Source organism: Pseudoroseicyclus sp. H15 (assembly GCF_054353345.1).
The window spans coordinates 108,462-338,198 of sequence record NZ_JBTHJE010000001.1; the positions used below are offsets into that span (position 1 = coordinate 108,462).

General features: G+C 67.7%; 185 protein-coding genes, 5 tRNA genes, 6 rRNA genes and 1 riboswitch (2 of these 197 running past the window's edge). Of the genes, 85 read left to right on the forward strand and 111 right to left on the reverse strand.

Annotated features, from left to right (window positions below; all coding sequences use genetic code 11):
• On the reverse strand, positions 1-7 hold the beginning of the coding sequence (gene ribA, locus ACXN5S_RS00560; protein WP_458603440.1) for a GTP cyclohydrolase II. It extends 1,088 nt beyond the left edge of the window; the window shows 7 of its 1,095 coding nt (coding positions 1-7); the start codon lies at positions 5-7; the stop codon falls past the left edge of the window.
• A 169-nt stretch (positions 8-176) separates the two neighbouring features.
• On the opposite strand from ribA, the gene ACXN5S_RS00565 reads away from it, so the two are divergent.
• Together ACXN5S_RS00565 and ACXN5S_RS00570 are read left to right on the forward strand one after the other, a co-directional pair.
• Positions 177-863, forward strand: coding sequence for a response regulator transcription factor (locus ACXN5S_RS00565; RefSeq protein WP_458603441.1), 687 nt, complete (start codon positions 177-179; stop codon positions 861-863).
• Positions 864-1,237: 374 nt separating this feature from the next.
• Entirely contained in the window at positions 1,238-1,498 is a 261-nt protein-coding gene (locus ACXN5S_RS00570) for a hypothetical protein (protein WP_458603442.1), read from the forward strand.
• A gap of 46 nt (positions 1,499-1,544) precedes the next feature.
• Here ACXN5S_RS00570 and ACXN5S_RS00575 read toward each other — a convergent pair whose 3' ends face one another.
• The gene (locus ACXN5S_RS00575; RefSeq protein ID WP_458603443.1) at positions 1,545-1,988 is read right to left on the reverse strand and encodes a hypothetical protein; all 444 of its coding nucleotides are present in this window, start codon (positions 1,986-1,988) and stop codon (positions 1,545-1,547) included.
• Between the two features lie 115 nt (positions 1,989-2,103).
• Between ACXN5S_RS00575 and ACXN5S_RS00580 the strand changes: the two genes are divergently transcribed.
• Both ACXN5S_RS00580 and ACXN5S_RS00585 read left to right on the forward strand, forming a co-directional pair.
• Positions 2,104-2,892, forward strand: a complete 789-nt coding sequence (locus ACXN5S_RS00580) for an exodeoxyribonuclease III (RefSeq protein WP_458603444.1) — start codon at positions 2,104-2,106, stop codon at positions 2,890-2,892.
• Positions 2,882-3,532 (forward strand): RluA family pseudouridine synthase, encoded by a 651-nt coding sequence (locus ACXN5S_RS00585; protein WP_458603445.1) that lies wholly within the window; start codon positions 2,882-2,884, stop codon positions 3,530-3,532. Before ACXN5S_RS00580 ends, ACXN5S_RS00585 begins: the two co-directional genes overlap by 11 nt.
• A gap of 89 nt (positions 3,533-3,621) precedes the next feature.
• Here ACXN5S_RS00585 and ACXN5S_RS00590 read toward each other — a convergent pair whose 3' ends face one another.
• Complete coding sequence (locus tag ACXN5S_RS00590; protein ID WP_458603446.1) at positions 3,622-4,500, reverse strand: ring-cleaving dioxygenase; 879 nt, start codon at positions 4,498-4,500, stop codon at positions 3,622-3,624.
• Positions 4,501-4,730: 230 nt separating this feature from the next.
• On the opposite strand from ACXN5S_RS00590, the gene ACXN5S_RS00595 reads away from it, so the two are divergent.
• A complete protein-coding gene (locus ACXN5S_RS00595) occupies positions 4,731-5,384 on the forward strand; it encodes a peroxiredoxin (RefSeq protein ID WP_458603447.1) in 654 nt (217 codons plus the stop codon).
• A gap of 102 nt (positions 5,385-5,486) precedes the next feature.
• On the opposite strand, the gene ACXN5S_RS00600 is transcribed toward ACXN5S_RS00595, so the two are convergent.
• The 18 genes from ACXN5S_RS00600 to ACXN5S_RS00685 all read right to left on the reverse strand — a co-directional run bounded on the left by ACXN5S_RS00600 (position 5,487) and on the right by ACXN5S_RS00685 (position 32,239).
• Entirely contained in the window at positions 5,487-6,041 is a 555-nt protein-coding gene (locus ACXN5S_RS00600) for a L,D-transpeptidase (RefSeq protein ID WP_458603448.1), read from the reverse strand.
• Between the two features lie 170 nt (positions 6,042-6,211).
• The gene (locus ACXN5S_RS00605) at positions 6,212-6,850 is read right to left on the reverse strand and encodes a L,D-transpeptidase (RefSeq protein ID WP_458603449.1); all 639 of its coding nucleotides are present in this window, start codon (positions 6,848-6,850) and stop codon (positions 6,212-6,214) included.
• A gap of 150 nt (positions 6,851-7,000) precedes the next feature.
• On the reverse strand, positions 7,001-7,600 hold the full coding sequence (locus ACXN5S_RS00610) for a hypothetical protein (RefSeq protein WP_458603450.1): 600 nt from the start codon (positions 7,598-7,600) through the stop codon (positions 7,001-7,003).
• A gap of 140 nt (positions 7,601-7,740) precedes the next feature.
• Positions 7,741-8,520 carry a glycosyltransferase family 25 protein gene (locus ACXN5S_RS00615; RefSeq protein ID WP_458603451.1) on the reverse strand — a complete coding sequence of 260 codons (780 nt, stop codon included), beginning with the start codon at positions 8,518-8,520 and terminating at the stop codon, positions 7,741-7,743.
• Positions 8,521-8,594: 74 nt separating this feature from the next.
• Positions 8,595-10,742: a polyribonucleotide nucleotidyltransferase gene (gene pnp / locus ACXN5S_RS00620; RefSeq protein WP_458603452.1), complete on the reverse strand. Its 2,148-nt coding sequence runs from the start codon at positions 10,740-10,742 to the stop codon at positions 8,595-8,597.
• Between the two features lie 220 nt (positions 10,743-10,962).
• The gene (locus tag ACXN5S_RS00625) at positions 10,963-11,400 is read right to left on the reverse strand and encodes a hypothetical protein (RefSeq protein ID WP_458603453.1); all 438 of its coding nucleotides are present in this window, start codon (positions 11,398-11,400) and stop codon (positions 10,963-10,965) included.
• Between the two features lie 51 nt (positions 11,401-11,451).
• Entirely contained in the window at positions 11,452-12,117 is a 666-nt protein-coding gene (locus ACXN5S_RS00630) for a DNA alkylation repair protein (protein ID WP_458603454.1), read from the reverse strand.
• A 206-nt stretch (positions 12,118-12,323) separates the two neighbouring features.
• The gene (gene rpsO / locus ACXN5S_RS00635; RefSeq protein WP_458603455.1) at positions 12,324-12,593 is read right to left on the reverse strand and encodes a 30S ribosomal protein S15; all 270 of its coding nucleotides are present in this window, start codon (positions 12,591-12,593) and stop codon (positions 12,324-12,326) included.
• 134 nt (positions 12,594-12,727) lie between these two features.
• Positions 12,728-13,633 (reverse strand): calcium-binding protein, encoded by a 906-nt coding sequence (locus ACXN5S_RS00640; protein ID WP_458603456.1) that lies wholly within the window; start codon positions 13,631-13,633, stop codon positions 12,728-12,730.
• A gap of 77 nt (positions 13,634-13,710) precedes the next feature.
• Positions 13,711-14,259 (reverse strand): DUF1643 domain-containing protein, encoded by a 549-nt coding sequence (locus tag ACXN5S_RS00645; RefSeq protein ID WP_458603457.1) that lies wholly within the window; start codon positions 14,257-14,259, stop codon positions 13,711-13,713.
• The gene (truB, locus tag ACXN5S_RS00650) at positions 14,256-15,164 is read right to left on the reverse strand and encodes a tRNA pseudouridine(55) synthase TruB (protein WP_458603458.1); all 909 of its coding nucleotides are present in this window, start codon (positions 15,162-15,164) and stop codon (positions 14,256-14,258) included. Before truB ends, ACXN5S_RS00645 begins: the two co-directional genes overlap by 4 nt.
• Before the next feature lie 29 nt (positions 15,165-15,193).
• Complete coding sequence (locus ACXN5S_RS00655) at positions 15,194-15,991, reverse strand: phosphodiester glycosidase family protein (RefSeq protein ID WP_458603459.1); 798 nt, start codon at positions 15,989-15,991, stop codon at positions 15,194-15,196.
• The gene (rbfA, locus tag ACXN5S_RS00660; RefSeq protein WP_458603460.1) at positions 15,988-16,383 is read right to left on the reverse strand and encodes a 30S ribosome-binding factor RbfA; all 396 of its coding nucleotides are present in this window, start codon (positions 16,381-16,383) and stop codon (positions 15,988-15,990) included. Before rbfA ends, ACXN5S_RS00655 begins: the two co-directional genes overlap by 4 nt.
• Before the next feature lie 78 nt (positions 16,384-16,461).
• On the reverse strand, positions 16,462-21,261 hold the full coding sequence (locus tag ACXN5S_RS00665) for a beta-ketoacyl synthase N-terminal-like domain-containing protein (RefSeq protein ID WP_458603461.1): 4,800 nt from the start codon (positions 21,259-21,261) through the stop codon (positions 16,462-16,464).
• A 3-nt stretch (positions 21,262-21,264) separates the two neighbouring features.
• On the reverse strand, positions 21,265-29,484 hold the full coding sequence (locus ACXN5S_RS00670; protein ID WP_458603462.1) for an SDR family NAD(P)-dependent oxidoreductase: 8,220 nt from the start codon (positions 29,482-29,484) through the stop codon (positions 21,265-21,267).
• 55 nt (positions 29,485-29,539) lie between these two features.
• On the reverse strand, positions 29,540-30,157 hold the full coding sequence (locus ACXN5S_RS00675) for a hypothetical protein (RefSeq protein ID WP_458603463.1): 618 nt from the start codon (positions 30,155-30,157) through the stop codon (positions 29,540-29,542).
• 61 nt (positions 30,158-30,218) lie between these two features.
• Positions 30,219-31,073 (reverse strand): sulfatase-like hydrolase/transferase, encoded by an 855-nt coding sequence (locus tag ACXN5S_RS00680; protein WP_458603464.1) that lies wholly within the window; start codon positions 31,071-31,073, stop codon positions 30,219-30,221.
• Positions 31,074-31,087: 14 nt separating this feature from the next.
• Positions 31,088-32,239, reverse strand: coding sequence for a tetratricopeptide repeat protein (locus ACXN5S_RS00685; protein WP_458603465.1), 1,152 nt, complete (start codon positions 32,237-32,239; stop codon positions 31,088-31,090).
• A 351-nt stretch (positions 32,240-32,590) separates the two neighbouring features.
• On the opposite strand from ACXN5S_RS00685, the gene ACXN5S_RS00690 reads away from it, so the two are divergent.
• From ACXN5S_RS00690 to ACXN5S_RS00705, 4 genes are all read left to right on the forward strand, one after another.
• Positions 32,591-33,424, forward strand: coding sequence for an ABC transporter permease (locus ACXN5S_RS00690; protein ID WP_458603466.1), 834 nt, complete (start codon positions 32,591-32,593; stop codon positions 33,422-33,424).
• Between the two features lie 84 nt (positions 33,425-33,508).
• Entirely contained in the window at positions 33,509-35,302 is a 1,794-nt protein-coding gene (locus ACXN5S_RS00695) for an IlvD/Edd family dehydratase (protein ID WP_458603467.1), read from the forward strand.
• A 28-nt stretch (positions 35,303-35,330) separates the two neighbouring features.
• Complete coding sequence (locus ACXN5S_RS00700; protein ID WP_458603468.1) at positions 35,331-36,080, forward strand: FadR/GntR family transcriptional regulator; 750 nt, start codon at positions 35,331-35,333, stop codon at positions 36,078-36,080.
• A 246-nt stretch (positions 36,081-36,326) separates the two neighbouring features.
• Entirely contained in the window at positions 36,327-38,147 is a 1,821-nt protein-coding gene (locus ACXN5S_RS00705; protein ID WP_458603469.1) for an ABC transporter ATP-binding protein, read from the forward strand.
• A 73-nt stretch (positions 38,148-38,220) separates the two neighbouring features.
• Here the strand turns inward: ACXN5S_RS00705 and dapB are convergent, their stop codons facing one another.
• Entirely contained in the window at positions 38,221-39,030 is an 810-nt protein-coding gene (gene dapB / locus ACXN5S_RS00710) for a 4-hydroxy-tetrahydrodipicolinate reductase (protein WP_458603470.1), read from the reverse strand.
• 173 nt (positions 39,031-39,203) lie between these two features.
• Between dapB and msrB the strand changes: the two genes are divergently transcribed.
• The 5 genes from msrB (at position 39,204) to ACXN5S_RS00735 (ending at position 42,553) form a co-directional block, all read left to right on the forward strand.
• Positions 39,204-39,653 carry a peptide-methionine (R)-S-oxide reductase MsrB gene (msrB, locus tag ACXN5S_RS00715; protein WP_458603471.1) on the forward strand — a complete coding sequence of 150 codons (450 nt, stop codon included), beginning with the start codon at positions 39,204-39,206 and terminating at the stop codon, positions 39,651-39,653.
• Positions 39,653-40,156 (forward strand): peptide-methionine (S)-S-oxide reductase MsrA, encoded by a 504-nt coding sequence (gene msrA, locus ACXN5S_RS00720; RefSeq protein ID WP_458603472.1) that lies wholly within the window; start codon positions 39,653-39,655, stop codon positions 40,154-40,156. The genes msrB and msrA overlap by 1 nt, the downstream gene beginning before the upstream one ends.
• A complete protein-coding gene (locus ACXN5S_RS00725; protein ID WP_458603473.1) occupies positions 40,153-41,631 on the forward strand; it encodes a protein adenylyltransferase SelO in 1,479 nt (492 codons plus the stop codon). The genes msrA and ACXN5S_RS00725 overlap by 4 nt, the downstream gene beginning before the upstream one ends.
• Before the next feature lie 100 nt (positions 41,632-41,731).
• Positions 41,732-41,866: an RSP_7527 family protein gene (locus tag ACXN5S_RS00730; RefSeq protein ID WP_458603474.1), complete on the forward strand. Its 135-nt coding sequence runs from the start codon at positions 41,732-41,734 to the stop codon at positions 41,864-41,866.
• A 66-nt stretch (positions 41,867-41,932) separates the two neighbouring features.
• On the forward strand, positions 41,933-42,553 hold the full coding sequence (locus ACXN5S_RS00735; RefSeq protein WP_458603475.1) for a class I SAM-dependent methyltransferase: 621 nt from the start codon (positions 41,933-41,935) through the stop codon (positions 42,551-42,553).
• An 18-nt stretch (positions 42,554-42,571) separates the two neighbouring features.
• Here the strand turns inward: ACXN5S_RS00735 and ACXN5S_RS00740 are convergent, their stop codons facing one another.
• Complete coding sequence (locus ACXN5S_RS00740) at positions 42,572-42,742, reverse strand: DUF1674 domain-containing protein (RefSeq protein WP_458603476.1); 171 nt, start codon at positions 42,740-42,742, stop codon at positions 42,572-42,574.
• A 46-nt stretch (positions 42,743-42,788) separates the two neighbouring features.
• On the opposite strand from ACXN5S_RS00740, the gene ACXN5S_RS00745 reads away from it, so the two are divergent.
• The 6 genes from ACXN5S_RS00745 (at position 42,789) to ACXN5S_RS00770 (ending at position 49,604) form a co-directional block, all read left to right on the forward strand.
• Positions 42,789-44,093 (forward strand): RsmB/NOP family class I SAM-dependent RNA methyltransferase, encoded by a 1,305-nt coding sequence (locus tag ACXN5S_RS00745; protein WP_458603477.1) that lies wholly within the window; start codon positions 42,789-42,791, stop codon positions 44,091-44,093.
• A 72-nt stretch (positions 44,094-44,165) separates the two neighbouring features.
• Entirely contained in the window at positions 44,166-45,914 is a 1,749-nt protein-coding gene (locus tag ACXN5S_RS00750; RefSeq protein WP_458603478.1) for a heparinase II/III family protein, read from the forward strand.
• Positions 45,901-47,508: a bifunctional phosphoribosylaminoimidazolecarboxamide formyltransferase/IMP cyclohydrolase gene (purH, locus tag ACXN5S_RS00755; RefSeq protein WP_458603479.1), complete on the forward strand. Its 1,608-nt coding sequence runs from the start codon at positions 45,901-45,903 to the stop codon at positions 47,506-47,508. The genes ACXN5S_RS00750 and purH overlap by 14 nt, the downstream gene beginning before the upstream one ends.
• 5 nt (positions 47,509-47,513) lie before the next feature.
• Positions 47,514-48,011 (forward strand): signal peptidase II, encoded by a 498-nt coding sequence (gene lspA, locus ACXN5S_RS00760; RefSeq protein WP_458603480.1) that lies wholly within the window; start codon positions 47,514-47,516, stop codon positions 48,009-48,011.
• Between the two features lie 54 nt (positions 48,012-48,065).
• Entirely contained in the window at positions 48,066-48,560 is a 495-nt protein-coding gene (locus tag ACXN5S_RS00765) for a DUF3035 domain-containing protein (RefSeq protein WP_458603481.1), read from the forward strand.
• 174 nt (positions 48,561-48,734) lie between these two features.
• On the forward strand, positions 48,735-49,604 hold the full coding sequence (locus tag ACXN5S_RS00770; RefSeq protein WP_458603482.1) for an SDR family oxidoreductase: 870 nt from the start codon (positions 48,735-48,737) through the stop codon (positions 49,602-49,604).
• On the opposite strand, the gene ACXN5S_RS00775 is transcribed toward ACXN5S_RS00770, so the two are convergent.
• The 3 genes from ACXN5S_RS00775 to secA all read right to left on the reverse strand — a co-directional run bounded on the left by ACXN5S_RS00775 (position 49,590) and on the right by secA (position 55,150).
• A complete protein-coding gene (locus ACXN5S_RS00775; RefSeq protein WP_458603483.1) occupies positions 49,590-51,158 on the reverse strand; it encodes a substrate-binding domain-containing protein in 1,569 nt (522 codons plus the stop codon). The genes ACXN5S_RS00770 and ACXN5S_RS00775 overlap by 15 nt on opposite strands.
• The gene (locus tag ACXN5S_RS00780; protein WP_458603484.1) at positions 51,155-52,255 is read right to left on the reverse strand and encodes a hypothetical protein; all 1,101 of its coding nucleotides are present in this window, start codon (positions 52,253-52,255) and stop codon (positions 51,155-51,157) included. Before ACXN5S_RS00780 ends, ACXN5S_RS00775 begins: the two co-directional genes overlap by 4 nt.
• A 126-nt stretch (positions 52,256-52,381) precedes the next feature.
• Positions 52,382-55,150, reverse strand: a complete 2,769-nt coding sequence (gene secA, locus ACXN5S_RS00785) for a preprotein translocase subunit SecA (RefSeq protein ID WP_458603485.1) — start codon at positions 55,148-55,150, stop codon at positions 52,382-52,384.
• A 177-nt stretch (positions 55,151-55,327) separates the two neighbouring features.
• On the opposite strand from secA, the gene ACXN5S_RS00790 reads away from it, so the two are divergent.
• The 4 genes from ACXN5S_RS00790 (at position 55,328) to ACXN5S_RS00805 (ending at position 58,218) form a co-directional block, all read left to right on the forward strand.
• Entirely contained in the window at positions 55,328-56,257 is a 930-nt protein-coding gene (locus ACXN5S_RS00790; RefSeq protein ID WP_458603486.1) for a peptidylprolyl isomerase, read from the forward strand.
• The gene (gene argJ / locus ACXN5S_RS00795) at positions 56,257-57,477 is read left to right on the forward strand and encodes a bifunctional glutamate N-acetyltransferase/amino-acid acetyltransferase ArgJ (RefSeq protein WP_458603487.1); all 1,221 of its coding nucleotides are present in this window, start codon (positions 56,257-56,259) and stop codon (positions 57,475-57,477) included. The genes ACXN5S_RS00790 and argJ overlap by 1 nt, the downstream gene beginning before the upstream one ends.
• Before the next feature lie 79 nt (positions 57,478-57,556).
• Entirely contained in the window at positions 57,557-57,958 is a 402-nt protein-coding gene (mutT, locus tag ACXN5S_RS00800; protein WP_458603488.1) for an 8-oxo-dGTP diphosphatase MutT, read from the forward strand.
• Positions 57,959-58,068: 110 nt separating this feature from the next.
• On the forward strand, positions 58,069-58,218 hold the full coding sequence (locus ACXN5S_RS00805) for a hypothetical protein (protein ID WP_458603489.1): 150 nt from the start codon (positions 58,069-58,071) through the stop codon (positions 58,216-58,218).
• A gap of 154 nt (positions 58,219-58,372) precedes the next feature.
• On the opposite strand, the gene infB is transcribed toward ACXN5S_RS00805, so the two are convergent.
• The 6 genes from infB to pip all read right to left on the reverse strand — a co-directional run bounded on the left by infB (position 58,373) and on the right by pip (position 65,757).
• Entirely contained in the window at positions 58,373-60,892 is a 2,520-nt protein-coding gene (gene infB, locus ACXN5S_RS00810) for a translation initiation factor IF-2 (RefSeq protein ID WP_458603490.1), read from the reverse strand.
• Positions 60,892-61,518 (reverse strand): RNA-binding protein, encoded by a 627-nt coding sequence (locus ACXN5S_RS00815; protein ID WP_458603491.1) that lies wholly within the window; start codon positions 61,516-61,518, stop codon positions 60,892-60,894. Before ACXN5S_RS00815 ends, infB begins: the two co-directional genes overlap by 1 nt.
• A gap of 7 nt (positions 61,519-61,525) precedes the next feature.
• The gene (gene nusA / locus ACXN5S_RS00820) at positions 61,526-63,151 is read right to left on the reverse strand and encodes a transcription termination factor NusA (RefSeq protein ID WP_458603492.1); all 1,626 of its coding nucleotides are present in this window, start codon (positions 63,149-63,151) and stop codon (positions 61,526-61,528) included.
• 6 nt (positions 63,152-63,157) lie between these two features.
• Positions 63,158-63,766 (reverse strand): ribosome maturation factor RimP, encoded by a 609-nt coding sequence (rimP, locus tag ACXN5S_RS00825; protein WP_458603493.1) that lies wholly within the window; start codon positions 63,764-63,766, stop codon positions 63,158-63,160.
• Positions 63,767-63,957: 191 nt separating this feature from the next.
• Positions 63,958-64,749 (reverse strand): ABC transporter substrate-binding protein, encoded by a 792-nt coding sequence (locus tag ACXN5S_RS00830; protein ID WP_458603494.1) that lies wholly within the window; start codon positions 64,747-64,749, stop codon positions 63,958-63,960.
• A 36-nt stretch (positions 64,750-64,785) separates the two neighbouring features.
• On the reverse strand, positions 64,786-65,757 hold the full coding sequence (gene pip, locus ACXN5S_RS00835; RefSeq protein WP_458603495.1) for a prolyl aminopeptidase: 972 nt from the start codon (positions 65,755-65,757) through the stop codon (positions 64,786-64,788).
• A gap of 53 nt (positions 65,758-65,810) precedes the next feature.
• Here pip and ubiG point away from each other — a divergent pair, with 53 nt between their 5' ends.
• Positions 65,811-66,578, forward strand: a complete 768-nt coding sequence (ubiG, locus tag ACXN5S_RS00840) for a bifunctional 2-polyprenyl-6-hydroxyphenol methylase/3-demethylubiquinol 3-O-methyltransferase UbiG (protein ID WP_458603496.1) — start codon at positions 65,811-65,813, stop codon at positions 66,576-66,578.
• Here ubiG and ACXN5S_RS00845 read toward each other — a convergent pair.
• Positions 66,575-67,651 (reverse strand): ABC transporter ATP-binding protein, encoded by a 1,077-nt coding sequence (locus tag ACXN5S_RS00845; protein ID WP_458603497.1) that lies wholly within the window; start codon positions 67,649-67,651, stop codon positions 66,575-66,577. The two genes, ubiG and ACXN5S_RS00845, sit on opposite strands and share 4 nt — an antisense overlap.
• Positions 67,652-67,868: 217 nt before the next feature.
• Between ACXN5S_RS00845 and ACXN5S_RS00850 the strand changes: the two genes are divergently transcribed.
• The 4 genes from ACXN5S_RS00850 to malG are packed head-to-tail and all read left to right on the forward strand — an operon-like array spanning position 67,869 to position 73,311.
• Positions 67,869-69,500: an alpha-glucosidase gene (locus ACXN5S_RS00850; RefSeq protein ID WP_458603498.1), complete on the forward strand. Its 1,632-nt coding sequence runs from the start codon at positions 67,869-67,871 to the stop codon at positions 69,498-69,500.
• Positions 69,501-69,533: 33 nt separating this feature from the next.
• Positions 69,534-70,706, forward strand: coding sequence for a maltose/maltodextrin ABC transporter substrate-binding protein MalE (malE, locus tag ACXN5S_RS00855; RefSeq protein ID WP_458603499.1), 1,173 nt, complete (start codon positions 69,534-69,536; stop codon positions 70,704-70,706).
• 58 nt (positions 70,707-70,764) lie between these two features.
• Positions 70,765-72,372 carry a maltose ABC transporter permease MalF gene (gene malF / locus ACXN5S_RS00860; protein ID WP_458603500.1) on the forward strand — a complete coding sequence of 536 codons (1,608 nt, stop codon included), beginning with the start codon at positions 70,765-70,767 and terminating at the stop codon, positions 72,370-72,372.
• A 48-nt stretch (positions 72,373-72,420) separates the two neighbouring features.
• Positions 72,421-73,311, forward strand: coding sequence for a maltose ABC transporter permease MalG (gene malG, locus ACXN5S_RS00865; RefSeq protein ID WP_458603501.1), 891 nt, complete (start codon positions 72,421-72,423; stop codon positions 73,309-73,311).
• Positions 73,312-73,601: 290 nt separating this feature from the next.
• Here malG and ACXN5S_RS00870 read toward each other — a convergent pair whose 3' ends face one another.
• Positions 73,602-74,381, reverse strand: coding sequence for a class I SAM-dependent methyltransferase (locus ACXN5S_RS00870; protein WP_458603502.1), 780 nt, complete (start codon positions 74,379-74,381; stop codon positions 73,602-73,604).
• Positions 74,381-75,208, reverse strand: a complete 828-nt coding sequence (dapD, locus tag ACXN5S_RS00875; protein ID WP_458603503.1) for a 2,3,4,5-tetrahydropyridine-2,6-dicarboxylate N-succinyltransferase — start codon at positions 75,206-75,208, stop codon at positions 74,381-74,383. The genes ACXN5S_RS00870 and dapD overlap by 1 nt, the downstream gene beginning before the upstream one ends.
• A gap of 170 nt (positions 75,209-75,378) precedes the next feature.
• On the opposite strand from dapD, the gene ACXN5S_RS00880 reads away from it, so the two are divergent.
• Together ACXN5S_RS00880 and ACXN5S_RS00885 are read left to right on the forward strand one after the other, a co-directional pair.
• Complete coding sequence (locus ACXN5S_RS00880; RefSeq protein WP_458603504.1) at positions 75,379-75,651, forward strand: hypothetical protein; 273 nt, start codon at positions 75,379-75,381, stop codon at positions 75,649-75,651.
• A gap of 82 nt (positions 75,652-75,733) precedes the next feature.
• On the forward strand, positions 75,734-76,627 hold the full coding sequence (locus ACXN5S_RS00885) for an LOG family protein (protein ID WP_458603505.1): 894 nt from the start codon (positions 75,734-75,736) through the stop codon (positions 76,625-76,627).
• Between the two features lie 93 nt (positions 76,628-76,720).
• Here the strand turns inward: ACXN5S_RS00885 and ACXN5S_RS00890 are convergent, their stop codons facing one another.
• Positions 76,721-77,716, reverse strand: a complete 996-nt coding sequence (locus tag ACXN5S_RS00890; RefSeq protein WP_458603507.1) for an asparaginase — start codon at positions 77,714-77,716, stop codon at positions 76,721-76,723.
• A 192-nt stretch (positions 77,717-77,908) separates the two neighbouring features.
• Between ACXN5S_RS00890 and ACXN5S_RS00895 the strand changes: the two genes are divergently transcribed.
• The 4 genes from ACXN5S_RS00895 (at position 77,909) to ACXN5S_RS00910 (ending at position 81,154) form a co-directional block, all read left to right on the forward strand.
• On the forward strand, positions 77,909-78,433 hold the full coding sequence (locus tag ACXN5S_RS00895; protein ID WP_458603508.1) for an invasion associated locus B family protein: 525 nt from the start codon (positions 77,909-77,911) through the stop codon (positions 78,431-78,433).
• A gap of 3 nt (positions 78,434-78,436) precedes the next feature.
• Positions 78,437-78,820: a VOC family protein gene (locus tag ACXN5S_RS00900; RefSeq protein WP_458603509.1), complete on the forward strand. Its 384-nt coding sequence runs from the start codon at positions 78,437-78,439 to the stop codon at positions 78,818-78,820.
• A 267-nt stretch (positions 78,821-79,087) separates the two neighbouring features.
• Positions 79,088-80,278, forward strand: a complete 1,191-nt coding sequence (rlmN, locus tag ACXN5S_RS00905; protein ID WP_458603510.1) for a 23S rRNA (adenine(2503)-C(2))-methyltransferase RlmN — start codon at positions 79,088-79,090, stop codon at positions 80,276-80,278.
• A 69-nt stretch (positions 80,279-80,347) separates the two neighbouring features.
• Complete coding sequence (locus tag ACXN5S_RS00910) at positions 80,348-81,154, forward strand: hypothetical protein (RefSeq protein WP_458603511.1); 807 nt, start codon at positions 80,348-80,350, stop codon at positions 81,152-81,154.
• Between the two features lie 22 nt (positions 81,155-81,176).
• Here the strand turns inward: ACXN5S_RS00910 and ACXN5S_RS00915 are convergent, their stop codons facing one another.
• The 8 genes from ACXN5S_RS00915 to ACXN5S_RS00950 form a co-directional block, all read right to left on the reverse strand.
• On the reverse strand, positions 81,177-82,211 hold the full coding sequence (locus ACXN5S_RS00915) for a diguanylate cyclase (RefSeq protein WP_458603512.1): 1,035 nt from the start codon (positions 82,209-82,211) through the stop codon (positions 81,177-81,179).
• 191 nt (positions 82,212-82,402) lie between these two features.
• On the reverse strand, positions 82,403-83,536 hold the full coding sequence (locus tag ACXN5S_RS00920; RefSeq protein ID WP_458603513.1) for a Gfo/Idh/MocA family protein: 1,134 nt from the start codon (positions 83,534-83,536) through the stop codon (positions 82,403-82,405).
• 13 nt (positions 83,537-83,549) lie between these two features.
• Positions 83,550-84,290 (reverse strand): sugar phosphate isomerase/epimerase family protein, encoded by a 741-nt coding sequence (locus tag ACXN5S_RS00925; protein WP_458603514.1) that lies wholly within the window; start codon positions 84,288-84,290, stop codon positions 83,550-83,552.
• Between the two features lie 2 nt (positions 84,291-84,292).
• The gene (locus ACXN5S_RS00930) at positions 84,293-86,713 is read right to left on the reverse strand and encodes a beta-mannosidase (protein WP_458603515.1); all 2,421 of its coding nucleotides are present in this window, start codon (positions 86,711-86,713) and stop codon (positions 84,293-84,295) included.
• Positions 86,710-87,792 carry an ABC transporter ATP-binding protein gene (locus ACXN5S_RS00935; RefSeq protein ID WP_458603516.1) on the reverse strand — a complete coding sequence of 361 codons (1,083 nt, stop codon included), beginning with the start codon at positions 87,790-87,792 and terminating at the stop codon, positions 86,710-86,712. Before ACXN5S_RS00935 ends, ACXN5S_RS00930 begins: the two co-directional genes overlap by 4 nt.
• A 5-nt stretch (positions 87,793-87,797) precedes the next feature.
• Entirely contained in the window at positions 87,798-88,790 is a 993-nt protein-coding gene (locus ACXN5S_RS00940; RefSeq protein WP_458604063.1) for a carbohydrate ABC transporter permease, read from the reverse strand.
• Positions 88,791-88,809: 19 nt separating this feature from the next.
• The gene (locus ACXN5S_RS00945; RefSeq protein WP_458603517.1) at positions 88,810-89,664 is read right to left on the reverse strand and encodes a carbohydrate ABC transporter permease; all 855 of its coding nucleotides are present in this window, start codon (positions 89,662-89,664) and stop codon (positions 88,810-88,812) included.
• A 190-nt stretch (positions 89,665-89,854) separates the two neighbouring features.
• Positions 89,855-91,084: an ABC transporter substrate-binding protein gene (locus ACXN5S_RS00950; protein ID WP_458603518.1), complete on the reverse strand. Its 1,230-nt coding sequence runs from the start codon at positions 91,082-91,084 to the stop codon at positions 89,855-89,857.
• A gap of 169 nt (positions 91,085-91,253) precedes the next feature.
• Here ACXN5S_RS00950 and ACXN5S_RS00955 point away from each other — a divergent pair, with 169 nt between their 5' ends.
• The 5 genes from ACXN5S_RS00955 (at position 91,254) to ACXN5S_RS00975 (ending at position 96,427) form a co-directional block, all read left to right on the forward strand.
• A complete protein-coding gene (locus ACXN5S_RS00955; protein WP_458603519.1) occupies positions 91,254-92,315 on the forward strand; it encodes a LacI family transcriptional regulator in 1,062 nt (353 codons plus the stop codon).
• Between the two features lie 12 nt (positions 92,316-92,327).
• Positions 92,328-93,383: a sugar phosphate isomerase/epimerase family protein gene (locus tag ACXN5S_RS00960; protein WP_458603520.1), complete on the forward strand. Its 1,056-nt coding sequence runs from the start codon at positions 92,328-92,330 to the stop codon at positions 93,381-93,383.
• 17 nt (positions 93,384-93,400) lie between these two features.
• On the forward strand, positions 93,401-94,495 hold the full coding sequence (locus tag ACXN5S_RS00965; protein WP_458604064.1) for a Gfo/Idh/MocA family protein: 1,095 nt from the start codon (positions 93,401-93,403) through the stop codon (positions 94,493-94,495).
• 262 nt (positions 94,496-94,757) lie between these two features.
• Entirely contained in the window at positions 94,758-95,735 is a 978-nt protein-coding gene (gene mbfA, locus ACXN5S_RS00970) for an iron exporter MbfA (protein ID WP_458603521.1), read from the forward strand.
• Positions 95,735-96,427 (forward strand): nitroreductase family protein, encoded by a 693-nt coding sequence (locus ACXN5S_RS00975; RefSeq protein ID WP_458603522.1) that lies wholly within the window; start codon positions 95,735-95,737, stop codon positions 96,425-96,427. Before mbfA ends, ACXN5S_RS00975 begins: the two co-directional genes overlap by 1 nt.
• Before the next feature lie 85 nt (positions 96,428-96,512).
• Here ACXN5S_RS00975 and ACXN5S_RS00980 read toward each other — a convergent pair whose 3' ends face one another.
• Genes ACXN5S_RS00980 through ACXN5S_RS00995 form a run of 4 tightly spaced genes read right to left on the reverse strand, consistent with a single transcriptional unit; the run spans position 96,513 to position 99,436 of the window.
• Entirely contained in the window at positions 96,513-97,133 is a 621-nt protein-coding gene (locus ACXN5S_RS00980) for a pyridoxamine 5'-phosphate oxidase family protein (protein WP_458603523.1), read from the reverse strand.
• Positions 97,123-97,863 carry a lysophospholipid acyltransferase family protein gene (locus ACXN5S_RS00985; protein WP_458603524.1) on the reverse strand — a complete coding sequence of 247 codons (741 nt, stop codon included), beginning with the start codon at positions 97,861-97,863 and terminating at the stop codon, positions 97,123-97,125. Before ACXN5S_RS00985 ends, ACXN5S_RS00980 begins: the two co-directional genes overlap by 11 nt.
• A complete protein-coding gene (locus ACXN5S_RS00990) occupies positions 97,860-98,762 on the reverse strand; it encodes a cell division protein FtsX (RefSeq protein WP_458603525.1) in 903 nt (300 codons plus the stop codon). The genes ACXN5S_RS00985 and ACXN5S_RS00990 overlap by 4 nt, the downstream gene beginning before the upstream one ends.
• The gene (locus tag ACXN5S_RS00995; RefSeq protein ID WP_458603526.1) at positions 98,762-99,436 is read right to left on the reverse strand and encodes a cell division ATP-binding protein FtsE; all 675 of its coding nucleotides are present in this window, start codon (positions 99,434-99,436) and stop codon (positions 98,762-98,764) included. Before ACXN5S_RS00995 ends, ACXN5S_RS00990 begins: the two co-directional genes overlap by 1 nt.
• Positions 99,437-99,590: 154 nt before the next feature.
• Here ACXN5S_RS00995 and ACXN5S_RS01000 point away from each other — a divergent pair, with 154 nt between their 5' ends.
• Positions 99,591-100,433 (forward strand): zinc-ribbon domain-containing protein, encoded by an 843-nt coding sequence (locus tag ACXN5S_RS01000; RefSeq protein WP_458603527.1) that lies wholly within the window; start codon positions 99,591-99,593, stop codon positions 100,431-100,433.
• 7 nt (positions 100,434-100,440) lie between these two features.
• On the opposite strand, the gene ACXN5S_RS01005 is transcribed toward ACXN5S_RS01000, so the two are convergent.
• Positions 100,441-101,208 (reverse strand): WecB/TagA/CpsF family glycosyltransferase, encoded by a 768-nt coding sequence (locus ACXN5S_RS01005; protein WP_458603528.1) that lies wholly within the window; start codon positions 101,206-101,208, stop codon positions 100,441-100,443.
• Between the two features lie 105 nt (positions 101,209-101,313).
• On the opposite strand from ACXN5S_RS01005, the gene ACXN5S_RS01010 reads away from it, so the two are divergent.
• The 5 genes from ACXN5S_RS01010 (at position 101,314) to ACXN5S_RS01030 (ending at position 107,149) form a co-directional block, all read left to right on the forward strand.
• A complete protein-coding gene (locus ACXN5S_RS01010; protein ID WP_458603529.1) occupies positions 101,314-102,447 on the forward strand; it encodes a Gfo/Idh/MocA family protein in 1,134 nt (377 codons plus the stop codon).
• Between the two features lie 95 nt (positions 102,448-102,542).
• Complete coding sequence (locus ACXN5S_RS01015; RefSeq protein ID WP_458603530.1) at positions 102,543-103,553, forward strand: NAD-dependent epimerase/dehydratase family protein; 1,011 nt, start codon at positions 102,543-102,545, stop codon at positions 103,551-103,553.
• Positions 103,550-104,737 carry a glycosyltransferase gene (locus tag ACXN5S_RS01020; RefSeq protein ID WP_458603531.1) on the forward strand — a complete coding sequence of 396 codons (1,188 nt, stop codon included), beginning with the start codon at positions 103,550-103,552 and terminating at the stop codon, positions 104,735-104,737. Before ACXN5S_RS01015 ends, ACXN5S_RS01020 begins: the two co-directional genes overlap by 4 nt.
• Positions 104,734-105,693: a glycosyltransferase family 2 protein gene (locus ACXN5S_RS01025; RefSeq protein ID WP_458603532.1), complete on the forward strand. Its 960-nt coding sequence runs from the start codon at positions 104,734-104,736 to the stop codon at positions 105,691-105,693. Before ACXN5S_RS01020 ends, ACXN5S_RS01025 begins: the two co-directional genes overlap by 4 nt.
• Positions 105,694-105,766: 73 nt before the next feature.
• A complete protein-coding gene (locus tag ACXN5S_RS01030; RefSeq protein ID WP_458603533.1) occupies positions 105,767-107,149 on the forward strand; it encodes a CpsD/CapB family tyrosine-protein kinase in 1,383 nt (460 codons plus the stop codon).
• 21 nt (positions 107,150-107,170) lie between these two features.
• Here the strand turns inward: ACXN5S_RS01030 and ACXN5S_RS01035 are convergent, their stop codons facing one another.
• The 29 genes from ACXN5S_RS01035 to msrP form a co-directional block, all read right to left on the reverse strand.
• A complete protein-coding gene (locus tag ACXN5S_RS01035; RefSeq protein WP_458603534.1) occupies positions 107,171-108,457 on the reverse strand; it encodes a GumC family protein in 1,287 nt (428 codons plus the stop codon).
• A 59-nt stretch (positions 108,458-108,516) separates the two neighbouring features.
• Positions 108,517-113,130, reverse strand: coding sequence for a MupA/Atu3671 family FMN-dependent luciferase-like monooxygenase (locus ACXN5S_RS01040; protein ID WP_458603535.1), 4,614 nt, complete (start codon positions 113,128-113,130; stop codon positions 108,517-108,519).
• Positions 113,105-114,091: a glycosyltransferase family 2 protein gene (locus tag ACXN5S_RS01045; RefSeq protein WP_458603536.1), complete on the reverse strand. Its 987-nt coding sequence runs from the start codon at positions 114,089-114,091 to the stop codon at positions 113,105-113,107. The genes ACXN5S_RS01040 and ACXN5S_RS01045 overlap by 26 nt, the downstream gene beginning before the upstream one ends.
• The gene (locus ACXN5S_RS01050) at positions 114,088-120,453 is read right to left on the reverse strand and encodes a type I polyketide synthase (RefSeq protein WP_458603537.1); all 6,366 of its coding nucleotides are present in this window, start codon (positions 120,451-120,453) and stop codon (positions 114,088-114,090) included. Before ACXN5S_RS01050 ends, ACXN5S_RS01045 begins: the two co-directional genes overlap by 4 nt.
• Positions 120,454-120,535: 82 nt before the next feature.
• A complete protein-coding gene (locus tag ACXN5S_RS01055; protein ID WP_458603538.1) occupies positions 120,536-121,900 on the reverse strand; it encodes an oligosaccharide flippase family protein in 1,365 nt (454 codons plus the stop codon).
• 121 nt (positions 121,901-122,021) lie between these two features.
• A complete protein-coding gene (locus tag ACXN5S_RS01060) occupies positions 122,022-122,846 on the reverse strand; it encodes a glycosyltransferase (RefSeq protein ID WP_458603539.1) in 825 nt (274 codons plus the stop codon).
• 111 nt (positions 122,847-122,957) lie between these two features.
• The gene (locus ACXN5S_RS01065; protein WP_458603540.1) at positions 122,958-124,877 is read right to left on the reverse strand and encodes a hypothetical protein; all 1,920 of its coding nucleotides are present in this window, start codon (positions 124,875-124,877) and stop codon (positions 122,958-122,960) included.
• Positions 124,877-126,184 (reverse strand): glycosyltransferase family 4 protein, encoded by a 1,308-nt coding sequence (locus ACXN5S_RS01070; protein WP_458603541.1) that lies wholly within the window; start codon positions 126,182-126,184, stop codon positions 124,877-124,879. Before ACXN5S_RS01070 ends, ACXN5S_RS01065 begins: the two co-directional genes overlap by 1 nt.
• On the reverse strand, positions 126,184-127,566 hold the full coding sequence (locus ACXN5S_RS01075) for a hypothetical protein (RefSeq protein WP_458603542.1): 1,383 nt from the start codon (positions 127,564-127,566) through the stop codon (positions 126,184-126,186). The genes ACXN5S_RS01070 and ACXN5S_RS01075 overlap by 1 nt, the downstream gene beginning before the upstream one ends.
• A gap of 152 nt (positions 127,567-127,718) precedes the next feature.
• Positions 127,719-128,408, reverse strand: coding sequence for a sugar transferase (locus ACXN5S_RS01080; protein ID WP_458604065.1), 690 nt, complete (start codon positions 128,406-128,408; stop codon positions 127,719-127,721).
• 611 nt (positions 128,409-129,019) lie between these two features.
• Positions 129,020-129,559 carry a dihydrofolate reductase family protein gene (locus ACXN5S_RS01085; RefSeq protein ID WP_458603543.1) on the reverse strand — a complete coding sequence of 180 codons (540 nt, stop codon included), beginning with the start codon at positions 129,557-129,559 and terminating at the stop codon, positions 129,020-129,022.
• Positions 129,560-129,615: 56 nt separating this feature from the next.
• Positions 129,616-130,545: a metal ABC transporter permease gene (locus tag ACXN5S_RS01090; RefSeq protein ID WP_458603544.1), complete on the reverse strand. Its 930-nt coding sequence runs from the start codon at positions 130,543-130,545 to the stop codon at positions 129,616-129,618.
• Positions 130,545-131,735, reverse strand: coding sequence for a metal ABC transporter permease (locus ACXN5S_RS01095; RefSeq protein WP_458603545.1), 1,191 nt, complete (start codon positions 131,733-131,735; stop codon positions 130,545-130,547). Before ACXN5S_RS01095 ends, ACXN5S_RS01090 begins: the two co-directional genes overlap by 1 nt.
• The gene (locus ACXN5S_RS01100; RefSeq protein ID WP_458603546.1) at positions 131,732-132,505 is read right to left on the reverse strand and encodes a metal ABC transporter ATP-binding protein; all 774 of its coding nucleotides are present in this window, start codon (positions 132,503-132,505) and stop codon (positions 131,732-131,734) included. The genes ACXN5S_RS01095 and ACXN5S_RS01100 overlap by 4 nt, the downstream gene beginning before the upstream one ends.
• Positions 132,502-133,452 (reverse strand): metal ABC transporter solute-binding protein, Zn/Mn family, encoded by a 951-nt coding sequence (locus tag ACXN5S_RS01105; RefSeq protein WP_458603547.1) that lies wholly within the window; start codon positions 133,450-133,452, stop codon positions 132,502-132,504. Before ACXN5S_RS01105 ends, ACXN5S_RS01100 begins: the two co-directional genes overlap by 4 nt.
• Positions 133,453-133,687: 235 nt before the next feature.
• Entirely contained in the window at positions 133,688-134,266 is a 579-nt protein-coding gene (locus ACXN5S_RS01110; RefSeq protein ID WP_458603548.1) for a YjbF family lipoprotein, read from the reverse strand.
• Between the two features lie 126 nt (positions 134,267-134,392).
• Positions 134,393-134,469, reverse strand: a tRNA-Met gene (locus ACXN5S_RS01115).
• A gap of 768 nt (positions 134,470-135,237) precedes the next feature.
• Positions 135,238-135,352: ribosomal RNA gene (gene rrf / locus ACXN5S_RS01120) — 5S ribosomal RNA — on the reverse strand.
• Positions 135,353-135,452: 100 nt separating this feature from the next.
• Positions 135,453-138,286: ribosomal RNA gene (locus ACXN5S_RS01125) — 23S ribosomal RNA — on the reverse strand.
• A gap of 316 nt (positions 138,287-138,602) precedes the next feature.
• Positions 138,603-138,679, reverse strand: a tRNA-Ile gene (locus ACXN5S_RS01130).
• A gap of 39 nt (positions 138,680-138,718) precedes the next feature.
• Positions 138,719-138,794, reverse strand: a tRNA-Ala gene (locus tag ACXN5S_RS01135).
• A 144-nt stretch (positions 138,795-138,938) separates the two neighbouring features.
• Positions 138,939-140,403 (reverse strand): 16S ribosomal RNA (locus tag ACXN5S_RS01140).
• 1,122 nt (positions 140,404-141,525) lie between these two features.
• Positions 141,526-141,640 (reverse strand): 5S ribosomal RNA (rrf, locus tag ACXN5S_RS01145).
• 100 nt (positions 141,641-141,740) lie between these two features.
• A 23S ribosomal RNA gene (locus ACXN5S_RS01150) occupies positions 141,741-144,574 on the reverse strand.
• A gap of 316 nt (positions 144,575-144,890) precedes the next feature.
• Positions 144,891-144,967 (reverse strand) — tRNA-Ile (locus ACXN5S_RS01155).
• A gap of 39 nt (positions 144,968-145,006) precedes the next feature.
• Positions 145,007-145,082: transfer RNA gene (locus ACXN5S_RS01160), tRNA-Ala, on the reverse strand.
• Positions 145,083-145,226: 144 nt separating this feature from the next.
• Positions 145,227-146,691, reverse strand: a 16S ribosomal RNA gene (locus ACXN5S_RS01165).
• Together the 16S, 23S and 5S rRNA genes with 4 tRNA genes alongside form the textbook arrangement of a ribosomal RNA operon.
• A gap of 814 nt (positions 146,692-147,505) precedes the next feature.
• Positions 147,506-148,129: a protein-methionine-sulfoxide reductase heme-binding subunit MsrQ gene (msrQ, locus tag ACXN5S_RS01170; protein ID WP_458603549.1), complete on the reverse strand. Its 624-nt coding sequence runs from the start codon at positions 148,127-148,129 to the stop codon at positions 147,506-147,508.
• Positions 148,129-149,040 carry a protein-methionine-sulfoxide reductase catalytic subunit MsrP gene (msrP, locus tag ACXN5S_RS01175; RefSeq protein ID WP_458603550.1) on the reverse strand — a complete coding sequence of 304 codons (912 nt, stop codon included), beginning with the start codon at positions 149,038-149,040 and terminating at the stop codon, positions 148,129-148,131. Before msrP ends, msrQ begins: the two co-directional genes overlap by 1 nt.
• 187 nt (positions 149,041-149,227) lie before the next feature.
• Here msrP and ACXN5S_RS01180 point away from each other — a divergent pair, with 187 nt between their 5' ends.
• Both ACXN5S_RS01180 and ACXN5S_RS01185 read left to right on the forward strand, forming a co-directional pair.
• Entirely contained in the window at positions 149,228-150,127 is a 900-nt protein-coding gene (locus ACXN5S_RS01180) for an SPFH domain-containing protein (RefSeq protein WP_458603551.1), read from the forward strand.
• Positions 150,124-150,411, forward strand: a complete 288-nt coding sequence (locus ACXN5S_RS01185) for an NfeD family protein (RefSeq protein WP_458603552.1) — start codon at positions 150,124-150,126, stop codon at positions 150,409-150,411. Before ACXN5S_RS01180 ends, ACXN5S_RS01185 begins: the two co-directional genes overlap by 4 nt.
• On the opposite strand, the gene ACXN5S_RS01190 is transcribed toward ACXN5S_RS01185, so the two are convergent.
• Complete coding sequence (locus ACXN5S_RS01190) at positions 150,408-151,319, reverse strand: M23 family metallopeptidase (RefSeq protein ID WP_458603553.1); 912 nt, start codon at positions 151,317-151,319, stop codon at positions 150,408-150,410. The two genes, ACXN5S_RS01185 and ACXN5S_RS01190, sit on opposite strands and share 4 nt — an antisense overlap.
• A gap of 213 nt (positions 151,320-151,532) precedes the next feature.
• On the opposite strand from ACXN5S_RS01190, the gene ACXN5S_RS01195 reads away from it, so the two are divergent.
• On the forward strand, positions 151,533-152,624 hold the full coding sequence (locus tag ACXN5S_RS01195; RefSeq protein WP_458603554.1) for an AbrB family transcriptional regulator: 1,092 nt from the start codon (positions 151,533-151,535) through the stop codon (positions 152,622-152,624).
• 46 nt (positions 152,625-152,670) lie between these two features.
• Here the strand turns inward: ACXN5S_RS01195 and ACXN5S_RS01200 are convergent, their stop codons facing one another.
• Positions 152,671-154,476, reverse strand: coding sequence for a hypothetical protein (locus ACXN5S_RS01200; RefSeq protein ID WP_458603555.1), 1,806 nt, complete (start codon positions 154,474-154,476; stop codon positions 152,671-152,673).
• A 202-nt stretch (positions 154,477-154,678) separates the two neighbouring features.
• Here ACXN5S_RS01200 and pncA point away from each other — a divergent pair, with 202 nt between their 5' ends.
• Positions 154,679-155,284, forward strand: a complete 606-nt coding sequence (gene pncA, locus ACXN5S_RS01205; protein ID WP_458603556.1) for a bifunctional nicotinamidase/pyrazinamidase — start codon at positions 154,679-154,681, stop codon at positions 155,282-155,284.
• Positions 155,285-155,344: 60 nt separating this feature from the next.
• Here pncA and ACXN5S_RS01210 read toward each other — a convergent pair whose 3' ends face one another.
• Positions 155,345-156,361 (reverse strand): NAD(P)-dependent alcohol dehydrogenase, encoded by a 1,017-nt coding sequence (locus tag ACXN5S_RS01210; protein WP_458603557.1) that lies wholly within the window; start codon positions 156,359-156,361, stop codon positions 155,345-155,347.
• Between ACXN5S_RS01210 and ACXN5S_RS01215 the strand changes: the two genes are divergently transcribed.
• The 4 genes from ACXN5S_RS01215 (at position 156,333) to ACXN5S_RS01230 (ending at position 160,726) form a co-directional block, all read left to right on the forward strand.
• Positions 156,333-156,833 carry a hypothetical protein gene (locus tag ACXN5S_RS01215; protein ID WP_458603558.1) on the forward strand — a complete coding sequence of 167 codons (501 nt, stop codon included), beginning with the start codon at positions 156,333-156,335 and terminating at the stop codon, positions 156,831-156,833. The two genes, ACXN5S_RS01210 and ACXN5S_RS01215, sit on opposite strands and share 29 nt — an antisense overlap.
• 65 nt (positions 156,834-156,898) lie before the next feature.
• A complete protein-coding gene (gene pncB / locus ACXN5S_RS01220) occupies positions 156,899-158,191 on the forward strand; it encodes a nicotinate phosphoribosyltransferase (protein WP_458604066.1) in 1,293 nt (430 codons plus the stop codon).
• A 21-nt stretch (positions 158,192-158,212) separates the two neighbouring features.
• Complete coding sequence (locus ACXN5S_RS01225; protein WP_458603559.1) at positions 158,213-159,646, forward strand: hypothetical protein; 1,434 nt, start codon at positions 158,213-158,215, stop codon at positions 159,644-159,646.
• Between the two features lie 84 nt (positions 159,647-159,730).
• Positions 159,731-160,726 carry a serine hydrolase domain-containing protein gene (locus ACXN5S_RS01230; RefSeq protein ID WP_458603560.1) on the forward strand — a complete coding sequence of 332 codons (996 nt, stop codon included), beginning with the start codon at positions 159,731-159,733 and terminating at the stop codon, positions 160,724-160,726.
• Positions 160,727-160,728: 2 nt separating this feature from the next.
• On the opposite strand, the gene arfB is transcribed toward ACXN5S_RS01230, so the two are convergent.
• The 6 genes from arfB to ACXN5S_RS01260 all read right to left on the reverse strand — a co-directional run bounded on the left by arfB (position 160,729) and on the right by ACXN5S_RS01260 (position 166,111).
• Positions 160,729-161,142 (reverse strand): alternative ribosome rescue aminoacyl-tRNA hydrolase ArfB, encoded by a 414-nt coding sequence (gene arfB / locus ACXN5S_RS01235; RefSeq protein WP_458603561.1) that lies wholly within the window; start codon positions 161,140-161,142, stop codon positions 160,729-160,731.
• A 274-nt stretch (positions 161,143-161,416) separates the two neighbouring features.
• Positions 161,417-162,058 carry a queuosine precursor transporter gene (locus tag ACXN5S_RS01240; RefSeq protein ID WP_458603562.1) on the reverse strand — a complete coding sequence of 214 codons (642 nt, stop codon included), beginning with the start codon at positions 162,056-162,058 and terminating at the stop codon, positions 161,417-161,419.
• An 85-nt stretch (positions 162,059-162,143) separates the two neighbouring features.
• Entirely contained in the window at positions 162,144-162,995 is an 852-nt protein-coding gene (locus ACXN5S_RS01245; protein WP_458603563.1) for an esterase-like activity of phytase family protein, read from the reverse strand.
• The gene (mepA, locus tag ACXN5S_RS01250) at positions 162,992-163,909 is read right to left on the reverse strand and encodes a penicillin-insensitive murein endopeptidase (protein ID WP_458603564.1); all 918 of its coding nucleotides are present in this window, start codon (positions 163,907-163,909) and stop codon (positions 162,992-162,994) included. The genes ACXN5S_RS01245 and mepA overlap by 4 nt, the downstream gene beginning before the upstream one ends.
• Positions 163,891-165,261 (reverse strand): MFS transporter, encoded by a 1,371-nt coding sequence (locus ACXN5S_RS01255; RefSeq protein ID WP_458603565.1) that lies wholly within the window; start codon positions 165,259-165,261, stop codon positions 163,891-163,893. Before ACXN5S_RS01255 ends, mepA begins: the two co-directional genes overlap by 19 nt.
• A 310-nt stretch (positions 165,262-165,571) precedes the next feature.
• Entirely contained in the window at positions 165,572-166,111 is a 540-nt protein-coding gene (locus ACXN5S_RS01260; RefSeq protein WP_458603566.1) for an acyl-CoA thioesterase, read from the reverse strand.
• Between the two features lie 141 nt (positions 166,112-166,252).
• On the opposite strand from ACXN5S_RS01260, the gene ACXN5S_RS01265 reads away from it, so the two are divergent.
• The 7 genes from ACXN5S_RS01265 (at position 166,253) to ACXN5S_RS01295 (ending at position 178,323) form a co-directional block, all read left to right on the forward strand.
• Positions 166,253-166,540 (forward strand): YggT family protein, encoded by a 288-nt coding sequence (locus ACXN5S_RS01265; protein WP_458603567.1) that lies wholly within the window; start codon positions 166,253-166,255, stop codon positions 166,538-166,540.
• A gap of 52 nt (positions 166,541-166,592) precedes the next feature.
• Positions 166,593-168,647, forward strand: coding sequence for a DNA helicase RecQ (gene recQ / locus ACXN5S_RS01270; RefSeq protein ID WP_458603568.1), 2,055 nt, complete (start codon positions 166,593-166,595; stop codon positions 168,645-168,647).
• 253 nt (positions 168,648-168,900) lie between these two features.
• A complete protein-coding gene (locus tag ACXN5S_RS01275; protein WP_458603569.1) occupies positions 168,901-174,330 on the forward strand; it encodes an alpha-2-macroglobulin family protein in 5,430 nt (1,809 codons plus the stop codon).
• A gap of 77 nt (positions 174,331-174,407) precedes the next feature.
• Positions 174,408-176,423, forward strand: coding sequence for a penicillin-binding protein 1C (gene pbpC, locus ACXN5S_RS01280; protein ID WP_458603570.1), 2,016 nt, complete (start codon positions 174,408-174,410; stop codon positions 176,421-176,423).
• Between the two features lie 131 nt (positions 176,424-176,554).
• Complete coding sequence (locus tag ACXN5S_RS01285) at positions 176,555-177,475, forward strand: tetratricopeptide repeat protein (RefSeq protein WP_458603571.1); 921 nt, start codon at positions 176,555-176,557, stop codon at positions 177,473-177,475.
• A 27-nt stretch (positions 177,476-177,502) separates the two neighbouring features.
• A complete protein-coding gene (locus ACXN5S_RS01290) occupies positions 177,503-178,135 on the forward strand; it encodes an LON peptidase substrate-binding domain-containing protein (protein WP_458603572.1) in 633 nt (210 codons plus the stop codon).
• Positions 178,132-178,323 carry a Trm112 family protein gene (locus ACXN5S_RS01295; protein ID WP_458603573.1) on the forward strand — a complete coding sequence of 64 codons (192 nt, stop codon included), beginning with the start codon at positions 178,132-178,134 and terminating at the stop codon, positions 178,321-178,323. The genes ACXN5S_RS01290 and ACXN5S_RS01295 overlap by 4 nt, the downstream gene beginning before the upstream one ends.
• Before the next feature lie 167 nt (positions 178,324-178,490).
• Here ACXN5S_RS01295 and ACXN5S_RS01300 read toward each other — a convergent pair whose 3' ends face one another.
• On the reverse strand, positions 178,491-179,693 hold the full coding sequence (locus tag ACXN5S_RS01300) for a UbiH/UbiF/VisC/COQ6 family ubiquinone biosynthesis hydroxylase (protein ID WP_458603574.1): 1,203 nt from the start codon (positions 179,691-179,693) through the stop codon (positions 178,491-178,493).
• Positions 179,694-179,772: 79 nt separating this feature from the next.
• Here ACXN5S_RS01300 and ACXN5S_RS01305 point away from each other — a divergent pair, with 79 nt between their 5' ends.
• The 3 genes from ACXN5S_RS01305 to ACXN5S_RS01315 all read left to right on the forward strand — a co-directional run bounded on the left by ACXN5S_RS01305 (position 179,773) and on the right by ACXN5S_RS01315 (position 185,731).
• Positions 179,773-181,092 (forward strand): amidase, encoded by a 1,320-nt coding sequence (locus ACXN5S_RS01305; RefSeq protein ID WP_458603575.1) that lies wholly within the window; start codon positions 179,773-179,775, stop codon positions 181,090-181,092.
• Between the two features lie 217 nt (positions 181,093-181,309).
• Positions 181,310-182,503, forward strand: a complete 1,194-nt coding sequence (locus tag ACXN5S_RS01310; RefSeq protein WP_458603576.1) for an aminotransferase class I/II-fold pyridoxal phosphate-dependent enzyme — start codon at positions 181,310-181,312, stop codon at positions 182,501-182,503.
• Complete coding sequence (locus ACXN5S_RS01315; protein WP_458603577.1) at positions 182,504-185,731, forward strand: DNA translocase FtsK; 3,228 nt, start codon at positions 182,504-182,506, stop codon at positions 185,729-185,731. It begins immediately after the preceding gene.
• Positions 185,732-185,861: 130 nt separating this feature from the next.
• On the opposite strand, the gene pyrF is transcribed toward ACXN5S_RS01315, so the two are convergent.
• A complete protein-coding gene (gene pyrF, locus ACXN5S_RS01320; RefSeq protein WP_458603578.1) occupies positions 185,862-186,575 on the reverse strand; it encodes an orotidine-5'-phosphate decarboxylase in 714 nt (237 codons plus the stop codon).
• Positions 186,576-186,670: 95 nt separating this feature from the next.
• On the opposite strand from pyrF, the gene ACXN5S_RS01325 reads away from it, so the two are divergent.
• From ACXN5S_RS01325 to ACXN5S_RS01335, 3 genes are all read left to right on the forward strand, one after another.
• Positions 186,671-187,414, forward strand: a complete 744-nt coding sequence (locus tag ACXN5S_RS01325; RefSeq protein WP_458603579.1) for a copper homeostasis protein CutC — start codon at positions 186,671-186,673, stop codon at positions 187,412-187,414.
• A gap of 77 nt (positions 187,415-187,491) precedes the next feature.
• Positions 187,492-190,107 (forward strand): ATP-dependent chaperone ClpB, encoded by a 2,616-nt coding sequence (gene clpB, locus ACXN5S_RS01330; protein WP_458603580.1) that lies wholly within the window; start codon positions 187,492-187,494, stop codon positions 190,105-190,107.
• Positions 190,108-190,296: 189 nt separating this feature from the next.
• Positions 190,297-190,728 (forward strand): FKBP-type peptidyl-prolyl cis-trans isomerase, encoded by a 432-nt coding sequence (locus ACXN5S_RS01335; RefSeq protein ID WP_458603581.1) that lies wholly within the window; start codon positions 190,297-190,299, stop codon positions 190,726-190,728.
• Between the two features lie 187 nt (positions 190,729-190,915).
• On the opposite strand, the gene ACXN5S_RS01340 is transcribed toward ACXN5S_RS01335, so the two are convergent.
• Together ACXN5S_RS01340 and mutY are read right to left on the reverse strand one after the other, a co-directional pair.
• Positions 190,916-192,064, reverse strand: coding sequence for an alkane 1-monooxygenase (locus ACXN5S_RS01340; protein ID WP_458603582.1), 1,149 nt, complete (start codon positions 192,062-192,064; stop codon positions 190,916-190,918).
• Positions 192,065-192,112: 48 nt separating this feature from the next.
• Positions 192,113-193,165, reverse strand: coding sequence for an A/G-specific adenine glycosylase (gene mutY, locus ACXN5S_RS01345; protein ID WP_458603583.1), 1,053 nt, complete (start codon positions 193,163-193,165; stop codon positions 192,113-192,115).
• Between the two features lie 64 nt (positions 193,166-193,229).
• Here mutY and ACXN5S_RS01350 point away from each other — a divergent pair, with 64 nt between their 5' ends.
• Both ACXN5S_RS01350 and ACXN5S_RS01355 read left to right on the forward strand, forming a co-directional pair.
• Complete coding sequence (locus ACXN5S_RS01350; protein ID WP_458603584.1) at positions 193,230-193,784, forward strand: DUF721 domain-containing protein; 555 nt, start codon at positions 193,230-193,232, stop codon at positions 193,782-193,784.
• Positions 193,781-194,485 (forward strand): DsbA family protein, encoded by a 705-nt coding sequence (locus ACXN5S_RS01355; protein ID WP_458603585.1) that lies wholly within the window; start codon positions 193,781-193,783, stop codon positions 194,483-194,485. The genes ACXN5S_RS01350 and ACXN5S_RS01355 overlap by 4 nt, the downstream gene beginning before the upstream one ends.
• A gap of 64 nt (positions 194,486-194,549) precedes the next feature.
• On the opposite strand, the gene radC is transcribed toward ACXN5S_RS01355, so the two are convergent.
• The 4 genes from radC to dnaK all read right to left on the reverse strand — a co-directional run bounded on the left by radC (position 194,550) and on the right by dnaK (position 199,228).
• Positions 194,550-195,320, reverse strand: a complete 771-nt coding sequence (gene radC / locus ACXN5S_RS01360) for a RadC family protein (RefSeq protein ID WP_458603586.1) — start codon at positions 195,318-195,320, stop codon at positions 194,550-194,552.
• 35 nt (positions 195,321-195,355) lie between these two features.
• A complete protein-coding gene (locus tag ACXN5S_RS01365) occupies positions 195,356-195,976 on the reverse strand; it encodes a DedA family protein (protein WP_458603587.1) in 621 nt (206 codons plus the stop codon).
• A 94-nt stretch (positions 195,977-196,070) separates the two neighbouring features.
• On the reverse strand, positions 196,071-197,240 hold the full coding sequence (dnaJ, locus tag ACXN5S_RS01370) for a molecular chaperone DnaJ (RefSeq protein WP_458603588.1): 1,170 nt from the start codon (positions 197,238-197,240) through the stop codon (positions 196,071-196,073).
• 71 nt (positions 197,241-197,311) lie between these two features.
• A complete protein-coding gene (dnaK, locus tag ACXN5S_RS01375; RefSeq protein WP_458603589.1) occupies positions 197,312-199,228 on the reverse strand; it encodes a molecular chaperone DnaK in 1,917 nt (638 codons plus the stop codon).
• A 171-nt stretch (positions 199,229-199,399) separates the two neighbouring features.
• On the opposite strand from dnaK, the gene ACXN5S_RS01380 reads away from it, so the two are divergent.
• Positions 199,400-200,023, forward strand: a complete 624-nt coding sequence (locus tag ACXN5S_RS01380; protein ID WP_458603590.1) for an alpha-ketoglutarate-dependent dioxygenase AlkB family protein — start codon at positions 199,400-199,402, stop codon at positions 200,021-200,023.
• 9 nt (positions 200,024-200,032) lie between these two features.
• Here the strand turns inward: ACXN5S_RS01380 and ACXN5S_RS01385 are convergent, their stop codons facing one another.
• Complete coding sequence (locus ACXN5S_RS01385; protein ID WP_458603591.1) at positions 200,033-200,863, reverse strand: ABC transporter permease; 831 nt, start codon at positions 200,861-200,863, stop codon at positions 200,033-200,035.
• 157 nt (positions 200,864-201,020) lie between these two features.
• Between ACXN5S_RS01385 and cysQ the strand changes: the two genes are divergently transcribed.
• From cysQ to ACXN5S_RS01420, 7 genes are all read left to right on the forward strand, one after another.
• Positions 201,021-201,818 (forward strand): 3'(2'),5'-bisphosphate nucleotidase CysQ, encoded by a 798-nt coding sequence (gene cysQ, locus ACXN5S_RS01390; RefSeq protein ID WP_458603592.1) that lies wholly within the window; start codon positions 201,021-201,023, stop codon positions 201,816-201,818.
• A 3-nt stretch (positions 201,819-201,821) separates the two neighbouring features.
• Positions 201,822-203,015, forward strand: coding sequence for a glycosyltransferase family 2 protein (locus ACXN5S_RS01395; protein ID WP_458603593.1), 1,194 nt, complete (start codon positions 201,822-201,824; stop codon positions 203,013-203,015).
• Between the two features lie 123 nt (positions 203,016-203,138).
• Positions 203,139-204,032: a UTP--glucose-1-phosphate uridylyltransferase GalU gene (gene galU / locus ACXN5S_RS01400; RefSeq protein ID WP_458603594.1), complete on the forward strand. Its 894-nt coding sequence runs from the start codon at positions 203,139-203,141 to the stop codon at positions 204,030-204,032.
• A 41-nt stretch (positions 204,033-204,073) separates the two neighbouring features.
• Entirely contained in the window at positions 204,074-205,204 is a 1,131-nt protein-coding gene (locus ACXN5S_RS01405; protein WP_458603595.1) for a glycosyltransferase, read from the forward strand.
• A gap of 87 nt (positions 205,205-205,291) precedes the next feature.
• Entirely contained in the window at positions 205,292-206,254 is a 963-nt protein-coding gene (locus ACXN5S_RS01410) for a glycosyltransferase family 2 protein (RefSeq protein ID WP_458603596.1), read from the forward strand.
• Between the two features lie 22 nt (positions 206,255-206,276).
• Positions 206,277-207,986: a DUF5927 domain-containing protein gene (locus ACXN5S_RS01415; RefSeq protein WP_458603597.1), complete on the forward strand. Its 1,710-nt coding sequence runs from the start codon at positions 206,277-206,279 to the stop codon at positions 207,984-207,986.
• Position 207,987: 1 nt separating this feature from the next.
• The gene (locus tag ACXN5S_RS01420) at positions 207,988-209,382 is read left to right on the forward strand and encodes a nodulation protein NodH (RefSeq protein ID WP_458603598.1); all 1,395 of its coding nucleotides are present in this window, start codon (positions 207,988-207,990) and stop codon (positions 209,380-209,382) included.
• A gap of 28 nt (positions 209,383-209,410) precedes the next feature.
• Here ACXN5S_RS01420 and ACXN5S_RS01425 read toward each other — a convergent pair whose 3' ends face one another.
• The 7 genes from ACXN5S_RS01425 to dapA all read right to left on the reverse strand — a co-directional run bounded on the left by ACXN5S_RS01425 (position 209,411) and on the right by dapA (position 214,396).
• Complete coding sequence (locus ACXN5S_RS01425) at positions 209,411-209,875, reverse strand: PTS sugar transporter subunit IIA (RefSeq protein WP_458603599.1); 465 nt, start codon at positions 209,873-209,875, stop codon at positions 209,411-209,413.
• Between the two features lie 42 nt (positions 209,876-209,917).
• Positions 209,918-210,505, reverse strand: coding sequence for a ribosome hibernation-promoting factor, HPF/YfiA family (gene hpf, locus ACXN5S_RS01430; RefSeq protein WP_458603600.1), 588 nt, complete (start codon positions 210,503-210,505; stop codon positions 209,918-209,920).
• A 236-nt stretch (positions 210,506-210,741) separates the two neighbouring features.
• Entirely contained in the window at positions 210,742-211,494 is a 753-nt protein-coding gene (gene lptB, locus ACXN5S_RS01435; protein WP_458603601.1) for an LPS export ABC transporter ATP-binding protein, read from the reverse strand.
• On the reverse strand, positions 211,494-211,973 hold the full coding sequence (locus ACXN5S_RS01440; RefSeq protein WP_458603602.1) for an LptA/OstA family protein: 480 nt from the start codon (positions 211,971-211,973) through the stop codon (positions 211,494-211,496). Before ACXN5S_RS01440 ends, lptB begins: the two co-directional genes overlap by 1 nt.
• Entirely contained in the window at positions 211,970-212,587 is a 618-nt protein-coding gene (locus tag ACXN5S_RS01445) for a hypothetical protein (protein ID WP_458603603.1), read from the reverse strand. Before ACXN5S_RS01445 ends, ACXN5S_RS01440 begins: the two co-directional genes overlap by 4 nt.
• Before the next feature lie 10 nt (positions 212,588-212,597).
• A complete protein-coding gene (locus ACXN5S_RS01450) occupies positions 212,598-213,209 on the reverse strand; it encodes a ribonuclease D (protein ID WP_458603604.1) in 612 nt (203 codons plus the stop codon).
• A 317-nt stretch (positions 213,210-213,526) separates the two neighbouring features.
• Positions 213,527-214,396: a 4-hydroxy-tetrahydrodipicolinate synthase gene (gene dapA / locus ACXN5S_RS01455; protein WP_458603605.1), complete on the reverse strand. Its 870-nt coding sequence runs from the start codon at positions 214,394-214,396 to the stop codon at positions 213,527-213,529.
• 141 nt (positions 214,397-214,537) lie between these two features.
• Between dapA and ACXN5S_RS01460 the strand changes: the two genes are divergently transcribed.
• From ACXN5S_RS01460 to ACXN5S_RS01480, 5 genes are all read left to right on the forward strand, one after another.
• Positions 214,538-216,598, forward strand: coding sequence for a lytic transglycosylase domain-containing protein (locus tag ACXN5S_RS01460; RefSeq protein ID WP_458603606.1), 2,061 nt, complete (start codon positions 214,538-214,540; stop codon positions 216,596-216,598).
• Between the two features lie 141 nt (positions 216,599-216,739).
• Complete coding sequence (locus ACXN5S_RS01465; RefSeq protein ID WP_458603607.1) at positions 216,740-218,437, forward strand: acyl-CoA dehydrogenase; 1,698 nt, start codon at positions 216,740-216,742, stop codon at positions 218,435-218,437.
• On the forward strand, positions 218,434-219,456 hold the full coding sequence (locus ACXN5S_RS01470; RefSeq protein ID WP_458603608.1) for an MBL fold metallo-hydrolase: 1,023 nt from the start codon (positions 218,434-218,436) through the stop codon (positions 219,454-219,456). Before ACXN5S_RS01465 ends, ACXN5S_RS01470 begins: the two co-directional genes overlap by 4 nt.
• A 323-nt stretch (positions 219,457-219,779) precedes the next feature.
• Positions 219,780-219,914 (forward strand): aa3-type cytochrome c oxidase subunit IV, encoded by a 135-nt coding sequence (locus ACXN5S_RS01475; protein WP_458603609.1) that lies wholly within the window; start codon positions 219,780-219,782, stop codon positions 219,912-219,914.
• Positions 219,915-219,922: 8 nt separating this feature from the next.
• Positions 219,923-220,564, forward strand: a complete 642-nt coding sequence (locus tag ACXN5S_RS01480; protein ID WP_458603610.1) for a hypothetical protein — start codon at positions 219,923-219,925, stop codon at positions 220,562-220,564.
• Here the strand turns inward: ACXN5S_RS01480 and ACXN5S_RS01485 are convergent.
• The 3 genes from ACXN5S_RS01485 to aroC form a co-directional block, all read right to left on the reverse strand.
• Positions 220,561-220,887 (reverse strand): AzlD domain-containing protein, encoded by a 327-nt coding sequence (locus ACXN5S_RS01485; protein WP_458603611.1) that lies wholly within the window; start codon positions 220,885-220,887, stop codon positions 220,561-220,563. The two genes, ACXN5S_RS01480 and ACXN5S_RS01485, sit on opposite strands and share 4 nt — an antisense overlap.
• On the reverse strand, positions 220,884-221,603 hold the full coding sequence (locus ACXN5S_RS01490; RefSeq protein WP_458603612.1) for an AzlC family ABC transporter permease: 720 nt from the start codon (positions 221,601-221,603) through the stop codon (positions 220,884-220,886). Before ACXN5S_RS01490 ends, ACXN5S_RS01485 begins: the two co-directional genes overlap by 4 nt.
• A gap of 80 nt (positions 221,604-221,683) precedes the next feature.
• Complete coding sequence (aroC, locus tag ACXN5S_RS01495; RefSeq protein ID WP_458603613.1) at positions 221,684-222,796, reverse strand: chorismate synthase; 1,113 nt, start codon at positions 222,794-222,796, stop codon at positions 221,684-221,686.
• A gap of 419 nt (positions 222,797-223,215) precedes the next feature.
• Positions 223,216-223,326, forward strand: a riboswitch (TPP riboswitch).
• A gap of 45 nt (positions 223,327-223,371) precedes the next feature.
• Here aroC and thiB point away from each other — a divergent pair.
• The 3 genes from thiB to ACXN5S_RS01510 are packed head-to-tail and all read left to right on the forward strand — an operon-like array spanning position 223,372 to position 226,539.
• The gene (gene thiB / locus ACXN5S_RS01500; RefSeq protein WP_458603614.1) at positions 223,372-224,352 is read left to right on the forward strand and encodes a thiamine ABC transporter substrate binding subunit; all 981 of its coding nucleotides are present in this window, start codon (positions 223,372-223,374) and stop codon (positions 224,350-224,352) included.
• Entirely contained in the window at positions 224,349-225,848 is a 1,500-nt protein-coding gene (locus tag ACXN5S_RS01505; RefSeq protein ID WP_458604067.1) for a thiamine/thiamine pyrophosphate ABC transporter permease ThiP, read from the forward strand. The genes thiB and ACXN5S_RS01505 overlap by 4 nt, the downstream gene beginning before the upstream one ends.
• The gene (locus ACXN5S_RS01510; protein ID WP_458603615.1) at positions 225,838-226,539 is read left to right on the forward strand and encodes a thiamine ABC transporter ATP-binding protein; all 702 of its coding nucleotides are present in this window, start codon (positions 225,838-225,840) and stop codon (positions 226,537-226,539) included. Before ACXN5S_RS01505 ends, ACXN5S_RS01510 begins: the two co-directional genes overlap by 11 nt.
• On the opposite strand, the gene ACXN5S_RS01515 is transcribed toward ACXN5S_RS01510, so the two are convergent.
• The 5 genes from ACXN5S_RS01515 to ACXN5S_RS01535 form a co-directional block, all read right to left on the reverse strand.
• Positions 226,524-227,447 carry a hypothetical protein gene (locus tag ACXN5S_RS01515; protein WP_458603616.1) on the reverse strand — a complete coding sequence of 308 codons (924 nt, stop codon included), beginning with the start codon at positions 227,445-227,447 and terminating at the stop codon, positions 226,524-226,526. The genes ACXN5S_RS01510 and ACXN5S_RS01515 overlap by 16 nt on opposite strands.
• The gene (locus ACXN5S_RS01520) at positions 227,447-228,145 is read right to left on the reverse strand and encodes a sulfotransferase-like domain-containing protein (RefSeq protein ID WP_458603617.1); all 699 of its coding nucleotides are present in this window, start codon (positions 228,143-228,145) and stop codon (positions 227,447-227,449) included. Before ACXN5S_RS01520 ends, ACXN5S_RS01515 begins: the two co-directional genes overlap by 1 nt.
• Positions 228,142-229,038: a D-amino acid aminotransferase gene (locus ACXN5S_RS01525; protein ID WP_458603618.1), complete on the reverse strand. Its 897-nt coding sequence runs from the start codon at positions 229,036-229,038 to the stop codon at positions 228,142-228,144. The genes ACXN5S_RS01520 and ACXN5S_RS01525 overlap by 4 nt, the downstream gene beginning before the upstream one ends.
• 40 nt (positions 229,039-229,078) lie before the next feature.
• The gene (locus tag ACXN5S_RS01530; protein ID WP_458603619.1) at positions 229,079-229,579 is read right to left on the reverse strand and encodes a c-type cytochrome; all 501 of its coding nucleotides are present in this window, start codon (positions 229,577-229,579) and stop codon (positions 229,079-229,081) included.
• Positions 229,580-229,706: 127 nt separating this feature from the next.
• Positions 229,707-229,737: the 3' portion of a ribokinase gene (locus ACXN5S_RS01535; protein ID WP_458603620.1), read on the reverse strand. Its footprint extends 824 nt past the window's final position; only the last 31 of its 855 coding nucleotides appear in the window; its start codon lies beyond the right edge, outside the window — the gene reads right to left on this strand; the stop codon is at positions 229,707-229,709.

Consider the following 229,737-nt stretch of genomic DNA (forward strand, 5'->3'; position numbering starts at 1 on the left):
GACTCATCCGCCGCTCCGCCGCGCGGCCCCCGGCCGCGTTCGCCAGATAGTCGCTTTGGTACAAGATTGAAACATTAGGCCGTCAGGCGACACGTCGGCGTGAGGCGCTGTCAGAAACGTTGCCGAGATACGTGTTCACTCACATCTGAAGCTCAAGACTTCGTTAGGAGAACACCATGGCTCAACTGCGGAAAATTCTGCTTGTCGACGACGATGACGATCTGCGCGAGGCGCTCAGCGAGCAGCTCGTGATGACCGAGGATTTCGACGTCTTCGAGGCCGGCAGCGGCGCCGATGCAATGACCAAGGCCAAGGAAGGCCATTATGACCTGGTCATTCTCGATGTCGGGCTGCCCGATACCGACGGGCGCGAGCTGTGCAAGCTGATGCGCAAGCAGGGCGTGAAATGCCCCATCCTCATGCTCACCGGGCATGACAGCGACAGCGACACCATCCTCGGGCTTGATGCCGGCGCGAACGACTACATCTCGAAGCCGTTCAAATTCCCCGTGCTGCTGGCCCGAATCCGCGCCCAGCTGCGCAGCCACGAGCAGAGCGAAGACGCGATCTTCACGCTCGGCCCGTACACGTTCAAGCCGGCGCAGAAGCTGCTGCTGACGGAAGACGAGAAGAAGGTGCGGCTGACGGAGAAAGAGACGAACATCCTGAAGTTCCTCTATCGCGCCTCGGAAGGCGTGGTGCCGCGCGATGTGCTGCTGCACGAGGTGTGGGGCTACAACGCCGGCGTCACCACCCACACGCTGGAGACGCATATCTACCGCCTCCGCCAGAAGATCGAGCCCGACCCCTCGAACGCCCGGCTTTTGGTCACCGAATCAGGTGGTTATCGGTTGGTCGCCTGAGGCAGGCGAGGCCAGAATATGGGTGATGGATTGTTTCGGGCGGCTACATGCCGCCCGAACTTTTGAGGCGATAAGGTCACCCCTGAACCTCCGACGAAGGGTTCACCTGGCAGGCGGGCACGGCGAGCGGCTCGGGCGCCAACATCCTTAAGTCTCTGTATTTTAATTACAAATTCGAAGGGAGGGTGCGGCGACGCCGCGCTTTCCCCCCAGCGTCACGCGCGATTTACGTTGCCCTCACGCCAGCGCGAGCCTTAGCTTGGGTCATCGGTACATTTTGCCGCAATAAATAAGGGAAGAGGTCAATGTCGTTGATCAAGAGATTTCTGCCAGCGTTCGCCCTGTTGCTCGCGATGCTATCCAGCGCGCCCGCGATGGCGGACAACCTCACAATTCGCATTCAGAACATGTCGGGCATCACGCTCTACCGGCTTTATGCCACGCCCCGCAGTTTCGATAACTACGGCGAGGATCTGCTCGGCAACCGCGTGCTGAACAACCGCAGCATCATGCCGCTGACTTTCGCCAACGTTCAGGAATGCCTCTACGATTTCAAATTCGAGTTCATCGAGGGCTCGGTGATCTACGACAGCGTCAACCTGTGCAACGTCGGCACCTATACGATCACGCCGTGAGATCCGGCCACCGCCGGGGCGGCTCGGCCGCCCCGGCACCCTCTCGCTAGTCGCCCGCGGGCTCGTCCGGCGGCAGCTCGACCCCGAAGAGCCCATCGACCGGCACGCCCGTCTCGCCATTGCCAAGAGCGCCGCGCAGCCGCCCCTCCAGAAACAGCTTTCCATCCTCCAGCCGGTGCCGCGTGACGGCGACGTCCATCGGGCGGCCTTCGCTGCTCCATGCCTCGCCATCCGCCTGAATCCAGCTCAGCTTTGCCTCCACCTGCCCCAGCGCGCTGCCGTCGAAGGTGAGCGTCAGGGTCGCTCCGCTCGGGCCCTCGCCAGTGAACCGCGCCTGCTGCTCGGGCGAAAAGCCGCTCTCGCCCGTCTCGTCGGTGACATCGAAGAGATAGGCCTGAAGGCCGATTTTCAGCGAGATGCGGCCGATGGTCTCGGCCGCGGCCGGCACGGCGGCGAGCGCCAGCGCGGCGCTCAAGGCGATGATGCGCATGATTGATCCTCCCGGCGGCCAGCTTCTCTCTCCCGCGCCCGGCGCGCAAGCCGCCGCGGCTTGAGGCCCGGGGCGGGGAAGACTAGGGTCGCGGCCTCGCCAGACGGAGACTGCCATGCCCTTCACCCTCGCCACCTGGAACATCAATTCCGTGCGCCTGCGCGAAGGCCTCGTGGCCCGGCTGATGGAGGAAGAGGCGCCGGACGTTCTGTGCCTGCAGGAATGCAAGTCACCGGTCGAGAAGATCCCGCTGGAGACCTTCGCCGGCCTCGGCTTCACCCATTGGGTCGCGCGCGGGCAGAAGGGTTACAATGGCGTCGCCATCTTCTCGAAACTGCCCCTCGAAGAGGTCGGCGCACATGACTTCGCCCAGATGGGCCATGCCCGCCATGTTGCCGCGCGGCTGGAAAACGGCGTGGAGATCCACAACGTCTATGCTCCCGCCGGCGGCGACGTGCCTGACCGGCAGGTGAACGCCAAGTTCGGCCAGAAGCTCGATTACTTCGCCCATATGCGCGACCATTTCGGCGCGCAGCGGCCGCGCAAATCCATCCTCGTCGGCGATCTCAACATTGCCCCGCGCGAGGATGACGTATGGAACCACAAGCAACTTCTGAAGGTCGTCAGCCATACCCCGGTTGAGGTGGAGCTCTTCGAAGACACGCGCGAGGCCGGCGGCTGGGTTGATGTCACCCGCGCCGACATGCCGAGCGGCAACCTTTATTCCTGGTGGTCCTATCGCAGCCCCGATTGGGACAATGCCGACAAGGGCCGCCGGCTCGATCACATCTGGGCCTCTGGCGACACCGCCTCTGCCGCCCATTCCAGCCGCATCCACCGCCCGGCGCGCGGGTGGGAGCAGCCGTCTGACCACGCGCCAGTGTTCGCGACCTTTGACCTCTGAGTACAATCCCCCCGACACGCCGCTGGCCGTGATCCACGAGGATCACGAGATCGTCGTGGTCGACAAGCCGGCCGGCCTGCTCTCGGTGCCCGGCAAGGGGCCGGAGCTGGCCGATTGCCTGATGGCGCGCGTCGCCGCCGCCTTTCCCATGGCGCTGCTGGTGCACCGGCTCGATCGCGACACCTCGGGCGTCATGGTCTTCGCATTGACGCCCCATGCCCAGCGGCACCTCGGCCTGCAATTCGAGAAGCGGCAGATCAAGAAGGAGTATCTCGCCCGCGTCTGGGGCGAGATGGAGGAGGATTCGGGAACGGTCGATCTGCCGCTGATCGTCGACTGGCCGAACCGCCCTCGGCAGATGGTCGATCACGAGAACGGCCGCAAGGCAGTGACGGACTGGAAGGTCGCCAAGCGGGGCGGCGGCGAGACGCGGGTGCGGCTGTTCCCGCACACCGGACGCTCGCACCAGCTGCGCGTGCACATGCAGGCGCTCGGCCACCCGATCCTGGGCGATCCCTTCTACGCGACTGGCGAGGCGCTGGCGGCAGCGGACAGGCTGATGCTGCATTCCGAGCGGCTACGCCTGCGCCACCCAGATGGCGGCAAGGGCCTGACGTTCAAGGCGAAGTGCCCGTTCTAAGCGTGGGCGGGCCGGGCTGAAGCCCGACCTACCAACCGCCACTTGGGCCCGTAGGGCGGACTTCAGCCCGCCACCGCCCCTGCCCCGCCTCAATCCAGCGGCATCAGCTCTTCTTCGAGCCGCCCGCGCAGGTGCTCGTGCTGGGTCGGCAGCTTCAGGGCGCTGCCCATGTTCTCTGCCGGCTCGTCGGCATCGAAGCCGGGCCCGTCGGTGGCGATCTCGAACAGCACGCCGCCGGGGGTGCGGAAGTAGATCGAGCGGAAGTAGTCGCGGTCCTTCACCTCGGTCGCGTGCAGGCCGACCTCGGCCAGCGCCTCGCGCGCCTTCTGCTGGGCGGCGTCGTCTGCGACGCGGAAGGCAACGTGGTGCACCGAGCCGGCGCCCTCCTGCGCGCGCGGCGCATCGGGGCGCACGGCGAGGATCACGCTCTTGCCATGCGCGTCGCCGGGGGCGGTGAACAGGCGCTCGTGGCCCTCCTCGGCAACCTCCTCGAAGCCCATCAGGCTGAGCAGCTCCGCCTCCGGCCCGCCATCGCGCAGGCTGAGTGTCACCGAATGGAGTGAGCGGATATCGGGGCCCTGCCCCTCGGCCTCGGCGACGAGCGCCAGCCCCTCGCCATCCGGCCCTTCGAAGACCAGCCGCTCGGCGCCGAAGGTGGTGTCGCGGCGGCCGCCTATTGTGGCCTCCCAGTAATCCAGCGCGTCGTTCGGCACGGCGAAGGAGGTGCGCACCGTGGTGCCCGTGCCGGGCGTGCCGCGGCGGGCGTTGGTGAAGGGGAAGCTCGTCCACAGCGTACCGGGGCGGCCGGCCTTGTCGCCGAAGTAGAGGTGGTAGACGTCGGGCGCGTCGAAATTCACCGTCTTCTTCACACGGCGCAGGCCGAGCTTGTTGGTGTAGAAATCATCGTTCGCCCGCGCGTTCGAGGCGATGGACGTCACATGATGGAGTCCGGGAATCGTGGGGAACATTGAATGTCTCCTGGCGGTTTGTCCTTAATGTAGGCTCTCTGCGCCGCAGAACCACTGCCTCTGTGCAGTTTACGCGGCCCGATGCCCAATGCGCGACTGCCCGCCATGCAGTTGGCGCAGGGGTTCTGGCAGGCCGCGGCCATGGTGCCTATATGTCATGCAACACGCGGGATAAGCCCGCGAGACGCGCAGGGGCGAGACCTGCAGCAGACCATATGAGGGAGACCGAAATGGGACTGAGACTGAACGACACCATCCCCGACCTGACCGTCGAGACGGATCAAGGCACCCTGTCGCTCCATGAGTGGATCGGCGACAGCTGGGCGATCCTGTTCTCGCACCCCAAGGATTTCACGCCGGTTTGCACCACCGAATTCAGCGCCGTCGCCAAGCTGGCCGACGAGTGGGAGAAGCGCGGCACCAAGGTGATGGGCGTGTCGGTCGACTCGGCCGAAGACCACAAGAAGTGGAAGGGCGACATCTCGACCGTCGCGGGCCGTGAAGCCACCTTCCCGATCGTGGCCGACAAGGACCTGACCGTCGCCAAGGCCTTCGACATGCTCGAGGCCGAGCATTACCTGCCCGACAACCCGACGCCGGCTGACAGCCAGACGGTGCGCTCGGTGTTCATCATCGGCCCCGACAAGAAGCTGAAGCTGTCGATGACCTACCCGATGACGGTGGGGCGCAACTTCTCCGAAGTTCTGCGCGCGCTCGACGGGCTGCAAACCAGCGCCAACCGCGGCGTGGCGACGCCCGCCGACTGGGCCGTCGGCCAGGACATCATCATCCCCGCTTCGGTCAGCGACGAAGACGCGAAGGCGAAGTACGGCGAGTTCAACAAGGTGTTGCCGTATCTGCGCACCGCGAAGCTGCCCTCGTAAGAGCGGCGGGTTTCAGACAGGAACGGGCGGCAGAGCAATCTGCCGCCCGTTTTCTATTTGGGCCGTCTGCAGCGGCGCCGCGCAACAGGTCTCGCCCGATCCTCAGGCGGCGATCACCGGCGTACCGATCGGCACGAGATCGTAGAGCTCTTCGACATGCTGGTTGATGAGCCGCACGCAGCCGGAGGAGAAGCTCTGCCCCATCGTCCAGGGCTGCGGCGTGCCATGGATGCGGAACAGAGTGTCCCGCCCGTTCTGGTAGAGATAGAGCGCCCGCGCACCCAGCGGGTTCATCTCATGCCCGCCCGGCAGACCTTGCCGGAAGGGGCCATACACGTCGGGTTCATGCGCAATCATGCTGGCGGTGGGGCGCCACGACGGCCATTCCTCCTTGCGGCCCACATAGGCGGTGCCGCGGAACTGCCGGCCTTCAGCGCCCACGGCGATCTTGTACCGGCGCGCCGTCTCTTCATCGAGGATGTGGTAGAGCCAGGTGCCATCCGAATCGACCCGGATCGAGCCGGGAATCTGCCCGGGCGCGATGCCCACCAGAGTGGGGCGGAATTCGCGCGGCATGCGCCAGGTCGTCTGTGCCAAAGCCGGCGTCGCCAGAATGCTGGCCACGGCGCCGGAGAGGAATGCTCGCCGATTGGTCATGGGTATTGCCTGTTATTGCCTGCTTGTTTTGCCGGCAAACTACCACGCCGTGGTTACGCGATCCCTAACCTTTCAGCGCCCCGCCCGCCGATTTCCCCCAGCCTGTGCCCCGCACGCAAAAGCCCCCGCCAGTTGGGCGGGGGCTTCAAAGGGCAGCGAAATCTGATGGTTCAGACGGCGTAGGCGAAGGCCGCCGTTCCCAGCGGCACGCGCTGGTAGAGGTCGATCACATGGCTGTTGTACATACGGAAGCAGCCGTTCGAGGCCGAGCTGCCGATCGAGGCGGGGTTCGTCGTGCCGTGAATCCGAATCGCCGTGTCGCGCTCGCCCTGGAAGAAATAGAGCGCCCGCGCGCCGAGCGGGTTGGTCGGGCCGCCGGGCATACCGTCGGCATATTGCTCATAGGCGGCCGGGTTGCGCTCGATCATCTCGTCGGTCGGGCGCCACGAGGGCCATTCCACCTTGCGCTGGATGGTGGCCGAGCCGGACCAGCCCAGCCCCTCCTGCCCCACGGCCACGCCGTAGCGGATCGCCTGTGCGTCGGGCAGCGTGAAGTAGAGGTGGTAATTATGCGGAACGATGTGGATCTGGTTCGCCGGGATACCCGCCTGGATCGGCACGATCTGGGCGCGGTATTCCTCAGGGATCACATAATCGCCCTCCATGTCGGGCGGCAGGTTGATACCCAGCGGCGCCGTCGATTCGGGGGTGATGTCGAGCTGCAGGGGGGCCGCAGCCGTTTGGGCGAGGGCAGGGCCAGCCGCGAGGCTGGCAACGGTGCCGGCAAGGAACGTGCGTCGCGAGTACATGAAGACCCCTTATTCTCACGCCGCGACCCGCGGCATCCTGATCTTCAACGATATACGGCCTCGGGCGTTCCTCTAACAACCGATGTCTCAACTTTGTGAGGCACTGGCGCAACGGGGCGGCAGACCTGCCGCCACCCCGTGCTTAGTGGATCAGAAGCTGAAGCCGGCCGTCAGCGCCACATAGGGGAAGGCGCCCCAATCGTTGGCATCGTCAGTCAGGCGCTTCGCCTCGGCCTGGTCGGCGGGGTCGCTGCTCGTCGTGGTGACGGAGTAATCGGAGAAGATCGCGCCCGCCTCGGCCGTCAGCGTGAGGCCGTTGTTGAACCCGTAGCGGTAACCGATGGTCGCCATCGGCGCGACATCGTCGGCGAAGGAAGCCTGGCCGTCGAAGGTTTGCCCTTCGCTGGTGAAGGTGCCCTCCAGCTCGCCCGTCGGCACGTAGAGACCGCCGGAGACGCGCACGCCGCTGCCGCCGATGTAGTAGTCGGCCAGCAGGCCGACGCCGCCGAGCTGGGCATCGCCGTCGAACTCGTACTCGTCGAGCGAAGATTCAACGCCAAGGCCAAAGGTGCCGTTGGCGATGCCGCGCACGGCGATCTGCGGGGTGATCTGATAGCTGCCCTCGACGACACCGCCGAGCGTCGACAGACCGGCGCCGACATTCACGTCACCGACGTTCTGCGCATAGGCGGGGGCGGAAAGAGCGGCAGCGGTAGCAGCCGCGGCGGCAAGAGTAAGACCTGTTTTCATCACTGACCTCATGGAGCTGTGGTTTGCACCAGAGGTGGATCGTGGCTCGCCGCGTTCAACGCTGGCGGCAGTCATCACATTGTGAACATGGGGCTTTTCGGCAACCCGCCGCCGATGGCGATCACGGGATTGCAGCAAGGTTACTCGGTGGAGCCCGCCCGATACCGGCGCTGATGGGCCAGCGCCGATGCATAGGTCACCGATTGGCGCCGGAACTCCCGCCAGAAATACAGCGGTGTGCGGCTCAGACGTTTGCGCGCCTTGGCCGGGCTGCCATCCGCGTCGATCGTGCTGGCATCGCCGGAGGGCAGAACCAGCGGCGGGGTGAGCGCCAGGCCCGTGCCCCGCTGGGTGAAGAAGCGGCGGAAGAAATGGTCGAGCGGGGCGTAGATCTCGCCGCGTGTGGCGAGGAACGCCTCCGCTCCGGCGCGCGACCACAGGACGCCCGTCGTCGTGACAGGGAAGTAATGCGCGCGCATCAGCATATGCCCGGCAACCGGCTGCACCGGTGTGTAATACTTGTGAGCGGCCCGGCCGACGTTAACGATCTCCCACCCCGGCGCCGCGCCGCCCCACAGGGCATCCGCCAGCGCGGTCAGGCTCTCGGCCGGGTGCTCGGCGGCGAAGGTGAAGTCATCCTCCAGCACCAGCCCCATATCGGCGCCGCTTGCCAGCACCGCCTCGGCGCCAGCCAGATGGCTGAGGTAGCAGCCCACCTCTCCCCCGGTCATCGGGCGGCCATAGAAGCGTCGGGCCCGCGCGTCGTCATAGCCTGCGAAGCTCTCGGGCGCCTGCCCGCGCGCATCCACCGCCGGCAGCCGCGTGAACGGCAGCCCGGCACGCGACAGCTCCGCCGTGGCGGTGGCGAGCCGCTCGGGGCTGGCGTCGAGGTTGATGAGGAAGATGGGAAGGTCGGTCACGGGAGGAAGCCTTGCATGAAAAGGGCTCCCGAACCTGCGTTCGGGAGCCCCGTAGCCTTACGGCCGGTGAAGGATCACTCCTCCGCCGACGCCGCTTCGGCCTGCTCTTTGGTCATTTCTTCGCCGGTCTCCTGGTTGACGACTTTCATCGCCAGGCGAACCTTGCCGCGATCGTCGAAGCCCAACAGCTTGACCCAAACTTCCTGGCCCTCTTTGAGGACGTCGGAGGGGTGGTTCAGGCGGCGGTTCTCGATCTGGCTGACATGGACGAGCCCGTCGCGCTTGCCGAAGAAGTTCACGAAGGCGCCGAAATCGACGATCTTCACGACCTTGCCCTTGTAGATCTTGCCCTCTTCCGGCTCGGCCACGATCGAGTAGATCATGTCGTAGGCCTTCTGGATGGCTTCGCCGTCGGGCGACGCGATCTTGATGACACCGTCGTCGTTGACGTCGACCTTGGCGCCCGAGACCTCGACGATCTCGCGGATCACCTTGCCGCCCGAGCCGATCACTTCACGGATCTTGTCGGTCGGGATCTGCATCGTCTCGATGCGGGGGGCGTGGATCGAGAACTCGTTGACCGTGTTCAGCGCCTTGCCCATCTCACCGAGGATGTGCATCCGGCCGGCCTTCGCCTGGGCGAGGGCTTTCTCCATGATCGCGGGCGTGATGCCGGCGACCTTGATGTCCATCTGCAGCGAGGTGATGCCGTTCTCGGTGCCGGCCACCTTGAAGTCCATGTCGCCGAGGTGATCCTCGTCGCCGAGGATGTCGGTCAGCACGGCGTAGGAGCCGTCATCTTCCAGCACCAGGCCCATGGCCACGCCGGCCACGGCGGCCTTCAGCGGCACGCCGGCGTCCATCATCGACAGCGAGCCGCCGCAGACGGAGGCCATCGAGGAGGAGCCGTTGGACTCGGTGATCTCCGAGACGAGACGGATCGTGTAGGGGAAGTCCGTCGCGGCGGGGAGGACAGCCTGCAGCGCGCGCCACGCCAGCTTGCCGTGGCCGATCTCGCGGCGGCCCGGGGATCCGACACGGCCGACTTCGCCGACCGAGTAGGGCGGGAAGTTGTAGTGCAGCAGGAAGTTGCTTTTGAAGTTGCCGTGCAGCGCGTCGATGAACTGCTCATCGTCGCCCGTGCCGAGCGTGGTGACCACGAGGCCCTGCGTCTCGCCGCGGGTGAACAGCGCCGAGCCGTGCGTGCGCGGCAGAAGGCCCGTCTCGCAGTTGATCGGGCGAACCTGATCGAGGGCGCGGCCGTCGATGCGGCGGCCGTTCTTCACGACGTCGCCACGCAGAACCGAGCTTTCCAGCTTCTTCAGCGCGGTACCCAGGTTCGGATCTTCGAGTTGCTCTTCGCTGAGCCCCTCTTTGATCTTCTCCTTGGCGGCAGAGACAGCGGCGACCCGCTCCTGCTTGTCGGTGATGGCATAGGCAGAGCGCATCGCGTCTTCGCCCAGGCCCTTCACGACGGAAAGCAGCTCGGAATAATCCGGCGGCTGGAAGTCGAAGGGTTCTTTGGCGGCCTCTTCGGCGAGGTCGATGATGCAGCCGATGACGGGCTGGATCTGCTCATGCGCGAAGGTGACGGCGCCGAGCATTTCGGCCTCGGTCAGCTCGTAGGCTTCCGATTCCACCATCATGACGGCATCGGCGGTGCCGGCGACGACCAGGTCGAGCCGCTGCTCGGGATCGTTGCGCAGGCCCTGCATGTCGTCGACCGTCGGGTTGAGGACATACTCGCCATCGACGAAGCCGACGCGGCAGCCGGCGATCGGGCCCATGAAGGGCACGCCGGAGATCGTCAGCGCGGCAGAGGCGGCGATCATGGCGACGACGTCGGGGTCGTTCTCCAGATCGTGGCTGAGCACGGTGCACATCACGAGCACTTCATGCTTGAAGCCCTCGACGAAGAGCGGGCGGATCGGCCGGTCGATCAGACGCGCGGTCAGCGTCTCTTTCTCGGTCGGGCGCGCCTCGCGCTTGAAGAAGCCGCCCGGGATCTTGCCGGCGGCGTAGTATTTTTCCTGGTAGTGAACCGTAAGGGGGAAGAAGTCCTGCCCCGGCTTCGGCTGCTTGGCGAAGGTCACGTTGGCCATGACGGAGGTCTCGCCAAGCGTGGCGATGACAGAGCCGTCGGCCTGACGGGCAACCTTGCCGGTTTCCAGCGTGAGCGTTTCATCGCCCCACTGGATCGATTTACGTACTACGTTAAACATCTGCGTATCCTGTAAGGGCGCACTCCCGGGCGTTCCCGGGTCTCCCGTTCAAATGGCGGCCCCATTGCCGCCGGCCCCTCTCATCGTTCCATGCGCCGGGGCCGTGGCGTCACGTCTCAGATTGCGCGGCCATACTAGGTTTCGCAGCGGAAGGGAACCGGGTTTCCGTTAAGGTCCGCGTGAGTTGGCGGGGGCCCGCAGCGGCGGGCACACCCCTGCCCTACTGCGTTTCGGTGATCTCGGCGCTCTCGATGAACCAGCCCGGCTCGGCCCCTTCCACGCCATTGGCGGTGCGCAGCACGTAGCTGCCGGCGAAATGCTGCTGCGTACCGTCCTCCAGCTCTGCCTCGATGCGTACAGGCACGGTGGCGTAGATCGAACCGGCAGCCCCCTCCATCTCGGGCGCCGCGGTGAACACCTGTACGCTCTCGGTCTCGGCAAAGCCGGCGGCGAGATCGTCATAGCTCAGGCCGCTGGCCTCGCCGTCGCCCTGCCACATGCCATAGGCCTGCTGGTAGGACCCGTCGCTGAGGGCGGAATAATAATTCTCCAGCGTGGTGCGCGCCTCCCAGCCGTTCAGCGCGTCTTGCGCCATGAGCGGGCCGGCGAGATAGGCGACAGCCACCAGTGGGGCAGCGAGGATCGAGGGGCGAAGCATGGCGTTCTCCTGTCGTTCAGGAGGGGGCAACGCCGCCGGGCTGGCAGAGGTTCACCCCGCCCTGCTCACCATCTCGTTGATCCACAAGGGCGCGTAGGGCGAAGTGCAGCCCTTCGCCGTGGGATAATCGCGGTAGATGCCCAGCCGCTCGCCGATCTCCAACGCCCGGGCGCGGTGCGCCGGGGCGTTTATGCCGATGGCGGCGAGGGTGTTGTTCATCGTCCATTGCGGGGCGGGGTCTGCGCCCGGCATCTCCACCTCCAACCGGTCCAGCAGGGCGGCGAGGTCGAAGCCATCGGGCGCCTTGCTGACGCGCTCGGCGGTCAGGCTCCAATAGGCGCGGGCGAGCATGGCGTCGCCTGCCCTCTCCCAGCGCTGGCGCAGGGTCTGCTTCTCCTTGTGCTTCTTCAGCACGTAGGAATTGAACCAGTCGGAGACGGGAATGACGCGGTTCTCACCGATCATCCGCTCGACGTCATCGGCACTCAGCCCGGACGGCTTCAGCAGCAGGATGGCGGCCATCCGCGCCTCATAGGGGCCGCTCTGCCACAGGTGCAGGCCAAGATCGTGATCGCCCTTCGCCGCCTTCGCGACGGCCCTGATGTCGCCCATCTTGACGCCCAGCGCCTCCTCGCTGGCGCCATGGCGGATGTGCTGCGCGGCGATGGCCGGGTCGGCCTTGGCCTTCAGGGCAGCGATGACGTCGTCACGGGTCATGACCGGCTCTCCCTCAGGCGAACCATGCGCTTTAGGGGCCCAATCAGGCAAGGGCGGCCCTGGCGGGGCGACGGCTGAGAGGCGCGGGGGCCAGCCCCCGCACCCCCGGAGTATTTCGAAGAAAGCGAATGAGAAGAGGAGGTCGGAACGGGAAATGCAAAAGGGGCCGCCCGAGGCGACCCCTTCCAAATCCGATGTCCGGCAGCTTAGCGGCGAAGGCCGAGGCGCTGGATCAGATCCTGATAGCGGGCTTCGTCATGCTTCTTGACGTAGTCCAGCAGCTTGCGGCGCTGGGCCACCATCTTCAGCAGGCCGCGGCGGCCGTGGTTGTCCTTCTTGTGCGTCTTGAAATGCTCGGTGAGCGTCGCGATGCGCGAGGACAGGATGGCCACCTGCACTTCGGGAGAGCCGGTGTCGCCCTCCTTCGTGCCGAATTCCTTGATCAGACGGGTCTTCTCGTCGGGCGTAATCGACATCGGGGTCTCCTTGGAGTTGAGGTGATGGCGCAAGCCGGGATGTCGTCCAGCAGGGCCCTTGGAGGTGCCGCCCCCGGGGGTTTCCGAAGCGCGGATGCGGGCTGATAGGGGATTCGGGGGCCGATGGGAAGGGGCTAGCTCGCCACGAGCCGGATGGTGGAGAGGTCGAGCGCCGTCACCCCGTGCAGATGCGCGACGGCATGACCGTTGGCCAGAAGCGTGAGGCCGTCGTCCAGCGGCTCGGTGCTCAGCACTGGCAGCGCGCCGGAGCCATTGTAGCGCAGCACGATCTCGTCGCCGAGCTCGGGGTCGAAATCCTGCACCTCGGCCGGGCCATCGGCATTGGCGGCCATGCGGAAGCTGTCGGCCCCGCTGCCGCCGCTCATCACGTCGCCCGCTCCGCCTTCCAGCACGTCGTCGCCCGCGCCGCCGTTGAGGAAATCGGCCTCGGGCGTGCTCTCGCCCAACAGCCCGTCGAGCCAGTCGTCGCCATCGCCGCCCTGCAGGTTGTCGGCGCCGGCGCCGCCGGTGAGGCTGTCATCGCCGTAGGAGCCGGAGAGGCTGTCGCCCCCTGCCCCACCGCGCAGAACATCGGCGCCGTCGCCGCCGGTGAGCGTATCGGCCCCGGGACCGCCGAAGAGCCAGTCGTCGCCCACATGGCCGAAGAGCGTGTCGTCGCCCTCGCCGCCCGCGAGGCTGTCGTCACCCTTGCCGCCGTGCAGCTCATCGGCGCCGCCCTTGCCGGCGAGCGCATCGTCGCCGCCGCGACCGTCGATATAGCTGTTCCTGTCGCTGCCCGCGGCGGTGTCATCCTCGTCACCGCCGAAGAGCACCTCGTCGATGGGGGCGGGGCGGGGCTCGCCCTCCTCCACCGCTTCGCCGGGGAGCAGGCCGGGCGGCGCGAGTTCGGGCTCGTCCGGGTCGTCGTCATCCTCGCCGCCAGGGCTGCCCCCGGCCAGCTCGGGCTCGTCATCATCCCCGAAGCTCGGCAGCAGCAGGCCCGCCAGCGCCACGCCGAGAAAACCGAACAGCGCCAGCATGGCCGCTCCCTCGTTCCATCCACCGGCCGCGCTTAGCATGGCGGCGGCGGGCTTCGGCGAGAAACCGTGTGGGAAGGTTAAGCGGGGATGCCTTCCGCCGGGCACCAGGGCTGCGGCTTGGCGCTGTAGGGCAGGTAGAGCGGGTGGCGGGGCAGCCCGCCCTGCGTGAGCCCGAGCACGTGGAGCGCCCTCCCCCGAGCCGCAAGCCGCGCGGCCAGCGCGGCGCCGCGGCCGAGGTGGCCGCCATGGATGCCCCAGGCGCAGAGCACCATGCCCCCGCCGAGCCAGCCCAGCGCTGCCTCGATCACCGCGCCGTTCTGCGGACCCTCCGGTTCCTCCGCCGCCTTCAGCTCAGCCGGCCGCGTCGCGCGGAAGGCGAAGAGGTTGGCAATCGCCATACCGCCGCAACCCAGCGCCCGGCTGCGGCGCTCGCAGCGCTCGATGGTGGGGTCGTTGCGCCGCTCATCGGCGGTCGAGGGGTTGAGCATGATCCACATCAGCCGCGGCCCCTCGCCCCATTCGCGCGTCAGCAGGTAGCGATAGGCGCCGCAGGCGGAGTACAGCGCCTCCGAGCGGCGCCCCTCCGCCACATGCTGGCGCGAGACCAGGCCGGCGGGCCAGCTCATCCGGTGACGAACACCCGCGCGGGGTGGAACTCGCCGCCCATGTAGCGGCCGATGGCGACCGGGGCACCCTTGTGGCTCGCCCAGCATTCGCTGCCGAACTCGACGCCCGAGGCGATGACGCTGGCGGCATTGCCGTTGCGCAGCTTGGCGAGCGAGGCTTCGGGCACGGTGACCTGCGGCAGATCCTCCAGCGAGGCCTCCAGCGGCAGCAGCTGCCCGTCGCGCGCCTCGGCGCCTTCGAGCGCTTCGAGGGCCTCCAGCGTCACGGCCTCTTCGATGTCGAACGGGCCCGACCAAAGGCGGCGCAGCGCCTGCACATGGCCGAGGCACCCCAGCGCCTCGCCCAGATCGCGGGCGATGGAACGGACATAGCCGCCCTTGCCGCAGACCATCTCGAGCACGGCGGTGTCGTCGTCGGGGCGCTCGATCAGCTCCAGCCGCTCCACCCAGAGCGGGCGGGCCTGCAGCTCGACGGCCTCACCGTCGCGGGCAAGGTCATAGGCGCGCTCGCCATCCACCTTCACTGCGGAGAAGGCCGGCGGCACCTGATCGATCTGGCCGCGGAAAGGCGCGAGCGCCGCCTCGATCTGCTCATCGGTCGGGCGGGCATCGGAGGTTTCCAGCACCTCGCCCTCGGCATCGTCGGTCGCTGTCGAGGCGCCGAAGCGCACGGTGAAGCGGTAGCATTTCAGCGCGTCGGTCACGTAGGGGATCGTCTTGGTCGCCTCCCCCAGCGCTACGGCCAGCAAGCCGGTTGCGGCGGGGTCGAGCGTGCCGGCATGGCCCGCCTTCTGCGCCTGCATCAGCCAGCGGCATTTCGAGACGACATCGGTCGAGCCCATGCCGGCCGGCTTGTCGATGATCAGCCAGCCCGAAACCGGGCGGCCCTTGCGCTTGCGAGCCATGCTTTGCCTCTTGAAAACCAGCCGGTCGCTTAGCCGCCGGCCCCGCCCTGGTCAACCTCGGCACCGGCCTCTGGCGGCGGCACGATGGGGTCAAGCAGCAGGCCCACGATCGGCCCCATCTCGCGGCCGGAATCGGAGCGGCCGAAATCGGGCGCATGCAGGCGCGAGACATTGCCGTCGAAGAACAGCGCCTGCTGCATTCCAAGGAAATCCTTGAAGAAGCGCCCGAATTCCCAAAACGAGACCGGCTCGTCAGAGATCACGAACACCGCCTCTTCCCCATCGGGAGAGGTGCCAACGCCGTTGCGCACGTAGCGGGAATTGCTACTCTCCAGAAAGCGCGGATGCAGCTCGCCATCGATCACCAGCATCGGCCCCGATTGCGTGGCATAGCGGCAGACGGGCTCTTGCTCGACGAAGCGCAGCGTTTCGATCACGCGGGCCTTGTCACCGTTGAGGCAGAGGATGCCGTTGGGCAGCAGGCCGAAATTGCCGGCGCTGGCGCCCGTGAGCAGCCGCGCCATCGGCTCGCCATCCTCAACGTAATAGCCCACTGGCGCGCGGTCGGGATGGTACATGCCGGCGTTCATCGCGAAGGCGAGCCGCTTGCCCGGAAAGGCCGCCTGCACAGCGTCGAAATCACCGTAGGGCACCCCTTCGGCATTGTTGAGGAACAGCCGCAGGTCGCCCTCGGCGGGGTTCAGGCGGCACAGGCTGAAGCTGTGGTTATCGAAGCTCTCGCGGCGGCAATCCAGCGCATCGGCCGGCGTGGCAAGCAGCCCTGCGAGGCCCAGCCCAAGCGCGGCGAGCGCGCGCAGCGGGCTCATCCTTCGACGTCGCGTCGCACCCGCTCGTCATTCAGCAGGCGGCGGGTTTCGTCCATCTTGTCGAAGGTGCCATCGATCTCGAACTTGAGGTCAGGCGCGTATTTCAGGTCGACATGCTTGGCGACCTGATGGCGGATCTCGGATTTGTTGCGGCGCAGCGCGGCCAACACGCCCTCGGCATCCTCGCCGCCGAGCGGCAGGACAAAGGCGGTGGCCTGCTTGAGATCGGGGGTGCAGCGCACCTCACCCACGGTGATGGAGCTACGGCCCAGCACCTCGTCATGCACATCACGGCGCATGAGGATATCAGCAAGGGCGCGGCGCACGAGTTCACCCACACGCAACTGGCGCTGCGAGGGGCCGGATGTGTCGGAAGAATGCCTGCGGCTCATGTGCCTGATCTAGGGCATGGGTGCCCATTTGCCAATGGCCCGGGCGGGGGCACGGCACGTCACAAGCCGCGGCGGGCGCTAGCCCAGCGCCAACGCCATCACGCGGCCGTCGTCGCGGGCCAGCTGCACGGCCATGGGCCCGGCGCCCGGTACGGTGACCGAGGCATCGGCCCCGCCGAAGGCCGTCAGCGCAAAGCTTTGCGGGCGCCCGTTCAGCCCCTGGCCATACGCCTTTGCGGCGGCCTCCTTGGCGCACCAGCCAAAGAGCAGCCCGCCCTCGCCCAGAAGCGCGCGCTCGCCCTCGGCAAACGCCCCATTGGCCAACAGGCCGGCATCCACCCCGGCCTCGACCTCCATGTCGATACCGATGACGCGCCCCGCCGGGGCGGCGGCAGCGAGCGCGGCGCCGCCGGAATGGGCGAGCGTGATCTCCGGCGCAGAGGTGGTGACGCCCAGCGTAGCGAGCGGCTCGGGGTTCACGAAGGGCCGGCCGCCCTCTTCGGTGAGGATCTCGATATCGGCGGGCAGCAGGAGTACGCCCTCCACCGCCGCCAGATGCGCGCGCACCGCCTCCTTCAGCGCCACGCGGCCGGTCAGCCAGTCGCGCCGCCGCTTGGCGGGGCCGGTGAGGCTGCGGAAAGTCTCGCGCTCGGCTTCGGAGAGCACGGTGGTCGCCAGCACCCGCGTCCAGATGCCGCCGGCATCTTCGAGGAAGCCGGGCGGAAAGGCCGGCACCTGCCAGATGGTCACATCCGCCGGGGCGCCGGGGAAGAGGCCGGGCGCGGCGGCGCCGTAGAAGGCATCGCGCGGGCGGTAGCGCGCCTCGTAGAAGGCGTGGGGCACGTCGAAGAAGCGGTCACGCCAGCCACGCACCTGCAGGAGCATGGTGCCGTCCGGCGCGGTCACGTCGAAATCGCCCTGCATGAAGCGCGCGCCCTCGGGCCGCTCCTGCGGGCGATCCTCGGCATCGCGGAAGGCGAGGCGCCCGGCGAGGAGCGCCCCCGCCGTATCCTCGCGCCGCGCATCGGGTAGCTCGATCCGCGCGATGGCGGAGGGGAAGGAGGAGAAATCCGTCCCCAGCCCCATCGCCACCCAGAAGGCGGTGCCATGGCCGACCTGGTCGAGGAGCGCAGGGTTCAGCAGCAGCCCCTCGGGCGGCGTGCCATCACCGATGAAGCCGGCGAGCGGCGCATCTGCCAGCCGCGCGTCGATGCCGTGGCCATCCCACGCCTCGATGGAGGCGACGCATTGAAAGAGGGCCCCGTGGAACATGCCCGTCTGGTAGAGCATCGCGTCGTCCCAGGTGGAGGCGCGGCGCTCGGTGAGCGGCGGCAGGGCGGGCAGGGGGCCGGCACCGTCGCTGACGGCCTCCGCCTCAAAGAGCAGGGCCTCGCCGCGCCTCAGCTTGACGGCGACGCGGCTGTCGCCGGTGACCTCGGCCTCGATGGTCAGCGTCTCCGGCCCATGGTCGAAGGCCACCCAGTCGCGGGCGCGGACGTTTTCCAGCGCGTTGGGCACGGCGCCGGTGAGCAGTGTCGCGGCCTCGCAGACGATCTCCAGCGAGACGGCGAGGGGGAGGACGGGCAGCGCCTGCAGGGAGGGGTCGAGGTCGGAGACCTCGAAGGCGTAGAGCACATGGTCGGCGATGAAGGGGTCGTCCTTCGGGTAGAAGTCACTCTCCGCCACCAGCCGCGTTTCGGTCTGCTCCGTGATGCGGTGGAGGAGGGGGGGCTGCCACTCGCCGGTGTCTGACACGGGCGCGCCGCCGCCGAGCGCGGCCTCCATCACGTTGCCCGCGGTGTCGAGGAAGTGCTGCATCAGCGCGAAATGCCCGCCGAGCGAGTCCTGCGCGCCGGGCAGCGGCGTGCCGGCGGCGATGACCTCGGGCGCGGTCTCCGCCGCCGCCGGGGCAGGCTGTGCTTGCGGCGCGTCTGCGGTGACAGTCTGCGGGGTCGCGACTGGCGCGGCCTGCGCCCCGCCCAGCCCGAGGCTCGCCATCAGCTCTGCCGACAGGGCCGCCGCCTCGTCATCGGGGATGCGGGCGTAGGGCATGGCGTTGTTGATGAACATCGCCCGGTCCTTCGGCGGCTCGGCCTCCAGATCCACCGCTGGCAGCTCGCGCCCCTCGAACAGCGCCTGGGGCCGCATCTCGCGCCCGGCCACCCAGACCTGCCCGATGGTCTTGAGGAAATAGGCCAGCCCGCCCTGCCGCCGCGAATCGAGCGCGAGGCATTGGGCGCCCTTGCCCTTCAGCACGTCCTCGGCAAACCCGGTCAGGTTCGCCGAGGGGCCGATCTCGATGAAGAGCCGGGCGCCGTCGTCGTAGAGCCGCTGCACCGTCTCGGTGAAGCGCACGCGGCTCGCCCATTGCTCCGCCGCCTTGTCCTCGATCTCTGCCGGGGCCTCCGGCATCGGCCCGGCGCTGGCGCAGGAATAGATCGGCAGGCGGGCGGGCTTGAAGCCGATGGCGCGGTAGACCTCGCGCACCTTGGCGGCCACATCGCCGAAGAGCGGCGTGTGATAGGGCCGGTCGAAGGGCAGGAAGGCGGTGATGGCGCCCTCGGAGCGGAGCGTGGCGGCGACGCGGTCCATCAGGGCCTGGCTGCCGTAGAGCACGGCCTGATGCTCGCAATTGTCGAGCGCGAGGTGCAGCCCCTCCTCGGCCTCCACCAGCTCAAGGATGCGGGCGCGGGGCACGCCGCCCACGGTGAGGAGCGCGCCGCCCTCGATGCCGCCGGCCGCCTCGATCTCCTGGTAGAGCTTGTTGAGGTCGCGGATGCGGGTGCGGAACTCGGCGCGGTCGGCCTTGCTGCCCGTCTCGCCCATCACCCCGGCGGCGGCGAGGGCGGCATGCTCGCCGCTGGAATGGCCGAGCACGGCATCGGGCGTCAGCCCCAGCCGCTCCATCACCGCCATCAGCGCCTGCGCGGCGATGAAGACACTCTCCGACCCCAGCTCCAGCCCGAAGAGCCGCTCGACGAGATGCTCCTCCAGCTCGCGGGAGAGGGTCGTCGGCGGCGGGAAGACCGAGGCGCTGGGCGGCAGGGCGCGATCGGGGAAGAGACCGTCCCAGAAGTCGAACCATTCGCGCGCCTCGGGAAAGTGCATGAGCAGCTCGCCGAGCATCCCCTGATATTGTGCGCCCTCGCCGGTGAAGAGAAAGGCGAGCTTGCCCTCGCTCGGCGCGGCGGCGGCAAAGATGCCGGAGCGGATGCGGAAGCTCTCCTTGCCGCCATCCAGCCGGTCGGCGGCCTTGCCCAGCTTTTCCGCCGCGTCGTCGCGCGAGGTCGCCACCAGCGCCAGCCGGGCCGGGCCTCTGCCCGCGCCGCGCACCGCATGGGCGGCGATGGCGGCGAGCGGGGCGCGGGGGTGGGCCTCGATGCGTCTCGCCAGATGGCGGGCGGCCTCTGCCAGCGCGGTTGGTGTCTCGGCGGCGAGGCAGATCAGCTCCACCGGCCAGTGGCTTGGCGCCTTGGCCGGGCCGGCATGTTCCTGCAGCACGGCGTGGGAGTTGATGCCGCCGAAGCCGAAGGCATTGACCCCGGCGGTGCGCGGGCTGGCCGAGACCCAAGGCCGGGCGGCAGTGTTCACGTAGAGCGGGCTCTCGGGGAAAGGCAGCTCGCCGCGCACCTCTGTGCCCAGCGTCGGAGGCAGGATCTTGTGGTAGAGCGCGAGGGACGTCTTGATCAGCCCCGCCGCGCCCGCCGCCGGGATGCAATGGCCGATCATCGACTTCAGCGAGCCGATGGCGGTGACCGGCAGCCCCGTCTCCGCCCGCTCGCCGAAGATGCCGCGGAGCGCGTTGATCTCCGTCCGGTCGCCGAGGGGAATGCCGGTGCCATGCGCCTCGATCAGCCCGGGCGGGGGCTCATCCCCGCTGCCCGCATCCTCGCGCGCCCGGCGGATGGCGAGCATCTCGCCCTCCAGCCGGGGGGCCAGAAGGCCGCCGCCCCGCCCGTCGCTCGACTGGCCGAGCCCGCGGAGGACGGCGTAGATGCGCTCGCCCCGCGCCTCGGCATCCTCCAGCCGGCGCAGGGCGAGGACGCCGAGCCCCTCGCCCATCAGTGTGCCGTCGCCGCCTTCCATGAAGGGGCGCACATGGCCGGCCTGCGACAGCGCGCCGAGCTGGTGGAAAACCATGTAGACCTCGCCGGTGATCGAGGCATTCACCCCGCCGGCCAGCATAAGATCGCTCTTGCCGGCGCGCAGCTCCTCCATCCCCGCCTGCACGGCGAGGAGAGAGGCGGAGCAGGCGGCGTCGATCAGGTAGTTGGGGCCGCGGAAGTCCAGTCGGTTGGCGATGCGGCCCGTCATCACGTTGGGCACGAGGCCCGGGGCGATGTCGGAATTGAAGGGCGGCAGGCGCTTTTGCAGGGCGTCGCGCACCTTGTCGAGCACGGCGGGGTCGGCGCCGGGCAGAAGCTGGCCGAGGAGGGCGCGCGTCTGGTCCATCGCGACGCCATGCTGGATGGCATTGCCGCCGCCCCGTTGCAGGTAGTTGGAGTGGCCGAGCACGATGCCGGTGCGCTCATGGTCGTGGCCCGGCCCCGCGAGGCCGGCGTCGGCCAGTGCCGCGTGGGCGATGTCGAGCGCGAGGAAATGATCGGGGTCCGACCCGTCGACAGAGGCGGGCGTGACGCCGAATTGCAGCGGGTTTGCGCGGTAGGTTTCGCCGAGGAAGCCGCCGCGCGTGGTGGGCACGCGGTTGGAGCCGCGCGAGCCGAGGTAATCGTCGGGCCGCCATGCCGCGAGCGGCTCGCGCAGGAATTCCAGCTTGCCGAGGATGTTGGAGAACAGGCGCTGCGGGCTGTCGGCGCCCGGGTAGAGGCACGCCATGCCGACGATGGCGATATCGCCGCGGCCCTTGCTGCTCGCCATCTGCTACTCCGCCGCCCGGGTCTGCGCCCGGCGCTCGACATCGGGGAGGATCTCGCCGCCCCAGCCGGCAAAGCGCATCAGCCCGGAATCGGAGGTGGATTCGAAGGCTTCGATGAGGAGGACGGGGGCGCCGCTCTCGTCGGCAAAGACCATGTCAGCCAGCACCTGCGGCGCCTCGATGCCCGCGCGCAGGCGCCAGTGCAGGTAGCGCGGTGCGCCGCCGGGCAGCCGGGTGATCCGCCCGATGGCATTGGGCAGGGCGCCGCCGCCGCGCTGCTGCGCCGACCAGACCCACGCGGCCTGCCCGGCGACGTCGAGCAGGCCCGGGTCGAAGAACCAGCCATCGGTGGAGGGCGTGCGGCCGAAGTCGGTCTCGCGGCTCGGCGTGACCTCGGCGGTCAGGCCGGAGGCGTCGAGACCGGTCAGGCGTTTGACGAGCTGGAAGGACGGGCCGTGGAAGAGGATGTCCTCGTACATGCGGTGCGCGTCGAGGGCGGGGGCGGCGGCGTCGAAGCCCAGGAGCTCGTGGGCCAGCGCCAGCGCGGCCTCGTCGGGCTCGGGCGCGAGGCCGGGGGGCGTCATGTGGACGGAGGCGCGATAATGCGCGCGGGGGACAGCGCCGGAGGAGAGGATGTCGACCCGGGCCGAGAAGCTTGTCGCATCGCCATGCTCGGCGCCGGTGGCGGAGAGCGTGACCTCCTGCGGGGCGTCGCCTTCGAGCTTCACGCCGCTCAGAAGCCGCAGGTCGGAGAGGCTGGTGACGCGCCAGGCGGGCCAGGTCCTCGCGGTCATCTCGGCGGCGATCTCGGCGGCGCAGGCGAGCGGCACGACGGGCGTGCCGCCGATGCGGTGCTCGGCGAGCCACGGGTCGCGGGGGAGCGAGAGGGTGCGGGGCAGGCGCATGGAGCCCTTGGGCCCCGGCTCGGGCGTGCCCGCATCGAGAAGCGGGAAGGTCTCGTCACCGCTCCCTTGCGGGCGCGTCTCCGGCTCGCCGGCCTGCTCGCTCTCGTGCCGCTCCCAGGGGCCGGCGCCGAAGACGACCTCGGAGGCGCCGCCGTGGAGGACCTCGTCGAAGAAGGCCGCGGCGCCGCCCTCGGGCTGGACGAGCCAGACCTCCTGATCCTCGAACTTCTTGCGGACGGAGGGGGAGACCATGCCGGCGCCGAATCTCGTCGCCTCCCACGGCCCCCAGTTGGCCGCGAAGGCGTGGCAGCCGGCCCAGCGGGCCGAGAGCTGGCTGGCGAGGCGGTTCAGCACCTCGTTGGCGGCGGCGTAATCCGTCTGCCCGGCATTGCCGTAGCGCCCGGCGACGGAGGCGAAGAGGCCGAAGAAGGACGGAGGCGCATTATCGAGCGCGGCGGCGAGGGCGAGGGTGCCGAAGACCTTGGGGGAAAGGACGCGCAGCCAGCTTTCGGGCGTCTTGTCCTCGATGCGCTTGTCCTCGATCACCCCGGCGCCGTGGATCACCCCGTGGACGGGGCCGAGCCGGGCGGTGACATCCTGGGCGATGGCGGCGACGGCGGCGGCGTCGGCCATGTCGGCGGCGTGGTATTCGACCGAGGCCGCTTGCGCTTCAAGATCGGCGATATTCGCGCGGATCTCGCGGTCGCGGAGGATCGCGCCGATCTGCCGCTCGACATCCGCCATCGTCTTGCCCTCGGCCTTGGCGCTGCGGGCAAGATGAGGGCGAAGGGCGGCGGCATCGGCGAGGCCCTCCAGCTCGGGCGCCTCGGGGCCGGGCAGGGGCGAGCGGCCGATGAGCACCAGCCTGGCGCCGGCCTTCGCGAAGGGGCGCAGGATCTCCGCCGTGATGCCGCGCGCGCCACCGGTGGCGAGGATCACCGCGCCCTCGGGCAGCTCCTGCGGCGTGCCCGTCGGCGCGGCCTCGACGGAGCGGAAGACGTGGCGCGTGCCGCCCGGGTAGCCCGTCTCGATGCGGCCCGCCGGGGCGGCGAGTTCGGCGAAGAGGGCACCGGCGCGGGCCTCTGGCGGCTCGGCCGGGTCGAGGTCGACGGCCTTCACCTGCGCCTCCGGCCATTCCCGGCGGAGCGACTTGGCGAGGCCGGGGGTGCCGCCGGAGATATGCAGCTCCTCCTGCGGCGCAGAACCCCGCAGGAACGTGCCTCCGAGCTCGCTCGCCAGCAGCAGCCGGCCGGTCTTGAGGCTCTCCGCATGGGCGCGGGCCAGCCGATAGGACGCCCCCTCGCCCGCCTGCAGCGCCTTCGCCCAGGCTTCGACGCCATCCGCCAGCGAGACGGCGCCGCTCTCCGCCAGGAGGACGAGCCCGCTCCACGGGCCCTCCGCGCCTTCCGCCTCCTCGGCGGTGAGCGCGACAGCCTCGCTGCCGACGCCGGCTATGCGGGCGGCCAGCGCGGCACGCAGGGCGCCTTCAAGCCCTGCGATCAGATAGCGGCCCTGGGGCAGCGTGCCGGAGACCGCCAGCGCGGCGGGCTCCGCTTCGATGACAAACCGGGGCGGTCGGACCGAGGCGGGGGCGGGCTTGGCCGCCACCTCCTGCTGGCCCGCATTCTCCGCCCCGGCGTGATCAAAAGGGCCGGCGCCCTCCAGATGCTTGTCGAGCGTCGTGATGATGGCGCCAAGCGTCTTTTGCTCGTTCAGCTCCTCACCGATCGGCTGGGCCGCGGCGGCCTGCGCATCGGGCAGCGACTTGATGAGCGCGCCGACGATCTCCAGCCGCTTGATGCTGTCGATGCCGAGATCGCTCTCGATGCCCTGGTCGAGGCCGAGCATGTCCTGCGGGTAGCCGGTGCGGTCCTCGACGATGGAGAGGAGGAGCGCCTCGATGCCGGCCTTGTCGATGCCCTTTGCGGGGGCGGCGGCCGGGGCAGGCGCCGCCGCTGCCGGAGCGGGGGCCGCCGGCACCGGAGCCAGGGCCGGTGCAGCCGCGGCGGGCGCGGGGGCAGGCTGCGGTGCAGCGGCAGGCTGAGTCGCAGGCGCGGGCCGCGTCGCCGGTTGTGGCGAAACCAGCGACAGCGCCGGGCGGGCAATGGGGGCGCGCGGTGCTGCCGGGCGGGCCACGCCGGCCGAGGCACCGAGCGAGGCCAGCATCACCCGCTCCTGCGTTTCAAGGAACCGTGCCATCGTGGCCTGGAATTCGGCCATGATCAGCTCGGTCTGGCTGGCGTAGCCCTCATTGGGCCACGCCATGTCTTCGGGATTTCCGTCCATCGAAGCCCTGTCCTTTCGTGTCTGGGGCCGGCGCGCGGGCAGACGCGCGGCGGGAGCGGGATGGGAACGTGCAAGGGGCGCCCGGGCGGGGCCGGGCGCGGTGGCGCTCGTTTGGGGCCGAGCCGGCTGAGTGACGGTCGCCGGGGCAGCGCGGCGGGCCTGCGCGGCCTGCGCCTCTTCAAGCGTCAGCATCGGCCGCGCCGGATCGGTCGAGCGGCGGGCGCCGGAGCCGTTGAGCATCCAGTAATGCTTCGGGATCGACGCCGGCTCGGGCACCGGCCCCTTCAGCGGCTGCGCCTCGCAGGCACGCCCGGCAAAGAGCGGCGCGAGATCGAGCTTGGCACCCTCGGCCAGCAGCGCGCCAATCGCAGCGAGCACGCCCTTCAGGCCGCCCGCATCGTCGTCCACCGCGATGGCCCGGTGCGGCGCCTCGCCGAGGATCTGGCGGACGAGCCCCGCGTGGGTGCCCTTCGGCCCGAGATTCAGGAACACCCGCGCCCCGTCCTCGTGCATCCGTTCGATCATGGCGACGAACTCGACCGGCTTGGCGAGCTGCGTCGCCAGCATCTCCGCCAGCGGGCCGGTCTCCTCCGGGTAGGGCTTGGCGTTGGCATTGGCGTAGACGGGGAAGGTCGGCGCCCCCATCGGCAGCTCCTTCAGGAAGGCGCCGAACTCAGCGCTCGCCGGCGCCACGATCTCGCTGTGGAAGGCCGCACCCACCGGGATCAGCCGCGTGTCGATGCCGGCCGCTTTCGCGGCCTCCATCGCCGTCTCCAGCCCGGCGCGGGTGCCAGAGAGGATGCTCTGCTCGGGCGCGTTGTGGTTGGCGACCACCACGCCCTCGATGCCCTCGATGAGCTTTTCGATCTCCTCCCGGCGCCCACGCGCCGCGGCCATGGTGCCGAGATCGCCGCCCTTGCCGGCCTCGACCATCGCGCGGCCCCGCGCCTCCGACAGGCGCAGCAGCGACTCGCGGGAGAGGACGCCAGCGGCATGCAGCGCCACCGCCTCGCCGTAGGAATGGCCCGCCGCCATGTCGGGGGCGAGGCCGAGCCCGGTGAAGAGCGACAGGAGCCCCGCCTCGACGGCACCGAGCGCGGGCTGGGCGTTGTCGGTGGCCGTGAGCTCGGCGGCGACGGCTTTCGTCGCGGCGGAATCGTAGGCGCCGGCGGGGAGGATCAGGCGGCTGAGCGGGCGGCCGAGCACGTCGTCGGCCTCCTTGAGCGACGCGGCGAGCGGCGGGAAGAGCGCGGCGGCCTCGGCGAACATCTCGGGATATTGCGCCCCCTGCCCGGGGAAGATCAGCGCCAGCTTGCCATCCTTGGCGAGCAGCGGGTCTTCCGTGAAGCTCGCGCCCGGGGGCAGCGGCTTGGCGGCATCCGCCAGCGCCGCCGCGAAGCCCTCGAGCCTCTCGGCCAGATCGTCGCCGCGCGAGACCACGAGGCTGGCCGTCAGGCCGGACGAGGGCGCCCCCCCCGCCAGCGAAAACGCCAGATCGGCCAGCGAGATCTTCTGACCCGCCCTCAGCCGCGCCGCCACATCACCCACGGCCTTGGCCAGCCCTTCGCGGCTGCGGCCCCGCCAGAGCAGCAGATCATGGCTCCACCGGGCGCGCGGCGCCGGGGCGAGGGCCGGAATGGCGGCCTTGCCGTCGTATTCCTCCATCGCGATGTGGAAGTTCGTCCCCCCGAAGCCGAAGGCAGAGACGGAGGCGCGCCGGGGCGTGCCGTTCCTCGTGATCCACGGGCGGGCCTGATCGACGAGGTAGAGCGGGAAGCCCTCCGTCGTCAGCTGCTTGTTCGGCTCCCCGCGACGGCCATGCGGCGGCAGCACGCCGTGATGCAGCGCCATGGCCGCCTTGATGAGCCCGGCGATTCCCGCCGCCGCCTTCGTGTGCCCGATCTGCGTCTTGACCGAGCCGATGGCGGCGCCCTTGTCGCCCGCGCCCTCCTGCTCCAAGAGGCGCGAGACGGTCGTCATCTCCGCCGTGTCGCCGGCCACGGTGCCCGTTCCATGCGCCTCGAAGAGCCCCACCGTCGCCGCGCTATACCCCGCCATCTCGTAGGCCCGGTTCAGCGCCCGGATCTGCCCGTCAGGGTGCGGGGCGGTCATCGATTTGGCCTTGCCGTCCGACGAGCCGCCGATGCCCTTGATGACGGCGTAAATCCGGTCGCCATCGCGCTCGGCATCCTCCAGCCGCTTCATGGCAATCATCGCGAGGCCCTCGGAGATGACGATGCCATCCGCCCCGGCCTCGAAGCTGCTGCACCGCCCCCGCGGGCTGAGCGCCTGCGTCTTGGAGAAACAGAGGTAGCCGAACGGCCCCTGCACGGTATCGACGCCCCCAGCAAGCACCATGTCGGAGCGGCCGCTCTCAAGCTCCTGCACGCCCTGGTAGACGGCGGTGAGCGAGGAGGCGCAGGCAGCATCCACCGTGAAATTCACCCCGCCGAGGTCCAGCCGGTTGGCGGTACGCCCGGCGGCGACGTTGAGCAGCATCCCGGCGAAGCTGTCCTCCGTCCACTCCGGCAACCGCTCGGCCACCTCGCCCGGCAGCTCGCCATACCAGCGCGGCATCTCCGAGCGCACCGCGTACTGCACGCCCACGTCGCCCGCTCCGCCCGAGGCGCCGAGGATGACGGAGGTCTTGAGCCGCAGCTCGTCCGACGGGCCGTCCTCGCCGTCATACCCCGCGTCGGCCAGCACCCGGTTCGTCAGCTCCAGCGTCATCAGCTGGAGCGGGTCGAGCGCCTTCAGCGAATTGGGCGGGATGCCGTAGGACATCGGGTCGAAGGGCATGTCGTCGAGGAAGCCGCCCCAGCGGGAGTAGATCTTGTCCTTCGCCGCGCGATCCTCATCGAAGTAGAGCCGCCAGTCCCAGCGATGGGCGGGGATCTCGCCGACGGCATCGTGCTTGTCGAGGATGTTCTCCCAGTAGGTCTGCGCATCCTTCGCGCCGGGCAGATAGGTGGAGATGCCGACGATGGCGACATCGGCGGGCTTCGGCGCCGGCTTGCCCAGCACAGCAGCCGGTTCCTCCACGGGGCGGGCGAGGAACTCCGCCGCGCCCTGCCCGATCTCCTCATGCAGCTCGGCCATGGTGATGACCTTGTCGCGCAGCTGCGCGACCTGGCCGATCATGTACATGCCCTCTTTCTTCTGCCGCCCGGCGGGCACCTTCCTGATCTCGTCGCCCTGCCGCTCCACCGCCTTCGAGGCGATGCGCAGCGAGCCCAGGTTCAGCGATTCCAGCGCCTCGCGCATCTCTTCGGCGCCGGTGCCGTCCCGCTCCATCTGGCGCTTGGCGGCGGCGAAATCCTCGGCGAAGGGCGACATGGCGGCGCGGCTGGCATGGCCGGGGCCGGTCTCCAGCGTCACTGTCTCCTGGCAATCGAGCAGGATCTTCTGGAAGGCGGGCACGATGGCGCCGCCCTCGACGGCCTCCTTCGTGAAGAGATACGCCGTGCCCATCAGCACGCCGACCTTGATGCCCCGCTCCTGCAGGGGCGCCGCAAGGGCACTCACCATCGCCGCCGAGCCGGCGTCGTGGATGCCGCCGGCGAAGAGCACGCAGGTCTCCTCCGCCTGCGCGCGGTCGGTCACCTGCTCCAAGAGGGTGCGCACCATCTGGTCCCAGAGCACCATCGACGACATTGGCCCGACATGGCCGCCGCATTCGCGCCCCTCGAAGACGAAGCGCTTGGCGCCCTGTTCGAGGAACATCGTCAGCAGGCGGGGCGAGGGCACGTGGAGGTAGGAGGGGATGCCATCCTCCTCCATCGCCTTCGCCTGATCGGGGCGGCCCCCGGCGATCAGCGCGAAGCTCGGCCCGTGCTTGCGGGCGACCTCGACCTGCGCCTTGAGCAGGGCGGAGGGCGCGAAGCCGAGGAAGCCGACGCCCCAGGGCTTGCCGTGCAGCCGCTTCGCCGTCTCTTCCAGCAATCCGTCGGCCTGCTCAGGGCGCATCAGCGCGAGGGCGACCATCGGCAGCGCCCCGGCCTCGCCGACGCTCTCGGCGAAGGCCGCGGTGTCGGAGACGCGGGTCATCGGGCCCTGCACGATGGGCCAGCGGGTGCCGTGCGGGGCCGCGACGCCCATGCCCTCACCGAAGACGGGGGCGCCGGCGGCGCGGCTCACGGCTTTGGCGCTCTCGGCGAGAATCGCCTTGGCGAGCCGCCCGACGGAGCCGAAGCGGGCGGCAAGGTCCGGCGCGAAGGCGGCCGCCTGGCCCATGGGGGCGAGCTGGCCGGCGTCGATATCCCAGCCGAAGGCGCTGGCACCAAGGGCCGGCTGGTCGGCGGGTTCGGCGTGGGTGATCGCCTTGCGCAGGCTCGCGGCGGCGCTCTTGCCGGGCTTCTCGATGCCTCGCCAGCGGCGGCCATTCGCCCCCTCGATCAGCGAGGTCTCGGCGCCGGTGAGGCGGGCGAGGAGTGTGGTGAGCTTCGGCGCAAGCGCACTCTCGCGCAGGCTCAGCAGCTGGTCATCCAGCACGAAGCCCGCCGCCCCGCCGGCGCGCAGCGCCCCGGCGGAATACAGGCCGATGCCGCCGCGCACGAGCACCGTCTCGGCCCCCGCCGCAGCGGCCTGCTGCAGCAGGATGAACGAGGTGGATTCGCCCACGGCTCCGCCGGCCTCGTGGCCCTTGACGATGACACCCTCGGCCGCCAGCGGGCCGGCCAGGCGGTCATCCCAATCCGTCGCCTCCAGCAGCACCCGCACGCCGCCGGCGCGCAGGGCATTCAGCTCTTCCGGTGCCGCGAGCGCAGCCGCAGCCGGGACAATGACATGCGTCAGGCCGCGCCCGGCCCAGCTGCCAACCACGTCCAGCGCTTCGGCCATCGAGGCGAGCGCGATGCCGAAGCCGCCCGGCAGGGCGGATGAGAGCGCCTCCAGCCCTGCTTCCAGCGCGCCGGAAGGCAGCGGCAATTCCGCGTTGAAGATACCCAGATGCCCGGCCCGGCCGGCGGCAATGGCCAGCCCCGGGTCACCGGAGCCGGCAGGCGTAAAGGCAAGGATCGAAATAGTCTGGGTCATCGCAAAATAGCCTCATGCCGCGAAATACCGGCTCAGCTGTGCTTAAAGGATCGGCTCAGCTTTCCTTTTCGTCGTCGACGATTGTCGCGTCCTCGACTCCCTCGGCCTCGAGGCCGTCGAGCTGTTCCTGCAGCTTTGAAATACGTTCGCGCAGCTTGGCCCGCATCTCTTCGGGAGAGCCGCCACCGGCGCCCGCCCCAAGGCCGGCGCCGCCGCCCTGCTGACGCAGCTGCATCAGCTTGCGGAGCATCTCGCCCTTGCCACCAGCCGCACCCGCACCGCCCGTGGCACCACCGTTGTTCTTGCGGTTCTGCAAGGCCTGGCGCAGGCGCTCACGATCGGGGCCACCCGCGCCCGCACCGCCGCCCATGCCGCCGCCGCCATTGTTCTGCCGGTTCTGCAGCGCCTGGCGCAGACGGTCGCGGTTCGGCCCGCCGGCACCGCCCGCCGCGGCACCGCCGCCAAGGCCGGCACCGCCGCCCGCCTGGCGGTTCTGCATGAGCTTGCGCAGGCGCTCGCCGCGCTGGCCGTTGCCGCCGCCGCCCGCACCCGCCGCGGCGCCGTCATGGGGATTGTCGGTGAGAGGACGGCCGGGCTGGCTGCCCTGCTTGCCGCGCATCTCGCGCAGTTTCTTCAAGGCCTCTCGGCGCTTCTCGCTGTCGTCTTCCGCCATTTTATCGCTCCAATCAATTTCCCACCAAGGGCGGACATTCCCCACCACCCATTGATTACGCTTAAAAAATGCGCGTCTGCGCCGGTCGCGGCCCTTCGACGAAGGGCACCGCATTCACCAATTCATGCATCACCGGGCCATGGCCAAAATAGCCGCCCTCACCAAACAACTCACCATGGTCTCCCATGACCATGATCCACGTATCCGACGGCGCCTTGTCGATCAGGGCACCAAGCAGGTTGTCGAGATATTCCACGCAGTGGATCTGCTGCTGGTGCAGGCGCTTCATCACCTTGTCGTCGAAAAATTCGTCGACGCTCATCTCGGTGCTGATCTTGCCGCCGCCATCCTCGCCCCGCGCCAGCCCCTTGGCGACGCCATGCAAGCCGGAGATGTGCGGAAGCTCATCGTCCTTCAGCATGTAGGGGTAATGGGTCTCGCCGAGATTGCAGAACCAGAAGGTCGGCTGCTCGCGGCTGAAATTGATCTCTTCGACGATGCCCGCGAAATCGTTGTGATTTGGCATGAGCTTGTAGTCGTCGAAGGCGTTGTTGAGGATCGTGTAGGGGTTGAGCACCGGCATCGAGACGCGCGCCATGGTGCGGTAGCCGTATTGCTTGAGCATCCCCGGCAGCGACAGCTGCGGCAGGAATGTCTCGAACTTCAGATCGTCGATCCCCAGCCGCTCCGACCAGCGGGAGAAATCGTCCTTGTACACCTCCGAGGCATAGACGCGCTCGGGCGAGGTATGGGGGATCAGGCCCATCAGATAGGTGAAGTGCGACGGCGCCGTCCACGAGGCGTAGGAATAGCGGCGCTCGAGCTGGCCGATGCGCGAGAGGTTGGGCGCCTTCGCTGCAGCAGCTGAATCGAACCGGCAGGAATCGTAGGTGATGAAGATCAGATTGCGGGGCATGGTCTGTTCCCCCGTCAGACGCCGCGCCTGTCGCGCCGGCTTGCGCGCCATTCGCGCATCTTCTGTGGGTTCGCCCGAACCTTCTCTGTCATCAATTCGCGCTGCGCATCCAGCGCGTCGCTCAGACGCTTGGCATAGGCCGCGACATCGTCGGGCATCTCGGCTTCGGCCAGCTTGAGCAGGTCGGGTGCCTTCTCGCTCAGCTTTTCGGAATTGAGGATCACGGCGCGGTAACATTCTGCCGCTTCGAGCGGCTGCTCCATCGCCATGAAGATGTCACCCTGCGCACGCTGCACGAGGCTGGAGCGGCGGGCGACGCGGCCAAGGCCGTTGAGCAGCGCCATCGCATCCTTGTTGCGACCGGCCTGCGAGCGGGCGAGCGCCGCGCGGATGGCGGTGCGTACATTGCCCGGCTTCAGCCGGTAGGCCTCGTCATAGGCGCGGCTGGCCTTGGCGTGGTCACCGAGCCGCGCATAGGCGGCACCGAGCGATTGATGCACCGGTGCCTTGTTCGGCGACAAATGCGCGGCCTTGGTCAGCATGTCGCGGGCGGTTTCGGAATCGCCGGCGCGCAGGCGCATCTTGCCGATCTGGTAGTACGACAGCCAAAGGTCGGGCTTGAGGTCGATGATGCGGCGCAGCTGCGCCTCGCCCTCGTCATCCTTGCCGGCCCGGCCCAGCGCGATGGCCAGCATCAGGCGCAGGCCCACATCCTGCGGATTGCGGCGCACCGCCTCTTCCAGCAACTCGACGGCCTCGCCCTCACGCTCCTGCTTGACGAGCAGGCGCGCCATGCGGCGGTAGCCGGAGCCGAGCGACGGGTCTTGCTCGACCGCCTCGGCGTAATGCGACAGCGCCTCTTCGGTCTCGCCGAGATTCTCCATCGCCTCGGCGCGGAAGACCTGCGCCTGCGCCAGATCCGGCTTGATGGTCAGCGCTTCCTGGTAATGTTCGAGCGCGCGGTTGTGGTCGCCCTCGGCCGAAAACACCCGGCCGAGCCCCACATGCGCCATCGCCATGTCCGGGTTCGCTTCGAGCAAAGTGGAGAACACATCACGGGCCGACTCGGCATCGCCCTGGCGAAGGGCCTCGAACCCGGCTTTCACCTGGTCGCGCATCAGCGAAGCAACACCCTCGCGGCCACCACGGCCCTGACCTTCGAGCATTCAAATACTCCAATATTCTCTCGGTGGTTTGGCCCCACCAAAATATCGCCTGCTGTTGCGATCAAATAGCCGCTTGGAAATTACCGGCTGAGGCGGGCCCTAACGGCCCCGACCGCAGCAAATGCAGACCCGGCCAGATAACCGGCCAACCCCCTGTCTGTCCAGTCACGGTCCTGCAGACTTGCCCTATATGAGGTATCGTGCTCATCGCTTGGTCATACTAGGAGCCTCTGACTTCTCCGATAGTTAACCCGCGGCTGCCCGGCGCACCGAATCCCGCCACTCATGCTGCCCCGGCCTTGCGCCGCAGCGCCGCGCATGGGATTTTGCGGCAGCTCAAGAAGGCCCTCCATGTCCGATTTCGACGCGACAGACGTCAGCAAACTCGACCTGTCGAAGTTCCGGCCCGTAGGCCGGCAGCTTCGCTTCGCCACGTTGCGCACAATTCTTGCGCTGATGCTGCGCGAGATGAGCTCTACCTATGGCCGCTCGCCGGGCGGCTATCTGTGGCAGGTGCTCGAGCCGGCAGGCGGTGTGATGCTGCTGTCGCTCATCTTCTCGTTCGGCTTCCGCACACCGGCGCTCGGCACGAACTTCGCGATCTTCTACGCCAGCGGCCTTCTGCCCTTTCTGCTGACGATCAACGTCGCCGGCCGCGTACAGGGCGCGACCTCCTACTCAAGGCAGCTGCTCGGCTACCCGCGCGTGACGATTCTCGACGCGTTGCTGGCCCGATTTCTGCTCAACACGATGACGCAGGTGCTGACATCGATGCTGGTGTTCGTCTCTGTCCTGTCGATCTGGGAGACGGGCACCATCCTCAACCTGCCGGCCATCCTGCTCGGCTATGCGATGGCGATGGCCATGGCCTTCGGCCTAGGCACGATGAACGGCTACCTCTTCCTGCAACTGCCGCTGTGGAAGAGCGTCTGGTCGGTGATCAGCCGGCCGCTCGTGCTGCTGTCGGGCGTGATTTTCATGCACGAATCCCTGCCCGAGCCCTATCGGAGCTGGATCGAATGGAACCCGCTGCTGCATGTGGTGGCTGAGGTGCGCCATGGCTTTTACTACGGCTATGACGTTGAATGGGTTGATCCGGCCTATGTCTTCGGCATCGCCGGGGCGATGTGGCTGTTCGGCTTCGCGCTGCTGCGCCGCCATCACCGCGATCTGACCGAGAAGTAACCTGCGACCCCGCGCCCTGCTGCGCGCCGTTGCACAGAATTGTCTGACAATATACCCTCGCCCTGTCAAAATGAGGGCCGGACCATGAGCGACGATACCCGCAAACTGCGCTCACGCGCCTGGTTCGACAATCCGGCCAGCCCCGAGATCACCGCGCTCTATCTAGAGCGCTATCTCAACTACGGCCTCAGCCTGGAAGAGCTGCGCTCGGGCAAGCCGATCATCGGCATTGCGCAGACGGGCAGCGACCTGTCGCCCTGCAACCGACATCACCTCGAGCTGGCAAAGCGCGTTCGCGAGGGCATCCGCGAAGCCGGCGGCATCGCGATGGAATTTCCCGTCCACCCGATCCAGGAGACGGGCAAGCGCCCCACGGCGATGCTCGACCGGAACCTGGCCTATCTGGGGCTGGTCGAGAGCCTGTTCGGCTACCCGATCGACGGCGCCGTGCTGACCATCGGCTGCGACAAGACCACGCCGGCCCTGCTGATGGCCGCCGCAACGGTGAACATCCCCGCCATCGCCCTCTCCGTCGGGCCGATGCTGAACGGCTGGTTCAAGGGCGAACGCTCCGGCTCGGGCACGATCATCTGGGAGGGGCGCAAGTTGCTGGCCTCCGGCGAGATCGACGAGGAGGGCTTCATCGAGATGGTCGCCACCTCGGCCCCCTCCGTCGGCTATTGCAACACGATGGGCACCGCCTCGACCATGAACTCGCTGGCCGAGGCGCTGGGCATGCAGCTGCCCGGCTCGGCCGCGATCCCGGCCCCCTACCGCGAGCGGGGCGAGATGGCCTGGCGCACCGGCAAGCAGATCGTCGAGATGGTGCAGGCCGACCGGCGGCCAACGCAGATCATGACTCGCGAGGCCTTCGAGAACGCCATCGTCGTCAACTCCGCCATCGGCGGCTCGTCGAATGCACCGATCCATATGGTCGCCATGGCCCGCCATGCCGGGGTGGAACTGAGCAACCAGGACTTCCAGGACATCGGCCACCACATTCCGCTGCTGGTGAATGTGCAGCCGGCGGGCACATACCTCTCCGAAGATTTCTTCCATGCCGGCGGCGTGCCCGCGGTGATCGGCGAGCTGCTGGCGGCGGGGCTGATCCCGCATCCCGATGTGGTGATGGCGAACGGCAAGACGCTGGCCCAGAATTACGCCGGCCTCACCAGCCAGCTGCCCGATGTCATCCACCCCGTAGCCAAGCCGCTGGTGGCCGAGGCGGGCTTCCTGAACATGACGGGCAATCTCTTCGCCAGCGCCATCATGAAAACCTCTGTCATCTCGCCGGATTTCCGCGCCCGCTACCTGTCGGACCCGGATGACCCCGATGCCTTCGAAGGGCCGGTCTTCGTCTTCGACGGGCCCGACGATTACCATGCCCGCATCGACGACCCGGCCCTCGGCATCGATGCGACATCGATTCTCGTCATGCGCGGTGCCGGGCCGCTCGGCTATCCCGGCGGGGCTGAGGTGGTGAACATGCGGCCCCCCGCCTATCTCATCAAGGCCGGCATCCAGGCGCTGCCCTGCATCGGCGACGGGCGGCAATCGGGCACCTCGGGCTCTCCCTCGATCCTCAATGCCGCGCCGGAAGCGGCGGCAGGCGGCACCCTCGCCATCCTGAAGGACGGCGACCGGCTGCGCGTGGATCTCAACACCAAGACGGTGACGCTGATGCTGCCCGAGGACGAGATCGCCGCGCGCCGTGCCGCGCTGGACGAGGCGGGCGGCTACAAAAGCCCGGCCAGCCAGACGCCCTGGCAGGAGTATTTCCGCACCCATGTGCGCCAGTTCGACGACGGCATGGTGCTGGACAATGCCGGCGCCTACCGCGATGTCGGCAACAGCGCCGTTCCGCGCGACAACCACTAGCGCCAATCACCAGCGAGGATCACTCGCCATGGGCAACAGCCGCCCCGAACCGCTCTACCGCCGCGTCGCCGGCCGCATTGCGGCGCTGATCGAGGCCGGCGAATGGGCGCCCGGCGCCCGCATGCCGCCCGACCGCGAGTTGACAGAGCGGCTGGGCGTCAGCCGCGCCACCGTGCGCGAGGCGATGATCGCGCTCGAGGTGCAGGGCCTGATCGAAACCCGCTTCGGCCACGGCGCCCGCGTCGCCGCCGTTTTGCCAGAGGCGCCAGAGGCTCCGGCGGGCGGCGGGCCGGGGTTCTTCGAACTGATCGAGGCGCGCATGCAGGTCGAGGGCGCCATCGCCGGCCTCGCCGCCACCCGGCTGACGGGCGAGAGCCTGTCGCGCCTGCGCGCCCTGGCCGAGGGTGTGCTGCGCCCCGGCCTGAGCCTGGAAGAGATCGCCGGGCTCGACCGCGACTTCCATGTCACCCTCGCCGCCGCGACGGGCAATTCGGTGCTGACTGGCCTCGTCGAGGAATTCTGGCGCCAGCGTACCAGCTTCCCCGACTGGGCGCGCGCCCACAACTTCACTACCGACGCCGCGGTCGCCCGCTACATCCGCGAGGAGCATCTCGACATCACCGAGGCGCTGGCCGCCGGCGATGCCGAGGGCGCCCGCGCCCGGATGCAGCTGCATTGCCAGAACTTCGGCGCCTCGCTGCTGGAGAACTGGCATCTCTTCGAAGAGAGCGAAGAGCCGCCGCCGGAGATCGCCGCCCTGTTCTCTCGCGGCAACTGAGCCGCAGCGCCACGATTTTCGCGCGAAAATCGGCACGGAAACCGCGCGATTTCCGTGGCCCGGCCGCGCGCGGATTGACCCAGCGCCAGTATCGCGCCTAGGCTCACCCTCGCAGCCTAGGTGAGGTGCACCACGATGAGAGCCAGCGTCTAACACCGCCGTCGCCGGTTTCGGCAGGCTCCCCCGCCCCGGCGGGCTGTCTTGCTGCGCCGCTCTCCTCCGCTTTGCCCGCGAAAGGGCTGCCCCATGTTTCGATACCTCGCGGATCTCGTCGATCCGTTCCCGCCCGGCGCGCCAGAGGCGCCCGCGCCCCGCGTCTGGCCCTTCCTGCGCCAGAGCCTGCGCCCGATGCGGCGCATCATCGCCCTGTCGCTGGCGGCGACGCTCTTCTCGGTCGCCGTCGAGCTCTGGCTGGTCTGGCTCACCGGCCGCATCGTCGATCTCGTGGCCGAAACGCCGCGCGAGCTGTTCTGGCCGACGCTCGGCCCGCGCCTTGCCGCCCTGGCGGCGGGCGTAGTGATCCTGCGCAGCCTGGCCGACATCGCCAAGGAGGCGAGCGACGACATCGCCTTTCGCCCCAACGCCGTCAGCCTGATCCGCTGGCGGGCGCATCGCTACCTCCTGCGCCAGCCCGTCGGCTGGTTCCGGGCCGAGCCCTCGGGCCGGCTCGGGGCGCGGGTGCGCGAGCTTGGCATCGCCGGGGCGGGGGCCGCCTATGCGGTGCTGCATACGCTCGTCTATGTCGCGCTCTACATCGCCGGTTCGCTGGTGTTGCTGATGTCGATCGACCCGCGCCTCGCCTGGCCGATCTTCGCCTGGCTGGCGGTGTATTTCGCCCATATGGCCTGGGTCGTGCCGCGCTTTCGCGACAACACCCAGCGCTTCAACGAGGCGCTGACAGAGCTGACGAGCCTCTTCGTCGACAGCTACGCCAATATCGAGACGATCAAGCTCTATGGCGGGGACGAGGCGGAGGATGCCGAGGCCCGCGCCGGCTTTCGCGCCGCGCGGGGCACCTTTCTCGATGTCCAACGCATCGAGGTGCTCATCAACGTCGGCACCTCCCTGATCTCCACCCTGCTTCTCGTGGGGCTGACGGGGCAGGCCATCTGGCTGTGGAGCCAGGGGGCCGCGCCCATAGGCCTTGTCGCGGCGGCCATCGCGCTGGCGCTGCGGCTCGGCAGCTTCTCCGACTGGCTGCTGGACGGCGTCTCCAGCCTGTTCGGCTGGATCGGCGCAACCCGCGACGCCCTGCGCTCCGTCGCCCAGCCGCTCGCTCTGCAGGATGCGCCGGGCGCCCCGGCGCTGCGGCTCCCTGGCGGCGAGATCGGGTTCGAGGCGGTCAGCCATCACTACGGGCGCGGCGCCGGCGGGCTCTCTGGCCTGTCGCTGCAGATCGCACCCGGAGAGAAGCTCGGGCTCGTCGGACCCTCCGGCGCGGGCAAGTCGACGCTCGTATCGCTCCTCCTGCGCCATTGGGACGCGGAGGAGGGACGCGTGACCATCGACGGGCAGGACATCGCCGGCGTCACGCAGGCCAGCCTGCATGCCCACATTGCCCTCGTCGCGCAGGAGCCGGCGCTGCTGAACCGCAGCGTCGCCGCCAATATCGCCTATGGCCGGGGCGAGCTGGGCCCTGCCGCCATCGAGGCGGCGGCGCGGCAGGCGAGGGCGCATGAGTTCATCATGGGGCTGCGCGATGCCGAGGGGCGTATCGGCTATGCCGCCCACGTGGGCGAGCGCGGCGTGCAGCTTTCGGGCGGGCAGCGGCAGCGGCTGGCACTGGCCCGGGCGCTTTTGAAGGATGCGCCGATCCTGGTGCTCGACGAGGCCACCTCGGCGCTCGATTCAGAGAGCGAGGCGGCGATCCTGGATACGCTCTACCCGATGATGGCAGGCCGCACCGTCATCGCCATCGCGCACCGGCTCTCTACCATCGCCCGGATGGACAGGATCGCCGTGATGGAGGGCGGGCGCATCGTCGAGACGGGCACCCATGCCGACCTTCTGGCACAAGGCGGCCTCTACGCCCGGCTCTGGGCGCGGCAGGCGGAGGGCTTTCTCTGAGCGGTCGAGCAGCGATTCCCATATGGAAATCGCGGGCGGAAACCATATGGTTTCCGCCTCCCGGGCGGCGCCGTCAGAGGCCCAGCACGTCGAACATGTCGTATTCGCCGGGGTGCTTGTCCTGCCCCCAGAGCGCCGCCTTCAGCGCCCCGCGGGCGAAGAGCGAGCGGTCGGTGGCGATGTGGCGCAGCTCGATCCTCTCGCCGGCGCCGGCGAAGAGCACAGTGTGCTCACCCACGATGTCGCCGCCACGAATGGCAGAGAAGCCGATGGCGCCATCCTCGCGCGCCCCCGTCTGCCCGTCGCGCCCGCGCTCGCTGTGATCGCTGAGCGTGATGCCCCGGCCCTTCGCCGCCGCCTCGCCCAGCATCAGCGCGGTGCCCGAGGGCGCGTCGACCTTGTGGCGGTGATGCGCCTCGATCACCTCGATGTCGAAGGCCTCATCCAGCGCCGCCGCCACCGTTTGGGTGATGCGGGCGAGCAGGTTGACGCCGAGGCTCATGTTGCCGGCGCGGACCATGACAGCATGGCGCGCCGCGGCATGCAGGGCGGCGAGATGCTCGGGCTCGAAGCCGGTTGTGCCGATGACATGCACGGCGCGGGCCTGCGCGGTCAGCTCGGCATAGGCCACGGTCGCGTCGGGGGCGGTGAAGTCGATCACCGCCTGCGCCTTGGCGATGGTGGCGACCGGATCGTCGCTGACCGTCACGCCCAGCGCCGCGCCGCCCATGGCCTCGCCCACGTCGCGGCCGGTCCAGTCAGAGCCCTCGCGGTCGAGCGCGCCGACAAGGCGCAGCGCCGGTGTTTCTCCGATCAGGCGGATCAGAACCTGCCCCATCCGCCCCGACGCTCCGGTGACAACGACGCCCGGTGTCGTATCCATCTTGCTCTCCCGCTTGGCCTTGCCACCGGGACTATCCGCCCAGCGCGCCCGATGGCAAGCCGCCCGCCCTTGCCTCCGCCTGCAACATCTCCACACGGCAAGTTCAGGCGCACGGGCTTTGACGTGGCGCCCCGCGCGCCCACATAGGAAGGGCAATCATCAGGAGGGCACCCATGACCAACTGGACCCGCAACGAAGACGCCATCGCCCGGCTCACGCCAGAGCAATATCGCGTCACCCAGGAAAGCGGCACCGAACGGCCCGGCACCGGCGAATATCTCGATAACCACGAGGCCGGAATCTATGTCGACATCGTCTCGGGCGAGCCGCTGTTCGCCTCTGCCGACAAGTACGAAAGCGGCTGCGGCTGGCCGAGCTTCACCAAGCCCATCGAGCCGGCGCATGTTACCGAGCTGAGCGACCGCTCGCTCGGCATGATGCGCACCGAGGTGCGCTCGGCCCATGGCGATAGCCATCTGGGCCATGTCTTCCCCGACGGTCCGCGTGACCGGGGCGGGCTGCGCTATTGCATCAACTCGGCCTCTTTGCGCTTTGTCCCGAAGGAGCGCATGGTCGAGGAAGGCTATGGCGATTACCTGGATCAGGTCGAGGAGGTGAATTGATGGAACGCGCTGTACTTGCAGGCGGCTGCTTCTGGGGCATGGAAGACCTGATCCGGCATCTGCCGGGCGTGCAGAGCACCCGCGTCGGCTATTCCGGCGGCGATGTGCCGAATGCGACCTATCGCAACCACGGCACCCATGCCGAGGCGATCGAGATCATGTTCGACCCCGAAGTGATCTCGTACCGGCGAATCCTGGAATATTTCTTCCAGATCCATGACCCGACCACGAAAGATCGCCAGGGCAACGATATCGGCAAATCCTACCGCTCGGCGATCTATTACGAGAATGAAGAGCAGCGGCAGATGGCAATGGAAACCATCGCCGATGTCGAGGCCTCAGGCCTGTGGCCGGGCAAGGTGGTGACCGAGGTCGAGCCGGTCGGCGATTTCTGGGAGGCCGAACCGGAGCACCAGAATTACCTGCAGCGCTACCCCAAGGGCTACACCTGCCACTTCCCACGCAAAGACTGGGTTCTGCCGAAGCGCGAAGCGGCGGAATGACCGGCGGCGCCCCGATCTCTCAGCCGGCCGCTGCGCCGGGGCTGCCGTTCGACAACACCTTCGCCCGCGAGATGGAGGGCGCCTACATGGCTTGGCGCGGCGCAGAGGTGCCGCGCCCAGAGGTCGTGCTGCTCAACGAACCGCTGGCGGCGGAGCTTGGCTTTGCGCCCGATGTGCTGACCAGCACCGAGGGTGCCGCCTGGCTCGCCGGGGCCGAGGTGCCGCCGGGCGCCATGCCGCTCGCCATGGCCTATGCCGGCCACCAGTTCGGCCAGTTCAACCCGCAGCTCGGTGACGGTCGCGCCCTGCTGCTGGGCGAGATCGTCACAGGCGGGCAGCGGCGCGACCTGCATCTGAAGGGCTCCGGCCGCACCCCTTTCGCCCGCGGCGGCGATGGCAAGGCGGTGCTCGGCCCGATCCTGCGCGAATACATCATGGGCGAGGCGATGGCCGCGCTCGGCGTGCCCACCACGCGCGCCCTCGCTGTGACGACGACGGGCGAGGATGTGATGCGCGAGGGCCCCAAACCCGGCGCCGTGCTCGCCCGCGTTGCCGCCAGCCATCTGCGCGTCGGCACCTTCGAATTCTTCGCCGCCCGCCAACAGGACGACATGCTCGAGCGACTGGCCGATTACGCCATCGCCCGGCACGATCCCGATCTGCAGCGCAAGCCCGACCGGCATCTGAAATTCCTGCGCCGCGTCATCGAGCGGCAGGCCGAGCTGATCGCCCGCTGGATGAGCCTGGGCTTCATCCACGGCGTCATGAACACCGACAACATGGCCCTCTCCGGCGAAACAATCGATTACGGCCCCTGCGCCTTCATGGAGCGCTACGACCCGGCCACCGTCTTCTCGTCGATCGACCATCGCGGTCGCTACGCCTATGGCAACCAACCCAATATCGCCCAATGGAACCTCGCCCGGCTGGCCGAGGCCATGCTGCCGCTGCTGGGCGGCGAGGATGCCATCCCGCAGGTGACCGATGAGGTGAACCGTTTCGCCGAACTCTACGGCGCCGCCTGGACATCCCGTTTCGGCGAGAAGCTGGGGCTGCAGACGAGGCAAGAGGGCGACATGGAGCTGGTCATGGCCCTGCTCGCCGCCGCGCAGGGCCAGGCCGATTTCACCAATCTCTTCCGCGCGCTCGCCCCGGCGGCAGACGGCGACACTGCCCCGGCCCGCGCGCTCTTCGACGATCCCGCTACCTTCGAGGCCTGGCTGCCGCTCTGGCACAGGCGGCTGGAGGCAGAGTCGCCAGGCGCTGCGGCACGGATGGATGCGGTCAACCCCGTCTACATCCCGCGCAACCGCCCGCTCGACGAAGCGCTCACGGCGGCGGAAAGCGGCGACATGGCGCCGTTCATGCGCCTGCTTGGCCTCGTTACCCGGCCCTTCACGCCGGTGGAGGGGGCGGAGGATGTGGTCAGCCCCGCCCCGAAGGGCGATACCTTCATCACCTATTGCGGCACCTGACCCGCCCGCCCAGCGCAACGCTGCATTGCAGCATTGGCGGTGGTACGTCAGCATAGATGGCGTATTTGTCTCTTCATCGGGAAGCCGAAGGAGAGACGCCATGACCGACCAAACCACCAACCTCAGCCTTGCCGAAATCGAAGCCCGCGCTCACCGTCTGCGCAGCGAAGCCCTGCGCGACATGGTTCGCAGCTTCATGGGCCGCCGCACCCGCCGCGCCGCCCGCATCGCCTGAGCTGATCCGCGCGCCGGAGCCAACGCTCCGGCTTGCGCGGCCCGCGGTTTCGGCTAGCGTTGCCGAATGGCAGATGCCGCAAAATTCTGGGACAGGTTCTCTGCCCGCTACGCCCGCTCGCCAGTGGCGGACCAGGCAAGCTGGCATCGCAAACTCGATGCCATCGCAGGCCGGCTCGATGCCGGATCAAACCTGCTGGAATTCGGCGCCGGCACCGGAAGCTCCGCGCTGAAGCTGGCGCCCCGCGTCGGCCATATCCTCTCCACCGATATCTCCGCCAAGATGATCGAGATCGCGCGCGGCAAGGCCGAGGCGCAGGGCGTGGAGAACATCACCTTCCGCCAGGCCCAGATCTACGACATCTCCAAGGCCGACGGCCCGTTCGACGCGGTGATCGGCCTCAATGTGCTGCATCTGATGCGCGACTGGCGCGAGGCCATCACCCATGCCCGCAGCCTGCTGGACGAGGGCGGCATCCTCGCCCTCTCCACCGCCGGTCTGGCTGACATGCGGGCGCCGATCAAAATCGGCCTGGGGCTCGGCAGCCGCGTGGGGCTGCTGCCGCCGACGGGCATGTTCAGCATCGGTGATCTGCGCGCCGCGCTCGGCGCCAACAGCTTTCGCATCGTCGAGGAATGGCAGCCCAAGCCCGGCGCCGCCTGGTTTCAGCTCGCCGAGGCCGTCTGAGCGGGCAACGCCCGGCCGTCAGAAATCGACGGCGATGCCCTTCTTCTCGTAATCGCCATAGCGCACCGGCTCGGGCCCGTCGCGACCGCCGAGTTCCGTCGGGCGAACGATGGCGTCGGCGATCTTGCGGCGCTCTTCGGCCTCTTGCAGGGCGCGGCGGGCGGCGGGCGGAAGGTCCTTGTCGGCCATGGGCTTCGGCTCCGGGCAATGCTACGGGGATGCCGCAGGAGTAACCATGGCACAGCGAAAAAGACAAGCCGCCCCCCAAGGCGCAGAGCCGCCAAGCCTCGCCCCCCGCCGGGCGGCGCTCAGCCTTCTGTCCGCCGTGCTGGGCGAGGGCCAGCTGATCTCGGAAGCCGAAGAGCGGGCGCTGGCCGACCTGCCGCCCGAGGGGCGCGCCCGCGCCACAAGGCTGGCGGGCGAGGTGCTGCGCAACCTGCCCCGCGCCGACAAGCGCCTCGGCCCGCATCTGGCCAAGCGCCCGCCGCTGCCCACGCTCAACCTGCTGCGCCTCGCGGTGGTCGAGATGGCGGGCGGCGCCGCGCCGCATGGCGTGGTGAGCGACAGCGTCACCCTCGCCGCCCATGGCAAGCGCACCGCCCAGCACAAGGGCCTCGTCAACGCCGTGCTGCGCAAGGTGGCCGACGAGACTGGCGAGCCGGGCTGGGGCACCGCCCCCGCCCCCAAGCTGCCCGGCTGGCTGCGTAAGCCGCTGCTTTCCACCTACGGGCAGACCCGCGTCGCGGCGATCGAGCGGGCGCAGAACGCCGGCGCCCCCATCGACCTTACCGCCAAGGGCGACCCCGCCGCGCTGGCCGAGGCGACCGGCGGCACGCTGCTGCCCACCGGCTCTGTGCGGCTGAGCGGGCCGGTGCAGGTCTCTGCCCTGCCCGGCTATGACGAGGGCAGCTTCTGGGTGCAGGACGCCGCAGCCGCCCTGCCGGCAAAGCTGCTCGCGCCCGCCGCCGGCACAAAGGTGCTCGATGTTTGCGCCGCGCCCGGCGGCAAGACGCTGCAGATGGCGGCGATGGGCGCAGCGGTGACGGCGCTCGACATCTCCGGCCCCCGCCTGGAGCGGCTGGAGGAGAACCTCGACCGCACCGGGCTGAGCGCCGAGGTGGTCAGGGCCGATGCGCTGCATTGGCAGGGCGGGCCGTTCGATGCCATCCTGCTCGATGCGCCCTGCTCCGCCACCGGCACCATCCGGCGCCATCCCGATCTGCCCTTCGCCAAATCCACCGGCAGCCTGAAGCCGCTCATCGCGCTGCAATCGGCGCTGATCGACCGGGCGCTGGCGCTGCTCGCCCCCGGCGGCGCGCTGCTTTACTGCACCTGCTCGCTTTTGCCCGAGGAGGGCGAGGCGCAGATCGCCGCCGCCCTCGCCCGCCACCCGGGCCTGGCCCTCAGCCCGCTGGACGCGCCCTGGATAGAGCCCGGCTGGCGCGCCGCCGGCGGCGGGCTGCGGCTGGTGCCCGATCTCTGGGCAGATCGCGGCGGCATGGACGGCTTCTACATGGCCCGGCTCACGGCGCCGGCGTGACTTCAAAGCCCTGCGGTCCTAAGGTAAATTCGGGTTGGCACCCGATCTGGGCGCCGCCGGGTGGGCGTTGATATGGCCAGACGCGATTCATTGGCAGCGCGAAGCACGCGCCTTGTCGACCGGGCGCATGCCTGGCGGGCCGGTCAGGCCGCGCCGGCCACAGGCTTCGTCTCCTCGCCCGAGCCGCGCACCATCGGCCGGCTGGCCAAGGGCCGGCAGCTGATCGCGGGCAATTTCCTTTTCGCCGGACAGATCAGCACGGCGCCCGGCGCCTCGATCTGGGATGTCGCCGAGGCGGGCGACGCCCCCTATGCCGCAGATATCCACGGCAGTGCCTGGCTCGACGATCTGGCTGCCGTGGGTGACCGCCGGGCGCGCGGGCTGGCGCAGGCCTGGGTCTGGGAATGGATCGAGCGCTATGGTCACGGCATCGGCCCGGGATGGAGGCCCGAGCTGGCGGGGCGGCGGCTGATCCGCTGGATCAACCACGCGCTCTTCCTGCTGCGGGGCCAGGGCGCCGAGGCGACCGAGACCTTCTATGCCTCGCTCTCGCGGCAGACGCGCTTTCTCGCCCGCCGCTGGAAGAGCGCGCCGCCCGGCCTGCCCCGCATCGAAACACTGACGGGCCTCATCCATGCCGCCCTGTCGCTGGAGGGGATGACCAGCCTGGCAAGCCCCGCCATCGCCGCGCTGGCGCGGGAAGCCAAGTCGCTCGTCGGCCCCGGTGGCGAGATCCCGTCGCGCTGCCCCGAAGAGCTGCTGGATGTCTTCACCCTTCTCGGCTGGGCCAGCCAGACGCTGGCCGAGGCCGAAGCCCCCGCTCCGCCAGAGATCGACGAGGCCATCGCGCGCATCGCCCCCACGCTGCGCGCTCTGCGCCATGCCGACGGCGCCCTCGCGCGCTTTCACGGCGGCGGGCGCGGGCTGGAGGGGCGGCTCGACCATGGCCTCGCCACCTCTGGCGTGCGCGGCCGGCGCGAGGGGCTGGCCATGGGCTTTGGCCGCCTCGCCGCGGGGCGCACCACGCTCATCGCCGATGCAGCGCCGCCGCCCACCGGGGCCGCGGGCGCCGAGGCGCATGCCTCGACGCTGGCCATCGAGCTGACCTCCGGCCGCCGCCCGATCATCGTCAATTGCGGGCCGGGCACGAATTTCGGCCCCGAATGGCGCCGCGCGGGCCGCGCCACGCCCAGCCATTCCACGCTGGCCATCGAGGGCTGGTCCTCCGCCCGGCTCGTGGCCGGCACCGGCGCGCAGACGGGCCGCGAGGTGCTGGAGGACGGCCCCAGCAAGGTGCCGGTAGAGCTGGAAGATCTGGGCGACCGCTTTCGCCTGAATGCCGGCCACGACGCCTGGCAAAAGACGCACGGGCTCACCCATGCCCGCATCCTCGACCTCTCGTACGACGGCCGCTCGCTGCTGGGCGAAGACCTGCTGACCACGCTGTCGGATGCCGACAAGCGCCGGTTCGACCGCGCGATGGACGATCAATCCCTGCAGGGCATTCCCGTGGCCATCCGCTTTCACCTGCACCCCGATGTCGACCCAGAGGTCGACATGGCCGGCACCGCCGTGTCGCTCACCCTGAAGAGCGGCGAGGTCTGGCTGTTCCGTCATTCCGGCGATGCCGAGATGCGGCTGGAGCCGTCGGTCTATCTCGATTCCGCCCGGGTGAAGCCGCGCAGCACGATGCAGGTGGTTTTATCCGGCCGGGCTATGACGTATGCGACGCGCATCCGCTGGTCGCTCGCTAAGGCAACCGAGACGCCGGACTCTCTGCGCGATCTCGCCCTCGACGACCCCGCCCATGACGACGACTGACATCGAGGCCCCCTTGAGCGACATCCGCCCTGTATCCCGCGCCCTGCTTTCCGTATCCGACAAGACCGGCCTTCTTGATCTCGGTCGAGCCCTCGCCGCGAAGGGGGTCGAGCTGCTCTCGACCGGCGGCACCGCCGCGGCGCTGCGCGATGCCGGGCTCGACGTGCGCGACGTCTCCGAGGTCACCGATTTTCCCGAGATGATGGATGGCCGGGTGAAAACCCTGCACCCGCGCGTGCATGGCGGCCTGCTGGCGATGCGCTCCGACGAGGGGCACATGGCCGCGGCGGCGGAGCATGGCATCCCGATGATCGACCTGCTGGTCGTCAATCTCTACCCGTTCGAAGAGACGGTCGCCCGCGGCGCCGGCTATGACGAGGTGATCGAGAACATCGACATCGGCGGCCCCGCGATGATCCGCGCCGCCGCAAAGAACCACGCTGATGTGGCCGTCGTGACCGATGCCCAGGATTACGAAGCCCTGCTGGCGGAGCTGGAGAATGGCGGAACCTCGCTGCCCTTCCGCAAGCGGCTCGCCCAGACGGCCTATGCCCGCACCGCTCAATACGATGCCGCCGTCTCCACCTGGATGGCCGGCGCCATCGGTGAGGACACGCCCCGCCGCCGCGCCTTTGCCGGCACGCTGGCCCAGACGCTGCGCTATGGCGAGAACCCGCATCAGCAGGCCGCCTTCTACCGCACCGGCTCCAGCCGCCCCGGCGTCGCCACCGCGCGCCAGTGGCAGGGCAAAGAGCTGAGCTACAACAATATCAACGATACCGACGCCGCTTTCGAGGCGCTGGCCGAGTTCGGCACCGGCGAGCCGACCTGCGTGATCGTCAAGCACGCCAACCCCTGCGGCGTGGCGCATGGCGCCAGCCTGGCTGACGCCTATGCCCGCGCCTTCGATTGCGACCGCACCTCGGCCTTCGGCGGCATCGTGGCGCTGAACGGCGAGCTCGACGAGGCGACGGCGAAGGCGATCACCGAGATCTTCACCGAGGTCGTCATCGCCCCCTCGGCCACCGAGGCCGCCCGCGAGGTCTTTGCCGCCAAGAAGAACCTGCGCCTGCTCACCACGGGCGGCCTGCCCGACCCGTCGGAGCCGGCGCTGACCTACCGGCAGGTCTCTGGCGGGATGCTCGTGCAGGGCCGCGATACCGGCACGCTGACCCGCGAAGATCTGAAGGTCGTCACCAAGCGCGCCCCGACCGAGGAGCAGATGATGGATCTGCTCTTCGCCTGGCGCGTCGCGAAGCATGTGAAATCGAACGCCATCGTCTATGCCAAGGGCCAGGCCACCGTCGGCATTGGCGCCGGGCAGATGAGCCGCGTCGACAGCAGCCGCATCGCCGCGCGCAAGGCCGCCGACATGGCCGAAGCGCTGGGGCTGACCGCTCTGCCGACGCATGGTGCGGCCGTCGCGTCGGATGCCTTCTTCCCCTTCGCCGACGGCCTGCTCGCCGCGGCAGAGGCCGGCGCGAGCTGCGTCATTCAGCCGGGCGGCGCCATGCGCGATGACGAGGTCATCGCCGCCGCCGACGAGGCCGGGCTGGCCATGGTCTTTACCGGCATGCGCCATTTCCGGCATTAAGACCCATGCGCCTGACCCTGATCATCGCCGCCATCCTCATCGCGCTCGACCAGGCGACGAAGCTGCTCATCGTCGAGGGCATGGGGCTGAAGGACAAGCTCGTCATCGACGTCTGGCCGCCGATCCTGTCGTTCCACATGGCGTGGAACCGGGGCGTGAACTTCGGCCTGTTCTCCGGCCTCGACATGCGCTGGGTGCTGATCGGCCTGGCCATGGTAATCTCGGTGCTGGTGCTCTCCTGGGTCTGGCGTGACCCGTCGCGCCGCTGGGTGAACATCTCCGCCGGGCTGCTCGTGGGCGGCGCGCTCGGCAATGTCATCGACCGGCTGCGCTACGGCGCCGTTGCCGATTTCCTCAACGTTTCCTGCTGCGGGATCGAGAATCCCTTCGCGTTCAACATCGCCGATATCGGCGTCTTCGCCGGCGCGATCGGGCTGGTGATCTTCACCGGTGACAGCGGGCGGCAAAATGCCGGCAAGGCGCGCGGCAAGAAACAAAGGTGACGGCGGGGCGCCGCTTGGCTACAACCCCCCAAAACGAAAACCGAGAGGCCGCAGATGCGTCTGGCAGTTCTGGCAATTCTTCTCACCGGCCTGGCCGGCTGCGCCAGCGGGGGCCTGCACCAGCTCGACCATGGGCTGGCGGGGCCGGATGAATTCTCCGTCCTGCCCGGCGACCCGCTGGTGATCCCCGAGGTGGCCACGCTGCCGCCGCCCACGCCGGGCGGCACCAACCTTGCCGATCCGCAGCCCAATGCCGCCGCCGTCGCCGCGCTCGGCGGCAACCCCTCGGCCATGAATGCCGGCGGCGTGCCCGCGACCGACGCGGCCCTCGTCGCCGCCGCCTCGCGCGAGGGGGTTGACCCGTCGATCCGCCGGACGCTGGCGCAGGAAGACGCAGCCTTCCGCTCGCGCGCCGCGGCCATCGGTGGCTTCGGCCGGGCGCGCTATTTCCGCGCCTACCGCGGCATGGCGCTGGATGCCTATGCCGAGCTGGAGCGCTTCCGCGACGCTGGCGCGGCTGTTCCCTCGGCGCCTCCCGCCGCGCAATAGCTGACGAATTGTGCCGGAAACCTTGACAATTAACCTTGCGTTCACGTTTTGTGTCCGTGGCCGCGACGGATTGCCTCGATGGTTGGGGGCTGACATCTCAGGGGCCACTGTAGTTGAGCATAGCGCCCCGTTCTGGCCTCTTGAACGGGGCGCAATCTCAGCCCCGGCATTCTCATGACCACGCTTCTCGTCTTCGGCCACGGCTATTCCGCCGCCGCGCTCACCCGCCGCCTCGTGCCTGAGGGCTGGCGCGTGATCGGCACAACCCGTCATGAGGACCGCGCCGGAAGCATCGCCGAAGCGGGGGCAGAGCCGCTGGTCTGGCCGGGCAAAGACATCGCCCCGGCCCTCGCCGAGGCCACGCATCTGCTGCTCTCCGCTGGGCCGAATGACGCGGGCGACCCGGTTCTGAACGCCCTCTCCACCGAGATCGCCGCCAAGGCGCCGGAGCTGGCGTGGGCAGGTTACCTTTCCACCACAGGCGTCTATGGCGACCATGACGGCGGTTGGGTGACGGAGGAGACGCCCGCCCGCCCCTCGACCCGCCGGGGCGAAATGCGCGTGGCGGCCGAAGAAGCCTGGGCCGCCGTGCCGGGCCTCGCCCCCCATATCTTCCGCCTCGCCGGCATCTACGGGCCGGGGCGCGGGCCCTTCGCCAAGCTTCGCTCGGGCAAGGCGCGCCGCATCGTGAAGCCCGGCCAGGTGTTCAGCCGCACCCATGTGGACGATATCGCCCAGGTGCTCGCCGCGTCGATCGCGGCACCGGCGCCGGGGCGCATCTACAACGTCTGCGATGACGAACCCGCCCCGCCGCAGGAGGTGATCGCCTATGCGGCCAAGCTGCTTGGGATGGAGCCGCCGCCCGAGACGCCGTTCGAAGAGGCAGAGATGGGCGAGATGGCGCGCAGCTTCTATGCGGAATCGAAGCGCGTCAGCAACGCGCGCATCAAGGACGAGCTGGGCGTGCGACTGCTCTATCCCGATTATCGGGCCGGGCTGGCACAGATCCTGGCCGATGAGGCTGCTGGCTCAGCGCATCCATAGCTCGACGCGCCGGTTGCGCTCGCGCCCCCAGATCGTGTCGTCGCAGGCCACCGGCAGCACTTCTCCCAGTGCGGCATGGGTCAGCGTCACGTTGCCCGGCACCTCGCCCCCCATCGCGGCGATCAGCGCCTCTTCCACCGCCGCCGCACGCTCTTCAGCGAGCTGCAGGTTCGTCGGGGCGGCGCCCAGCCTGTCGGAAAAGCCCACGAACATCAGCTCGCGCCCGGCATAGCGCCCGGCGGCGATGCGGCGGGCCAGCACCTGCAGCGACGAGCGCGACGGCCCGTCGAGCACAGCACCGCCCTCGTCGAAGCGGAAGGTGGGCGACAGCCGGGTGCGGGGGCCGAGCAGATCGGCCATGCCGCGCAGGTCCGACAGGCGCACCTCCAGCCCCGCATTGCCGATGGCGGCGAGGAAGCGGGCGCCCTGCTCGGCCACCGGAATCTCCGCCGGCTCCTGCCCGATCACCCCGGCGCGGCGCAGCACCAGCTGCGCCTCCGGCTCGGCCAGCCAGGCGAGGAAGGCGGCAAGGTTCGGGTGCAGCAGCCGGCGCGGCATGTTCAGCGTCAGCGGCAGGGTGAGCGGGTAATCCTCGGTGCGGATATTCGCCGGATCGGCCGGTTGCGAGATACCGCAGGGGCCGGAGATCTGCAGCGGCAGGGCCAGATCGACGGCCTCGAAGGGCACAAGGCCGATGCCCGTCGGGTCGGCCGCCACGGCCGCCGCGACCTCGTCCGTCGGAAGGCGGATCACTTCGGGGCTCAGCCCGCGGCCGCTGCGCATCAGGAACTCGGTGACGAAATGCTGCGCCTGCCCGTCGCTCTCATCGGCCAGATAGGCGGTGATCGGGCCGGGCACCGCCGTGCTGCGGGTGAGATCGGCCCAATCGGTCAGCTCGCCGGCATAGATGCGCACGATGTCGCGCAGCGCCAGCCTGTCCATCGCCCGGCCGGAGAAGACCACAGGCACCAGCGCGTCGAGCGCCAGGATCATCACCTGCCGCCCCTCCTCCAGCGGGCCAAGGCCGGCGTCGCGGGCGAGCGACAGCTCCATTTCGGTCAACGGGCGGTCGGCCAGGGCCATGTCGGCCTCATGCGCGAGCAGATCGGCGAAGCCATCCTCGGTGCTCGTGGAATGCAGCGACAGCACCATCGCCCCCGGCCCTTCCAGCCGGTAGATCACCAGATCGCCCGCCTCTTCGCGGCTGACGGCGGCGCCGAGGTCGCGCGCATAGGCCTCGATCAGCGCGGGCAGGATCAGCCCGGCCAGGCGGGCGGGGCCAGAGAGGCGCAGCGTGGGCACGTAGCCCTCTGCCACCGGGCAGGCGCCCTCGCATTCCATGCCTTCGTAAGCGAGCGTCATCTCGCCCAGCTGGCTGTTGACGCGGATGTTCTCGCCGTCGAAGCCCAAAAACTCGCCGGACACCTCGAAGCCGCCGCCGGGCTCGCGAAGCGTCACCTCCTCCGCCGCGGCAGGCACGCAAAAGAGCAGCGCGGCGAAGGCCGCCGCGCCGAAACTGAGGATGGCAGAGGTCCGGCTCTCGCGGTGGCTCATTGCGCCGCGAGTGTCAGGTCCTCCAGCATGTTTGACAACACCAGATATTCGCCGAGCGAGTCACAGCCCGGTACGGTGAGCGTCAGGTCCACCGCCGCGGGCGCGCCGCCGGGGCGCAGCTGCAGCGACTGAGCCGAGATGTCGCGCTCGCAATTGTCGGGCGTGATGATCGCCTCGACGGAAAGATGCACCTGCCCGGGCGCCGCGTCGGCGGTGGGGAAGGTGTAAATCTCGGCGAAATAGGCGTGCTCGGGCGTCTCGGTGCCAAGCTCCGTCATGTAGCCGCCCCGGCCCTTCAGCGCGGCGTCAAGGGCGCTCGGGGCGCCCCACCAGACATGGCCGGCATCGTCATAGCCGGCGCCATACTCCAGCGCATGCAGCTCCAGCCCGGTCGTGCCCTCCCACTGCAGGACGGCGCGGTCGTAGGCGCCGATGTCGGGCACCTCGGCAGAAGCGGTGACGCTTTGACCACCCGCCAGCTCGGCGATGAAGCCCGCCTGCTCTGCGAGGGCGGGGACGGTCACCGTGAGGCCGCCGGCCTCGTCGGTGAGGGCGGAAAACATCATGCCTCGGTGGTGGAAGGTCACCGCGGTTGCCGGGTCGCAGGGGGCCATCAGGGTGAGTGCAACCAGCGCCCCCGGCACGGCGCTCGCGGTAAGCGTGGTGTCACAAGCGGGCAGCGCCAGCGGGCTGGGGGCTGCATCGCTGATGACGTTGCCGAGAGCGGCGAGGAGGAGCGGGCCATCCGCCTGCGAGCGGAGCAGACCGGGTTGGCTGTGGGCGGGGGCCTGAGCCACGGTCGGGATGACGGGGAGATCGGGCGCGGCGGCGGAGGCTGTGTAGAGCAGTGGCGCCGCGAGGTCAGGGGCAGGCTGCGGCAAGGTCGCGGCGGGGGCAGCGGGGCGCAGCAGCGGCGCCTCGGCGGCCGGCGCCATGCTGGCGACGACGATGGGGGCGGCGGCGCGGGTCTCTTCGATGGGGGGCGCCTGGCCATCGCTTTGGTCCGCAACGGCATCCTGATTCTGCATCAGGAATCCGATCCCCAGCGCGGCCCCGAAGGTCGCTGCGGCGACGGTGAATTTGCGAATCCGTTTCATTGGCCCCGACCCGAAACTTCGGTTTCAGGCGGAAACCTGCCGAGGTTCCGTGGCCCCCAAGAGGCCCGGCCAAGGAGTCTTGATGGCGCGATTCAGGCGAAAGGGCGACCTTTCACCCCAATCAGATCAGAATTTGCCGTGGCAATGCTTGAACTTCAGGCCCGATCCGCAGGGGCAGGGATCGTTGCGACCGGGGTTGCCCCAGGTCGACTGATCCTCCGGGTCGAAGCCCGGCTTCGGCGTGCCGGCCTGCGGCTGCTCGCCATTGCCGCCGGCCATCGCCGGGGCAGCGGCGGGGGCCGCAGCGGCACCACCGGCAGCTGCAGCACCCGCAGCGCCATTCGCCCCGCCAGCGGCGGCCATGCGGCGGCGCTGTTCCATCACCTGGGCCAGAAGCTGCTTCTGCTGCTCTTCGCTCATCGGCTGAACGGCCGAGAGCTTGCGCGTCACTTCGGCGCGCAAAGATTCAAGCAACGTGCCGAAGAGCTGGAAGGCCTCGGTCTTGTACTCGTTCAGCGGGTCGCGCTGAGCATAGCCGCGGAAGCCCACGACGGCGCGCAGATGCTCCAGCGTCAGCAGATGCTCGCGCCACTTGGCGTCGATCGTCTGCAGCAGCACCTGCTTGCGCAGATCGCGGAAGGTGCTTTCGCCGAAGGCGGCCTCCTTCTCGGCGATCAGCTTGTCGCTCTCCGTCTCGATCCATTCGCGGATCTCGACATCGTCGATCCCCTCTTCGGCGGCCTTCTCGACCACCGGCAGATCGAGGCCGAGGATCTCCTTCACCTGCTGCTGCAGCGCCTCCGTCTGCCACTGGTCGGCATAGGCGCGCGGCGGCATGGCGGCGGCAACGAGGTCTTCGATGACCTGATGGCGCATGTCGCGCGTGATTTCAGAGACGTCCTCGGCTTCCATGATCTCCAGACGCTGGCTGAAGATCGCCTTGCGCTGGTCGTTCATGACGTCGTCGAACTTGAGCAGCTGCTTGCGGATGTCGAAGTTGCGCCCTTCGACCTTCGCCTGCGCGCGCTCGAGGCTCTTGTTCACCCACGGGTGCACGATGGCCTCGCCCTCTTTCATGCCGAGCTTGCCCAGCATGTTGTCGAGCCGCTCCGAGCCGAAGATGCGCATCAGGTCGTCATCGAGGCTGAGGAAGAAGGCCGACCGCCCCGGGTCGCCCTGGCGGCCGGCGCGGCCGCGCAGCTGGTTGTCGATGCGGCGGCTTTCGTGCCGCTCGGTGCCGAGCACGAACAGGCCGCCGGAGGCCAGCACCTTTTCCTTGTCGCTCTTCACCTCGGCCTCGGCCTGGGCGCGCAGCGCCTCGGGGTCGGCCTCGGGGTCGGCTTCCAGCGCCTGCATCACCTTCATGTCGGTGTTGCCGCCGAGCTGAATGTCGGTGCCGCGGCCCGCCATGTTGGTGGCGATGGTCACGGTGCCCGGCTTGCCGGCCTCGGCGATGATATGCGCCTCGCGCTCGTGCTCGCGGGCATTGAGCACGTTGTGCGGGATGCCTTCGCCTTCCAGCAGCTTCGACAGCTGGTCGGATTTCTCGATGGAGGTAGTGCCGACGAGGATCGGCTGGCCCTTCTGGTGGGCCTTCTTGATCTCTTCGATGATACCGAGGGTCTTCTCGCGGGCGGTGCGGTAGACCTGATCGTGATCGTCGGCGCGGGCGATGGGACGGTTGGTGGGGATGGCCACCACGCCGAGCTTGTAGATCTCCATGAATTCTTCGGCCTCGGTGACGGCAGTGCCGGTCATGCCCGAAAGTTTTTCGTAGAGGCGGAAGTAGTTCTGGAAGGTGACGGAGGCGAGGGTCGTGTTCTCCGGCTGGATCTTCACGCCTTCCTTCGCCTCGATCGCCTGGTGCAGGCCGTCCGAGAGGCGGCGGCCCTGCATCATGCGGCCGGTGAATTCGTCGATCAGCACGATCTCGTCGTTTCGCACGATGTAATGCTGATCCTTCTGGAACAGCCGGTGCGCCTTGATCGCCTGGTTCACGTGGTGAACCAGCGTCGTGCTTTCGGGATCGTAGAGGCTTTGCCCGTCGGGCAGCAGGCCGGCCTCGGCCAGCATCACTTCGAGCGCTTCGTTGCCCTCGTCGGTGAAGGTCACGTTGCGCTGCTTCTCGTCGAGCTCGAAATGCTCTTCGGTCAGGCGCGGAATGAAGGCATCGATTTCCTGGTAGAGCTGGCTGCGGTCCTGCGCGGGGCCCGAGATGATGAGCGGGGTGCGCGCCTCGTCGATGAGGATCGAATCCACCTCGTCGACGATGGCGAAGTTATGCCCGCGCTGCATCATGTCGCTCAGCTGCGCCTTCATATTGTCGCGCAGATAGTCGAAGCCGAGCTCGTTGTTCGTCGCGTAGGTGACATCGGCCTGGTAGGCCTCTTTCTTCTCGCCCTGCGGCTGCTGCGGATAGACGACGCCGGTCGTCATGCCGAGCTGGGCATAGACCTTGCTCATCCATTCCGCGTCGCGGCGGGCGAGGTAATCGTTGACCGTGACGATATGCACGCCCTTGCCGGACAGCGCGTTCAGATAGGCCGGGAAGGTGGCGACGAGCGTCTTGCCCTCGCCGGTCTTCATCTCGGCGATATTGCCCTGGTGCATGAAGATGCCGCCGACGAGCTGCGTGTCGAAGGCGCGCAGGCCAAGGGCGCGGCGCGCCGCCTCGCGGCAATTGGCGAAGGCCTCGGGCAGAAGCGCGTCGAGGCTTTCGCCGTTCTTCGCGCGCTCGGCCAGCTCGGCGGTTTTCTGCTTTATGCCATCGTCGGTGAGCTTTTCGAACTCTGGCTCGAGCGCATTGATCTTCTCGACCAATGGGCGCACGGCTTTCACCATACGATCGTTCGGAGTGCCGAAGACCTTTTTGGCCAGCGTCGGAATGCCCAGCATGTCGTGATCCCTGCCGTCAGAACTTTCACGAGGAGGTTGGTTGCCGCCTCAAGGGGGGAGGCATAGAACGGGCCGCGATCGCGGCTCCTCCTGCCTTCGGCCCAACATCGGGCGATGTAAGGGGCAGCCTGAGAAGTGTCAACGCCGGGGCCAACCCGGCCAGGGAAGGAACACTCTATGTTGAAGCAGACAACCGCACTCGCGACCCTCCTGCTGAGCCTCGGCCTTGCGGCCCCGCTCACCGCGCAGGACGACCAGACGGAAGACATGGCGACGGAGGAATCCGACGGCGCCGATGCCGGGACGGTCGACACGGCCAGCGAGATGGATGTCTCCGCCGATACCGTGGTGGCCAGTGTCGACGGCGTCGACATCACGCTCGGCCAGATGATCATCGCCAAGAGCCAGCTGCCGCAGCAATACCAGCAGCTGCCGCCCGACGTGCTGTTCGACGGCGTGCTCACCCAGCTGATCCAGCAACAGGCCCTCGCCGCCACGATGAGCGACGAACCGGCCCGCGTGACCATCGCGCTGGAAAATCAGCGCCGCTCGCTGATGGCCGGCGAAGCGCTGACGGAATACCTCGAGACCGCCGTCTCGGAAGACGCCGTGCGCGCCGCCTATGACGAAGCCTTCGCCAGCGAAGAGGGCGGGGCGCTGGAATACAACGCCAGCCACATCCTGGTCGAAACCCAGGAAGAAGCCGCCGACGTGATCGCGCGCATCGAGGCCGGCGAAGAGTTCGCGGCCCTCGCCACCGAGCTCAGCCAGGACCCGGGGTCAGGTGCTGCGGGCGGCAACCTTGGCTGGTTCAGCGCCGGCATGATGGTCGAGCCTTTCCAGGCCGCCGTCGAGACGCTGGACGTGGGCGAGGTCTCCGGCCCCGTCGAGTCGCAGTTCGGCTGGCATGTCATCCAGCTGAACGAGACGCGCGAGCAGGAGCCGCCGGCCTATGACGAGGTCGCCGGCGAGATCGAGGCGCAGCTGCAGGAGGAAGCCATCAACAGCTACCTCACCGAGCTGACCGAAGGCGCCGAAGTCGAGCGTCCCGAGCCCGGCACCTACGACCCCGCCGTCCTCGGCGACCTGTCGCTGCTGGAAGAGTAATGGCCGGCCCCGTCTCGCCTCTGGCGCCCGCCGCGTTTCCGGCCCTGCCGCCCATCGCGGGCGTGCGCCTTGCCGCCGGCGCGGCGGGGGTGCGCTACAAGGGGCGGACGGATGTGATGCTGGCCGAGCTGGCCGAGGGCACGGCGGTGGCGGGAGTGTACACACGCTCCGCCACCCGCTCGGCCCCCGTGCTCGACTGCCAGGAAAAGACGGGCGGCGCGGCTTCGGGCCGCGCCGCCTTTCTCGTGAATTCGGGCAATTCCAATGCCTTCACCGGCCGCGCCGGGGTCGAAGCCGTGCAGGCGCTCTGTGCCGCCGTGGCCGAGGTGACGGGCATCGACGCGGGGCGTGTCTTCACCGCCTCCACCGGCGTGATCGGCGAAAAGCTTCCCCATGAGCGCATCAGCGCCAAGCTGGGTGAGCTGACCGAGGCGCTGCACGAGGGCGCGCTGGACGAGGCCGCCCGCGCCATCATGACGACCGACACATTCCCCAAGGGCGCCAGCGCCACGGTGGAAGTGGGCGACCAACAGGTGAAGATCGCCGGCATCGCCAAGGGCTCCGGCATGATCGCGCCCGACATGGCGACGATGCTGGTCTACATCTTCACGGATGCGGAGATTGCCCAGCCCGCCCTGCAGGAGCTGCTCGGCCAGCTGACGGATCGCACCTTTAACTGCATTACGGTGGACAGCGACACATCCACCTCCGACACCCTGCTTTGCGCCGCCACCGGCGCCTCTGGCGTGGACGTGGAGGGCTCTGCCGCCTTCGCCGATGCGCTGGAGGCGGTTATGCTCGACCTTGCACACCAGGTGGTGAAGGACGGCGAGGGGGCCACGAAGTTCGTCGAGGTTCGCGTCACCGGCGCCGAGAATGACGACGACGCCCGCAAGGTGGCGCTCGCCATCGCCAACTCGCCGCTCGTGAAGACGGCGGTCGCCGGCGAGGACCCGAACTGGGGCCGCATCGTGATGGCCGTCGGCAAGTCTGGCGCGGCTGCGGATCGCGACAAGCTGTCGGTGAGCTTCGGCGACATCATGGTGGCCGAGAAGGGCTGGGTCTCGCCGGAGTACCGCGAGGAGCTGGGCGCCGAGTACATGAAGCGCCAGGAGCTGGTGATCGGCGCGGACCTTGGCCTCGGCAGCGGTACAGCCACCATGTGGACCTGCGACCTGACGAAGCGCTACATCGAGATCAACGCGGACTACCGCTCGTGATGCTGCACTGCGGCGGAACCGGGTGCCGGAAATCGCGCGATTTCCGTTCCGAATTCCGCGCGGAATTCGTGGCCGCCCGATGACCAAGGTCGTCCTCGTCTCGGCCGTCGCACTGATCGATGTCGATGGCCGGGTGCTGCTGGCCCAGCGACCCGAGGGCAAAAGCATGGCCGGGCTTTGGGAATTTCCCGGCGGCAAGGTCGAGCCAGGCGAGACACCCGAGGCCGCGCTGATTCGCGAATTGCACGAAGAACTGGGGATCGAGACCTGGGATTCGTGCCTCGCGCCCCTGACCTTCGCCTCGCACTCTTATCCAGATTTTCATCTTTTGATGCCACTCTTTGCGTGCCGCCGGTGGGAGGGCACGCCCCAACCACGCGAAGGCCAGGTGCTGAAATGGGCATCTGCGAAGGACCTGAGCAAATATCCCATGCCACCGGCAGATATCCCGCTCATCCCCCTCCTTCGGGACTGGCTGTAAAAGCAGCAGCTGCTGAAGTTTTCACAAGTGTCAAAAAAGTATCGCAATTTTGTCGAAAACGTGGCTAAGTAGGCATACCGTTAACTTGGGTTTGGGGCGGGAGAGAGAAAATGCTGAAGACAATTACTCTTGGGAGCTGCGTGTCCGTTCAGGGACTGCTGGTGAAGCAACTTGCCGATGGCAAGATGGTAGTTCGCGTGGATGACCGTCTCTACGAAGGCCGTCCCGTCGCTGCCAAGGCAGAACTCACGGCGCACTAAGCGCTGATCCCATTGCGAGAGGGCGCTGCACTGCAGCGCCCTTTTGCGTTTCCGGGCTCTTGGTTTCCGGGCCTCGCAACGCCAGCACACACGACAGCATCAAGCAAAAAGGGCGGCCCCGAGGGCCGCCCTTTTGCTGTCTGGTTCGCTCCGATCAGAGCGAGCGTTCGACCGTCTCGCGCTCGAAGATCTCGATGACGTCACCGGCGCGGATATCTTCGTACCGCTCGAACGCCATGCCGCACTCCTGGCCAGAGATCACCTCGGGCACTTCATCCTTGAAGCGCTTGAGCGTCTTCAGCGTGCCTTCGTGGATCACCACGTCGTCGCGCAGCAGGCGCACACCGGCCGAGCGGCGGGCCACCCCTTCGGTGACGAGACAGCCAGCGACCTTGCCGACGTTGGAGACGTTGAAGACCTCCTTGATCGTCGCGTAGCCGATGAAGTGCTCGCGCACCTCGTCTTTCAGCAGGCCAGAGGCCGCCGCAGTCACATCGTCGACCAGGTCGTAGATCACCGAGTAGTAGCGGATCTCCACGCCCTTCTGGTTGGCCGCGTTCCGGGCCGGTGCATTGGCGCGCACGTTGAAGCCGATCACCGGAATGCCGGAGGCTTCGGCGAGGCCGATGTCGCTTTCGGTGATGGCGCCGACGCCCGAATGCACGACGCGCACCCGCACCTCTTCGTTGCCGATCTTCTCGAGCGCCTGCACGATCGCTTCGGCAGAGCCCTGCACATCGGCCTTCACGAGGATCGGAAGCTCGGCGACGTTCTTGTCGTCCTTCGCCTTCTGCATGAGCTGCTCGAGGGTCGTCGCGGCGCCAACGGCAGCGCGCTTCTCCTTCGAGACGTTCTCGCGGTATTCAGCGATCTCGCGGGCCTGCGCCTCGGTCTCGACGACGTTGAGCACGTCGCCCGCCTCGGGCGTGCCGTTGAGGCCAAGCACCTCGACGGGAACCGACGGGCCGGCTTCCTTCACGCGTTCGCCCTGATCGTTGATCAGCGCACGAACCTTGCCCCACTTCTCACCGACGACGAAGATGTCACCGGTTTTCAGCGTGCCGTTCTGGATGAGCACGGTCGCGACCGGGCCACGGCCCACGTCGAGCTGCGCTTCGATCACGGCGCCAGAGGCACTGCGCTTCGGGTTGGCCTTCAGCTCAAGCACTTCGGCCTGCAGCGCGATGGCTTCCAGCAGCTCGTCGAGGCCCTTGCCGGAAACGGCGGAGACTTCGACATCCTGCACATCGCCAGACATCTTCTCGACGACGACCTCGTGCATGAGCAGATCCGTGCGGACCTTCTCGGCATTGGCCTCGTATTTGTCGATCTTGTTGATCGCCACGATCATCGGCACCTTGGCCGCTTTCGCGTGATTGATCGCCTCGATCGTCTGCGGCATCACGGCGTCGTCCGCCGCCACCACCAGTACCACGATATCCGTCACCTGCGCGCCACGGGCCCGCATGGAGGTGAAGGCGGCGTGGCCGGGCGTGTCGAGGAAGGTCAGCAGGTCGCCGTTCGGCGCCTTCACCTGGTAGGCGCCGATGTGCTGGGTGATCCCGCCGGCTTCGCCCGCGGTGACATTGGCCTTGCGGATCGCGTCGAGCAGCGAGGTCTTGCCGTGGTCGACGTGGCCCATGATCGTGATGACAGGGGCGCGGGAGACGAGGTCTTCCGGCTTGTCCTCGACCGAATCGATGACCTGCTCGACGTCGGCATCCGACACGCGCTGCACCTTGTGGCCGAATTCCTCGACCACGAGCTCGGCGGTATCCGCGTCGATCGTCTGATTCTGGGTGACCATCAGGCCGTTGTTCATCAGCGCCTTGACCACATCGGCCACGCGTTCCGACATCCGGTTGGCCAGCTCGCCCACCATGATGGCTTCCGGCACCTGAACGGTGCGCGTCACCTTCTCGCGCTCGCCAGAGCCGCCCATCGCCTTCTGGCGGGCACGCTCTTGCTTGCGCTTCATGGCGGCGAGGCTGCGCTGGCGGCCATCGCCTTCGCCCAGCGCCTGGTTCAGCGTGAGCCTGCCGGTGCGGCGATTGTCGTCGGCGCGGCCCGGTTTCGGGCGGCCGGCGTTCTTGTCGCCACGGGCATCGCGGGTGTCACGGTCGGGCTTGCGGGCGCCACCGGCGCCGCGGCGGTCCTCGGCCTGCTGGGCCGCGGCCTGAGCATCGGCGGGCGACGCGCTGTTGGCGGCGGGCTCGGCGGCACGCTTGGGCTTCTTGGCCTCTTCGGCTTCGCGCTTGGCGCGCGCCTCTTCCTCGGCCCGGGCCTTCAGCGCTTCTTCGCGCTCGCGCTCTTCGCGCTCCTTGGCCTCGGCCTCGGCGCGGCGACGCTCACGCTCTTCGGCGCGCTCCTTCTCCTCGGCAGCGCGCCTCTCGGCTTCTTCGGATTCGCGGGCACGGGCCATCGCGAGCGCCTTCATGCGGCGCTCCAGCTCGACCTCGGAAATGCCTTGCGGGCGCCGCTTCGGGTCGCCGCTGACGGCGGCGCTGCTTTGCGGAACGTTAGCGGCCCCCGGCTTGGGAACCACGACGCGCTTGCGCTTGGTTTCCACAACGACGTTCTTGGTGCGGCCATGGCTGAAGCTTTGCTTCACATTTCCCGGCCGGGAACCAGAACCACGCAGCCCAAGAGGCTTTTTGCCGTCGGTATCGCTCATCAAACTTCTTTGTCCTTTCCGGCGGCGATCGGCGCCCCCGAGATCTCTCGCATGCCGCGGAGTTTCGCGGCTTCCTCTACAACACGGTCACTCAGGGCGCCAGATGCGAGCGCGCCATGTATCACAGATTGACGGCCGAAAGCCAAACCCAATTCAGATGAGGTCAAACAACCGAAATATCGGGCTCCCGTTGGAGTCCAGAGCTTGGTTTTTCCGCGCTCCGACCCGTCGGAGGCCTGCAGGAGAACGCGCGTCCCGCCTTTCTCCAGGGCGGTCTTCACCTTCTCGAATCCGCAAACCGCGAGGCCTGCCTTTCGAGCGAGTGATATAAGGTCAATGACGCGGCGTGCAAGCTGCCTCTCGACTTCATCGACCAATCCGTCGGGAATCTGCACCTGTTGCTTGGCCGAGCGGGCGAATTGCCCGGCCTTGGCCTTCTCCAGGATGGTGCGGTCAGCGGTCACCCACATGCCCCGCCCGGGCAGGCGCCCGAGCACATCGGGCACCACCACGCCATCGGGCGAGATGCCGAAGCGGACGAGGCCGGATGCCGGCCCCGTCTCACCGGTGACGATACAGCGCCGCTCGGGCTCGTCCCTGTCCTTGTCTCGCCCGCCGCGGCTCATGCTGTGGTTACGCCTCTTCTTCCGTTTCGGCCGCAGGCTCGCCCTCGGCCGCCTCGGCCTCGGCACGGGCCAGCTCTTCGGGGTCGACCCAGCCGAGCGCCACGCGGGCGGTCATGACCAGATCCTGCGCTTCTTCGAGGCTCATCTCGAAGGGCTCCAGGATGCCGTCGTCCTTCACGCGCTCGCCGCCAACGGTCGTCCAGCCGCCGGCAAGCTCCCAGTCGGCGCAGGTGGCGAAGTCTTCCAGCGTCTTCACGCCGTCCTTCGCCAGCGCTTCGATCATCACCGGTGTCAGGCCGGGGAAGGTGATCAGGCTGTCTTCGGCGCCCAGCTCGCGGGCACGGTCGAGCGCGGCCTTGTTCAGCGCTTCCAGATGGTCGCGGGCACGGGCCTGCAGCTCGGCGGCTGTATCGTCATCGACACCGTCGATCACCAGAAGCTCGTCGAGATCGACATAGGCGACCTCTTCGAGGTTGGTGAAGCCCTCGGCCACGAGCAGCTGCGCGAAGAACTCGTCGAGATCGAGCGTGTCCATGAACAGCTTGGTGCGCGATTCGAACTCGGCCTGGCGGCGCTTGCTCTCTTCTTCCTCGGTCATGATATCGATGTCGAGGTTGGTGAGCTGGCTGGCGAGGCGCACGTTCTGGCCGCGGCGACCGATGGCGAGGCTGAGCTGCTCTTCCGGCACGACGACCTCGATGCGCTCGGCATCCTCGTCGAACACGACCTTGCTCACCTCGGCGGGCTGCAGCGCGTTGACGAGGAAGGTCGGCACGTCCTCGTTCCACGGGATGATGTCGATCTTCTCGCCCTGCAGCTCGTTCACGACGGCCTGCACGCGGGAGCCGCGCATACCCACGCAGGCACCGACCGGGTCGATGCTGTTGTCGTAGGAGATGACGGCGATCTTGGCGCGGCTGCCCGGGTCACGGGCGACGGCCTTGATCTCGATGATGCCCTCGTAGATTTCCGGCACTTCCATCTTGAAGAGAGCGGCCATGAATTCCGGCGCCGTGCGGCTGAGGAAGATCTGCGGGCCGCGCACTTCGCGGCGCACATCCTTGATGTAGCAGCGGATGCGGTCGCCCGGGCGGTAGCTTTCGCGGCCGATCTTGTCGTTGCGGCGCAGGATGGCTTCCCCGGCGCCGACATCGACGATCAGGTTGCCGTATTCCTCGCGCTTAACGGCGGCGTTGATGATCGTGCCGGCGCGGTCCTTGAACTCTTCGTACTGACGGTCACGCTCGGCCTCGCGCACCTTCTGCAGGATGACCTGCTTGGCGCTCTGCGCGGCGATGCGGCCCAGCTCCACCGGGGGCACTTCCTCGGTATAGGTGTCGCCCACCTTGGGATCGGCCAGGAATTGCTTGGCCTGCTCGACCGTCATCTCGGCCTGGTAATTCTCGAGCTCCTCGTCCTCCACCACGGTGCGCACGCGGGTGAAGGTGGCGCGGCCGGTCTTCCGGTCGATGGCGACGCGGATGTCCATCTCGGCGCCGTAGCGGCTTTTCGCGGCCCGGGCGAGGCTCTCCTCCATCGCCTCGACGACGAGGCCGGGGTCGATCATCTTCTCGCGCGCGACGGCCTCGGCCGTCTGCAGAAGCTCCAGCTGGTTGGCGGATGTGATGGCCATTGAGGCTTACTCCTGGTTCTGCGCCCGGGGCTTGTCCCCGTCGGCGTCATCGTCACTGTCGAGAATGGTCTCGACCTCGTCGAACTGGGCCTCGTTGATGAGACCCCCATCCTTGCGGCCCTTGAGCACTTCGCGGATCAGCTCGTCCGTCAGAACGAGCTTGGCATCGGCGAGCCAGTCGAATTGCAGGCCGATGGTGCCCTCGTCGATCTCGATCAGCACCTCGGAACCCTCGGTGCCGGCCAGCGTGCCGCGGAATTTCTTGCGGCCGTCGATCAGCTCGTTGGTTTCGAGCTTGGCGACATAGCCTTGCCACTGGTCGAAATCCTTCAGCCGGGTCAGCGGCCGGTCGATGCCGGGGGAGGAGACCTCCAGCGAATAGGCATCGAGAATCGGGTCTTCGACATCGAGCACCGCGGAGACGGCGGTCGAGATCGTGGCGCAATCCTCAACCTCGATGGTGCCATCGGGGCGCTGCGCCATGATCTGCAGGGTCTGGTTCTTGCCACCGAGCAGGCGGACACGCACCAGTTCGAATCCCATATCTTCCACCACGGGGCGGACAATGGAGGCAACGCGCTGGTCGATGGCGGCCTTGGCGACGAGATCAGACATGTTCGGGGCTCCTTCGGGGTGCTCCAGACACAAAAAAACGGGCCAGCGGCCCGTCGGAAGGTTCGGTGGGCGCCGGGGGTGGAGACCAGCGCGCCGCTGTTGAGAGGCATATAGGCGGGCGGGGCCTGCTTGGCAAGAGCGGTGAGAGACGAGGCGCGCCTGCAAGGGCGCGACGAGTGGCGGCTAGGCGCTCAGGCGTACCACCACCGCTCCGCGATCCGCCCGCTCTCCCCTTCGAGCGTGCCGTCGGACGCAGCCGGCCGGGCCAGCCCGCGGCCAATCGCAGCGGGGGTGGCGATGGCGATGGACAGGCCCTCTTCCGCCGTCCGGCAAGCGGCATCCACGGCGCCGGCCTCCAACAGCGCCGCGCGCTCCTCGTCGGCCTCGGCCATGGTCAGCTCGACCCGGTCGAACCAGCCGGCGCGGCCGTCCTTGTAATGCGTGGGCACGCGGACCAGCACGACCGGGCCGTCCGGTGCGCTCTCGCCGTAGCGATACAGCCCGGTGCCGCCGCCCGTCGCGCTCACGATGGCGAGGTCGGGATCGGCCAGCAGGAAGGGCAGGTTCGGGTCGGGCGCCGTCAGCCGCAGCTCCAGCCGGTGCGGGCCAAGGGCGCGCATGCTCTCCAGCGCCGGGGCCAGCACGGCGCTCGCCTCGAAACTGCGCAGCACATCGGCAGCGGTGAAGGGCGTCTCGTCCTCGAACCGCACGCCGCGGCGGAGCGCGATCGTCCAGACCTGCGCGCCCTCCGACGGCTCCCAGCTTTCGGCCAGCTCGCCCGTCAGCTCGCCGCCCGAGGCGATTTCCGTCAGGCAGTCGAAGGCGGCCCTGCGCGCGACCAGCTCCAGCGCCTCACCGGGTAGCGCCATGCGCAGCACGCCGCCGCGCGATTGCGCTGCCAGCGCGGTGCCCGTCGCCACGAGCAGCCCCGCGGCAGCGCCGGTGCGCAGCAGGCCTCGTCTGGTGAATGTCCTCTGGCTCATGGGCCACACCCTATCGCAAGCGCGGCAGGGAGCAAGTCAGCCTTCCGCGAGCCGGTCTGTCGCGCGGATCAGCTCCGCGCTGATCCCCGGCTCCGACAGTGCGTGCCCGGCGCGGGGCACCATCACCAGCCGGGCGTTCGGCCAGCGCGAGGCGACCGCGAAGGCCGAATGCGGAGGGCAGATCATGTCGTATCGGCCCTGCACGATGACGCCGGGAATGTGGGCAATGCGCTCCATCCGGTCCAGCACCTGCTGCTCGTCACTGAGGAAGCCCTTGTTGCGAAAGTAGTGATTCTCCAGCCGGGCGAAGGCGCGGGCATAATCCGCCGGGCTCTCGCCGCCCGGCCCGTCGTTGTCGATCGAGGCCAGCGCATTCTCCCACTCTGCCCACGCACGGGCGTAGCGCAGCTCCTGCGCCGCGTTGCCGGAGAACAGGCGGCGGGCATAGGCCTCGATGAGATCGCCGCGCTCCTCTTCGGGGATAGCGCCCTGAAATCGGGCCCAGAGTTCGGGCCAGAACTGCCCGGCGCCGCCGCCATAGAACCAGTCAAGCTCGCGCTGGCTCATCACGAACACACCGCGCAACACCAGCGCGCGCACCCGATCGGGATGGGCCTGCGCATAGATCAGGCCGAGCGCCGCGCCCCACGAGCCACCGAAGACCATCCAGGCGTCGATGCCAAACGTCTCGCGGATCAGCTCGATATCCGCCACCAGATGCCAGGTCGTGTTCGCCTCGACGCTGGCATGGGGGCGCGAGCGGCCGCAGCCGCGCTGATCGAACAGGACGATCCGGTACTTCCGCGGATCGAAATAGCGGCGCATGGCCGGCGAGCAGCCGCCGCCCGGCCCGCCATGAAACACGACGACCGGCAGCCCGTCGGGGTTGCCGCATTGCTCGACATAGATCTGGTGGCCGTCGCCGACATCTAGCATGCGCGTGTCGAACGGCTCGGCCGGAGGGTAGAGATGCGCGCAGCCGCGCCTGTGAACCGCTGTCCTGTCCATGCTACAGCCTATATAATGCCCCGAGCCGCCGCACCACGGGCGAAGGAGATGAAATGCCAGACGACACCCCTGCCCCCGCCGCCCTCGCCTCGGTCACCGACCCGGGCGAGATCGCGAAATTCGAGGCCATGGCCGCAGAATGGTGGGACCCGGAGGGGAAGTTCAAGCCGCTGCACATGCTCAACCCGGTGCGGCTCGACTACATCACCACCCAGATCGCGGCGGAATTCGACCGTGATCTCGGCGGCGAGCGCCCCTTCGCGGGCCTGCGCCTTGTCGATATCGGCTGCGGCGGCGGGCTGCTTTGCGAACCCATGGCGCGCCTTGGCGCCGAGGTGGTGGGCGTCGACCCTGCCCCGCGCAACATTCCCGTAGCGGAGGTGCATTCTCGCGAATCCGGGCTGGACATCGACTACCGGGTGAGCACGGCGGAAGAGCTGGCGGCGGCCGGCGAGACATTCGACGTGGTGCTCAACATGGAGGTGGTCGAGCATGTGCCTGACCCGGCGAGCTATCTCGCCGCCTGCCGCGCGCTGCTCAAGCCCGGCGGCCTGCACATCTGCTCCACGCTCAACCGCAACCCCAAGAGCTTCATGATGGGGATCGTGGGCGCCGAGCATGTGATGCGCTGGCTGCCCAAGGGCACACATGACTGGCGTAAGTTCATCACGCCCGACGAGCTCTACGATCTGCTCCGCGGCGCCGGGATGGAGCCGGTGGACCGCACGGGCATGGTCTTCAACCCGCTCAGCTGGCAATGGCGCCTGTCGGGCCGCGACCTTTCGGTAAACTACGTCACCGCGGCGCGGGCGCCGGCCTAAAGCCGCGCGCCCGTCTCCTTGTCGAACAGGCAGAGCCCGCCGCGCGCGACATCGAGGGCGATCTCCTGCCCCGGTGTCTCGCGCATCCGGCCCGGCAGGCGGGCGATCAGGCGGCCCTCGCCGAGATCGAAGGTCACATAGGCCTCGGCCCCGGTGTTCTCGATCATCTTTGCCGTCAGCCGCAGGTCGCCCTCGCCGCTGGCGAGCGACAGATGCTCCGGCCTGATCCCCAGGATCACCTCTTCCGGCGTGCTGACAGGCAGCTCCATCGCCAGATGCGCGTCGCCCAGCGCCAGGCCGCCGGGGACCACGCGGGCGGGCACCAGGTTCATCGGCGGGGCGCCCATGAAATCGGCCACGAAGGTGTTGGCGGGCCGGTCGTAGATCTCTTCCGGCGTGCCGATCTGCTGCACATGGCCGCCCTTCAGCACCACGATGCGGGTCGCCATCGTCATCGCCTCGATCTGGTCGTGGGTGACATAGACAATGGTCGCGTCGGTCGCCTCATGAATGCGCTTGATCTCGGCCCGCATCTCCACCCGCAGCTTGGCATCGAGGTTCGACAGCGGCTCGTCGAAGAGGAATAGCGCCGGTTCTCGCACCAGCGCCCGGCCCATCGCCACCCGCTGGCGCTGCCCGCCGGAAAGCTGGGCCGGCAGACGGTCGAGCAGATGGTCGATCTGCAGCAGGCCCGCGACCTCGCGAATCTTCGCCTCGGCGTCGGCCTTCGGCACCCGGCGGATCTTCAGCCCGAAACCGATGTTTTGGGCGACGGTCATGGTCGGGTAGAGCGCGTAGCTCTGGAAGACCATCGCGATGTCGCGGTCCTTCGGCGGCTCGCCGGTCACGTCGCGCCCGTCGATCCAGAGCTGGCCGCCGGAAATCTCCTCCAGCCCGGCGATGCAGTTGAGCAGGGTGGACTTGCCGCAGCCCGACGGCCCGACCAGCACAAGGAACTCGCCAGAACCGATCTCGATGTCGATATCATGGAGGACCTTGAGGCCCCCGTAGCTCTTGACAAGGCCCTCGGCCTTCAGCGCCGTGGCGGTGCCGGCTTTCGCATCCAGCGCCATATGATCCTCCCCGCCGGCCGGTGCCGGCGCTCCGGGGAAAAGGCTAATCCGGCGGCAAGCATCTGGCAATGACGTCGCGGTAAGCCGGTCATGCATATCCGGGGGGTTGAGGCTCGATTCTGGCGCGGTAAAGGTGCCCGAATACCCGGCCCCGGCCGGTGACAGGTATTTTCAGGTGAACCTTTGCATAAGGGCGCCCAGGCCCGAGGGACGAGACATGCGTGAATGGTGGCGTGACGCGGTGATCTACCAGATCTACCCGCGCTCTTATCAAGACAGCAACGGCGACGGCATCGGCGACCTGCCGGGCATCACCTCGCGGCTCGATCACGTCGCCTCCCTCGGGGTCGATGCCATCTGGCTCTCGCCCTTCTTCACCTCCCCCGATGCCGACATGGGCTATGACGTCTCCGACTACACCGGCGTCTCCCCCCTCTACGGCACGATGGAGGATTTCGACGCCATGGTCGCCCGCGCCCATGAGCTCGGCCTCAAGGTCATCATCGACCAGGTGCTCTCGCATTCCTCGATCGAGCATCCGTGGTTCGAGGAGAGCCGCTCCAGCCGCGACAATCCCAAAGCCGACTGGTACGTCTGGGCCGACCCGCAGCGCGACGGCAGCCCGCCGAACAACTGGCTGTCGATCTTCGGCGGCTCGGCGTGGGAGTTCGACCCGCGCCGCAAGCAATATTACCTGCACAATTTCCTGAAAGAGCAGCCCGACCTCAACTTCCACAACGAGGAGACGGTGGATGCCCTGCTCGAGACGATGGAGTTCTGGCTGAAGAAGGGTGTCGACGGCTTCCGCCTCGACACGGTGAACTTCTACGTCCACGACGCCCAGCTGCGGGATAACCCGCCGTCGGACTGGAAAAAATTCCCGGTGAACCCCTACGAGGCGCAGGACCAGCTCTATTCCAAGACCCAGCCGGAGAACATCGCCATCCTCGGCCGCCTGCGCGCGCTGACAGACAAGTACGACGCCCGCATGATGGTCGGCGAGGTCGGCGAGATGGGCCGGCAGATCGACATCATGGCCGAGTACACCACCGGCGATGACCGCCTGCACATGGCCTATTCCTTCGAGTTCCTCGGCCCCGACCAGACGGCGGAGCACTTCTCCAGCCGCATCAGCCGCTTCTTCGCCAAGGCGCCGGAAGGCTGGCCCTGCTGGAGCTTCTCCAACCACGACGTCTCGCGCCATGTCTCCCGCTGGACGCAAGAGGGAGAGCCGACGGAGCCGGTCGCCAAGCAGGCCATCGCCCTCCTCACCTCCTTCCCCGGCACGCTCGGCATCTACCAGGGCGAAGAGCTCGGCCAGACGGATACCGAGATCCTCTTCGAAGAACTGCAGGACACCGCGAACATCGAGTTCTGGCCCGAGTACAAGGGCCGCGACGGCTGCCGCAGCCCCATGGTGTGGAGCGCGCAGGCCGAACATGGCGGCTTCTCGGGCGCCAAGCCCTGGCTGCCGGTGAAGCCCGAGCAGGCCGCCCGCGCCGTCGACCGGCAGGAGGGTGACGATGACAGCGTCCTGGCCGCCTACCGCGCCGCGCTCGCCTTCCGCAAGGAGCGTGACGAGCTGCGCCTAGGCGAGGCGGATTTCATCGATCTGCCCGAACCGGTGCTCGGCATCCGCCGCGTCTGGGGCGATGCCAACGTGACCGGCGTGTTCAACCTCTCGCCCGAGCCGCAATCGCTTGAGGTGATCGGCAGCGGCACGCCCGTGGGCCCCGGCCTTTTCGATATGGACGGTACGTCGCTGGAGCTGCCGGCGCGCGGATTTGTCTTCCTCGAATCGCAGGGAGCGCTAACATTGACGCTACGGGAGGCCAGCGCCCCGGCGTAAGCCTTGGCCGTCCTCCCCACAGGGAGGATGACAATGACCAACAAAGTGACGGCGCTTTGCGCCGCGGCGCTTCTTGCCACCACAGCCATGCCCGCCTTCGCGCTCAGCGAGGGCGAGCTGCTGATCTGGGTGGGCGCCAACCGTGACGAGGGCGCCCTGCGCGAGGCCGTGGCGGCCTTCACCGATGATCTGGGCGTGCCCGTCACCGTGGAGGTGGTAGACCCGGACCTGCCGACGAAGTTCCAGCAAGCCGCGGCCACCGGCGACGGGCCGGATATCGTGCTCTGGGCGCATGACCGCTTCGGCGAATGGGCCGCGGGCGGCCTGCTTGAGCCGCTGCCCGCCAGCCAGGCCTGGACAGACGGCGTGCTGCCCACGGCGCTCGATGCGCTGCAGATCGGCGACGAGCTTTGGGGCTACCCCGTCTTCGTCGAGGCCGTGCACCTGATCTACAACAAGGATCTGGTCGACGCCCCGCCCGCCAGCTTCGAAGAGATCCCGGGGATGGAGATGCCCGAGGGCGTCACCCCGATCCTGTGGGATTACAACAACATCTACTTCACCATGCCGTTGATGATGGCGAACGGCGGCTATGCCTTCCAGAAGGTCGACGGCGTGTACGACGGCACGACCACCGGCGTGAACACCGAGGGCGCCGTCGAAGGCGCGCAGGTTGTGGCCGATTTCATCGACGAGGGCGTGATGCCCGAGGGCGTGGACTACGGCATGATGGACGGCGCCATGAACAACGGCGAAGTCGCCATGGTGCTGAACGGCCCCTGGGCCTGGGGCGGGCTGGAAGCCTCTGGCATCGATTTCGGCGTTGCGCCCATCCCCACCGTGAATGGCGAGCCCTCGCCGCCCTTCCTGGGCGTGCAGGCGCTGGCGATCAACGCCGCCTCGCCCAATGTCGATCTCGCAGTGGAGCTGATCGAGAACTACCTGCTTACCGATGAGGGCCTGGCCGTGTGGAACGCCAATGGCGCGCTCGGCGCCCTGGCCGACGAGAGCGCGGCCGAGGCGATGAACGACGACATGGTCTCCGGCATGCTGGAGGTGGCGGCCATCGGCGTGCCTATGCCCTCGAACCCCGAGATGGGCGCATTCTGGAGTGCGATGGCCCCGGCGATGACCAACATCACCACCGGTGCCCAGACGGCGCAGGAGGCGCTCGACGACGCCGCCGCGCGCATCCTCGGCGAATGAGCGGGTGTCCCCGCGCGGCTGACAGGGCCGCGCGGGGAGCCAACAGCATGGCCCGCCCATGACTTACGCCTCCGATCCCTTGCGCCGCCCCGCCGCGGGCGAAGAGCCCGGCGCGGGCACCGACCCCGGCCCACGGGGCGGGCGCCGCGATACGGGCGGCGACGAGCGACCGGCGGCGCGTGCGCTACGGCTGGCGCTGACGGCGCTTGTCACGCTGGCGCTCTGCTACGGGGCCTTCCGGCTGTACCTCGAAGGGCTGGTGCTGCTGGGCGTGCTGTTCCTCGCCCTGGCGGCGGGGGTGGCGGTGATCTTCTCGCTGCGGCGCTTCTACGCCGCCCGGTTCATCTTTCCGGGCGTGGCGGCGGTGCTGGTCTTCGTGGCCTTTCCAATGGCCTACACGATCTGGATTGGCTTCACGAACTACTCCTCGCTCAACCTGCTCACCTTCGAACGCGCGCAGGACTACCTGCTCGCCCGGGGCTCCGCCGACCCGGACACCGAGCAACCCTTCGCCGTCGCCCCCGAGGGCGACGCCTACCGCATCTGGCTGCCCGAGGCCGGCCTGCTCTCCGAGCCCGTCCCGCTGAATGGCGATGTCGAGGAAGAGGCCACGCTTTCGCCGGCAGCCGAACCCGCCGAGTTACTGGAGCGCCGCGACGCCATCGCCCTGCGTGGAGGGTTGCAGACGCTGAGCCTGACGACGCCCGACGGCGTGGTGCTGGTCAATGCCGGCCTGCGCACCTTCGCCTCGGTCACCCCAACCTACCGGCTGGGGGAGGATGGCGTGCTGGTGCGCACCGAAGATGGCGCCCGGCTGGTGCCCGACCAGTCACAGGGCTTCTATGTCGACGAGGCGGGCAACACCGTCGCCCCCGGCTGGCGCGTGCCGATCGGGCTGGGGAATTTCGAGCGCATCTGGGAATCGCGCGGCATCCGCCAGCCCATCTTCGCCGTCTTCCTGTGGACGGTGATCTTCGCCGCCGGCTCTGTGCTTGGCACCTTCGCGCTGGGGCTGGCGCTGGCCGTGGTGCTGCAATGGCCGCATCTGGGCTTCAAACCGCTCTACCGGATCCTGCTGATCCTGCCCTACGCGGTGCCGGCCTTCATCTCGATCCTCGTCTTCCGGGGGCTGTTCAACCAGAATTTTGGCGAGATAAACCTGATCCTCGGTGCCCTCTTCGGCGTGCGACCAGACTGGTTTTCCGACCCGATGCTGGCGAGGATCATGATCCTCATTGTCAACATCTGGCTCGGCTATCCCTACACGATGCTGCTCTCCATGGGCTTCCTTCAGGCCGTGCCGGAGGATCACAAGAAGGCGGCAGCGCTGGAAGGCGCCAGCGCCCTGCGGGTATTCTTCACCATCACGCTGCCGCAGATTCTGCCGCCTTTCCTGCCGCTGCTGATCGCCAGCTTCGCCTTCAACTTCAACAACCTCGTGGTGATCCTGCTGCTGACCCGGGGCCTGCCGGACATGCCCGGCACCTTGGTACCTGCGGGGCAGACCGACATCCTCGCCAGCTTCACCTACCGCATCGCCTTCTCCGACAGCCTGCAGCAATTCGGGCTCGCGGGGGCAATCACGCTGCTGATCTTCGTGCTGGTGGCGGGGCTGAGCTATGCCAATTTCGTCGCCATGCGGCGGGCGGGGAGGAAGCAGGCATGATCGTGACACCGGAGGGGGGCCGATGATTGTCACACCGGAGGTGGGCCCATGATTGTCGAACGCAAGCGCGACCTGCGGCTGAAGAAGATCGCCGCGCACGGCTTTCTGCTGATCTTCCTCTGCCTCGTCATCTTCCCCTTCCTCGTGATCCTGTCGATCTCGTTCCGCGAGGGGAATTTCGCCGTCGGCACCCTGCTGCCCCGCAACCCGACATGGGAGCATTGGTCGCTGGCTCTCGGCATCCCCTTCACGCGGGCAGACGGCACGGTGGTCGAGCCGCCCTACCCGGTGCTGATCTGGCTGTGGAACTCGGTGAAGCTCGGCCTGCTGGCCGGCGCCGGGGTGCTGATCATCTCCACCATCTCGGCCTATGCCTTCTCCCGCGTGCGCTTTCGCGGGCGGGGCGGGCTGCTCGACAGCCTGTTCATCGTGCAGATGTTCCCCACCACGCTGGCGCTGGTGGCCATCTACGCCATCTTCGATTCGATGAGCGAGGTCAGCCCGGCGCTCGGCATCGACAGCCATCTCTCGGTGGTGCTGGTCTACTGGTCGGGCGTGGTGATGCACATCTGGACGCTGAAGGGCTATTTCGACGGCATCGACCCGGCGCTCGACAAGGCCGCGGCGATCGACGGGGCAAGCCCCTGGCAGACCTTCCGCCACATCTTCCTGCCGCTGGCGGTGCCGATGATGAGTGTGGTCTTCGTGCTCGTCTTCATCGGGGCGATCAACGACTATCCCGTAGCGAGCGTGCTGCTGCGGTCGCAAGACAAGATGACACTGGCGGTGGGAAGCCGGCTCTACCTCAACGAGATGCGCTACCTGTGGGGAGATTTCGCGGCGGCGGCGATCCTGTCGGGCGTGCCGATCACCGCCGTGTTCCTGGTGGCGCAAAGGTATCTGGTGAGCGGGCTGGCGGAGGGGTCTGTGAAGGGGTGACCCCCGCCCCGCGCCCGGCCCGCCACTGGCGACCACCTCTCACGCCGGCCCGTGGGGTGGCGCCCCGACCTCGCCGCTACCGCGCTTTATTCCTGCAAAGCCCCTCCTCGCTGTGAGCTATGCGCTGCCTTCACCTGAGCGCCAGCCCGCGGGCACGGGCCGGCGCTCGCGCGGCGGCCTGAAGGTCTTGATTCCGCGCGGGGGTATGGAGCGGTGAGGTTGGAATGGCAGCCAGCAGAGGGTGAGGCGTCCCACACCAATCGGGGGGGCGACCACCCGAAGGCCGGGCGTCAGCCCGGCCCTGCCGTCCCCCGCGGCTCCCGCGCCACAAACAGCGCGCTCCGCCGAGGCAGCTCCAGCACTCCGCGCGCCAGCGCCGCCTCCACGGCCTCCCGGATCACGGGCAGCCCCTCTTCCCCCGCCTCCTTCGCAGGCGGCAGGGAGGCGAGGTAGGCGATGACCGGCTCGGGGTCGTCCACCTTGTAGAGGTCGGTGAAGTCGTGCCTCTCCACCATCCCGAAGCTCGCGCTCAGCGCCGCTTCCGCCGCGATATCGGAAAAGAGGATCACCGATGGGTCCACCGGCGCGATGCCAAGGCTCTCCGACGCGATCTCCCAAAGCGGCCCGAGATTGCCGGTGGTGTTGACCGACAGCACCAGCCTCCCGCCCTTCTTCAGAAGCGGCGCCATCTGGCCCAGCGCCTCGGCGGGGCGCTCGAGATGATAGGCCATGTGCAGCGTCAGGATGGCATCGAAGCTTCCGGCCGCGAAGCCGAGCGCGGCGGCGTCCACCACCTCGCCGCGCTTTTCAGCCATCCTCGCCCGGCCCATCGCCGCTTCGACCATGGCGGGCGAGCGGTCGGCGAGCGTCAGGTCTACCTCCGGCAGCCCGTCGCGCTCCCACATCCAGCCGGCGCCGCAGCCCAGATCGAGCACCGCCTCGCCATCCGCCAGCCCGGCCCTTTCATGGACGAAGCTGAACCAATCCCGGTTCCCGTACCACCCATGCAGGTTGCCCCGCGCGGTCAGGTTGGCGGGGGTGGCGTACTGCGCTTCCTCCGGGCTGGCCATCAGTCGCGCAGGAGCTCGTTGATGCCGGTCTTGCTGCGGGTGCGCTCGTCGACGCGCTTCACGATCACCGCGCAATAGAGGCTGACGCCGTTCTTCGAGGGCAGGTTGCCAGCGACGACCACCGAGTAGGGCGGGATCTCGCCGTAGCTGACATTGCCCGTCTCCCGGTCGACGATCTTGGTCGACTGGCCAAGGAACACGCCCATCCCCAGCACCGAGCCCTCGCGCACGATGACGCCCTCGACAACTTCCGAGCGGGCGCCGATGAAGCAATTGTCCTCGATGATCGTGGGGCCGGCCTGCATCGGCTCCAGCACGCCGCCGATGCCGACGCCGCCAGACAGGTGCACGCCCTTGCCGATCTGTGCGCAGGAGCCGACGGTGGCCCAGGTATCGACCATGGTGCCTTCATCGACATAGGCGCCAAGGTTCACGAAGCTCGGCATCAGCACCACGCCGGGGGCGATGAAGGCGCTCTTGCGCACCACCGCGTTGGGCACGGCGCGGAAGCCGGCGGCCTTCCACTGGTTCTCGCCCCAGCCGAGGAACTTGCTGTCGACCTTGTCCCACCAGCCAGAGCCCTGCGGGCCGCCCGATTGCGGCTCCATGTCCTTGATGCGGAAGCCGAGCAGCACGGCCTTCTTGGCCCATTGGTTCACCGTCCACTGCCCGTCCTCGCCGCGCTCGGCGACGCGCAGCTTGCCCGAATCGAGGGCGTTCAGCGTGTCTTCGATGGCCTCGCGCGTCTCGCCGGTGGTGGCGGGGGTGATGTCGGCACGCGCCTCCCAGGCGCTGTCGATGGCGGCTTCCAGCTGCGAATAGGGCATGGGCGTCTCTTCTTTTAAAGGCTCGCCCGAGCTTTTGCCCGATGCCGGACATCGGCGCAATCTTAACACCCCGCCAGCCAAGGTAACCGGCGCCGCATTCCCGCCGCGGTTCAAACCTTGCTTTGCCGCAGGGGGGGACTATGCCGCCTCCATCATCACCGGAGAATGAGATGACACGACTTCTTGCTCCCGCCCTCGGCCTTGCCGCCCTGGCCCTGTCTGCCTGCACTGTGCCTGGCACCGCCGTCACGCGCGACAGAACGGGCCCGCCGGCCAGCTACACCCAGCATGTGTGGACGGATCCGGGCAGCGGCTGCTCCTACATCCGCGCCCAGGCCCCGGGCTATGCGCCGACATGGCACCTGATCATCAACGGCAGCCGCATCGGGCTGAACAACGCCTCGAACTCCTGCCCCGGCTATCTGGCCTCGCAGGGCGGGTGACGGTGTGCATCGCCCTCTCGCGCGGGTTGGACTTCGCGCGTGAGGGCTGCCATCTAAGGCCTCTCAGCCGAAGGAGGCCTTGATGACAGAGCCGCATCGCAAGCATCCCCTGCGGGACAGCCGCGAAGACAGGACGACAGCCGCCGGCGTTCCCGACACGCCGCAAACCCGCTCGCCCACCTACCGGCTCGCCTTCGCCGATGAAGACTTCCTGACGCGCGAAGAGCTGCGGCCTGTGCGCTTTCAGCTCGAGCTGCTGAAGCCGCAGATGGCGCTCGACGAGGCGGATGTCGTCTCGACCATCGTGCTGTTCGGCGGCGCCCGCATCCTTCCGCCCTCGCGCAAGAGCGAGGCGAAAACGCAGGCGCTGGCCGATCTCAGCGAGCAATATGAAGAGGCGCGCCGCTTCGCCCGCATCGTCACCGAGCGCTCGATCGAGCGGACGGGCGGGCGCGAGGATGTCATCTGCACCGGCGGCGGCCCCGGCGTGATGGAGGCTGGCAACCGCGGCGCGCAGGACGCCGGCGGGCGCAGCATCGGCCTGAACATCGTGCTGCCGCACGAACAGGCACCGAACCCATACGTGACGCCTGAGCTGGCGTTCAACTTCCACTACTTCGCGATCCGCAAGATGCACTTCCTGATGCGCGCGCGGGCCGTCTGCATCTTTCCCGGCGGTTTTGGCACGATGGACGAGCTGTTCGAGAGCCTCACGCTCATCCAGACCGGCCGCATGGGCCAGGTGCCGGTGCTGCTGTTCGGCCGGGATTTCTGGGAGCGGATCATCAACTGGGATGCGCTGGCCGAGGCCGGTACCATCAGCCGCGATGACCTCAAGCTGTTCCGCTATGTCGAAACGGCGGAAGAGGCCCTGGCCGCGATGGAGGACTGGCCGGACTACGGCAAGCGCCGCAACCTCATCCCCGGCCGCGACACCGGCACCGGCCAGGCCGCCGGCGCACCCCCCGAAGCCTGACGTAGGGCGGGGTTCACCCCGCCCCCGCTCCGGTCGAGGCGCCCCGCCCGGCGCCTGCGGCTTGATTCCGGGCGGGGTGCGGAGCGGTGAGGCCTACCGCAGCGCCGGCGCCAGCCGCGTCTCGGCCGCTGCGATGCCACGGCAATTCACCAGCTTCGCCTCGGCATAGGTCTGATAGGCCGGCGAGGCGCGGTCGAGCACGCCCAGATCGGCCAGCACGCCGGCGATCGCCGCTTCCGCCGCGCGCATCGCGCCGTCGGAGATCTTCAGCGTCACGCCCAGGCCCAGCTCGGGCAGGATCGCGGTGTACACCCCCTCGGCCCCGCCCTTCAGCGTGACCTTGCCGCCGCAGGCGCGCATCAGCTCGGTGCAGGCGGCGCCCTCGTCAGAGATCAGCTCGGGATGAGCCCGCATCGCCTCGGCGATTCGCACCATGGCCTCGGGGCGCCGGCCGCTCTTGCCCGGCGCCGCGGCGAAGCGGGCCATGCCACGGGCCAGATCGTCGATCCGGCAGGCGAAGTTCGGGGCCGAGCAGCCGTCGATGCCATAGCCTGGGCTGGCGCGACCGGTGACATCCTCGAACGCCTCGCGCACGGCCTTCTGCACCGGATGGTCGATCTCGATGTAATCCGGCCCTGCACCCAGATGCTTGTTGAGCGTCAGGAAGCCGGTGTGCTTGCCGGAGCAATTGTTGTGGATCTGGCAGGGCTCTTCATGGCTGCGGATCAGCGCGACCTTGGCCTCGTGGTTCTGCGGCATATGCGCCCCGCAGCGCAGATCGGGCTCGCCGAGGCCGAGATCGGCCAGCCATTGCGTGACCCGCTCGGTGTGAATGGCGGCGCCCCGGTGCGAGGCGCCAGCCAGCGCCAGCTGCTCCTGGCTCAGGCCCGCCGCATCGGCGGCGCCGCTTTCGATCAGCGGCAGGGCCTGGATCATCTTGATGGCCGAGCGCGGGTAGATCACCTCATGCGCGTTGCCATGCGACTGCACGATCTCGCCCGCTGCATTGGCGATAACCACATGGCCGGCGTGCACGCTTTCCAGCCGGCCGCCACGCCAGATTTCCACCAGATCGACTTGTCCGCTCATCGCATACCTCGCTTGGGCCGCTGCGGCGTCAGCGCTATTCCGCGCAAAGCTGTGAGATCGGGGGCCTTTCCCCGCGCCGCGATTTGTTGCAAAACCTCTGCTATCGAGACCAGCGTCCCCCTTCTACCCCGAAATGCGCGAAAGAAGGCGCCGGGTCGGGGCCGCTGAAAGGCAAAACGGAGGTTCCGCCTGATGTTCGCACGCATCGCCGCAACCGCTTTGGCGCTGTCGGCCCTCACCGGGCCCGCGCTGGCGCAGGAAGAGACAGACAACCGTGTCGCCGCGGCGACCGACTGGAGCGTTTTTCAGGAAACCAACCCCACGGAATGCTTCGCCGTCTCCGCTCCCAAGGAGCAGGTCAACACCCGCGACGGCTCGCCCGTTTCGGTGACGCGCGGCGAAACGCTGCTGTTCGTCTTCTACCGGCCCGAGCAGGGCGTGAACGGTCAGGTGACCTTCACGGGCGGCTATCCCTTCGCCGGTGGCTCGACAGTGACGCTGGATGTCGGCGATACCGAATTTCAGCTCTTCACCGAGGGTGAATGGGCCTGGCCGGCCACGCCGGAAGACGATGCCCGCATCGTCACCGCCATGAAGGCCGGCACCTCGGCGGTGCTCACCGGCGTCTCCGGCCGGGGCACGACGACGCAGGACACCTTCTCGCTTCTCGGCGTCACCGCCGCCATCGACGAGGCGCAGCGCCGCTGCACGAACTAAGCCGTGGCGCTGTTCACCCAGGTCTCGCCCGTTCTCTCGACTCTCGACATGGGCGCGGCGCTGACCTTCTGGGAGCAGCTCGGCTTCGCCATCGACTTCGCTGACAGCGAAGTGCCGGAAGAGGCAGCCTATGCCGGCCTCTCGCGCGATGGCATGTCGCTGCATCTGCAGGTGATCGGCGCCGAGGCAGCCAAGGGCCAGGCCGCCAGCGCGGTACGTGTTCAGGTGGAAAGCGCCGGGGCGCTGAAGGGCCTCTATGACGAATGGGCCCCTCACAATATCATCGCCGCCCCGCTGGAGATGACCGAGGCGAAGGGGCTGGAGTTCGGCTTCTACACCCCGGAAGGCGCGGCGTTCTTCTTCTACTGGGACCGCGGCGAAGGCTGAAGCGCCTGGCACAAGGGTGCCGCGCCGGGCGAGCGCCTGCCCGTCGGGTGGCGCTGCTCCCCGTACCGCTTCTTAGTTTAGGCCTGGAAAGCCTTCTCAGCGGAGGGCTCAGCACCAAGCCGAGCCAAAGCGCCAGCCCGCCGGGACGGGCAGGCGCTCGCCCGGCGCCTGCGGCTTGAGTCCGGGCGGCGTGACTAGCCGAATGCCACCCCCTTTGCGCGAACGCCGCAAACGCCCTATATGGCAGCCTTGCCCCAGAGGAATGTGATGACCGACCAACCCGCCGCCCCGATCACCCAAGACGTGCTCACCATCCCCCGCCGCGAGCCGGCGGAGGGAAAGCGCAATATCGTGGGCCTGACACGGGACGAGCTGCAGGCTGCGCTCATCGAGGCCGGCACGCCCGAGAAGCAGGCCAAGATGCGCCTGAACCAGCTCTGGCAATGGGTTTACCACTGGGGCGTGCGTGACTTCGAGGCGATGACCAACCTCGCCAAGCCCTACCGCGCCCTCCTCGCCGAGCATTTCGAGATCCGCCTGCCCGAGGTGGTGAGCCGCCAGGTTTCTGAAGACGGCACGCGCAAGTATCTCGTGCGCATCAACGGTGGGCACGAGGTCGAGGTGGTCTACATCCCCGAGGAGGATCGCGGCACGCTGTGCATCTCCTCCCAAGTGGGCTGCACGCTGACCTGCTCGTTCTGCCACACCGGCACGCAGAAGCTGGTGCGCAACCTGACCGCCGGCGAGATCGTCGGCCAGGTCATGCTGGCGCGGGACGATCTGGGCGAATGGCCCAAGCCCGGTGAGCCGAAAGACGAGACGCGCCTTCTGTCCAACATCGTGCTGATGGGCATGGGTGAGCCGCTCTACAATTTCGACGCGGTGCGCGATGCGATGAAGATCGTGATGGACGGCCACGGGCTCGCCCTCTCGCGCCGGCGCATCACGCTTTCCACCTCCGGCGTCGTGCCCGAGATCGCGCGGGCGGCGGAAGAGATCGGCTGCATGCTGGCGGTGAGCTTCCATGCCACCACCGACGAGGTGCGCGACAAGCTGGTGCCGATCAACAAGAAGTGGAACATCGAGACGCTGCTTGGCGCGCTGAAGGAATATCCGCGGCTCAGCAATTCCGAGCGCATCACCTTCGAATACGTCATGCTCGCCGGGGTGAACGACAGCGACGAGGATGCGCATCGGCTGGTCAAGCTGATCGAGGGCATTCCCGCCAAGATCAACCTGATCCCCTTCAACGAATGGCCGGGCGCGCCCTACAAGCGCTCGTCGAACAATCGCATCCACGCTTTCGCGGATATCGTCTACCACGCGGGCTATGCCAGCCCGATCCGCACGCCGCGCGGCGAGGATATCATGGCCGCCTGCGGGCAGCTCAAATCCGCCACCGAGCGGGCGCGCAAGTCGCGGGCCGAGATCAGCCGCGAGGCCGGCATGGGCGCCTGAGGCGCTCAGCCGAACGCCGCTTGACGGCGCCCGCGCGCCGGGTGAGGGAAAGCCACCAAGGGAGGCCCCATGAAAATCAAGCTCAACAAGATCGACTTCGACATCACTGCCGTTCCCGGCCGGATGCGCACCGCCGTTCTGCAAGATGAGAGCGCCGCCCCGGCCCTCGCCAGCCCGGTTTGGGAATGGAACGCCGAGACGAAAGAGGCGACCACCGCCCCAGGCATCAAGGATACGATGCGGATGCCGAACGGGCTGATCTTCTTCGTGCCCAAATCGACAGAGGCCGACCGCCCCGAGCGCAATGACGGCGCCACCAAGAAGATGAGCGAGCGCTTCGTCACTGCCGTGGGCGCCAAGTCGCTGGGCGATGTCGCCTCGGCGCTGAACCGGGTGCTCGGCGTCGCCGAGGTCAAGCTGCCGCTGGGCGTGTACGAGCCGCTGAAGGCCGGCTGCACCTTCCGCCTGATCGCCCATATCGACTTCGCCGTGCTGCAGATGCGCGCGGGCGACCGTAACCTCGCCGCCAATGTGCTGCTGCCGGGGCAGATCGTCTTCCGCCCGCTGATCGTGAAGGTCACGGATCAGGAAGCCCATGACGCGGTGCTGGAAGCGAACCCGGGGCTGGAGAAGAAGCTGCAGGCCGCCGTGCTGCCGCCGCGCACCAAGGCCGCGCTCGACATGCGCCGCCTGGCGCTGACGACCCGCTTCAAGGAAGCGCAGGATCTGGCCAACCGGCTGCAGGAGCAGGGCGCCGACGAGCAGGCCCAGCGCCTGCCGCAGATGGAGCTTCAGCGCCTCGGCGCCGAGGCCAAGGTTCTGGCCTCTGCCGGCAACAACCAGCAGCCTGCCCGGCCCCAGGCCGCGAACAGCTGATCGGTGCTAAAGAGGCGGCCGCTCAGGCCGCCTCTGACATGACGGTGCGATTGCGCCCGCCGGCTTTCGCGGCATAGAGGCGCCTGTCGACCATAGGCATGGCCTCACCCAGTGCCGGCAGGCTGGCGCCGAAGAAGGCGCCGCCGATGCTGGCCGTCACCTCGACACGAACCCCACCCGCCATGACCACGGTCTCTTCGATGGTCTGGCGCAGGCGCTCTGCTACGCGAGACGCCACGCCTTCCGTCACATCCTGCAGCAGGATCGAGAATTCCTCGCCGCCAATCCGCGCAACCAGGTCACCCGGTCGCAGTGCCCGCTCCAGCGTCGCCGCCACCTGCACCAGCACCTCGTCGCCCACGACATGACCGTAGCGGTCGTTGATCTGCTTGAAGCGGTCGAGGTCGACGAGCAGCAGCGCCGTGCCCTGCGCCTCGCTCTCCGTCAGAGCCGCGAGCCGCCTGTCGAGGCCGCGGCGGTTGAGCGAGCCGGTCAGCGGGTCATGATCGGCGGTGGCGACGAGCGTGCGCTCGCGGCGCGAGATCAGCCTCTCACGTTCGATGAACAGGCCGAAGGTCACCGTGCCGAGCACGTTGAACACCATGAGGCCGACGAAGATCTCAACGCCGGTGACGAAGGGCGCATTGGGGATCGCGAAGACAAGCGCATTCGGCAGGTTGATCGCAGCGCCGAAGATCACCGCATAGGTCAGCCCGATGTTGCCCCGCCTCACCGCCGGAAGGCTCAAAATCAGGCCGATCAGCGCCGCCAATACGATAGATACCACGCCGAAAGGCGCCCCCGCACCGCCGATCGCCACCCGCATCGCCACGGTAATGACCGTCGCGATGGCCGCCCCAAGGGGGCCAAGGAAGCCGGCAGCGAAGGCCACGAACAGGTTGCGCGGGTCGGCGATCACGCCCGGGATCAGCTCTATCGGCTCAAGCATGCCGACGGCGCCCGCCGTGCCGAAGGCCAGGCCAATGAGCGAGTGTCGCTGCCACTTTGGCCAGGGCCGCCGCTGCAGCACCCCGTAGATCATGGTTGCGAGGGCCATCAGGCCGACGCTGTGAATGATTGATAGTACCATTGAGACCGTTAACCCTGTTTACCTCGCCACCTGGGCACAGAGCTTTGGCGACAATGTGGCAAGTAGGTAACCGATAGGTTAACGGCGATGCGACAGAGCGAGTCGCAAGGGGCCTTCCGGGGCAAGCTTCGGCCTGCCCCGGTTGACTGTTCTGGCCGTCAGGCCATCAGCGCTTTGGCCTCTTCGGGGCTGAGCGCGGCGGGGCGCTCGCAGGTGGTCGTCATCTCGACGAACTCGCCCGTCTCGCCCGACTTCAGGATCGAGGTCATCACGTCCACCGCGTGCACCGCCAGCTCCAGCGAGCAACGATGCGGCCGGCCCTCGGCGATGGCCGTCGCCATGTCGGCGAGGCCGGCGCAGCGGTAGTTGGCCTGCGTCGGCGCGTCCTTCGGCTGGTTGGCGATGCCGAACGGGTGGCCGCGCTCGGCGATCTCCGCCACGTCGGCGCCCCGCTCGCTCATCTCCACATGGCCGCCGAAGAAGTTCGGGTCCGGCACGTAGAGCGAGCCCTCTTCGCCGTAGAGCTCCATGTTGAAGTGGCGGTGCTTCCACACGTCCCAGCTGGCGCCGAGCGTGACGATGGCGCCGTTCTCGAACTCGAGGATGGCATGGATGTTCGTCGGCGTGTTCACCTTGAGCATCTCGCCCTCGCGCGGCCCGTTGGCGATCTTCCGCTCCGGGAAGGAGATGGAGGCCATGGCACCCACGCGCTTCACCGGGCCGATGAGCTGGATGAGGTTGGTCACGTAGTAGGGGCCGAGGTCGAGCACGGGGCCGGCGCCGGGCTGGAAGAAGAAGTCCGGGTTCGGGTGCCAGTGCTCCATCCCGTGGTTCTGCACGTGGCAGGTGCCGCCGATGATGCGGCCGACCTTGCCCTCGTCGATCACCGCGCGGGCGAGCTGGTGGGAGCCGCCGAGGAAGGTATCGGGCGCCGAGCCGACGCGCAGGCCCTTCTCGTCGGCCAGCTCCTTGAGCGCCTTCGCCTCGTCCAGCGTCAGCACCAGCGGCTTTTCGGAATAGGCGTGCTTGCCCGCTTCGAGGATGCGGGTGGTGATGTCGTAGTGCACCGCCGGGATGGTCAGGTTCACGACGACGTCGATGTCATCGGCGGCGAGCAGGTCTTCAACGCTGACCGCGCGCACGGGGAATTCATCGGCCCGGGCCTTGGCGGCGTCCATGTTGATGTCCGCGACGGCCTTCAGCTCCAGCGATTTGAAGAGCGGGGCGAGGCGCAGGTAGGCGTGGGAGATGTTGCCGCATCCGATGATGCCGACACCGAGTTTGGTCGTCATGTGAGGCGCTCCTTCAAAGAGATTTCAGGGTGGCGAGCGAGCGGGTGGCGAAGCGCTTGTCGTCGCTGGGGTTGTCATGTTCGAGAACGAAATGGTCGATGCCGGCGGCGCGCACGGCGGGCATGATTTTGGTATAATCCACCACGCCGTGACCGAGATCGGCCCAGCCATCCTCGTCGGCATTCTCGCCGGCGGCGGCGATGTCCTTCACGTGGACAGCCGAGATGCGGCCCGGGAAGCGGGCGATCGTGGCCTCTGGCGAGGCGCCGGCGCGGGTAACCCAGCCGAGATCGAGCTCAAGGCTCAGCCCATCGGATTCCATGATGCAGTCGAGCGGCGTGACGCCGCCGCCAAGATCGACCAGCTCGAAATCGTGGTTGTGCCAGCCGAAGGTGATGCCGGCATCCATGAAGGGCTTGCCGGCCTTGGCGAGGCGCTGGCCGAAGGCGCGCCAGCCCTCGGCATCGGTGGGCCGGTCCTCGGGCATGAGATAGGGGCCGTAGACGGCCTGCATGTTCAGCTCCTTGGCGAGAGCCACGAACTTGTCCGGGTCGGATTCGAGATCCGGCACGGCGATATGGGCGGTCGACATGCGCATGCCCGTCTCTGCCAGTGCGGCCTTGAGGGCATCGATGTCGCTGAACAGGCCGCCATAGCCCTCGACCTCGGTGAAGCCGGCATCGCGCAGCATGGCGAGCGTGGCGGGCAGAGGGCCGAAATTGCGGGAGCAGAAAAGCTGGTAAGAGATACCCAAGGTCAGGTCCGTTTCATTGTTGCAGAGTGAAGGTCGCGCAGCGTGAAGGCCGGCTGCGCTTCGGGATCGGCGGGCGTGAACCGCAGGGTGCTGGTCGCACCAGGGCCGAGATGCACGGCATTGTTGCTCCAGCGGCCCGGCACGTCGGCCTCGGCCGTCAGGAAGAAGCTCATCGCCTCGACGCTGAGCGTCACCAGCCAGTCGTCGCCCTCGCGGGTCACCTCGGCAGCTGCGCGGGCATCGGGCAGGTCGTAGGCCTTCCAGGGCTTCGGCGCGAAGATGTCGCCGGCATGGGTGCCGTCAGACCCTTCCCAGCCGAAGGTGAGCACCTCGCCCTCTTCCAGCGTATCCGCGGGCAGGCTGAGCAGCACCTCGGCATCGAGCCCCAGCGTGGCGCTGCGGCTTCCCAGCTCTCGAGCATCGCCGTTCATCGCGGTGGCGTAGGCGGTGACGGTGAGCTCGACATCTTCCAGCCGGTCGTTGATGCCGACGATATCGATGCTGCCATCCTTGCGCGGCACCGCCGTCGCCATGACCGGAGCATAGAAGCTCTTGGCCATGTGGTGCATCAGCTTCCAGTCGCCGCCGTAATCGAGCGACGACCAGGAGCAGACGGGCCAGGTGTCGTTGAGCTGCCAGTAGAGCGTTCCCATGCAATGCGGCTTGAGGCTGCGCCAGTGGGTCACCGCTGTCTTGATGGCGAGGCCCTGCTGGATCTGGCTGAGCCAGACGAAATCTTCGAACTTCTCGGGCCAGCGGAAGTAGCGGAACATCGTCGCCGCGATGCGCTCGTTGCCCAGGTCGTTCTTCTGGTGGCTGGCGAAGACCGGGTTCGAGATGTTCCAGTCTTCGGGCGCCGCAAAACGCTTGATGGTGTTGAGCGACGGATAGGATTGAAAACCGAACTCGCTGCAGAAGCGGGGGCTGACATCGCGGTAATGGTCGAACTCGCGGTTCTCGTGCCAGACGCTCCAGAAGTGCATGTCGCCCGCGCTGTCGTCATGCCACGCGTCGCCGAAGTTCATCGGCCCCGGGCTGGGCGACGAGGGCCACCATGTCGCCGAGGGCGCCGTCTCACTGAGAGCTGCCTCGATTGTGCGGTTGAGCCGGTCGTAATTCACCAGGTAGCGGTCGCGGTTCTCGCGGCTCTCGGGGAACCAGTTCAGCGCGCCGATCAGTTCGTTGTCGCCGCACCAGAGCGCGATGCAGGCGTGGTGATGCAGCCGGGCGGCCTGTTCGCGCACCTCGGCATCGACGTTGCGCAGGAAGTCGGGCGTCGAGGGGTAGAGATTGCAGGCAAACATGAAATCCTGCCAGACCATCAGGCCCAGCTCGTCACAGGCCTCGTAGAAGCTGTCCGGCTCGTAACGGCCGCCGCCCCAGACGCGGATCATGTTCATGTTCGCGTCCACCGCCGATTGCAGCAGGTCGCGCGTGCCCTCTTCGGTGATGCGCCCGGCCAGCGCGTCGGCGGGGATCCAGTTCGCCCCGCGCGCGAAAACCGGCTCGCCGTTCACATGCAGGCGGAAGGAGGTGCCCTCGCCATCGGCCTCTGTCACCAGCTCGATGGTGCGCAGGCCGATGCGGCGGCGGGTGACGGCCTCGCCCACGCGCACTTCCAGCTCATGCAGAGGCTGCTCGCCAAGGCCGGCGGGCCACCACAGATCGGGGTTCTCCAGATCGAAGATGGCGGTGATGCCGCCGCCGGCGACAGCACCTTCCAGCTCCTGCCCGGCGAAGCTGAGCGAGCAGGTCTCGCCCTCGGCGCCGGTGATATAGGCGGTGACCGTGAGCGTGACGAGGTCGTCGGTATGCTCCTGCCCGATCTCCAGCCGGTCGATCCGGGGCCCTTCGGCGCGCACGATCTCGGCCCGGCCATAAAGGCCGAAGGGCGCCAAAGCGATGTTCCAGTCCCAGCCGAAATCGCACTGAACCTTGCGCAGCATGTTGCCGTTCGGGATGGGGCTGTTGCCCGCGTGGTAGGGGATGAAGAAGGGCTGCGCCGATTGCAGCGCCGCCCCTCCGGCGACGTTGGAATGAAAGGTGATCTCGATCTCGTGCTCACCCGGCCCCGCGATGCCTGCCAGATCCGCCCGCCAGGTGCGGAAGGCATTGTCCGCCTCGATGACCAGCTCGCCATCCACGCGCACGCTTGCCAGCGTGTCGAGCTCTTCCAGCACCAGCTCGGCGGGGCTGTCATCCTCCAGCGTGAAGCTGCGGCGGGCGACCCAGTCGCGCTCGGCGATCCAGCGCAGATCGTATTCGTTCCGGCCCCAGTAGGGCTCGGGGATCAGCTCGGCATCGGCAAGCGCCGAGATCGCGTCGCCGGGCACAAGGAGCGGGCAGGAAATATCCCCGCCCGCTTCCTCCAGTACCCAGTCACCACGCAGATCGGCCAGAACCGGACGGGTGGTTGAGCTCACAGGCGCTCCTCGGTGGCGGTGTCGAAGAGCGAGGCGCGGGCCGGGTCGATACCGATGGTGATGGTCTCGCCCTCTTCCACCGGCAGGTGCCCGTCCATGCGGATGCGGAAGGGCTCGCCGTTCACGCGCGTCCACACCAGGGTGTCAGAGCCCATGGGCTCCACCAGATCAGCGGTGACCTGCAGCTGGCCGGGCGCACCCGCCGCCAGCTCGCCGGTGACGATATGCTCGGGCCGCAGGCCGGCGATGGCCGGGCCGTCCTTGCCGCCGGAGGTGGCGAATTGGTAGCGGTCCATCGACATCGAGAGCTCGCCGGCGGTGAAGGTGCCGCCGCGCAGCGTGCCGTTCAGGAAGTTCATCGACGGCGAGCCGATGAAGTCGGCGACGTATTTGTTGACCGGCCGGTTGTAGATCACGTCGGGCGTGTCGAGCTGCATGATCAGCCCGCCCTTCATGATGGCGATGCGGTTGGCCAGCGTCATCGCCTCCACCTGATCGTGCGTGACGTAGATCATGGTGTTCTTCAGCTGGTGGTGCAGGCGCTTGAGCTCCACCCGCAGGTCGGCGCGCAGCTTGGCATCGAGGTTGGAGAGCGGCTCGTCGAAGAGGAAGACGTCGACGTCGCGCACCAGCGCCCGGCCGATGGCGACGCGCTGGCGCTGACCGCCCGACAGGGCCCCCGGCTTGCGCTTGAGGAGCGGCTCGATCTGCAGCACCTCGGCGGCGCGGTCGACGCGGCGCTTGATCTCGTCCTTCGGGACGCGGGCGTTTTTCAGGCCGAAGGAGAGGTTCCCCTCGACCGTCATCTGCGGGTAGAGCGCGTAGCTCTGGAAGACCATGCCGATGCCGCGCTCGCTGGGCTCTTTCCAGGTGACGTTGTCGCCCTTGATGAAGATCTGCCCGTCGGTCGGCTCGAGCAGGCCGGCGATGCAGTTGAGCAGGGTCGACTTGCCGCAGCCGGACGAGCCGAGCAGCACCAGGAATTCGCCATCCACGACATCGAGATTGAGGTTCTGCAGCACCTTCACGGCGCCGAAGTGCAGGTCGAGATGCTTGATCTGAACGGAGTGGTCGGTCATGTAGGTCAGCCTTTGACGGCGCCGGCTGCGATGCCGCGCACGAAGAGTTTTCCGGAGACGAAGTAAATCGCGAGCGGCACGAGGCCGGTCAGCAAGGTCGCCGCCATGTTGACGTTGTATTCCTTGGTGCCCTGCACCGAATTGACGATGTTATTGAGCTGCACCGTCATCGGATATTGCTCGGCCCGCGTGTAGACGACGCCGAAGAGGAAGTCGTTCCAGATGCCGGTCACCTGCAGGATGACGGCCACCACGAGGATCGGCAGGCTCATCGGCAGCATGATGCGAATGAGGATGCGCCAGAAGCCGGCACCATCGACACGGGCCGCCTTGAACAGCTCCTCGGGGATCGAGGCGAAGTAGTTGCGGAACAGCAGCACCAGGATCGGCATGCCGAAGATCGTGTGCACGATCACCAGCCCCGACAGCGAGCCGAATAGCTGGACGCGCCCGCGGCACGCGTCTTCGGCGGCGGTGAAGATCCCGCAGGTGTCCTGCCAGATATCGGTGAGGAAGTTGCCGGTGTCGCGCAGGATGATCACCACCGGGTAAAGCATGACCTGGTAGGGAATGAAGGCGCCCACGATGAGGATGGTGAAGAACACCTCGGAGCCTTTGAACTTCCATTGCGACAGAGCGTAGCCGGAGATGCAGGCCACGGTGATCGACAGGATCACTGACGGGATCAGGATGCGCACGGAGTTGAAGAAGCCGCGCGACAGGCCATCACAGTTCACGCCCGTACAGGCCTGCGACCAAGCCTTGATCCACGGCTCGAACGTCACATCCCGGGGGATGGAGAAGACGTTACCGACGCGGATTTCCGGCATGGTTTTCAGCGAGGTGACGATCATCACGTAGAGCGGCAGCAGGTAGTAGATCGAAACGATGACGAGCACGCCGTAGAGCAGGATGTTGCGCTTGCTCATCGACCGTTTCGGCCGGGCGCCGCGCGGGCCGTCGAGGCGCTCATGAATCGGCTCTTCCGCCGCCTTCATGGTGTTGAGGGTGCCGATATCAGCCACGTTTCCGGCCTCCGAATTCCAAGAACGCCCAGGGGACGAGGATGATGACAACGCTGAGCAGCATCATGGACGAGGCGGCAAAGCCCTGGCCCAGGTTCTGCCCGCCGAACATGGATTGCATGACGTACTTGGCCGGCACCTCAGAGCTGATGCCCGGGCCGCCAGAGGTTTGCGCCACGACCAGATCGTAGAGCTTGATGATGCCAGAGGTGATGAGCACCACGGCGGTCACGAAAACGGGGCGCATCATGGGAATGATGACACGCACATAGGTTTTCCACACCGGGATGCCGTCGACCCGGCTGGCGCGCCAGATGTCATCGTCGATACCGCGCAGGCCGGCGAGCATGATGCACATGATCAGCCCCGTGCCCTGCCACAGGCCCGCGATCAGCAGGCCGTACATGACGATGTCGGGGTTGTTGAGCGGGTTAAAGGTGAAGCTCTCCCACCCCAGCGAGCGGACAACGCCCTGCACACCGTAATCGGGGTTCAGGATCCACTGCCAGACAAGGCCGGTGACGATGAAGCTCAGCGCGAAGGGGTAGAGGAAGATGGTGCGGAACGTATCCTCGAAGCGGATCTTCCGGTCGAGCATGGCGGCCAGCGTGAAGCCGATCACCAGCGTCAGAACGAGTGAGCAGATCCCGTAGATCGCCAGGTTCTCGATCGACTTGATCCACTTGGCGGTCGACCAGAGGCGGTCGTATTGCGCCAGCCCCACCCAGTTGAGCCGCGGCAGCAGCCCCGAGGAGGTGAAGGAGTAGACCACCGTCCAGATCGTGCCGCCCATGAAGACGATCACCGCGGTGGCAATCATCGGGATCAGGGCAACCTTGGACCACATGTGACGGAAAAGACGGATCGGACGGCGCGGCTGCGCCTGCCTTTCCGTGGCGATAGAATCGGCGGAATCGGCAATCGCCATATGTGTCTCCCTGACCTGAGCGATATGTCAGTATTGCACGTTTCGGGCCTTTTGACGAAATGGGCCCCCGGGTGGGGGCCCATCCGCATTGGCCCTGCGGACCTTTGAGTTAGCTGGCGCTCTCGATGATCTGGGCGTAGCGCTCTTGCGCATCGGCGGCAGTCATCGACGGCGTGTTCCAGAACTCGGTCATCAGGTCGTTCAGCTGGTTCGTCGTGTCCGGCGAAAGCAGCTGGTTGCCCGACGGCATGGTGTTGCCGTTGGCCAGAAGGTCGAGACCTTTCTGGGTGCACTCGTTCACCGTGGTCAGGTCAACGTCGCCGCGGATGGGCAGCGAGCCCTTCACGGAGTTGAAGGCAACCTGAACTTCCGGCGAGAGCAGCAGAGCGGCGAGCTCTTTCTGCGCAGCGGTGATCTCCGGATCGTCAACGACGGGGAAGTAGAAGGCGTCGCCCCCGGTGTCGAGGATGGCGACATCGCCGAGGCCCGGCAGGCACTCGTAGTCTTCACCAGCGGTCAGGCCGGCCACGGCGAATTCGCCCTGGGCCCAGTCGCCCATGATCTGCGCGGCGGCTTCGCCGGTGATCACGGCGTTGGTCGCCTGGTTCCAGTCCTGCACGTCGAGGCCTTCGGCCATCTCGCGAGCGTCGGCATAGGCCTGGAAGACCTTGCCGTAAGCTTCGCCGCGGACGACGGAGGCGTCTTTGTCGCGGTTGACGGCGAGCAGGTTGTCGAGACCGGCCAGCGCCACGGCCATGACGCCGAAGGAGCCGTTCTGCTGCCAAGCCTGGCCACCCATGGCGAGCGGCACAACACCGGCTTCACGCAGGGCGGGGGCGTCGTCGACGAGGCCCTGCCAGTTTTCCGGAACCTCGAGGCCGGCCTTCTCGAAGGCTTCGTTCGAGAGCCACATCCACTGCCAGGAGTGGATGTTCACCGGGGCGCAATAAACGCGGCCGTCGATCGTGCAGGCATCAAGCAGCGACGGCGGGTTGACGATCTCTTCCCAGCCCTGCTCTTCGGCCACGTCGGTGAGGTCGAGGATCAGACCGGCTTCGATCAGCTCCTGCGCCTGCAGGCCGTGGTTGAACTGGAACGCAGCCGGCGGATCGCCACCGATGATGCGGGAAACCATGACGGGGCGAGCCACGTCACCGCCGCCGGCGATGGCGCCGTCGACCCAATGGTTGCCCGTCGCATCCCAAGCTTTCGCGAGTTCCCCAACGGCAGCAGCTTCGCCGCCGGACGTCCACCAATGCATGACCTCAAGGTCAACTGCACCAGCACTGGTTGCGCTAACAATAGCAGTCGCGGCCAGGAGCTTTGTGGTGAGTTTCACGATTTGTCCTCCCTGATCTAAATCGTTGTAGAAACCTCTATAACGTTTTAGTTTGGTGAGGCAAGAAATATTCGTGCGCCGTTCACGCAGCCTGTGAAACATAAATGCTGCAGCGCAGCGCGCTTATGCCGCAGTGCGGGAGACTGCGGCGGGAGAGGACAAGAGCCCCATGGCGGGACGCAAGCCACCCATCGCGGGCAAACTGCCCGGCGGTGAGCTCATCAAGGCTGACCGAAAGCCGACTCTGCGGACGATTGCGGATCTGTCCGGGCTGGCCGTGCCCACGGTCAGCCGTGCGCTGAACGACGCCCCGGATATCGGCGCGGCGACGAAGGAGCTCGTCCGCCGCATCGCCGATGAGATCGGCTATATTCCCAACCGTGCCGGCGTGCGCCTTCGCACCGGGCGCACCAATGTGATCGCCCTCGTGCTCTCCACCGAGCAGGAGATCATGAACCACACGGCGCGGCTCATCACCTCGATCTCGGGCGCGCTGCAGGGCACGCCCTTCCACCTGATCGTCTCGCCCTTCCTTGGCGAGCAGGACCTGATGGAGCCGATTCGCTACCTGGTGGAGACGCGCTCGGCCGACGCGCTGATCTTCAACATGATCGAGCCAGAGGACAAACGCGTCGCCTACCTGATGGAGCGCGGCTTTCCCTTCGCCACCCATGGCCGCTCGAACTGGGCCGACAAGCACCCCTATTGGGATTTCGACAACGACGCTTTCGCGCGAATCGCCGTCACGCGCCTGGCCGAACGCGGCCGGCGCCACATGCTGTTGATCGCCCCGCCGCAGCACCAAAACTATGCGCAGCTCATGGTGGCCGGCGCGCGGGCCGAAGCTGCGGCGCGCGGTTGCACCCTCCACGTGGCCGACAGCATCACCTCCGACAGCGAGTCGGCGGCAATCCGAGATTACGTCAGCCGAGTCCTGGCCGAAGAGCCTGAGACCGACGGCATCGTTTGCGGCTCGCCCACCGCCGCCATGGCCTCTGTCGCCGCGCTGGAAAGCGCCGGGCGCGTCATGGCGCAGGACATCGACGTCGTCGCGAAGGAAGCCATTCCCTTCCTTGCACTCTTCCGCGACACCATGCTTGTCATTGACGAAGACGTTCGCGCGGCCGGCGAGTTTCTCGCCCGCGCGGCCATTCAGGCCGTCAGAGAGCCGCAGGCGCCCCCCATGCAGGGGCTGGAAATACCGACCGGGGACTCATTTAACTCGGCATAACGGGAGGAAAAAATGGCATCACAGATCAAGGGCCCGGCGCTGTTCCTGGCCCAGTTCGCGGGCGACGACGCGCCCTACAACACGCTCGAAGGCATCACCAAGTGGGCCGCCGATCTTGGCTACAAGGGCGTGCAGATCCCCACGTTCGAATCGCGCCTGTTCGATCTCGACAAGGCCGCCGAGAGCGACACCTATTGCGACGAGGTGAAGGGCATCTGCGCCGACGCCGGCGTCGAGATCACCGAGCTGTCGACTCACCTGCAGGGCCAGCTCGTGGCCGTGAACCCGGCCTATGACATCGTCTTCGACGCCTTCGCGCCCGAAAAGGTGCATGGCAACCCGAAGGCCCGGCAGGAATGGGCTGTCGATCAGGTGAAGAAGGCCGCCGTCGCCTCGCAGAAGCTGGGCCTCAGCCACACTGTCAGCTTTCCCGGCTCGCTGGCCTTCCCCTATCTCTACCCCTGGCCGCAGCGCCCCGAGGGGCTGATCGACGAAACCTTCGCCGAGCTTGCCCGCCGCTGGGTGCCGATCTTCGATCACTACGCCGAGCACGGGCAGGATATCGGCTTCGAGATCCATCCCGGCGAGGATGTTTTCGACGGCGCGACCTGGGAGATGTTCCTCGATGCCTGCGGCGAGCACAAAGCGGCGATGATCAATTACGATCCCAGCCATTTCGTGTTGCAGCAGCTCGATTACCTCGCCTTCATCGACCTCTACCACGACCGCATCAACGCCTTCCACGTGAAGGATGCCGAGTTCAATCCCGACGGGCGGCAGGGCGTTTATTCCGGCTACCAGCCCTGGCTGAACCGCGCCGGCCGCTTCCGCAGCCTCGGCGACGGGCAAGTCGATTTCGCGGCGATCTTCTCCAAGCTCACCGGCTACGGCTACGACAGCTGGGCCGTGCTCGAATGGGAGTGCTGCATCAAATCGCCCGAGCAGGGCGCGGCAGAGGGCGCGCCCTTCATCGAGAGCCACCTGATCGAACGGGCCGACAAGGCCTTTGACGATTTCGCCGGCGGCAGCCGCGACGACGCGACCATCAAGAGGATGCTGGGCCTGTGACACGTTTGAAACTTGGAATGGTCGGCGGCGGCCAGGGCGCCTTCATCGGCGGCGTGCACCGCATCGCCAGCCGCATCGACGACCGGTGGGAGCTTGTGGCGGGGGCGCTGTCGTCGAACGCCGAGCGCGCCGCCGCCTCGGCTGAAGAGCTCGGCATCGCGGCGGATCGCAGCTACACCTCCTTCGAGGAGATGGCCAAGGCCGAGGCCGCCCGCGAAGACGGCATCGACGCGGTGGCCATCGTGACGCCGAACCACGTTCACGCCGGGCCTGCGGTCGCCTTCCTGGAGGCCGGCATCCACGTGATCTGCGACAAGCCGCTGGCGGCGACGCCGGAAGATGGCAAGCGCATCGCGGCGGCGGTGAAGGCGAGCGATGCGAAGTTCATCCTCACCCACAATTACACCGGCTACCCGCTGATCCGGCAGGCGAAGCAGATGGTGGAGCGCGGCGATCTCGGCACCCTCCGCATCGTGCAGGCCGAATATGCGCAGGACTGGCTGACCGAAGAAGCCGGCCCCGACAACAAGCAGGCCGACTGGCGCACCGACCCGGCCCGCGCCGGCGGCGGCGGCATCGGCGATATCGGCACCCATGCCTATAACCTGCTGAATTTCGTCAGCGGGCTGAAAACCACGGCACTGGCCGCCGACCTTTCCAGCTTCGTCCCCGGCCGCAAGGTCGATGACAACGCCCATATCCTGCTGCGCTTCGACGGCGGCGCCAAGGGCATGGTCTGGGTCAGCCAGGTGGCGCCCGGCTGCGAGAACGGGCTGCGGCTGCGCATCTACGGCGACAAGGGCGGCCTGGAATGGAGCCAGGAGAACCCCAACGTGATGACCTGGGCGCCCTTCGGTGAGCCCAAGCGCATCCTCACCCGCGGCGGCGCCGGGCTTGGCGGCGGCGCAGGCGACTGGACGCGTATTCCCCCGGGCCACCCCGAGGGCTACCTCGAAGGCTTCGCCAACCTCTACACCGACGCGGCTGACCTGATCCAAGGCAAGGCCGACGGCGCGCTCCTGCCCGGCATCGAAGCGGGGCTCGACGGCATGTGGTTCATCTCCGCCTGCCAGGAAAGCTCCGGCCAGGACGGCGCCTGGGTGAAACGCTAGGGCCGGCCCGGGGGCCGGGCGGGGGCGCTGCCCCCGCACCCCCGAGGTATTTTCGGCCAGATGAAGGGGAGCCGGGGAGGACTCGGCTCTTCAAACCTCACCGCTCCTCACACCCGCGCGAAATCCAGGGCGTCAGCCCGCCGCGCGAGCGCCGGCCCGTGCCCACGGGCCGGCGTGCACGGGCATCTATGAGGTCAATGGTCACAGTGGAGCCACCACGTGCCCACTTGCTCCTGCCCCGCGCCGCCCCTAGCATTTCTCCATGCTCAATTCTCTTACCCAGCGCCGCCGGTTCTCCGATCTCTCCGAGCAAGAAGTGCTCGCCCTCGCCATCTCGTCCGAAGAGGACGACCAGCGCATCTACCTCTCCTATGCAGACCGCTTGCGCGCCGAGTATCCGGCCTCGGCCGCCATTTTCGATGGCATGGCCGCAGAGGAAGACGAGCACCGGCACCAGCTGATCGAGGCGCACCGCGCCCGCTTCGGCGAGGTGATCCCGCTGATCCGCCGCGAGCATGTTGCCGGCTTCTACGCCCGCCGTCCCGTCTGGCTGATCGAGAACCTCTCGCTCGCCCGCATCCGCGCCGAAGCCGAGCAGATGGAGCGGGACGCCGCCAATTTCTACAGCCGCGCCGCCAAGACCAGCACCGACGCTTCCACCCGCAAGCTGCTGGGCGATCTCGCCGCTGCCGAGGCGAAGCACGAGGCGAGCGCCGCGGGGCTCGCCGAGGAGCATCTGGGCGAGGAAGAGCGCGAAGCCGAAGACGCCGCCGAGCACCGGCAGTTCGTGCTGACCTATGTGCAGCCGGGCCTCGCCGGGCTGATGGACGGCTCGGTTTCGACTCTCGCGCCCATCTTCGCCACGGCCTTCGCCACCGAGAACACGCACACGACCTTCCTCGTCGGCCTTGCCGCCTCTGTCGGCGCCGGCATCTCGATGGGCTTTACAGAGGCGGCCTCGGATGACGGGCAGATCTCGGGCCGCGGCTCGCCGATCAAGCGCGGCCTCGTCACCGGGCTGATGACCACGCTGGGCGGCCTCGGCCATGCCCTGCCCTACCTGATCCCGCATTTCTGGACAGCGACGGCCATCGCGCTGATCGTGGTGTTCGTCGAGCTCTGGGCCATCGCCTGGATCCAGAACCGCTACATGCAGACGCCCTTCCTCCGCGCCGCCTTCCAGGTCGTGCTCGGCGGTGCGCTGGTCTTCACCGCCGGCGCCCTCATCGGGGCAGGCTGATGTACCGCAAGGGCGAGGTGCGATACGCGCCGCTGCCCCTGCCCGACCGCGTGCAGATGGAGCCGGATGACGCCCTGGCGAAGGTTCAGGCGTTCCGCGATTACATGGCGAAGCGCCATTCGGTACGCGACTTCTCCGATCGCCCCGTGCCGCGCGAGATCATCGAGGCGATCGTCGCCACCGCCGGCAGCGCGCCCTCGGGCGCCAATCACCAGCCCTGGCACTTCGCGGCCATCGCCGACCCGGCGATGAAGGCTCAGGTTCGCGAGGCGGCGGAGGAGGAGGAACGCGCCTTCTATTCCGGCGGCGCGGGCGATGAATGGCTGCAGGCGCTGGAGCCCATCGGCACTGGAGTGGAGAAGCCGCACCTCACCACCGCGCCCTGGCTCATCGTCATCTTCGCCCAGCGCTGGGGCGAGACGGAGGACGGCACGCGCTACAAGAACTACTACGTGCCCGAGAGCACCGGCATCGCCACCGGCTTTCTCATCGCCGCGATCCATCACGCCGGGCTGGTGTGCCTTGAACATACGCCCAACCCGATGAAGTTTCTCACCGGCCTCTGCGGGCGGCCCGCCAGCGAGAAGCCGGTGATGATTCTGCCCGTCGGCTACCCGGCAGAGGACGCGACAGTGCCCGAGGTGGCCAAGCGCAAGAAGCCTCTGGGCGAGATCCTCAGCACCTTTCCCTGACCTCTCCGCTCCGGCACCAGGCCCTGGCGTGCGGGGTGGGTAGGCGGGAGCGCGCCAGGCCCTGGCGCCGGAGCCGGGCGGCTTGCTACCACATGCTCGTGGCGGCGCGGCCCGGCCAGTCGGCATCGTAAGCGGCACCGTCGAAATCGGCCTTCACCCCCTTCAGCATGTCGCCCACGCTCGGCAGGCCGGCACTCTCATCGCCCGCTGTCCACAGGCGCGAGCGCATCAGGGCGCGGGCGCATTGCGAATAGGCCTCGGCCACATGCACCAGCGTCACGCTGCGCGGGCGTTTGCCGCCGCGCTCGAAGCTGGCCAGCATGTCCTCCGCCACCGTCAGCTCCGCCCGGCCGTTGACCCGCATCACGTTGTTCGAGCCCGGCACGAAGAACATCAGCGAGACGCGCCCGTCGCGCACGATATTGCGCAGGCTGTCCATCCGGTTGTTGCCGCGCCAATCGGGCAGCGCCAGCGTGCGCGCGTCGAGTTGCAGCACCACCTCGCCATCGTCACCGCGGGGCGAGGCATCCGTCCCCTCAGGCCCCACAGTGCTGAGCACGCAGAAGCGCGAGGCGGCGATCCAGCGGCTGTACTCCGGCGTCAGGTGATCCGTCACCTTGATCAGCGAGGCCTCACCGGGCTTGCCGTAGAGCGCCTCGAGTGCCTCGATGCTGTCGATGGCGCCGCCCGCGGCCTCACTCTGCATGGAACCCGGCCTCCGCCATCAGCCTGTTGGAATTCTCTTCGATCTCGACCTGCAGTCGCTTCATCAGCGACTGGCTGTCGAGGCCGGGCGCGATGGGCGGCAGAAACTCCACCACGGCCAGGCCGGGCATCTTCAACACACCGCTCTTGCGCCAGAACAGGCCGACATTGGTCGCCGCCGGCACGCAGGGCTGCTTGAGCTCCTGGTAGAGCGCCGCCGCGCCCATCTTGAAGGGCGCCTTGGCCCCCGGCGCGATGCGGTGACCCTGCGGATAGATCACCACCTGCCCAGGCAGCGACTTGCCGGCCCGCACATCGGCCAGCATCTTGCGGATCGCCTCGGCCCGCTTGCCGCGGTTGACCGGGATGCAGCCGGCCCGCCAGGCGTAAAGGCCGATGATCGGCGCCCAGAGCAGCTCGCGCTTCATGATGAACTTGCCGCGCGGCAGCACCGAATAGATCATGATGATGTCGAGGAAGCTCTGGTGCTTCGAGGCGATGAGCACCTCATCCGTCGGAATCTCTCCGCGAATCTCCGTCCGCAGGCCGAGCATATGGTGGATCAGCCAGCGCGCCGTCAGCGCCCAGGCCCGCGCCGCGGCATTGGCGCCCTTCGGCGAGGCGAGGGCATAGGGCAGGTAGACGATGCCGTAGAGCAGCATCAGCGGGTAGGCGATCACCATGAAGGCGAGCGACTTCACCCATTGCCAGCGCAAAGCGGCCTTGCTCATGATTCTGCCCTCAAACGGGCCAGCGCCGCCTGCCGTGTTGCCCAGAAGGCGGCGATGGCGGTGACCGGCGGGATGGTCAGCGGCAGAAGCCAGGACGAGCCGGCAAAGCCCAGACCGGTGAGAAAGCCGCCCGCCACGTCGGAGCGCGGCAGGATCAGCAGCGCCAGCGTGCCCAGCAGCGTGCCGCCCGCAGCCCCGATCAGGGCGCGCAGGGTGAAGCGCCGCACGAAGGCGCGGGCGATGTAGATGTCGCGTGCGCCCACCAGCCGCAGCACGCGGATCACCTGGGCATTGGCGGCCAGCGAGCTTTGCACGGCCAGCGTCACCATGGCGACCAGCGCCGCGCCGATCAGCACGGTCGAGAGCCCGGCGAGCAGCCGCAGCCGGGCGGCGGCGGCCACCAGCGGCTCGCGCCAGCGGGCGTGATCGTCGAGCACGGCGCCCGGCACCTCGGCGATCAGCCGGGCGCGCAGGCCCGCCGGGTCGTAGCCGTCTCCCTCTTCGACGATCTCGATGAGTTGCGGGATGGGCAGGGAATCGAGCGGCAGGTCGGGGCCGAACCACGGGGCCAGCAGCGCCTCCTGCTCGTCCTCCGTCAGGGCATGCGCCTCGGCGATGCCGGGTGTCTGCTCCAGCACGCGGATGGCCTGTGCCGTCTGTGCCGCCATCTCTTCGGCGGGGGCCGAGATGCGCAAGGTGGAGGTGCGGGCGAGCTCGTCAGACCAGCGGTCGGCCAGCCGCCCGGTGGCGGAGGAGAAGGCGAGCGCGAAGACGGCGAGGAACGCCATGGCGGCGGCAGCGCCCAGCGTCAGCCAGGCGGTGAAGCCCGAGGGCGGCACGGTGCGGTCGGCGCCCCGGTCGCCCGCGAGCAGGAAAAGGGCACGCGGCAGCCGGGCCATCAGAGCTCTGCCCCCGCCATCTGCAGCTTGCGATCCTTCAGGCGCAGCACACGGGCCGAGACCTGCGCCTTGGCGGCGCGGATCAGCTCCAGATCATGCGTGGCGATCAGCACTGCCTTGCCCATGCGGTTGAGCTCGACCAGCAGGCGCAACAGGCGCTGCGACATCTCCCAGTCGATATTGCCCGTGGGCTCGTCGGCAAGGATCACGTCGGGCGAGGTGATGACCGCCCGCGCCAGAGCCGCCCTTTGCCGCTCGCCTCCCGACAGCTCGGGCGGGCGTTGCCCGGCCTGCCGTGTCAGCCCGACCCAGCCGAGGAGGTCCTGCAGATTGCCCTCCGCCTCGCCGCCCCGGCCCGAGACGGTGAGCGGCAGGGCGATATTCTCGGCCAGCGGCAGATGATCGAGGAACTGGCAATCCTGGTGCACCACGCCGATGCGCCGGCGCATCATCGCCAGCCCGTCGCGCGACAGGCTTCGCCGCTCATCGCCGAACAGCGTCACATCGCCCGCCGTCGCCGTCAGCTCGCCATAGCAAAGCTTGAGCAGCGTCGTCTTGCCGGCGCCCGACGGGCCGGTGAGAAAATGGAACGTGCCGGGCGCGAGCGTCAGGCCAAGGCCCGAGAACAGCTCGCCCCCGCCATAGGAATAGGCCACATCTTTCAGCTCTATCACGAAGCTGCTCCCCGCCTGACGCCGCTTAATGCCGAATATCGGCAACAGGATCAATCGCTCAGCCCGCCGGCGCCTTGGCGAAAGGGGCAGGCGCCGCTAAGGATCGGGTCATGAGCAGTCGAGCGGCTGATACCCGCCTGGAGAGCCACGCGCCATGCGCCTGATCTGCCCCAATTGCGGCGCGCAATACGACGTGCCCGATGACGTGATCCCTGACGAGGGGCGCGATGTGCAATGCTCTGCCTGCAGCCATACCTGGTTCGAACGGCCCGGCGCCTCTGTCGCCGAGGAGGAGGCTCCGCCGCCGCCCGTCGCGCGCCCCGCTCCGCCGCCTCCGGACGACCCGGCAGACGATCTGCCTGCCTCGCTGCGCCGCCCGCCTTCGCCGCCCCGCCGTGTCATGCCGAAACCTGCGCCGGAGCCTGAGGCGGAGGACGAGAGCGAGTTCGCCGAGCCGCCGCCCCGCCCCTCCGTCACGCCGGAGATCGCCGCGATCCTGCGCGAAGAGGCGGCGCGCGAGGCCGAGCAGCGCCGCGTCGAGCGCCAGGGCGGCATGGAGACCCAAACCGAGCTGGGCCTCGACGAGGCCAGCCGCGAGGATGAGACACGCCGCCGCCCCGCCCGCCCCCTGCCCGGCACCGCCCCGGCGGAAGGCGGCCCCGCGCGGCGCGAACTGTTGCCCGATATCGACGAGCTGCAAAGCTCGCTGCGGGCCGAAGAGGAACCGGCCGAGGCGCCCGACAGCCCGGAGGATCGCGAGGCCGCCACCCGCCGCGGCTTCCGGCGCGGCTTCTCGCTGACGCTGCTGGTGCTGGCCGTGCTCGCCCTCACCTACGCCTTCGCCCCGCAGATCGCGGGCCGCGTTCCGGCGCTGACGCCCGCACTCTCCGCCTATGTCGACAATATCGACGCCGGGCGGCTGTGGCTGGATGAAGAGATCGAGGCGCTGACGGCGCGGATCAATTCGGTGACGGGCGACACGGCGGCCGCCGAATAGGCGCCGCTCAGGCGCGCGCCCGCCCGCGCCAGACCCGCCAGATCAGCCCCGGCAGCACGGCTGCGGAGTCGACATAGCGCCTGGTGAGGCGCCGCGGGTCAGAGACCATGCGCCAGAGCCATTCCAGCGCCGCTTCGCGCACCCAGTCGGGCGCCCGGCGCTGCGTGCCGGCCAGAAAATCGAGGCCAGCCCCGATAGAGACGAAGCCCATTGCGGGGTGCAGCTTGCGGCCGCGCGCCGCCAGCCGCTCCTGCTTCGGCGCGCCCAGCGCCAGGAACACCATGCCGGCGCCCGAGTCCGCCACATCCGCCAGCGCCGCGGCGGCAGCGTCGCTATCCGGATCGAACCCCATGGGCGGCGACACGCGGGCGGTCACGGCCAGGCCCGGCACCTCGTCCTCCATCCGCCGGGCCGCACTTGCGAGCGCCCCTTCCGTTGCCCCGAGCAGGGCCACGCGGATGCCGCAGGAGGCCGCCAGGCGGGCCATCGGCAGGATCATGTCAGAGCCGGGCAGCAGCGCCACCGGCCGGCCGGCCAGGCGCGAGAGCCAGACGATGGGGTTGCCGTCCGCCGTCACCAGCTCATGCGCGGCATAAGCCTTGCGAAAGGCCGGATCGCGCCGGAGCTTGACCACATGGTCGAGGTTCAGCGTCGCCATCGCAAAGCCCACGCGGTCGCGCAGCCGCCGCCCGACCTCCGCCTCCAGCTCATCAGCGGAGGCGATGTTGACGGTCACCGCGGCCGGGCCGGCGGGCAGGATGAAGGGCCTATCCATACGGCGCAGATTCCCCACCTGCGCCGCCACCGCAATCCCCCTCTGGCCGGCAAGACCATAACCGGGCCAAAGTGTTGCCATGCTTGCATGGGACGGGCGAGGGCAATGGCACGGGTGGAACAAACGGCGCTGGGGGCGGTGAGCCTGGTGGGATGCGGCTATGTCGCCGATCTCTACATGCGCTCGCTCGCCCTGCACCCCGAAATCGAGGTGATCGGCGCCTATGACCGCGACACCGCCCGCCTCGCCGCCTTCTGCACCCATTGGGGCGTCGCCGCCCTGCCCTCTATGGAGGCGCTGTTCGCAAAACTGCCCGAGGGCGGGCTGGTCCTGAACCTCACCAACCCGGCAGAGCATGCCGCCGTCACCCGCGCCGGCCTGGAGGCGGGGGCGCATGTCTTCTCCGAGAAACCCATGGTGACCGATCTGGAAGAGGCGTGCGGCCTGATAGCGCTGGCGGCGGAGCGCGGCCTGCAGCTCGCCTCCGCCCCCTCCTCGGTCCTCTCCAGAACCGCGCAGGGGCTCATGAAGGCCCTGCGCGAGGGCCGCGCCGGCACCCCGAGGCTTATCTATGCCGAGCTAGACGATGGCTTCATTCCCCAGGCCCCGCTGGAGGCCTGGGGCTCGCCAAGCGGCGCGCCCTGGCCCTATCAGGATGAATTCGCCGTCGGCTGCACGATGGAACATGCAGGCTACTGGCTCTCCTGGCTGATCGCCGCCTTCGGCCGGGTCGCCCGGGTCGAGGCCCTCACGGCAGAGGTGCTGCCCGACAAGCGCGGCATCTCGGGCACGCCCGACCTCTCCGTCGCGCTGCTGCATTTCGAGGCCGGCCCCGTCGCCCGCCTGACCTGCTCGATCGCCGCGCCGCATGACCACCGCCTGCGCGTCATCGGCGAGACCGGCGTGCTGGAAGTCCCGCGGGCCTGGGACAATGCCGCCCCGGTGCGCCTGCGCCAGCGCCGGGTGATCCGCCGGCGCCTGCTGGAAGACCCGGTGGCGCGCAGCGTCGGCCTCAAGGGCACCCCGCACCCCATGGTCAGCCGCCACGGCGCCGCCGCCATGAACTTCGCGCTCGGCCCGGCAGAAATGCTGGCCGCCATCGCCGCCGGTCGCCCCTCGCGCCTCGCCGGCGACTACGCCCTGCACCTCACCGAGGTGACGCTCGCCATCGCCGCCGGCGCCCGCGCCGACATGACAACGCCCTGCGCCCCGATGGAGCCGATGCCATGGGCGCGCTGAGCCTCCCTCGCTTTTCCCGAAATATCCTCGGGGGGGGCCGCCACAGGCGGCGGGGGGCAGACAGCCCCCCTCCACAGCCAAAGGAGGGCGCGGCGATGAAGCTGCTCGTCACCGGCTCCGGCGGCTTCCTCGGCCGCGCCGTCCTGGCCGCCGCCGAAGCGCGCGGGCACGAGGCACGCGGCCTCACCCGCGCCGACGGCGACCTGGCGGAGGGCTTGGCCGAGGGCGCCCTGGAGGGCATCGACGCCGTCCTCCATTGCGCCGCCGCGATGGACAGCGCCCGCGCCGCCCGCGACACGGTCCAGGCGACGCTTGCCCTGCTGGCGGCGATGGCCGGCCACCCGGCCCGGCTGGTGCTCGCCAGCTCCATCGCCGTCTACGCCGCGCCCGGCCCGCGCCACCGCCGTCCGGCGGAGGGCGAGATCGCGGCAGAGGGCGGCATCGTCGGCGCCGAGACCGCCGCCTCGGGCCGCGCCGCCTCCGGCCGTCTTGGCGCGCTCTACGCCCAATCCACCCGTGGCCGCCCGCCGCTGATCGACGAGGGCTCACCGCTCGATCCCGCCCCGCGCGGCCGCGACGCCTATATGCGCGCCAAACTCGCGCAGGAGGGCGCGGTGCGTGCCGAGGCAGCGGCCTCTGGGCGGGGCGCCACGCTGCTGCGGATGGGCGCGCTTGTCGGGCCGGGGCGGCTCTGGAACGCCCATCTGGGGCTGCGGGCCGGGCCGGTGCTGCTGGCCTTGGGCGGGCGGGGCGAGGTGCCGCTGGTGCATGTCGAGGATGCAGCGCTGGCCATGCTGCTGTCGACCGAGCGCGCGGCGCCGGGGGTGGAGACGTTCAACGTCGTCGCCAGCGACCTGCCCATGCGCGCTGCCTGCCGCCGCGCGCTGCGGCGGGCGCCCGGCGGGCCGAAGCTCACGATCCCCCTGCCCTGGCGCCTCCTCGACGCGCTGGCGCCGGTGCTGGACCGGGTGCCGAAGCTCGGCCCCCGCCTGCCCGGCCTCCTCCGCCGCCCCGCCCTGCGCGCCCGCTTCGCGCCGGCGCGCTATAGCAACGCCCGCTTGCGGGCGGCCGGCTGGGAGCCAAAGCACAGCGTGACCGAGCCATGACCATCGCCTATCTCACCGGCGAATACCCGCGCGCCACGGATACCTTCATCCAGCGCGAGGTCGCGGCCCTGCGCGCCCTCGGCCTCCAAATCGCCACCTGCACGATCCGCCGCACCGGGCCGGAGCATCTGACCGGCCCCGAGCAACGGGCCGAGGCGCAGAGCACCTTCGCCGTCCTGCCCGCGCTGAAGCGCCCGAGGCAGGCTTTCGCCGCCCTCGGCGCCGCCCTCCGCTCGCCCGGCCCCCTTGCCCGCGCGATCCGCCTCGCCTGGCGCACCAGCCCCGGCGGGCTGCGGGCGCTCGCTTATCAGGCGATCTACCTCGCCGAGGCGATGGTGCTGGCGCGGCACCTGAGGGAGATCGGCGCCACCCATCTGCACAACCACATCGCGCAATCCGCCGGCACGGTTGCGATGCTGGCCGCCGAGCTGACCGGGCTGCCCTTCTCGTTCACCCTGCACGGGCCAGACGATTTCTTCGCCGTCGATCGCTGGGCGCTGCCCGAGAAGATCGCGCGCGCCCGCTTCGTCGCCTGCATCTCCAGCTTCGCGCGCAGCCAGGCCATGCTGCTGTCGCCGGAGGCCGATTGGCCCAAGCTGCACATCGTGCATTGCGGCATCGACCCGGCCCGCTACAGCGCCGGACCGCGCGGCGGAGACGAGCTGCTCTTCGTTGGCCGCCTTTCCGCCGCCAAGGGTGTGCCGGTGCTGCTGGACGCGCTGGCCGAGGCACGGGCAGAGCGGCCCGGCCTGCACCTCACCCTCATCGGCGACGGGCCGGACAGGGCGGCGCTGGAGCGCCGGGCGAAAAACGAGGGCCTGCCCGTCACCTTCACCGGCTATCAGAGCCAGGCAGAGGTCGCCGACGCGCTCTCCCGCGCCGATCTCTTTGTGCTGCCGAGCTTCGCCGAGGGCCTGCCCGTCGTGCTGATGGAGGCGCTGGCCGCCGGCCTGCCCGTCGTCGCCACCCGTATCGCCGGCGTGGCCGAGCTGGTGGAGGACGGCGTCTCGGGCCGCCTGGTGCCGCCGGGCGAGCCGGGCGCTCTGGCCGGCGCCATCGTCGAGCTGCTGGGCCGGGACGACCGCGCCGCGATGGGCGAGGCCGGGCGGCAGGCCGTGCTGGCGGGCTTCACCTCTTCCGGCGAGGCCGAGAAGCTCGCCGCCCTCTTCCGGGGCAGCCCATGAGCCTCGCCGTCATCGCCATCGGCCGCGACGAAGGCGAGCGGCTGCGCGCCTGCCTCACCGCTGCCTGCGCCGAGGCGCCGCGGGTGATCTATGTCGACAGCGGTTCGTCCGACGGCAGCGTCGCGCTGGCCCGCGAGCTTGGCGCCGAGGTGGTGGAGCTTGATCTCTCGCGCCCCTTCACCGCCGCCCGCGCCCGCAATGCCGGCATCAAGGCGCTCGGCACGCCGCTGCCCGACGCAGTGCAATTCGTCGATGGCGATTGTGCGCTCGAGCCGGGCTGGCTGGCCAAGGGCCAGACCGCCCTCGCCGCCGATGCCGGCCTCGGCATGGTCACCGGCTGGCGTCGCGAGAAGCGACCCGAGCGAAACATCTACCACCGCATGGCCGAGGCGGAATGGCACCGCCCGCCGGGGCCCACCACCTCGAATCACGGCGACATGCTGGTGCGGGGCCGTGACCTTGCCGCGCTTGGCGGGTTCGATGCCAGCTTCATCGCCTCGGAGGATGACGAGCTGTGCTTGCGCCTGGCGCAGGCGGGCCGCGGCCTCCTCCGCCTGCCCGAGGTGATGACATGGCATGACATCGACATGACCCGTTTCGGGCAATGGTGGCGGCGGATGCTGCGCGCCGGGCACGGGCTGGGCCAGATCGCCGCCAAGCACCCTGGCGCCAATGAGCGCGAGCGGGCGCGGTCCTGGGGCTGGGGCCTGGCCCTGCCGCTGGCCACGCTGGTGGGGCTGCTTATAACGCCCTGGGCGCTGCTCCTGGTGCTTGCCTGGCCCGCCGCCTGGGCCAAGACGGCGCTCGGCCTGCGCCGGCGCGGCCTGCCGCCGGGGGTGGCCGGGCGGATGGCGGGGTTCTACACGCTGGCCAAACTGCCGACACTCTTCGGCCTGCTCACCTATCACCGGCGCAGGCTCACCGGCCGGGCCATGGGGCTGATCGAGTACAAGTGACCCGAATTCCTCGCCCCCGGCCCATTCTGGCCATGTTTTCGGATAATCTGGCGCAAAATCGAAAGGCCCGTCGATGAACGACGCCAGCGACAAATCCGCCAGCCGCCCGCCCCTCACCGCCGAGGAGCGGCAGCGCCTGCTCGACCGCATCGCCGCCGCCAAACGCCTGAAGGCACAGCAGGAGGCGCGCGCTCGTGCCGAGGCGGAAGCGCATGCGCGGGCTGAGGCTGAGTCGGCGGCTGCTTCGGTTGAGGCCGCTGCCGAGCCTGCGGCTCCCCAAAATACGCCCGGTGCGGTACAGCCGGAGGTGCACCCAGAGTCGGCGCCCGTGGAAACCGCCCCCGCTGTTGCTCGAACAGAGCCGGAGACCGCGCCGCCTCCCCCGGAGCCCGAAACCGCGCCGGAGCCTTGGGAGCCGGAACCGGACGAACCCGACAACGAGGTCGCGCAAGCCGAGCCGGAACCGGAGTTCGAGGTCGAGCCCGAGGAGCCGGACCTGCCCGAGCCCGCCCCACAGCCTCAGCGCCCCGCGCCCCCGCCTGCCGCCAGCCGCCCGGCCCCGGCGCGCCGCCCTGTGCGCGCCGCCGAGCGGCCGCGTCAGCCGGCGCCGCAGCCCGTAGCTTTCCGCACGGCGCCCGAGCCGGTGGACGACTTCCCAGAAGAACCGGAGCAACCCGCCGCCCCCGAGCCGGCCCCCGAAGCGCTCGCCGCGCCGCCGGCCCAGAATATCGAGGCGGCCTGGGAGGCTCTTCCGCAATTCCCGGTCAACGAGCGTGCCCTCGCGCGCAACCTCGTCATCACTGCGCGACGCGACGACCCGGCCCATGCGGCTTTCGACATTCTGCGCGCCCGGATGGTCAAGGCGATGCACGAGCATGGCTGGCATCGCATCGGCATCACCTCTCCCGGCCCCGGCGTGGGCAAGAGCTTCACCTCGGTCAATCTGGCCATCACCCTGTCGCGCTACGACAATACCCGCACGATGCTGATCGAGGCCGATCTGCGCCGCCCCGGCCTGTCACGCTACCTGGGGATCGACCCCGACACCTCCACCGGGGATTTCCTGCGCGGCGAGACGGCGCCGGAGGACTTCTTCCGTCGCCCCGCTGCGAACCGGCTGCATATCGGCCGCAACCTCGCCGTCGGCCTGAACGGCAAGGTCGAGCCCTTCGCCTCCGAGCTGTTCCAGCAGCCGAAGACGGAAGAGGTGCTCGCCGACATGGCGGCGCGCTATCGCCCCGATGTGCTGCTGTTCGATCTGCCGCCGGCGCTGGCGCAGGACGATGTCATCGCCCTCGCCCCGCATTTCGACTGCGTGCTGCTGGTGATCGGCGGTGACCGGACGGATGCCGCAGAGGTGCGCGAAACCCAGCGCCGCCTGGGCGAGGACATGCCGATCATCGGCATCGTGCTAAACAAGGGCGAGACCTCGCGCACGGAGCATTACGGCTACTAGGCCGCGCCCCGGCGCCGGCCGTCAGGCCGGGCCGCTGCGGCCGGCGAAGGGCAGCCAGCTGAAGAGCTGGCTGCCGATGACGCGGATCGCCGCCCATACCGCCAGGCCCAGCGCCACCAGCCCGAACAGCCAGTTGCGGCGGCGGCGCATGCGCTGCCCCCGCGAGCTGAGCACTGGGATCACCACAACGGGCTGCACGCCGAGACGGCGCTGCACCTGCTCAGCACTGCGCAGAGCCGGGCTGAACATCTCCAGCCCCGCGGCAAGGATCAGCGCCACCATGCCGCTGGCAAGGGCGCCGGCCATGGCGATTTTCCGGCGGCTGGCGCTGACCGGGTAATAGGGCGGGCGGGCCCGTTCGAGCACCTCGAAGCGGGCCGCATTGTCTTGTGCCTCGATCTCGTTGGTCAGCGCCGCCTCGGTGCGGCGGGTGGTGACGGCGGTGTATTCGGTTTGCAGCAGCTCCAGCTCGCGGGTGATCGCCTGGAGCTGACGCTCGACCTCGGGCGCGGCATCCAGCGCCGCTTCGATCTCGGCGATGGATTGAGCGACGAGGTCGCTCTGCTGCTGGATCAGCGAGGTTTGGCGGGCCAGTTCCTCTTCGCGCAGCCGGTCGGCGCTTGTCTGCAGTTCGATGATCTCGCCGTCAAGCTCGAGCTTGCGCTCCTGCAGCTGGTTGAGCCTCAGGCGCTGCGCTTCCAGCGCATCGGGCAGGCTGCTGGCATTGGCCTGCTTGAAGCTGGCCAGCTGATGCTCCTTGGCATCGATCGCGGCGCCGACCCGCTGCTCTTCGGCACGGAAGAACTCCAGCGTACGCGCGGCACGGCTGACATTGCGCTCTTCGGCCTCGGCGACGATCCGGTCGACGATGGCATTGGCGACATCGGCCGCCAGCTCGGACGACGGCATCTGCACGGTGACCGTCAGCCCCGAGGGCTGGGCATTGGGCTGAAAGGCCTGGGCGGGGTCGAGGATCTTGGTGATCCGCGCATCGTTGCGCAGCTGGATCACCTTGTTGTCGGGCGGCATTTCGGGGCCGTAGAGATCAAATTCCTCGATCAGCGAGAGCAGCGACTCGCGGCTCATCAACTTCTGCTCGATCAGGTCGAGCTGCCGGTCGGCCGAGATGACGGCGCCGGTCCCGGAATCGTTGATCTGCGGCGATTCGATCTGGATGACCGCGGCGGCCATATAGGCCTTCTCCTGGCTCAGGGCGAACCAGACAGAGGCGGGCAGCCCGATGGCCAGCACCAGGATGATCAGCCAGGCGCGCCGGCGCAGGATATGCAGGATGGAGCGGGGGGACATGGCGGCTCTAGGCCTCCTGTTCTGTGCGGCGGGCGGGCGAGGGGATGCGACGGCTCATATCAGCTCCCCAGCCGTTCGGCGCGCATGCGGCGGCGGCGCGCCATCAGGGCGGCGCGGCTATCGTCTGCCGGCTCGGGGGCGGGCGAGGTTGCCGGGCGCGGCTCGGGGGCGGGGGGTTCTGCCGGGGCCGGTTTCAGCGTTCGCGGCAGGGGCGACGCGGTTTCCGCCGAGAGGGTCGCGACGCGCGCGGCCAGATCGCCAAGGCGGGGCGAGCGGAAGATATCCGTCACCGCCAGCCGCGGCAGGCCAAAGCGGGCTTTCATCGCGCGATGCGCCTGCACGGCGAGGATGGAATGGCCGCCGAGGTCGAAGAACTGCGCCTCCGGCCCCTCCGGCTCCACGCCCAGCAGCTCGGCCCAGATGAGGGCGATCTCGCGCCGCGCCTCGGCCTCGCTGATCCGCTCGGCCGGGCCGGCGGGCGCTTGCGGGGCCGGCGCTGGCGGCACGAGCGTCGCGATGGGCTGCGCTGCGGGCAGCGCTTTCTCAGCCAAGGCTACCGGCTTGGTTGCCGCGCGGGGCGGCTGCGGCGCCGGCAGTGCCTTGCGGTCGAGCTTGCGGTTGGGCGTGAGGGGGAACTCATCGATGCCCACGATGCGCGAGGGCACGAAGTGTGCCGGCAGTGCCGCGGCAAGCCGCGCCTTCAGCGCCGCCTCATCCGCCGCGCTGGCGGGGCGCACGTAGGCGACAAGGCGGGGGCCCGCCACATCCTCGCGCAGCACCACGGCGGCCTGCGCCACATCCGGCGCCGCCTCCAGCACCGTTTCGATCTCGCCAGTCTCGATGCGGTGGCCGCGCAGCTTGACCTGCCCGTCGGCCCGCCCAAGGAAATCGAGCGCCCCGTCGGCACGCCAACGGGCCAGATCGCCGGTGTCGTAGATGCGCCCGCTCAGCCGGAACGGATCGGGGCGGAAGCGCTCTGCCGTCAGCTCCTCGCGCTGCCAATAGCCCTTCGCCACGCCCTCGCCGCCGATCCAGAGCTGGCCGGCCACGCCCACGGGGCAGGGCTTGAGCGCCTCGTCGAGCACATAAACCTGCGTATTTGCGATGGGCGTGCCCACCGGCGCGATGGTTTGGGAGGCATCGGCGGCGGCGGTCGTCGACCAGATGGTCGTCTCCGTCGGGCCGTACATGTTGAGGATCTGGGCAGAGGTGATGCCGCGCAGCTCTTCGATGAGCGTCGCGGGCAAAGCCTCGCCGCCCAGCATCAGCACCTCCAGCCGGGCCAGCGCGGCGCGGCTGTCATCGTCATGCAGCAGCATGCGCGCCATCGAGGGAGTGCATTGCAGATGGGTGACGTCGTGGCGGGCGATCTGCGCGGCGATGGAGTAGTCGCCCTCTTCCGGCGCGGGGCCAGCGCACTGGCGCACGACATCCGCCAGCGGGCGCAGGCCGGCGAGGACGGTGTCGGTAGGTATGCCATAGTCGATGAGGCAGGCCACCTCGCCCACCCCGATGGCCGCCAGCTCGGCGACACGGGCACGGGCATCGGCCTGGGTGCCGAAGAGGCCGGATTCGTTGAAATAGCGCTCGAACGCATGGTCGAGCACCGCCTCCATCTCGTCGTCCGACAGGGTGGTGAGGTCGAGATCGGCGGGCTTTTCGACGCCGGCGGGCTTCTTGAAGGCCGGGAAGGCCCAGGCGTAGCCCTTGATGAGCCCGGCGGCGGAGCGAAGGTAATCCTTCATCGGGCCGCGCGCCGCGGCCATCGCCTGCTCCCGCGTCTCGGCGATGTAGCTGTGCAGCATCATGGTGACGGTGAAATCCGCGGGGTCGTGGCCCGCTTCGCGGAGCGCGTCGTGATAGAGGACGATCTTGTCCTTCACCTCGGCAATGCTCTGGCCGAGGAGATGGGTGAGCACATGGGCCCCCATTCGCCCGGCTTCGCGCCAGGTGTCGGGATTGCCGGCGGTGGTGACCCAGAGCGGCAGCTCTTTCGAGACGGGGCGCGGCTGGGTGACCACCTCGTGCAGGGCGCCATCGGCGCGCGGGAAGGCGACGGCCTCGCCAGCCCAGAGGCGGCGGAGCTGGCCGATCGTCTCCATCATCGCGCGCTTGTTGTCGGGCGGGGCGTTCTCGGGGCGCAGCACGAAATCATCGGGCTGCCAGCCGGAGGCGATGGCGAGCCCTGCGCGACCGCCGGTGAGATTGTCGATGACGGCCCATTCCTCGGCGATCCGGGCGGGATGGTGCAGCGGGGCGACGCAGGAGCCGGACCGCACGCCGATGTTCTGTGTCACGGCCGCAACCGCTGCGCCGGTAACGGAGGGGTTGGGATAGGCGCCGCCGAAGGCGTGGAAATGCCGCTCGGGCGTCCAGACGGCGGTGAAGCCGTTCGCGTCGGCGAATTTGGCGCCTTCGATCAGAAGCCGGTAGGTGTCGGCCCCCGGCGCGGCGCCCTCGGTGTTGCCCCAGTAATAGAGCGAAAAGGCCATGGCGGGGCCGCTGGAGTTGCTGCCACCGGAGGGCAAAGCGCGGCTTTCCTCGCCGGAGAGGACGACGCGCACGCCGCGCGCCAGTGTCCAGAACAGTTCGAGCACCGAGATGTCGAAGGAGAGCGAGGTGACGGCGAGCCAGCGTGCGTCGCCCTTGAGCGGCACGCGGGCATCCATGCCGGTGAAGAAGTTGCTTACGTTGCGATGCGTCAGCATCACGCCCTTGGGCCGGCCCGTGGAGCCGGAGGTGTAGATGAGATAGGCCAGATCGCCCGGCTCGCAGCCACCCTCGGGCGGCGCGTCAGCGGCCTGAGGCACATCTTCCGTCAGTACCAAAGTGGCATCGCCGGGCAGGCCGGGGGCGAGCGCCTTTTCCGTCAGGATGACGGGGGCGCCGCTGTCTTCGATGTAGAGCGCCAGGCGCGAGGCGGGATAGGCCGGGTCGAGCGGCACATAGGCGCCGCCGGCCTTCCAGATCGCCAGCGCGCCGGCGATGAGATCGGCGGAGCGGGTCAGATGCAGGCCGACCAGCGTGCCGCGCGTGACACCGGCGGCGCGCAGGGCATGGGCCAGCGCATTGGCCCGGGCGCCCAGCGCGGCATGGGTGATGGCGCGATCTTCGAAGGCGATGGCCACCTCATCCGGCTCTTGCAAGCCGGCCTCGGCGATCTGCGTGTGGATGGCGCGCCGCTCGTCAAAAGGCTGGGCGGTGTCGTTCCAGCCCGTCAGCAGCAACTTGCGCTCGGCCTCGGGCAGGATGTCCTGCTCAGCTGCCGGGCGGTCGTGCCGGGCCTTGGCGACGAGGTGACAGAGGCGCGAGGCGATCAGGGCGAATTGGCCGGGCGACAGCTGCGCCGGGTCGCCATGCAGCACCTCGCCTGCAAGCGTCAGGGCGGCGCCGGGCAGAGGGCCGTCTTCACCCAGCGCAAACGCGGGCATCGGCGCGGCGCCGAGCTGGCGGCGGGCGGGCATGTCGGCGGTGAAGGGGCCGCACTTGCGGGCGACCGCGATCTCGGCCTCCAGCGCCTCGGCGGCGCGGGCGAGCGGGAGGGCGGCGTCAAAGCGCACCGGCCCCCAGGGGCATAGGTCGAGCGGATGAGCGGAGGGCAGCGACAGGGCGAGGGCATTGCCTTCGCCGGAGAGGCGGGACGCGAGCGCCGCGAAGAGCGCCGGGGTGGCGCCGGGGATCACCTCCTGCAAGGGTGCGCCGCCGGTACCGTCGGCAGCCTGCAGAGCCATCGGCGCCATGTTGGCCAGGCGGGCGGCCCAGGCCGGCTCGGCCCGTGCGGCGCGGGCGACGGCTTCGTCGGCGCGGCCGATGAGCGGCAGGCGGCTGCCGGCAGGCGGCGGGGCATCGAATGGGCCGGTCAGGCGCAGCGCGCCCTCGCCGGTCGCCACAACGACAGCGCCGGGGGTGCTGCCCAGCACCGTGCCGGGCTCGCCGCCGCCGGCCATGGGTTCGGCGCCGCTGACAGTGACGCGGCCATCGGCCAGAGCGAGCTTGGGCAGGGCCAGCGGGTTGGGATAGCCGCCATGATCGAGCGCGCGCACGAGGCGGGCGAGCTCTTCCGCCGGCTGGCGCAGATCGAGCACGCCGAACTGGGGCGCGCCGTCGGCCAGGCCACGATAGCCGCGCCGGGAGAGATCCTGCTTGCGGCGGGGCGGGTTGCCGGCGGCGAGCAGCGAGAGCAGCTCGGGAAAGCTCTCCAGCGCCGCGTCGAAGCAGCGGGCGTTGAGCGTGAAGGCGGTGTCATCATCGGCAATGTCGAAACGACGCTCGACGATCACGTCGCCCTCGTCGATGCCGCCCTCGATGAAATGCCAGCTGATGCCGTGCCGGCGCTCGCCCTCGATCAGCGCCCAGACCGGCGCGTTCAGCCCTGCCCGCTCGGGCAGCGGGCCATCGTGGAAGTTCACCGCGCCCTCGCGGCCCACGGCCAGCACCTCGGGCGGCAGAACCGTGAGGTTCGCCGCCGAGATCAGCCAGTCGGCCTGCATCCCCACCAGCCGCTCGGCGAGGCCGGGCCCCGGCGCTACAGCGGGCACGCCCGCCCCGGCAGCCCAGGCCAGCAGGCCGGGATGGCGGGAGACGACGGCCGTCAGCTTGTGGCCCGCGGCATGGATCTCGCGCGCGCATTCGGCGGTCAGCGCTTCGTCACCGATGAGCAGGAACGTTCGCATTCTCTCGTCTTTCTCTGGCGGCGGCGGGAAGCAGGGCAGCAAGGTCGTGGCGGATGAGATCGCGCAGGAAATGCGGCGGATCGCTGGGTGCCTTGCCGGTCAGCAGGCAACGCGCGCGGTGGATCAGCCCCCCGGCCACATGCGCCAGCGTGGCGCCGGCGGCATAGAGGGCGCCGTGGTTCTTGATGAAGTAATGCAGGCGCGAATCGAACCAGTAGCCAGGCACCCGCGCCCATTCGTACTGGCCAGTCGATTTCGAGCCGAGATGCCGGACGACCGAGTTCTTGACGAAATGCGTCTCGTATCCCGCGAGGCAGGCGCGGCGGCACAGATCGGTCTCTTCGAAATAGAGGAAGAAGCGCTCGTCGAAGAGGCCGATGCTTTCGAGAATCTCGGCACGGATCATCATCGAGGCGCCGGCCAGCCAATCGACCCGGCAGTCGCCCTCGGGCAGCAGTAGGGGCACGACGTGATTGCGCAGCAGCCGGCTGATCGGCCCGGTGCGGGCAGCGCCCTCGAATTCCGACCGGATGGAGGGGAAGCGGAATTGGGTCTGACGCGGAGCGCCCTCTTCGCCCACGAGCAGCGAGCCCGCGATGCCCGCCCGGGGGTTGGCCTGCAGGTAATCGGCCAGCGCGCGGATCGAGCCGCGGGTGGGGAAGCTGTCGGAATTCTGGATGTACCAGTAATCCACCTTGGGCCGGTCGGGCAGTGGCGTGAGCACGCCATGGTTGTTGCCCGCGCCGAAGCCGCCGTTGCGCCCGCTTTGCAGCACGCGCACGCGCTTCATGCCCAGAGTCGCCGTCAGCAGCCGCTCGTAGGAGCCGTCCTGGCTGTCATTGTCGATGATCGTGATGAAGCCCTGCAGCCCCTCCATCTCGGCCAGCGTCGCCTGGAGCGCGCCGAGCGTCATCTCGGGCGTGCGCCAGTTGAGGATCAGCACATGGATGAACGGGCTCATTGCGCGGCCTCCTGGTAAAGCCAGGGCTGCCGGCGCTGGGGTGATTGGCGCGAGGGTGCCTTGCGCTCGGCGGCGGCGATCACCTTCGCCATGCGGGCGGCGAGGACACGCACATTGGGTTCAAGCACCATGGAATCGTGGTTGCCGGGCACTTCGAATACCTCCAGGCGCGGCACAGAGGGCCGCCAGCCATTATCTTCAGTCACATAGGCGCGGTCTTCATCGATCAGCCGGCCTTCGCCGACCTGCCACTTGCCGGTCAGCGCCGGGCGGAACAGGGCCATCGGCCCGTCCCACGGGGCGACCTGATATTGGGCCGCTGCGCGCAGGAAGGCGGCGCCGATGTCGGTATTGCTGCTGCCGATCCGCTCGTCGAAATCCGCCTTCTTGCGGTTGAGCTCCCAGGCGATGCGGCGCGCCACCCAGCGGAAGGGATAGGCCGCGCCGCCGCGCTTCAGCTCCATCAGCTGGATCATCGCGCGGTCGCGTTTGCTGAGCGGCTGGCGCTGCGGCAGCGGCGTGTCGAGAAGGGCCAGCACGGAAACCTCCTCGCCCGCCGCCTTGAGCTGGCGGGCGATCTCGTAGGCCGTCAGCCCGCCGCCGGAGAAGCCGCCGAGCATGTAGGGCCCGGCAGGCTGGAGGGCGCGCATCTCGGCGATCATCGCCTCGGCGGCCTCTTCCATCGTCTCATGCGGGGCGTCGCCCTCGATGAGGCCGCGCGATTGCAGGCCGTAGAAGGGCCGCTCGGTGCCGAGCAGCTGGCCGAGATGGCGCAGGTTCAGCACGTTGCCGAACATGCCGGCAACGAGGAAGAACGGGGTCTTCGCCCCGCCCTCACCTTCGTGCAGCGGCACGATATGTGTGAAGCGGCGCACCGGGGCGTCAGCGGTCTCGGGGGTGGCGGCGGGGCTGGCGCCCGTGCGCGCCTCGATCAGCGCGGCGAGACCGCGGATCGTGGGCGCCTCGAACAGCACCGAGAGCGGCATGTCGACTGCCCATGTCTTGCGGATCTGCGTGAACAGGCGAACGGCGATCAGCGAATGGCCGCCGAGATCGAAGAACCCGTCATCCACGCCCACATCCTCGACGCCCAGCAGCTCGCGCCACATGGCGGCGAGGCGCTTCTCGGCCTCGGTCTCGGGCGCGGCATAGTCGCTCTCCATCGCCGGGCGGGCGAAGGCGGCGGGGCTGGCGGCGGCGGCTTCGGCTTCGCGGCCCGCCGCCTCGATGAGCGCCGGCAGCGGCATGGAGCTGAGGGCGATCTGCGATGTGCCGCTGGCGAGGGCGCGGAAGAACAGCTCCGCCCCCTCCTCGGGCTTGATGCCCTGGCTGAGCATGTGGCGCAGGCGCTCTTCGCCGGGTGTCAGCGCGGCCTGATGCGTCTCTCCCTCGGGCACCGGCGCGGCGAAGCGGAAGCCGCCGGCCAGCTCGCGCATGGTGAAGCCGGAGATTTCCATCGCCACCGCCCCGTCGGGCGCGGCGAGCGTGATGTCGAAGCTGGCGCTGCCTTCGGTATGGCCGGCGACGCGCATGTAGCTGACCAGCTCGCTGGGCAGCGGGCCGTAGACGCGGACGGAATCGTAGGAGACCGGCACCCAAAGGGCGCGCCCGTCGAAGCCGGGGGCAAGGTCGACCGCCCAGCCAGTCGCCATGTCGAGCAGGGCCGGATGCAGGGCGAAGTCCGAGTCCCCCCGGGCCTGCGGGGGAAGGCGCAGGCGGGCCATGCCCTCGCCATCGCCGAGCCGCCGCTCGACCACGGCGCCCCAGCGGGGGCCGAAGCGCAGGTTGGCAGCCTGCGGTGAGGGGATGGCGCCGCCGACGGGCGCCCGTTCGACAGGGGCGGAGGCGAGGTGGGCTTCCAGCGCAGCCACATCCATCACCGGCGGGGCCGGGAGCGGCAGTAGCGAAATCTCGGCCTCGGCATTGGGCGCAAAGCCGCCGCCGGGCAGCGCGCTTTCGGCGCGGAAGCGGTAGCCGGCCTCGCTGCGCTCCAGCGTCACCGCGAGGCGGGTCTCGCCACGGTCGGGCACGCGCAGGGGCGAGAGAAACGCCAGCTCCTGCAGCTCGAAGGGCTGGTGCTCGCCCCGGGCATCGAGGGCCTCGGCGGCCAGCTCGATATAGCCGGTGCCGGGCAGCAGTGCGTCGCCGCTTGCGGTGCGGTGCTCGTCCAGCAGCCACTGGCCCGCCGTCAGGCGCCCGGTGAAGCGGCGATGGCCGTCGGCATCGAAGCTGGCCGTGGTGAGCAGCGGCTGGCCCGCAGGCTCTTCCGGCGCAGGTTCCGCCTGGCGGGCGGCCATGGCCTCTGCCGCCATGCCGGCGCCCTGCCAGATGCCCCAGTCGAGCGTCACGGTGCGCGCGGACCCGAAGGCACCGGCGCTGGCGAGGCCGTCGAGATAGGCGTTGGCGGCGACGTAATCGGCCTGCCCCGCCGCACCGATCGCGGCGGAGGTGGAGGAGCAGAGCACGGCCAGCTTCAGCGCCGTGTCGCCGGCGAAGAGCCGGCGAAGCACGTCGGCGCCGTACAGCTTGGGCGTCAGCACCTCTTCCACCGCAAGCGGCGATTTAGCGGCCATCAGCCCGTCGTCTATCTTGCCGGCGGCGTGAACCAGCGCGGTGACGGGGCCGAAGCGCTGTTCGGCCGCGGCGCGGGCGGCGCGCATGTCATCAAGGTTGGCCACATCCGCGGCCAGAACGAGCACCTCGCCGCCGGCCTCTTCCAGCGCCTGAACGGCGCGCAGGCGGCGGGCGAGCCGGTCGCCCGGGGCGGAGTTGCGCAGGATCTTGGGCCAGTCGGCGCGCTCCGGCAGGGCGCTGCGCGAGATCAGCGTCACGCGGGCGCCATGGCGGCGGATCATCGCTTCGGCCAGCGTCAGCGCCATGCCGCCCAGACCGCCGGTCAGCAGAACATGCGCGCCCTGCGGCAGGCCCGCCTCCTCTGCCGTTTCGGCAAGGGGCGCGTGGCGCCAGGTCCGGGCCCAGCGCTTGTCGCCGCGCAGAACGGCCTCGGCGGGGCCGGCATCCGGAGCCGGCGGCTCGGCGAAGAGCTCTTCGAGCAGCTTGTCTTCCAGCGCGGCTCGGTCTGCCTTCCTGCGGGGCAGCACCAGGTCGAGCGTGGCGGAGGTGACAGCCATCTCGCGCGGGATCACGCGGGCCGGGCCGAGCGCAGTGGACTTGGCGGGCTGCGCCAGCGTCTCGCCCGGCGCGGCGGCGGCGCCGGTGGTGAACGTCATCAGATGCGGGGGCTCGCCGCCCTCGGGCAGATGGTCGCCCAGCGCCTGCGCCAGATGGAACAGGCTCCAGAAGCCCTGCTCCTGCACGCGGTGGAAGAAGGACGAGCCGGGGCGGAAGCTCTCGGCCTCAGTCACCAGCCAGAAATGCCCGATGCGCTCCGGCAGCTCTCCCAGCTCGGCGAGGCGGGCGAAGAGCTGGTCGTAGCCCTCGCGCCCCTGCTCAGCAGGCAGGGTGAAATCGCCGCTCTCCGCTTCGGCGAAGGCATCGCCCGGCGTGACCAGCCGCACCTTGTGGCCGGCGCTGCGCAGACGGGCGGCGAGGCCCTGAGCCACCCCCCCCTCGTCGGCGAAGAACAGGAAGCGGGTGCTCGGCAGTTCGGCCAGCGCGGTGATGTCTTGTTCGCAGGGCGCATAGGCGGGGCGCCAGGCAGGCTGCCAGGCCCAGCGCGCCATGTCGGGCTCGCGCATCGGCAGCGGCGCTTCGGCCCCGGCCTGATGACCCGGCTCGATGAAATAGCGCTGATGCTGCCAGGGATAGCTCGGCAGCGGCACGCGGCGGCGCGGGCCCTCGCCCCAGATCTGCGCCCAGTCGAACTCGCCGCCCATCGCCCAGAGCCGGGCCAGCGTGGTGACGAAATGCACATCCCCCGGCACGCCGCTCTGGCTGCCCGGCAGCGTTTCAGCCACACGCCCGGCGCCGATGCCGCGATGCTGGCTGGCCAGCTGCAGCAGCCCCCGGCCGGGGCCGAGCTGCAGGAAGACATGGGACGGGTCTTCGGCCAGATGGCTGAGCCCGTCGTAAAAGCGCACGGTGCCGCGCAGATGGCCAACCCAGTACTCGGGGCTCATCGCCTCGTCATCGGTCAGCGGCCGCGCGAAGCGGTTGGAAATGATCGGGATCTGCGGCGCCTTGAGTTCCAGCCGCTCAAGATAGGCGCGGAACTCGCCCAGCACCGGATCGAGCAGCCGCGAATGGGCCGCGATGTCGATGCCCACGCCGCGGGCTTCGATGCCTTTCTCCGCCAGCCGCCGCTCAAGCCTCGCCAGCGCGGCGGCGGTGCCGGAGGCGACCGTGAGATCGGCGCCGTTGATCGCGGCGATATCGAGCTCGCCGTCCAGCAGCTCCTCGAGCTCGGCGGCGGGCAGGTTGACCGAGAGCATGCCGCCGGGCGCCACACCGTCCATCAGCCGGCCGCGCAGGGCGACGAGGCCCAGCGCATCCTCGAAGGTCATGACGCCCGCAAGACAGGCGGCGGTGTTCTGGCCGAGAGAATGGCCGATGAGAGCGGCGGGCTGCACGCCCCAGCTCATCCACAGCCGGGCCAGCGCGATTTCGGTCACGAAAAGCAGCGGCAGCTGGATCGAAGGCTTGCGCAGCAGCTGCTCGGCCTGCGGATGCTGGCCGAGCCAGATGGCGCGCACCTCGGGCTCGTCGGCCTCGATCAGCGCCAGGCCCCTGTCCATCCATTCAGCGAAGACGGGCTCGGTCTCGTAGAGATCGCGCCCCATGCCGATAGCCTGCGAGCCGCCGCCGGGGAACATGAACACCGGCCTGGCCGTGCCCGGCATGGCGCTGTGGCTGAAGACCCGGGAGGTGTCGCCCGATTCCAGCAGCGCCGCCGCCTCGTCATGGCTGGCGGCGACGACGACGCGGCGCCTGTCGAAGGCGCGGCGACCCTCTTTCAGCGTAAAGGCGATATCGGCGAGCGGCTGGTGCGGCGCGGCGCGCAGATGCGCGGCGAGTTGCGCCGAGGCGGCATCGAGCGCGGCATTGGTGCGGGCGGAGAGCACGAGCGGCTGGAAGGGCCAGTCGCTCTCGCCGCTTTGCGGCGCGGCGGGCGCTTCCTCCAGCACGATATGGGCATTGGTGCCGCCAACGCCCAGCGCCGTCACACCGGCGCGGTTGGGCGTGCCCGTTTCGGGCCAGCTGGTCAGGCGGTTGGCGACGCGGAAGGGCATGCCCTCGAACCCGATGGCGGGGTTGGGCGCCTCGTAGCCGAGCGACGGCGGGATCTGCCGCTGGTGCAGCGACAGGGCCGTCTTGATGAGGCCGGCGGCGCCGGCGGCGGTGTCGAGATGGCCGATGTTTGTCTTGACCGAACCGAGCAGCGTGGTGCCGCCCGTCGGCCCGAAGGCCTCGCTCAGCCCCGCGACCTCGATGGGGTCACCAAGGTAAGTGCCGGTGCCGTGACATTCGACATAGCCGATGCTGCCCGGCTCGACGCCGGCCATGGCCTGCGCCTCGCGCACAACGGCGGCCTGCCCGTCGACGGAAGGGGCCAGATAGCCGGCCTTGGCGGCACCGTCGTTGTTGAGCGCACTGCCCTTGATCACGGCCCAGATGGTGTCGCCATCGGCCAGGGCATCCTCCAGCCGGCGCAGCGCCACGACAGCGGCGCCAGAGCCGAAGACGGTGCCCTTGGCGCGATGATCGAAGGCATGGCACTGCCCGTCGGGCGACAGCACCTCGCCCTCGCGGTAGATATATCCCCGCCCTTGCGGCAACTCGATGGTCACGCCGCCCGCCAGCGCCAGATCGCATTCGCCGAGCAGCAGCGATTGGGCGGCGTAGTGCGTCGCCACGAGCGAGGTGGAGCAGGCCGTCTGCAGGTTGATGCTTGGCCCCTTGAGGTCGAGCACATGGCTGAGCCGGGTCGAGAGGAAATCCTTGTCGTTGCCGGTGTGGCGCAGCAGGAACCGGCCCGTCTCGCGCGCGAGGGCGGCATTGGTGAGCACGTTCTCGAAATAATAGCTCGGCTGGCCCGAGCCGGCGAACACGCCGACGGGCCCCAGCCCCTCGGGCGGGTGGCCGGCATTTTCCAGCGCCTCCCAGGCGACTTCGAGGAAGACGCGGTGCTGCGGGTCCATCACCGCGGCTTCCTTCGGCGAGAGGCCGAAGAACTCTGCGTCGAAATGGTCGAACTGGTCGAGCGGGGCGCCGAAGGGCACGTAATCGGGCCGCGCGATCACCTCGGGCCGCTCGCCGGCGGCAATCAGCTCTTCGCGCGAGAAGCGGCGGATGCTGGACAGGCCGGCAGAGAGATTGGCCCAGAACTGGCCGAGAGTCGCCGCGCCCGGCAACCGAGCCGCCATCCCGACAATGGCGATGTCGCTATGAGCGGACTCAGACATGGTGGCAGCAACCCCTCTTTCCGTCCTCCGCCTATGCCCGGCCAATGCGGCGTATTTTGGACGAATTCGACATAATTCCTGTCTAGCCCGCGAAGGAGGTCAGTTCACCAATCTGTGGCCACCGCCAGACGAGCAAAGCGCCGCCGATTGCCAGCCAGGCGAGCAGCGCGAGAAGATCGTGCCGCGGGTCCCAGGCCCGGTGGGTGCGGGCCAGCCAGATGATCGCCGGCCAGCTCGCAAGATGCGCAGCACCGAGGCCGAAGAGCGCGCCCAGCAGCCCGCCCATCCAGAAGCCGATGGAGATGCCCGCCACCACCAGCGCGGCGCGGATGGCGGTAAGCACGAAGAACCGCCGGGAATCGGCCGCGGCCAGCGCGGATTGATCGTAGGTGACCACGATGATCGCCGGCACCTGCATCACCGCCATCATCGACGTCACCGCACCGGCAGAAGCGTAGCGCGGATCGTAGAGCAGCGCGACAATCGGCGGGGCCAGCGCCGCCAGCAGCAGCGAGCCGCCGCCCATGACCGCCGTGATGGCGGCACGGGCACGCGACAGGCGGGCAGCATTCTCGGCCGAGACGGAAGGCGGGCTGTCGCGATAGAGCGGGATCATGATGCGCCGCGAGATCGTGTAGCCGAGCAGCAGCGGGAACGAGGCGAGGAAGTAGCCGATATTGTAGAGGCCGAAATCGTGGGTGGAGAGGCCCTTGCCCAGCACCAGCTTGTCTGCCTGGTGGATGGCGAAACCGGCAACGGTGGAGAGGAAGATCCACTTGCCGAAATGCATCAGCTCGCTGGCTGCGGTGCGGTCGAGCCGCAGCCGATTGCGATGACCGGGCAGGAAGAGCGTCAGATAGGCCGCCGTCGCCATGCCCGCCGCCACGTTCGAGATGACTAGCGCCCAGACAGAGCGGGTGATCAGCGCCAGCCCGACCGCCACGAGAATGCCCGTCGCCTGCGCGGCCAGCTCGATGGCCATGACGCGGCCCACCTGCATATGCCGGCCGGCCTGCTCCATCCGCGTGGGGCTGAGGCCGTAGAAGATGAGCGAAAGCGCGGCCACGGGCAGATAGGCGGTCAGGGCGGGCTCGCCGAAATATTCCGCCGCCGGCCAGGCCAGCACGCAGGCGGCAAGCCAGAGCAGCACGCCGCGACCGATATGGATCGTCCAGGCGGTATCGAGGAAATCGGGATCGTCGCCGCGCTTGGATTGCATGATGGCGGGGCCAGAGCCGAGATCGGAGAATTGCACCAGGCCCGACACGATGACGGTGACCATGGCCATGACACCGAAGGCCTCGGGGAAGAGCAGGCGCGTGAGGATCAGGTTCGAGATCAGCCGCAGCCCCTGCCCACCCGCATAGGCGAAGAGCGTCTGCACCGAGGTGCGCGCGGCGCGCTGCATCAGGCTGGTACCGCGCAGGAGATTGACGAAGGCGGTCATGGCGCGCTGTCCCGGTGGTGGCGCCTGGGGGCCGGTGTGGAGGGGGGCTGTCTGCCCCCCGCCGCCTTTGGCGGCCCCCCCGAGGATTTTCTCAGAGCAAAGACAGGGGAAGGGGAGAGGCTCATCGGGCGCGGCTCCATCCGGTGGCGGCGCGCGTGCGGGTGGCGAGGGCGACGGCGGAGTAGAGGCCCATCGACAGCGGGTCGCGCGCGGCGAGGCGGAGGGCGCCGGAGAGGCCGAGGCGGGGCTTGTCGTCATTGGCGAGGAGCGCCGGGTAGAGCGCGGCGATCTCGCGCACGCCGGCATCCTGACGGCGGCGGACGCGCACGAGGCTTTGCCAGCTGTCTGCCACCGGCCAGTCATAGGGGGCGTCGGCCATCAGGCGCTCTTCGGGCGCGAAATGCAGGCGCGCGAAGGTATCGTCGGAGATGATGTCGGGCCAGGCGCCCCAGCGGGCGCGGCCGGCGGCATTGACCGCGAAGAGCCCGGCGCCGGGCACGCCCTGGGCGTAAAACGGCAGGCGGGCCCAGGTGCGGGCATAGGCGCGGGCGACGGGGCTGGTGGCCGTCATCACCATGCGGCCGGAGGCGTAGGTGGGGGCGGGCCTGTCGAGGAGAGCCGCGAGCGCCGGCAGCAGGAGTGGCGACATGGTGACGTCGGCATCGAGATAGAGCCGGGCAGGCAAGCGGGCGGCGGCATCAGCGGCGTTGAGGGCGCCGGGCTTGCCGGGTTCGGGGCGGTCGATCACCTCCAGCCGCCAGCCACGCGCCGTGAGCGCGGGAGCCGCGGCGCCGGCCTCGGCAACCGTCGCATCGCGGCAGGCATTGGCAGAGACGATGATTTCCAAGGCGCAGGGCACCGGCCCGGAGGCCGCCAGCGCGGCGAGGCAGGGGCCGATCTGGCCCGCCTCGTTATTCGCCGGAATGATGATGCTGATGCCGTCCATGGGTCCGATCTGGCGAGAAGGCGGGGTTAAGTCCAGCCTGGCGGGCGGGGCTGGAGCACCCTGCCGGTTGCCCGGCTCAACTTGACCGCGATGGTGGCCATATTGCGGCTCTCAGGGGGTGATCGCACGCTCTTCCCCGTCGTCGAAGCGCAGCCGCTCGACATGCGCCGCGCGAATCGTGCCGAAGCGCGAGGTGAGGACGAGGACGCCGCCCTCGCCGCGCTGGTACCAGTCGGAGCCGGCGCCGGGCAGCAGCAGCCGATCGTCACCCTCGCCGCCGTCGACATAATCGACCGAATAGCCGCTCACCCCCGGTGCCAGCACATCGTCGCCTTCCAGCCCCAGCAGGGCATCGCCGCGGGCGGTGCCAGCCAGCTCATCCGCCGCTTCGGAGCCGCGCGCATAGAGGCCGGTCTCGAACGTGCCCTCGGGCCGCGGCGCGCCGGAGCCGCCGGCGTTGAAGGCGAGCAGGGCGCGCCAGCGCGGGTTGTCGTCACCGCGCACCCGCTGGCCGCCCCATGAGCCCCATTTGCTGGGCAGCGAGACATCCACGAAGTTCATGAACGGGCCGGCGCCGAGCGCGGCCCAGGCGGCCAGCATTTCGCTGTAGAGCTCGGCCATCTGGGGCGAGTAGTTGAAGCGGATGAAGAAATCCGTGGCCAGCTCGTCATTGCTGAGCGCCCCGGTGCCCACCACATGGCTACCACCCTCGTAGGCGACCAGCTGGAGCCCATGGCGCGCTGCGGCCTCGGCATGATGCGGCCAGAGCTCGCTCAGAAGCTGGCGGAAGGAGCCTTCGCGCAGGGCCTCGGCCGCCTGGGCAAAGCCGTCCGGCGCCTCGGCCCAGGCGTGCACGGTGCCCGCCATCTCGTCGGAGCCGAGTTCGATGCCGAAATACCCGGTGACGGCATAGGCGTCGAAGCTCTCGTAGGGCGGCGCGGCGCCTTCCGCCACGGCGAGGGGCGCCTCGAGCAGCGGCACCTCCAGCCCCGGCCAGCCGGTATGCACCCCGATGACGCGGACGAGCCGTTCCGGCGCATCGGCGAAGGCGGCGGCCCAGATATCGGCAATCTCGGCGGCGCGCATGCCGGCAAACTGCATCCAGCCGTCGTTCTGTTCGCCCCAGCGCGCCTCAGCCTGGCTCAGGGCCCAGTGCGTTTGCGGGAAGGTGAAATTCCACAGCTCGTTGGAATATTCGACATAGACCTTCAGGGCCGGGTCGAGCGCCTCCTCCACATAGGCTGCGAAGGCGGCGACATAGGCATCATCGGCGAGGTGCGGCATGTTCACCCAGATGTCGGTGCCGGCGGCATTGCCGAGCGCCACCAGCGCCTCGACCGGGACGCCGCGCCAGCTGTAGGAGAAATCGCCGGGGCGGGGCCTGTCGGCGATCGTGGCCAGCGGCGAGCCGTTCGTCTGCATCCAGTCCATGAAGCGCAGCACGCGGAAAGTCCCGGCCAGCTCGATGAACTCGGGATCAAAGATCGCGCCGAGATCGTGCAGGGGTTTGAGATCTTGGCGCACGACGCTGATGTCGCGGATCGGGTCGTTCGGGTCGATGCTGCGGATGCCGATGGAGACGAGGCCATTGCCCGGCACATAGCGGAACTGGCCGCTGTGCACGCCGACACGCACGTCGCGGGCCGCACCGCCGATGGACAGCCGCCCCTCGCCCGCCCATTCGACGAGATAGATGCCCTCGGTCGTGGTGGCCTCGGGGGGCAAATCGGTGAGCAGGAAGGTCTCGATGAACTCCGCGCCCTCGGGCATGCGCAAAGGCCAGCCCTCGGGCGAGAGGTCGCCATTGGCCTGCATCTGCTCGATCGTGATGCCACCCCATTGCCCGGGCAGATGGCCGATCCAGGGGCGGGCCATCTTCATCTGGTCGATGAAGGGCTGCTCCGTCGAGTAGTCGGAAATGCCGGTGAGCCCCATGCCCAGCGCCGGATTGTCGGGCGCCTGCTCCTGCGCGGCGGCGGGCAGGGCGAGGAGGGCGGCGAAGAGGGTCGCGATCAGATGGCGGGGCCGCATCAGGAGGCTCCTTCTGTCTGGGAGGCGGGGGCGAAGACGGGCGGCGCCGGGCGCACGCCCAGCACCCAGTCGTAGGTAGCGGAGACGAACTCGGCTTTCGCGGCCCAGGTGTAGTGGTGCAATGCCATCTCGCGGGCGCGGGCGCCGGTGGCGGCGACCTCTGCGGGGGCATCTGCGAGGCGGATGAGCAACTGGGTGAGAGACGGCACAAGGGTGGCGCGGGGGGCGAGCGGCACGAGGTAGCCGGTGCCGGGGGCGATGAGTTCGCCGGGGCCGGCGTAATCGACGACGAGGGGGGCGAGGCCCATCGCCATCGCCTCGAGCACCACGCCGCCGCCGAATTCGCGGATCGAGGGGAAGAGGAGCAGATCGGCCTGGCCGGCGGTGGCGGCGACCTCGGCATGGGGGAGCCAGCCGTGGAAGGTGACGCCGCTCGTCAGACCCTGACGGGCTGCCTCGCCCTTCAGCGCCTCGGCCATCGGCCCGTCGCCAATGATGTCGAAGGTCATGCGCTCCTCGCGGATCAGCGGGGCGGCAGCGGCGAGCGCCATGTCGGGGCCCTTGTAGGGCACGAGGCGGCCGATGAAGACGGCGCGGAGGGGCCCGGGCGCACGCGGCGGCTTGGCGGGGAAGCGGGCGGGGTCGACCGCGTTCTCCGGCAGCCAGATCGTGCGGTCGCGGGCTGTGCGGGGCAGCTCCCCCGCCGTATGGCGCGAGCCGGCGAGCACGGCGGCGGCATGGGCGAAGGTGGCACCGCGGCCCGGCAGCGCCTTGTGCGCGGCACGGAAGGGGGCGAGCCACTCGCGCTCGGCGCGGCGCTCGGCCTCGAAATCCTTCGGCCAGAGCACGCCGCCGTTGAGCGGGCCGAGCACGAAGGGCACGCCGATCTTCGCGAGCCGGGCCGCCAGCGGGCTGGGCGCGGTGGGCGAGAGCGGCGTGATGCGATGCACCAGCGCGAACTCGCCCGCTTTCAGCCGCGCCTCGAAGGCCCGCCAGACCAGCCGCTCGAAATAGGGATAGGCCAGCGCGCTCACCGCCTGCAGCGCGGTGAAGCCCTTGCCGCCGGTGCCGCCCAGCCGCTCGCCGAGCTTCCAGGCCGGGCGCATCAGCGCCTCGCTGTCGATAAAGGTGACATCGCGCCCCTCCTGCAGCCCGGCGCGGAGCACTGCGTCGCGATTGCGGATCTGGGTGACGAGGTGGACATCCTCGCGCTCCGCCAGCGCCTGCGCCAGCGACCAGCCGACCAGCGGCACCGAGACCCACTCGGGGTTCGCGGCCTCGGCGATAAGAAGGATGCGGCGGGCCATCACAGCACGGTGCGCAGCGGTGCGGGCGCCGGGCGGCGTTGCGGCACGAAGCCCTCGGCATAGCCCAGCATGCCGCCGGCGATGAGCCAGGTCATCGGGGTGAGCGTGGCATTGGGCAGCAGGTCCACCACGTTGATACTGTGCAGCAGCAGGATCGGGCCGATCACCGGGGCGATGGTGCCGGGCAGGGAGGAGATCGATTTTCTCCAGAGCAGGAAGATCGGCAGCACTAAGAGCCCGAATTCCGCCAGAAAGCCGATCCAGCCAGAGACGCCGATCGAGATGATCCAGCGCCCGTCGGGCACCGAGATCTGCTGGCCGCTCACCTCGTCACGCACCAGATTGCGGCCCCAGCTGCCCCAGCCGAACAGCGGTTTCTGCTCGGCCCGGTCGAGCAGCATGTCTTCGTTGACGAACCGGTATTCCAGGCTGGCGGCACGATCGGCGCTGGCACTGCTGGCCGCCGCGAGGATCTGCTCCTGTGGGACGAGCCCGAGGCCCTTTGCCGCCGGGTAGAACAGCGCCAGGCAGGCCAGAACCGCGGCGATGTGGATCTGCCCGCGCGAGGGCAGGAAGTAGATCAGCGGCACCGCGAGCATGGCATAGAGCAGCGAGGCCAGCGACTTGCAGGCGACCAGCACCAGGAAGAGGTAGATCGCCGCCGCCAGCAGCCCGGCCCGGCGCGGGCCCTCGCTTTCGCGCGCCAGAATGGCGGCGGCAACCACCGCTGTCATGCAGAAGAAGGCCGCCCAGAGCCCGTGGTAGAGGAAGACGATGGGGCGGAAGCCTTCGCCCCGGACCATCTGCTCGAAGCTGTGCTGGAAGAAGCCGTAGATCCAGATGTTGAGCTGCGGCGACAGGCGCACCTCCAACAGCATGGGCAGCGAATAGGCGAGCCCGCCAATGACGAGCCCCCAGAGCAGATCCTTCTGGTTGTGCGGCTGGCTTAGCAGGGCCCGGGCCAGCAGGAAGGGCAGCAGGATCAGGGCCTGCTGCACGAGGCTGGCGAGCGCGTCATGCGGGCTGAGGGCCGGCAGGTAGATCGGCCCCCAGACGACCGGATGGGTATTGGTCAGTGTCGTCGCCAGCGGCGTGAAGAGAAACAGCGCCACCAGCACGCGCCCCGCCAGCGACGAGGGCATCAGCCGCAGCCCGTCGCGATGCATCGTGATCACCAGGATGAAGGCGACGAGCGAGGGGATCGTGTCTTTCGTCAGCGGCGGCAGCAGCGGCAGGTCGACCCCCGCGGGGGCGGGCGGCAGCAGCAGATAGGCGATCAGCATCGAGGCGATCAGCGCGCGCCCGGCGGGCAGAACCCGAAAGAGCAGGAACGAGGCGAGAGGCCAGGCGATCAGCGCAAGCTGGGCAATGGCGTTCGGCATCAGCCGCGCCCCCGGTAGCCTGCTGTCTGTCTGGTAACGCTCATCATATCGCTCGCCCGGATAGTAGCACGCCGGGGCGAAAAGGTGTCACCGGGGCAGCGCCCCGGTGGCATTTCCCGGTCACATCCTTGCGGGCAGCGCCCGGCGGCGGCTCAAACTCCGGTGCCCGCCGCCACCACGCGCACGGTGCGCAGCATGACCCAGAGGTCGGTGAGCAGCGAGACGCGGGCGTAATAGGCGCTGTCCCACTCGGCCCGCTCGCGGAAGCTCGATTCGTTGCGCACCGAGATCTGCCAGAAGCCGGTGATACCGGGGCGCATCGCGTAGTATTCGCGGCCCGGGTACAGCTCTTTCTGCGCGGGCAGCATCGGGCGCGGGCCGACGAGCGACATCTCGCCCTTCAGCACGTTGATCAGCTGCGGCAGCTCGTCGAGCGAGGTCTTGCGGATGATGCTGCCGATGGGCGTGATGCGCGGATCGTTGGTCAGCTTCTGGCGCTCTTCCCATTCGTCACGGGCCGAGGCGGAGCGGGCGAGCAGATCGGCGAGCAGTGCATCGGCATTGGGCGCCATCGAGCGCAGCTTGAGGATGCGGAAGGTGCGCCCGTCGCGGCCGAGCCGCTCTTGCGTGTAGAAGGCGGGGCCACCGTCGCGGCGCACGAGCAGCGCGAGGATACCGACGATCAGCAGCACCGGCGGCAGCGCGATGAGGCTGAGCACGATGTCGAGCCCGCGCTTGAACAGGCTGTGGTAGGGGCGGTGCGACAGATCGGCATACGCCCGAGCGGGAGCGAGGGGCAGGTCGTTTGGCGTCTGGAGGCCCGCGTAGGCGGGGCGAAGCATGTCAGTCACAATTCCCTCCCCAGGGAAGCCCGCAAGCGGGCACAGATCGAGGCACCGCCCGCTCGGCACGTTGAGCGGGCGCCGAAAGGCGCGTATCTCTCATGCGGCTCAGGCTTTGGCCGGTTCGCGATGCGCTGCGGTCACCGGGCATTCCGGCTTGCGCTCGGCCTGCCGTTCGGCTGGCCGGTGGCGTCGGTCGCGGGATCATGGGCAGCTCGCGACGGCGCCACGAAGAGACGTAACCACTCGTTTGGATTTGTCGTCAATTATAGGAAAATTGTGGGAGGGTTCGAACGACCTTGCGTCGCGGGGTCAGGTGGCCCCTCGGGTCACGGTGCCGTGACAATTTGGCAGCGCGAGGCGCCGAATTTGCTCTGACTTAGCAACAATGTTCGGCTGAATGCCGCCATTCTCTACGTTACAGCGACAGCTGATCACGATGCGTCGATCAGTGCCGCTCAGCGGGCGGCGGATTACCGCAGGGGAAGAAATCTAGTCACGCCCTGAGCGGTCTCTGCAATTAGCAGCGCATTTACATACAATTTTGAACAAACCCGCCGATTGTCGGCACGGCTGGTGGGGCGCGGTGATTCGTCTGAGGGGATGGCGGGCTAAGCGCCTGCCCTAGAAAGCGAATAATCGAGTTCGACGATTCCGCCGGGCCACATCCGGTGGCCGGTCAGGGACGCCCCGGGCGCCGCCGACATGTCGAACAGGGGCACCCCTTGCCCCAGCACGACAGGCAAAACGAGCAGGCGGATCTCATCGAGCATCCCGGCGGTGGCGGCGGAGGACAGCGTTTGCGCGCCGCCCAGAACCCAGACGCGGCGCATCCCCTGGCGGGTCAGCCGCTCGCGAAGACCCGCGTAATCGGGAAGGATCGGCAGGATGGTCTCGCGCTGCGGGTCGAGCATCCGCGAGGTGATGACGAAGGCCGGTTTCGTCCGGTAGGGCCAGGGTCCGGCCTCGCGCAGGTAGTCATGCGTGTGGCGGCCCATGACGATGGCATCGACCCCCTCATAAAAGGCCGCATAGCCGCGGTCGCCATCCTCGGGGTCGCCGGCGTGATCGGCCATCCAGCCCATGCCGCCAGCGGCATCGGCAATGCGCCCGTCGAGCGACATGGAAATATAGGCAACGAAACGCGTCATACCGATCCCTCGTCTTCGCTCTTAGATCCAAGCGTCCGCGAGGGCCAGATCGGCGTTCAGGCTGCCTCTGCCCCCGCGCCCAGACGGTGCCGGCACGGGCCGAACAGGGCGGCCAGGGCCAGGATCAGGCCCGAGATCGTGGCGATCATTCCGGCGGCAGAGACGGCATCGACGCCGCCCAGCCAGATCGGGCCATAGCCGGCGAAGACATAGCCGAGCCCGGCGGAGATCACGGCAATGCCGGCGGAATAGAGCACCTGCCGGCCGAGCTGGTTGGTCAGCATCCGGGCGGCCGCGGGCGGGCAGATGAACATGGCGATAACGATGATCGAGCCCACGGCGTCGAAGGCGGCGACGGCGGCGAGCGCCGAGGTTGCCACCAGCCCCAGCCCGATCAGCGAGACGGGCAGGCCCAGCGTGCGGGCGAAGCCTTCATCGAAGGTCGTCAGCTTCAGCGGGCGCCAGAAGATCGCCACCAGCGCGATGACGATGGCGCAGGTCACCGCCATGCGCCCCAGCTCGGGCGGTAGAAGCGCCAGCGCCGCGGGGTCGAGCAGAGAGGCCCAGCCATCAGCGGAGAACCAGATAAGGCTTTCGAGGTTGCCCATCAGCGCATGCTCGACATCGAGATGAACGCTGGAGGTATCCGTGCGCTCCAGCAGCAGCACGCCGCCGGCAAAGAGAGCGGTGAACACCACGCCCATCGCCGCCCCCGGCTCGATCCGGCCGAGGCGGCGGATCGCCTCGATCAGCCCGACGGCCACAAGCGCCGCGCCGCCGGCGCCGATCAGCATGGGCAGCGCCGCGAGCGTGCCGGTGAGCAGGAAGGCGACGACGATGCCGGGCAGCACGACATGGCTGATGGCATCGCCGATCAGCGCCTGCCGCCGCAGCACCAGAAAGTTGCCGGGCAGCGCGCAGGCGACGGCGGCGAGACAGCCGATGAGGATCGGCGTCAGCGACAATTGAACGAACTCGGCGCCCATCAAGCCAGCCTTTCGTCGAAGAGCGCGATCTCGTCGGGCGCGAAGACCTCGGTGATCGGCGTCAGCCCGTCATAGCGCCCAGTGAGGCCGGCATCCTGATGCTCTTCGCGCGCCACGGCCCAACGCCGCTCGTCCATGTTGACCGCTTCGGCCGCAGCGCGGCCCTCGTCCGTCGCAACCCTGTCGGCGCGGATCAGCCCTTCGGCGCGCAGCACGCGCAAGGTGAGCGGATCGTGGATCGGCTCGCCCTTGTGCAGCGCCAGCAGCCCATGCCGCCGGTGCACGCGGCGCTGGAAGCGGCGCTGCCGGATCATCGCGGCGGCGACGCCCCGCGCCGGCGCGAGGAAGAGCGAGGCGAGGAACATCGCCGTCGCGACCAGCACGATGATCGGCCCCGTGGGCAGATCCGGCGCCGAGGCCGAGATGGCGGCGCCGACATAGCCGGAGAAGCCGCCGAGGATAGCGCTGATCCACAGCACCGCGGCGGCGCGCTCTGTCCAGAACCGGGCGGTGACGGCGGGGATGATGAGGAGCGCGACGATGAGGATGAGGCCGACGAGCTTCAGCCCGGTCACGGTGACCAGCAGCACGATGCCCATCATTGCCAGGTCCGTCGCCCGCACCGACAACCCGCTGGCTGCTGCGAAGCCCGGGTCGAACGAGACCAGCGTCATCGGACGCCGCAGCACCCAGACCGCCAGCACCGCCGCCGCGCCGCCGAGGCCGATGACCCATGCATCCACGCGCAGCATGCCGGCGGTGGAGCCGAGCAGAAAGCTCTCCAGCCCCGCCTGCCGGCCGCGCTGCATGGTCTGAATCACCGTCAGCAGCACGACGCCCAACCCGAAGAGCGAAGAGAGCACCGCCCCGATGGCGGCATCCTCGCTGAGCCGGGTGCGCCGGGCCAGCCATTCCACGGCGAAAAGGCCGAACGCAGCTGAGACGGCAGCGCCCGCCATCAGCCCGGCCAGCGCCCTGCCCTCGCCGCCGAGCGCGACCATGATCATGAAGGCCAGCCCGATGCCGGGCAGCGTGGCATGGGCCAGGGCATCCGACACCAGTGAGCGCTTGCGCAGGAACAGAAAGCTCCCCGCCGCGCCGGCGGCGAAGCCGAGCAGCCCGGCGCCGATCGCCACGAGCGCGGCGTTGTAGCCGGCTTGCAGGGTGAGCGCGGCGAGCAGAGAGTTCATGCGCTGCGCAGCCCGAGCTGATCGATATGCGCGCTGGCGAGCCGGCCGCCGTAGGTGGCCTGCAGGTGGTCGGCGGTAAACGTGCTCTCCACCGGGCCGGCAGCGATGCGGCGCACATTGAGCAGCAGCACATCGTCGAAATAGTCGCGCACGGTGGAGAGGTCGTGGTGCACGGCGACCACGGCCTTGCCCTCGGCCTTCAGCCCTTTCAGCACATCGATGATGGCCCGCTCGGTTGCGGCGTCGACGCCGGCGAAGGGCTCGTCGAGCAGGTAGAGGTCAGCCTCCTGCGCCAGCGCGCGGGCGAGGAAGACCCGCTGCTGCTGCCCGCCGGAGAGCTGGCCGATCTGCCGGTTCGCGAAGCCCTCGATGCCCACGCGGGCGAGGCAGTCATCCGCCAGCTTGCGATGCGCCCCGGTGAGCCGGCCAAGCAGCCCGAGCTTGCGGTAAAGGCCCATCAGCACGACGTCGCGCACATTGGTGGGGAAGTCCCAATCGACGCTGGCGCGCTGCGGCACATAGGCAATGCGCGCCCTTGCCTCATCCAGCGGCGCGCCGAACACCTTCACGTCGCCCGACAGCCGCGGGATAACCCCGAGCGCCGCCTTTAGCATCGTTGACTTGCCGGCGCCGTTCGGCCCGATGATCGCGGTCATCGCCCGCGGGCGGAAGCTGGCATCTACATCGAAGACAGCGGGCTTCTGCCCGTAGGAGACGGTCAGCCCTTTGATCGACAGCGCCGGCGGCAGGCCGAGATCGGTTACGCTCATCGCAGATTGCCGAGCCGGCCCCCCTCGGGCACCGTACCGCCAAGCGCGCGGGCGATGGTGGTGACGTTGTGGTCGATCATGCCGAGCCAGCTGCCGGTGTAGGTGCCGAGCTCGCCCATCGCATCGGAATAGAGCTCGCCGCCGATGGTCACTTCATGCCCCCGCGAGGCCGCGCCCTCGATCAGCGCCCGGATGTTGCGGTCGGAGACGGAGCTTTCCACGAAGACCGCGCTGATCTCGCGCTCAACCAGCAGCGTCACCAGCTCGGCGATGCGCTGCAGCCCGGCCTCACTTTCGGTGGAAATGCCCTGGATGCCCTGCACCTCGATGTCATAGGCCCGCCCGAAATAGCGGAAGGCGTCATGCGCGGTGACCAGAACGCGCCTGTCAGCCGGCACGCTCGCCATCACCTCGGCGGCATAGGCATTCAGCGCCTCGGCCTCGGCGAGATAGGCTTCGGTGCGCTCAGCGACCTGATCCGCCGCGTCGGGCAGCGCCTCGCTGATGGCCTCGGCAATGGCGGTGATGGGGATCTGCCACAGGCCAGGGTCCATCCAGACATGCGGGTCGAACTTGTCGGCGTAGGTCTCATGAGCGAGCAGCAGCTCGGGGGGAATGGCCTCGCCCACGCGTGTCACCGGGGTGCGGCGCGAGATGTCTTCGAAGAAATCCTCCATCTGCGCTTCAAGATAGAGGCCATGCACGAGCACCAGATCGGCCCGCCCCACCGCCACGATGTCGGATCGCGTGGCCCGGTAGGAATGCGGATCAACCCCCGGCCCCATCAGCGCCCGCGCCGCCACATCGTTGCCGCCGACCACCGTGGCGGCATCGCCGATCATCCCCGTCGTCGCCATGACAGACAGCCCGGCCTGCGCCCGCGCAGCGCTGGGAAGAACGAGGGCGGCGGCGGCAGACCCGAGCAGATGGCGGCGAGACAGGCGCATGGACAGGATTCTCCTTTGGTTAAGCGGAGAATAGGGCCGGCGGATGGAGTGTCAATGCACATGCGAAACATTCGCAAGTAATGGGCGGGCCTGCGGAGTGATGAGCTGCGAAGACGTCCTCCTGCGGCTGCCACGGCAGCGCCAGAGGTGCTTTGTCACTGAATAAAGTTGCGGCCCGCGTGCCCTTCTAGAGGCATGCGAGCCGCAACAATGAGTCAGACTTCGGATGGCAGCGTCAGCCCGGCTCGACGGTCAGCGGACCGATGCTGTCGCCAGCCCATTGCGTCGAGGCCAGCAGCGCGCCGGCGGGACTGTAATAGTAGTGGTTCACGAAACCCTGCTCGGGGTTACGACAGGTCTCGGTCATATGCCGCACCGCGACCGGCCCCGCGGGGCCTTCCAGCGAGATCGTCCCGGCCGAAGCAATGTCGCAGACATAGGCCCGCAGCTCGACATCCTCGCTGCCGGAGTAGAAGCCGTGGAAGCGCTCCACCTGCCCCGTCCGCCCCGAGGCAACGAGCCTGGCGGTTTCGGAGGCATCGCTCGACGCGAGATCATCGCCGAAGCCGCGGGTGGCGACGACCATGTTGTCCTTGAGCGTGATCGAGATGTCGTCGGAGCTCATGAAAGTCTGGTAGCCATCGCGGCTTTGCACCAGCGCCATGACGCCGGTGTAGCCTGCCTCTTCGACCGTCACGAAGACCTTCGGCGTGCCCGCCTGGTCGGCGGCCAGGCCGCGGTAGGGCGGCGCGATCGAGGGCGTACCGCCGGAGGGGACAGAAACGTCGTTACCTTTGAGTGGTCGATCGCACAAATATCGGGTCGCTCCGCAGGACTATCCCAATACGCGCCAAATCGCCGATAGGGCGCATTTCGTCGGCACTCTCACGGTCCAATGGGACGATGCCGGAGCAAATGCTCAGTATCAGAGTTAGGAAACTGGTTGCGGGGGTAGGATTTGAACCTACGACCTTCAGGTTATGAGCCTGACGAGCTACCGGACTGCTCCACCCCGCGCCAAGTTCGGGTGATCTATGTCAGTTCTGCGTCGGCCACAACCCCGCCTGCGGGCAAAGTGCGGTAAAATTCCGCAAGAATTACGCGACGGCGCAGGTCAACTTCGCCCCTCCGCCGCATCTCGGCGGGCACGGGACAGACGGCGCTGAAAACGCTCCATTTCTGCGGAATATTGCCAGTGGGGAGACAAAACTCGAGACCGAGACCTAGGCCTCGTGCAGTTGGTCGGCAATAGAAATGCACCTGAGCCAGCCGCAAACGGGTAACGGAATCGTCGTCGGCAAGTCGGGCGAGCGCAGCATCGCCTTTGAGCGCGCAGTCCCACTGGCCATCCGCAACTCTAAGCGGGCGAAATGATGGAACGTGCCGGCGTCATATGTCGCTCGGAGTTAAACCGACGAGAGAGTGGCCACGTCTTTCCAACGCGAAAGGACGGCGACACCAATCAGCACATCATTGGCGTCGTTGCGCCCGCCTTTCGGAGGCGCGGGATACCATGATCGACATACGATGGCCCGCAGACCGAGCTTGCCGGCCACATCGTCGAGCCAGGCGGCATCCGTCGATGCCCGGCGCGCACCGCTTTGGGGCGAGAGAGGAAGGCGCGATTGTCGTTATGGCTTGCCCGGTGGACGACTGATCGTGGTCTCACCTGGGCCTTCCCTTAGTCCCCCCTTTTTGCAAAGCAAACAGCCCCCCGCCTTTTTGAGGCGGGGGGCTGTTTATAGTTCGTTATCGTATTGAGAGGTTTTGCATGTTCTTTACTAGATCTGGCAGTGACCTACTCTCCCACGTCTTGAGACGCAGTACCATCAGCGCAACGGTGCTTAACGGCCGAGTTCGGGATGGGATCGGGTGTTTCACTCGTGCTATGACCACCAGATCGAGGAAAGAACATGTACATTCTGCCGGGTTAGGGGCAGATCCAAGTCAGCTATTTATTGTGTATGGCTTCTGCCAGAACAGTCTTGCTGTTTCTGGATCAGATCAAGCCTATCGGACCATTAGTACCGGTCAACTGAGCACGTTACCGCGCTTACATCTCCGGCCTATCGACGTGGTGGTCTTCCACGGTCCTCAAGGGATACCTTGTTTTGAGGGGGGCTTCCCGCTTAGATGCCTTCAGCGGTTATCCTTTCCGATCATAGCTACCCTGCACTACCGCTGGCGCGATAACAGGTCCACCAGTGGATCGTTCACCCCGGTCCTCTCGTACTAGGGGCAACTCCTCTCAAGTATCCTACACCCACGGCAGATAGGGACCGAACTGTCTCACGACGTTCTAAACCCAGCTCACGTACCTCTTTAAATGGCGAACAGCCATACCCTTGGGACCTGCTCCAGCCCCAGGATGAGATGAGCCGACATCGAGGTGCCAAACACTGCCGTCGATATGGACTCTTGGGCAGTATCAGCCTGTTATCCCCAGCGTACCTTTTATCCGTTGAGCGATGGCCCACCCACTCGGGACCACCGGATCACTATGGCCGTCTTTCGACTCTGCTCGACTTGTCAGTCTCGCAGTCAGGCTGGCTTATGCCATTGCACTCAACGACCGATTTCCGACCGGTCTGAGCCAACCTTCGCGCGCCTCCGTTACTGTTTAGGAGGCGACCGCCCCAGTCAAACTACCCGCCACACAGGGTCCCGGATCCGGATAACGGACCGCGGTTAGACATCAAGCAAAGCAAGGGTGGTATCTCAAGGGAGGCTCCGCACAGACTAGCGTCCATGTTTCAAAGCCTACCACCTATCCTGCACATGCTTGGCCTGATGCCAGTGTGAAGCTGTAGTAAAGGTGCATGGGGTCTTTCCGTCTAACCGCGGGAAGCCTGCATCTTCACAGGCAATTCAATTTCGCTGAGTCTATGTTGGAGACAGCGGGGAAGTCGTTACGCCATTCGTGCAGGTCGGAACTTACCCGACAAGGAATTTCGCTACCTTAGGACCGTTATAGTTACGGCCGCCGTTTACTGGGGCTTCAATTCGGAGCTTGCACCCCTCCTTTTAACCTTCCAGCACCGGGCAGGCGTCAGACCCTATACGTCGTCTTACGACTTCGCAGAGCCCTATGTTTTTAGTAAACAGTCGCCACCCCCTAGTTTGTGCCCCCGGCCTCTACTTGCGTAAAAACCGGGCCTCCTTCTCGCGAACTTACGGAGGTATTTTGCCGAGTTCCTTCAACATAGTTCTCTCAAGCGCCTTGGTATTCTCTACCAGTCCACCTGTGTCGGTTTAGGGTACGATCATATGGAGGGCTATTTCCAGGGACTGCTTGGCTGCCCGATCAATCCGATAAGATCGAACAACGTCTGCAATCCGTCACCATCTCCTGGCCCAGGAATATTAACCTGGTTCCCATCGACTACGCCTTTCGGCCTCGCCTTAGGGGTCGGCTTACCCTGCTCAGATTAGCTTTAAGCAGGAACCCTTGGACTTTCGGCGTGAGGGTCTCTCACCCTCATTATCGCTACTCATGTCATCATTCTCACTGGTGATCTCTCCACCGGATGGCTCACGCCCCGGCTTCACAGAAAACTCCGCGTCTCCGCTACGACCGTAGTCGCATAAGAGACATGGAGTTATGTCACACCACGCTCTGCTACCATGCACTAAGTGCATCCTAAGCTTCGGCTCATGGCTTGAGCCCCGTTACATCTTCGCCGCAGGACAACTTATTTAGACCAGTGAGCTGTTACGCTATCTTTAAAGGATGGCTGCTTCTAAGCCAACCTCCTGGTTGTTTTGGTCGTCCCACCTGCTTTCCCACTTAGCCATGAATTAGGGGCCTTAGCTGTAGGTCAGGGTTGTTTCCCTCTCCACGACGGACGTTAGCACCCGCCGTGTGTCTGCCAGATAGTGCTCCTCGGTATTCGGAGTTTGGTTAGGATCAGTAAGTCTGTGGGACCCCATTACCCATCCAGTGCTCTACCCCCGAGGGCATTCGTCTGACGCTCTACCTAAATAGATTTCGCAGAGAACCAGCTATCTCCGAGTTTGATTAGCCTTTCACCCCTAGCCACAGCTCATCCCGACCTTTTTCAACAGGTGTGGGTTCGGTCCTCCAGTGAGTGTTACCTCACCTTCAACCTGGCCATGGCTAGATCACTCGGTTTCGGGTCTGATCCCACAAACTCATGCGCCCTATTAAGACTCGCTTTCGCTACGCCTACACCTAACGGCTTAAGCTTGCTTGTGAGACCAAGTCGATGACCCATTATACAAAAGGTACGCCGTCACCTCTCAAGGAGGCTCCGACTGCTTGTAGGCGTTCGGTTTCAGGTACTGTTTCACTCCCCTCGTCGGGGTGCTTTTCACCTTTCCCTCACGGTACTGGTTCACTATCGGTCAGTAAGGAGTACTTAGCCTTCGAAGGTGGTCCTCCGATCTTCAGACAGGATTTCACGTGTCCCGCCCTACTTAATACATCCTATCAAGCTTCCTATACGGGGCTGTCACCCGCTATGGCCATGCTTTCCAGCATGTTCTAGTCACTCTCAAGGCTTGGCTGGTCCCCGTTCGCTCGCCGCTACTAGGGGAGTATCTATTGATTTCCTTTCCTCCGGGTACTTAGATGTTTCAGTTCCCCGGGTTTGCTCTTTTAACCCTATGTATTCAGGTTAGAAGTACCTGGTTCAGCTCATTGTTGAGTCCCGCCGAAGCGGTAACAACAACAAACTGTCAGGTGGGTTGCCCCATTCGGAAATTCCTGGATCAAAGCTTATTCTCAGCTCCCCAGGACTTATCGCAGAGTATCACGTCCTTCATCGCCTCTTACTGCCAAGGCATCCACCAAACGCCCTTTTCGCGCTTGATCTGATCCAGAAAGAGCAAGACTGCCGCCTTTTGTGTCGGCATTCCCGTGCCAGCTTTCTTTCGTCAGCTGGCGATCTTCCTGATCAGAAGTCATACATTTCCCGCCTCTTCCGAAGAAGAGACATTAGGTTAGTGTACTTGACTTGGACAGAACTGCCGTCGTCCAGACACGTGGAGCTGGTTCTCTCCGTTGTGCCTGCCGTTCACCCTTACGCGGATGAACCGTCAGTTCTGATGTTTCTCTCTATACGATATCAAATCTCGTCCGATTGGACGGCGAAGAGCCTGGAATGGCTCTCGGCGATCTAATCGAGGGATGGTGGGTCGAGGAGGACTTGAACCTCCGGCCTCACGCTTATCAGGCGTGCGCTCTAACCACCTGAGCTACCGACCCATCTGGCGGACCGTTAGCTCGAGGCGTCCCGTAGCCCCATGGTGGAGCGTATCGGGATCGAACCGATGACCCCCTGCTTGCAAAGCAGGTGCTCTCCCAGCTGAGCTAACGCCCCGTTGGTGCGTTCCGCTACTGCGAAACCCATTGTTCTGAAGAGATATGAGGACGGCCCGGCTCTGCCCCGAAGGGCTTATGTCTCTTGCGAGACTGCTAAGTGATCCACGAGACCAGCAAGCTGATCTGCAAGGATCATCCTTAGAAAGGAGGTGATCCAGCCGCAGGTTCCCCTACGGCTACCTTGTTACGACTTCATCCCAGTCGCTGAGCCTACCGTGGCCGGCTGCCTCCTCGAAAGGTTGGCGCACCGTCTTCGGGTAAACCCAACTCCCATGATGTGACGGGCGGTGTGTACAAGGCCCGGGAACGTATTCACCGTGGCATGCTGTTCCACGATTACTAGCGATTCCGACTTCATGGGGTCGAGTTGCAGACCCCAATCCGAACTGAGACAGTTTTTAGGGATTAACCCATTGTCACTGCCATTGTAGCACGTGTGTAGCCCAACCCGTAAGGGCCATGATGACTTGACCTCATCCCCACCTTCCTCCCGCTTATCACGGGCAGTCCCCCTAGAGTGCCCAGCTTAACCTGCTGGCAACTAAGGGTGAGGGTTGCGCTCGTTGCCGGACTTAACCGAACATCTCACGACACGAGCTGACGACAGCCATGCAGCACCTGTCACTCGGTCTCTTACGAGAAAACTGGATCTCTCCAGCGGGCCGAGGATGTCAAGGGTTGGTAAGGTTCTGCGCGTTGCTTCGAATTAAACCACATGCTCCACCGCTTGTGCGGGCCCCCGTCAATTCCTTTGAGTTTTAATCTTGCGACCGTACTCCCCAGGCGGAATGCTTAATCCGTTAGGTGTGACACCGAAGGGCAAGCCCCCCGACGTCTGGCATTCATCGTTTACGGTGTGGACTACCAGGGTATCTAATCCTGTTTGCTCCCCACACTTTCGCACCTCAGCGTCAGTATCGAGCCAGTGAGCCGCCTTCGCCACTGGTGTTCCTCCGAATATCTACGAATTTCACCTCTACACTCGGAATTCCACTCACCTCTCTCGAACTCAAGACTAGCAGTATCAAAGGCAGTTCCAGGGTTGAGCCCTGGGATTTCACCTCTGACTGACTAATCCGCCTACGCGCGCTTTACGCCCAGTAATTCCGAACAACGCTAACCCCCTCCGTATTACCGCGGCTGCTGGCACGGAGTTAGCCGGGGTTTCTTTACCTGCTACAGTCATTATCTTCACAGGCGAAAGAGCTTTACGACCCTAAGGCCTTCATCACTCACGCGGCATGGCTAGATCAGGCTTGCGCCCATTGTCTAAGATTCCCCACTGCTGCCTCCCGTAGGAGTCTGGGCCGTGTCTCAGTCCCAGTGTGGCTGATCATCCTCTCAAACCAGCTATGGATCGTCGGCTTGGTAGGCCATTACCCCACCAACTACCTAATCCAACGCGGGCCGATCCTTCTCCGATAAATCTTTCCCCCGAAGGGCGTATACGGTATTAATCCAAGTTTCCCTGGGCTATTCCGTAGAGAAGGGCACGTTCCCACGCGTTACTCACCCGTCCGCCGCTATCCCCGAAGGGATCGCTCGACTTGCATGTGTTAGGCCTGCCGCCAGCGTTCGTTCTGAGCCAGGATCAAACTCTCAAGTTGAAAACCGATTGCTCGGTTATCCTTGACGTTCGAACCTCTGCACATCCCTGATTGCGCTACCGCTACGCTACTTGAACGCAGGGCCACCGATCCGGCTAGGGTCGGCGGGCAACCAGGATTTCTCTGCTTGATGTGCTTCAGTCTCCATTGGAGAACCGAAGTCCGTCAAACAGTGAAGCTGACACTCCATCATCGGCCGAAGCCTAAGAGTGCGATATACAGACGTCGATCCATCGAAATGAACCAAGCCGCCCGCATATCTCTTCAGATACATCGATTTCAAAGAGCGTAGAGACAATATCGACTGAGTGCGCCCTAACTCTCGGCGCGCCCCGCCTCAATGCCTCTGATGTTGTATCCGCCTCGTTACGCTTCCGAACCTCACGGCACCGCCGCTTCGTCCGTAACCGCCGTCTGGCGCCCCAACCGCGCCTCAGCGCCGCCGGTGAAGGGGGTTCTAGTGTTAGTGCCGGGTGGCCGCAAGCGGTTTTTCAGCGAAAGACTCATTTTTTGGGGTGGGGCCCGCTGCCGGGCTGAAATATCCAGCACAGTAAGGCTTTTAGGGAGCGAGGTCAGCCGATCTTGAGCCCTCAATCGCCAAGAGAGCGCCTGCTGAAAGAAGAACTCGTCGGCGAATCCGGGCGGAACCAGGTGCTGAGGCAGGCACTTTGGCGGTGAATCGGCCGCGGCTCTCTGTCGAACCTCTCGTGCGACTCGCCGACTCGTCGGGCTGACGTAGAGACAAGGTCGAAAGATTCTCCGGAAGCCCCAACAGCGGCGGCAAGATTCGGCGACTGCGAGGCGCGACTCCGCCATTGGAGAAGATTCGTGGCTCAAGATTCGCTGCCTAAGTACGGCTGCCGCCACCCTGGGGCGTGCCGCGCGGAGGGCGGATCTCGCTCGAGGAGCTGTCGAACGCGCAGCGTCACGTGAAGGTATCGACCCGCGCGAGTATGGGACGGCGGATATTGGGATCTCCAGACAAGCGACCGGGTGCACCAGACACCTGGGCCTTCCCTTAGTCCCCCCTTTTTGCAAAGCAAACAGCCCCCCGCCTTTTTGAGGCGGGGGGCTGTTTATAGTTCGTTATCGTATTGAGAGGTTTTGCATGTTCTTTACTAGATCTGGCAGTGACCTACTCTCCCACGTCTTGAGACGCAGTACCATCAGCGCAACGGTGCTTAACGGCCGAGTTCGGGATGGGATCGGGTGTTTCACTCGTGCTATGACCACCAGATCGAGGAAAGAACATGTACATTCTGCCGGGTTAGGGGCAGATCCAAGTCAGCTATTTATTGTGTATGGCTTCTGCCAGAACAGTCTTGCTGTTTCTGGATCAGATCAAGCCTATCGGACCATTAGTACCGGTCAACTGAGCACGTTACCGCGCTTACATCTCCGGCCTATCGACGTGGTGGTCTTCCACGGTCCTCAAGGGATACCTTGTTTTGAGGGGGGCTTCCCGCTTAGATGCCTTCAGCGGTTATCCTTTCCGATCATAGCTACCCTGCACTACCGCTGGCGCGATAACAGGTCCACCAGTGGATCGTTCACCCCGGTCCTCTCGTACTAGGGGCAACTCCTCTCAAGTATCCTACACCCACGGCAGATAGGGACCGAACTGTCTCACGACGTTCTAAACCCAGCTCACGTACCTCTTTAAATGGCGAACAGCCATACCCTTGGGACCTGCTCCAGCCCCAGGATGAGATGAGCCGACATCGAGGTGCCAAACACTGCCGTCGATATGGACTCTTGGGCAGTATCAGCCTGTTATCCCCAGCGTACCTTTTATCCGTTGAGCGATGGCCCACCCACTCGGGACCACCGGATCACTATGGCCGTCTTTCGACTCTGCTCGACTTGTCAGTCTCGCAGTCAGGCTGGCTTATGCCATTGCACTCAACGACCGATTTCCGACCGGTCTGAGCCAACCTTCGCGCGCCTCCGTTACTGTTTAGGAGGCGACCGCCCCAGTCAAACTACCCGCCACACAGGGTCCCGGATCCGGATAACGGACCGCGGTTAGACATCAAGCAAAGCAAGGGTGGTATCTCAAGGGAGGCTCCGCACAGACTAGCGTCCATGTTTCAAAGCCTACCACCTATCCTGCACATGCTTGGCCTGATGCCAGTGTGAAGCTGTAGTAAAGGTGCATGGGGTCTTTCCGTCTAACCGCGGGAAGCCTGCATCTTCACAGGCAATTCAATTTCGCTGAGTCTATGTTGGAGACAGCGGGGAAGTCGTTACGCCATTCGTGCAGGTCGGAACTTACCCGACAAGGAATTTCGCTACCTTAGGACCGTTATAGTTACGGCCGCCGTTTACTGGGGCTTCAATTCGGAGCTTGCACCCCTCCTTTTAACCTTCCAGCACCGGGCAGGCGTCAGACCCTATACGTCGTCTTACGACTTCGCAGAGCCCTATGTTTTTAGTAAACAGTCGCCACCCCCTAGTTTGTGCCCCCGGCCTCTACTTGCGTAAAAACCGGGCCTCCTTCTCGCGAACTTACGGAGGTATTTTGCCGAGTTCCTTCAACATAGTTCTCTCAAGCGCCTTGGTATTCTCTACCAGTCCACCTGTGTCGGTTTAGGGTACGATCATATGGAGGGCTATTTCCAGGGACTGCTTGGCTGCCCGATCAATCCGATAAGATCGAACAACGTCTGCAATCCGTCACCATCTCCTGGCCCAGGAATATTAACCTGGTTCCCATCGACTACGCCTTTCGGCCTCGCCTTAGGGGTCGGCTTACCCTGCTCAGATTAGCTTTAAGCAGGAACCCTTGGACTTTCGGCGTGAGGGTCTCTCACCCTCATTATCGCTACTCATGTCATCATTCTCACTGGTGATCTCTCCACCGGATGGCTCACGCCCCGGCTTCACAGAAAACTCCGCGTCTCCGCTACGACCGTAGTCGCATAAGAGACATGGAGTTATGTCACACCACGCTCTGCTACCATGCACTAAGTGCATCCTAAGCTTCGGCTCATGGCTTGAGCCCCGTTACATCTTCGCCGCAGGACAACTTATTTAGACCAGTGAGCTGTTACGCTATCTTTAAAGGATGGCTGCTTCTAAGCCAACCTCCTGGTTGTTTTGGTCGTCCCACCTGCTTTCCCACTTAGCCATGAATTAGGGGCCTTAGCTGTAGGTCAGGGTTGTTTCCCTCTCCACGACGGACGTTAGCACCCGCCGTGTGTCTGCCAGATAGTGCTCCTCGGTATTCGGAGTTTGGTTAGGATCAGTAAGTCTGTGGGACCCCATTACCCATCCAGTGCTCTACCCCCGAGGGCATTCGTCTGACGCTCTACCTAAATAGATTTCGCAGAGAACCAGCTATCTCCGAGTTTGATTAGCCTTTCACCCCTAGCCACAGCTCATCCCGACCTTTTTCAACAGGTGTGGGTTCGGTCCTCCAGTGAGTGTTACCTCACCTTCAACCTGGCCATGGCTAGATCACTCGGTTTCGGGTCTGATCCCACAAACTCATGCGCCCTATTAAGACTCGCTTTCGCTACGCCTACACCTAACGGCTTAAGCTTGCTTGTGAGACCAAGTCGATGACCCATTATACAAAAGGTACGCCGTCACCTCTCAAGGAGGCTCCGACTGCTTGTAGGCGTTCGGTTTCAGGTACTGTTTCACTCCCCTCGTCGGGGTGCTTTTCACCTTTCCCTCACGGTACTGGTTCACTATCGGTCAGTAAGGAGTACTTAGCCTTCGAAGGTGGTCCTCCGATCTTCAGACAGGATTTCACGTGTCCCGCCCTACTTAATACATCCTATCAAGCTTCCTATACGGGGCTGTCACCCGCTATGGCCATGCTTTCCAGCATGTTCTAGTCACTCTCAAGGCTTGGCTGGTCCCCGTTCGCTCGCCGCTACTAGGGGAGTATCTATTGATTTCCTTTCCTCCGGGTACTTAGATGTTTCAGTTCCCCGGGTTTGCTCTTTTAACCCTATGTATTCAGGTTAGAAGTACCTGGTTCAGCTCATTGTTGAGTCCCGCCGAAGCGGTAACAACAACAAACTGTCAGGTGGGTTGCCCCATTCGGAAATTCCTGGATCAAAGCTTATTCTCAGCTCCCCAGGACTTATCGCAGAGTATCACGTCCTTCATCGCCTCTTACTGCCAAGGCATCCACCAAACGCCCTTTTCGCGCTTGATCTGATCCAGAAAGAGCAAGACTGCCGCCTTTTGTGTCGGCATTCCCGTGCCAGCTTTCTTTCGTCAGCTGGCGATCTTCCTGATCAGAAGTCATACATTTCCCGCCTCTTCCGAAGAAGAGACATTAGGTTAGTGTACTTGACTTGGACAGAACTGCCGTCGTCCAGACACGTGGAGCTGGTTCTCTCCGTTGTGCCTGCCGTTCACCCTTACGCGGATGAACCGTCAGTTCTGATGTTTCTCTCTATACGATATCAAATCTCGTCCGATTGGACGGCGAAGAGCCTGGAATGGCTCTCGGCGATCTAATCGAGGGATGGTGGGTCGAGGAGGACTTGAACCTCCGGCCTCACGCTTATCAGGCGTGCGCTCTAACCACCTGAGCTACCGACCCATCTGGCGGACCGTTAGCTCGAGGCGTCCCGTAGCCCCATGGTGGAGCGTATCGGGATCGAACCGATGACCCCCTGCTTGCAAAGCAGGTGCTCTCCCAGCTGAGCTAACGCCCCGTTGGTGCGTTCCGCTACTGCGAAACCCATTGTTCTGAAGAGATATGAGGACGGCCCGGCTCTGCCCCGAAGGGCTTATGTCTCTTGCGAGACTGCTAAGTGATCCACGAGACCAGCAAGCTGATCTGCAAGGATCATCCTTAGAAAGGAGGTGATCCAGCCGCAGGTTCCCCTACGGCTACCTTGTTACGACTTCATCCCAGTCGCTGAGCCTACCGTGGCCGGCTGCCTCCTCGAAAGGTTGGCGCACCGTCTTCGGGTAAACCCAACTCCCATGATGTGACGGGCGGTGTGTACAAGGCCCGGGAACGTATTCACCGTGGCATGCTGTTCCACGATTACTAGCGATTCCGACTTCATGGGGTCGAGTTGCAGACCCCAATCCGAACTGAGACAGTTTTTAGGGATTAACCCATTGTCACTGCCATTGTAGCACGTGTGTAGCCCAACCCGTAAGGGCCATGATGACTTGACCTCATCCCCACCTTCCTCCCGCTTATCACGGGCAGTCCCCCTAGAGTGCCCAGCTTAACCTGCTGGCAACTAAGGGTGAGGGTTGCGCTCGTTGCCGGACTTAACCGAACATCTCACGACACGAGCTGACGACAGCCATGCAGCACCTGTCACTCGGTCTCTTACGAGAAAACTGGATCTCTCCAGCGGGCCGAGGATGTCAAGGGTTGGTAAGGTTCTGCGCGTTGCTTCGAATTAAACCACATGCTCCACCGCTTGTGCGGGCCCCCGTCAATTCCTTTGAGTTTTAATCTTGCGACCGTACTCCCCAGGCGGAATGCTTAATCCGTTAGGTGTGACACCGAAGGGCAAGCCCCCCGACGTCTGGCATTCATCGTTTACGGTGTGGACTACCAGGGTATCTAATCCTGTTTGCTCCCCACACTTTCGCACCTCAGCGTCAGTATCGAGCCAGTGAGCCGCCTTCGCCACTGGTGTTCCTCCGAATATCTACGAATTTCACCTCTACACTCGGAATTCCACTCACCTCTCTCGAACTCAAGACTAGCAGTATCAAAGGCAGTTCCAGGGTTGAGCCCTGGGATTTCACCTCTGACTGACTAATCCGCCTACGCGCGCTTTACGCCCAGTAATTCCGAACAACGCTAACCCCCTCCGTATTACCGCGGCTGCTGGCACGGAGTTAGCCGGGGTTTCTTTACCTGCTACAGTCATTATCTTCACAGGCGAAAGAGCTTTACGACCCTAAGGCCTTCATCACTCACGCGGCATGGCTAGATCAGGCTTGCGCCCATTGTCTAAGATTCCCCACTGCTGCCTCCCGTAGGAGTCTGGGCCGTGTCTCAGTCCCAGTGTGGCTGATCATCCTCTCAAACCAGCTATGGATCGTCGGCTTGGTAGGCCATTACCCCACCAACTACCTAATCCAACGCGGGCCGATCCTTCTCCGATAAATCTTTCCCCCGAAGGGCGTATACGGTATTAATCCAAGTTTCCCTGGGCTATTCCGTAGAGAAGGGCACGTTCCCACGCGTTACTCACCCGTCCGCCGCTATCCCCGAAGGGATCGCTCGACTTGCATGTGTTAGGCCTGCCGCCAGCGTTCGTTCTGAGCCAGGATCAAACTCTCAAGTTGAAAACCGATTGCTCGGTTATCCTTGACGTTCGAACCTCTGCACATCCCTGATTGCGCTACCGCTACGCTACTTGAACGCAGGGCCACCGATCCGGCTAGGGTCGGCGGGCAACCAGGATTTCTCTGCTTGATGTGCTTCAGTCTCCATTGGAGAACCGAAGTCCGTCAAACAGTGAAGCTGACACTCCATCATCGGCCGAAGCCTAAGAGTGCGATATACAGACGTCGATCCATCGAAATGAACCAAGCCGCCCGCATATCTCTTCAGATACATCGATTTCAAAGAGCGTAGAGACAATATCGACTGAGTGCGCCCTAACTCTCGGCGCGCCCCGCCTCAATGCCTCTGATGTTGTATCCGCCTCGTTACGCTTCCGAACCTCACGGCACCGCCGCTTCGTCCGTAACCGCCGTCTGGCGCCCCAACCGCGCCTCAGCGCCGCCGGTGAAGGGGTATTTACGGATAGCGCCCTGCCCCCGCAAGGGCCTTTTTGCCGGAAAATGCATTTTTTGTGACAGGGTCAGGAAAGGGCTCTTTTTCAATACGTTACGCCGGAACTTTCTGTTCACGCGCCCGTGGGGCCGTTGAAAACCTGTGCGGTTTGCGAACGCTAACACCACATCTTGGGGTTCGCGGCAGGCTCAGCCCCAAGTGCCATCGGAATCGCATCTGAATCGACCGTAGGGGCAACCTCGCCTGCCGTAGGGACACCCCGCGGGGCCACCGAGTCACCTGCCCTGAACCGCCCATTCCGCGAATTCGCACCCCCTAAGCGCGAAGGGGCGGCCCCCTCAGGCCGCCCCTCTCGTCATTCTAAGTCGTCGCCCTGCGGGGCGCCGGTTGCGGCCGCTTCTTCGGCACCAGCCGCAGCGCCAGAAGCACCCCGATGATGCCGGCGTAGATGAAGGGCTCCCAGGGGAAGCCCTTCACCAGCCAGATGAAGTGCATCGCGGCGAGGATCGCGGCCGGATAGACCAGCTTGTGCAGCTGCCGCCATTTCGGCCCCAGCTTGCGAACCGACAGGTTGTTCGACGTGATCGCCAGCGGGATCAGCAGCAGGAAGGCCCCCATGCCGATCGTCACATAGGGCCGCTTCACGATATCGGCCCAGACGCGGGCGAGGCTCTGCACATCGAGCAGCGCCCAGACACAGAAGTGCGCCAGCACGAAGAAGAAGGTCGTCACCCCGATGGCCCGGCGGAACTTCATGAGGTTGATGTTCGTCCAGCGCCGCAGCGGCGTGACCGCCAGCCCGGCGATCAGCAGCTGAATGGCGGTCAGCCCGTACTTGCGCTCCAGCGCGTTGATCGGCTCGGCCCCCAGACCCCCGGTGAGGCCAAGGTAGAAGAACCACGCCGCGTAGAGAAAGCCCGCGACATAGATCACCCAGGCCGGCACCTTGCGGAGCCAGGTGTTGATGGTGCCTGCGACGTCCATCAGAAGTATTCGTCCAGATCCATGCCCTCGTAGAGCGGGGCAACTTCACTATAGCCGTTGAACATGAGCGTGGGCTTGCGGCTGGCGAAGAGGCCGCCGCCGATCTCGCGCTCGGTCTCCTGGCTCCAGCGCGGATGCGAGTGCAGCGGGTTCACGTTGGAATAGAAGCCGTATTCGCGCGGATTGATGATGTTCCACGTGGCCGGCGGCTCTTCCTCGACGAACGAGATGCGCACGATGCTCTTGATCGATTTGAAGCCATACTTCCATGGCGTGACCAGGCGGATCGGCGCGCCGTTCTGCTTGGGCATCGGCTCGCCGTAGATGCCGGTGGCCAGCAGGGCGAGCGGGTGCATCGCCTCGTCCATGCGCAGGCCTTCCACATAGGGGAAGGGGATCACGCCGCGGCGGACGCCCGGCATGTTCTCGGGCTGCACGACCGTCTCGAAGGCCACATACTTCGCCTCGGGCTTCGGCCCCAGCTTGGTCAGCACGTCGCCCAGCTCGATGCCGTTCCACGGCACCACCATCGACCAGGCCTCGACACAGCGGAAGCGGTAGATGCGCTCTTCCACGGTGAGCCCGTCGAGCAGCTCGTCCAGCGAGTACTCGCCCGGGTTGTCGCAAAGCCCGTCGACGCTGATCGACCAGGGGGTGATCTCCATCTCGCCGGCATTGCGCATCGGGTCTTCCTTGCCCGTGCCGAACTCGTAGAAGTTGTTGTAGGAGGTGATGTCCTCCAGCGAATTGGGCTCCAGCGCCCCCTGCCCGAAGGCGCTGCCGGCGATCGAGCCCCCAAGGCCCGCCGCGCCAAGGCCGGCGGCGCCCTTCATGATTTGGCGGCGGTTCAGCCAGGCCGCTTTCGGCGTGACGTCGGCATGTGTCAGGTCGTTCTTCCAGCGGTGGGCCATGGGTCTCTCCTCTTCCTGCCGTCAGCAAACAACATAAGACACGGGCGAGTCATGACGATTGCACCGCCGTCACGAGGGGTTGAGGCCCTGAAACGTCACAGCGGCGTGAATGGGGCAGTTGTTTTCCCCTTCCGCGGGGCCATGGCCGCCGCCATATGACAGGCAGATCTTTTGCGGAGGACGGCTCGTGGATCAATTTCTGGCACAGACGGGGCTCTCGGGCGGCTCGATCGTTTTGCTCCTGCTGGCGCTCTTCATCATCATCGCGCTCTTCCGCGGCATCCGCATCGTGCCGCAGTCGGAGAAGTACGTGGTGGAGCGCTTCGGCCGCCTGCATTCGGTGCTCGGCCCGGGCATCAACTTCACCGTGCCCTTCCTTGATCGGGTGGCGCATCGCATCTCCATCCTCGAGCGGCAGCTGCCGACGGCCAGCCAGGATGCCATCACCTCCGACAACGTGCTGGTGAAGGTGGATACCTCTGTCTTCTACCGCATCACCGAGCCGGAGAAGACAGTGTACCGCATCCGCGATGTCGACGGCGCCATCGCCACCACCGTGGCCGGCATAGTGCGCTCCGAAATCGGCAAAATGGAGCTCGACCATGTGCAATCCAACCGCTCCGAGCTGATCGAGATGATCCGGGAGCAGGTGCGCGCCATGGTCGATGACTGGGGCATCGAGGTGACGCGCGCCGAGATCCTCGACGTGAACCTCGACGAGGCCACCCGCGCCGCCATGCTGCAGCAGCTCAATGCCGAGCGCGCCCGCCGCGCGCTGGTGACCGAGGCCGAGGGCCGCCGCCGCGCCGCCGAGCTGCAGGCCGACGGCGAGCTCTATGCCGCCGAGCAGCAGGCGAAGGCCAAGCGCATCAGCGCCGAGGCCGAGGCCTATGCAACGCAGGTCATCTCCGGCGCCATCGCCGCGGGCGGGCTGGAGGCGGTGCAGTATCAGGTCGCTCTGAAGCAGGTCGACGCGCTGACGAGCATTGGCCAGGGCGACGGCAAGCAGCTGGTCATTGTACCGGCGGATGCGCTGCAGAGCTTCTCCAACGCTTTCTCGATGTTCGGCAAGGCGGGTTCGCGATGATCTGGACCCTCCCCTGGGCCTGGCTGGCCGGCGCCGTGCTGCTTGGCATCCTCGAGATCCTGGCGCCCGGCTACATCTTCCTCGGCTTCGCCATCGGCGCGGCGGCCATGGCGGTGCTGGTCTGGCCCGACTGGTCGCTGGCGGCCTGGCTGGCCGGCTCGCTGCCAATGGCACTGCTCCTTTATGCGGTGCTCAGCGGCGCCTCCTGGCTGGCGCTCCGCCAGTGGCTGGGCGTGCGCAAGGGCCAGACGAAGGTGTGGGACCGGGACATCAACGACAATTAGTCGAACCGGATAAGGTCGTTCCGCGCATAGAAGGCGCCGTCGATGGTCAGCGCGAGCGGCGTGCCCGCCCGCTCGGCATGCACATGCAGATGCGGCTCGGTGGTGTTGCCGCTGTTGCCGAGCTCCGCGAGTGGTGAGCCGGTGGTCACCGCCTCGCCCTCCGCCACGGTCAGCGAGCCCTGCCGCAGATGCGCGAGCAGGATCGTGACGCCCCCGCACTCCAGCGCCACGAAGTTCCCCTCGGGATGGTCTCCATCGGCCTCCGGCACCGGCATGTCTGGCGCCCCGTCCTTCGCCGCCGTCACCGCCCCGTCGCAGGGCGCGAGGATCGGCGTGCCGAAGCCCTCGTAGCGGGCCGGGTCGGCCGGGCGCCAGCCATCGGTGCGCAGGCCCGAGGGGCGGATGCGTATGATATCGAGCGCGTAGGCCTGCCCGGCATCGGCGCCCGCCTCGCCCAGCAGATGCATGTGCCCGTTCACCGCCAGCCGCGAGCCGCCGTTCTCGACGACATACCAGCCCGCCGGCAGCGGCGGTGCGATATCCACCAGCTCCACCCCTGGTGGCGGGCGCTGGCCGGGCAGCGCCTCGGCGATCTGTGTCGCCCCATAGATGCCCAGCGCGAGAACCGGCGCCAGCGCGATGGAGGCGACCGGCCCTGCCGGCCAGATGCCCCGCTGCGCCCGCAGCAGCGCCCTGATCGCCAGCGCCACGAACAGCGCGCCATAGAGCCAAGGCAGCCAATAGGGTGGCATGGCGAAGGGCGCGACCATGGCGATGGCAACCAGCGCCGTGCCCGTGGCGACCACCTGCAGCGCCAGCGGCACCCCGCCCCGCATCGGTGCAAGCCAGAGCCAGACAAGCAGGCCCACCGGCAAAACGACCTGCATCACGAACAGAAACGGATCCATCCACCGCACCCCAGCCAACCCCGCTTTCGCCTAGGCGCACCCTTCCGCTGCGTCAAGCTCCACGCCCCCCCCTGTCTTTGCTCCAGCAAAATCCTCGGGGGGTGAATTGGCCAACGGCCAAGAGGGGGGCAGACAGCCCCCCTGCCCGGCATGCCGCCCAAGCGCTGTTCTGCCGCCTTGCCGCTCCCCCCGGCCCCGGCTAATCCCGCTCGCATGCGCGCATTCCTCTCCCTGTCTCCACGAAAGATCCTGCTGCGGCAGGCGCTTGCACTGGGGCTGGGCTTCGTCTGCGCGCAGATCGCCCTGCGCATTTCGCTGCCCCTGCCATGGATGCTGGGCCCGATGATCGGCTGCACCGTGGCCGCCATCTTCGGCGCGCCGCTCGCCGGGCCGAACCAGCTGCGCATGGTGATGATCCCCATCCTCGGCGTGCTGCTCGGCTCGGCCATCACGATGGAGGTGCTGCGCTCGATGATCGGCTGGTGGCCCGCCTTCATCACGCTCGCGCCCTTCCTGCTCGTCGCGCTTGCGGGCTCTTACTTCATCTTCCGCAAGCTCGGAAAGTTCGACAAGGCCACGTCCTTCTTCTCGGCCATGCCCGGCGGACTGAACGATGCGATGCTGCTTGGCAGCGCCGAGGGGGGCGACGAGCGGCGCATCGCGCTGGCCCATGCCGTTCGCATCCTCATCGTCGTCTTCCTGATCCCGATGTTCTTCTTCATCGTCTACGGCGCCACGGGCTCTGCCGGTGGCGGCGCGGGCTCTCGCTTCGTGGCGCTCGATGCGCTCAGCTGGTCGGACTGGCTGATCCTCAGCGCCGCGGCCGCGCTTGGCTATTGGGGCGGCAAGAAGCTCGACCTGCCGGCCTATGCCGTGATGGGGCCGATGATCGTCTCCGGCGCCGCCCATGCCGCGGGCCTTGTGCATGTCGCTCCGCCGACGCCGCTGGTGAACCTCGCGCAGCTCACCATCGGTGTCGTCATCGGCTGCCGCTTCCTGGGCACCACCATGCGCGAGGTCAGCCGCGAGATTGCCGTGGGCAGCGCCTCGGCGGCGGTGATGATCGTGATCGCGATCATCTTCGCGGTGCCGACGGCAGCCCTGATGCAGATGCCCGTCACCCAGACCTTCCTCGCCTATTCGCCGGGCGGCCTGGCCGAGATGAGCCTGCTCGCCCTGTCGATGGGCGAGGATCTGGCCTTCGTCTCGGTCATGCACCTTACCCGCGTCGCCCTGGTCGTCGCCATGGCCCGGCCGGTCTGGCGCTGGTTCGCCCGCCGCGCGAGAGCCCGCGACGCCCGATAAAGGCTCCGGGCGAGCGCCAGCGCTGGCGCCCGCCCGTCGCCGTTGCTCAGTCCAGCGTGAACCGGTCGAACAGCTCCGCCGGCTCGCCCGGGCGGCGCGTGTCGAACACGTAGGAGCTGACCGTCGCGCCTTCGTCCCCGGTTTCGAGGATCGTGAAGGTCGACAGGTCGTTCGAGGTCACGCAGGGCAGCGGCGCGCCATCCTCGTAGCTCATCGGCGAGAACTCCGACGGCATCACCGCCTCGTAGCCATGGGGGTCTCCCGTCACCGGGTAGTTCGTGGCGTCGAAGCGCGGATCATCCGGCGCGCCGCCACGCTCGGCGTAGCCCTCGAGGTAGCAGCCGTAGGTATTGCCGACGTTCGACGTCTCCATGATGTTCACGCCCTGCGGGCTGATCATCCGGTACCACAGGTGCGAGTGCCCGGTATGGACGAGATCCACCCCCGCCTCGCCGAGCAGAGGCTCGATGTCGTTGACGAAGATGTCCCCGTCCAGCGGGTACTCGTAGCGGACACCGGTCAGCCGGCCGTCCTCGTCGCGGTCGAGGATCCGCACCGGATGTGAGAACACCGGGATCGAGTTGTCGCCGAGCCCGTGCGAAGGGTCGTGCATCAGCGCCACCTTCACCGGCGCGCTCCGGAATCCCTCGCTCTCCAGCACGCCCTGCAGCCACTCGTATTGCTCGGAGCCTTCGGCCATGTCCTCGAAGATGAACTCACCCCAGCCCCAGTTGTCGGGGGTGTTCAGGTTGGCGTCGGCCTCGCGGAACTTGCCGGTGGTGCCCGGATCCATCGAGGGCGAGCGCCAGATGCGCGTGCCGTAGAGGCCGATCAGGAAGACATCGCCAAAGCGCATGGCGTAGTACTGATCCCCCGCCGGGCCGGTGCCGGGCATGGTGAAGATCTCTTCATAGGTGATCGTGTTGAAGGAATTGTCGCGGATCCATTCCTCGCGGATCTCGGGATCGCCCTCGGGATTGTAGAGCTCGGCATTGGCCTCGTAGAGCGCCTCGGCCACCGCCTCGGGGCGCGGGTCGTTGAACTGCGTGCCGATCGGGTTGGCCGGGTTGAAGCGGCCCATGACCTCGTGGTTGCCGATCACCGGGAAGAGCGGCGCGTGCTGGATGATCTCGCCGCCCTGATAGGTGGCGGTCGTGGTGGTGGTGACGCCGTCTTCCTCGCGCGTGCGCTCGAGGTCGTAATCGGCGCGGCCCTGCAGGCCGGGGAAATAGGCGAAGCCGCGGGCATCGTCGAACCATTCCGAGGCGCGGTCGGGCACGTTCTGCAGATCGCCGGAGAAGAAGACGGCATCCAGATCGCCCACCGTCTCGGTGACCAACTGCATATTGGCCGGGGTCATCGGCTTCAGCTGGTGGTCGGAGGTCAGCAGGATGCGCAGCGGCTGGCCCTCGGCCGGCAGCGGCGCCAGTGTGAATTCGCGGCTTTCCACTACATCGCCGGCGTCATTCGTCGAGCGCACGAAGTACGGCACGCGCACGCCCGTCTCCAGCCCGTCGACCACGGCCTCGTGGCGCCAGACATCGCGCGGCGTGTAGCCTGCATAAAGCGAGCCGTCGCCAGCTTGGCTGCCGACATGGCTGGCGGCATCTTCGGCAAGGCGCGACATCTTCATCGTCTCGGCGGCAATCTCGCGGCCCTCGACGATGACCTTATGATCGGCCCCTTCAAATTCGGTGAACCACACGACATGCGTGCTTCCCTCGGCGGGCGCCTGCAGGAAGGGATCCGTCAGCAGGCGCGGATCGGCCTCGTCCGACTGGGCGAAGAGCGGCGCGGGCGACAGGGCCGCGGCGGCGATCAGCGCGAGTGTGGAGATGCGGGGATAGGGCATGAAGCTTGGTCCTTGGGCAGCTGTGAGTGTCGCGCAGCTCCCTGCCCGCTCCGCCGCACAGAGGCATGACAGGGATGTAACGCTTTGACGAAACTACAGATTTCGCCGGGTAAGGCAGAGAAGCGCGGCTCTGAGGCGCAGGGCGCCGGGGTTGACGCCAGCGGGCTGGCAGCCGAGCTTCCGCCCAGGCTGGATGGAGGCGATGATGCGCAATGAAACCGAATGCCTGCTCGTCATCGACGTGCAGAACGATTTCTGCCCCGGCGGGGCGCTAGCGGTTGCCGGCGGCGACGAGATCGTGCCCGGCATCAACGCGCTGATGGAAGAATTCCCCGCCGTGGTGCTGACGCAGGATTGGCACCCGACCGGCCACAGCTCTTTCGCCTCGTCGCACCCGGGCGCCGCGCCGATGAGCCTGACGGAGATGCCCTACGGCCCCCAGGTGCTCTGGCCCGACCATTGCATCCAGGGCTCGCCGGGCGCCGCCTTTCATGACGGGCTGCGCACCGATGGCGACCTCATCATCCGCAAGGGCTTTCGCCCCGCGATCGACAGCTATTCGGCCTTTTTCGAGAACGACCACGCCACGCCCACGGGGCTGGAGGGCTACATGCGCTCGCGCGGCCTGACCCGGCTGACGCTGGTCGGCCTCGCGACCGATTTCTGCGTGAACTTCTCCGCCGTCGACGCCGCCCGGCTGGGCTTCGACGTCACCGTGCGGATGGACCTGTGCCGCGCCATCGATCTCGACGGCTCGCTGGCCGCGGCAGAAGCCGGCATGCGCGAGGCCGAGGTGACGCTGGCGTAGGGTGCGTGCTCGCACGCACCGCTCGGGCCACAGGTGCGTGCAAGCACGCACCCTACGGGACTACGGGACGATCACCAGCTTGCCGGCGATCTCCCCCGCGCCCATCCGCGTGAGCGCGTCGATGCTCTCGCCCAGCGGCGCCACCTCGCCGATGAGCGGCCGCAGCTCTCCGGCCCCGGCGCGGCGCAGCAGCTCCGGCAGATGCGTCGGCCCCATCCTCGCGATCAGCAGGCCGGCGCGCCGCCGCTCCCTGTCCGCCCCGCGCGCCATCCCGGCGACGGCGGACCAGAAGGCGCCCATCTCGCCGCCCACCATCCGGTAGGCGCCGCCGGGCTTCAGAGCCCGCCGCACGGCGCTCATGCGCCGGCTGCCGAAGAGATCGAGGATCAGGTCATAGCGCCGCCCCTCGGCGGCAAAATCCACCTCCCGGTAATCCAGCACCCTCTGCGCCCCGAGCGACCTCAGCGCCTCCGCCTTCCCGGCATTGTCCACCGCCGTCACCTCGGCCCCCGCCGCCAGCGCCAGCTGCACCGCCAGCGGGCCGGAGCCTCCGCCGGCGCCGTTGATCAGCACCGCGTCCCCGGCGCCCACGCCCGCCATCCCGTCCAGCGCGATGGCGCCCGACTGCGGCAGCGCGGCGGCGATGACATCGCTCACCCCCTTGGGGACCGGGCGCCACAGCTCCGCCGGCGCCGCGCAATATTCCGCGAACCCGCCCCAGTACTCGAAGGTATCGGCCACCACCCGCATCCCCGGCGTGAGGCCCTCGACGCCCGCGCCCACCTCCTCCACCACGCCCACGACATCGGAGCCCGGCACCCTGACGCCCGAGCGGAAGAGCCGCGGCATCCGCGCATAGGCGGGCCGCCCCGTCAGCCGCTCCCAGTCGGAGGCATTCGCCCCGCAGGCCGTGACTTTCACGACGATTGCCCCAGCTTTCGCTTCGGGCCGGGGCATCTCCCGCAGGTCCAGGGCCTCGGGCCCGCCGTATCTGGTTTGAACGAGTGCTCGCATGGGGAAACCCTCGCGCGACAGGAGACGAGGCGTCATGGGGAAAATCACCGTCAACGACACCATGCAGCAGGGCTATACCTACGAGACCACGGCCCGCATCGGCGACGTCCACTCGGACGATTTCGACCCGTGGTGCCCCCCGGCGAAGATGCTGGAGATGGGCGTCTTCGAGGGCAAGTACCTCAACGACTGCCGGGACGAATTCCCCAAGACGTGGTTCGAAGGCGCCAAGCTGGCCGAGGACAAGGCGGACGCCGAGCTCAACTACTTCGGCATCAAGTCCCGCCAGCCCCTCTCCGTCTGGAAGGAGAAGGGCTGGATCATCGGGCCCGACCCGCGTGGCTGGTTCCAGTGGTACTGCCGCTACTGGATGGGCCGCCGGCTCGACGGGGTGGACGACAAGCAGATGCAGCGCTGGCGCAACTTCCGCCGCCACGCGGGGCAGGTGAAGAAGGCCTGCGACCCCGGCGACGTCTACTGCCGCCCCAAGCAGCGCCAGGCGCTGCTGCAATGGTCGCATGACCCCCTGATCTAGGCGGCGTTCTGATGGACAACCCCGGCTCGGCCTGCATGATGCGCGGGCCCGAGCCGGAGGACCCCATGGTCGACATCGCCACGCGCGTCTGGAACCACAAGTGGAAGATCGACCCGATCGTCCGCTCCCTGATCGATACCGATTTCTACAAGCTGCTGATGTGCCAGTCCGTCCGCCGCTACCGGCCGGATGTTCAGGTCACCTTCTCCCTGATCAACCGCACGAAGGACGTCCGCCTCGCCGAGCTGATCGACGAGGGCGAGCTGCGCGAACAGCTCGACCACATCCGCTCCCTCTCCCTCACCCGTGGCGAGAGCACGTGGATGCGGGGCAACACCTTCTACGGCAAGCGGCAGATGTTCACGCCCGACTTCATGGACTGGTTCGAGAACCTGCGCCTGCCGCCCTACCACCTCGAGGTCCGTGACGGCCAATACGAGCTGACCTTCGAGGGCTCCTGGCCCGAGGTCATGCTGTGGGAGATCCCGGCCCTCGCCGTCCTGATGGAGCTTCGCGGCCGCGCCGTCCTCGACACCATGGGCCGCTTCGAGATCCAGGTCCTCTATGCCCGGGCCATGACGCGCCTGTGGGAGAAGATCGAGCGCCTGCGCCCGCATGACGGCCTGAAGATCGCCGATTTCGGCACCCGCCGCCGCCATTCCTTCCTCTGGCAGGACTGGTGCGTGCAGGCGATGCAGGAGGGGCTGGGGGAGAGTTTCACCGGCACCTCCAACTGCCTCATCGCCAAGAACCGCGACATGGAGGCCATCGGCACCAACGCTCACGAGCTGCCCATGGTTTATGCCGCTCTGGCGGAGGATGACGCCGCCCTCGCCCGCGCGCCCTACGACGTGCTCTCCGACTGGCATGACGAGCATGACGGCAACCTGCACATCATCCTGCCCGACACCTACGGCACCCCCGGCTTCCTCGACCGCGCGCCCGACTGGCTGGCCGGGTGGACGGGCATCCGCATCGACAGCGGCGACCCGGCGGAGGGCGCGGAGCGCGCGATCCGCTGGTGGCAGAGCCGGGGGGAGGACCCGACCGAGAAGCTGGTGATCTTCTCCGACGGGCTCGATGCGGGCAAGATCATCGACCTCTACCAGCAATTCCAGGGCCGGGTTCGGGTGAGCTTCGGCTGGGGCACGATGCTGACGAACGACTTCGGCGGGCTGACCGAGGGGAATTCCTTGGCGCCGTTTTCACTGGTGTGCAAGGCTGTGGAGGCGAACGGTCGCCCCACCGTGAAGCTGAGCGACAACCCCCGGAAGGCCATGGGCCCGGAGGACGAGATCGCGCGGTACAAGCGGGTGTTCGGGGTGGGGGCGCAGGAGGAGATGGAGGTGGTGGTTTAGTCACCTTTATTAGGAGGTCAAATGGCTAAGATAGCGAAGCCAGTCTTATTTTCTGAACACTTCAATTTCGATTCTCAAGAACTGCAAGATGCAGGCCTATTCGACCCTTTTTTAAACGCTGACACGCCGCTTTTTATTGACCCCATACTTTTGCAGAAATCAGGAAACGGCACGATTCACACAGAAGCGGTCGATCAGTTTTCGAAACGCTTCGGTCGTATAGTAAAGCTTGTAACCAGGGCGGAAGACGAAAGGTCCGTCGCGTGGCGGGCGGCGCGATACGAATTAGACTTCAGCGAACCTCCGACGACAGGGTTAGGCTATGGGACGGGTCGAAGAGCAGGAACGTCTCGGCCGGATGATGTCCGCGAACGCGTCCTAAATACGACTAAGGAGATTTCGCTAATAGGAGTTGAGGATCCGGACCTTATTGTAGCCATGCCCTTCTTCGAGGAAGGTGTGGGGGCCGACACAATTAGCGACTTTACCACCCACGCGATAACTAATTCCCTTTGCAAGATAACTGAGAATTTCTGTCTTGAACATGAGATCCCAGTTAAAAAGAACAAATACTCAGACCAATACCGGCTGCCGAGCTATCAGGACCAAACAGGGAAAGAACGCTTTCAGCTACTGGTGCCTAGAGACATACTGCAAGCGCTACCCGCAGCTGCGGATTGGTCGCTTGTTCAGGAGGCAGTTGAAGACAATGAAATCATTCGGAAGCGAGTGAATGTCCTCTTGAGCGGAATAGCAAGACCTAGTGCGTCCGAGAGAAAGAGTGCGGTAAGGGCAGCAGCCACTACTTCGTCGGAGATTTTTGGTGCATTTATTTGGTCATTGAAAGAGCGCACTGAGAGCTACGATCCGAACGAGGATGCGCTAGGCTACTATAGGATGCGCAAGATTCTGCGCGAGGATCCGAAGATTTTCTTCGCGCAAGCAGTTTCTACGCCACCTTCTGATCCTAGAGCTCTGCTGGAGATTGTGCGGGAAACCGTATTGAGCTTCAAAAAACATGTCGAAGATGGAAACCTTTGGGAAGAACTGTGGCTCGGTGACAAGCCGAAACGGGAAAGAGCTGCCCAGCTTATCTACTTCGCAATTGCTGAACTTTACTGCGAATTCCACGATGTTGACGTTTCTCCCGAAGTTAACATGGGCGGAGGTCCAGTTGACTTCAAGTTTTCTCACGGTTCAAAGTCCAGAGTTCTAGTCGAGATGAAGCGTTCGTCTGGCAGCGTTGTTCATGGCTACGAGAAGCAGCTGGAGTATTACAAGAGGGCCGCAAAGACGGATCATGCGATTTTTGTAGTTATTGATTATGGCGATGGTGGCGGTAAGATTTCGACCATAAGAAGGATGAGAAAGAAAGCAATTGAGGCGGGAGGACTCGCTTCGGAGATAATGGTGGTCGATGCGTCGAAGAAAGCCTCATCAAGTAAACGCAAGTAGGTCTGTGTTGGCGTAGAAATACTGCTCGCCCCCTCACCGAACCGTCACTTCCCCCCATCCACCCCACCGCCTAGGCTCCCCGGCATGCCCAGCCTCTCTCGCCGTAAGGCGCTCGCCCTTTTCGCCGCCGCGCCTCTCGCGGCGCGCGCCCAGTCCGGCCCCGGCGTCACAGCCCTCCCCGGCCTCCTCGCGGAGTTCCCGCAGGCCCATGCCATCGCCATCGCCCAGTCCGGCGAGCTGTTGCTGGCCGAGGCCGTCCGGGGCCCCGCCATCGGCCGCCCCGTCAACGTCAGATCCGTCTCCAAGAGCCTCGTCGCCGCGATCCTCGGCGGGGTCATCGCCGAGGGCACCGTCGCCCTCGACGACAGCCTTCAAGACATCGCCCCCGCCCTCATTCCCGCCGGCGCCGACCCGCGCGTCGCCCGGCTGACGCTGCGCGACCTCGTTACGCTCCGCGCCGGTCTGGAGCGGACGAGCGGCGGCAATTACGGGCCCTGGGTCGCCAGCTCCAACTGGGTGGCCAACCAGCTCTCCCGCCCCTTCGTGGCCGAGCCCGGCGGGCGGATGCTCTATTCCACCGGCTCCTTCCACGTGCTCGGCGCCGCGCTGACCGAGGCGACCGGCGAGAGCCTCCTCGCCCTCGCGCGGCGGCATCTGGGCGGCCCCCTCTCCATCGAGATCCCGGCCTGGACGCGCGACCCGCAGGGCTATTACCTCGGCGGCAACGAAATGGCGCTGACGCCCGAGGCCATGGTCCGCGTCGGCGAGCTCTACCGGCTGGGCGGGCTCTGGGACGGCACCCGCGTGCTGGCCGAGGGCTATGCGGAGGAAAGCTTCACCCCCGTCACCCGCTCCCCCTATTCCGGCCTCGGCTACGGGCTTGGCTGGTTCACGGGGGAGGTGAGAGGCATGCGCTACGGCCTCGCCCGCGGTTACGGCGGGCAGGTGATCTTCGTGGTGCCGGAGGCGGAGCTGACCGTCGCGATCACGTCAGACCCGACACAGCCGGCCCGCAGCGGCGGCTACTTCGGCGAGCTCATGCGCTTTCTCGAAGGCCCGGTGCTGGCGGCGGCGGCGTAGGCTTACGGGTCCTGCCGGAGCTTCTTCACCTCGGAGCGTTTCTTCTTCTCTTCCACCCGCTTGCGCTTCTGGTTGAGCGAGACCTTCGTCTTGATCCGCCGCTTCGGCGGGTGCAGCGCCTTGGTGACCAGCTCAGCCAGCCGCTCACGCGCCAGCTCGCGGTTGCGGGCCTGGTGGCGGGTGTCCTGCACGAGGATGACGACGGCGCCGTCCTTCGTCCACCGTCGCCCGGCGAGGCGGCGCAGGCGGGTCTTCACCGGCAGCGGCAGCGAGGGCGAGCGCTCGGCCTCGAAGCGCAGCTCGACCGCGGTGGAGACCTTGTTGACGTTCTGCCCGCCCGGCCCGCTGGCGCGGGTGAACTGCTCCGTCAGCTCCCAATCCTGCAGCTCGATGTCGTCGGTGATGCGCAGTCCCATTCCGCCCGTTCCATCTTGTGTTCGGGGCAAAGGTACCCCGTGACAGGAAAAGGGCCACCCCGGCGATGGGGCGGCCCTCTCGAAAGTTCAGGAGGTGGGGTCGGTTAGACGCGTCCACCTTGGATTTGCGCAGCCAAGGGCTGCCTCAGGTGCGCATCTCCAAAGCTGTCCCGACTCCTTGCTCCAATCTCTTTCTCGACACTGGATCACCTCCTTTCAATGGGTTTCGCCTGACACCCAGCCTTGCAGGACCAAGATGAATGTCAAATGAAAATCAAGCGGTGGGGGTCACTTCCGTGCGCTTGCGCATCATTTGCCCCACGACGAGGCGGAAGGGGATCAGCGCGACGAGCGCGATCGCCAGCTTCACGCCCCAGTCGGCCACCGCGAGCGACACCCAGAGCGGCACCACCGGCCCTGCCCCGAGGAAGGGCACCGCCTCGCGCGCCCAGCCCGTTGCCGCATCCGCCGCGGCACCGAACGAGAGGAACCCCGCGAAGGCCACAGTGAAGAAGATCGCCGTGTCGAGCGTGGAGGAGGCGAGGGTCGAGACCAGCGGCGCCCGCCACCAGCGGCCGGCGCGCAGCCGGTTGAAGACGGTGATGTCGAGCAGCTGCGCCGCCAGGAAGGCCGCGCCCGAAGCGATGGCGACGCGCATCACGACGGCGGGGCCGAACTCCAGCTGGATCTGCGTGCCGATCAGCGAGCAGACGATGCCGGTGGCAAAGCCCACCAGCACGACGCGGCGGGCGGCGGCGGGCCCGTAGACCCGGTTGGTGATGTCGGTCACCAGAAAGGCGAAGGGATAGGTGAAGGCGCCCCACGTGAGGAAGCCATCCCAGAGCAGGAACTGCACGAGGATGTTGGAGGCCACCACAAGAGTGGCCATGGCGATGATCGCCGGGAGAAGTCGCATGTTGTTCATCCGTTTTGGCAAGGTCGCGGAGACTTGGCTGCCGGTCTGGCAGCGGCGGGCCGTCTAGACCCGCTCGGGGGCCGCGTCAATCGGGCAGCCGGTACTCGACGATCTCGCTGCGCAGAAGCGCGCTCTGGTTGTTGTCCGACACCATGGTCAGGCGGATATCGCCATCCGGGCCCCGCCAGACTGCGATGCCTTCCAGATTGCCATGCGTGCCCGAGCCGGTTTGCAGCAGAGTCGTCTCGCCGCTGCCATCAACGGCGAAGCGCCGCACGCGGCTGCGGAAGGCGAAGCCGGTGAAGTCACGCTCCAGCAGGTAAAAGGCGCCGTCGGGGCCGAAATCGGCGCCGACGGGCACAAAGGCGCCGCGGCGGGGCACGGTGAAGGCGGGCTGCCAGGCGTCGCCCTCCAGCTTCAGCAGCGTCCAGTCCGCCGTGCCGTCGCCCACCCGTTCGGGCAGGGTGTAGAGCGTGCCGGCCTCGTCGATGGCGAGCGCCTCGTAGCTCTCGTTGGCCATGCGGCGCGGCAGCGGCGGCGGGTCGGGCAGGAAGACGAGTGCGCCCTCTTCCAGCCGCGCGACACGGTGGATGCCCTCGAAGGAGATATAGAGCGCGCCATCGGGGCCCTTGGCGAGCCCCTCGCTGTCGCGCTGCCACTCGCGCAGCGGCTCGCCGTTCTCGCCGGCGCCGATTTCGAGCTGACTATCCTCGGCGAAGCCGGTGAGCTTCCCGCCAGAGCGCTCAAGCCGGCCGAAGACGAGCGCCGCCCGGTCGGAGAGCAGCACAACCTCGCTGCCATCGTCGCTCAGCTCGATGCCGGAAAAGCCGCCGGGCGCTGCGGTGAGCGGCAGGGTGGAGGCAAGCTCCCCCTCGCCATCCGCACAGCCGGCCAGCGCGACGAGCGCCGCAGCAAGAACCAAAGATCGGCCGCTCACTGGGTGCCCAGCACCGCAAGGCAGCTCCCCGGCAGGTCCGACATCAGGACGGGGCCGGAGGAGGGGGAGGGGGTGGCGTTCGGGTCTGGCGGCGGCGGGTTGATGATGTTGTTCACCCAGGCCTGCGCATCGGCGCAGCCGTCACCGGGGGGCGGCGGGGCCTGATCCTGGCATTGCGTAGCGCCGGGCGGGCAGTTCAGCCGCACGTGGAAATGGTAATTATGCCCGTACCAGGGGCGCACCTTGTTCAGCCAGCTCCGGTCGCCGGTGGCATTCTCGCACATCCACACCTTTGCGCCGGGGAACACGAAGATGCGCGCCACCCGCGGGTCGGAGGCCGCAGCGCGCAGGATGTTCATGTGCTGCGGCGTCCAGGAATCGTTCACATAGGCGCCCGAAGTCCGGTCGGTGCGGATCGAGGAGAGGTTCTCGCGCTCGGTCGCCGTCAGGTTCAGCCGGTCGGGCGGCAGCATCCAGATGTCGGCGTCGAGCCCGATCTGGTGGCTGGCGTGGCCCGTCAGCATCGGGCCCCCGCGCGGCTGGCTCATGTCGCCTACGTAAAGGCCCTGCCAGCCCGGCTGAGTGGCGGCGAAGCGCGAGAGGTCCTGCACGAAATCGACCATCTCGGGCTGCGCCCAGTTGCGGTTGCGCGACAGGCGCATGGCCTGCCAGGTCGGCCCTGTCTCTGCCAGCTCGACATTCCCCGAGGCGCAGCCGCGCGAATAAAAGCCGAGCGGCGCACTGCCGCCGTCGCTGGGTGTCGAGATGTACCCGAAGACATCGCGGGCCACGCGGTTGTCGGCCGCGATGGCGGCGTCGAGCGCGCTGGTATTGGCGCTCTGTGTGACTGTCGGCTCGCTCCGGCAGGCGGCGAGGCCCGCGATCAGGGCGAGGCTTAGGATGAGGCGGACCATTCTGCTCGATCTCCGTCTTTGTTGACGAAGCCTAGCAGGAGAAGGCCGCCGAGCAACAGAAGGATCACGGGGAAGAAGCCCAACTGGTTATCTCCAGTCGCCCATGTCGCGATCGTGATGAGCAGCGGCGCCAGAAATGCCGTCGCCCGCCCCGAAAGCGCGAAGAGCCCGAAGGCCTCTGCCGGGCGCTCCGGGTCGGAATGCCGCACCATGAGCGAGCGAGAGGCGGAATAGAGCGTGCCCCCCGCCCCGCCGATGGCGGCGCCGCAGAGGTAGAAGACGATATCCGCCCCGCCCTCGGGCAGCGGTATGCCGTAAAGATCGACCTTCGAGATCCCGATGATGACGGTGGAGACCACAATCAGCACCAGGCAGCAGGTGATCAGCACCGGCTTCGGCCCGAGCCTCTCATCAAAGCGCCCGCCCACCCAGGTGAGGATGGCGGCGGCGACGGCGGAGATCACCCCGAAAATGCCGACCTGCATGATCTGCCAGTGCAGCACCAGCGTCGCGTAGATGCCGCCATAGGCGTAGAGCGCCGCCAGCCCATCGCGGTACAGCATCGAGGCGATGAGGAAGTTGCGCAGGCTGCGCTGCCGGGCGACGCGGGCGATGGTGGTCTTCAGCGTGCGCAGAACCTGGCCCAGAGGCGGCGGGGTCACCTGCGGCGGCGTCTCTCGCACCCACAGGATGTAGGGAATGAGGAAGATTGTGTACCAAATCGCCACGAAGGGCCCGGCGAAGCGGGTGCCCTCGCGCGCGGCGGCATCGAGCCCGAACGGCGGTGCGACGCCGATCAGCGTGACGCCGGATTCGTTCTCGGCGAAGAACAGCAGCACGATGAGCAGCGCCGAGACCCCGCCCCAATAGCCAAAAGCCGCCGCCCCGCCCGAGATGCGGCCCACGCGCTCGGCAGTGCCGAGCGAGGGCAGGATGGCATTGTTGAGGTTGAAGGCGCTCTCTGTCGCGATGAAGCCGATCCAGAACGCGAAGAGCACGAGGTACAGCCCGCTGCCGTCCGGCTGCAGGAACCAGGTGCAGGCGATAGCGAGAATGGCAAAGGCCGACAGCCCGAGAATCCAGCGCAGCTTGCGCCCCGAGGCATCGGCCCAGGCGCCGAGGAAGGGCGCCGTCAGCGCAATGAAGATGCCCGCGATGGTCTGCGCGCTCGACCACAGGCTCTGGGCACCGGCATCGGCCTCGGCGGGGGTCATCCCCTGATCGGCCAGCGCACCGGCGGCGACGGCCGCGAAATAGGGTGCGAAGATGAACGTCAGCCCGAGCGTGTAAAAAGGCTGCTGCGCCCAGTCATAGAGCATCCAGCCCCAAATACGGCGGCGGCTCGTATCCATCGAAATGTCCCCTCGTTCCCAGCGGGATAAGGAGCCTGTTTTTCCTGTTCTGGCAAGGAATGGTTTTGTGTCAGGGGTATCTGCTGCCTGCCGCCGCCGCTCCTCCCCCGCCCGGAATCAAGCCAAAGGCACCGGTCGAGCGCCTGCCCGTCCCGACGGGCTGGCGCTCTGGCGAAGGCTGCGCTTTGCCCACCGCTGGGAAGGGCCTGGCAGGCATAAACCGAGAAGCGGCTTCGTCTTGGCGCCACCCCACGGGCAGGCGCTCGCCCAGCGCGGCACCGTTGCGACAGGGATCAGGCGCTCCTCCCCCCTACCCCTCCTGCATCGGCGGCCAGGGCCGCGCCGCCTCTGCCGTCACCCAGGTCTTCACCCAATCCGACAACTCGGGCAGCGCCGGGTCTTCCCCCATCGCGGCCACCGCCTGCGCCGGCGGGACGATGCCGCCCTTGCCAGTCACCGCCATGCGGATCAGCGCCGCGTTCGCCGCCTCTCCCGTCTCGTTCCACATGCTCTGCTCGATGTAGAAGAACCGCTCGTCCCACCCGGCATTGCGCGTGCGCATCTCGGCCCGCTCGAAGGTGCGCAGCCGCCGCCGGTAGCGGATGGTCGAGCCCGCCACCGTCATACCCCAGCCATTGGCGCTCAGCACATCCGCCAGCCCGATGCGGTAGGCAAAGGGCAGGCGGCCGAGATCGTAGAGCGTGAAGGTGCGCCCGTTGTTCAGCTCCATCCACAGATCAATATCCTGCGGCCAGATGCGATGATGGGTCACTTGCGTCTCGTGAAAGCCCAGCTTCGGCAGCCGTTTGGCCTGCGCGATGCCGCGCCACATGCGGATGAACGGATACATTGCTCGCCCCCTGATCTGGCCCAAGGCCTCGCGCCCGGCCCCGCTTCGGTCAAGTTTAACCCAAGGTCACGATGTTGCCGGCCCCCTGTTGCGCGCGCGCCCCCTAGCGCTTAGGTGATTTCCGGCCCGAGGGAGATGCCCATGACGTCGCTGTTCCAGATCCTGATGCTGCTGCTGAGCATCGCGAAGTTCTTCATCTTCGCCCATTTCATCATGTCGTGGCTGATCAGCTTCCAGGTGCTCAACGTGCGCCAGCCGCTCGTCAGCCAGATCTGGTACGGCCTGTCGCGCCTGCTTGAGCCGCTCTACGGCCCGCTCCGCCGCATTCTGCCCAACATGGGCGGGCTCGATCTGTCGCCCCTCGTTGCGCTGATCATCATCTACATCATCGAGATCCTGCTGCGGAACAACGCGGCGCTGTTCTACTAGCCCCCCAAATCCTGCGCATTGAGCCCCGGCCCCGGCAGCGGTAAGCCGGGGCATGGCAGACGGCAGCAATCTCGGGGCAGAGCAGCTCCTCCACGACATCTTCGGCTTCACCGCCTTCCGGCCCGGCCAGGCAGAGATCGTCTCCGCCGTGGCGGCGGGCGAGGATGTGCTGGCCATCATGCCCACCGGCGGCGGCAAGTCGCTCTGCTACCAGCTCCCCGCGCTGATGCGCGGCGGCGTCACGCTCGTCATCTCTCCCCTCATCGCGCTGATGCGCGATCAGGTGCGGGCGCTGCGCGAGGCCGGCGTCGAGGCCGGTGCGCTCACCTCCGGCAACACGCCCGAAGAGACGGATGCCGTCTGGGCGGGGCTGGAAGCCGGCACCCTTCGCCTTCTCTACATGGCGCCCGAGCGGCTGGCCGCGGGCGGCGTGCCGCAGATGCTCCGCCGCGCCGGGGTGGGCCTCATCGCGGTGGACGAGGCGCATTGCGTCAGCCAGTGGGGCCACGACTTCCGCCCCGATTACCTGCGCATCGGCGAGCTGAAGCGCGCGCTGGACGTTCCCCTCGCCGCCTTCACCGCCACGGCGGATGAAGAGACGCGCGAGGAGATCGGCCGCAAGCTCTTCGAGGCGCCGCCCCGCACCTTCCTGCGCGGCTTCGACCGGCCGAACATCCACCTCGCCTTCGCGGCGAAGGACGGCCCCCGCCGGCAGATCCTCGATTTCGCCAGCGCCCGGAAGGGCCAGTCCGGTATCGTCTATTGCGGCACGCGGGCGAAGACAGAGGGGCTGGCGGACGCGCTGAACAAGGCCGGCATCCCGGCGCTGGCCTACCATGGCGGCATGGAGGCCGATCAGCGCCGCGAGGGCGAGCGCCGCTTCCAGCAGGAGGACGGGCTGGTCGTGGCCGCGACCATCGCCTTCGGAATGGGCGTCGACAAGCCCGACATCCGCTGGGTCGCCCATGCCGACCTGCCGAAAAGCATAGAGGGCTATTACCAGGAGATCGGCCGCGCCGGCCGCGACGGCGCCCCCGCGGAAACGCTCACCCTCTTCGGCCCCGACGATATCCGCTACCGCCGCCAGCAGATCGACGAGGGCCTCGCGCCCGACGAGCGCAAGGCGGCCGACCATGGCCGCCTCAACGCCCTCCTCGGCCTCGCCGAAGCGCTCGGCTGCCGCCGGCAAGTGCTGCTCAGCTATTTCGGTGAAACCCTCGCCGAGCCCTGCGGCAATTGCGACCTCTGCGACGCGCCGCCCGATGTCTTCGACGGGACAGAGCCGGTGCGCATGGCGCTCTCCGCCGCCCTCCGAAGCGAAGAGCGTTTCGGCAGCGGCCATCTCATCGACATCCTGCGCGGCACGGCGACAGACAAGGTCACCCAGTGGCGGCATGACGCGCTGCCCACCTTCGGCGTCGGCGCCAAATGGTCCAAGGCCGAATGGCAGGCGATCTTCCGCCAGATGCAGGCGCGTGACCTCATCCGCCCCGATCCCTCCCGCCACGGCGCCCTGCGCATGACGGAGGCCGCGCGCCCCGTCCTGCGCGGCGAGGCGACTGTCACCCTGCGGCGCGATTCCATGACCCGCGCCAGCAAGCCCACCCCCCGCGTGCGCGAGATGGTGAAGGAGGAGGATGCCCCGCTCCTCTCCGCCCTCAAGGCCAAGCGCCGCGCGCTGGCCGAGGCCCAGGGCCTGCCCGCCTACATGATCTTCACCGACAAGACGCTGATCGAGATGGCCGAGGCCCGCCCCTCCAACATGGATCAGATCGCCCGCATCAACGGCGTCGGTGGCAAGAAGCTGGCAAAGTACGGCGCCGATTTCCTGCAGGTCATCGCCGGCGAGGCCGAAGAGCTGCACCCCCGCCGCATGAAGCTGGCCGGCCGCGACGCCGGCGCGCTCTATGATCGCCTGCAGGAGGCCGCACTCGCCCTCGCCCGCGGCCCCGCCGGCACCGACAAGCCCATGTCGCTCCCCGCCGCCGCACTCTCCCGCGTCGCCGAAACCCGGCCCGCGGATCTGCCTGCCCTCTCCCGCCTCATCGGCGAGCGCGCCACAGAGCGCTTCGGCCCCGCCTTTCTCGAGATCCTGCTGGCCGAATAGCCCCGCCACTCCGCCAGCCCAAGGCGCCCACTCGATCCCCAGCCGAGCGCCGCCCGCCCCACCCCCCTGTCTTTGCTCCAATAAATCCCGGGGGTGTGGGGGCAGCGCCCCCACCGCACTGAAAAGAATGCGCCAAAGGCGCTCCGCTGCACGGCGCCTGGTGGAAAACCCCACCTCGCCTTCACGCGCCCGTGCTTGTCCGACTCGTGCGCCCCGTGCGACGGTGCGGCACCGGTCCCGGGAGGTCACTTCGATGCTGCGCGCGCTCTTCTCCGCTCTCCTCATTCTCGCAGGCGCCACCGCCCAGGCGCAGGAGGGGCCGGCCATGCCCGAGCGGCACCCGGCCGTCTCGCGCAATCTCGATTTCTACGGCGCCGATCTGCAGCAGCTTTTCGACACCACGCTCGATGCCTGCCAGGCGGCCTGCCTCGGCAACAGCCAGTGCCAAGCCTTCACCTTCAACCAGCGCAACAATTCGTGCTTCCTCAAGGGCGGCGTCAGCGAGGCTGTGCCCTATGACGGCGCCATCTCGGCCAATATCGTCGCGGCCTCGCCCCAGGCCCTGCTTCAGGCTGAAGCGCGCGCCGCCGACCTGGCCTTCCTGGGCGAGGGCACGATTCGCGCCGCCTACGATCTCGCCCTGATGATCGGCCGCTACCATTCGTCCGAGGGCCTGAACGTCACCGAGTTGCTGCAGGCCGCGTCGGCGCAGAGCAGTGACATGGCGCGCCTGCGTCTTCTCGGCGCCGCCGTCTCGCTGGAGGATCGCGCCGCGCTCTGGCTCGAATATGGCAACCTCGCCAGAACGGCCGGCGACGGGTCGGGGCAGGAGATCGACACCGCACGGGGTCGTGCCGTGCCTGCCCTCGTCAACGCCTACCTCCGCGCCGGCGACCCGGCCGAGCAGGCCACGGCGCTCTACGATCTGGCCCAGGCGCTGGAGCAGGATGGCCGCGGCCGCGACATGGTTCCAGCTCTCCGCCGTGCGCAGAGCATCCAGCCCCGCCGCGACATCACCGATGCGCTCGACCGCGCCATCGGGCTCTACGGCTTCCGTATCGTGAACACAGATGTCGAGAGTGACAGCGCCCGCCCCCGCATCTGCGCGGAGTTCTCCGAAACCCTCGTGCAGGCCGGCGTCGATTACGGCCCCTACGTGCAGCTCCCCAGCGAAGCGCTGACGGTCGAGGTTGACGGCCCGCAGCTCTGCATCGACGGCGTGACCCATGGCGACCGCTACCGCCTGATCTTCCGCACCGGCCTGCCGGCGGCAAGCGGCGAGACGCTGCAGGCCCCCGTCGAGGTCACGCAATATGTGCGCGACCGCAGCCCGGGCGTCACCTTCCCCTCGCGCGCCTATGTGCTGCCGGCGCTCGGCGAGATCGCGCTGCCGGTGCAGACGGTCAACCTCGATGGGCTCGACCTCACGCTCTACGCCGTCTCCGACCGCAACATCCTGCGCGCCATGCAGGAGGATTACTTCGGCGAGCGCGTCGGCCCCTGGGCGACCGATTACCTCAACGGCCAGCTCGGCGAAGAGATCTGGAAAGGCAGCGCAGAGCTTGCCGCCCCGCTCAACGAAGACGTCACCACCCGCCTGCCGATGAGCGAGGCTTTGGCGGGGCAGGCCCCCGGCCTTTACGTGCTGACCGCTGCAATCCCGGGCGCCGACCCTTATGACGACGTGCCCGCGGCGCAATGGTTCATCCTCTCCGATCTCGGCCTGACCACGATGGAGGGCGCCGACGGTCTGACCGTGGCCATCCGCTCCCTCGCCACGGCGGGGCCGGTTGAGGGGGCCGAGGTGCAGCTTCTGTCGCGCGCCAATGCCGTGCTCGGCACCGCCACGACGGGGCCGGAGGGCTTCGCGAGCTTCGAGGCCGGGCTGGTGCGCGGTACCGGCGGCGCGGCGCCGGGGCTGGTGAGCGTGCGCAACGGCGAGGCCGACATGGCCTTCCTATCGCTGACCGACCCGGCCTTCGACCTCTCCGACCGCGGCGTCGAGGGGCGCGAGGCAGCGGGGCCGATCGACGTGTTCCTCACCACCGACCGGGGCGCCTACCACGCCGGCGAGACCATCTTCGCCACCGCCCTGATGCGCGGTGACGAGGTGGAAGCGCTGCAGGGCGTGCCGCTCACCGCCATCCTCTACCGCCCCGACGGGGTGGAATATGCCCGCCAGACCTCGCCCGGAGGCGTCCTCGGCGGCCATGTCTTCGCCCTGCCGGTGGCGGAGACCGCCCCCCGCGGCCCCTGGCGAATCGAGATGAAGAGCGATCTCGAAGCTCCGCCGCTCGCCACCACCTCTGTGCTGGTGGAGGACTTCCTGCCCGAGCGTCTCGATTTCGACCTGTCCCTGCCGCAGACCATCGCCCTCGGCGACGTGCCGCGCCTCAATCTTCAGGCCGATTACCTCTTCGGCGCCCCCGCCGCCGAGCTGCCGGTCGAGGGCGAGCTGGTGCTCTCCGCCCAGCGCGAGATCGCGGCCTTCCCCGGCTACCGTTTCGGCCTTTACGACGCGCCCTTCGAGCCCCGCGCCGACAGCTTCGGCGGCTGGCAGACGGCGGCGGACGGCTCCGCCGGCATCGACCTCGCCCTGCCAGAGGCCAGCGGCATCAGCCAGCCCCTGGAGCTGCGCGTCACTGCCCGCGTCGCCGAGCTCTCGGGCCGCCCGGTCGAGCGCCGCACCACCGCCACCGTGCTGCCCGACGAGCCCATGATCGGCATCCGCCCGGCCTTTGGCGACGACGTCATCGACGAGGGCAGCACCCCGCGCTTCAGCCTCATCGGCCTGTCCCCTGATCTCAGCCCCGCGCCGATGGACGTGCAGTGGACGGTCAACCGCATCGAGACCCGCTACCAATGGTATCGCCTGAACGGCAGCTGGAATTGGGAGCCGGTGACCACCCGCCAGCGCATCGCGCAAGGCGAGGCCACGCTCGGCGCCGAGCCGGTGGAGGTCTCCGCCCAGGTCGACTGGGGCGAATACGAGATCATCGTCGAACGCCCCGGCGGCGCCTATGTCGCCTCGTCGATGAGCTTCTATGCCGGCTGGTACGTGCCCGACGGCGCCGCCGACACGCCCGATGTGCTGGACGCCTCGCTCGATGCCCCGAGCTACGCCCCCGGCGAGACCGCCACCTTCCGCATCGTGCCGCGCTATGCCGGCACCGCGCTCGTCAGCGTGCTGACCAATCGCGTCGTGCATATCGAGGCGGTGGAGGTCACCGAGGGCGAGAACCTGATCCCGCTGGAGGTGACGGAGGAGTGGGGCGCCGGCGCCTACGTCTCCGCCTCCGTCCTGCGGCCGATGGATGTAGAGGCCGGCCACAACCCCGCCCGCGCCCTCGGCATCGCTTACGCCGCCGTCGAACCCGGCGCGCGCCAGCTTTCCGTCAGCCTCGACCTGCCGGCGGAGGTGCGCCCCCGCGAGCGGCTGACTACCGGCGTGCAGATCGAGGGCCTCGCGCCCGGCGAAGAGGCCTATGTCACCCTCGCCGCCGTCGACGTGGGCATCCTCAACCTCACCGGCTTCGAGGCGCCCGACCCCTCCGGGCATTACTTCGGCCAGCGCCGTCTCGGCGTGGAGCTGCGCGATATCTACGGCCGTCTCATCGACGGGCTGCAGGGCGCGATGGGCCTTGTCCGCTCCGGCGGCGACGGCGCCGCGGCCATGGCGGCAGAAGCGCCGCCGCCCACCGAGGAGCTGCTGGCCTTCTTCGCCGGCCCCGTGCGCGTCGGCGCCGATGGCCGGGCCGAGGTCGGCTTCGACCTGCCCGCCTTCAACGGCACGGTGAAGCTCATGGCCGTGGCATGGAGCGCCACGGGCGTGGGCCAGGCCAGCGACGAGGTGGTCGTGCGCGACCCGGTCGTGCTCTCCGCCACGCTGCCGCGCTTCCTGTCGCCCGGCGATAGCTCGCGGCTGCTCCTGGAGCTGACCCATGCCGAGGGGCCTGTGGGCGAAGCCACGGTAGAGGTCTCCGCCAATGGCCTCTCCGTTGCCGGCCCCACCACCCTCACCGCCGAACTCACCGAGGGCGGGCGCTGGGTGCAGAGCCTCGGCATCACCGCCGGCGACCCCGGCCTCGCCACGCTCGACATCCGGATCACCACCCCCGGCGGCGAGGTGCTGGAGAAGCGCCTGCAGCTGGGAGTCGAGGCGCATGACCCCGCGGTGATGCGCCTCTCGCGCTTCGAGCTGCGCGGGGGCGAGACCTTCACCTTCAACGATCAGGTCTTCGCGGGTTTCCAGCCCGGCACCGGCGAGGCGACCCTCTCCGTCGGCCCGCTGGCCAGCTTCGATGCGCCCGGCCTGCTCGCCGCGCTCGACCGCTACCCCTACGGCTGCACCGAGCAGATCGCGAGCCGCGCCTTGCCGCTGCTCTACCTCTCCGAGGTCTCTCAGGCGATGGGCCTCGCCGCCGAGCCGGAGGTGCGCCAGCGGGTGACCGAGGCGATCCGGGATGTGCTGGGCAATCAGGCGGCGAACGGGGCGTTCGGCCTCTGGGGCGCCTATTCGGGCGATCTGTGGCTCGATGCCTATGTCACCGATTTCCTCTCCCGCGCCCGCGCGCAGGGCTACGCGGTGCCCGACCTCGCCATGCGGCAGGCGCTCGACAATTTGCGCAACCGGGTGAACTACGCCCCCGATTTCGAAGAGGGCGGGCAGGAGATCGCCTATGCGCTCTTCGTGCTGGCCCGCGAGGGCCAGGCGGCAGTGGGCGACCTGCGCTACTTCGCCGACGAGCGTGCCGGCGCCTTCACCACGCCGATGGCGGCGGCCCAGCTGGGCGCGGCGCTCGCCTTCTACGGCGACCAGCGCCGGGCCGACGCGATGTTCGCCCGCGCCGAGAGGCAGATCGAGGCTGCGCCGCCGGAGCCCGACGGCTCTGTCTGGCGCATCGACTACGGCACCCAGCGGCGCGACCTCGCCGCCGTGCTGGCGCTGGCGGTGGAGGCCGGCAGCGAGGCGGTGGACCGCGAGGGCCTGTCGCGCCAGCTCTCCGCCGAGCTGGCGGCGGGCGAGCCTTCAACGCAGGAGGCGACATGGTCTCTCCTCGCCGCCGATGCGCTGATCGACGACCTGCGCGAGACCGGCCTCACCGTGAACGGCGCCCCGCCCGAAGGGCCGCTGGTGCGCCTGCGCGAGCAGGGCAGCGGCGCGGCCTCGATCACGGTGGCGAACGCCGGCGACGCCACAGAGCTGACGGTGACAATCTTCGGCGTGCCCGAGGTGCCGGAGCCTGCGGGCGGCAACGGCTATGCGATCGAGCGGGCCTATTACACGCTGGAGGGCGACGCCGTGCAGGCGACAGAGGTCGCCGCCGGGACGCGGCTGGTCACCGTGCTGACCGTCACGCCCTATGGCCGGCAGGAGGCGCGGCTGATGGTGAACGATCCGCTGCCCGCGGGCTTCGAGATCGACAACCCGAACCTGATCTCGGCCGGCGATCTCTCCGGCCTCGCCTGGCTGGAGCCGGCCTATGCCGAAAGCGCCCAGTTCCGCGCCGACCGCTTTCTGGCGGCGGTGGACTGGCGCTCGGATGAGCCCTTCCGGCTGGCCTATATCGTGCGCGCCGTCTCGCCCGGCAGCTACCACCACCCCGCGGCCAGCGTCGAAGACATGTACCGGCCGCAGATGCGCGCGCAGACCGGCCCGGGCCAGGTGGTGGTGACGGAGTGAGCCAGCCGGACCGGGAGCCGGAATTCGCGCGAATTCCGTGCACGAATTCCGCGCGGAATTCGCGCCCGGCGGCGGCGGTGCTCTTCGCTCTGGCGCTGCTCCTCTGGCTGGGGGCCTACGGGCACGACAAGTTCGATGCCTGGATCGACGCCACCGATCTGCCTCCGCTGGCCGCGACCCACTCCCCCGAGGTGGTCGACCGGCATGGAGAGCTGCTGCGCGCCTATACCGTCGCCGACGGCCGCTGGCGGCTGGCCGTGAGCCTCGATGCGGTCGACCCGGACTATATCGACATGCTGATCCGCTACGAGGACAAGCGCTTCCGCGAGCATGGCGGGGTGGATTTCACCGCCATGGCGCGGGTCTTCTGGCAGGCCCTGCGCTACCAGCGCTTCGTCGCCGGCGGCTCGACGCTGACGATGCAGGTGGCGCGGCTGCTGGAAGAGGGGCCGACCGGCACGGTGGAGGGCAAGTTCCGCCAGATCCGCGTCGCGCTGGCGCTGGAGCGGCGGCTGAGCAAGGATGAGATCTTGCAGATCTACCTCGACCGGGCGCCCTTCGGCGGCAATATCGAGGGGGTGCGCGCCGCCTCCTACGCGTGGTTCGGCAAGCCGCCCCTGCGGCTGACGGCGGCGGAGGCGGCGCTGCTCGTCGCCCTGCCGCAGGCGCCCGAATCCCGCCGGCCCGACCGGCACCCCGAGGCCGCCCATGCCGCCCGTGACCGCGTGCTGGCGCGCATGGAGGGCGCCGGGATCATCACCGAAGAGGCCCGCCTCGCCGCGCTGACGGAGCCCTCGCCGCAGGGCCGCCGCGACTTCCCGCTGCTCGCCCCGCATCTGGCCGACCATGCCCGCGCCAGCGACCCCTTGGCAGAGGTGGTGGCCACCACGCTCGACGCCGGCCTGCAGGCCCGCATCGAGGCGCTCGCCACCCGCGCCGCGCACGAGGCCGGAAGCCGCGAGCAGATCGCCATCCTCGTCGCCGACCACCGCAGCGGCGAGATTCTCGCCTCCGTCGGCTCCGCCGGCTATGCCGCCGATGCCCGCGAGGGCTTCATGGACATGACGCGCGCCCCGCGCTCGCCGGGCTCGACGCTGAAGCCGGTGATTTACGGCCTCGCCTTCGACCGGGGGCTGGCGCATCCCGAGACCATCCTCTCCGACCGGCCGATGGATTTCGCCGGCTACCGGCCGCGCAATTTCGACGGGCTGTTCCGCGGCGACATCCGCGCCCGCGAGGCGCTGCAGCTCTCGCTCAACCTGCCCGCCGTGGCGCTGCTCGACGCGATGGGCCCGCAGCACCTGTATTCGGCGCTGATCCGCTCGGGCGCCTCACCGCAGCTGCCGGACGACGAGGCGCCGGGCCTCGCCATCGCCCTCGGCGGGCTGGGGATGAGCCTCACCGATCTCACCGGCCTCTACGCCGCCCTCGCCGAAGGCGGCACAAGGGCGGATCTGCGCTCTACCCCCGCTCCGACGCCCGGCTACCGCCCGACCGAGCTGATGAACCGCGCCGCCGCCTGGCAGGTGACGGATATCCTCAGCGAGGTGCCCCGGCCGCTCGGCATTCGCGAAGACGAGATCGCCTACAAGACCGGCACCTCCTACGGGCACCGCGATGCCTGGGCGGTGGGCTATGACGGCGCGCATGTGATCGCCGTCTGGATGGGCCGCGCCGATGGCACGCCGGTTCCCGGCGCCTTCGGCGGCGAGGTAGCGGCGCCGGTGCTGTTTGCCGCCTTCGAGCGCATCGAGGGGCCGCGCACGCCCCTGCCGCCGCCCCCGCCGGAGACGCTGATCCTCGCCAATGCCTCACTGCCCACCCCGCTTCGCCGCTTTGCGCCCGAGGGGGCGGCGGCGGCAGCTCCCGGGCCGCGCATCGCCTTCCCGCCCGACGGGGCGCTGGTGGAAGGGGCGGAGCTGATCGCGCGGGTGAGTGACGGGCAGGCGCCGTTCACCTGGCTCGCCAATGGCGCGGTTGTCGCACAGAGCCAACGGCGCGACGTGCCCCTGGCGCTGGGCGCGGGTTTCTCTTCCCTGACGGTCATCGATTCCGCCGGGCGATCCGCCTCGGCGCAGGTCGAGCTGCGCTAGCAGCGATTTCCATATGGAAATCGCGGACGGAAACCATATGGTTTCCGCGCCCCGCGGCGGGCTTTCCGCTTTAAACGCTGAGCCGGCGCGCACATATAGGGGCCAACCGGAATTCCCGAAGGGAGCAGATCATGCTTGGCATGGGCGAAACCAGCAAACCCGCCGCCGCGAGCCCCGTCATCGAGGGGACAGACGCGAACTTCATGAAGGAGGTCGTCGAGGCCTCGCAGACCACACCCGTCATCGTCGATTTCTGGGCGACATGGTGCGGCCCCTGCCGCCAGCTCGGCCCGGCCATCGAGGCCGCTGTCGCCAAAACAAACGGCGCCGTGAAGCTGGTGAAGATCGATGTCGACCAGAACCCCGGCTATGCGGGCCAGCTGCGCGTGCAATCCATCCCCACCGTCTACGCCTTCTGGCAGGGCCAGCCGGTCGATGGCTTCCAGGGCGCGCTGCCCGGCTCCGAGGTCGAGGCCTTCGTGCAGAAGCAGGCCGCACTGGCCGGCGGCGAGGGCGGAAATGACGACGGCCTCGCCGAGGCGCTGACTGCCGCCGAAGAGATGCTGGCGCAGGGCGCCGCCACCGATGCCGCCGAAACCTTCGCCGCCATCCTCGGCGAAGAGCCCGAGAATGCCGCGGCCTATGGCGGGCTGATCCGCTGCTACATCGCGCTCGGCGATCTCGGTCAGGCCGAAGCGGTGCTCAATGGTGCGCCCGCGTCGATCCACGCCGCGCCCGAGGTCGAGGCGGCCCGCGCCCAGATCGCTCTCGCCCGCCAGGCCGAGGAGGCCGGCCCCGTCTCGGACCTCAAGGCGAAGGTCGAGGCCGACCCGGCGGATCATCAGGCCCGCTACGATCTGGCCACGGCGCTGCATGCCTCTGGCCAGACGAAGGAGGCTGTCGACGAGCTGCTGGAACTCTTCCGCCGTGATCGCGAGTGGAACGACGGCGCTGCTAAGACGCAGCTTTTCACCATATTCGAGGCGCTCAGCCCGAAAGACCCGGTGGTGCAGTCGGGGCGGCGGCGGCTGTCGTCGATGATCTTTGCCTGAGGGGGCGGCCGCGCTAGCTTGGACGTCATGAGCCGAGCCGCCGATTACCCCGACACGATTCCCCTTTTCCCCCTGCCGGGGGCGGTGCTGCTGCCCCGCGCCCGGCTGCCCCTGCAGATCTTCGAGCCGCGCTATCTGGCGATGATGGACGATGTGCTCAAATCGCCCGAGCGGCTGATCGGGATGATCCAGCCCACGCGCGACGACGAGAGCCTGCATCAGGTCGGATGCGCTGGTCGGGTGACCAGCTTCACCGAAACGGAAGACGGCCGCTACATGATCACCCTCATGGGCCGCTCGCGCTTCCGGGTTCTCGAAGAGCTGGAAACCTTCACCCCCTATCCCCGCGCCAAGGTGGATTGGTGGGATTTCCGCGCCGACCGTGGCCCCGCCGAGGCGGACAATGCGCTCGACCGCACCGCCTTTCTCGGGCTGCTGCGCCGGTTCTTCGATTCCGAGGGGCTCTCGACCGATTGGGACGCGCTGGAGGCGGCGGAAGACGAGATCATGATCAACGCCCTCTCGATGCTCTGCCCCTTCGAGCCAGAGGACAAACAGGCGCTGCTGGAAGCTCCGGGCCTAACCCAGCGCCGCGAGGTGCTCGAGGCACTGATCGAGTATTCGCTCCGCGGCGGCAGCGGCGAAGAGCGGATGCAATGAGCCGGGAGCCCGCCTTCGACCCCCGCATGCTCGAGGCGCTGGTCTGCCCCGAAACCCGCGGGCCGCTGCAATACGACAAGAGCCGGCAGGAGCTGGTCTCGCGCGCCATCGGCCTCGCCTACCCCATCCGCAACGGCATCCCCGTGATGCTGACGGAAGAGGCGCGGAACCTGAAGGCGGAGGATTAGGGCCCTTCCTCCTCAGCGCTTTCCCGTCCGCTCCGATCCCCGCACGGAATCAAGCCGCAGACACCGGGCGAGGGGAGATGGCGGTCTGAAGCCCGCCCTACGGAGCAAAGGGTGGGCCGCCGCGCCAATATCGTAGAGCGGGCTTCAGCCCGCCAAACCCACGCCGCCTACCGCATCAACGGCGGCAGATCGCCCGTCAGCCCGGCGGCCTCGCGCATCAGCCCGCGCCGCAGCCCCGGCATGGCAGAGACCGCCCCCAGCCCCAGCCCACGCGCCGCGCGCAGCAGCGGATTGTCATTCGAGAACAGTCGGTTGAACCCGTCCGTCGCCATCGCCAGCGCCGCCGTATCGAAGCCGCGCCAGCTCTGGTAGCGCGCCAGCACGGGCGCCGCGCCGATATCCTCGCCGCGCCGTTGCGCCGCTGCCAGAACCTCGGCGAGCGCCGCCACGTCGCGCAGCCCGGCGTTCAGCCCCTGGCCCGCGAGCGGGTGCAGCCCGTGCGCGGCATCGCCCACCAGCGCCAGGCGCGGGGCGATGAACCGCTCTGCCAGCGACAGGCCGAGCGGGTAGCTGAACCGCTTCGAGGCCAGCGAAATCTGCCCCAGATGCGAGCCGAAGGCGGGGCGGAGGGCGGCGAGGAAGGCCTCTTCGTCCATCGCCATCAGCGCCTCGGCCCGCGCCGCCCGCTCGCTCCAGACGATCGAGCTGCGATCTCCGGCCAGGGGCAGAATCGCCAGCGGCCCGCCCGGCATGAAGAACTGATGCGCGACGCCCTCATGCGGGCGCTCATGCGCCACCGCACAGGTCACCGCGATCTGGCCGTAATCCGTCACCCGCCGCTTCAGCCCACCGCGAGAGGCCGTGCCGCTCTGCCGGCCATCGGCGCCGACGAGCAGCGTGCCCTCCAGCACCTCGCCGCTCTCCAAAGTGACCGAAGCCCCGCTGCCAGTAACCTCCTGCGCCACAACGCGAGCACCGGCGCGGTGCGTCACACCAGCGTCCTTCAGCGCGGCAAGAAGCGCAGGGCGAAGGTGGCGGTCTTCCACCATCTGGCCCATCGGCCCTTCTTCCAGCGCGCCGCGCTCGAAATGCAGCCAGAACGGCCCGGCGCCCTCGCCGGCCACACCATCCGTCACCTTGATCTCTTCGATGGGCTGGGCGACCTCCGCCAGCGGGCCCCAGACGCCCAGCGCCTTGAGCAGCCGAACAGAGGCATGGGCCAGCGCGTAGGCGCGCCCGTCGAAGCCGGGGGCGGCGCGGGTTTCTTCCGGCAGGGCGTCGAGAACCGTGGCGCCGATGCCGGCCTTGGCAAGGGCCAGGGCGAGCGCGGGGCCGCCCAAACCGCCGCCGATGATGAGGGCGCGTTGCATGCGGGCTTTGTCGCGCCGCCGCACCGCATTGTCCATGGCCGCCGCCGCAGTTAGCCTCGCCGCAGGCAAGGGGGCGCGCATGAACGAGTGGCGGCAAATGGGCGCAGCAGCGCTGGGGCGGGGCATCGGCCGGGGCGAGATTTCGCCCGTGGCCCTGGCGGAGACCTTTCTGGCCGCCGCAGCCGAGAGCCACGACATCTACGCCCGCCTCACGCCCGATCGCGCCATGGCCGAGGCCGGGGCCGCCGAAGCGCGCGCCAAAGCCGGCACGCGGCGCGGCCCGCTCGACGGCGTGCCGATCTCCTGGAAGGACCTGTTCGACAGCGCCGGCGTGGCCACAGAGGCCGGCACCGCGCTGATGGCGGGGCGCGTACCCGAACGCGATGCCGCCGTGCTGGCAAGGGCGACGGCGGAGGGCCTGGTCTGCCTCGGCAAGACGCATATGAGCGAGATCGCCTTCTCGGGCCTCGGCCTCAACCCGATCACGGCGACGCCGCCCAATGTGCATGACCCCGATGTCGTGCCCGGCGGCTCGTCCTCCGGCGCGGCGACATCGGTCGCCTTCGGCCTGGCAGCGGGCGGTATCGGCAGCGACACCGGCGGATCCTGCCGGGTGCCCGCCGCCTGGAACGACATCGTGGGCTTCAAGCCGGTGCATGGCGCGCTGCCGCTGACAGGCACCGTCCCCCTCGCCGCGCGGTTCGACACCATCGGCCCGCTGGCCCGCAGCGTCGAGGATTGCGCCCTGCTCTATGCCGCGCTGGGCGGCCCCGCGGTGGACCTTGCGAGCGCCAGCATCGCGGGGCGCCGATTTCTGCTGGTGGAGACCATTGTGGGCGAGGGGCTGGAAGCGGCGCCCGCTGAAGGGCTCGCCCGCGCGGTGGCAGCTTTGGAAGGGGCCGGAGCGATAGTGGAGCGGCGGGAGATGCCGCTGCTGAAATTCGCCTACGATCTGGCCGGCCCGCTCTATACCGGCGAGGCCTGGGGCGCCTGGAGCGCGCTGATCGAGCCGTCGCCCGAGAAGATGTTCCCGCAGATCCTCAAGCGCGTCTCGGCGGGGCGCGACGTGCCGGCGCATGTCTTCGTCGCCGGCTGGGAAAAGCTGCGTGCCCTGCGCGCCGACTTCGCCGCGGCAACGGCGGGCTACGACGCGGTGCTCTGCGCCAGCGCTCCGATTCTGCCGCCGCAAAAGGCTCGGCTGCTGGAGGACGAGGCCTATTACGTCGAGGCCAACCTGCTCACCCTGCGCAACACGCGGCTGGCGAACCTGATGGGGCTGGCCTCGATCTCGCTTCCGACCGGCGTGCCCTCCGCCGGCGTGCTGCTCAATGCGCTGCCGGGGCGCGAGGGGCTAGTGCTGCGTCTGGCGGCGGCCGCGGAGGCGGCGATGGCGGGCTGAAGCCCGCCCTTCGGGGGCTTTGCGACACCGTTTGGCCCTTGCCCGTAGGGCGAGGTTCACCCCGCCACCCCTCTCGGCAACTCACCAAACCTCTTGGCCCAAATGCCACAAGACCGTCCTGCAACCCCGTAAATCTTCTGCGGAATCTGGACAGCGCCGAAGTGCAGCCTGTAGGCTTGTCCCAAACGGGGCGAAAACGATCCCGACTGAGGCAGACATGGCATTTCCCGAGCGCTTTTCGCAGCTCCCTCCCTACGCGTTCCCGCGTCTGCGGTCGCTGCTCGACGCCCATCAGCCGGGCGCCGAGCCCATTGCCATGTCCATCGGCGAGCCCAAACATGCGATGCCGGAGTTTCTGGCCGAGGTGTTGCAGGCCAATCTCGCCGGATTCGCCAAATATCCCGTCAACGAGGGCACGCCCGAGCTGCTCTCGGCCATCCTCGGCTGGCTCGCCCGCCGCTATGGCAGCGAAGAGCTGACGCCCGAGAATCTCATCGCCCTCAACGGCACGCGCGAAGGCCTCTTCGCCGCCGGCCTCGCGCTCTGCCCCGAGCGCAAGAATGGCGAGACGCCGGTCGTGCTGACGCCCAACCCCTTCTACCAGGTCTATGCCGTCGCCGCCCTCGCCGCTTCGGCCGAGCCCGTCTACGTGCCCGCCACGGCCGAGACCGGGTTTCTGCCCGATTACGCCGGCCTGCCCAAATCGGTGCTCGACCGCGCGGCGCTGGCCTATATCTGCTCGCCCTCGAACCCGCAGGGCGCCGTCGCCGGGCGCGATTACTGGCGCGAGCTGCTGCGTCTGGCCGAGGCGCATGATTTCATCGTGCTGGCCGACGAATGCTATTCCGAGATCTACCGCACCGCGCCGCCCACCGGCATCCTAGAGGTTGCCCGGGAAGAGGGCGTGAGCCTTGAGCGCGTCGTGGCCTACCACTCGCTGTCGAAACGGTCGAACCTGCCGGGCCTGCGCTCGGGCTTCGCCGTCGGCGGGCGCGAGGCCATCGCCCGGCTGCGCCAGCTGCGTGCCTATGCCGGTGCTCCCCTGCCCCTGCCGCTGCAGGCCGTCGCGGCCCGCGCCTGGGGCGACGAGGCACATGTCGAGGCGAACCGCGCCCAATATGCCGAGAAATACGCGATGGCCGACAAGCTGCTCGGCAAACTGCCCGGCTATGCTTCGCCCGAGGCCGGCTTCTTCCTCTGGCTGCCGGTCGAAGATGGCGAGGCGGCGGCGGTGAAGATCTGGCGCGAGGCTGGCGTGGCCGTGCTGCCGGGCGCTTATCTTGGACGAGACACGAACGAAGAAAATCCCGGCAGGGGATACATAAGGGTCGCCATGGTGGCCCCGAAAGACGAAATGCAGCGCGGGCTCATGCGGCTTCGCGACTGCCTTTTAGACGTGAGGCGAGGGTAAATGGCATATCAGGCACGAGGGCGCGACCCGCTCTTCGACAGCAACATGCAGGCGGCAATCGAGAAGCGGGGGCGCGAGCTCATCGGCATCCTGCTCGTCGGTCTGGGGCTGGCAGCCGCTGCGATGCTCTTCTCCTACACGCCTGACGATCCCAACTGGCTGGTCGCCTCCGACGCGCCGGTGCAGAACATGATGGGCCGGCTCGGCGCCTCGATCGCGCATCCGCTCATCATGATCTGCGGCCGCGGCGCCTGGCTGATCCCGATCAGCTTCATCGTCTGGGGCCTTCGGCTTGCTGGACACTGGCGCGAGGAATGGGCCCTCTGGGGCCTGGTCTTCACCCCCTTCGCCGTGGCGCTCGCCTCGGTCTATGCCTCCACCCTCACGCCGCCCACCACCTGGCCGCATCAATTCGGCCTCGGCGGGCTCTTCGGCGACACGATCACCGCTGTGCTGCTGACGGTGCTGCCGCTTGGCGCCGCCTTCAGCGTCAAACTCCTCTCGCTGATCACCGGCGTCGCCATGCTGGCGCTCGCCGCCTGGGTGCTGGGCCTCACCCGCACCGAGCTGAAGCTCGGCTGGCGCGTCTTCATCTGGGGCCTTGTGATGAGCTACGCGCTGATCCTGCGCCTCGCTGGCCAGGGCGCCAGCGTCGGGCTGCGCGGCGTCAGCGTTGCCGGCGCCCGGGCGCGCGAGGCGATGGCCGAGCGGCGCGAAGCCGCCCTCAGCCGCCAGGCGGAATGGGAAGAAGAGCAGGCCGCCGACCGCCTCGTCTCCGACAAGCGCGTCCGCGTGGCGGAGAAGCCACAGCCGGCCCGCGCCGCCCGCAAACCGATCACCGTCCATGCCAATGACAGCTGGGACGAGCCCGAAGCCGAGGCCCCGCCCTACGAGGACGAGCTATTCGGCGACGAGGACACCCCCGCCGCCAGCGCCCCCGCGCGCCGCCATGTCATGCCGCCTCCGCCCCGCCACGCCTCCGCCACCGGCGGGCTGCGGGCCGAGCCGCGCCAGCCCCCGGCCGGGGCAAACCGCCAGCCGCGCCTGCGCGGCGAGCCGCCCGTCACCACCCCGCCGGAGCCCGTGATGCCCCGCGTCGGCGCCGCCCGCCGCCTCGACGCGCCCGAAGGCCTCGCTGCCCCGGCCGGCCCCACGCCCGCGCCCGCTCCTTCGGGCGGCCTCCTCTCGCGCCTGCCCGGCTTCGGCCGCAAGGCGCAGGCCCAGGCCGAGCCGCCGGCGCCCGCCCCCGCGCAGGAGCCCGAAGCCGACCTGCCGCCGGAAGACCGTATCCGCGCCCGCATCGCCGGCGCCATCCGCGCCCGGACCGAGGCGCAGGCCCCGCCGCCGCCGCCCAAACCCGAGCGCCCGCGCGGCCCGCGCCCCCTGATCCTCAACCAGCTCGCCGGCGCCGGCGGCCCCCGCACCGAGCCGCCGCTTGTGGCCCGCAACGCGCAGGTCGAGCCGCCCCTCACCCGCCAGGCTGAACTTCCGGCGATACCGCCGGCGGAAGACCCGCTGGTCGAAGAACCCTATGACGACGAGGGCTGGGACGAGGCCGCTTTCGAGATGCCCGCCCCCCTGCCCGAGGGCACCCAGCGCCCCGTGGCGCAGCCGAAGAAGGTCGTGCAGACCGCGCCCCGCAAGCCCGCCGCGCCCTCCACCCGTGCCCGGGCAGAGGCACAGCCGGCCCTGCCGCTGGAAGACAAATACGCCGATTACGAATACCCGCCGCTGAACCTGCTGCGAGACCCCGGCACCGTGCGCCGCCTGCACCTCTCTGAAGAGGCGCTGGAAGAGAACGCCCGCATGCTGGAATCGGTGCTCGACGATTACGGGGTGAAGGGCGAGATCACCGCCGTGAAGCCCGGCCCCGTCGTGACGATGTACGAGCTGGAACCGGCGCCGGGCCTCAAGGCCTCCCGCGTCATCGGCCTCGCCGACGATATCGCCCGCTCGATGTCGGCCCTCTCGGCCCGTGTCTCCACGGTGCCGGGACGCTCGGTGATCGGGATCGAACTGCCGAACTCCAACCGCGAGATGGTGCTCCTGCGCGAGATCCTCGCGCATCGGGATTTCGGCGACGGCAACCAGAAGCTGCCGCTGGCGCTCGGCAAGGATATCGGCGGTGACCCGATCATCGCCAACCTCGCCAAGATGCCCCACCTGCTCATCGCCGGCACCACCGGCTCGGGCAAGTCGGTGGCCATCAACACCATGATCCTGTCGCTCCTCTACAAGCTGACGCCCGAGGAATGCCGGTTGATCATGATCGACCCCAAGATGCTGGAACTCTCCGTCTACGACGGCATCCCGCACCTCCTTTCCCCCGTCGTCACCGACCCCAAGAAGGCGGTCGTCGCCCTGAAGTGGGTCGTCGGCGAGATGGAGGACCGTTACCGCAAGATGTCCAAGATGGGCGTGCGCAACATCGACGGCTACAACGGCCGCGTCCGCGAGGCGCTGGCCCGCGGCGAGAATTTCGAGCGCACCATCCAGACGGGCTTCGACGAGGAGACGGGCGACCCGATCTTCGAAACCGAAGAGACGGTGCCCGAGCCGATGCCCTACATCGTGGTCATCGTCGACGAGATGGCCGACCTGATGATGGTCGCCGGCAAGGAAATCGAGGCCTGCATCCAGCGCCTCGCGCAGATGGCGCGGGCGAGCGGAATCCACCTCATCATGGCCACGCAGCGCCCCTCGGTCGATGTCATCACCGGCACGATCAAGGCGAACTTCCCCACCCGGATCTCCTTCCAGGTGACCTCCAAGATCGACAGCCGCACCATCCTTGGCGAGCAGGGCGCCGAGCAGCTCCTCGGCCAGGGCGACATGCTCTACATGGCCGGCGGCAGCCGCATCACCCGCGTGCACGGGCCATTCTGCACCGATGAAGAGGTGGAAGAGATCGTCACCTTCCTCAAGGGCTTCGGCCCGCCGGAATATGTGGGCGGCGTCGTGGAGGGCCCCGACGAGAGCGAGGGCAGCACCAGCATCGACGAGGTGCTCGGCCTCGGCGGCAATACCGACGGCGAGGATGCGCTCTACGATCAGGCCGTGCAGATTGTCGCCAAGGATCGCAAGTGCTCGACCTCCTACATCCAGCGCAAGCTGGCCATCGGCTACAACAAGGCCGCCCGCCTTGTGGAGCAGATGGAAGATGCCGGCGTCGTCAGCTCGGCAAACCATGTCGGCAAGCGCGAGGTCCTGGTCCCCGAGGTGCACTAGCCACCCCGGCCCCCCTCGTCTTTGCTCCGAGAAAATCCTCGGGGGGTGAATTGGCCTTCAGGCCAAGAGGGGGGCAGACAGCCCCCCTGCCCTACCAATCGAATGCGCCGCAGGCGCTCCGCTTGATCGCTCAGTGGTTCGGCTGCAGGGCCCTTGCCGAGGACAGTTCGGCGAGGATCGCCTCGGCCGCCGCCCGCGGGCTCGGCGCCTGCCAGACGGGGCGGCCGACGACCACGTGGTCGGCGCCGGCGGCGATCGCCTCGGCCGGGGTCATGACCCGCTTTTGATCGCCCAGCTCCGCACCCACCGGCCGCACGCCGGGGGTCACGATGAGCTTGCCCTCGGCCTCGGGCAGGGCGCGCACCAGATGCGCCTCCTGCGGCGAGCAGATCACCCCGGCGGCGCCGGCCTGCAGCGCCCGGGCGGCGCGTTCGACCACGATGTCGGGCACGTCGCCGGGTGCCATCATCCCCTCATCGAGGTCGGCGCGCTCCAGCGAGGTCAGCACCGTCACCGCTAGAATCTGCAGGCCAGAGTCGCCCGCACCCTCCCGCGCCGCGCGCACCACATGGGGGTCGCCATGCACGGTGAGGAAATCGAGATCGAACTGCGCGAGCCCCCGCACGGCGGCCTCCACGGTGGCGCCGATGTCGAAGAGCTTCATGTCCAGGAAGATGCGCTTGCCGTGCTCGGCCTTCAGCTCATGCGCCAGGCCAAGGCCGCCGCCGGTGAGCATGCCGAGGCCTATCTTGTAGAAGCCCACAGCCTCGCCCAGCGTGTCGGCAAGCTGCAATCCCGCCACGGCGTTGGGCACGTCGAGGGCTACGATCAGGCGGTCGTCCATGGCTCTGCTCCGGATTTTCGCCGTCTTGCGGCAAAAGCCGGCCAAGGGTCAAGGCTGGCCTTGCCGGCGGCGCCGCGGCGGCGCTAGCTGCGCGCATGACCCATGTGCTCGAAATCGCCGTCGACTCGCCCGCCGGCCTCGCCGCCGCCATCCAGGGCGGCGCGGACAGGATCGAGCTTTGCGCGGCGCTGGAAATAGGCGGGCTCACCGCCTCGGCCGGCATGATGGTGCTGGCTGCCGAGGCGCCGCTGCCGGTGATGGCCCTGATCCGCCCCGTGCCCGGCGGCTTCGTAATGGGCCTCGACGAGGAAGGCGCGGCGCTGGCCGATATCGCTTCGGCCCGCGAGGCCGGGCTGGCGGGCGTCGTCATCGGCGCCCTGCTGCCCGACGGGCGCCCCGATGCCGAGGTGCTCGCCCGCCTCGCCGAAGCCGCCGAGGGCATGGAGATCGCCTTCCACCGCGCCTTCGATCTGGCGCCCGACCCGGCAGAGGTCGTCTCGCTCGCCCGTTGCCTTGGCGTGGAGCGGATCCTCTCCTCCGGCGGCGCGCCGAGCGCGGTGGAGGGGTTGCCCCGGCTCAAGCAGATGCTGCGCCTCGCCGCCGGCAGCCCTGCGATCATGCCGGGCGGCGGTGTCCGGGCCGAGAATGCCGCAACGCTTCTTGCCGCCCTGCCGGGTTGCGACCTGCACGCCTCCTGCGCGCTGCCGGCCAACCCGCCGGAAAACCTGCGCAATCTCGGCTTCGCCACGCCCGGCCTTCGCCTGACCTCGGTTGAAGAGGTGCAGCGGCTGAAAAGAGCTATGGCAGACTTGCAACAGCTCTCGCCCGACACCAGATAATTGCCGAGGCCCCAAAATGGGATGTGCCGCCAAGCGGGCATCCAGCCAATCCGGGGTGCTTTAGCAAGGAGAGACCCATGAACTTGGAGAAGTTCACCGAGCGGGCGCGCGGCTTTCTGCAGGCCGCCCAGACGATTGCCGCCCGCGAAAACCACCAGCGCCTGATGCCGCTGCATATCCTCAAAGCCCTGATGGACGATGAGGAAGGTATGGCCGCCGGGCTGATCGAACGCGCCGGAGGCAAGCCCTCTGCCGTGCTGCAGGCCACCGATGCCGCGCTCGCCAAAGAGCCGAAGGTCACCGGCGATGCCTCGCAGGTCTATACCGACAATTCCACCGTCCGCGTCCTCGACGAGGCCGAGAAGATCGCCAAGAAGGCCGGCGACAGCTACGTCACGGTCGAACGGCTGCTGACGGCGCTCGCCATGCATTCTGGCCGGTCGCGCGATGCGCTCGCCGCCGGCGGCGTGACCGCGCAAAAGCTCAACGCCGCGATCAACGATCTGCGCAAGGGCCGCACGGCCGACAGCGCCAGTGCCGAAAGCAATTTCGAGGCGCTGGAGAAATACGCGCGCGACCTCACCAAGGCCGCCGAGGAAGGGAAGATCGACCCGATCATCGGCCGCGACGAAGAAATCCGCCGCGCCATGCAGGTGCTCAGCCGCCGCACCAAGAACAACCCCGTTCTCATCGGCGAGCCCGGCACCGGTAAAACCGCCATTGCCGAGGGCCTGGCCCTGCGCATCGTCAACGGCGACGTGCCGGAGAGCTTGCGTAACAAGCGCCTGCTCGCGCTCGACATGGGCGCGTTGATCGCCGGCGCGAAGTACCGCGGCGAGTTCGAAGAGCGGCTGAAGGCCGTGCTGAACGAGATCACCGCCGCCGCCGGCGAGGTTATCCTGTTCATCGACGAGATGCACACGCTCGTCGGCGCCGGCAAAGCCGATGGCGCCATGGATGCCGCCAACCTCATCAAGCCGGCCCTCGCCCGCGGTGAGCTGCATTGCGTGGGTGCCACGACGCTCGATGAATACCGCAAGTATGTAGAGAAAGACGCGGCCCTCGCCCGGCGCTTCCAGCCCCTGATGGTGGAAGAGCCCACGGTGGCCGACACGATCAGCATACTGCGTGGCATCAAGGAGAAGTACGAGCTGCACCACGGTGTACGGATCAGCGACTCCGCGCTCGTGGCCGCCGCCCAGCTTTCCAACCGCTACATCACCGACCGCTTCCTGCCCGACAAGGCCATCGACCTGATGGACGAAGCGGCCTCGCGGCTGCGGATGGAGGTGGACAGCAAGCCCGAAGAGCTCGACGCGCTCGACCGGCAGATCCTGCAGCTGCAGATCGAGGCCGAGGCCCTGCGGCACGAAAGCGACGATGCCTCGAAGGACCGGCTCGACAAGCTCGAAGCCGAGCTGGCGGGGTTGGAGGAAAGCTCCGACGCGCTGACCGCCAAGTGGCAGAGCGAGCGGGATCGGCTCGAATCCGGCCGTGAGCTGAAAGAAAAGCTCGACCGCGCCCGCGCCGATCTGGAGATCGCCAAGCGCGAGGGCAACCTCGGCAAGGCGGGCGAGCTCTCCTACGGGATCATCCCCGAGCTTGAGCGCAAGCTGGCCGAGTCCGACGGCGACCAGGGCGATGTCATGGTCGAAGAGGCTGTCGGGCCCGAGCAGATCGCCGAGGTGGTCGAGCGCTGGACGGGGATTCCCACCAGCCGGATGCTGGAGGGCGAGCGCGAGAAGCTGCTGCGCATGGAAGAGGGCCTGCACAAGCGGGTCATCGGCCAGGATGCCGCCGTGCGCGCCGTCGCCAATTCCGTGCGCCGTGCGCGGGCGGGGCTGAACGACGAGAACCGGCCGCTGGGCTCGTTCCTGTTCCTCGGCCCGACCGGTGTGGGTAAGACCGAGTTGACGAAGGCTGTCGCGGAGTTCCTCTTCGACGATGACGACGCGATGGTGCGCATCGACATGAGCGAGTTCATGGAGAAGCACTCCGTCGCCCGTCTTATCGGCGCCCCTCCGGGCTACGTCGGCTATGACGAGGGCGGCGTGCTGACGGAAGCGGTGCGCCGGCGGCCTTACCAGGTCGTGCTTTTCGACGAGGTCGAGAAGGCGCATCCGGATGTCTTCAACGTACTCCTGCAGGTGCTGGACGACGGTGTGCTCACCGATGGCCAGGGCCGGCGGGTGGACTTCAAGCAGACGCTGATCGTGCTGACCTCGAACCTCGGCGCGCAGGCGCTGAGCCAGCTGCCGGAGGGGGCCGATGCCGCCGACGCCAAGCGCGACGTGATGGATGCCGTGCGGGCGCATTTCCGCCCGGAGTTCATCAACCGGCTCGACGAGATCGTCGTGTTCGACCGGCTCGCCCGCGACGACATGGCCGGCATCGTCGACATCCAGCTGGCACATCTGGCCCGGCGTCTGACGAACCGCGGCATCTCGATCTCGCTCGACGATGGTGCCCGCGCCTGGCTGGCCGAAGAGGGCTACGACCCGGTCTTCGGCGCCCGGCCCCTGAAGCGCGTCATCCAGCGCGCGCTGCAGGATCCGCTCGCCGAGATGATCCTCGCCGGCGAGGTGAAGGACGGCGATACGCTGCCCGTCTCGGCGGGCCCTGAAGGGCTGATCCTCGGCAATCGGGTGGGCGGCAGCAACCGCCCGCGCCCGGAAGGCGCCGTGGTTCACTAAGCTCAGATCGGCGGAAGGGCGGGAGAAATCCCGCCCTTTTCACTGGTTTTCGGGGGTTTTGGCCCGGAAAACCCGCTCAGAGCGTTGAAATGCGCGCCGAGGGCCCTATCTTCACAGTCAACTCGTTCGGAGTACCCGCGTGACAGCGGCCTCCGCAATTCACCCAAGAGATTCACGAAGGAGATGCTCATGACGCAAGTCAAGCAGGGCGACACCGTGTCCATTCATTACACCGGCACCACCGATGGCCAGACCTTCGATTCCAGCGAAGGCCGTGAGCCGCTGCAATTCCAGGTTGGCTCCGGCCAGATCATTCCCGGCCTCGACGCTGCCATGCCCGGCATGGAAGTGGGCGAGAGCAAGACCGTGACGGTGCCGGCCGATCAGGCCTACGGCCAGGCCGACCCCTCGGCCAAGCAGACTGTTGCGCGGGCGCAGATCCCCGACAACATCCCGCTCGAGCCCGGCACCCGCCTGCAGATGCAGACGCCGCAGGGCCAGGCCGTTCCCGTGACGGTCGCCGAGGTGACCGAAAGCGAAGTCGTGCTCGACGCCAACCACCCGCTCGCGGGCAAGGACCTGACTTTCCAGGTTGAGGTTGTCGACGTTCAGCCGGCCTGAGCCTGAGCTGACGTTTTTTGATGAGGGGCGGAGCCGTGGGGCTTCGCCCTTTTTCGTTGGGGGGCTGGGTTTGTGACCCCTCCTGCTCGACGCAGGAACCCCCTTTCACGCCAGCCCGCGGGGACGAGTGGGCGCTCGCGCGGCGGGCTGACGCCCCGCGCCCGGCAAGAAGCGGTGAGGCTACCCCTCAGCTTCGCGCCGGCATGGGATTGGCCCGCTTGTTATACGGCCCCCAATCTTCGATGTCGGGATAGAACCGCTGGCGCCACGCCCGCACCTTTGGGTTCATCACCCGCTTCCAGCCCCGCGGATACATCGCGAGGGCGCCCATGATCGTGTAGCCATAGGGCAGCTGCGGCGCCTCGGTCTCGTCATAGGTCTGCAGCAAGGGAAAGCGCCTGTCCGGCCTGTAGTGATGATCGCTGTGGCGCTGCAGGTTGATCAGCAGCCAGTTCGACATCCGGTGCGCCGCGTTCCACGAATGATGCGGCATCTGATGCTCATAGCGCCCGTCGCCGAGATGCCTGCGGGTCAGCCCGTAATGCTCGACGTAGTTGGTCAGCTCCAGCTGCCAGACGGCAAAGAACGCCTGCGTGCCGAACAGGAAGATCCCCTCCCACCCGCCGATCACCGCCGCCAGCGCTAGGAAGACCGCCTGCAGCACCGCATAGCGCCAGAAGGGATTGCTGCGGTGCCACCACGGCCGCCCCCGCCGCGCCAGCATCGCCTTCTCGGCCCGGAACGCCGAAACCGGCGCCTCGCGCAGCACCCGTGGGAAGAAGCGGTGAAAGCCTTCGCCAAAGCGCGCCGTCACCGCATCGCGCGGCGTGCCGACCCAGGGGTGATGCACGCGCAGATGCTCCGAGCGGAAGTGGCCGTAGAACACCATGGCCAGCAGGATATCGGCGAGCCAGCGCTCCCAGGCCGGCTTTTGGTGCATCAGCTCATGGGCATAGACGATGCCGATGGTGCCGCTGGGCACGCCGATGCCGGCGAAGAGCGCCCATTTCTCGAAGAGCGACAGATGATCAGTGTGGGTCACGTACCAGAGCGTGCCAAAGACGATGGCAAACTGGATCGGCACCCAGACAGCCGTCAGCAGCCGGTACCAGAAGAGCTGCCCGTCACCTGTCTCGGGGTCGGGGTTGGCGGTGTTCAGCCCGACTGCCCAGTCGATCAGGCTGAAGAGCCATAGCGTCGCCACCGGCAGCGTCAGCACCCACCAGCCGCCTTTGTAGGCCGCCCAGGCCGCGAGGGGCACGAGCAGCAGCGACAGCGCGAAAGGCAGCGCTGCAGTGAAGCGGGAGATGTCTTTGGGCGCGGCGGCGGCGGTCATGTGCAGGCTCCCAAGCTGGCCATAGCCTATTAGACCCGGAAAATTGTCTCAATCATGGTTCAGATCGGCCGCCGCGATGGCGTGGACCTTGCGCATCAGCGTCGGCAGGTCCTTCGGACGAAGCGGCTGGAAGCTGCCTCGCACGGGCTCCACCTCCATCGGCAGCTCGGCCACCAGAACGGCGAGGCGCAGGTGGAAATGGGTGAAGGTGTGGCGCGCCTCCACCTCCGTATTCCGCCAGGCTACCTCGGCCGGGGGCGCGGGCTCGGGCGGGTCGGCGGCCCATTCGCTGCCCGGCCAGCCCAGCATTCCGCCGAGCAGGCCCTTCTCGGGCCGCGTCTCCAGAAGCCATAGCCCGTCCTGCCGCCTCCCCGCATAGGCGATGCCGAGCCTTGTGGGCTTGGCCTTCTTCGGCGCGGGCACCGGGCGCTCGGCCTGCGTGCCGCGCGCACGGGCCAGGCAGGGCTCTCGCCAGGGGCAGATGCCGCAGGCGGGCGATTTGGGGGTGCAGATCGTGGCGCCGAGATCCATCACGCCCTGCGCGTAATCTCCGGCCCGCTCCAGCGGCGTCAGCGCCGCGGCGCGCGCCTTCATCTCGGCCTTCGCGCCGGGCAGCGGCTCTTCGATATCGTAGAGCCGCGCCATCACCCGCTCGACGTTGCCATCAACCACCGGTTCTGGCTGCCCGAAGGCGATGGCCGCCACTGCGCCCGCCGTATAGGGGCCGATGCCCGGCAACTCGCGCAGCCCCTCCGCCGTGCCGGGAAACACGCCGCCCCGCTCCCTCGCCACCACGCGGGCGCATTTGAGCAGGTTCCGGGCGCGGGCGTAGTAGCCAAGGCCGGCCCAGGCAGCCATGACCTCGGCATCCTCCGCCGCGGCCAGCGCCTCCACCGTGGGCCACCGCGTTGTGAAGGCCTCGAAATAGGGCTTCACCGCCGGCACGGTCGTTTGCTGCAGCATGATTTCTGACAGCCACACCCGGTACGGGTCGGCCCGGTGGGCGGCGCCCGGCGGCACGCGCCAGGGCAGCGCGCGGGCATGCCTGTCGTACCAGGCGAGCAGGTCGGCCGCTTCTGGCCCTCCGGCTGCGTCACGCATCTTTTATGGCTCGTTTCACTGGTTTCGGTGGTCTCGCCTTCGGCGCCCGTTAAGATGACCCGACATGAGTGAAAAGCCCAGACACATCCCCCGGAGCGGCCCGAACCGTCGCAATACCACGACCTACGGCTTCAAGCGGGTCGAGGCGATTCTCGCGCCCGACATCCGCAAGGGCGCGGAGTCGCGTGGCTTCGCCGTCTCGCGGCTGGTGACGCATTGGGAAGAGGTCGTGGGCGAGGATCTCGCCCGCCTCTGCAAGCCTGTCGAGGTGAGCTATGCCAAGGGCGGCATGGGCGCTTCGCTGGTGGTGCTGGTGCAAGGCGCCAACGCCCCGGTGATGGAGATGGAGAAGGAGCGGCTGCGCGCCCGCGTGAACGCCTGCTACGGCTACAACGCCATCGCCCGCATCCGTCTCACTCAAACCGCCCCGACCGGCTTTGCCGAGGGGCAGACGCCCTTCAGCGCAAAGCCCGAAAAGCCCGCGCCTGACAAGCGGGCCGAGGCGAGCGCAGCGTCGCTGACCGAGGGCGTGAAAGACGAGGGCCTCCGCGCTGCACTTGCGGTGCTGGGGGCAAATGTGTTGACCAAAGCAAAACGACTGTCCGGAGAAATCACATGAACAGGCGCACAGCCATCACCCTTCTTGCCGGCACGGCTGCCGTTGGCGGCTCCTGGGCCTTTATGCAGCCCCGCCCCGGCCAGACCAGCTTCGCGCTGCCCGGCGCCGCCAACGCGCAGGACGCCGAGCCCGAGGGCGAAGCGACCGCCATCGACACCTCCTCGATCCAGGACATGGTCGAGGGCGACCCCGACGCGCCGGTCACGATGATCGAATACGGCTCGTTCACCTGCCCGCATTGCGCGGCCTTCCACGCCCAGCAGTATCAAGAGCTGAAGCGCGACTATATCGACACTGGCAAGGTGAAGTTCATCTTCCGCGAGGTGTATTTCGACCGTTTCGGCCTCTGGGCCTCGATGGTTGCCCGCTGCGGCGGCGAGCTGCGCTTCTTCGGCATCCACGACATGATCTACGACCAGCAGACCGACTGGATCGCCGGCGGCCGCGACCCGGCAGCGATTGCCGAGAACCTGCGCAAGATCGGCATCCAGGCCGGGCTCGACGCCGATCAGGTGGATGCCTGCCTGTCGGACGGCGACATGGCCGAAACGCTGGTGGCGTGGTTCCAGGAGAATGCCGAGGCCGACGAGGTTCAGGCGACGCCGACCCTGTTCGTGCAGGGCGAGAAATACGGCAACATGGCCTATGACGAGCTGAAGTCGGTCATCGACGAGGCTCTGGAAGAGGCCGGCGCCAACTAAAGCCGCCCCTTATCGCATCGAAGCGGCGCCCCTTCGGGCGCCGTTTTTCGTTGGGGCGAGCCTTTTACAGAAGCCCCTGGGCGCGGAACGACAGCTCGCGCTCGCGCCCGATCACGAGATGGTCGTGGATCACCAGCCCCAGCGCCCGCGCTGCTGCGTCGATGGCCGCGGTCATGTCGATATCCGACTGGCTGGGCGTGGGGTCGCCCGAGGGGTGGTTGTGTACGAGCAGCAGGGCGGCGGCGTTGAGCTCCAGCGCGCGCTTGACCACCTCGCGCGGATAGACCGGCACATGGTCGATCGTGCCGCGCGCCTGCTCTTCATCGGCGATCAGCACGTTCTTGCGGTCGAGGAATAGGATGCGAAACTGCTCTGTCTCGCGATGCGCCATGGTGGTGTGGCAGTAGGTGAGCACATCCTCCCAGGACGAAATGACATGCCGCCCCAGCACCCGCGCCCGCGCGGTGCGGTGCGCCGCCGCCTCCACCAGCTTCAGCTCACAGATCACCGCCGGGCCGACGCCTGAAATCTGAGAGAGCCGCGCCTGCGGGGCCGCGAGAACCCCACCGAGGTCGCCGAAGGTGTCGATCAGCTCACGGGCCAGGGGCTTCACGTCTTGCCGGGGAATGGCGCGGAAGAGCAGCATCTCGAGCAGCTCGTAATCCGGCATGGCCCCGCCGCCGCCTGCCATGAAGCGCTCGCGCAGACGCTTGCGATGGTCGGCCATGTAGGAGGGCACGCGCGCGCCCTTGGGCAACACAGGAACCGCCTGCGCCTCGTCATGATCGAAGCGCGCGGCCCCGTCTGCGAAATCGAATTGCGGCTGCTCTGGCATCGCCGCGATCCTCGCGCGGCATGGTTGAGGAAGGCTTAACTCGCGCTCTTCGCCTTCGCGCGGCGGCGGTCATAGGTGGCCACCTGGTAGATGTAGAAGCCCACGATTCCGGCGATGACCACCCAGGTCACCGGGTCGAGCCAGCCCTGCACGGCCTCGTAGCCCGATTCGAGCCAGTAGCCGAGCATCGCCAGGATGGTCGTCCAGGCCACCGTCCCAACCGCAGAGAAGGCGAGGAATTTGCTCAGCGGCATGTCGGTCAGCCCGGCGGGGACGGAGATGAAGGTGCGCACCGTGGGGATCAGGCGGCCGATCAGCACTGCGCCGCCGCCATGACGGTCGAACCATGCCTCGGCCTTGTCGAAATCCTCCGGGGTGATGCCCGTCCATCGCCCGTGCCGCTCGGAGAAGCGGCGCAGCCGGTCTCGGCCGAGCTTCTGTGCGAGCCAGTACCAAAGGTAGGCGCCGGCCAGCGAGCCGACGGACCCCGCGATGATGATCAACGGCAGGCTCATCTCGCCGCGCGCGGCGTTGAAGCCGGCGAGCGGCATGATGAGTTCGGAGGGAATGGGGGGAAAGACGTTCTCAAGGAACATCAGCAGGGCGACGCCCACCAGCCCCATCGAATCGATAATGCCGGTGATCCAGTCGAACATGCTGCCGCTCCTACCACTTACGCTGCGGTCCAACGGCGGGGTGCGGGGTAGGGTTCCGCCGGGGCGCCGCTTTGCGCGCGCCCCGGCGAGGGCATCAGCCCTTCATCGAGTCCCAGAAACCCTTCACCGACTTGAAGAAGCCGGCGCTCTGGGGGTTGTTCTCTTCGCTGAGCTTGTCGAATTCTCGCAGAAGCTCTTTCTGCCGGCCCGACAGCTTCACCGGAGTCTCGACGGCCAGCTCGATGAACATGTCACCGGGCGCGCCGCCGCGCAGGGCGGGCATGCCCTTGGCGCGCAGGCGCATCTGGCGGCCGCTCTGCGAGCCTTCGGGGATCTTCACCCGGCTCTTGCCACCGTCAATGGTGGGCACGTCGATCTCGCCGCCCAGCGCAGCCGTTGCCATGCTCACCGGCACGCGGCAATGCAGATGCGTGCCGTCGCGCTCGAACAGGGCGTGTTCCTTCACCTCGATGAAGATGTAGAGGTCGCCCGCCGGGCCACCCCGCACGCCGGCCTCGCCTTCACCGGCGAGCCGGATGCGCGTGCCCGTCTCAACCCCGGCCGGGATATTGACGGAGAGCGAGCGGTCCTTCTCGACGCGGCCGGCACCGCCGCAATTGCGGCAGGGGTTCTTGATGGTCTGGCCGAGGCCGTTGCAGGTGGGGCAGGTCCGCTCCACCGTGAAGAAGCCCTGCTGCGCGCGTACCTTGCCCATGCCAGAGCAGGTCGGGCAGGTCTGCGGCTCGCTGCCATTGGCGGCACCGGTGCCGTTGCAGACGTCGCAGGCGACGGACGTGGGCACGTTCAGCGTTTTCGTCATGCCGCTGAAGGCTTCCTCCAGCGTCACACGCAGATTGTAGCGCAGATCGTTGCCGCGCGTGGCGCGGGCCCGGGCGCCGCCGGCACCGCGCTGGCCGCCCATGAAATCGCCGAACAGGTCGTCGAACACGTCGGAGAAGGCAGAGGCGAAATCGCCCTGCCCCGGCCCTCCGGGGCGGAACCCGCCGCCACCGGGCCGCGCGCCGGCACCCATACCACCCTCGAAGGCGGCGTGGCCGAAGCGGTCGTAGGCGGCCTTCTTGTCGGCGTCCTTCAGAACGTCATAGGCCTCGTTGGCCTCTTTGAACTGCGCCTCCGCATCGGGATTGTCGGCGTTGCGGTCGGGGTGCAGTTCCTTGGCCTTGGTACGGTAGGCCTTCTTGATCTCTTCGGGGCTCGCGCCGCGCGCGACACCGAGGGTCTCGTAATAATCTCGTTTTGCCATGTCAGTTTCGTCCCCTCTGGAACGGCATGGGCCGGCCCCCGGGGGAGCCGGCCCAGCGAGTGATCAAGGGGTCACTGGCCACGCTTGTTGTCGTCGCCCAGATCTTCGAAGTCGGCATCGACGATGGTGTCATCGCCCTCATCCGCACCCTTCATCTCGGGCTCGGCGTCGCCGTTTTCTTCCTGGCTCGACTTGTAGATGGCCTCGCCCAGCCGCATCGACGCCTCGGTGACGTTGTTGATGCCGGCCCGGATCTTGTCGGGGTCGTTGCCTTCCACCTCGTCCTTGAGCGCGGCGAGGGCCAGTTCGATCGCCTCGACGGTGGAGGGATCGACCTTGTCGCTGTGCTCTTCGATCGACTTCTCGGTCGAGTGGATGAGGCTTTCGGCCTGGTTCTTCGCTTCGACGAGGTCGCGGCGCTTCTTGTCGGCATCGGCGTTGTCTTCGGCGTCTTTCACCATGCGCTCGATGTCGTCATCGGTCAGGCCGCCAGAGGCCTGGATGGTGATCTTCTGCTCTTTGCCGGTGCCCTTGTCCTTGGCCGACACGTTGACGATGCCGTTGGCGTCGATGTCGAAGGTGACCTCGATCTGCGGCATGCCGCGCGGCGCCGGGGGGATGTTCTCCAGATTGAACTGGCCGAGCATCTTGTTGTCGGCCGCCATCTCGCGCTCACCCTGGAAGACCCGGATGGTCACGGCGTTCTGGTTATCCTCGGCGGTCGAGAAGACCTGGGACTTCTTGGTCGGGATCGTCGTGTTGCGGTCGATCAGGCGGGTGAACACGCCACCCAGCGTCTCGATGCCAAGGCTCAGCGGCGTCACGTCGAGCAGCACCACGTCTTTCACGTCACCCTGCAGCACGCCGGCCTGAATGGCCGCGCCGAGCGCCACGACTTCATCGGGGTTCACACCCTTGTGGGGCTCTTTGCCGAAGAACTTCGTCACTTCTTCGACGACCTTCGGCATGCGGGTCATACCGCCGACGAGCACGACTTCGTCGATGTCACCCACGTTGACGCCGGCATCCTTGAGCGCGGCCTGGCAGGGCTTGATCGACTTCTTGATGAGATCGCCCACGAGGCTTTCCAGCTTCGCACGGGTGAGCTTCATCACCATGTGCAGCGGCTGGCCGTTGGAGCCCATCGAGATGAACGGCTGGTTGATCTCGGTCTGCGTCGAGGACGACAGCTCGATCTTGGCCTTCTCGGCGGCTTCCTTCAGGCGCTGAAGGGCCATCTTATCGTTGGTGAGGTCGACACCATGCTCTTTTTTGAACTCGTCCGCGAGGTAGTGGACGATCCGCATGTCGAAGTCTTCACCGCCGAGGAACGTGTCGCCGTTGGTGGATTTCACTTCGAACAGGCCGTCGTCGATCTCGAGGATGGTCACGTCGAACGTGCCGCCACCAAGGTCATAGACCGCGATGGTACGGGCTTCTTTCTTGTCGAGACCATAGGCCAGCGCGGCGGCCGTCGGCTCGTTGATGATGCGCAGCACTTCGAGGCCGGCGATCTTGCCGGCGTCTTTGGTGGCCTGGCGCTGAGCGTCGTTGAAGTAGGCGGGCACGGTGATGACAGCCTGCGTGACCTCTTCGCCGAGGTACGATTCGGCCGTCTCCTTCATCTTGCCGAGGATGAAGGCGCTGATCTGCGAGGGGCTGTAGCGCTCGCCGCGGGATTCGACCCACGCGTCGCCATTGCCGCCGTCGATGATGTTGTAGGGGACAAGCTTCTTGTCCTTCTCGACTTCAGCATCGTCGGTGCGGCGCCCGATCAGGCGCTTCACGGCGAAGATGGTGTTGTCGGGGTTGGTGACGGCCTGCCGTTTGGCGGGCTGGCCGACGAGCCGCTCTTCTTCAGTGAAGGCGACGATGGAGGGCGTGGTACGCGCCCCCTCGGAGTTTTCGATCACGCGCGGCTGCGAACCATCCATGATGGCGACGCAGGAGTTCGTGGTCCCAAGGTCGATACCGATGACTTTGGCCATAGTGTTCAAATCCCTATGCTTCAGGCGGTTTGAGCGGCGGGGCCCGGGAAGCGGCACCCCGGCCGTTGGGTTGGTTTCGGCGAGCCGCGGAACGTCTCGCCTGACCAGCCGCTATATAGGAAGGGTGTAGTGGCCCTGCAACCACGCCTGCACCAGTCAAAAGAGGGTATTGTGACAGCATCCGTGACGCCCCCACCCCCGATCGACCTGCGCGGCGTCGCCATCTGGCCCGGCCGGCTCGGCGCTGCCGCCCAGCGCAGGCTTCTGGCCGAGCTGCGCGATGTGGTCGCCGCAGCGCCCCTCTTCCGGCCGGAAACGCGCCGCGGCCCGATGAGCGTGCAGATGACGGCGGCGGGCCGCTTCGGCTGGGTCAGCGACCGGCGCGGCTACCGCTACGAAGAGCGCCACCCCGTCACCGGCGAGCCCTGGCCGGAGATCCCGCCACTGGCGCAGGAGCTATGGGCAGAAATGCTGCCGGAGGCGCGGGCGCCGGAGAGCTGCCTGATCAACCTCTACCGCGAGGGCGCGAAGATGGGCCTGCATCAGGACAAGGACGAGGCGGATGTCTCGCAGCCCGTCCTGTCGATCTCGCTGGGCGACGATGCGCTCTTCCGCGTGGGCAGCATCGAGCGCGGCGGCAAGACGGCGAGCCATTGGCTGAAGAGCGGCGACGTGGCGGTGATCGGCGGCGACGCGCGGCTGGTGCACCACGGGGTCGACCGGGTACGCGAGGGATCGTCGAGCCTGCTTGAGGGCGGCGGGCGGATCAACCTGACGATGCGGGTTGTGACGTAAGGATGGCGCTTACCGGCCCGCGCCCCAGCTCTTCGAGGCGTATTGCCTTGTGTAGAACTCGCCCATCATGCCCAGCACGATCAGCGCGCAGCTCACCTTCAGCGGGTAGGTCCACGAGGTGAAATGCGGCGTGTAGTTGAGAAAGACGAAGCCCCGCGCCTGGTCGATGATATGGAACAGCGGGTTCCAAGAGAACATGGCCAGCATGAAGCCCGGCAGCGTGTTGGCGACGAACATCTTGCCCGAGGCCACCATGTTCGCCCGGTTCCAGATCGTGCCGGCGACGCTGGCGAAGTTCGGCGCCCAGGGTTTGATGGCGAGCACAATCATCCCCACCGCGATGCCGAAGAGCCACGCGAGGAAGATCATACAGATCGCCCCGAACGGGTCGTAGATCGTGATCGGCGTGAAGACGACGTGGTAGAAGAACAGGATCACCAGCATCGACAGCATCTGCAGGTAAAGCGACGACAGCGCCGCCGCCGAGATGGTGATCGTGGTGTTGAGCGGCGCGTGCTGCATCATCGGCGAGGTCGGGCCCTCGGCTTTTGTCACGGCCGAGACCGTCTTGATATGCACCATGAAGAGGAAGATCCCCGACATGATGTAGAGCAGGAAATCGCCCCTGATCTGCGCGGTGAAGCCGCGCCGCATGCCGAAGAACTGGAACATCGCGAAGAAGGTCGCGATGAACAGCACCGTCTGCAGGATGTTCATGAAGAGCCCGCCCAGCGCCGAGCGGTGCGTCTTGCGCACGTTTCGCACCGTCGAGTGATAGATCAGCTCGATCAGATTGAAGGCGCTTTCGACGGCGGAGCGTTTGCGCGGCGGTTGAAACATGGGCTCTCTTTCGCACGGCCAGGGCCGCGATCGGGGCCGGGGGCAGGAAAGCCTTGCCCCGCGCCTTTGCCCCGCAGCATAAGTGGCGCGCCTTGCGCCTTCAATGAAAGGCCGCTCTCAAGTCCGGCCCTGCCGATCACGTATAGAGGAAAAGCCATTGGATTTTGACAAACTTGTGTCGGTGATGCGCCGTCTCGCCCTCGAAGCCGGGGACGCCATCATGGATGTCTACAATTCCGACGATTTCGAGGTGAAGTCGAAGAGCGACGAGAGCCCGGTGACGGAGGCCGACGAGAAGGCCGACGCCATCATCTCCGCCGGTCTGCGCGAGGCCTTCCCCGACATGGCGCTGGTGACCGAAGAGCAGGCCGCGAGCCACGGGCAGGAGGTCTCGACCTTCCTCATCGTCGACCCGCTCGACGGCACCAAGGAATTCGTGAAGCGCCGCGGCGATTTTACCGTGAACATCGCCTATGTCGAAGACGGCGTGCCGCTGCGCGGCATCGTCTATGCCCCCGCCAAGAACCGTCTGTTCTATACGCTCGCCGACGGCACGAGCGTGGAAGAGACCGGCGAGTTCGTGAAGGACGTGCCCGGCCCCCGGCACCCGATCAAGGTCTCCACGCCCGATAACGGCGCGCTGATGGTCGTCGCCTCGAAGTCGCACCGCGACCAGGCGACCGACGATTACATCGCCAAGTATTCCGTGAAGGACATGACCTCCGCCGGCTCCTCCCTCAAGTTCTGCCTGATCGCCGCCGGCGAGGCCGATCTCTACCCGCGCCTCGGCCGCACGATGGAATGGGACACCGCCGCCGCCGATGCCGTGCTGCGCGGCGCGGGCGGCCAGATGGTGCGCTTCGAGGATCACGCGCCCTTCACCTACGGCAAACCCGGCTTCGCCAATCCCTTCTTCATCGCCCATGCGCCCGGCGTGGAGCTGAAAGGCGCCTGAGCCATGCGCGCCAGCGTCATCATCGTCAGCCACGGGCGGCCCCGCGCCCTCGCGCGCTGCCTGATGGCGCTGGAGCAACTCACGACTCCCGAGTTCGAGGTGGTCGTCGTGGCCGACGGGCCGGGCCTGGAGGCAGCGGGGCGCGAGGGGCGGATCAAGGCGATCCGCCTCGATGAAGCCAATATCTCCGCCGCCCGCAACCTCGGCCTCGCGGCGGCGGCGGGCGAGGCGGTGGCGTTCATCGATGATGACTCGGTGCCCCTGCCCGACTGGCTGGATCGGCTGATCGCCCCGCTCGCCGGCGAGGCCGCCGCCTCCACCGGCTACGTGATCGGGCGGAACGGTTTCTCCTATCAGCACCGCGCCCGCCGCATCCGCCCCGACGCCACCCATGCCAACTTGCCGGATGGCCCGGGCCTCTACGAGCCCGAAGACGGCGCCCCGGTGAAGACCGAGGGCACCAACATGGCCTTCCGCCGCGAGGCCCTCGCCGCCATCGGCGGCTTCGATCCGGCCTATCGCTTCTACCTCGACGAGGCCGACGTGAACCTGCGCCTGATGGCGCCAACCGCCGTGGTGCCCGATGCCCTCGTTCACCACGGCTACATGGCCTCCGCCCGCCGTCGCGAAGACAGGGTGCCGCTGGACCTGACGGAGATCGGCGCCTCGCTCGCCGTCTTCCTGCGCCGGCACGGGGCCGACGAGGGGGCCATGGCCAAGCGCATCTACCAGCAGCTCGGCGAGGAACAGGCGCGCGTCTTCCGCCACCTGCGCGCCCGGCGCATCGGGCGCAAGAAAGCGCGCGAAATCGTGCGCAGCTTCGTCACGGGGGTGGATGCCGGCAAGGCGCGCGACCTGCCAGAGCTGACGCCGCTCACCGCGACGCCGCCGCCCTGGCTGCCCTTCCACCCGGGTTGTACAGCGACCACAACCTGCCTCGCAGGGCGGCCCTGGCAGGCGGCGAAGCTGAGAAAACAGGCGGCCCATGCCGTGGCGTCAGGACATCGCGCCGAAGTTTATCTTTTCTCTCCCACCACGCTCTTTCATCGCAGAACCTTCACCGATACGGGGGTATGGGAGCAGACTGGCGGCCTCTTCGGACGGGCTGCGAGGACTGATCCGTTGGTTCGAGTGACGCGATTTTCCACGCGACTTGCGAATGAAAAGGCCACGGCGCCGCTCAGAGCCGCCGATTGAATCGCTAAACCTTAATCATGCCACGAAACTGCCCAACGAATCGGGCGTTTACTTGCCATACGTTAATCAAACGTTAGCATCCGGCTTCATTGTTGAGCCGAGTAGAACAAAAGGAAGTTTTCGATGAGCGCACGAGTCACCAAGGCAATCTTTCCCGTCGCAGGCCTTGGCACCCGGTTCCTGCCCGCCACGAAAGCGGTGCCGAAAGAGATGATGACGCTGGTCGACCGCCCGCTCATTCAATACGCCATCGACGAGGCCCGCGCCGCCGGGATCGAGGAATTCATCTTCGTCACCGCGCGCGGCAAGTCGGCGCTTGAGGATTACTTCGACCTCGCGCCTGAACTGGAAACCAAGCTCGAAAACGATGGCAAGACCAAGCTGCTCGAGGCGCTGCACGCCACCAACATGGATTCGGGCGCCATCGCCTATATCCGCCAGCACAAGGCGCTGGGCCTCGGCCACGCCGTCTGGTGTGCCAAGCGGCTGGTGGGCAACGAGCCCTTTGCCGTCATCCTGCCCGATGACGTGATCGCCGCCGAAAAACCCTGCCTCGCCCAGATGATGGAGGCCTATCATGAGACCGGCGGCTCCGTCGTTGCCGCGATGGAAGTGCCGGAAGAAAAGGCCAGCGCCTACGGTCTGCTCGACGTTGAGAAGAACCAGGGCTCCACCATGCGCGTGAAAGGCATGGTCGAGAAGCCGCCGATCGAAGAGGCGCCCTCGAACCTCGCCGTCATCGGCCGCTACATCCTGACACCCGATGTGATGGAATCGCTGTCCACCACCAAGCCGGGCGCCGGCGGCGAGCTGCAGCTCACCGATGCCATCGCCGCCCAGATCGGCACCGAGGCGGGCGTCTATGGCTACCGCTTTCAGGGCCAGCGCTTCGACTGCGGCTCGAAAGCCGGCTTCCTTCAGGCGACGGTCGCCTTCGGGCTAGCGCGCGAAGAGCTGCGGGACGAATTCGGCGCCTATCTGCACGACATGGTCTCGCTGCCCCGCGCCGCCGAGTAACACCCGTGCCTCCGGCTCGGCTTCTCGATGTCTCCCGGCTGGTGTCTCGCTCTGGCCGGGTGCTCACGGGGGTCGACCGGGTGGAGGCGGCCTATCTGTCCGCCCTCCTCGCCGCGCCCGAGCCGCTCTTCGGCCTCGTGCGCACACCGTTTGGCTACCTCCTCCTCGATGAAGCCGGCCTGAGAGAGCATGCCTCTCGCCTCTCGGGCAACGGCTCTTGGGGCCGCCCGGGCCCGCTCGCCCGCCTTGCCCGGCGCGGCGCGCCAGCGCGGGCGGCAGCCGAATCCACGCTGCGCCGCCGGGCCATCGCCCGCGCGCCGCATACGCGCCTCGGCCCGATGCTGGCAAAACACCTGCCGCACGGCACGGCCTGCCTGCTCGTCGGCCATACTGGGCTGACGGAAGACCAGGTGGGCGCCATGGCCGCCGTGCCGGGCGCCACGATCACCGTCTTCATTCACGATACGATACCGCTGGAGCACCCCGAGCTCTGCCGCCCCGGCACCGCCCAGCGCTTTACCGAGCTGATGGAGGTGACGGCGCGCCATGCCGATCTGATCCTCACCTCGTCGCGCGCCGTCGCCACCACGATCCGCCGCCGACTGCCCGCGCCGCGGCCCGTGCATGCCGTCCCGCTCGGCGTGCCCCTGGCCGAGCCGGAGCCGCTGCCGGATGGGATGGCACCGCAGGAGCCCTATTTTGTCGCCATCGGCACACTGGAGCCGCGCAAGAATCTCGGCCTGCTGCTGGATGTCTGGGAAGAATTGCCCGACCCGCCGCAGCTTTACCTCGCCGGCGCGCGCGGCTGGGAGAACCCGGTGTTCTTCGCCCGGCTCGATGCGGCCCCCCGCGCGGTGGTTGAGGCGCCGGGCCTCACCGACGGCCAGCTCGCCACGCTCCTCTCCGGCGCGCGCGCCCTGCTGATGCCCTCGCTGGCCGAGGGCTTCGGCCTGCCGGCGCATGAGGCGCTGGCCCGTGGCGTGGTGCCGGTGCTGCTGGATCTGCCCGTCTGGCGCGAAACGCTGGGCGACAGACCCGTTTACCTGGCGGAATCGGATGCGTATCACTGGCGCAAGAAGATAAGTGCGCTGGCGGCAGAGAAGGTGGCGGTACCGCCCTATGAGCCGCCGGGCTGGGATGCGCATTTCAAGGTCGTCTTAAGCATGACCTGATAGCCCGCATCCGGGCCGGAAGATGAGGGTTGGGCCTTGGGTCTGAGGCAGGCATACCGGCTGAGGCTGCGCCGCAAGCGCTGGCGCATGCGCGCCCGCCGCAAGGCCCGCGAGCTCACGCCCATCGCCGACCGGACGGGAGAGATCCGCAAGAGCGACCTGCTGGTCTTCTCGACCTTCCGCAATGAGCATCTGCGCCTGCCATATTTTCTGGAGTATTACCGGGGTCTTGGCGTCGGTCACTTTCTGATGGTCGACAATGGCTCCACCGATGGCGGCGCCGAGTTTCTGGCCGAGCAGCCCGATGTCTCGCTGTGGCACACGACGGCCAGCTATAAGCGCTCGCGCTTCGGGGTAGATTGGCTGAACCACCTCGCCATGACGCATGGCGTGGGCCATTGGTGCCTGACGGTCGACCCCGACGAGCTGTTCGTCTTCCCCTTTTGCGACACGCGCCCGCTACGTGCGCTGACGGATTGGCTGGATGCCAGCTCGATCAAGAGCTTCTCGGCCATGCTGCTGGATATGTATCCGAAGGCCGGCGAGAGCGGACGGGCATATGCGGCGGGCGACGACCCCCTGCAGCTGGCTTGCTGGTTCGACAGCGCCAATTACATGATCCAGCGCAATCCCAAGCTCGGCAACCTGTGGATTCAGGGCGGCCCCAGGGCCCGAAGCTTCTTTGCCGACACGCCCGAGCATGCGCCCGCGCTCAACAAGATCCCGCTGGTGAAGTGGGACAGGTCTTGCGTTTACGACAGCTCGACCCATTGTCTGCTGCCGCGCGGCCTGAACGCCGTGTTCGATGAATGGGGCGGCGAGAAAGCTTCTGGCCTGCTGCTGCACACCAAGTTCCTCGGCACCTTCGGCGAGAAAGCGGCCGAAGAGCTGGAGCGCGGCCAGCATTACGCCGCCAGCCGCGAATACCGCGCCTATGCCGCCAGCGGCACGGCGGGCGAGCCGGATCTGTGGTGTCAGTGGAGCGAGCGCTATATCAACTGGCGCCAGCTCGAGATGCTGGGCCTGATGTCGAAGGGCAACTGGGCATGACTTCGGGCGGGGCGGGCGCCGCATGAGGCTGGGCGTCATCATGCTGGTGCACACGGCGTTGCACCGCGCCGAAGAGGTGATCCGCCGCTGGGTCGATGCCGATTGCCCCGTCGTGGTGCATGTCGATCGCAGCACCGCGCAGGAAGAATACACCCGCTTCGCCAGTGCCCTGGCCGATCTCGGCGGCATGGTCAGCTTCGCCCCGCGGCACCGCTGCGAATGGGGCACCTGGGGCATGGTCGCGGCAACCCAGGGCGCGGCGGAGCAGATGCTGCTCAAGCACCGCGACGTCGGGCATGTCTACCTCGCCTCCGGCTCCTGCCTGCCGCTGCGGCCGGTGGAAGAGCTGAAGGCCTATCTCGCCGCCCGGCCCGAGACGGATTTCATCGAAAGCGCCACCACGGCGGATGTGCCGTGGACGGTGGGGGGCCTCAGCGAAGAGCGCTTTACCCTGCGCTTCCCGTTCTCGTGGAAGCGGCATCGCAAGCTGTTCGACCGCTACGTGAATTTCCAGCGCCGCATCGGCTTTCGCCGCCGCATCCCGGCGGGGCTGGTGCCGCATATGGGCAGCCAGTGGTGGTGCCTCAGCCGCCGCAGCCTGACCGCCATCCTGACAGACCCGATGCGCCCGGTGCACGACCGCTACTTCCGCCGGGTCTGGATACCGGACGAGAGCTATTTTCAAACGCTGGTGCGGCTTTACTCCACGCAGGTCGAAAGCCGCTCGCTGACGCTGAGCAAGTTCGATTTTCAGGGCAAGCCGCACATCTTTTACGATGACCATCTGGAGCTTCTGCGCCGCTCGGATTGCTTCGTAGCCCGCAAGATCTGGCCGCATGCCGACCTGCTCTACGATACCTTCCTCGGCACCGCCCTGCCCAAGAAGGATGCCGAGCCTAACCCCGGCAAGATCGACCGTGTGTTCGCCAAGGCTGTCGAACGCCGGACGCGCGGGCGTCCCGGCCTTTACATGCAGTCGCGCTTTCCCAACGAGAATTGGGAGCATGGGATCACCAGCGCACGCTATTGCGTCTTCGAGGGCTTCGCCGAGCTCTTCGAGGATTTCGCGCCCTGGCTCGGCCGCCTGTCCGGCGGCAAGGTGCATGGCCATCTCTTCGCCCAAGACGGGGCGGAGTTCGACGGTGGCGGCACCCATGTGGCGGGCGCCCTCTCTGCCGCGCCCAAGCTGCGCGACTACAACCCCCGCATGTTCCTAACGAACCTCATCTGGGCGGCGCGGGGCGAGCGGCAGTGCTTCTCGTTCGGGCCAGCGGACAACCAGGCGATGTCCTGGGTGATCGCCAAGGATCAGAACGCCAACGTCGCCGTCATCTCCGGTGCCTGGGCGGTGAAGCTCTTCAAAGCCGGCGGCGATTTCGCCGACATCCGGGCCGAGGCCGCGCGCCTGCAAAAGCTCGAGGCCGATCATATCGCCGCCCTCCGCTCGCCCTATGCCAAGGCGCGCATCCGCGTCTGGACGATGGCGGAATTCGTCGAGGCCCCGACGGAGGCGCTGCAGCACGCCGCTGCCATGGTCTCGCCGATGGAGCTGGAATCGGCCGACCGGCACCTGACGGAGATGCCGAAGATGGTCGATCTCACCGGCTTCGGCCGCTTCCTGCAGCAGCTGAAGAACGAGGGCATGCACCCGCATCTGATGGGCGACTACCCGGTCGACCCCAGCGCGCTGGGCAAGCGCCGCCCCACCCGCAAGCCCTATCTGGTGCGCTAGGATGAGCCGCTTCGATGCCTTCGTCGTCTTCGCCGAAATGCGCACCGGCTCGAACTTTCTCGAGGCCAATCTCAACGCGCTGCCGGGGCTGCATTGCCATGGCGAGGCGTTCAACACCTACATCCTCGGCTCGCTGAAGGGCAAAGAGATCCTCGGGATCACCCAGGATCAGCGCGACGCCGACCCGATGCGCCTGGTCGAGGCCATTCGCGCCGCGCCGGGGCTGAACGGCTTTCGCTATTTCCACAACCACGACCAGCGTGTGCTGCGCCCGGTGCTGGACGATCCGCGCATCGCCAAGGTGGTGCTCACCCGCAACCCGCTGGATTGCTTCATCTCTCGCCGCATCGCCGATGCCACGGGCTACTGGAAGGTGACGGATGCCAAATCGGCCCAGCACCGCGCCAAGGCGGTGTTCGATGCGGAGAAGTTCGAAGAGCACATCGCGCGCGTGCAGGGCTTTCAGCAGGAGATCCTGAAGGCGCTGCAGGTGAGTGGGCAGACGGCCTTCTACCTCGACTACGAGGATCTGTTCGACCTTGGCACGATCAACGGCCTCGCCGCCTTCCTCGGGCTGGAGGCGCGGCTGGAGAGCTTCGACACCACGCTGAAGAAGCAGAACCCCGAGCCGCTGGCCGAACGGGTGGAGAATTTCGACGAGATGGAGGCGGCGCTGGCCGGCTACGACCGGTTCGATCTGTCCCGTACGCCCAATTTCGAGCCGCGGCGCGGCCCGGCGGTGCCGAGCTGGCTGGCGGCGGCGGACTCGTCGCTCATCTACTTGCCCATCGCCGGCACGCCGGTGCCCGCGGTGCGCAAATGGCTGCGCGATCTCGACGGCGCGCCGCCGCAGCGCGGCTTCAAGGGCAAGGAGCTGAAAGCTTGGCTCGCCGCCCACAAGGGTCACCGCAGCTTCACCGTGCTGCGCCATCCGCTCGCCCGCGCCCATGCCGCCTATTGCGAGCGCATCGCGCCGGGCGGGCCGGCGGCTTATGACGATCTGCGCCGGGTCCTCAAAGTCCAGTTCGGCCTCGATGCCGAGGCCGATCCGGCCGATGAAGCTGCGCACCGCGCCAACTTCCTGCAGTTCCTGCGCTTCGTCCGCTCGAACATCAACGGCCAGACGGCGCAGCGGATCGACCCGGCCTGGGCCAGCCAGGCCACCACGCTGCAGGGCTTCGCCACCTGGGCCATGCCCGATCTGGTGCTGCGCGAAGACGAGCTGCCCGAAGAGCTGCCGCGCCTGGCCCAGCGCCTCGGCCGCCCCGCCCCGCCGCTGGCAGAGCTTGACCCGCATCGCGCCCGCCTGATGGCCGTGCTCGATGACGAGCTGCAACAAGCCGCCCGGGCGGCCTATGCGCGTGATTACGAATTGTTGGGGTTCGGCGACCTTTGAAGCCCCCAGAAGGGGCGCCCACCAGCCCTCAGGCGGCCTGGTGGGCGTGCGTCTCGGTCAGGATCGCATAAAGCGTGGCCGGGTCAGTATTGGCCCGGAGTTTGGCACAGGTGCCGGCGTCGCGCAGCGTACGCGAGACGAGGGCGAGCGCCTTCAGGTGGTCAACGCCCGGCGCGTCAGGCGCGACCAGGGCGAAGACCAGATCGACCGGCTGCCGGTCGACCGCGTCGAACTCCAGCGGCTTCTCCAGCCGCATGAACAGCCCGACCACGTGGTCGAGCTGCTCGAGCCTTGCATGGGGCAGGGCCACGCCATTGCCAAAGCCCGTTGGCCCCAGCCCCTCACGCTCAAGCAGAGCTTCGGTGACATCGCCGGCCGGCAGCCCGTGACAGGCATGCGCGGTTTCGCCGAGATCATGAAACAACCGCTTCTTGCTCGAGACGGCGCTGACAACGCGCACGGCCTCGGGTTTGAGAATCTGACTCAGATCCATTCCACCGTCCAAATTGCCTAGGGCCGGGCGCTGCCTGCGGCCTCAGCTCGTGACTTGAGGGTCGATCCAGCCGATATTGCCGTCGTCGCGCTTGTGTACGACGTTGATCTGCCCGTGCTTCTCGTTGCGAAAGACCAGAACGCTGACATCGGCAAGCTCCATTTGCATGACAGCTTCGCCTACCGACAGCGACGGAATGTTCGTCTCCATTTCGGCGACGATCACCGGCGCCCAGCCATCTGCGTCTGTCTCTGTCGCTCCGTCTTCGTCATCTTCTGATGGCGCGAGGATATAAGAGCCTGCCATCATAAGTTCAACAGGCTCGACCCGCTCTTTGTGATGGTCTTTCAGCCTGCGTTTGTAGCGCCTGAGCTGCTTGTCCATCTTTTCGCCGGCGGCATCGAACGCCGCGTAAATCTCGGGAGCTGCGCCCTTTGCAGAAATGTTCAGGCCGGTGGACAGATGCACCACGGTCTCGCATTTGAATTCGTGGCCCGATTTCGAGAACACAATATTCGCATCGGTCGGTCGGCCCGGATATTTCGCGAAGGTCTCGTCCAGCTGGGTCGAGACATGCGTCTGCAGGGATTCGCCGATGTCAATTTGCTTGCCGCTGATCTGGTAGCGCATCTTAACTCCTTACCGTTCACCCGGGCCGGCCATGCCCGCCCGCCGCGCCGCAAGGCGCGTCGGCACTTCGTCCGGCCCGTTTGGTGGGTGGATGAGGACGCCCGGCCCGTCTGGCCCGCTGCGCCGAGTCGGGCGCCGCAAACCCTGCCAGACATGATGGTTCGGGAGCGTCATCAACCTGCATTGTGCGCGTATTGAGAGCCGTGTTGTCAAGCGCCAGCCGTGCCGGCTGAGGCTCAACTGACCCGGAAGGTTTGCCCAAGGTAAACCCGCCGCACGTTCTCATCGCGCACAACCTCCTCTGCCGTGCCGCTCATCAGGACACGGCCATCATGCAAGATGTAGGCGCGGTCGACGATTTCCAGCGTCTCCCGCACGTTGTGATCGGTGATCAGCACGCCAAGGCCGCGCGTCTTGAGCTGCGAGACCAGCTCGCGAATCTCGCCCACGGCGATCGGGTCGACCCCGGCGAAGGGTTCGTCGAGCAGCACGTACGAGGGGTTCGCGGCTAGGCACCGCGCGATCTCGGCTCGCCGCCGTTCGCCCCCGGAAAGCGCGAGCGCGGGGGTGCGGCGCAGGTGCGAGATGGAGAATTCCGTCAGCAGCTCTTCCAGCCGCTCGCGCCGGGCATGCGGGTCGGATTCGCTGATTTCCAGAATGGCGAGGATGTTGTTCTCAACGCTCATGCCGCGGAAAATGCTCATCTCCTGCGGCAGATAGCCGATGCCGAGCTTGGCGCGCCGGTACATCGGCAGGGCAGAGACATCGCGCCCGTCGAGGATCACCTGCCCGCCCTCCGGCAGCACCAGCCCGGCGATGGCGTAAAAGCAGGTCGTCTTGCCAGAACCGTTCGGCCCCAACAGCGCCGCCACCTCGCCCCGCCGCAGCTCCAGCGAGACATCACGGATCACCGGGCGCCGCCGATAGCTTTTGCGCAAGGAGATGACCCGCAGCCCGGCCTCGCCTTCGGTGACGGCGAGGTCTGCCATCACTCGTTGCCCTGGCTAAGCACGGTGCGCACGCGCCCCTCCATCCGGGCGGTGCCGGCGGCGAGGTCGATCACCGCGCTCTCGGCGCCTATGGCGCTTCGGCCCTGCTGCAACAGCACGTCGCCGGTGAGCGTGAGAAGCTGGGTGCCAAGGTCGTACTCGGCGTTGTCGGCTTCGGCCGCTTCGGTGGGGGTAGCGAAGGTGACGCCATCCGAGAGCATCAGCTGCGTGATGTCGCCGCTGGCATCGTCATAGATCACCCGCACCTGCCCGGCCGAGATACGCATCTCGCCCTGGCCGACGACGACATTGCCGCTGAAAACGGCCGAGCCATCTTCCTGGCTGATTTGCAGCGAGTCGGCCGTCACCTCGACATCGGCATTGGGGTCGACGTCGATCTGGCCGAGATCGAAACTCGACTGGGCGCTCGCGGGCAGGGCGAGCATCGCGAGAATGTAGGCAAGGCGCAGGCTGTTCATGGCTCTGTCTCTCCGTATTCCGAGGGGCGGTATACCAGCCGCACGCCGCCTGAGAAAACCAACTTGCCGGCATCCGCGCCGCCATAGGAGAAATGCGCCGCCTCGAGCTCGCCGAAGGGGGCACGCACGGCCAACGGCCCGAGCGATTCCACCCGGCCCGAGGCGAGGTCGGCGCGCACACCGTCCGTCTCCATCGCGTAGCCATTGGTGGTGATCAGCCGGGCCAATCCGGTCAGTTCTGCCTGCTGGGCGGGAACATCGAGCAAGCCGCCCTCCGCAGTGATCGACAGGCCCGTGCCATCGGCCGCGTCGAGCTGGCCCTTCGGGCGCACGATGAGGAAGCGTTCCTCGCCGTCCGGGCGGATTTCCTCTGCCGCGATGGCGATGGCCGAGCCGTCGCGGGCGACGCCGGCATAGGAGGGGCTCGCGAGGCGCTGCTCGCGGGCGATGGCCTCGACCTCGGCAAAAGGCACCTCGCCCGCCGGCTCGCGGCGGGTGAAGAGGAAGAGCGTCGACAGCAGGCCCAGCGCGATTAGCGGCAGCAGCACTTTCGACCACGAGACGAAGACGGAATAGAGATTGTCCGCCGCGGGCCGTCTGTCGCGGCGGGCCATGCCGGCGGCCCTAATGCGCGAAGATGTCGATCTCCGGCCAGCCGGCGAGATCGAGCTTCGCCCGCGTGGGCAGGAAATCGAACGCCGCCTGCGCCAGATCGGTGCGCCCCTCGCGGGCGAGCATCGCATTGAGCTTGTCCCTCAGGCGGTGCAGGTAGAGCACGTCGGAGGCGGCGTAATCGAGCTGGGCAGAGGTCAGCTTCTCGGCGCCCCAGTCGCTTTGCTGCTGATGCTTGGAAATGTCGACGTCGAGCATGTCCTGCAGCAGGATTTTCAGCCCGTGACGGTCGGTGAAGGTGCGCACCAGCTTGCTGGCGATCTTCGTGCAATAGACGGGCGCGGCGAGAGCGCCGAAGGCGTTGTACATCGCGGCGATGTCGAACCGGCCGAAGTGGAAGAGCTTCAGCACGTTCGGGTCTTCGAGCATGCGGGCGAGGTTGGGGGCCGAGGTCTGGCCGGGGGCGACCTGGATCAGGTGGCACTCGCCGTCGCCGCCCGACATCTGGATCAGGCAGAGCCGGTCACGATGCGGGTTTAGGCCCATCGTCTCGCAATCGATCGCCACGACCGGGCCGAGATCGAGCCCGTCCGGCAGGTCGCCCTGATAGAGATGATTGGCCATGAGATCCTCGCGCTTGAACGGTGCCCGCCATGTAAGCGCGGCGAGGGGGGCTGTCCACCGGGCGGGATGGAGGGCTTGCCTCTCTCATCCCCTTGCGACGTTCGAGCGCGGGGCGAGCGCCCGCCCGTGGGGTGGCGCCGGTGCGGTCATGCTAGGGTGCTTTATGCCGGCCGCATCCCTCAAAGTGGAGAGCGAGGCGCATACGACAGCCAGAGCGCCAGCCCGCCGGGACGGGCAGGCGCTCGCCCGGCGCCTGCGGCTTGATTCCGGGCGGGGTGTTGAGCGGCAAGGGCGAACAAAGCGCTAGACAGCTTTGCCTAGAGCAGTCCCGCCCCCCGCATCGCCTCTTCGATCGCCGTCTTCACCGGCGCCGACGGCGGCAGCAGCGGCGAGCGCACCTCTTCGCTGCACATCCCCAGCAGCGACAGCCCGTATTTGGCCCCCGCCAGCCCCGGCTCGGCGAAGATCGCCTCGTGCAGCGGCTGCAGCTTGTCCTGAATCGCCAGCGCCCCGGCGAAATCGCCCTTCAGCGTCAGCGCCTGCAGCTCGGCGCACAGCCGCGGTGCCACGTTGGCGGTCACCGAGATGCAGCCCACGCCGCCCTGGGCGTTAAAGCCGATGGCCGTCGGGTCCTCCCCGCTGAGCTGTATGAAATCCGGCCCGCAAAGCCGCCGTTGCCGCGGCACGCGCGACAGATCGGCAGTGGCATCCTTCACGCCCACAATCATCTCGTGCTTCGCCAGCTCGGCCATGGTGGCCGGTGTCATGTCGACTACCGAGCGCGGCGGGATGTTGTAGATGTAGATCGGCAGCCCGCAATCGGCGGCGGCGGTGAAATGCGCGATCAGCCCCGCCTGGGTGGGCTTGTTGTAATAGGGCGTCACCACGAGCGCCGCATCGGCGCCGTTGGCCTTGGCCGCCTTCACCAGCCGCACCGTCTCGGCCGTGTTGTTGCTGCCGGCGCCGGCTATCACCGGGATGCGCCCGGCGACATGCTCCACCACCTTCTTCACGACCAGATCGTGCTCGTCATGCGTCAGCGTCGGGCTCTCGCCGGTGGTGCCCACGGGCACAAGGCCATTGCTGCCCTCGGCGATATGCCAGTCGACGAGCCGTTTCAGCGCATCCAGATCGAGTTCGCCGTTCTTGAACGGCGTCACCAGGGCAGGAAGGGACCCTTTGATCATGGAACGCACACCTTTTTTGTTCGGGGCTCTCTGGCCCCCCTGAAAATCGGGCGGACCCTACGCGGCTTTCCGCGACCCGACAAGTTCGTGACTTTGCGCCCCGCTGCCCCTGCGGTACGCTCTCAAAAAAACGAGCGGTACATGTTGCGCGGTCTGACCTTGCCAGCCTTGCTTTGCCTTCTGCCTGGCCTCGCGCCGGCGCAGGACGCCTTTCAATCGGCCGTTCCCGCCATCGAGGCCGAGCAATGGGATGTCGCCGCCGCGCTGGCAGAGCCCGATGGCCCTGTGGCCGAGGCGCTGATCACCTGGATGCGCCTGCGCGAGGGCACCGCCACCTTCCCCGAATATGCCAGTTTCGTCGCCGATCACCCCGATTGGCCGGGGCTCGACAGGCTGCGGGCCGAGGGCGAGAAGCTCATCGGCGAGAACACCGCGCCCGAAGCCATCGCCGCCTATTTCGCCAGTGACAAACCGCAGACAGGCCAGGGCGCCGCCAAGCTCGCGCAGGCGCTGATCGACCTTGGCCGCGGGGAAGAGGCGCAGGCTGCCCTTGTCGACGGCTGGGTCGGGCTGGGCCTGGATGAAGAGGGCGAGGCCGCGATGCTAGAGGCCTTCGGCGCCGAGCTCGCCCCGCTCCACCCCGCCCGCGTAGATGCGATGCTCTGGCGCTGGCGTACGCGAGAGGCCGAACGGCTGCTGCCCTTCCTGAGCGAAAACGAGCGCCTGCTCGCCGAGGCCCGCATCGCGCTGATCCGGGGCGAGGGCGACGCGGCCGAGAAGGTCGCGGCCGTGCCCGCGCAGCTCGCCAGCCACCCCGGCCTTGCCGTCGACCGCATGAACCGCGCCGCCGATAGCGGCGACTACACGCAAGCCATCGCGATCATGAGCGCCCAGTCCGGCAGCGCCGCCTCGCTGGGCGAGCCCTTCCGCTGGGCGAGCTGGCGCGCGAGCCTGGCCCGCTGGCTGATGCGTGAGGGCCGCGCCCGCGAGGCCTACGATCTCGCCGCCAATCACCGGATGGAGGCGGACGGGACGCTCTATGCCGATCTGGAGTGGCTGGCCGGTTTCATCGCGCTGACCGATCTGGGCGATCCCGCTCTGGCCGATGGGCATTTCCGCAGCTTCCTCGCCGCAGTCGACGGGCCGATCTCGCTGTCGCGGGGCCATTACTGGCGCGGCCGGGCGCTGCAATTGCAGGGCGATGGCCCCGGCGCGACCGTCGAATTCCAGGCCGCCGCAGTGCACCAGACCGCCTTCTATGGCCTGCTGGCGACCGAGGCACTGGGCGGCAGCCTGTCGCCCGAACTGGCCGGCACCGGCCTGCCCGACTGGCGCGGCGCCGCCTTCCTGCAAACCGAGGTTGGCCGCGCGCTGGAACTGCTGCTGCCGGGCGAGGACTGGGTGACGAGCGCCCTCTTCACGCTGCGCCTCGGCGCCGATCTCGATGAGACGGGCCTACGCCAGCTCGCCGACCTGCTGATCGAGGATGCCCGGCCGTACCTTCTCACCATACTCGGCAAACAGGCCGCCGACCGGGGCATCCAGATCCCCGAGGCCTATTTCCCCATCCATCCGCTCACCGGGATGGATCTTCCGGTGGCGCCCGAGCTGGCGCTGTCGATCGCGCGGCGCGAATCGGAGTTCAACCAGTACGTCGGCAGCCCGGTCGGGGCGCAAGGGCTGATGCAGCTCATGCCCGGCACCGCCCGCGAAGTCGCGGTGAACCAGGGCCTCGACTACGATTACGACCGCCTCACCAGTGACTGGCGCTATAACGCCACGCTCGGCTCGACCTACCTCGCCGGCCTGCAGGAGGAGTTCGGCGAATCCCCCGTGATGATCGCCGCCGGCTACAATGCCGGCCCCTCGCGCCCCCACCAGTGGATGGAGGCGCGCGGCGACCCGCGCGACCCCGAGGCGAATGTCGACGTGATCGACTGGATCGAGCACATCCCCTTCACCGAGACGCGCAACTACGTGCAGCGCGTCGCCGAATCCCTGCCCGTCTACCAAGCTCGCCTGGGCGAAGCGCCCTCGGGCCCGCTGCACTTTCTCGCGCTGCTGCGGGGCGAGAAGCCGTTCGTCCGGCCCCGCTCGCGCCCGACGATGGCCGAACTCGAAGCGCTGCGCGTGCGCGCCATCGAGGCCCGGGCGACGGAGCTGGCGCCCGTCAGCACGGTACGGCCGCTGGCCCGTCCCTAAGGGGTCTTGGCCCGCCTCTCCGCTACTCCCCCGGACGGAATCAAGCCCGCAGGCGCCGGGGCACCTGCGATCCCGTGACGCGGCGTTTGCGTTTGCGTGGCGGCGGGGGGTCGCTAGCCTCCGGCACAAGTGAGGTTTTCCATGCCCTATGTGCCAACGCTCGACGATTTCCGCCTCCTGCTGCGATCGCTGACGCAGTACGATGCCATCACCGCCACGCCCCGCTTCTCTGAAGCTGGCGGCGACACGGCAGAGGCGATCCTGACCGAGGCGGCCCGGCTCGCCTCGGATGTCCTCGCCCCGCTTCAGCGCCCCGGCGACCTGCACCCCGCCAGGCTCGAGAACAGCATCGTGCGCACACCGCCCGGCTTTGCTGAGGGCTTCCGCGCCATCGCCGAGGGCGGCTGGATCGGCATCTCGGCCGAGGAAAGCTCGGGCGGCATGGGCCTGCCCCTCACCCTCACCACCGCCGTCAACGACATGTTCTCCGGCGCCTGCCTTGCCCTGCAACTCGCCCCGCTGATGAGCCAGGGCCAGATCGAGGCGCTGGAGCACCACGCCTCGGACGAGCTGAAGGCGCTGTACCTGCCCAAGCTCACCTCCGGCGAGTGGATGGGCACCATGAACCTGACAGAGCCGCAGGCCGGCTCTGACGTCGGCGCGCTGACGACGAAGGCCGAGCCCAAGGGCGACGGCACCTATGCCATCACCGGCCAGAAGATCTACATCACCTGGGGCGACAACGACTTCACCGAGAATGTCTGCCATCTCGTCCTCGCCCGCCTGCCGGACGGCCCGGCGGGCACCAAGGGCATCTCGCTTTTCATGGTGCCGAAGCTGATCCCCAACGAGGACGGCACCCCCGGCGAGGCCAACAGCTTCCGCGTCGTGTCGCTCGAGCACAAACTCGGCCTGCATGGCTCCCCCACCGCGGTGATGAGCTACGAGGGCGCCACCGGCTGGCTCGTCGGCGCCGAGCATGGCGGCATGGCGGCGATGTTCACCATGATGAACAACGCCCGCCTCGGCGTGGGAACGCAGGGCATCGGCGTCGCCGAGGCTGCCACGCAGGCCGCGCTCGCCTATGCGACCGACCGCAAGCAGGGCCGCGCCGGCGGGCGGGGCACCATCATCGAGCATACCGACGTGCGCCGCATGCTCTCTACCATGCGCGCGCAAACCTACGCCGCCCGCGCCATCGCACTGATGTGCGCCGGCGCGCTCGACATGGCCAAGGCCACCGGCGAGCCCGGCTGGGCCGCCCGCGCCGCGCTGCTCACGCCCATCGCCAAGGCCTTCGGCACCGATACCGGCTGCGAGGTCGCGCAGATGGGCATCCAGGTGCATGGCGGCATGGGCTTCATCGAGGAAACCGGCGCCGCCCAGTTCGCCCGCGACGTGCGGGTGACGGCGATCTACGAGGGCACAAACGGCATCCAGGCGCTCGATCTGGTCGGGCGCAAGCTCGCCGACGGCGGCGAGGCCGCCTTCGCGCTGATCGATACGGTGATCGCCGAGGCCGTCGCTTCTAAGAGCGAGATGCCCGAGATGGCAGATGCGCTCTGGCAGGCCGCAGAATCGCTCCGCGAGGCGACGGAGTACCTTCTGGCGATGGAGCCGCATGCGCGCGGTGGCGTGGCCGTGCCGTTCCTGCGGGCCTTCGCGCTGGTGCTCGGCGGGCAGGCGCATTTGTGCGCCGCGCGCCATGGCGGGCCGGAGCGGGTGTCGCTCGCGGGGTTCTACCTGCGCCGGATGCTGCCGGAGCATGCGGGCCTGCTCGCCCATGTGCGCGAGGCCGGCACCGGCGGCCTGCCCACGGCAGACGAGCTGCTGGCGTGACCGAGCTGACCCATCCGTTCGAGACTGCGCCCGGCATCGGCGAGATGTGGGAGGTGGCCGACCGGCTCTATTGGGCACGCCTGCCGCTGCCCATGAAGCTCGACCACGTCAATCTCTACATCGCCGATGAGGGCGACAGCTGGACGCTGATCGACACGGGTCTCAACTGGGCCAAGGGACGCGCCGCGCTGGAGGCGCTGCTGGACGGGCCGATGGCGGGCAAGCCCGTGGCCCGCGTCATCGTCACCCATCACCACCCCGATCACGTCGGACTTGCCGGCTGGATGATCGAGCGCGGTGCCGAACTCTGGATGCCGCGCACCGGCTGGATGCTCGCCCGGATGCTGGTGCTGGATGTCGAAGAGGCGCCCACGCCCGAGGCCATGGCCTTCTGGCGCCGCGCCGGGATGGACGCGGCCGAGCTGGCCGCGCGCGAGGGGCAGCGGCCCTTCAACTTTGCCGATATCGTCGCCCCCCTTCCGGCCGGCTACCGGCGGCTGCAGGAGGGCGAGGTGATCCGCCTCGCCGGGCGCGACTGGCGGGTGCGCATGGGCGGCGGCCACGCGCCCGAGCAGGCAACCTTCTGGGCCGAGGATGAGCCGCTGGTGATCGGCGCCGACCAGCTTTTGCCGCGCATCTCGCCCAACATCTCCGTCCACCAGTTCGAGCCGGATGCCGACCCGCTGGCGGAGTGGTTCGAGAGCTGCGAGCGCCTCGCCGTGTTCGCCACGCCCGAGCAGCTCGTCCTGCCCGGGCACCGCCTGCCCTATCGGGGCCTGCCCTTCCGCATGCGCCAGCTCGCCGACAACCACGTGGGCGCCCTGGCCCGGCTGATGGAATTCCTCGCCGAGCCGAGGGTGGGGCATGAGTGCTTTCCGGTGCTTTTCGCGCGCGAGATCGGGCGCGACAGCTACACGCTGGCCCTCGGTGAAACGCTCGCCCATCTCAACCACCTATGGCTGCGCGGCGACGTGAGCCGGGAGGAGGTCGATGGCGTGTGGCACTGGCAGGCGTTGTGAGGTCGCAGCGCGAAGGTCGGCTCCGATCTCGCTCTCCACAAATGCTCCGGTAGCCGGGCGGTCGCCTGCCCGTGGGGTGTCGCCGCTCTCTCTCCGCTACAGCGCTTTATGACCGCAACGCCCCTCCTCGTGGCCAGCTCAGCGCATACGACAGCCAGAGCGCCTACGGGTTGATTCCGGGCGGGGAGAGCAGCGGCAGCGGTATGACGCTGCGCCCCATCCACCTTCGCGACACCACGTCTCTTCAACCGCCCACCTCAGGGGCTGACACCGCCGGACGGATCGGCTAGATCAGCCGAGGAACGCGTTCAGGAGCGACGGACATGGCCGAACACAAGCATGGCGAAATGGATACCACTGCGCAGGAGGCCACCTTCGACGGCTTCATGAAGCTGGTCAGCCGGTCGGCCATCGTCATCATCATCGCCCTGATCTTCCTCGCCCTCATCGGCGCGTAACCCAGCCGATGCAGCGCCGCACCTTCCTGATCGGCCTGCCTCTGGCCGCGGCCGGCTGTGGTGCGGGCGAAGCTGTCTGGGCGCCGGACGAGTTCGTCCAGCGTGTCACCTATCGCCACCCTGGCCCACCGCAGCTCACGCTCTTCACGGTGCGCAGCACGGCCGATGACCGCGGCGCGCATACGGGCCTGATGATCAACGCCAGCCAGCGCATCATCTTCGACCCCGCCGGAACGTTCGAGCACGAGACGATCCCCGAGCGAAACGACGTGTTCTTCGGCATCACGCCCGCCGTCGAGATGCTCTATATGAAGTTCCACGCCCGGGTGACGTATTACCTCGTCCGCCAGGATCTCATCGTCTCCGACGCCATCGCCGAGCAGGCGCTCCAGCTCGCCCTCGCCGCCGGCCCGGTGCCGAAGGCCGGCTGCGCGCGCGCCACGGCGGGCATCCTGCAGCAGCTTCCCGGCCTCGGGAGCATCCGCAAGACGCTCTACCCCGAAAACCTCGAAGCCCAGTTCACCAAGATCCCCGGTGTCGTAACCTCGTACTTCCACGAAGAGGATGAGGACGACCGCTTCCTCGAGCTGGAACGATACGATCCCGTCGCCGCCGCGGCCGAGGCGGAAGAGCGCGCCGCCGACCGCTAGCCCTGCAGCCAGAGCCCGGCGTACAGCGCCACCGCCCCCGCCACCATCGCCCAGACAGCCGACTTGCCCAGGTAACCGGCCACCAGCGCCACCAGCGCGGCCACCAGCCGCGGGGGGTCGAGCTGGCCATCCGTTGCGCTCGGCCAGATCACCAGCGGCGCGACGAGGCCGGGGATCACGGCGACGGGCGTGTAGCGCAGGTGCCGCAGCACCCAGGGCGGCATCTTCCGCTCGCCGATCAGGCCGAGGAAGGAATAGCGGATCAGGAAGGTCCCGATGCCGAGGCCGACGATGACGATCCACATCGTGCCGTGCGAGATCATGCCGCTGCCCCCTTCCGCCGCTCCATCCAAAGCTCGACCTGCGCGCCCGCCATCATGGCCAGCACCGCCGAGATGAGCAGCCCGAAGCCCGAGGGCAGCCCCGCCAGCAACAGCGCGAACACGATCGAGACGAAGGCCGCCGCGATGTGTGCCGGCGTACGCAGCGCCGGGGCGATCAGCGACAGGAAGGCGATGGGCATGGCGAAATCGAGCGCGAAGCTGTCGGGCACGTTCTGCCCCGTCAGCGCCCCAATGATCGTGGTGACATACCAGACCGGCATGATGACAGAGGCGGTGCCGAGGTAGTAGCCCAGCCGCTGACCGAGGCTCCAACCCGGGTTCTGCTCATAGCGCACCATCGAGAGGGCATAGGTCTGGTCGACCATGAGATAGGCGGCAAACATGCGTTTCAGCGGCGGCAGCCCGCCCAGCCAGGGCGTGAGCGAGGCGGAATACATCGCCATGCGCAGGTTCACGGCGAAGCCGGTGATGATGGCAATCAGCGCCGTGCCGTGATCCTGCAGCACCGACAGGGCGGCCAGCTGCGAGGCGCCGGCGACGACGATGAAGGAAAAGGAGAAGATTTCCAGCAGGTTCAGCCCGGCCTCAGCCGAAACGACGCCGAACAGAAACGCAAAAGGGCCGACGACGATGACGAAGGGCAGAGCGTCGCGCACGCCACGGCCAAAGATCGATCCGGTACTGGGCTCGCTCATCACATCTGGCCTTCGCGGGGGGTCACTTTCGCAGGTAGACCCAGATCGCGACGAGTGCAATCAGACCCGGCGCCGCAGGCTCACGCCGGGCCGATATGGCCGCGCACGCCGCCGGTCTGGCCCCGGTCGAGCAACAGGTGGTCGAGCAGCACCGCCGCCATCATCGCCTCGCCCACCGGCACCGCGCGGATGCCGACGCAGGGGTCGTGCCGGCCCTTGGTGATCAGCTCCACCGGCTCGCCGTCCACCGTGATCGACTGGCGCGGCGACAGGATCGAAGAGGTCGGCTTCACCGTGAAGCGCACCACCACCGGCTGGCCGGAGGAGATGCCGCCGAGAATGCCGCCGGCGTGGTTCGAGCTGAACGAGAGCCCCTCGTTCTCGCCCCAGAACAGCTCGTCGGCATTGTCGCGGCCCGTCAGCGCCGCCGCGCCGAAGCCCGCGCCGATCTCGACGCCCTTCACCGCGTTGATGCTCATCATCGCCGCCGCCAGCTCGGTGTCGAGTTTGCCATAGACGGGGGCGCCAAGGCCGGCGGGCACGCCCTCGGCCACCACCTCGATCACGGCGCCGACGGAATTGTGGTCGTCTTTGCGCAGCCAGTCGAGATAAGCGGCCCATTCCTCCACCGCGCCCGGATCGGGGCACCAGAAGTCGTTGCGGCCGATCTCGGCGAGGTCCATCCGGCTCCGGTCGATGCCCTTCTCGCCCATCTGCACCATGTAGCCGGTGATCTTCAGGTCCGGCACCAGCGCACCCAGCGCGGCGCGCGCCACGCCGCCCGCCGCCACCCGCGCCGCCGTCTCGCGGGCAGAGCTGCGCCCGCCGCCGCGCGGATCGCGCAGGCCGTATTTCAGGTGATAGGTCAGGTCGGCATGGCCGGGGCGGAACTGCTTCGCGATGTCGCTGTAATCCTTCGACCTTTGATCGGTATTGCGGATCATCAGAGAGATCGGCGTGCCGGTCGTCTGCCCCTCGTAGGTGCCCGAGAGGATTTCCACCTCGTCGGGCTCCTTGCGCTGGGTCGTATGCTTCGACTGGCCGGGGCGGCGGGCATCGAGCCAGGGCTGGATGTCGGATTCGGTCAGGGCGATGCCCGGCGGGCAGCCATCCACCACGGCGCCGAGCGCCTTCCCGTGGCTCTCGCCCCAGGTGGTGACGCGGAAGAGGTGGCCGTAGCTGTTCTGGCTCATGGGGCGGCTCCTTGGCAGGCGGGCCATCTCTAGGGCCATGCGCGGGCTATCGCAAACCCCCTCGGGCTTGCGTCGGCTGCGGGCAGGGAACATCGGCTCGCCAATGTAGGGTGAGTTCTCAACCCAAGCCCCCGGCAAGCCCCAAGCGCCAACCTCGCACGCCGGCCCGTGGGGTGGCGCCACAACCGTTCCGCTATCGTGCTTTATGCCCGCAAAGCCCCTCCTCGCGGCGAGCTCCGCGCCAACGTCACCAGAGCGCCAGCCCGCCGGGACGGGCCGGCGCTCGCGCGGCGCCTGCGGCTTGATTCCGCGCGGGGGAAGGAGCGGGAACGGGTTGCTCATAAGCGACAAGGGCCCCCCTACCCGGCTCCCCTTCCTGCTCACCCCCCCTTGCGCCCGCCCGCCCGATCCCTATCTTCCGCCTCACCTCGGGGGACCCGGCTGTGATGCCGGGCTGAGATGCGGAGATCCGCGAACCCGTTGAACCTGAACCGGTTAGAACCGGCGGAGGGAAGGTACGAGCGCTCGATACCGCTCTCATGCCGTCTTTCCGCCCCGCATGAGAGGACCGCACGATGCGCACCATTCTCGCCACGGGGCTGAGCTTCGCTGCCACCGCAGCCATGGCCCAGACGCCCGAACTCACGATCTACACCTACGACAGCTTCGTCGCCGATTACGGCCCCGGCCCGGTGATCGAGGAAAACTTCGAGGCCACCTGCGGCTGCGATGTCCGCTTCGAGGCCTTCGGCGACGGCGCCGCCCTGCTCTCCCGGCTCCGGCTGGAAGGGGGCAGCACCGACGCCGACATCATCCTCGGGCTGGATACCAACCTCACCGCCGAAGCCACCGCGACCGGCCTCTTCGCGCCGCACGGCATCGAAACCCCGGCCCTCGACATCCCCATCGAATGGACCGACCCCACCTTCCTGCCCTATGACTGGGGCTACTTCGCCTTCATGGGCGACGCCTCCATCGAGGCGCCCACCTCGTTCCGCGAGCTGGCCGACAGCGACATCCAGGTGGTGATCGAGGACCCGCGCTCCTCCACCCCCGGGCTCGGGCTCGTCTACTGGGTCGAGGCCGCCTACGGCGACGAGGCCCCCGCGATCTGGGAGGCGCTCAGCGACAACATCCTCACCGTCACCCCCGGCTGGTCGGAGGCCTACGGCCTCTTCACCGAGGGCGAGGCGGATGCGGCGCTCTCCTACAATACGTCGGAGGCCTACCACCTCGTCGCCGAGGACGATGACACCAAGGTCGCCTGGCCGTTCGAGGAGGGGCACTACATGCAGGTCGAGGTGGCCGGCAAACTCGCCTCCACCGACGTGCCGGAGCTGGCCGACGCCTTCCTCGCCTTCATGTTGACCGACGGCTTCCAGGGCCCGATCCCCGAGACGAACTGGATGTTCCCGGTCGTCCTGCCCGAAGGCGGGCTCGGCGAGGGCTGGCAGGGGCTGGTGATGCCGGAGACGGCGCTGCTCTACTCCCCCGAAGAGGCGCAGGCCCGCCGCGAGGAGGCCATCGAGACGTGGCGCACGGCGCTCTCGCAATAAGGCCGCGCCTGCCCGGATGGGCCGCGTCCCTCGCGGTGCTGGCCTTCGTGCTGGTGCCGCTGGGGGCCGTGGCCCTGCGCGCCGGGGGGGCGGGGATGCCCTCCCCCGGCGACTGGGCGGCGTTCCGTTTCACGCTCTGGCAGGCTGGGCTCTCCGCCCTCCTCTCCTGCCTCTTCGCCGTGCCCGTCGCCCGCGCCCTGATGCGCCGCCGTTTCCCCGGCCGGTCGCTCTTCATCAGCCTGATCGGCGCGCCGTTCATCCTGCCGGTGATCGTCGCCGTCTTCGGCCTCGTCGCCATATTCGGCCGCAACGGCTGGCTCAACGCGGCCCTCGGCCCGCTCGGCATGCCGCCGCTTTCCATCTACGGCGCGCATGGCGTCATCCTCGCCCATGTCTTCTTCAACCTGCCGCTGGCGACCCGGATGCTCCTCTCCGGCTTCGCCTCGATCCCGGGGGAGCACTGGCGGCTGGCCGAAGCGCTGGATCTCCCCCGCTTCCGCTTTCTCGAATGGCCGATGCTGCGGGACCGCCTGCCCGGGGCGTTCCTCCTGATCTTCCTCATTTGCCTGACGAGCTTCGCCGTCGCGCTCACCCTCGGCGGCGGCCCCCGGGCGACGACGCTGGAGCTCGCGATCTACCAGGCGCTCCGCTTCGAGTACGATCTCGGCAAGGCCGCCCTCATGGCCGCCGCGCAATGCGGCGTCTGCCTGATCGCGCTGGCCCTCGCCCGCCGCGTCGCGCTCGCCCCCGTCGCCGCCCCCGGCCTCGGCCTGCCACCGCGACTGCCGCCCGGCCCCCTCTGGCTCGACGCGCTCGTCATCGCCCTCGCCGGCGCCTTCCTCCTCCTGCCGCTCGCCGCCGTCGTCACCTCCGGCCTCGCCGGTATCGCGGAGCTGCCGCCGACGATCTGGCGCGCCGCCCTCCGCTCGCTGATCGTCGCGCTCTCGGCCACCGCCCTCTCCATGGCGCTCGCCCTTCTCATGGCGCGCTCCGGCGGGCGTCTGGCGGAGGTCGCCTCCGCCCTGCCGCTGGCCGCCTCGTCGCTCGTCACCGGCACGGGGATATTCATCATCCTCTTCCGCCTCATCCGGCCGGAGGCGCTGGCCCTACCCGCCACCATCGCCGTCAACGCCGTCATCGCCCTGCCCTTCGCCTACCGCATCCTGCGCCCGGCGCTGCAGCAGGCGGAGATGAACTACGGCCGCCTCGCCGACCAGCTGGGCCTCGCCGGCCTCTCCCGCTGGCGCCTCATGCTCGCCCCCCTCGCGCGTGGCCCCATCGGCTTCGCCGCCGGCCTGATCGGCGCCATGGCGATGGGCGATCTCGGCGTCATCGCCCTCTTCGCGAGCCAGGAGCAGCAGACGCTGCCGCTCGCCATGTCGCGCGCCATGGGCGCCTACCGGATGGAGGAGGCGGCGGGCGCCGGGCTCCTCCTCGTCATCATGGCCTTCGGGCTGTTCTGGATCTTCGACCGGGGAGGCCGCGATGCCCGCTGACGGATTGGCCCTTCAGGCCCTCACCCTCACACAGGGCGGCTTCACGCTCTCCGCCGATCTCACGATCCCCGAGGGCCAGACCATCTCCGTCATGGGCCCCTCCGGCGGCGGCAAGTCGACGCTGCTCTCCGGCATCGCCGGCTTCCTCGCGCCTGCCTCGGGCCGCATCCTCTGGCAGGGGGAGGACGTCACGGACGCCGCCCCCGCCCAGCGCCCGGTGACCATGCTCTTTCAGGAGCACAACCTCTTCCCCCACCTGACCCTCGCCCAGAACGTCGGCCTCGCCCTCGGCCCGTCGCTCAAGCACGCCGCCTCCCCGAAGGTGGCCGACGCCCTGTCGCGGGTCGGGCTGGAAAACCTCGGCCCTCGCCGCCCGGCGGAGGTCTCCGGCGGCCAGCGCAGCCGCGCCGCGCTTGCCCGCATCCTCTTGGCCGACAAGCCGCTGGTACTGATGGACGAGCCCTTCGCCGCGCTCGGCCCCGGCCTCAAGGCCGAGATGCTGGCGCTGGTGACCGCGACGCTCCGCCCGGCGGGCAAGACGCTGTTGATGGTCACGCATGACCCGGCGGATGCCCGCGCCATCGCCGATCAGGTGATCGTGGTGGAAGACGGGCGCGCCCTGCCACCCGCGCCCACGGGCGCGCTGCTCGACGATCCACCGCCGGGACTTGCCGCCTATCTCGGGCGCTGAGCCTCCGCCTGAGCCTCGGTCCACGCCAGCGCCAGCCGCACCGGCAGGCTCATCCGCGCCAGCGCCCGGTCGAGCTTTTGGCGCAGCGCCTCCGGGCCGGTGAAGAGATGGCCCACGTCTAGCAGCCCGCCGGTGATCGTCACCGACAGCGTGGCCCCGCCGCCCGACTGGTAGACGCGAAAGAGATGCGCCCCCTCCGGCACCTCCGCCGCCGTGGCGGCAAAGGCGGCGGCCGCATCGAACGCCAGTGCCTCCCCGCCGCGCGCATAGGCGGCGAGCGGGCGCCCCTCATGCTCGAACTGCTCCGCCTCTTCAAAGCCTTCCGGCGGCGCCGCCATGCGCTCGATCATCTTTCGAAGGAGGGCATTGTCCGGCATGCGCCCCAAGGGGTCGCCCACGAAAACCTCCGCCACGCCCGCCGGCTCGAAGGCCACGACCAGCCCGTCGAAGACGGTGCTGCTGTTCTCGCCGCCGGTGCGCAGGCGAAGGTCCCACGCGGTGAAGCTCACCCCGGCGACCTCGCCCGACAGGATGTCATCGTCGCGAACGCTGGCAGCGTTCTTCGAGACCAGCCCCTTGGCCTGCAGCTCATTCACCGGCGCCCGCCCCCAGCGATGCGTCAGCCCCACCGCCCCCGCCAGCACCGGCAGGATGCGCCGGCTCTGCCGGTCGCGCAGCCGCGCGTTGAGCGCGATGGGAGCATAGACAAGCGCCGCCACGGCGAAGAAGAAGATCACCCAGAAGGTCTCGCCAGCGAGGCCCAGCAGCAGCCCGGCGGCGAACAGGATCGCGGCCCCGGCATAGAGCGCGCCCAGCCAAGTCAGATAGCGGCGCCGCTCCGCCTCGTAATCCGCCATGATGCGGGCGAGTTGCTCTGCGTCCATCTCGCGTGGGGGTGCTGCCGCCATCAGATCGCCTCCCGTTTCATCTCCTTATAATACGGAAGCGCCTCGGCCACCAAATCCGCAGCGCGGCCCGTGAGCTCCGGCAGCGGCCCCTCGGCCCCGGCGAAGCCGTTCGAGGCGTGCACGGCCGGGTACCAATGGCGCGCCCAGATGCCATCCTCGGGCCGCCCGCCCTTCGGCCAGCTCAGCATCGCCTCCGTCCACGGCAGGCCCACCTCGGCGCAAAGCCTGGCCAGCGCCGCCGCCGGATCGGCGCGGATGTCGGCGCTGTCGATCACCGGGCCGGGCAGCCGGCGCCACATCTGCACCTGCTGCCGGTAGCCGAGCTCTTCGAGGTCCGGCAGGTCGCGCTTGGCGCCGTAGCTCGCCACCACCCGCGCCGGGTGGCGGATGAGATGGGCGTTCACGCAGCCCTCCGCCCAGCCGAGGGGGAAGCCCTGCGGCATCTGGTGCGGCATGACCTTGAGGTAGAGATGCGGGCGGCCGCCGGGGATCGGACCGGCCAGCGCCTCGGCCACCGCCTGCGCGTCGCACACCATGTCGGCGATGATCTCGCCCCGCATCGGGTGATCCGCGCCGCTCGTCTTGAGCCACGCCCCGTAGAACGGCTCGTCGACCACCGCGCAGTCGCCCCGCGCGGCGAAGCTGTACATCATCGCGGTCGAGAGGTTCCGCGGCCCGCTCCACATGGCCAGCCTCACGCGCCCACCAGCGCCTTGTAGAGCCCGCGAATGCGCTCCGTCACCGGCCCGAGCTGCCCGGTGCCGATCACCCTGCCGTCGATCTGCGACACCGGCGTCTGCGCGCCGAAGGTGCCGGTGAGGAAGGCCTCGTCGGCGCCGTAAGTGTCGACCAGGCTGAAGTTCTTCTCGAAGACCGGGATGCCGGTCTCGCGGCAGAGCTGGATGACCTTCGCCCGCGTGATGCCGTTCATGCAGTAATCGCCCGTCGAGGTCCAAACCTCACCCTTGCGCACGATGAAGAAATTGCAGGCATTGGTGGTGTTCACGAACCCATGCACATCCAGCATCAGCGCCTCGTCCGCCCCCGCCTTCTCGGCGGCGATGCAGGCGAGGATGCAGTTGAGCTTGGAATGGGAGTTCAGCTTCGGGTCCTGGCTCATCGGCAGGCCCCGGATATGCGGCACCGTCGCCAGCCTGATCGGCCGGCCGATGGCGGGTTTGCTGTGCTCCATGATGATGGCCACCGTGGGGCCGGAGCGGGACAGCGACGGGTGCTGGAACGGCCGGTGCTTCACGCCCCGCGTCACCATCAGGCGGGCATGGGCATCGCCGGTCATCTCATTGGCGGCCCGCGTCTCTTCCAGCGCATCGGCCACCTGATCGGGCGTCATGCCGATATCGAGGTCGATCGCCTTGGCCGCCTCGAACAGCCGCGCCAGGTGCTCATCGAGGAAGGACCAGCCACCGGGATACAGCCGCAGCCCCTCCCATACGCCATCGCCGAGCATGAAGCCGGAATCATAAACGGAGACCAAGGCCTCCGCTTTCGGAACGATCCTGCCGTTCAGCCAGAGGAGGATGCGCTCGTTGCGGGCATCCTCCTCGGACATATGTGTGGAAACCTCTGCCATGGCGCCACTTTTCAGCGCCGCCGGGGCAGAGGCAAGGGACTTAGTTCGACGAGTCTTCCGCGGCCTCGTCGTCCGTCGCGCCGTCTTCGCCTTCCATCTCGTCCGTGGGCGTCAGGCTCGAGAGGAACGCCCAGATGTCATAGGCGTCTTCTTCGCGGCGAACCTGGAAGGCCATCTTCGAGCGGGCCGAGCTGTCGTCAAGATGGGCGCGCAGGAAGCCGGTGGGGTCTTGCACGTATTCGACGAACCACTCCTGGGTCCAGGGATGGCCCTCTTCGGCGCCGACTTCCGGCAGATAGTCGGAATAGCGGAAGTCTTCCTGGCTGCCGACGGCGCGCTGGTTGAGCGCGTAGAGGTTGGGACCAGTGCGGGCGCTGCGGCCGGCAATGGTTTCGCCCTCGTCATCGACAACGACGTGGCACGCCACGCACTGACGGGAGAACAGGGATTCGCCGCTTTCGGCGTCTCCCATCATCTCGTCCTGGGCAAAGGCCGGGGCGGTAACGAGCGCGGCAAGGCCCGCGAGAATGATCGGCTTCATGAATTCCTCCTGCTTGTCCTGGCCATAAAGATGGCCATTTGGCGTTGAACATAATGCGTAGGGAGGCTGACGCCAGCCTGATCGGGCGGCAAATTGCCGCGACGGCTCTCGCTTCTCCCAATGAGGGTTATTCGATTTCCGAACGAAGGGGGATACCG

Bases quoted from the DNA above. Each gene is read 5' to 3' on its own strand.
- ACXN5S_RS00565 (WP_458603441.1), top strand. From the start codon at position 177: ATGGCTCAACTGCGGAAAATTCTGCTTGTCGACGACGATGACGATCTG.
- ACXN5S_RS00570 (WP_458603442.1), top strand. From the start codon at position 1,238: ATGGCGGACAACCTCACAATTCGCATTCAGAACATGTCGGGCATCACG.
- ACXN5S_RS00575 (WP_458603443.1), bottom strand. From the start codon at position 1,988: ATGCGCATCATCGCCTTGAGCGCCGCGCTGGCGCTCGCCGCCGTGCCG.
- ACXN5S_RS00580 (WP_458603444.1), top strand. From the start codon at position 2,104: ATGCCCTTCACCCTCGCCACCTGGAACATCAATTCCGTGCGCCTGCGC.
- ACXN5S_RS00590 (WP_458603446.1), bottom strand. From the start codon at position 4,500: ATGTTCCCCACGATTCCCGGACTCCATCATGTGACGTCCATCGCCTCG.
- ACXN5S_RS00595 (WP_458603447.1), top strand. From the start codon at position 4,731: ATGGGACTGAGACTGAACGACACCATCCCCGACCTGACCGTCGAGACG.
- ACXN5S_RS00600 (WP_458603448.1), bottom strand. From the start codon at position 6,041: ATGACCAATCGGCGAGCATTCCTCTCCGGCGCCGTGGCCAGCATTCTG.
- ACXN5S_RS00605 (WP_458603449.1), bottom strand. From the start codon at position 6,850: ATGTACTCGCGACGCACGTTCCTTGCCGGCACCGTTGCCAGCCTCGCG.
- ACXN5S_RS00610 (WP_458603450.1), bottom strand. From the start codon at position 7,600: ATGAAAACAGGTCTTACTCTTGCCGCCGCGGCTGCTACCGCTGCCGCT.
- pnp (WP_458603452.1), bottom strand. From the start codon at position 10,742: ATGTTTAACGTAGTACGTAAATCGATCCAGTGGGGCGATGAAACGCTC.
- ACXN5S_RS00625 (WP_458603453.1), bottom strand. From the start codon at position 11,400: ATGCTTCGCCCCTCGATCCTCGCTGCCCCACTGGTGGCTGTCGCCTAT.
- ACXN5S_RS00630 (WP_458603454.1), bottom strand. From the start codon at position 12,117: ATGACCCGTGACGACGTCATCGCTGCCCTGAAGGCCAAGGCCGACCCG.
- rpsO (WP_458603455.1), bottom strand. From the start codon at position 12,593: ATGTCGATTACGCCCGACGAGAAGACCCGTCTGATCAAGGAATTCGGC.
- ACXN5S_RS00640 (WP_458603456.1), bottom strand. From the start codon at position 13,633: ATGCTGGCGCTGTTCGGTTTTCTCGGCGTGGCGCTGGCGGGCCTGCTG.
- ACXN5S_RS00645 (WP_458603457.1), bottom strand. From the start codon at position 14,259: ATGAGCTGGCCCGCCGGCCTGGTCTCGCGCCAGCATGTGGCGGAGGGG.
- truB (WP_458603458.1), bottom strand. From the start codon at position 15,164: ATGGCTCGCAAGCGCAAGGGCCGCCCGGTTTCGGGCTGGCTGATCATC.
- ACXN5S_RS00655 (WP_458603459.1), bottom strand. From the start codon at position 15,991: ATGAGCCCGCTGCGCGCGCTCGCCGCGCTTGGGCTGGGCCTCGCAGGG.
- rbfA (WP_458603460.1), bottom strand. From the start codon at position 16,383: ATGAGCCGCAGGCATTCTTCCGACACATCCGGCCCCTCGCAGCGCCAG.
- ACXN5S_RS00665 (WP_458603461.1), bottom strand. From the start codon at position 21,261: ATGGCGAGCAGCAAGGGCCGCGGCGATATCGCCATCGTCGGCATGGCG.
- ACXN5S_RS00670 (WP_458603462.1), bottom strand. From the start codon at position 29,484: ATGACCCAGACTATTTCGATCCTTGCCTTTACGCCTGCCGGCTCCGGT.
- ACXN5S_RS00675 (WP_458603463.1), bottom strand. From the start codon at position 30,157: ATGGCGGAAGACGACAGCGAGAAGCGCCGAGAGGCCTTGAAGAAACTG.
- ACXN5S_RS00680 (WP_458603464.1), bottom strand. From the start codon at position 31,073: ATGCCCCGCAATCTGATCTTCATCACCTACGATTCCTGCCGGTTCGAT.
- ACXN5S_RS00685 (WP_458603465.1), bottom strand. From the start codon at position 32,239: ATGCTCGAAGGTCAGGGCCGTGGTGGCCGCGAGGGTGTTGCTTCGCTG.
- ACXN5S_RS00690 (WP_458603466.1), top strand. From the start codon at position 32,591: ATGTCCGATTTCGACGCGACAGACGTCAGCAAACTCGACCTGTCGAAG.
- ACXN5S_RS00695 (WP_458603467.1), top strand. From the start codon at position 33,509: ATGAGCGACGATACCCGCAAACTGCGCTCACGCGCCTGGTTCGACAAT.
- ACXN5S_RS00700 (WP_458603468.1), top strand. From the start codon at position 35,331: ATGGGCAACAGCCGCCCCGAACCGCTCTACCGCCGCGTCGCCGGCCGC.
- ACXN5S_RS00705 (WP_458603469.1), top strand. From the start codon at position 36,327: ATGTTTCGATACCTCGCGGATCTCGTCGATCCGTTCCCGCCCGGCGCG.
- dapB (WP_458603470.1), bottom strand. From the start codon at position 39,030: ATGGATACGACACCGGGCGTCGTTGTCACCGGAGCGTCGGGGCGGATG.
- msrB (WP_458603471.1), top strand. From the start codon at position 39,204: ATGACCAACTGGACCCGCAACGAAGACGCCATCGCCCGGCTCACGCCA.
- msrA (WP_458603472.1), top strand. From the start codon at position 39,653: ATGGAACGCGCTGTACTTGCAGGCGGCTGCTTCTGGGGCATGGAAGAC.
- ACXN5S_RS00725 (WP_458603473.1), top strand. From the start codon at position 40,153: ATGACCGGCGGCGCCCCGATCTCTCAGCCGGCCGCTGCGCCGGGGCTG.
- ACXN5S_RS00730 (WP_458603474.1), top strand. From the start codon at position 41,732: ATGACCGACCAAACCACCAACCTCAGCCTTGCCGAAATCGAAGCCCGC.
- ACXN5S_RS00735 (WP_458603475.1), top strand. From the start codon at position 41,933: ATGGCAGATGCCGCAAAATTCTGGGACAGGTTCTCTGCCCGCTACGCC.
- ACXN5S_RS00740 (WP_458603476.1), bottom strand. From the start codon at position 42,742: ATGGCCGACAAGGACCTTCCGCCCGCCGCCCGCCGCGCCCTGCAAGAG.
- ACXN5S_RS00745 (WP_458603477.1), top strand. From the start codon at position 42,789: ATGGCACAGCGAAAAAGACAAGCCGCCCCCCAAGGCGCAGAGCCGCCA.
- ACXN5S_RS00750 (WP_458603478.1), top strand. From the start codon at position 44,166: ATGGCCAGACGCGATTCATTGGCAGCGCGAAGCACGCGCCTTGTCGAC.
- purH (WP_458603479.1), top strand. From the start codon at position 45,901: ATGACGACGACTGACATCGAGGCCCCCTTGAGCGACATCCGCCCTGTA.
- lspA (WP_458603480.1), top strand. From the start codon at position 47,514: ATGCGCCTGACCCTGATCATCGCCGCCATCCTCATCGCGCTCGACCAG.
- ACXN5S_RS00765 (WP_458603481.1), top strand. From the start codon at position 48,066: ATGCGTCTGGCAGTTCTGGCAATTCTTCTCACCGGCCTGGCCGGCTGC.
- ACXN5S_RS00770 (WP_458603482.1), top strand. From the start codon at position 48,735: ATGACCACGCTTCTCGTCTTCGGCCACGGCTATTCCGCCGCCGCGCTC.
- ACXN5S_RS00775 (WP_458603483.1), bottom strand. From the start codon at position 51,158: ATGAGCCACCGCGAGAGCCGGACCTCTGCCATCCTCAGTTTCGGCGCG.
- ACXN5S_RS00780 (WP_458603484.1), bottom strand. From the start codon at position 52,255: ATGAAACGGATTCGCAAATTCACCGTCGCCGCAGCGACCTTCGGGGCC.
- secA (WP_458603485.1), bottom strand. From the start codon at position 55,150: ATGCTGGGCATTCCGACGCTGGCCAAAAAGGTCTTCGGCACTCCGAAC.
- ACXN5S_RS00790 (WP_458603486.1), top strand. From the start codon at position 55,328: ATGTTGAAGCAGACAACCGCACTCGCGACCCTCCTGCTGAGCCTCGGC.
- argJ (WP_458603487.1), top strand. From the start codon at position 56,257: ATGGCCGGCCCCGTCTCGCCTCTGGCGCCCGCCGCGTTTCCGGCCCTG.
- mutT (WP_458603488.1), top strand. From the start codon at position 57,557: ATGACCAAGGTCGTCCTCGTCTCGGCCGTCGCACTGATCGATGTCGAT.
- ACXN5S_RS00805 (WP_458603489.1), top strand. From the start codon at position 58,069: ATGCTGAAGACAATTACTCTTGGGAGCTGCGTGTCCGTTCAGGGACTG.
- infB (WP_458603490.1), bottom strand. From the start codon at position 60,892: ATGAGCGATACCGACGGCAAAAAGCCTCTTGGGCTGCGTGGTTCTGGT.
- ACXN5S_RS00815 (WP_458603491.1), bottom strand. From the start codon at position 61,518: ATGAGCCGCGGCGGGCGAGACAAGGACAGGGACGAGCCCGAGCGGCGC.
- nusA (WP_458603492.1), bottom strand. From the start codon at position 63,151: ATGGCCATCACATCCGCCAACCAGCTGGAGCTTCTGCAGACGGCCGAG.
- rimP (WP_458603493.1), bottom strand. From the start codon at position 63,766: ATGTCTGATCTCGTCGCCAAGGCCGCCATCGACCAGCGCGTTGCCTCC.
- ACXN5S_RS00830 (WP_458603494.1), bottom strand. From the start codon at position 64,749: ATGAGCCAGAGGACATTCACCAGACGAGGCCTGCTGCGCACCGGCGCT.
- pip (WP_458603495.1), bottom strand. From the start codon at position 65,757: ATGGACAGGACAGCGGTTCACAGGCGCGGCTGCGCGCATCTCTACCCT.
- ubiG (WP_458603496.1), top strand. From the start codon at position 65,811: ATGCCAGACGACACCCCTGCCCCCGCCGCCCTCGCCTCGGTCACCGAC.
- ACXN5S_RS00845 (WP_458603497.1), bottom strand. From the start codon at position 67,651: ATGGCGCTGGATGCGAAAGCCGGCACCGCCACGGCGCTGAAGGCCGAG.
- ACXN5S_RS00850 (WP_458603498.1), top strand. From the start codon at position 67,869: ATGCGTGAATGGTGGCGTGACGCGGTGATCTACCAGATCTACCCGCGC.
- malE (WP_458603499.1), top strand. From the start codon at position 69,534: ATGACCAACAAAGTGACGGCGCTTTGCGCCGCGGCGCTTCTTGCCACC.
- malF (WP_458603500.1), top strand. From the start codon at position 70,765: ATGACTTACGCCTCCGATCCCTTGCGCCGCCCCGCCGCGGGCGAAGAG.
- malG (WP_458603501.1), top strand. From the start codon at position 72,421: ATGATTGTCGAACGCAAGCGCGACCTGCGGCTGAAGAAGATCGCCGCG.
- ACXN5S_RS00870 (WP_458603502.1), bottom strand. From the start codon at position 74,381: ATGGCCAGCCCGGAGGAAGCGCAGTACGCCACCCCCGCCAACCTGACC.
- dapD (WP_458603503.1), bottom strand. From the start codon at position 75,208: ATGCCCTATTCGCAGCTGGAAGCCGCCATCGACAGCGCCTGGGAGGCG.
- ACXN5S_RS00880 (WP_458603504.1), top strand. From the start codon at position 75,379: ATGACACGACTTCTTGCTCCCGCCCTCGGCCTTGCCGCCCTGGCCCTG.
- ACXN5S_RS00885 (WP_458603505.1), top strand. From the start codon at position 75,734: ATGACAGAGCCGCATCGCAAGCATCCCCTGCGGGACAGCCGCGAAGAC.
- ACXN5S_RS00890 (WP_458603507.1), bottom strand. From the start codon at position 77,716: ATGAGCGGACAAGTCGATCTGGTGGAAATCTGGCGTGGCGGCCGGCTG.
- ACXN5S_RS00895 (WP_458603508.1), top strand. From the start codon at position 77,909: ATGTTCGCACGCATCGCCGCAACCGCTTTGGCGCTGTCGGCCCTCACC.
- rlmN (WP_458603510.1), top strand. From the start codon at position 79,088: ATGACCGACCAACCCGCCGCCCCGATCACCCAAGACGTGCTCACCATC.
- ACXN5S_RS00910 (WP_458603511.1), top strand. From the start codon at position 80,348: ATGAAAATCAAGCTCAACAAGATCGACTTCGACATCACTGCCGTTCCC.
- ACXN5S_RS00915 (WP_458603512.1), bottom strand. From the start codon at position 82,211: ATGGCCCTCGCAACCATGATCTACGGGGTGCTGCAGCGGCGGCCCTGG.
- ACXN5S_RS00920 (WP_458603513.1), bottom strand. From the start codon at position 83,536: ATGACGACCAAACTCGGTGTCGGCATCATCGGATGCGGCAACATCTCC.
- ACXN5S_RS00935 (WP_458603516.1), bottom strand. From the start codon at position 87,792: ATGACCGACCACTCCGTTCAGATCAAGCATCTCGACCTGCACTTCGGC.
- ACXN5S_RS00940 (WP_458604063.1), bottom strand. From the start codon at position 88,790: ATGAAGGCGGCGGAAGAGCCGATTCATGAGCGCCTCGACGGCCCGCGC.
- ACXN5S_RS00945 (WP_458603517.1), bottom strand. From the start codon at position 89,664: ATGTGGTCCAAGGTTGCCCTGATCCCGATGATTGCCACCGCGGTGATC.
- ACXN5S_RS00955 (WP_458603519.1), top strand. From the start codon at position 91,254: ATGGCGGGACGCAAGCCACCCATCGCGGGCAAACTGCCCGGCGGTGAG.
- ACXN5S_RS00960 (WP_458603520.1), top strand. From the start codon at position 92,328: ATGGCATCACAGATCAAGGGCCCGGCGCTGTTCCTGGCCCAGTTCGCG.
- ACXN5S_RS00965 (WP_458604064.1), top strand. From the start codon at position 93,401: ATGGTCGGCGGCGGCCAGGGCGCCTTCATCGGCGGCGTGCACCGCATC.
- mbfA (WP_458603521.1), top strand. From the start codon at position 94,758: ATGCTCAATTCTCTTACCCAGCGCCGCCGGTTCTCCGATCTCTCCGAG.
- ACXN5S_RS00975 (WP_458603522.1), top strand. From the start codon at position 95,735: ATGTACCGCAAGGGCGAGGTGCGATACGCGCCGCTGCCCCTGCCCGAC.
- ACXN5S_RS00980 (WP_458603523.1), bottom strand. From the start codon at position 97,133: ATGCAGAGTGAGGCCGCGGGCGGCGCCATCGACAGCATCGAGGCACTC.
- ACXN5S_RS00985 (WP_458603524.1), bottom strand. From the start codon at position 97,863: ATGAGCAAGGCCGCTTTGCGCTGGCAATGGGTGAAGTCGCTCGCCTTC.
- ACXN5S_RS00990 (WP_458603525.1), bottom strand. From the start codon at position 98,762: ATGGCCCGGCTGCCGCGTGCCCTTTTCCTGCTCGCGGGCGACCGGGGC.
- ACXN5S_RS01000 (WP_458603527.1), top strand. From the start codon at position 99,591: ATGCGCCTGATCTGCCCCAATTGCGGCGCGCAATACGACGTGCCCGAT.
- ACXN5S_RS01005 (WP_458603528.1), bottom strand. From the start codon at position 101,208: ATGGATAGGCCCTTCATCCTGCCCGCCGGCCCGGCCGCGGTGACCGTC.
- ACXN5S_RS01010 (WP_458603529.1), top strand. From the start codon at position 101,314: ATGGCACGGGTGGAACAAACGGCGCTGGGGGCGGTGAGCCTGGTGGGA.
- ACXN5S_RS01015 (WP_458603530.1), top strand. From the start codon at position 102,543: ATGAAGCTGCTCGTCACCGGCTCCGGCGGCTTCCTCGGCCGCGCCGTC.
- ACXN5S_RS01020 (WP_458603531.1), top strand. From the start codon at position 103,550: ATGACCATCGCCTATCTCACCGGCGAATACCCGCGCGCCACGGATACC.
- ACXN5S_RS01025 (WP_458603532.1), top strand. From the start codon at position 104,734: ATGAGCCTCGCCGTCATCGCCATCGGCCGCGACGAAGGCGAGCGGCTG.
- ACXN5S_RS01030 (WP_458603533.1), top strand. From the start codon at position 105,767: ATGAACGACGCCAGCGACAAATCCGCCAGCCGCCCGCCCCTCACCGCC.
- ACXN5S_RS01035 (WP_458603534.1), bottom strand. From the start codon at position 108,457: ATGTCCCCCCGCTCCATCCTGCATATCCTGCGCCGGCGCGCCTGGCTG.
- ACXN5S_RS01040 (WP_458603535.1), bottom strand. From the start codon at position 113,130: ATGCGAACGTTCCTGCTCATCGGTGACGAAGCGCTGACCGCCGAATGC.
- ACXN5S_RS01045 (WP_458603536.1), bottom strand. From the start codon at position 114,091: ATGAGCCCGTTCATCCATGTGCTGATCCTCAACTGGCGCACGCCCGAG.
- ACXN5S_RS01050 (WP_458603537.1), bottom strand. From the start codon at position 120,453: ATGTCTGAGTCCGCTCATAGCGACATCGCCATTGTCGGGATGGCGGCT.
- ACXN5S_RS01055 (WP_458603538.1), bottom strand. From the start codon at position 121,900: ATGACCGCCTTCGTCAATCTCCTGCGCGGTACCAGCCTGATGCAGCGC.
- ACXN5S_RS01060 (WP_458603539.1), bottom strand. From the start codon at position 122,846: ATGGACGGCATCAGCATCATCATTCCGGCGAATAACGAGGCGGGCCAG.
- ACXN5S_RS01065 (WP_458603540.1), bottom strand. From the start codon at position 124,877: ATGCGGCCCCGCCATCTGATCGCGACCCTCTTCGCCGCCCTCCTCGCC.
- ACXN5S_RS01070 (WP_458603541.1), bottom strand. From the start codon at position 126,184: ATGGCCCGCCGCATCCTTCTTATCGCCGAGGCCGCGAACCCCGAGTGG.
- ACXN5S_RS01075 (WP_458603542.1), bottom strand. From the start codon at position 127,566: ATGCCGAACGCCATTGCCCAGCTTGCGCTGATCGCCTGGCCTCTCGCC.
- ACXN5S_RS01080 (WP_458604065.1), bottom strand. From the start codon at position 128,408: ATGCTTCGCCCCGCCTACGCGGGCCTCCAGACGCCAAACGACCTGCCC.
- ACXN5S_RS01085 (WP_458603543.1), bottom strand. From the start codon at position 129,559: ATGACGCGTTTCGTTGCCTATATTTCCATGTCGCTCGACGGGCGCATT.
- ACXN5S_RS01090 (WP_458603544.1), bottom strand. From the start codon at position 130,545: ATGGGCGCCGAGTTCGTTCAATTGTCGCTGACGCCGATCCTCATCGGC.
- ACXN5S_RS01095 (WP_458603545.1), bottom strand. From the start codon at position 131,735: ATGAACTCTCTGCTCGCCGCGCTCACCCTGCAAGCCGGCTACAACGCC.
- ACXN5S_RS01100 (WP_458603546.1), bottom strand. From the start codon at position 132,505: ATGAGCGTAACCGATCTCGGCCTGCCGCCGGCGCTGTCGATCAAAGGG.
- ACXN5S_RS01105 (WP_458603547.1), bottom strand. From the start codon at position 133,452: ATGCGCCTGTCTCGCCGCCATCTGCTCGGGTCTGCCGCCGCCGCCCTC.
- msrQ (WP_458603549.1), bottom strand. From the start codon at position 148,129: ATGGACGTCGCAGGCACCATCAACACCTGGCTCCGCAAGGTGCCGGCC.
- msrP (WP_458603550.1), bottom strand. From the start codon at position 149,040: ATGGCCCACCGCTGGAAGAACGACCTGACACATGCCGACGTCACGCCG.
- ACXN5S_RS01185 (WP_458603552.1), top strand. From the start codon at position 150,124: ATGATCTGGACCCTCCCCTGGGCCTGGCTGGCCGGCGCCGTGCTGCTT.
- ACXN5S_RS01190 (WP_458603553.1), bottom strand. From the start codon at position 151,319: ATGGATCCGTTTCTGTTCGTGATGCAGGTCGTTTTGCCGGTGGGCCTG.
- ACXN5S_RS01195 (WP_458603554.1), top strand. From the start codon at position 151,533: ATGCGCGCATTCCTCTCCCTGTCTCCACGAAAGATCCTGCTGCGGCAG.
- ACXN5S_RS01200 (WP_458603555.1), bottom strand. From the start codon at position 154,476: ATGCCCTATCCCCGCATCTCCACACTCGCGCTGATCGCCGCCGCGGCC.
- pncA (WP_458603556.1), top strand. From the start codon at position 154,679: ATGATGCGCAATGAAACCGAATGCCTGCTCGTCATCGACGTGCAGAAC.
- ACXN5S_RS01215 (WP_458603558.1), top strand. From the start codon at position 156,333: ATGGGGAAAATCACCGTCAACGACACCATGCAGCAGGGCTATACCTAC.
- ACXN5S_RS01210 (WP_458603557.1), bottom strand. From the start codon at position 156,361: ATGGTGTCGTTGACGGTGATTTTCCCCATGACGCCTCGTCTCCTGTCG.
- pncB (WP_458604066.1), top strand. From the start codon at position 156,899: ATGGTCGACATCGCCACGCGCGTCTGGAACCACAAGTGGAAGATCGAC.
- ACXN5S_RS01225 (WP_458603559.1), top strand. From the start codon at position 158,213: ATGGCTAAGATAGCGAAGCCAGTCTTATTTTCTGAACACTTCAATTTC.
- ACXN5S_RS01230 (WP_458603560.1), top strand. From the start codon at position 159,731: ATGCCCAGCCTCTCTCGCCGTAAGGCGCTCGCCCTTTTCGCCGCCGCG.
- arfB (WP_458603561.1), bottom strand. From the start codon at position 161,142: ATGGGACTGCGCATCACCGACGACATCGAGCTGCAGGATTGGGAGCTG.
- ACXN5S_RS01240 (WP_458603562.1), bottom strand. From the start codon at position 162,058: ATGCGACTTCTCCCGGCGATCATCGCCATGGCCACTCTTGTGGTGGCC.
- mepA (WP_458603564.1), bottom strand. From the start codon at position 163,909: ATGGTCCGCCTCATCCTAAGCCTCGCCCTGATCGCGGGCCTCGCCGCC.
- ACXN5S_RS01255 (WP_458603565.1), bottom strand. From the start codon at position 165,261: ATGGATACGAGCCGCCGCCGTATTTGGGGCTGGATGCTCTATGACTGG.
- ACXN5S_RS01260 (WP_458603566.1), bottom strand. From the start codon at position 166,111: ATGTATCCGTTCATCCGCATGTGGCGCGGCATCGCGCAGGCCAAACGG.
- ACXN5S_RS01265 (WP_458603567.1), top strand. From the start codon at position 166,253: ATGACGTCGCTGTTCCAGATCCTGATGCTGCTGCTGAGCATCGCGAAG.
- recQ (WP_458603568.1), top strand. From the start codon at position 166,593: ATGGCAGACGGCAGCAATCTCGGGGCAGAGCAGCTCCTCCACGACATC.
- ACXN5S_RS01275 (WP_458603569.1), top strand. From the start codon at position 168,901: ATGCTGCGCGCGCTCTTCTCCGCTCTCCTCATTCTCGCAGGCGCCACC.
- ACXN5S_RS01285 (WP_458603571.1), top strand. From the start codon at position 176,555: ATGCTTGGCATGGGCGAAACCAGCAAACCCGCCGCCGCGAGCCCCGTC.
- ACXN5S_RS01290 (WP_458603572.1), top strand. From the start codon at position 177,503: ATGAGCCGAGCCGCCGATTACCCCGACACGATTCCCCTTTTCCCCCTG.
- ACXN5S_RS01295 (WP_458603573.1), top strand. From the start codon at position 178,132: ATGAGCCGGGAGCCCGCCTTCGACCCCCGCATGCTCGAGGCGCTGGTC.
- ACXN5S_RS01300 (WP_458603574.1), bottom strand. From the start codon at position 179,693: ATGCAACGCGCCCTCATCATCGGCGGCGGTTTGGGCGGCCCCGCGCTC.
- ACXN5S_RS01305 (WP_458603575.1), top strand. From the start codon at position 179,773: ATGAACGAGTGGCGGCAAATGGGCGCAGCAGCGCTGGGGCGGGGCATC.
- ACXN5S_RS01310 (WP_458603576.1), top strand. From the start codon at position 181,310: ATGGCATTTCCCGAGCGCTTTTCGCAGCTCCCTCCCTACGCGTTCCCG.
- ACXN5S_RS01315 (WP_458603577.1), top strand. From the start codon at position 182,504: ATGGCATATCAGGCACGAGGGCGCGACCCGCTCTTCGACAGCAACATG.
- pyrF (WP_458603578.1), bottom strand. From the start codon at position 186,575: ATGGACGACCGCCTGATCGTAGCCCTCGACGTGCCCAACGCCGTGGCG.
- ACXN5S_RS01325 (WP_458603579.1), top strand. From the start codon at position 186,671: ATGACCCATGTGCTCGAAATCGCCGTCGACTCGCCCGCCGGCCTCGCC.
- clpB (WP_458603580.1), top strand. From the start codon at position 187,492: ATGAACTTGGAGAAGTTCACCGAGCGGGCGCGCGGCTTTCTGCAGGCC.
- ACXN5S_RS01335 (WP_458603581.1), top strand. From the start codon at position 190,297: ATGACGCAAGTCAAGCAGGGCGACACCGTGTCCATTCATTACACCGGC.
- ACXN5S_RS01340 (WP_458603582.1), bottom strand. From the start codon at position 192,064: ATGACCGCCGCCGCCGCGCCCAAAGACATCTCCCGCTTCACTGCAGCG.
- mutY (WP_458603583.1), bottom strand. From the start codon at position 193,165: ATGCGTGACGCAGCCGGAGGGCCAGAAGCGGCCGACCTGCTCGCCTGG.
- ACXN5S_RS01350 (WP_458603584.1), top strand. From the start codon at position 193,230: ATGAGTGAAAAGCCCAGACACATCCCCCGGAGCGGCCCGAACCGTCGC.
- ACXN5S_RS01355 (WP_458603585.1), top strand. From the start codon at position 193,781: ATGAACAGGCGCACAGCCATCACCCTTCTTGCCGGCACGGCTGCCGTT.
- radC (WP_458603586.1), bottom strand. From the start codon at position 195,320: ATGCCAGAGCAGCCGCAATTCGATTTCGCAGACGGGGCCGCGCGCTTC.
- ACXN5S_RS01365 (WP_458603587.1), bottom strand. From the start codon at position 195,976: ATGTTCGACTGGATCACCGGCATTATCGATTCGATGGGGCTGGTGGGC.
- dnaJ (WP_458603588.1), bottom strand. From the start codon at position 197,240: ATGGCAAAACGAGATTATTACGAGACCCTCGGTGTCGCGCGCGGCGCG.
- dnaK (WP_458603589.1), bottom strand. From the start codon at position 199,228: ATGGCCAAAGTCATCGGTATCGACCTTGGGACCACGAACTCCTGCGTC.
- ACXN5S_RS01385 (WP_458603591.1), bottom strand. From the start codon at position 200,863: ATGTTTCAACCGCCGCGCAAACGCTCCGCCGTCGAAAGCGCCTTCAAT.
- ACXN5S_RS01395 (WP_458603593.1), top strand. From the start codon at position 201,822: ATGCGCGCCAGCGTCATCATCGTCAGCCACGGGCGGCCCCGCGCCCTC.
- galU (WP_458603594.1), top strand. From the start codon at position 203,139: ATGAGCGCACGAGTCACCAAGGCAATCTTTCCCGTCGCAGGCCTTGGC.
- ACXN5S_RS01410 (WP_458603596.1), top strand. From the start codon at position 205,292: ATGCGCGCCCGCCGCAAGGCCCGCGAGCTCACGCCCATCGCCGACCGG.
- ACXN5S_RS01415 (WP_458603597.1), top strand. From the start codon at position 206,277: ATGAGGCTGGGCGTCATCATGCTGGTGCACACGGCGTTGCACCGCGCC.
- ACXN5S_RS01420 (WP_458603598.1), top strand. From the start codon at position 207,988: ATGAGCCGCTTCGATGCCTTCGTCGTCTTCGCCGAAATGCGCACCGGC.
- ACXN5S_RS01425 (WP_458603599.1), bottom strand. From the start codon at position 209,875: ATGGATCTGAGTCAGATTCTCAAACCCGAGGCCGTGCGCGTTGTCAGC.
- hpf (WP_458603600.1), bottom strand. From the start codon at position 210,505: ATGCGCTACCAGATCAGCGGCAAGCAAATTGACATCGGCGAATCCCTG.
- lptB (WP_458603601.1), bottom strand. From the start codon at position 211,494: ATGGCAGACCTCGCCGTCACCGAAGGCGAGGCCGGGCTGCGGGTCATC.
- ACXN5S_RS01440 (WP_458603602.1), bottom strand. From the start codon at position 211,973: ATGAACAGCCTGCGCCTTGCCTACATTCTCGCGATGCTCGCCCTGCCC.
- ACXN5S_RS01445 (WP_458603603.1), bottom strand. From the start codon at position 212,587: ATGGCCCGCCGCGACAGACGGCCCGCGGCGGACAATCTCTATTCCGTC.
- ACXN5S_RS01450 (WP_458603604.1), bottom strand. From the start codon at position 213,209: ATGGCCAATCATCTCTATCAGGGCGACCTGCCGGACGGGCTCGATCTC.
- dapA (WP_458603605.1), bottom strand. From the start codon at position 214,396: ATGATCAAAGGGTCCCTTCCTGCCCTGGTGACGCCGTTCAAGAACGGC.
- ACXN5S_RS01460 (WP_458603606.1), top strand. From the start codon at position 214,538: ATGTTGCGCGGTCTGACCTTGCCAGCCTTGCTTTGCCTTCTGCCTGGC.
- ACXN5S_RS01465 (WP_458603607.1), top strand. From the start codon at position 216,740: ATGCCCTATGTGCCAACGCTCGACGATTTCCGCCTCCTGCTGCGATCG.
- ACXN5S_RS01475 (WP_458603609.1), top strand. From the start codon at position 219,780: ATGGCCGAACACAAGCATGGCGAAATGGATACCACTGCGCAGGAGGCC.
- ACXN5S_RS01480 (WP_458603610.1), top strand. From the start codon at position 219,923: ATGCAGCGCCGCACCTTCCTGATCGGCCTGCCTCTGGCCGCGGCCGGC.
- ACXN5S_RS01485 (WP_458603611.1), bottom strand. From the start codon at position 220,887: ATGATCTCGCACGGCACGATGTGGATCGTCATCGTCGGCCTCGGCATC.
- ACXN5S_RS01490 (WP_458603612.1), bottom strand. From the start codon at position 221,603: ATGAGCGAGCCCAGTACCGGATCGATCTTTGGCCGTGGCGTGCGCGAC.
- aroC (WP_458603613.1), bottom strand. From the start codon at position 222,796: ATGAGCCAGAACAGCTACGGCCACCTCTTCCGCGTCACCACCTGGGGC.
- thiB (WP_458603614.1), top strand. From the start codon at position 223,372: ATGCGCACCATTCTCGCCACGGGGCTGAGCTTCGCTGCCACCGCAGCC.
- ACXN5S_RS01510 (WP_458603615.1), top strand. From the start codon at position 225,838: ATGCCCGCTGACGGATTGGCCCTTCAGGCCCTCACCCTCACACAGGGC.
- ACXN5S_RS01515 (WP_458603616.1), bottom strand. From the start codon at position 227,447: ATGGCGGCAGCACCCCCACGCGAGATGGACGCAGAGCAACTCGCCCGC.
- ACXN5S_RS01525 (WP_458603618.1), bottom strand. From the start codon at position 229,038: ATGGCAGAGGTTTCCACACATATGTCCGAGGAGGATGCCCGCAACGAG.
- ACXN5S_RS01530 (WP_458603619.1), bottom strand. From the start codon at position 229,579: ATGAAGCCGATCATTCTCGCGGGCCTTGCCGCGCTCGTTACCGCCCCG.